The organism is Chryseobacterium sp. PET-29, assembly GCF_025736815.1.
GTDB classification, from domain to species: domain Bacteria; phylum Bacteroidota; class Bacteroidia; order Flavobacteriales; family Weeksellaceae; genus Chryseobacterium; species Chryseobacterium nepalense.
Genome location: NZ_CP107053.1, coordinates 2,306,859 through 2,537,544, shown reverse-complemented (window position 1 = coordinate 2,537,544; position 230,686 = coordinate 2,306,859). Strand labels below are relative to the sequence as shown.

Annotated in this window: 219 protein-coding genes, 2 tRNA genes and 1 other RNA gene (2 of these 222 only partly in view); 134 read left to right on the top strand and 88 right to left on the bottom strand. The window is 36.3% G+C overall.

The genetic code is table 11. The annotated features are described in order from the left end of the window. Positions 1-109 carry the 5' end (the start) of a LemA family protein gene (locus tag ODE14_RS11295; RefSeq protein ID WP_248390808.1) on the bottom strand. Its footprint begins 500 nt before the window's first position, so the window shows 109 of its 609 coding nt (coding positions 1-109); its start codon is at positions 107-109; its stop codon lies beyond the left edge, outside the window. A 75-nt stretch (positions 110-184) separates the two neighbouring features. Between ODE14_RS11295 and ODE14_RS11290 the strand changes: the two genes are divergently transcribed. Next, positions 185-670 (top strand): dihydrofolate reductase, encoded by a 486-nt coding sequence (locus ODE14_RS11290; protein ID WP_248390810.1) that lies wholly within the window; start codon positions 185-187, stop codon positions 668-670. Between the two features lie 83 nt (positions 671-753). Then, a complete protein-coding gene (locus tag ODE14_RS11285; RefSeq protein WP_248390813.1) occupies positions 754-1,323 on the top strand; it encodes a DUF2892 domain-containing protein in 570 nt (189 codons plus the stop codon). Positions 1,324-1,433: 110 nt separating this feature from the next. Here ODE14_RS11285 and ODE14_RS11280 read toward each other — a convergent pair whose 3' ends face one another. From ODE14_RS11280 to ODE14_RS11265, 4 genes are all read right to left on the bottom strand, one after another. After that, positions 1,434-2,066, bottom strand: coding sequence for a trimeric intracellular cation channel family protein (locus ODE14_RS11280; protein WP_263601507.1), 633 nt, complete (start codon positions 2,064-2,066; stop codon positions 1,434-1,436). Between the two features lie 39 nt (positions 2,067-2,105). Continuing rightward, on the bottom strand, positions 2,106-2,468 hold the full coding sequence (locus ODE14_RS11275; RefSeq protein ID WP_263601506.1) for a four helix bundle protein: 363 nt from the start codon (positions 2,466-2,468) through the stop codon (positions 2,106-2,108). Positions 2,469-2,504: 36 nt separating this feature from the next. Next, positions 2,505-2,969 carry a pantetheine-phosphate adenylyltransferase gene (coaD, locus tag ODE14_RS11270; protein ID WP_248390821.1) on the bottom strand — a complete coding sequence of 155 codons (465 nt, stop codon included), beginning with the start codon at positions 2,967-2,969 and terminating at the stop codon, positions 2,505-2,507. A gap of 66 nt (positions 2,970-3,035) precedes the next feature. Further along, positions 3,036-4,025 (bottom strand): D-alanine--D-alanine ligase, encoded by a 990-nt coding sequence (locus ODE14_RS11265; RefSeq protein ID WP_263601505.1) that lies wholly within the window; start codon positions 4,023-4,025, stop codon positions 3,036-3,038. A gap of 151 nt (positions 4,026-4,176) precedes the next feature. Between ODE14_RS11265 and ODE14_RS11260 the strand changes: the two genes are divergently transcribed. The 5 genes from ODE14_RS11260 to murI all read left to right on the top strand — a co-directional run bounded on the left by ODE14_RS11260 (position 4,177) and on the right by murI (position 9,533). Further along, positions 4,177-5,271: a PASTA domain-containing protein gene (locus ODE14_RS11260; protein WP_263601504.1), complete on the top strand. Its 1,095-nt coding sequence runs from the start codon at positions 4,177-4,179 to the stop codon at positions 5,269-5,271. Positions 5,272-5,342: 71 nt separating this feature from the next. Then, the gene (locus tag ODE14_RS11255; RefSeq protein WP_248390826.1) at positions 5,343-6,416 is read left to right on the top strand and encodes an RluA family pseudouridine synthase; all 1,074 of its coding nucleotides are present in this window, start codon (positions 5,343-5,345) and stop codon (positions 6,414-6,416) included. A 51-nt stretch (positions 6,417-6,467) separates the two neighbouring features. Next, entirely contained in the window at positions 6,468-7,418 is a 951-nt protein-coding gene (locus ODE14_RS11250) for a type IX secretion system membrane protein PorP/SprF (RefSeq protein WP_248390838.1), read from the top strand. 50 nt (positions 7,419-7,468) lie between these two features. Continuing rightward, positions 7,469-8,593: a radical SAM family heme chaperone HemW gene (gene hemW / locus ODE14_RS11245; RefSeq protein ID WP_263603838.1), complete on the top strand. Its 1,125-nt coding sequence runs from the start codon at positions 7,469-7,471 to the stop codon at positions 8,591-8,593. A gap of 109 nt (positions 8,594-8,702) precedes the next feature. Further along, entirely contained in the window at positions 8,703-9,533 is an 831-nt protein-coding gene (murI, locus tag ODE14_RS11240) for a glutamate racemase (RefSeq protein WP_248390843.1), read from the top strand. Between the two features lie 228 nt (positions 9,534-9,761). Here murI and ODE14_RS11235 read toward each other — a convergent pair whose 3' ends face one another. The 5 genes from ODE14_RS11235 to ODE14_RS11215 all read right to left on the bottom strand — a co-directional run bounded on the left by ODE14_RS11235 (position 9,762) and on the right by ODE14_RS11215 (position 12,633). Then, entirely contained in the window at positions 9,762-10,346 is a 585-nt protein-coding gene (locus ODE14_RS11235; RefSeq protein ID WP_248390848.1) for an RsmD family RNA methyltransferase, read from the bottom strand. Between the two features lie 64 nt (positions 10,347-10,410). Next, positions 10,411-11,127, bottom strand: a complete 717-nt coding sequence (locus tag ODE14_RS11230; protein WP_248390851.1) for a DUF3822 family protein — start codon at positions 11,125-11,127, stop codon at positions 10,411-10,413. Between the two features lie 18 nt (positions 11,128-11,145). Beyond that, complete coding sequence (locus tag ODE14_RS11225) at positions 11,146-11,640, bottom strand: Smr/MutS family protein (protein WP_248390854.1); 495 nt, start codon at positions 11,638-11,640, stop codon at positions 11,146-11,148. 46 nt (positions 11,641-11,686) lie between these two features. Then, positions 11,687-12,184, bottom strand: a complete 498-nt coding sequence (locus ODE14_RS11220) for a metallophosphoesterase family protein (RefSeq protein ID WP_248390858.1) — start codon at positions 12,182-12,184, stop codon at positions 11,687-11,689. After that, positions 12,184-12,633 carry a hypothetical protein gene (locus ODE14_RS11215; protein WP_248390861.1) on the bottom strand — a complete coding sequence of 150 codons (450 nt, stop codon included), beginning with the start codon at positions 12,631-12,633 and terminating at the stop codon, positions 12,184-12,186. The genes ODE14_RS11220 and ODE14_RS11215 overlap by 1 nt, the downstream gene beginning before the upstream one ends. A gap of 144 nt (positions 12,634-12,777) precedes the next feature. Here ODE14_RS11215 and ODE14_RS11210 point away from each other — a divergent pair, with 144 nt between their 5' ends. Further along, positions 12,778-14,322 carry a serine hydrolase gene (locus ODE14_RS11210; RefSeq protein WP_263601503.1) on the top strand — a complete coding sequence of 515 codons (1,545 nt, stop codon included), beginning with the start codon at positions 12,778-12,780 and terminating at the stop codon, positions 14,320-14,322. A 167-nt stretch (positions 14,323-14,489) separates the two neighbouring features. Here the strand turns inward: ODE14_RS11210 and ODE14_RS11205 are convergent, their stop codons facing one another. Further along, positions 14,490-14,969, bottom strand: a complete 480-nt coding sequence (locus ODE14_RS11205; protein ID WP_248390867.1) for a SixA phosphatase family protein — start codon at positions 14,967-14,969, stop codon at positions 14,490-14,492. A 113-nt stretch (positions 14,970-15,082) separates the two neighbouring features. Between ODE14_RS11205 and ruvX the strand changes: the two genes are divergently transcribed. The 9 genes from ruvX to ODE14_RS11160 all read left to right on the top strand — a co-directional run bounded on the left by ruvX (position 15,083) and on the right by ODE14_RS11160 (position 22,709). Beyond that, positions 15,083-15,499, top strand: a complete 417-nt coding sequence (gene ruvX / locus ODE14_RS11200) for a Holliday junction resolvase RuvX (protein WP_263601502.1) — start codon at positions 15,083-15,085, stop codon at positions 15,497-15,499. Then, a complete protein-coding gene (def, locus tag ODE14_RS11195; RefSeq protein ID WP_066440264.1) occupies positions 15,496-16,068 on the top strand; it encodes a peptide deformylase in 573 nt (190 codons plus the stop codon). The genes ruvX and def overlap by 4 nt, the downstream gene beginning before the upstream one ends. A gap of 97 nt (positions 16,069-16,165) precedes the next feature. Continuing rightward, positions 16,166-16,729, top strand: coding sequence for a DUF5606 domain-containing protein (locus ODE14_RS11190; RefSeq protein WP_263601501.1), 564 nt, complete (start codon positions 16,166-16,168; stop codon positions 16,727-16,729). Between the two features lie 257 nt (positions 16,730-16,986). Continuing rightward, the gene (locus ODE14_RS11185; protein WP_263601500.1) at positions 16,987-17,571 is read left to right on the top strand and encodes an SHOCT domain-containing protein; all 585 of its coding nucleotides are present in this window, start codon (positions 16,987-16,989) and stop codon (positions 17,569-17,571) included. Positions 17,572-17,663: 92 nt separating this feature from the next. Further along, positions 17,664-18,995: a hypothetical protein gene (locus ODE14_RS11180; protein WP_263601499.1), complete on the top strand. Its 1,332-nt coding sequence runs from the start codon at positions 17,664-17,666 to the stop codon at positions 18,993-18,995. 176 nt (positions 18,996-19,171) lie between these two features. Next, positions 19,172-19,939 (top strand): nucleoside triphosphate pyrophosphohydrolase, encoded by a 768-nt coding sequence (gene mazG, locus ODE14_RS11175; protein ID WP_263601498.1) that lies wholly within the window; start codon positions 19,172-19,174, stop codon positions 19,937-19,939. A gap of 1 nt (position 19,940) precedes the next feature. Next, a complete protein-coding gene (locus ODE14_RS11170) occupies positions 19,941-21,020 on the top strand; it encodes an FUSC family protein (RefSeq protein WP_263601497.1) in 1,080 nt (359 codons plus the stop codon). 2 nt (positions 21,021-21,022) lie between these two features. Further along, positions 21,023-21,892: a hypothetical protein gene (locus ODE14_RS11165; RefSeq protein WP_263601496.1), complete on the top strand. Its 870-nt coding sequence runs from the start codon at positions 21,023-21,025 to the stop codon at positions 21,890-21,892. 40 nt (positions 21,893-21,932) lie between these two features. After that, entirely contained in the window at positions 21,933-22,709 is a 777-nt protein-coding gene (locus tag ODE14_RS11160) for a hypothetical protein (protein ID WP_263601495.1), read from the top strand. A gap of 60 nt (positions 22,710-22,769) precedes the next feature. On the opposite strand, the gene ODE14_RS11155 is transcribed toward ODE14_RS11160, so the two are convergent. Continuing rightward, positions 22,770-26,474 (bottom strand): metallophosphoesterase, encoded by a 3,705-nt coding sequence (locus ODE14_RS11155; RefSeq protein WP_318173654.1) that lies wholly within the window; start codon positions 26,472-26,474, stop codon positions 22,770-22,772. A 38-nt stretch (positions 26,475-26,512) separates the two neighbouring features. Between ODE14_RS11155 and ODE14_RS11150 the strand changes: the two genes are divergently transcribed. Further along, a complete protein-coding gene (locus ODE14_RS11150) occupies positions 26,513-27,685 on the top strand; it encodes a Pycsar system effector family protein (RefSeq protein WP_263601493.1) in 1,173 nt (390 codons plus the stop codon). A gap of 48 nt (positions 27,686-27,733) precedes the next feature. On the opposite strand, the gene ODE14_RS11145 is transcribed toward ODE14_RS11150, so the two are convergent. The 18 genes from ODE14_RS11145 to ODE14_RS11060 form a co-directional block, all read right to left on the bottom strand. Continuing rightward, complete coding sequence (locus ODE14_RS11145) at positions 27,734-30,034, bottom strand: GAF domain-containing protein (RefSeq protein WP_263601492.1); 2,301 nt, start codon at positions 30,032-30,034, stop codon at positions 27,734-27,736. Between the two features lie 62 nt (positions 30,035-30,096). Then, on the bottom strand, positions 30,097-31,482 hold the full coding sequence (locus tag ODE14_RS11140; protein WP_263601491.1) for an NADH-quinone oxidoreductase subunit N: 1,386 nt from the start codon (positions 31,480-31,482) through the stop codon (positions 30,097-30,099). Between the two features lie 101 nt (positions 31,483-31,583). Beyond that, positions 31,584-33,077, bottom strand: a complete 1,494-nt coding sequence (locus tag ODE14_RS11135; protein ID WP_263601490.1) for a complex I subunit 4 family protein — start codon at positions 33,075-33,077, stop codon at positions 31,584-31,586. A 2-nt stretch (positions 33,078-33,079) separates the two neighbouring features. Next, on the bottom strand, positions 33,080-34,993 hold the full coding sequence (gene nuoL, locus ODE14_RS11130) for an NADH-quinone oxidoreductase subunit L (protein ID WP_248390899.1): 1,914 nt from the start codon (positions 34,991-34,993) through the stop codon (positions 33,080-33,082). Positions 34,994-34,995: 2 nt separating this feature from the next. Further along, positions 34,996-35,325: an NADH-quinone oxidoreductase subunit NuoK gene (nuoK, locus tag ODE14_RS11125; RefSeq protein WP_029298757.1), complete on the bottom strand. Its 330-nt coding sequence runs from the start codon at positions 35,323-35,325 to the stop codon at positions 34,996-34,998. Between the two features lie 3 nt (positions 35,326-35,328). Then, positions 35,329-35,826 (bottom strand): NADH-quinone oxidoreductase subunit J, encoded by a 498-nt coding sequence (locus tag ODE14_RS11120; RefSeq protein WP_029298759.1) that lies wholly within the window; start codon positions 35,824-35,826, stop codon positions 35,329-35,331. After that, entirely contained in the window at positions 35,826-36,383 is a 558-nt protein-coding gene (locus tag ODE14_RS11115) for a NuoI/complex I 23 kDa subunit family protein (protein ID WP_062160095.1), read from the bottom strand. Before ODE14_RS11115 ends, ODE14_RS11120 begins: the two co-directional genes overlap by 1 nt. Positions 36,384-36,544: 161 nt before the next feature. After that, complete coding sequence (nuoH, locus tag ODE14_RS11110; RefSeq protein ID WP_248390902.1) at positions 36,545-37,609, bottom strand: NADH-quinone oxidoreductase subunit NuoH; 1,065 nt, start codon at positions 37,607-37,609, stop codon at positions 36,545-36,547. Between the two features lie 178 nt (positions 37,610-37,787). Then, positions 37,788-38,786: a 2Fe-2S iron-sulfur cluster-binding protein gene (locus ODE14_RS11105; RefSeq protein ID WP_263601489.1), complete on the bottom strand. Its 999-nt coding sequence runs from the start codon at positions 38,784-38,786 to the stop codon at positions 37,788-37,790. A 42-nt stretch (positions 38,787-38,828) separates the two neighbouring features. Next, positions 38,829-39,605, bottom strand: coding sequence for a hypothetical protein (locus ODE14_RS11100; protein WP_263603837.1), 777 nt, complete (start codon positions 39,603-39,605; stop codon positions 38,829-38,831). Positions 39,606-39,678: 73 nt separating this feature from the next. Beyond that, positions 39,679-41,031, bottom strand: coding sequence for an NADH-quinone oxidoreductase subunit NuoF (nuoF, locus tag ODE14_RS11095; RefSeq protein WP_248390908.1), 1,353 nt, complete (start codon positions 41,029-41,031; stop codon positions 39,679-39,681). Between the two features lie 68 nt (positions 41,032-41,099). After that, the gene (gene nuoE / locus ODE14_RS11090; protein ID WP_263601488.1) at positions 41,100-41,609 is read right to left on the bottom strand and encodes a complex I 24 kDa subunit family protein; all 510 of its coding nucleotides are present in this window, start codon (positions 41,607-41,609) and stop codon (positions 41,100-41,102) included. A gap of 121 nt (positions 41,610-41,730) precedes the next feature. Continuing rightward, a complete protein-coding gene (nuoD, locus tag ODE14_RS11085) occupies positions 41,731-42,954 on the bottom strand; it encodes an NADH dehydrogenase (quinone) subunit D (protein WP_066440999.1) in 1,224 nt (407 codons plus the stop codon). 67 nt (positions 42,955-43,021) lie between these two features. After that, a complete protein-coding gene (locus ODE14_RS11080; protein WP_248390913.1) occupies positions 43,022-43,516 on the bottom strand; it encodes an NADH-quinone oxidoreductase subunit C in 495 nt (164 codons plus the stop codon). Positions 43,517-43,521: 5 nt separating this feature from the next. Continuing rightward, entirely contained in the window at positions 43,522-44,082 is a 561-nt protein-coding gene (locus ODE14_RS11075; protein ID WP_066441001.1) for an NADH-quinone oxidoreductase subunit B, read from the bottom strand. 104 nt (positions 44,083-44,186) lie between these two features. Continuing rightward, complete coding sequence (locus tag ODE14_RS11070; RefSeq protein ID WP_029298774.1) at positions 44,187-44,558, bottom strand: NADH-quinone oxidoreductase subunit A; 372 nt, start codon at positions 44,556-44,558, stop codon at positions 44,187-44,189. A gap of 120 nt (positions 44,559-44,678) precedes the next feature. Further along, positions 44,679-44,855 (bottom strand): hypothetical protein, encoded by a 177-nt coding sequence (locus tag ODE14_RS11065; RefSeq protein ID WP_248390915.1) that lies wholly within the window; start codon positions 44,853-44,855, stop codon positions 44,679-44,681. A gap of 34 nt (positions 44,856-44,889) precedes the next feature. Next, the gene (locus ODE14_RS11060) at positions 44,890-46,017 is read right to left on the bottom strand and encodes a GNAT family N-acetyltransferase (RefSeq protein WP_248390917.1); all 1,128 of its coding nucleotides are present in this window, start codon (positions 46,015-46,017) and stop codon (positions 44,890-44,892) included. Positions 46,018-46,120: 103 nt separating this feature from the next. Here ODE14_RS11060 and ODE14_RS11055 point away from each other — a divergent pair, with 103 nt between their 5' ends. Continuing rightward, positions 46,121-46,831 (top strand): zinc metallopeptidase, encoded by a 711-nt coding sequence (locus tag ODE14_RS11055; RefSeq protein WP_248390918.1) that lies wholly within the window; start codon positions 46,121-46,123, stop codon positions 46,829-46,831. Here the strand turns inward: ODE14_RS11055 and ODE14_RS11050 are convergent. The 6 genes from ODE14_RS11050 to ODE14_RS11025 form a co-directional block, all read right to left on the bottom strand. Beyond that, positions 46,828-47,433, bottom strand: a complete 606-nt coding sequence (locus ODE14_RS11050; protein ID WP_263601487.1) for an IMPACT family protein — start codon at positions 47,431-47,433, stop codon at positions 46,828-46,830. The two genes, ODE14_RS11055 and ODE14_RS11050, sit on opposite strands and share 4 nt — an antisense overlap. Continuing rightward, positions 47,423-48,457 carry a bifunctional diaminohydroxyphosphoribosylaminopyrimidine deaminase/5-amino-6-(5-phosphoribosylamino)uracil reductase RibD gene (gene ribD / locus ODE14_RS11045; RefSeq protein ID WP_263601486.1) on the bottom strand — a complete coding sequence of 345 codons (1,035 nt, stop codon included), beginning with the start codon at positions 48,455-48,457 and terminating at the stop codon, positions 47,423-47,425. The genes ODE14_RS11050 and ribD overlap by 11 nt, the downstream gene beginning before the upstream one ends. A 60-nt stretch (positions 48,458-48,517) precedes the next feature. After that, positions 48,518-50,323 (bottom strand): DUF349 domain-containing protein, encoded by a 1,806-nt coding sequence (locus ODE14_RS11040; RefSeq protein ID WP_263601485.1) that lies wholly within the window; start codon positions 50,321-50,323, stop codon positions 48,518-48,520. A 79-nt stretch (positions 50,324-50,402) separates the two neighbouring features. Then, positions 50,403-51,140, bottom strand: a complete 738-nt coding sequence (locus ODE14_RS11035) for a shikimate dehydrogenase family protein (RefSeq protein WP_248390952.1) — start codon at positions 51,138-51,140, stop codon at positions 50,403-50,405. Between the two features lie 215 nt (positions 51,141-51,355). Continuing rightward, positions 51,356-52,561, bottom strand: coding sequence for an ABC transporter permease (locus ODE14_RS11030; protein ID WP_263601484.1), 1,206 nt, complete (start codon positions 52,559-52,561; stop codon positions 51,356-51,358). A 3-nt stretch (positions 52,562-52,564) separates the two neighbouring features. Then, positions 52,565-52,924 (bottom strand): ribosome-binding factor A, encoded by a 360-nt coding sequence (locus ODE14_RS11025; RefSeq protein WP_248390957.1) that lies wholly within the window; start codon positions 52,922-52,924, stop codon positions 52,565-52,567. Between the two features lie 85 nt (positions 52,925-53,009). Here ODE14_RS11025 and mce point away from each other — a divergent pair, with 85 nt between their 5' ends. The 7 genes from mce to ODE14_RS10990 all read left to right on the top strand — a co-directional run bounded on the left by mce (position 53,010) and on the right by ODE14_RS10990 (position 64,768). Then, positions 53,010-53,408: a methylmalonyl-CoA epimerase gene (mce, locus tag ODE14_RS11020; protein ID WP_263601483.1), complete on the top strand. Its 399-nt coding sequence runs from the start codon at positions 53,010-53,012 to the stop codon at positions 53,406-53,408. Between the two features lie 61 nt (positions 53,409-53,469). After that, positions 53,470-53,543: transfer RNA gene (locus ODE14_RS11015), tRNA-Ile, on the top strand. 539 nt (positions 53,544-54,082) lie between these two features. Further along, a complete protein-coding gene (locus ODE14_RS11010; RefSeq protein WP_263601482.1) occupies positions 54,083-55,162 on the top strand; it encodes an endonuclease in 1,080 nt (359 codons plus the stop codon). Positions 55,163-55,561: 399 nt separating this feature from the next. Then, a complete protein-coding gene (locus tag ODE14_RS11005) occupies positions 55,562-57,103 on the top strand; it encodes a T9SS type A sorting domain-containing protein (protein WP_263601481.1) in 1,542 nt (513 codons plus the stop codon). 9 nt (positions 57,104-57,112) lie between these two features. Further along, on the top strand, positions 57,113-60,754 hold the full coding sequence (locus ODE14_RS11000; protein WP_263601480.1) for an RHS repeat protein: 3,642 nt from the start codon (positions 57,113-57,115) through the stop codon (positions 60,752-60,754). Position 60,755: 1 nt separating this feature from the next. Then, on the top strand, positions 60,756-64,250 hold the full coding sequence (locus ODE14_RS10995) for an RHS repeat-associated core domain-containing protein (protein WP_263601479.1): 3,495 nt from the start codon (positions 60,756-60,758) through the stop codon (positions 64,248-64,250). A gap of 2 nt (positions 64,251-64,252) precedes the next feature. Beyond that, positions 64,253-64,768 carry a hypothetical protein gene (locus ODE14_RS10990; RefSeq protein ID WP_263601478.1) on the top strand — a complete coding sequence of 172 codons (516 nt, stop codon included), beginning with the start codon at positions 64,253-64,255 and terminating at the stop codon, positions 64,766-64,768. Positions 64,769-64,919: 151 nt separating this feature from the next. Here ODE14_RS10990 and ODE14_RS10985 read toward each other — a convergent pair whose 3' ends face one another. Continuing rightward, positions 64,920-65,561, bottom strand: coding sequence for an MBL fold metallo-hydrolase (locus tag ODE14_RS10985; protein ID WP_263601477.1), 642 nt, complete (start codon positions 65,559-65,561; stop codon positions 64,920-64,922). 143 nt (positions 65,562-65,704) lie between these two features. On the opposite strand from ODE14_RS10985, the gene ODE14_RS10980 reads away from it, so the two are divergent. After that, positions 65,705-66,916, top strand: coding sequence for a DUF5103 domain-containing protein (locus ODE14_RS10980; RefSeq protein ID WP_263601476.1), 1,212 nt, complete (start codon positions 65,705-65,707; stop codon positions 66,914-66,916). 147 nt (positions 66,917-67,063) lie between these two features. Here ODE14_RS10980 and ODE14_RS10975 read toward each other — a convergent pair whose 3' ends face one another. The 4 genes from ODE14_RS10975 to ODE14_RS10960 all read right to left on the bottom strand — a co-directional run bounded on the left by ODE14_RS10975 (position 67,064) and on the right by ODE14_RS10960 (position 69,738). Further along, positions 67,064-67,315 carry a hypothetical protein gene (locus ODE14_RS10975; protein ID WP_263601475.1) on the bottom strand — a complete coding sequence of 84 codons (252 nt, stop codon included), beginning with the start codon at positions 67,313-67,315 and terminating at the stop codon, positions 67,064-67,066. Then, a complete protein-coding gene (locus ODE14_RS10970; protein ID WP_248391094.1) occupies positions 67,316-67,546 on the bottom strand; it encodes a hypothetical protein in 231 nt (76 codons plus the stop codon). A gap of 210 nt (positions 67,547-67,756) precedes the next feature. Continuing rightward, entirely contained in the window at positions 67,757-68,803 is a 1,047-nt protein-coding gene (hemH, locus tag ODE14_RS10965; RefSeq protein ID WP_412059339.1) for a ferrochelatase, read from the bottom strand. A gap of 56 nt (positions 68,804-68,859) precedes the next feature. Beyond that, a complete protein-coding gene (locus tag ODE14_RS10960) occupies positions 68,860-69,738 on the bottom strand; it encodes a NifU family protein (protein WP_263601474.1) in 879 nt (292 codons plus the stop codon). 144 nt (positions 69,739-69,882) lie between these two features. Between ODE14_RS10960 and ODE14_RS10955 the strand changes: the two genes are divergently transcribed. Continuing rightward, positions 69,883-70,419: a gamma carbonic anhydrase family protein gene (locus ODE14_RS10955; protein ID WP_248391100.1), complete on the top strand. Its 537-nt coding sequence runs from the start codon at positions 69,883-69,885 to the stop codon at positions 70,417-70,419. A 128-nt stretch (positions 70,420-70,547) separates the two neighbouring features. Here the strand turns inward: ODE14_RS10955 and ODE14_RS10950 are convergent, their stop codons facing one another. Next, on the bottom strand, positions 70,548-70,976 hold the full coding sequence (locus ODE14_RS10950) for a hypothetical protein (RefSeq protein WP_248391102.1): 429 nt from the start codon (positions 70,974-70,976) through the stop codon (positions 70,548-70,550). 89 nt (positions 70,977-71,065) lie between these two features. Here ODE14_RS10950 and ODE14_RS10945 point away from each other — a divergent pair, with 89 nt between their 5' ends. The 4 genes from ODE14_RS10945 (at position 71,066) to ribB (ending at position 76,033) form a co-directional block, all read left to right on the top strand. Further along, positions 71,066-73,195 carry a helix-turn-helix domain-containing protein gene (locus tag ODE14_RS10945; RefSeq protein ID WP_263601473.1) on the top strand — a complete coding sequence of 710 codons (2,130 nt, stop codon included), beginning with the start codon at positions 71,066-71,068 and terminating at the stop codon, positions 73,193-73,195. Positions 73,196-73,233: 38 nt separating this feature from the next. Next, positions 73,234-73,605 (top strand): hypothetical protein, encoded by a 372-nt coding sequence (locus tag ODE14_RS10940; protein WP_263601472.1) that lies wholly within the window; start codon positions 73,234-73,236, stop codon positions 73,603-73,605. 236 nt (positions 73,606-73,841) lie between these two features. Further along, positions 73,842-74,846: an LLM class flavin-dependent oxidoreductase gene (locus ODE14_RS10935; RefSeq protein ID WP_248391108.1), complete on the top strand. Its 1,005-nt coding sequence runs from the start codon at positions 73,842-73,844 to the stop codon at positions 74,844-74,846. Positions 74,847-74,911: 65 nt separating this feature from the next. Then, entirely contained in the window at positions 74,912-76,033 is a 1,122-nt protein-coding gene (gene ribB / locus ODE14_RS10930; protein ID WP_263601471.1) for a 3,4-dihydroxy-2-butanone-4-phosphate synthase, read from the top strand. 114 nt (positions 76,034-76,147) lie between these two features. Here ribB and fmt read toward each other — a convergent pair whose 3' ends face one another. The 5 genes from fmt to folK all read right to left on the bottom strand — a co-directional run bounded on the left by fmt (position 76,148) and on the right by folK (position 82,148). Continuing rightward, positions 76,148-77,095: a methionyl-tRNA formyltransferase gene (gene fmt, locus ODE14_RS10925; protein WP_263601470.1), complete on the bottom strand. Its 948-nt coding sequence runs from the start codon at positions 77,093-77,095 to the stop codon at positions 76,148-76,150. A gap of 41 nt (positions 77,096-77,136) precedes the next feature. Next, the gene (locus ODE14_RS10920) at positions 77,137-79,038 is read right to left on the bottom strand and encodes an ATP-dependent DNA helicase RecQ (RefSeq protein ID WP_263601469.1); all 1,902 of its coding nucleotides are present in this window, start codon (positions 79,036-79,038) and stop codon (positions 77,137-77,139) included. Positions 79,039-79,118: 80 nt separating this feature from the next. Then, complete coding sequence (locus ODE14_RS10915) at positions 79,119-80,582, bottom strand: OmpA family protein (protein ID WP_263601468.1); 1,464 nt, start codon at positions 80,580-80,582, stop codon at positions 79,119-79,121. Positions 80,583-80,611: 29 nt separating this feature from the next. Beyond that, positions 80,612-81,712 (bottom strand): OmpA family protein, encoded by a 1,101-nt coding sequence (locus tag ODE14_RS10910; protein ID WP_263601467.1) that lies wholly within the window; start codon positions 81,710-81,712, stop codon positions 80,612-80,614. A 19-nt stretch (positions 81,713-81,731) separates the two neighbouring features. Then, positions 81,732-82,148, bottom strand: a complete 417-nt coding sequence (folK, locus tag ODE14_RS10905) for a 2-amino-4-hydroxy-6-hydroxymethyldihydropteridine diphosphokinase (RefSeq protein WP_248391119.1) — start codon at positions 82,146-82,148, stop codon at positions 81,732-81,734. Positions 82,149-82,167: 19 nt separating this feature from the next. Here folK and sppA point away from each other — a divergent pair, with 19 nt between their 5' ends. After that, positions 82,168-83,925 (top strand): signal peptide peptidase SppA, encoded by a 1,758-nt coding sequence (gene sppA, locus ODE14_RS10900; RefSeq protein ID WP_263601466.1) that lies wholly within the window; start codon positions 82,168-82,170, stop codon positions 83,923-83,925. Between the two features lie 64 nt (positions 83,926-83,989). Here sppA and ODE14_RS10895 read toward each other — a convergent pair whose 3' ends face one another. The 9 genes from ODE14_RS10895 to ODE14_RS10855 form a co-directional block, all read right to left on the bottom strand. Next, complete coding sequence (locus ODE14_RS10895) at positions 83,990-84,256, bottom strand: GlsB/YeaQ/YmgE family stress response membrane protein (protein ID WP_248391128.1); 267 nt, start codon at positions 84,254-84,256, stop codon at positions 83,990-83,992. Positions 84,257-84,325: 69 nt separating this feature from the next. Beyond that, positions 84,326-85,279: a signal recognition particle-docking protein FtsY gene (gene ftsY / locus ODE14_RS10890; protein WP_263601465.1), complete on the bottom strand. Its 954-nt coding sequence runs from the start codon at positions 85,277-85,279 to the stop codon at positions 84,326-84,328. A gap of 179 nt (positions 85,280-85,458) precedes the next feature. Then, complete coding sequence (locus ODE14_RS10885) at positions 85,459-85,611, bottom strand: DUF4295 domain-containing protein (RefSeq protein ID WP_002976755.1); 153 nt, start codon at positions 85,609-85,611, stop codon at positions 85,459-85,461. Positions 85,612-85,631: 20 nt separating this feature from the next. Continuing rightward, positions 85,632-85,814, bottom strand: coding sequence for a 50S ribosomal protein L33 (rpmG, locus tag ODE14_RS10880; RefSeq protein ID WP_027379950.1), 183 nt, complete (start codon positions 85,812-85,814; stop codon positions 85,632-85,634). Positions 85,815-85,821: 7 nt separating this feature from the next. After that, complete coding sequence (gene rpmB, locus ODE14_RS10875) at positions 85,822-86,061, bottom strand: 50S ribosomal protein L28 (RefSeq protein ID WP_029294538.1); 240 nt, start codon at positions 86,059-86,061, stop codon at positions 85,822-85,824. A gap of 141 nt (positions 86,062-86,202) precedes the next feature. After that, positions 86,203-87,846: an apolipoprotein N-acyltransferase gene (gene lnt / locus ODE14_RS10870; RefSeq protein ID WP_263601464.1), complete on the bottom strand. Its 1,644-nt coding sequence runs from the start codon at positions 87,844-87,846 to the stop codon at positions 86,203-86,205. A 128-nt stretch (positions 87,847-87,974) separates the two neighbouring features. Then, on the bottom strand, positions 87,975-88,778 hold the full coding sequence (gene proC / locus ODE14_RS10865; RefSeq protein ID WP_263601463.1) for a pyrroline-5-carboxylate reductase: 804 nt from the start codon (positions 88,776-88,778) through the stop codon (positions 87,975-87,977). 70 nt (positions 88,779-88,848) lie between these two features. Continuing rightward, the gene (gene murB, locus ODE14_RS10860; RefSeq protein WP_263603835.1) at positions 88,849-89,868 is read right to left on the bottom strand and encodes a UDP-N-acetylmuramate dehydrogenase; all 1,020 of its coding nucleotides are present in this window, start codon (positions 89,866-89,868) and stop codon (positions 88,849-88,851) included. 112 nt (positions 89,869-89,980) lie between these two features. After that, positions 89,981-91,186 carry a pyridoxal phosphate-dependent aminotransferase gene (locus tag ODE14_RS10855; RefSeq protein WP_248391136.1) on the bottom strand — a complete coding sequence of 402 codons (1,206 nt, stop codon included), beginning with the start codon at positions 91,184-91,186 and terminating at the stop codon, positions 89,981-89,983. 176 nt (positions 91,187-91,362) lie between these two features. On the opposite strand from ODE14_RS10855, the gene ODE14_RS10850 reads away from it, so the two are divergent. The 5 genes from ODE14_RS10850 to ODE14_RS10830 all read left to right on the top strand — a co-directional run bounded on the left by ODE14_RS10850 (position 91,363) and on the right by ODE14_RS10830 (position 95,710). Further along, positions 91,363-92,547: a hypothetical protein gene (locus tag ODE14_RS10850; RefSeq protein ID WP_263601462.1), complete on the top strand. Its 1,185-nt coding sequence runs from the start codon at positions 91,363-91,365 to the stop codon at positions 92,545-92,547. 10 nt (positions 92,548-92,557) lie between these two features. After that, positions 92,558-93,982, top strand: a complete 1,425-nt coding sequence (locus ODE14_RS10845) for a hypothetical protein (RefSeq protein WP_263601461.1) — start codon at positions 92,558-92,560, stop codon at positions 93,980-93,982. 119 nt (positions 93,983-94,101) lie between these two features. Beyond that, positions 94,102-94,557 (top strand): DUF1801 domain-containing protein, encoded by a 456-nt coding sequence (locus ODE14_RS10840; protein ID WP_263601460.1) that lies wholly within the window; start codon positions 94,102-94,104, stop codon positions 94,555-94,557. Continuing rightward, positions 94,535-95,191: a YiiX/YebB-like N1pC/P60 family cysteine hydrolase gene (locus ODE14_RS10835; protein ID WP_263601459.1), complete on the top strand. Its 657-nt coding sequence runs from the start codon at positions 94,535-94,537 to the stop codon at positions 95,189-95,191. The genes ODE14_RS10840 and ODE14_RS10835 overlap by 23 nt, the downstream gene beginning before the upstream one ends. 207 nt (positions 95,192-95,398) lie before the next feature. Beyond that, positions 95,399-95,710 (top strand): NIL domain-containing protein, encoded by a 312-nt coding sequence (locus tag ODE14_RS10830; protein ID WP_263601458.1) that lies wholly within the window; start codon positions 95,399-95,401, stop codon positions 95,708-95,710. Positions 95,711-95,785: 75 nt separating this feature from the next. Here the strand turns inward: ODE14_RS10830 and murA are convergent, their stop codons facing one another. Both murA and ODE14_RS10820 read right to left on the bottom strand, forming a co-directional pair. Then, positions 95,786-97,093, bottom strand: a complete 1,308-nt coding sequence (murA, locus tag ODE14_RS10825; protein WP_248391146.1) for a UDP-N-acetylglucosamine 1-carboxyvinyltransferase — start codon at positions 97,091-97,093, stop codon at positions 95,786-95,788. A 2-nt stretch (positions 97,094-97,095) separates the two neighbouring features. Beyond that, entirely contained in the window at positions 97,096-97,764 is a 669-nt protein-coding gene (locus ODE14_RS10820; RefSeq protein WP_248391148.1) for a DUF4290 domain-containing protein, read from the bottom strand. A gap of 178 nt (positions 97,765-97,942) precedes the next feature. On the opposite strand from ODE14_RS10820, the gene ODE14_RS10815 reads away from it, so the two are divergent. Continuing rightward, positions 97,943-99,373: an alpha-amylase gene (locus ODE14_RS10815; protein WP_263601457.1), complete on the top strand. Its 1,431-nt coding sequence runs from the start codon at positions 97,943-97,945 to the stop codon at positions 99,371-99,373. 69 nt (positions 99,374-99,442) lie between these two features. Here the strand turns inward: ODE14_RS10815 and ODE14_RS10810 are convergent, their stop codons facing one another. Together ODE14_RS10810 and ODE14_RS10805 are read right to left on the bottom strand one after the other, a co-directional pair. Further along, positions 99,443-99,856 (bottom strand): thiol-disulfide oxidoreductase DCC family protein, encoded by a 414-nt coding sequence (locus ODE14_RS10810; RefSeq protein WP_248391152.1) that lies wholly within the window; start codon positions 99,854-99,856, stop codon positions 99,443-99,445. Between the two features lie 11 nt (positions 99,857-99,867). Further along, a complete protein-coding gene (locus ODE14_RS10805) occupies positions 99,868-100,329 on the bottom strand; it encodes a heme-binding domain-containing protein (protein WP_263601456.1) in 462 nt (153 codons plus the stop codon). A gap of 289 nt (positions 100,330-100,618) precedes the next feature. Here ODE14_RS10805 and katG point away from each other — a divergent pair, with 289 nt between their 5' ends. After that, positions 100,619-102,898: a catalase/peroxidase HPI gene (gene katG, locus ODE14_RS10800; RefSeq protein WP_263601455.1), complete on the top strand. Its 2,280-nt coding sequence runs from the start codon at positions 100,619-100,621 to the stop codon at positions 102,896-102,898. 176 nt (positions 102,899-103,074) lie between these two features. Here katG and ODE14_RS10795 read toward each other — a convergent pair. Continuing rightward, a tRNA-Gln gene (locus tag ODE14_RS10795) sits at positions 103,075-103,145 on the bottom strand. 253 nt (positions 103,146-103,398) lie between these two features. Here ODE14_RS10795 and der point away from each other — a divergent pair. Both der and upp read left to right on the top strand, forming a co-directional pair. Beyond that, complete coding sequence (der, locus tag ODE14_RS10790) at positions 103,399-104,709, top strand: ribosome biogenesis GTPase Der (RefSeq protein WP_248391157.1); 1,311 nt, start codon at positions 103,399-103,401, stop codon at positions 104,707-104,709. Between the two features lie 77 nt (positions 104,710-104,786). Then, the gene (gene upp, locus ODE14_RS10785) at positions 104,787-105,440 is read left to right on the top strand and encodes a uracil phosphoribosyltransferase (RefSeq protein WP_263601454.1); all 654 of its coding nucleotides are present in this window, start codon (positions 104,787-104,789) and stop codon (positions 105,438-105,440) included. Here upp and ODE14_RS10780 read toward each other — a convergent pair. From ODE14_RS10780 to ODE14_RS10770, 3 genes are all read right to left on the bottom strand, one after another. Further along, the gene (locus ODE14_RS10780; protein ID WP_263601453.1) at positions 105,429-106,118 is read right to left on the bottom strand and encodes an alpha/beta fold hydrolase; all 690 of its coding nucleotides are present in this window, start codon (positions 106,116-106,118) and stop codon (positions 105,429-105,431) included. The two genes, upp and ODE14_RS10780, sit on opposite strands and share 12 nt — an antisense overlap. A gap of 83 nt (positions 106,119-106,201) precedes the next feature. Further along, on the bottom strand, positions 106,202-106,627 hold the full coding sequence (locus ODE14_RS10775; protein WP_248391164.1) for a hypothetical protein: 426 nt from the start codon (positions 106,625-106,627) through the stop codon (positions 106,202-106,204). An 81-nt stretch (positions 106,628-106,708) separates the two neighbouring features. After that, on the bottom strand, positions 106,709-107,362 hold the full coding sequence (locus tag ODE14_RS10770; RefSeq protein WP_248391166.1) for a ComF family protein: 654 nt from the start codon (positions 107,360-107,362) through the stop codon (positions 106,709-106,711). Between the two features lie 103 nt (positions 107,363-107,465). On the opposite strand from ODE14_RS10770, the gene ODE14_RS10765 reads away from it, so the two are divergent. From ODE14_RS10765 to ODE14_RS10745, 5 genes are all read left to right on the top strand, one after another. Beyond that, positions 107,466-107,849 (top strand): acyl-CoA thioesterase, encoded by a 384-nt coding sequence (locus ODE14_RS10765; protein ID WP_263601452.1) that lies wholly within the window; start codon positions 107,466-107,468, stop codon positions 107,847-107,849. Positions 107,850-107,897: 48 nt separating this feature from the next. Beyond that, the gene (locus ODE14_RS10760; RefSeq protein ID WP_066433447.1) at positions 107,898-108,344 is read left to right on the top strand and encodes a 6-pyruvoyl trahydropterin synthase family protein; all 447 of its coding nucleotides are present in this window, start codon (positions 107,898-107,900) and stop codon (positions 108,342-108,344) included. Between the two features lie 23 nt (positions 108,345-108,367). Beyond that, a complete protein-coding gene (locus ODE14_RS10755; RefSeq protein ID WP_248391170.1) occupies positions 108,368-109,159 on the top strand; it encodes a UDP-2,3-diacylglucosamine diphosphatase in 792 nt (263 codons plus the stop codon). Between the two features lie 175 nt (positions 109,160-109,334). Beyond that, positions 109,335-110,321, top strand: a complete 987-nt coding sequence (locus tag ODE14_RS10750) for an acyl transferase (RefSeq protein WP_263601451.1) — start codon at positions 109,335-109,337, stop codon at positions 110,319-110,321. 161 nt (positions 110,322-110,482) lie between these two features. Then, complete coding sequence (locus ODE14_RS10745; protein WP_263601450.1) at positions 110,483-111,028, top strand: hypothetical protein; 546 nt, start codon at positions 110,483-110,485, stop codon at positions 111,026-111,028. Between the two features lie 56 nt (positions 111,029-111,084). Here ODE14_RS10745 and aqpZ read toward each other — a convergent pair whose 3' ends face one another. Next, the gene (gene aqpZ, locus ODE14_RS10740; RefSeq protein WP_263603834.1) at positions 111,085-111,837 is read right to left on the bottom strand and encodes an aquaporin Z; all 753 of its coding nucleotides are present in this window, start codon (positions 111,835-111,837) and stop codon (positions 111,085-111,087) included. A gap of 191 nt (positions 111,838-112,028) precedes the next feature. On the opposite strand from aqpZ, the gene ODE14_RS10735 reads away from it, so the two are divergent. The 13 genes from ODE14_RS10735 to ODE14_RS10675 all read left to right on the top strand — a co-directional run bounded on the left by ODE14_RS10735 (position 112,029) and on the right by ODE14_RS10675 (position 128,388). Next, positions 112,029-112,649 (top strand): DUF5715 family protein, encoded by a 621-nt coding sequence (locus tag ODE14_RS10735; protein ID WP_263601449.1) that lies wholly within the window; start codon positions 112,029-112,031, stop codon positions 112,647-112,649. An 80-nt stretch (positions 112,650-112,729) separates the two neighbouring features. Continuing rightward, entirely contained in the window at positions 112,730-113,470 is a 741-nt protein-coding gene (locus tag ODE14_RS10730) for a hypothetical protein (protein WP_248391183.1), read from the top strand. Positions 113,471-113,477: 7 nt separating this feature from the next. After that, positions 113,478-114,086, top strand: coding sequence for a hypothetical protein (locus ODE14_RS10725; RefSeq protein ID WP_263601448.1), 609 nt, complete (start codon positions 113,478-113,480; stop codon positions 114,084-114,086). Positions 114,087-114,136: 50 nt separating this feature from the next. Then, positions 114,137-114,865, top strand: a complete 729-nt coding sequence (locus ODE14_RS10720; protein ID WP_263601447.1) for a sensor histidine kinase — start codon at positions 114,137-114,139, stop codon at positions 114,863-114,865. After that, positions 114,834-115,511 carry a response regulator gene (locus ODE14_RS10715; protein ID WP_263601446.1) on the top strand — a complete coding sequence of 226 codons (678 nt, stop codon included), beginning with the start codon at positions 114,834-114,836 and terminating at the stop codon, positions 115,509-115,511. The genes ODE14_RS10720 and ODE14_RS10715 overlap by 32 nt, the downstream gene beginning before the upstream one ends. 135 nt (positions 115,512-115,646) lie before the next feature. Then, positions 115,647-116,987 carry a T6SS phospholipase effector Tle1-like catalytic domain-containing protein gene (locus tag ODE14_RS10710; RefSeq protein ID WP_263601445.1) on the top strand — a complete coding sequence of 447 codons (1,341 nt, stop codon included), beginning with the start codon at positions 115,647-115,649 and terminating at the stop codon, positions 116,985-116,987. Between the two features lie 184 nt (positions 116,988-117,171). Further along, positions 117,172-119,100 (top strand): ABC-F family ATP-binding cassette domain-containing protein, encoded by a 1,929-nt coding sequence (locus tag ODE14_RS10705; RefSeq protein ID WP_248391188.1) that lies wholly within the window; start codon positions 117,172-117,174, stop codon positions 119,098-119,100. Between the two features lie 156 nt (positions 119,101-119,256). After that, positions 119,257-119,613, top strand: a complete 357-nt coding sequence (locus ODE14_RS10700; protein WP_263601444.1) for a hypothetical protein — start codon at positions 119,257-119,259, stop codon at positions 119,611-119,613. Positions 119,614-119,835: 222 nt separating this feature from the next. After that, entirely contained in the window at positions 119,836-122,220 is a 2,385-nt protein-coding gene (locus ODE14_RS10695; protein ID WP_263601443.1) for a TonB-dependent receptor, read from the top strand. Between the two features lie 48 nt (positions 122,221-122,268). After that, positions 122,269-122,856, top strand: coding sequence for a hypothetical protein (locus ODE14_RS10690; RefSeq protein ID WP_263601442.1), 588 nt, complete (start codon positions 122,269-122,271; stop codon positions 122,854-122,856). 253 nt (positions 122,857-123,109) lie between these two features. Beyond that, positions 123,110-124,444, top strand: coding sequence for a trigger factor (locus ODE14_RS10685; RefSeq protein ID WP_248391196.1), 1,335 nt, complete (start codon positions 123,110-123,112; stop codon positions 124,442-124,444). Positions 124,445-124,554: 110 nt separating this feature from the next. Next, positions 124,555-125,238, top strand: coding sequence for a hypothetical protein (locus ODE14_RS10680; RefSeq protein WP_263601441.1), 684 nt, complete (start codon positions 124,555-124,557; stop codon positions 125,236-125,238). A gap of 288 nt (positions 125,239-125,526) precedes the next feature. Beyond that, positions 125,527-128,388, top strand: a complete 2,862-nt coding sequence (locus ODE14_RS10675; protein WP_263601440.1) for a M16 family metallopeptidase — start codon at positions 125,527-125,529, stop codon at positions 128,386-128,388. Positions 128,389-128,541: 153 nt separating this feature from the next. Here ODE14_RS10675 and ODE14_RS10670 read toward each other — a convergent pair whose 3' ends face one another. Together ODE14_RS10670 and ODE14_RS10665 are read right to left on the bottom strand one after the other, a co-directional pair. Next, on the bottom strand, positions 128,542-129,126 hold the full coding sequence (locus ODE14_RS10670) for a DUF3109 family protein (RefSeq protein ID WP_248391202.1): 585 nt from the start codon (positions 129,124-129,126) through the stop codon (positions 128,542-128,544). A 5-nt stretch (positions 129,127-129,131) separates the two neighbouring features. Then, on the bottom strand, positions 129,132-130,037 hold the full coding sequence (locus tag ODE14_RS10665; RefSeq protein ID WP_263601439.1) for a DUF6427 family protein: 906 nt from the start codon (positions 130,035-130,037) through the stop codon (positions 129,132-129,134). A gap of 42 nt (positions 130,038-130,079) precedes the next feature. Here ODE14_RS10665 and ODE14_RS10660 point away from each other — a divergent pair, with 42 nt between their 5' ends. Further along, on the top strand, positions 130,080-130,313 hold the full coding sequence (locus tag ODE14_RS10660; protein ID WP_248391206.1) for a DUF6341 family protein: 234 nt from the start codon (positions 130,080-130,082) through the stop codon (positions 130,311-130,313). 78 nt (positions 130,314-130,391) lie between these two features. Here the strand turns inward: ODE14_RS10660 and ODE14_RS10655 are convergent, their stop codons facing one another. The 3 genes from ODE14_RS10655 to ODE14_RS10645 form a co-directional block, all read right to left on the bottom strand. Then, positions 130,392-130,829: a universal stress protein gene (locus ODE14_RS10655; protein WP_248391208.1), complete on the bottom strand. Its 438-nt coding sequence runs from the start codon at positions 130,827-130,829 to the stop codon at positions 130,392-130,394. A 60-nt stretch (positions 130,830-130,889) separates the two neighbouring features. After that, positions 130,890-131,495, bottom strand: coding sequence for a fumarylacetoacetate hydrolase family protein (locus ODE14_RS10650; protein WP_248391210.1), 606 nt, complete (start codon positions 131,493-131,495; stop codon positions 130,890-130,892). 528 nt (positions 131,496-132,023) lie between these two features. After that, entirely contained in the window at positions 132,024-132,422 is a 399-nt protein-coding gene (locus ODE14_RS10645; RefSeq protein ID WP_263601437.1) for a DUF2007 domain-containing protein, read from the bottom strand. 239 nt (positions 132,423-132,661) lie between these two features. On the opposite strand from ODE14_RS10645, the gene ODE14_RS10640 reads away from it, so the two are divergent. The 4 genes from ODE14_RS10640 (at position 132,662) to ODE14_RS10625 (ending at position 140,863) form a co-directional block, all read left to right on the top strand. Then, positions 132,662-133,120 carry a hypothetical protein gene (locus ODE14_RS10640; RefSeq protein WP_263601436.1) on the top strand — a complete coding sequence of 153 codons (459 nt, stop codon included), beginning with the start codon at positions 132,662-132,664 and terminating at the stop codon, positions 133,118-133,120. A 9-nt stretch (positions 133,121-133,129) separates the two neighbouring features. Next, positions 133,130-139,612, top strand: coding sequence for an RHS repeat-associated core domain-containing protein (locus ODE14_RS10635; RefSeq protein WP_263601435.1), 6,483 nt, complete (start codon positions 133,130-133,132; stop codon positions 139,610-139,612). Beyond that, a complete protein-coding gene (locus tag ODE14_RS10630) occupies positions 139,612-140,244 on the top strand; it encodes a hypothetical protein (RefSeq protein WP_263601434.1) in 633 nt (210 codons plus the stop codon). The genes ODE14_RS10635 and ODE14_RS10630 overlap by 1 nt, the downstream gene beginning before the upstream one ends. 127 nt (positions 140,245-140,371) lie before the next feature. Then, positions 140,372-140,863 (top strand): hypothetical protein, encoded by a 492-nt coding sequence (locus ODE14_RS10625; RefSeq protein WP_263601433.1) that lies wholly within the window; start codon positions 140,372-140,374, stop codon positions 140,861-140,863. A 136-nt stretch (positions 140,864-140,999) separates the two neighbouring features. Here ODE14_RS10625 and ODE14_RS10620 read toward each other — a convergent pair whose 3' ends face one another. Then, positions 141,000-141,764 (bottom strand): 3'-5' exonuclease, encoded by a 765-nt coding sequence (locus ODE14_RS10620; RefSeq protein WP_263601432.1) that lies wholly within the window; start codon positions 141,762-141,764, stop codon positions 141,000-141,002. Between the two features lie 63 nt (positions 141,765-141,827). After that, a complete protein-coding gene (locus tag ODE14_RS10615) occupies positions 141,828-142,541 on the bottom strand; it encodes a CDP-alcohol phosphatidyltransferase family protein (protein ID WP_263601431.1) in 714 nt (237 codons plus the stop codon). Between the two features lie 166 nt (positions 142,542-142,707). Here ODE14_RS10615 and ODE14_RS10610 point away from each other — a divergent pair, with 166 nt between their 5' ends. The 9 genes from ODE14_RS10610 to ODE14_RS10570 all read left to right on the top strand — a co-directional run bounded on the left by ODE14_RS10610 (position 142,708) and on the right by ODE14_RS10570 (position 153,845). Beyond that, positions 142,708-144,639: an LTA synthase family protein gene (locus ODE14_RS10610; protein ID WP_263601430.1), complete on the top strand. Its 1,932-nt coding sequence runs from the start codon at positions 142,708-142,710 to the stop codon at positions 144,637-144,639. 150 nt (positions 144,640-144,789) lie between these two features. Continuing rightward, positions 144,790-145,206, top strand: coding sequence for a DUF2147 domain-containing protein (locus tag ODE14_RS10605; RefSeq protein WP_072885114.1), 417 nt, complete (start codon positions 144,790-144,792; stop codon positions 145,204-145,206). A 111-nt stretch (positions 145,207-145,317) separates the two neighbouring features. Continuing rightward, the gene (locus ODE14_RS10600; RefSeq protein WP_248391236.1) at positions 145,318-146,298 is read left to right on the top strand and encodes a pyruvate dehydrogenase complex E1 component subunit beta; all 981 of its coding nucleotides are present in this window, start codon (positions 145,318-145,320) and stop codon (positions 146,296-146,298) included. Positions 146,299-146,419: 121 nt separating this feature from the next. Then, on the top strand, positions 146,420-148,414 hold the full coding sequence (locus ODE14_RS10595; protein ID WP_248391238.1) for a KUP/HAK/KT family potassium transporter: 1,995 nt from the start codon (positions 146,420-146,422) through the stop codon (positions 148,412-148,414). Positions 148,415-148,481: 67 nt separating this feature from the next. Then, positions 148,482-148,955 (top strand): Fur family transcriptional regulator, encoded by a 474-nt coding sequence (locus ODE14_RS10590; RefSeq protein ID WP_029294631.1) that lies wholly within the window; start codon positions 148,482-148,484, stop codon positions 148,953-148,955. Continuing rightward, positions 148,948-150,711, top strand: a complete 1,764-nt coding sequence (locus ODE14_RS10585) for an OstA-like protein (RefSeq protein WP_248391240.1) — start codon at positions 148,948-148,950, stop codon at positions 150,709-150,711. Before ODE14_RS10590 ends, ODE14_RS10585 begins: the two co-directional genes overlap by 8 nt. 434 nt (positions 150,712-151,145) lie before the next feature. Continuing rightward, on the top strand, positions 151,146-152,321 hold the full coding sequence (locus ODE14_RS10580; RefSeq protein ID WP_263601429.1) for an aspartate aminotransferase family protein: 1,176 nt from the start codon (positions 151,146-151,148) through the stop codon (positions 152,319-152,321). A 256-nt stretch (positions 152,322-152,577) separates the two neighbouring features. Next, complete coding sequence (locus tag ODE14_RS10575) at positions 152,578-152,964, top strand: START-like domain-containing protein (protein ID WP_066433531.1); 387 nt, start codon at positions 152,578-152,580, stop codon at positions 152,962-152,964. Positions 152,965-153,038: 74 nt separating this feature from the next. Beyond that, positions 153,039-153,845, top strand: coding sequence for an aminotransferase class IV (locus tag ODE14_RS10570; protein ID WP_263601428.1), 807 nt, complete (start codon positions 153,039-153,041; stop codon positions 153,843-153,845). A gap of 278 nt (positions 153,846-154,123) precedes the next feature. Here ODE14_RS10570 and ODE14_RS10565 read toward each other — a convergent pair whose 3' ends face one another. Beyond that, positions 154,124-154,672, bottom strand: coding sequence for a YqgE/AlgH family protein (locus ODE14_RS10565; protein WP_248391246.1), 549 nt, complete (start codon positions 154,670-154,672; stop codon positions 154,124-154,126). A 24-nt stretch (positions 154,673-154,696) separates the two neighbouring features. Between ODE14_RS10565 and pdxH the strand changes: the two genes are divergently transcribed. Then, a complete protein-coding gene (gene pdxH, locus ODE14_RS10560) occupies positions 154,697-155,341 on the top strand; it encodes a pyridoxamine 5'-phosphate oxidase (protein ID WP_263601427.1) in 645 nt (214 codons plus the stop codon). 139 nt (positions 155,342-155,480) lie between these two features. Here the strand turns inward: pdxH and ODE14_RS10555 are convergent, their stop codons facing one another. Beyond that, entirely contained in the window at positions 155,481-155,771 is a 291-nt protein-coding gene (locus tag ODE14_RS10555; RefSeq protein ID WP_029294646.1) for an HU family DNA-binding protein, read from the bottom strand. Positions 155,772-156,171: 400 nt separating this feature from the next. Between ODE14_RS10555 and panD the strand changes: the two genes are divergently transcribed. The 3 genes from panD (at position 156,172) to ODE14_RS10540 (ending at position 158,366) form a co-directional block, all read left to right on the top strand. Then, the gene (gene panD / locus ODE14_RS10550; protein ID WP_066433540.1) at positions 156,172-156,522 is read left to right on the top strand and encodes an aspartate 1-decarboxylase; all 351 of its coding nucleotides are present in this window, start codon (positions 156,172-156,174) and stop codon (positions 156,520-156,522) included. 3 nt (positions 156,523-156,525) lie between these two features. Continuing rightward, positions 156,526-157,608: a lysylphosphatidylglycerol synthase transmembrane domain-containing protein gene (locus tag ODE14_RS10545; RefSeq protein WP_263601426.1), complete on the top strand. Its 1,083-nt coding sequence runs from the start codon at positions 156,526-156,528 to the stop codon at positions 157,606-157,608. A 182-nt stretch (positions 157,609-157,790) separates the two neighbouring features. Continuing rightward, on the top strand, positions 157,791-158,366 hold the full coding sequence (locus ODE14_RS10540) for a TerD family protein (RefSeq protein ID WP_248391252.1): 576 nt from the start codon (positions 157,791-157,793) through the stop codon (positions 158,364-158,366). Positions 158,367-158,400: 34 nt separating this feature from the next. Here ODE14_RS10540 and ODE14_RS10535 read toward each other — a convergent pair whose 3' ends face one another. Together ODE14_RS10535 and ODE14_RS10530 are read right to left on the bottom strand one after the other, a co-directional pair. Then, positions 158,401-159,006 (bottom strand): hypothetical protein, encoded by a 606-nt coding sequence (locus tag ODE14_RS10535; RefSeq protein ID WP_263601425.1) that lies wholly within the window; start codon positions 159,004-159,006, stop codon positions 158,401-158,403. 155 nt (positions 159,007-159,161) lie between these two features. After that, positions 159,162-161,231, bottom strand: a complete 2,070-nt coding sequence (locus ODE14_RS10530; protein WP_263601424.1) for a M3 family metallopeptidase — start codon at positions 161,229-161,231, stop codon at positions 159,162-159,164. 214 nt (positions 161,232-161,445) lie between these two features. Here ODE14_RS10530 and ODE14_RS10525 point away from each other — a divergent pair, with 214 nt between their 5' ends. The 5 genes from ODE14_RS10525 to rimM all read left to right on the top strand — a co-directional run bounded on the left by ODE14_RS10525 (position 161,446) and on the right by rimM (position 164,522). Continuing rightward, complete coding sequence (locus ODE14_RS10525) at positions 161,446-161,979, top strand: SRPBCC family protein (protein ID WP_248391258.1); 534 nt, start codon at positions 161,446-161,448, stop codon at positions 161,977-161,979. 129 nt (positions 161,980-162,108) lie between these two features. Continuing rightward, the gene (locus ODE14_RS10520) at positions 162,109-162,558 is read left to right on the top strand and encodes a hypothetical protein (protein WP_248391259.1); all 450 of its coding nucleotides are present in this window, start codon (positions 162,109-162,111) and stop codon (positions 162,556-162,558) included. Positions 162,559-162,680: 122 nt separating this feature from the next. Then, positions 162,681-163,196: a nitroreductase gene (locus tag ODE14_RS10515; RefSeq protein ID WP_263601423.1), complete on the top strand. Its 516-nt coding sequence runs from the start codon at positions 162,681-162,683 to the stop codon at positions 163,194-163,196. 217 nt (positions 163,197-163,413) lie between these two features. Beyond that, positions 163,414-163,968 (top strand): 30S ribosomal protein S16, encoded by a 555-nt coding sequence (locus ODE14_RS10510; RefSeq protein WP_072885130.1) that lies wholly within the window; start codon positions 163,414-163,416, stop codon positions 163,966-163,968. Positions 163,969-163,979: 11 nt separating this feature from the next. After that, complete coding sequence (gene rimM / locus ODE14_RS10505) at positions 163,980-164,522, top strand: ribosome maturation factor RimM (protein ID WP_263601422.1); 543 nt, start codon at positions 163,980-163,982, stop codon at positions 164,520-164,522. 53 nt (positions 164,523-164,575) lie between these two features. On the opposite strand, the gene ODE14_RS10500 is transcribed toward rimM, so the two are convergent. The 3 genes from ODE14_RS10500 to ODE14_RS10490 form a co-directional block, all read right to left on the bottom strand. Continuing rightward, positions 164,576-166,252 (bottom strand): serine hydrolase domain-containing protein, encoded by a 1,677-nt coding sequence (locus ODE14_RS10500; protein WP_263601421.1) that lies wholly within the window; start codon positions 166,250-166,252, stop codon positions 164,576-164,578. A gap of 67 nt (positions 166,253-166,319) precedes the next feature. Beyond that, positions 166,320-167,123: a helix-turn-helix domain-containing protein gene (locus tag ODE14_RS10495; RefSeq protein WP_263601420.1), complete on the bottom strand. Its 804-nt coding sequence runs from the start codon at positions 167,121-167,123 to the stop codon at positions 166,320-166,322. Continuing rightward, positions 167,120-168,052 carry an XRE family transcriptional regulator gene (locus ODE14_RS10490; protein WP_263601419.1) on the bottom strand — a complete coding sequence of 311 codons (933 nt, stop codon included), beginning with the start codon at positions 168,050-168,052 and terminating at the stop codon, positions 167,120-167,122. The genes ODE14_RS10495 and ODE14_RS10490 overlap by 4 nt, the downstream gene beginning before the upstream one ends. 110 nt (positions 168,053-168,162) lie before the next feature. Between ODE14_RS10490 and ODE14_RS10485 the strand changes: the two genes are divergently transcribed. From ODE14_RS10485 to rpoN, 6 genes are all read left to right on the top strand, one after another. Next, positions 168,163-168,762 carry a CDP-alcohol phosphatidyltransferase family protein gene (locus ODE14_RS10485; RefSeq protein WP_263601418.1) on the top strand — a complete coding sequence of 200 codons (600 nt, stop codon included), beginning with the start codon at positions 168,163-168,165 and terminating at the stop codon, positions 168,760-168,762. 10 nt (positions 168,763-168,772) lie between these two features. Then, positions 168,773-169,417 (top strand): hypothetical protein, encoded by a 645-nt coding sequence (locus tag ODE14_RS10480; protein WP_263601417.1) that lies wholly within the window; start codon positions 168,773-168,775, stop codon positions 169,415-169,417. 94 nt (positions 169,418-169,511) lie between these two features. Then, on the top strand, positions 169,512-170,960 hold the full coding sequence (gene asnS / locus ODE14_RS10475) for an asparagine--tRNA ligase (RefSeq protein WP_248391268.1): 1,449 nt from the start codon (positions 169,512-169,514) through the stop codon (positions 170,958-170,960). A gap of 76 nt (positions 170,961-171,036) precedes the next feature. Next, positions 171,037-171,252, top strand: a complete 216-nt coding sequence (locus ODE14_RS10470; protein ID WP_263601416.1) for a DUF2683 family protein — start codon at positions 171,037-171,039, stop codon at positions 171,250-171,252. Beyond that, positions 171,240-171,533, top strand: coding sequence for a type II toxin-antitoxin system RelE/ParE family toxin (locus ODE14_RS10465; RefSeq protein ID WP_263601415.1), 294 nt, complete (start codon positions 171,240-171,242; stop codon positions 171,531-171,533). Before ODE14_RS10470 ends, ODE14_RS10465 begins: the two co-directional genes overlap by 13 nt. A 159-nt stretch (positions 171,534-171,692) precedes the next feature. Further along, positions 171,693-173,156: an RNA polymerase factor sigma-54 gene (rpoN, locus tag ODE14_RS10460; RefSeq protein WP_263601414.1), complete on the top strand. Its 1,464-nt coding sequence runs from the start codon at positions 171,693-171,695 to the stop codon at positions 173,154-173,156. Between the two features lie 50 nt (positions 173,157-173,206). Here the strand turns inward: rpoN and ODE14_RS10455 are convergent, their stop codons facing one another. Both ODE14_RS10455 and ODE14_RS10450 read right to left on the bottom strand, forming a co-directional pair. Beyond that, a complete protein-coding gene (locus tag ODE14_RS10455) occupies positions 173,207-173,881 on the bottom strand; it encodes a beta-carotene 15,15'-monooxygenase (protein ID WP_248391272.1) in 675 nt (224 codons plus the stop codon). After that, complete coding sequence (locus ODE14_RS10450; protein ID WP_248391273.1) at positions 173,874-174,365, bottom strand: RNA polymerase sigma factor; 492 nt, start codon at positions 174,363-174,365, stop codon at positions 173,874-173,876. The genes ODE14_RS10455 and ODE14_RS10450 overlap by 8 nt, the downstream gene beginning before the upstream one ends. A gap of 170 nt (positions 174,366-174,535) precedes the next feature. Between ODE14_RS10450 and rnpB the strand changes: the two genes are divergently transcribed. Then, an RNA gene (gene rnpB, locus ODE14_RS10445) (RNase P RNA component class A) lies at positions 174,536-174,858 on the top strand. 88 nt (positions 174,859-174,946) lie between these two features. On the opposite strand, the gene ODE14_RS10440 is transcribed toward rnpB, so the two are convergent. Continuing rightward, on the bottom strand, positions 174,947-175,819 hold the full coding sequence (locus ODE14_RS10440) for a PPK2 family polyphosphate kinase (RefSeq protein WP_248391276.1): 873 nt from the start codon (positions 175,817-175,819) through the stop codon (positions 174,947-174,949). 175 nt (positions 175,820-175,994) lie between these two features. Then, a complete protein-coding gene (locus ODE14_RS10435) occupies positions 175,995-176,462 on the bottom strand; it encodes a DUF1573 domain-containing protein (protein WP_263601413.1) in 468 nt (155 codons plus the stop codon). 128 nt (positions 176,463-176,590) lie between these two features. Here ODE14_RS10435 and ODE14_RS10430 point away from each other — a divergent pair, with 128 nt between their 5' ends. The 6 genes from ODE14_RS10430 (at position 176,591) to ODE14_RS10405 (ending at position 183,063) form a co-directional block, all read left to right on the top strand. After that, a complete protein-coding gene (locus ODE14_RS10430; RefSeq protein WP_263601412.1) occupies positions 176,591-179,206 on the top strand; it encodes a valine--tRNA ligase in 2,616 nt (871 codons plus the stop codon). 67 nt (positions 179,207-179,273) lie between these two features. Then, positions 179,274-179,909, top strand: a complete 636-nt coding sequence (locus tag ODE14_RS10425; RefSeq protein WP_263601411.1) for a DUF4241 domain-containing protein — start codon at positions 179,274-179,276, stop codon at positions 179,907-179,909. A gap of 57 nt (positions 179,910-179,966) precedes the next feature. Further along, complete coding sequence (locus ODE14_RS10420; protein WP_263601410.1) at positions 179,967-180,857, top strand: ribokinase; 891 nt, start codon at positions 179,967-179,969, stop codon at positions 180,855-180,857. An 88-nt stretch (positions 180,858-180,945) separates the two neighbouring features. Continuing rightward, complete coding sequence (locus ODE14_RS10415) at positions 180,946-181,785, top strand: alpha/beta fold hydrolase (RefSeq protein ID WP_263601409.1); 840 nt, start codon at positions 180,946-180,948, stop codon at positions 181,783-181,785. After that, positions 181,785-182,429: an HD domain-containing protein gene (locus ODE14_RS10410; protein ID WP_263601408.1), complete on the top strand. Its 645-nt coding sequence runs from the start codon at positions 181,785-181,787 to the stop codon at positions 182,427-182,429. Before ODE14_RS10415 ends, ODE14_RS10410 begins: the two co-directional genes overlap by 1 nt. Before the next feature lie 40 nt (positions 182,430-182,469). Continuing rightward, a complete protein-coding gene (locus ODE14_RS10405; protein WP_263601407.1) occupies positions 182,470-183,063 on the top strand; it encodes a hypothetical protein in 594 nt (197 codons plus the stop codon). A gap of 55 nt (positions 183,064-183,118) precedes the next feature. Here ODE14_RS10405 and ODE14_RS10400 read toward each other — a convergent pair whose 3' ends face one another. The 4 genes from ODE14_RS10400 to ODE14_RS10385 form a co-directional block, all read right to left on the bottom strand. Beyond that, positions 183,119-183,349 (bottom strand): hypothetical protein, encoded by a 231-nt coding sequence (locus ODE14_RS10400; protein ID WP_248391297.1) that lies wholly within the window; start codon positions 183,347-183,349, stop codon positions 183,119-183,121. A gap of 175 nt (positions 183,350-183,524) precedes the next feature. Continuing rightward, positions 183,525-184,415, bottom strand: coding sequence for a DUF72 domain-containing protein (locus ODE14_RS10395; RefSeq protein ID WP_248391299.1), 891 nt, complete (start codon positions 184,413-184,415; stop codon positions 183,525-183,527). A gap of 101 nt (positions 184,416-184,516) precedes the next feature. Next, a complete protein-coding gene (locus ODE14_RS10390) occupies positions 184,517-186,175 on the bottom strand; it encodes a ribonucleoside-diphosphate reductase subunit alpha (protein ID WP_072885148.1) in 1,659 nt (552 codons plus the stop codon). Between the two features lie 379 nt (positions 186,176-186,554). Further along, positions 186,555-187,529 (bottom strand): ribonucleotide-diphosphate reductase subunit beta, encoded by a 975-nt coding sequence (locus tag ODE14_RS10385; protein ID WP_263601406.1) that lies wholly within the window; start codon positions 187,527-187,529, stop codon positions 186,555-186,557. A gap of 421 nt (positions 187,530-187,950) precedes the next feature. Here ODE14_RS10385 and ODE14_RS10380 point away from each other — a divergent pair, with 421 nt between their 5' ends. From ODE14_RS10380 to ODE14_RS10195, 38 genes are all read left to right on the top strand, one after another. Then, the gene (locus tag ODE14_RS10380; protein WP_263601405.1) at positions 187,951-188,640 is read left to right on the top strand and encodes an ABC transporter ATP-binding protein; all 690 of its coding nucleotides are present in this window, start codon (positions 187,951-187,953) and stop codon (positions 188,638-188,640) included. 117 nt (positions 188,641-188,757) lie between these two features. Continuing rightward, on the top strand, positions 188,758-189,987 hold the full coding sequence (locus tag ODE14_RS10375; RefSeq protein ID WP_263601404.1) for an ABC transporter permease: 1,230 nt from the start codon (positions 188,758-188,760) through the stop codon (positions 189,985-189,987). Positions 189,988-190,091: 104 nt separating this feature from the next. Beyond that, the gene (locus ODE14_RS10370) at positions 190,092-191,363 is read left to right on the top strand and encodes an ABC transporter permease (RefSeq protein WP_263601403.1); all 1,272 of its coding nucleotides are present in this window, start codon (positions 190,092-190,094) and stop codon (positions 191,361-191,363) included. Between the two features lie 32 nt (positions 191,364-191,395). Beyond that, the gene (locus ODE14_RS10365; protein WP_263601402.1) at positions 191,396-192,592 is read left to right on the top strand and encodes an efflux RND transporter periplasmic adaptor subunit; all 1,197 of its coding nucleotides are present in this window, start codon (positions 191,396-191,398) and stop codon (positions 192,590-192,592) included. Between the two features lie 206 nt (positions 192,593-192,798). Next, positions 192,799-193,698, top strand: a complete 900-nt coding sequence (locus ODE14_RS10360) for an NAD(P)/FAD-dependent oxidoreductase (RefSeq protein WP_263601401.1) — start codon at positions 192,799-192,801, stop codon at positions 193,696-193,698. A gap of 226 nt (positions 193,699-193,924) precedes the next feature. Then, positions 193,925-195,190, top strand: coding sequence for a serine hydroxymethyltransferase (glyA, locus tag ODE14_RS10355; RefSeq protein WP_263601400.1), 1,266 nt, complete (start codon positions 193,925-193,927; stop codon positions 195,188-195,190). A gap of 56 nt (positions 195,191-195,246) precedes the next feature. Further along, positions 195,247-195,705 carry a regulatory protein RecX gene (locus ODE14_RS10350; RefSeq protein ID WP_263601399.1) on the top strand — a complete coding sequence of 153 codons (459 nt, stop codon included), beginning with the start codon at positions 195,247-195,249 and terminating at the stop codon, positions 195,703-195,705. 347 nt (positions 195,706-196,052) lie between these two features. After that, positions 196,053-197,981 carry a nucleoside-diphosphate sugar epimerase/dehydratase gene (locus ODE14_RS10345; RefSeq protein WP_263601398.1) on the top strand — a complete coding sequence of 643 codons (1,929 nt, stop codon included), beginning with the start codon at positions 196,053-196,055 and terminating at the stop codon, positions 197,979-197,981. Between the two features lie 41 nt (positions 197,982-198,022). After that, positions 198,023-198,841 (top strand): polysaccharide biosynthesis/export family protein, encoded by an 819-nt coding sequence (locus ODE14_RS10340; protein WP_263601397.1) that lies wholly within the window; start codon positions 198,023-198,025, stop codon positions 198,839-198,841. A 5-nt stretch (positions 198,842-198,846) separates the two neighbouring features. Continuing rightward, a complete protein-coding gene (locus ODE14_RS10335; RefSeq protein WP_263601396.1) occupies positions 198,847-201,246 on the top strand; it encodes a GumC family protein in 2,400 nt (799 codons plus the stop codon). Next, the gene (locus ODE14_RS10330) at positions 201,243-202,535 is read left to right on the top strand and encodes a nucleotide sugar dehydrogenase (protein ID WP_263601395.1); all 1,293 of its coding nucleotides are present in this window, start codon (positions 201,243-201,245) and stop codon (positions 202,533-202,535) included. Before ODE14_RS10335 ends, ODE14_RS10330 begins: the two co-directional genes overlap by 4 nt. Positions 202,536-202,545: 10 nt before the next feature. Next, positions 202,546-203,736 (top strand): L-2-hydroxyglutarate oxidase, encoded by a 1,191-nt coding sequence (gene lhgO / locus ODE14_RS10325; RefSeq protein ID WP_263601394.1) that lies wholly within the window; start codon positions 202,546-202,548, stop codon positions 203,734-203,736. Positions 203,737-203,763: 27 nt separating this feature from the next. Beyond that, on the top strand, positions 203,764-204,897 hold the full coding sequence (locus ODE14_RS10320) for a DegT/DnrJ/EryC1/StrS family aminotransferase (protein ID WP_263601393.1): 1,134 nt from the start codon (positions 203,764-203,766) through the stop codon (positions 204,895-204,897). Positions 204,898-204,911: 14 nt separating this feature from the next. Continuing rightward, a complete protein-coding gene (locus ODE14_RS10315; RefSeq protein ID WP_263601392.1) occupies positions 204,912-205,484 on the top strand; it encodes an acyltransferase in 573 nt (190 codons plus the stop codon). A gap of 8 nt (positions 205,485-205,492) precedes the next feature. Next, complete coding sequence (locus ODE14_RS10310; RefSeq protein ID WP_263601391.1) at positions 205,493-206,503, top strand: Gfo/Idh/MocA family protein; 1,011 nt, start codon at positions 205,493-205,495, stop codon at positions 206,501-206,503. 1 nt (position 206,504) lies between these two features. Next, positions 206,505-207,662 carry a glycosyltransferase gene (locus ODE14_RS10305; RefSeq protein WP_263601390.1) on the top strand — a complete coding sequence of 386 codons (1,158 nt, stop codon included), beginning with the start codon at positions 206,505-206,507 and terminating at the stop codon, positions 207,660-207,662. Then, the gene (locus ODE14_RS10300) at positions 207,655-208,944 is read left to right on the top strand and encodes an oligosaccharide flippase family protein (RefSeq protein ID WP_263601389.1); all 1,290 of its coding nucleotides are present in this window, start codon (positions 207,655-207,657) and stop codon (positions 208,942-208,944) included. Before ODE14_RS10305 ends, ODE14_RS10300 begins: the two co-directional genes overlap by 8 nt. After that, entirely contained in the window at positions 208,944-210,161 is a 1,218-nt protein-coding gene (locus ODE14_RS10295; protein WP_263601388.1) for an O-antigen ligase family protein, read from the top strand. Before ODE14_RS10300 ends, ODE14_RS10295 begins: the two co-directional genes overlap by 1 nt. Continuing rightward, positions 210,158-211,231 carry a non-hydrolyzing UDP-N-acetylglucosamine 2-epimerase gene (gene wecB / locus ODE14_RS10290; RefSeq protein WP_263601387.1) on the top strand — a complete coding sequence of 358 codons (1,074 nt, stop codon included), beginning with the start codon at positions 210,158-210,160 and terminating at the stop codon, positions 211,229-211,231. The genes ODE14_RS10295 and wecB (ODE14_RS10290) overlap by 4 nt, the downstream gene beginning before the upstream one ends. Before the next feature lie 4 nt (positions 211,232-211,235). Next, positions 211,236-212,441: a glycosyltransferase family 4 protein gene (locus ODE14_RS10285; RefSeq protein WP_263601386.1), complete on the top strand. Its 1,206-nt coding sequence runs from the start codon at positions 211,236-211,238 to the stop codon at positions 212,439-212,441. Next, on the top strand, positions 212,438-213,130 hold the full coding sequence (locus ODE14_RS10280) for an FkbM family methyltransferase (RefSeq protein WP_263601385.1): 693 nt from the start codon (positions 212,438-212,440) through the stop codon (positions 213,128-213,130). Before ODE14_RS10285 ends, ODE14_RS10280 begins: the two co-directional genes overlap by 4 nt. Positions 213,131-213,196: 66 nt before the next feature. Beyond that, the gene (locus ODE14_RS10275; RefSeq protein WP_263601384.1) at positions 213,197-214,399 is read left to right on the top strand and encodes a glycosyltransferase; all 1,203 of its coding nucleotides are present in this window, start codon (positions 213,197-213,199) and stop codon (positions 214,397-214,399) included. 171 nt (positions 214,400-214,570) lie between these two features. Continuing rightward, positions 214,571-215,464, top strand: coding sequence for a hyaluronidase (locus ODE14_RS10270; RefSeq protein WP_263601383.1), 894 nt, complete (start codon positions 214,571-214,573; stop codon positions 215,462-215,464). After that, the gene (locus tag ODE14_RS10265) at positions 215,464-216,609 is read left to right on the top strand and encodes an N-acetyl sugar amidotransferase (RefSeq protein ID WP_263601382.1); all 1,146 of its coding nucleotides are present in this window, start codon (positions 215,464-215,466) and stop codon (positions 216,607-216,609) included. The genes ODE14_RS10270 and ODE14_RS10265 overlap by 1 nt, the downstream gene beginning before the upstream one ends. After that, complete coding sequence (gene hisH, locus ODE14_RS10260) at positions 216,606-217,220, top strand: imidazole glycerol phosphate synthase subunit HisH (RefSeq protein ID WP_263601381.1); 615 nt, start codon at positions 216,606-216,608, stop codon at positions 217,218-217,220. Before ODE14_RS10265 ends, hisH begins: the two co-directional genes overlap by 4 nt. Positions 217,221-217,235: 15 nt before the next feature. Beyond that, entirely contained in the window at positions 217,236-218,000 is a 765-nt protein-coding gene (locus tag ODE14_RS10255) for an AglZ/HisF2 family acetamidino modification protein (RefSeq protein WP_248391344.1), read from the top strand. Positions 218,001-218,003: 3 nt separating this feature from the next. Further along, positions 218,004-219,809 (top strand): asparagine synthase (glutamine-hydrolyzing), encoded by a 1,806-nt coding sequence (asnB, locus tag ODE14_RS10250; protein ID WP_263601380.1) that lies wholly within the window; start codon positions 218,004-218,006, stop codon positions 219,807-219,809. Between the two features lie 14 nt (positions 219,810-219,823). After that, positions 219,824-220,861 carry a polysaccharide biosynthesis protein gene (locus ODE14_RS10245; protein WP_263601379.1) on the top strand — a complete coding sequence of 346 codons (1,038 nt, stop codon included), beginning with the start codon at positions 219,824-219,826 and terminating at the stop codon, positions 220,859-220,861. An 11-nt stretch (positions 220,862-220,872) separates the two neighbouring features. Continuing rightward, positions 220,873-221,298 (top strand): WxcM-like domain-containing protein, encoded by a 426-nt coding sequence (locus ODE14_RS10240; protein WP_263601378.1) that lies wholly within the window; start codon positions 220,873-220,875, stop codon positions 221,296-221,298. After that, complete coding sequence (locus ODE14_RS10235; protein WP_263601377.1) at positions 221,298-222,416, top strand: NAD-dependent epimerase/dehydratase family protein; 1,119 nt, start codon at positions 221,298-221,300, stop codon at positions 222,414-222,416. Before ODE14_RS10240 ends, ODE14_RS10235 begins: the two co-directional genes overlap by 1 nt. Before the next feature lie 3 nt (positions 222,417-222,419). Next, positions 222,420-223,670, top strand: coding sequence for an O-antigen ligase family protein (locus tag ODE14_RS10230; RefSeq protein WP_263601376.1), 1,251 nt, complete (start codon positions 222,420-222,422; stop codon positions 223,668-223,670). Then, a complete protein-coding gene (wecB, locus tag ODE14_RS10225; protein ID WP_263601375.1) occupies positions 223,627-224,763 on the top strand; it encodes a non-hydrolyzing UDP-N-acetylglucosamine 2-epimerase in 1,137 nt (378 codons plus the stop codon). The genes ODE14_RS10230 and wecB (ODE14_RS10225) overlap by 44 nt, the downstream gene beginning before the upstream one ends. Continuing rightward, positions 224,763-225,968: a glycosyltransferase family 4 protein gene (locus ODE14_RS10220; RefSeq protein ID WP_263601374.1), complete on the top strand. Its 1,206-nt coding sequence runs from the start codon at positions 224,763-224,765 to the stop codon at positions 225,966-225,968. The genes wecB (ODE14_RS10225) and ODE14_RS10220 overlap by 1 nt, the downstream gene beginning before the upstream one ends. Continuing rightward, positions 225,965-226,861 (top strand): NAD-dependent epimerase/dehydratase family protein, encoded by an 897-nt coding sequence (locus tag ODE14_RS10215; RefSeq protein ID WP_263601373.1) that lies wholly within the window; start codon positions 225,965-225,967, stop codon positions 226,859-226,861. The genes ODE14_RS10220 and ODE14_RS10215 overlap by 4 nt, the downstream gene beginning before the upstream one ends. Further along, complete coding sequence (locus ODE14_RS10210) at positions 226,858-227,835, top strand: MraY family glycosyltransferase (RefSeq protein WP_263601372.1); 978 nt, start codon at positions 226,858-226,860, stop codon at positions 227,833-227,835. The genes ODE14_RS10215 and ODE14_RS10210 overlap by 4 nt, the downstream gene beginning before the upstream one ends. 1 nt (position 227,836) lies before the next feature. Beyond that, the gene (gene rfbC, locus ODE14_RS10205; RefSeq protein WP_248391372.1) at positions 227,837-228,376 is read left to right on the top strand and encodes a dTDP-4-dehydrorhamnose 3,5-epimerase; all 540 of its coding nucleotides are present in this window, start codon (positions 227,837-227,839) and stop codon (positions 228,374-228,376) included. 99 nt (positions 228,377-228,475) lie between these two features. Then, the gene (rimO, locus tag ODE14_RS10200) at positions 228,476-229,777 is read left to right on the top strand and encodes a 30S ribosomal protein S12 methylthiotransferase RimO (RefSeq protein ID WP_263601371.1); all 1,302 of its coding nucleotides are present in this window, start codon (positions 228,476-228,478) and stop codon (positions 229,775-229,777) included. Between the two features lie 344 nt (positions 229,778-230,121). Then, entirely contained in the window at positions 230,122-230,493 is a 372-nt protein-coding gene (locus ODE14_RS10195) for a septal ring lytic transglycosylase RlpA family protein (protein WP_072885186.1), read from the top strand. A 62-nt stretch (positions 230,494-230,555) separates the two neighbouring features. Here the strand turns inward: ODE14_RS10195 and ODE14_RS10190 are convergent, their stop codons facing one another. Continuing rightward, positions 230,556-230,686 carry the 3' portion of an exodeoxyribonuclease III gene (locus ODE14_RS10190; RefSeq protein ID WP_263601370.1) on the bottom strand. The gene runs 634 nt beyond the window's last position, so the window shows 131 of its 765 coding nt (coding positions 635-765); the start codon falls outside the window, past its right edge; the stop codon is at positions 230,556-230,558.

The following is a 230,686-nucleotide window of genomic DNA, read 5'->3' as shown; positions in this document are numbered from 1 at the left end:
TCGTTACAAAATTATTGTAGCCGTTTTTGCCCCAGAAGAATAAAAATCCAACAATAACCAAAAGAGCTATGCCGATAGTTCCGGCGCTCAGACAGCCTCTGTTTTTCATAGTTTAATTTTTTTAATATTTTTTGTGCTGATCAAATATACAAATTATGTGCTAATTTTGTAAAAAATAATTTTAATGACAACAATAGTCGTGGCAATGGGGGAAAAGAACGAAATTGGTTTTGAAAATCAGTTACTTTGGCATCTCCCGAAAGATTTAAAACACTTTAAAGAGATTACTACCGGGCATCCGGTGATTATGGGAAGAAAAACATATGAAAGTATCGGAAAACCTCTTCCCAACCGTACCAATATTGTTGTATCCGGAAAAAGCGACTGGTTTGAAGAAGGGATTCTCATTGTAGGAAGTATTAAGGAAGCCATAAAATTTGCGAAGAAAATTGATGAAGAAATTTTTATCATCGGCGGCGGTAAAATTTATGAGCAGACGATAGATATGGTTGATAAACTGGAAGTAACTTTAGTAAAAGCTGATCTTGAAGCAGATACCTTCTTTCCAAAGATCGATTCTAAAGTCTGGAAAAAAGTAGAAGAAATCTGCTACGAAAAAGATGATAAGAATCAATATGATTTCTGTTTTCAGACCTACGAAAAAATTTAAAGTTTGAAGTTCGAGGTTTCGGGTTTGAAGTTCTGTATTCTGAACCTTAAATTTCTTATCTTTGCACTTCTTAAAATCTAATAATGAATAAATATATAAAAATTGCTGTTGCTGCAGTTCTGATACTTTTAGGACTTTACATGATGTTTTTTACCAGAAATCTGGGGTGGGGAATTGTAATTTTCCTCTTAGCAGGAGTGCCGATTCTGCTTTTCTTTAAAAATGAATATATCCTGCTTGCTTTCTGGCAGCTGAGAAAACAAAATATGGAAAAAGCGGCCGACTGGCTGAAAAATATCACAAATTACCAGGCACAGCTTCACAAGTCTCAATATGGTTATTTTCATTACCTGACAGGATTAACACAGGCACAGGATCATCCGACGAAAGTAGAACCTCTTATGAAAAAAGCATTGGAATATGGTCTTAATATGAAACATGACCGTGCAATGGCTACATTAAACCTAGCCGCAGCAGCTATTTCCAAGGGAAGAAAACAGGAAGGGCAAAAATTGCTGGAAGAGGCGAAAAGACTGGACAGCGCCGGAATGATGACTGATCAGATCAAAATGATGAAAGAACAGTTGAAAATGCCGACTATGCAGAAACACATGCATAATCCTAATATGAGAAACAGAGGGAAATTCTTTTAATTAAAATTTTATTAAATATAGAAATGCACTTGAGAAATCAGGTGCTTTTTTATTTTAAACAAGTAGCTTAATATTCTTAAGCTCTTAATATTTTATGGTTAAAATTAATTTTACATCTCAGAATTATGCTCATAGCCATAAAATTTCGGGATCTGCCAGTGGTATTTCACGGCTAAAGTTCTGATGGAAACAATCAGTAAAATTGTAAAAATCTGAATGATGGTATATGATAAGGTGGTGAACTTGGTTAGTAATAAAAAGGCAGATCCTCCTACGATACAGGCGGTTGCATAGATTTCTTTCCTGAAAATCAAAGGAATCCGGTTGAGTAAGATATCCCGGATGATTCCCCCGAAACAGCCGGTGATGGTTCCTAATCCTATGCAGATTAAAGGATGAATATCTGCATGAAGACCTTTCTGAACACCGATGATGGTAAACAATCCCAATCCGAAACTGTCGAAAATAAATAAAGTAACCCTGAAGTTTTTTTCAAAAGATTTAAAAATCATGGTGAAAATGCTGGTCAGGATAATCAAAGCACAAGTCAGAAGATCATGCATCCAGAACACCGGGATGTCCAGAAGCAAGTCTCTCACTGTTCCGCCACCCACTGAAGTTACAAATGCAATGATCAGTACCCCGAACGGATCAAGCCTTTTCTGCATGGCCGCAAAACTTCCCGACATCGAAAAAGATATCGTTCCAAGGACTTCTATGGCAAAATTGAACTGTTCGTGCATTTTTTATAGGTAATGAGTAATTGGTAATAAATAATATGATTATAGTGTTGTATTTTGAGATAATTTGAATTTATAAGCAGTCATTACTTTTACCAATTCATCACATTCTGATCTTAAATGCGAGATTTTTCCGGGATCCAAATATTCCAGCTCTTCTATTATTTCTAACCAGAATTGAGTCTCGTCAATTTCTTCTACAACGATGCATATTTTAGAAAATCTTTCCTTTTCGGATCTTGCTCTCGCAACTGCTCTGTAATTAGCAGCTACAGAAGTTGCTGATCTTATAATTTGTTTTCTGATTATTGAAAGATCATCAGAATAAGGTAATGGTGACAACGATTTAATAATGGAAATCGAAAAATCTTTAGTTCGATCTCTAAATAACTGATTAAAATCCATAGTTGTAAAAATTACTCAATACCCATTACTTATTACTTATAATTGTACTCTTACCGAGTCCGGGACTAAAAGTCCGTATTCTCCGCCGTGATTGATAATTTCCCTAACAATGCTGCTGCTGATGAAGGATTTTCCGGATGAGGTCAGTAAAAATACCGTTTCCAGTTTTTTATGGGCTAACGTTCTGTTAGTATGCGCAATCGCTTTCTCAAATTCAAAATCTGCAGGATTTCTCAGTCCTCTGATGATGTATTGAGCGTTTTTTTCAAAACAGTAGTCAACTGTAAGGCCTTCAAAATAATCAACCTCCACATTCGGGAATTCGGCAACAGAGTTTTGAATGAACTCCATTCTTTTTTCCAGGGGAAACATATATTTCTTCTGGGAATTCTGCCCAATGGCGATTATTAATTTATCAAAAAGCGGCGCTGCACGTTCTATAATGTCGTAATGTCCTAGAGTAATGGGATCAAATGAACCCGGGAAAACAGCAATTTTCATGCGTGATAAAGTTATAAGTTATGAGCTATTAATTATGAGTTTTTTTCTGATATCTAGCTCTAATGTCTAATTTCTTTTATTCAAAGCTTTTTCAACCTCGTTTCCGCAAAGGTCTGTGATGGAAATTCCGTAAATCTTGGCCTGTTGCGGAAGTATGCTTGCAGGCGAAAACCCGGGGTTGGTATTCATTTCCAGCATGTAGGGAATTCCGTCCATCAGAATGTATTCACTTCTTGAAAACCCACTCATCCCTAATGAATTGTACGCTTTTTTTGCGATTTCTACTACGCGGATTCTCGTTTCTTCATCGATTCTCGCAGGGGTAATTTCTTCAGAAGCACCTTCATATTTGGCTTCATAATCGAAGAATTCATTTTTAGGAACAATTTCCGTGATGCCCAGAACAATAGTTTCTCCTTTATAATCAATAACGCCCACGGAAACCTCCATACCGTTAAGAAAACTTTCAATTAAAATTTCATCATCTTCTTTAAAGGCAATTTCGGTAGCAGCAATGAGTTCGGACTTTTCTTTCACTTTTGAAATTCCCAGTGAAGATCCCGACTGATTGGGTTTTACAAAAACAGGAAGGCCAAGATTTTCTACAATTTCATCAACATTGATACCTTCTCCTTTTCTTAGGTAGACACTTTTTGCAGAAGGAATACCATATTTGGAAAGTACGGCTAGCGTATCTTTTTTATTGAAAGTAAGAGCACTCTGGTAAAAATCACAGCCGGTATACTTCTGGCCGATAGCATCCCAATATGCCTGAAGAATGCCGTTTTCTCCCGGTGTTCCGTGAATGATGTTGAAGCACACATCAAATTTCAGCGTTGTGTTGTTATCGATGGCTACAGAAAAATCGCCTTTGTTAATCTGAAATTTCTGATTATTTTCATCTAAAAAATACCATTCATCCCGAAGAACAATTACTTTATATACATCATAAAGGTTTCTGTCCAGAGAATCATAGATCAGTTGTCCGCTCTTCAGTGATACAACGTATTCATCAGAATAGCCTCCCATCACTACAGCAACACTCTTTTTGTTCATATTCTTAAAGTATCAATTGGGGCAAATTTAATGATTTTATATCATGCAATTTTGGAAATTCTAAAATTTTGAAAACGAAAATGCTCAACGGAAATCGAAGCACATTCTAAAATATTAATTATATTTGCTGTCTAATTATAGTATTTTTAGTATGCTTAAATCACTTTTCAATTGGAAAGTTTTACTGAACTTAGTTGTTGCCATCGGTGTTTTCGTGGGATTGGTTTGGCTTACATTCCGTTGGCTGGAGCATCACACCAATCACGGCCAGGAAATTCCCGTTCCCAATATTGTCAATAAATCGGTACAGGAAGCAATCAAGATATTGGACGATTCTGGATTGGATTATGAGGTGGACAGTTTTAAATATGATCCCAAATACAGACCGTTCCAGGTATTGCAGGTATATCCTGCTCCCGGCTCGCGTGTAAAAGATGGAAGAGCAATCCAACTGAAAGTGAACCCGAGAACCTGGGCCAGAGTGGAAGTTCCTGATGTGATCAATAAATATTCAGGACTTGCATTTCAAAGACTGGAACAGGTAGGGCTAAAAGTAGGAGATACTATTTTTGAGCCGAGCATTCAGAAAGATGCAGTTTTAAGAATATTGTACAAAGGAACGGCTGTAAAACCTAAAACCAAACTTCCGAGATTTTCTGTGGTAGATGTCGTAATAGGTTCCGGGCCGCTGAGAAATATTTCCATTCCGAATGTTGTAGGGCTTACGGTAAAAGAAGCCAGAGCTGTGATCGCCAGAAGCATGTTTGAAGTGGGACTTGTAGAGCATGAAGACGGCAGTAAAGACGAATCTGATATTATCTATTATCAGGATCCTGCTGCAGGAGATGTAAGAGATCAGGGAATGCAAATGGATCTCTGGGCCAGTAAAAGAACTCCGGCTGAGCTGAGAGCGAAAATAGAAGAGCTGAATTCCATTTACAGAATGAAGGTAGACACGGCGCTGCCTCCGATTCAGTATCAGGAAATGCCTGTTCAGGAGCCGGCTTATGAAGCTCCTCCGCCTGTTGCAGCGCCTAAAAGAGAAAGCCCGAAACCTTCGACGGATATACAGAAGACAGATGCGCAGAAATCTTCGGTAAAACCTTCTTCTTCAGGAGCTGAAAGTGCTAAGCCGAAAACTACGGGTACCGGTACTTCCGGAAATACAACTTCCGCTAATAAACCTTCTGCAACAACACAAAAAACTGCAGAAAAGGCGAAAGCTAAGAAAGTAGTAGTAGAATAAGTATCGATTCTTATAAAAATACAGGCTTCAACTTTTATTATGTTGAAGCCTTTTGTATAAAAAATATAACAATGGCAGAAGATAACGAAGATTTTTTCGATGAAGAATTAGCAGACCAGAACAGTATCGACAATATTGATATTGATGAGGAAAATAAAGGACTTTATGAACACCTTAATATTACGGTGGATAAAAGTCAGGAACCCCTGAGAATTGATAAATTCTTATTGATCTTCCGGCAAAACTCTTCCAGAAATAAAATTTCCCAGACCTGCAGGGCCGGGAACGTTATCGTAAACGGAGTTGCCGTAAAACAGAACTATCGTGTAAAGCCGGGTGACCAGATTTCCGTTTTACTGGCGCATCCACCAAGGGAGAATTTTATTATTCCGCAGAACATTCCGATCAATATCGTGTACGAAGATGATGATCTTATTGTTGTAGATAAAGATCCCGGAATGGTTGTTCACCCCGGATTTGGAAACTGGGACGGAACTTTGGTGAATGCTTTAGCCTATCATTTCGAACAGAATGGTGAGAAGTCTGATCTGGACAGAGTAGGATTGGTTCACAGGATCGATAAAGATACTTCCGGATTACTGGTCATTGCAAAAAATGAATATGCATTGAGCTTTTTAGCAAAACAGTTCTTCGACAGGAAAACGAAGAGGCTGTACTGGGCTTTCGTCTGGGGAAATGTACAGGACGATGAAGGCACCATTAGAGGCCATATCGGGCGCCATCCGAAAAACAGGATGCAGATGCATACCTATGAAGACGGCAGCCAGGGAAAACATGCAGTGACACATTACAAAGTTCTGGAAAGATTCAGATATATGACATGGGTAGAATGTAAACTGGAAACAGGAAGAACCCACCAGATCAGAGCACACTTCAAACACATTGGGCATACCTTATTTAATGATGAACGATATGAAGGGCATACACCTCTCCGTGGCGTGAATCTTCCTAAGTATAAGCAGTTTATAAAAAATGTATTCGAAATTCTGCCCAGACATGCGCTCCATGCCCATACTTTAGGTTTTATACATCCTACTACAAAAAAGGAATTATATTTTGAAAGCCCAATGCCGAAAGATATGGCGGATGCTGTAAAAAAATGGAGAAATTATTTAGAAAACTAAAAATATATTGAGAATTTTTTTATATTTGTTGAATTGAAATCAAGATTTGTTATGAGAAAACTATATGCTATCGTATGTTTAGCTCTTTTGTCAAATGCATACAAAGCACAAGAAACATTACCATACTATCAACAATACCTTTTGGATGGTGAGTTTCTGTTCAACCCAGCACAATACGGAAAAACTGACTATGTGCAACTTAATCTTAACTATCAGCAGCAATTTTCGAAGTTCAGTGAGTCTCCAAACGTACAGTCGGTGGGGATCAACGCGAACATCTTTGATAGAGTAGGGGCAGGTTTATCTGTATTCAGAGACAGTAATGGTCCTATTTCTGCAGGAGGTATTACGGCTGGTGCTTCATATTTTATTCCTCTTAGCAGTGAAGGAGACAGAAGAGACCAGTTCTCTTTCGGTACAAGCGTAAGCTTTTACAACATGAATTTTGATTATTCAAAAATTAATACACAGGATGCTTCAGATCCTTTATTACAGGGAACTGAAAGCAACATTTTTATGGCTTATGCCAATTTCGGGGTAGCGGCAACCTATAGAAATATCTTTGCAGCAGTTTCCGTGAATGATATTGCTCTTACAAACGACGAAGCGATTGTTAACGGACGGGAGCCTTCTCCGATCAAATTCTTTTTAAATTTAGGATATGACTGGCATGTAGGTGATAATATCTATTTCACTCCTTCAGCATTAATCAACCTTAACACCAACTCTACAAGAACGATTGATTATAACTTAATGGCAACGTTCTTTAATGATATCAATTCTTTCTCTTTCGGGGTAAACTACAGATCTGTTCAGAACAGATTCGACAGCCAGCAATTACAGATTGCTCCGGTTGTGAAAGTAAGATTCAACAAATTTATGATAGGTGCTACCTACAACATCGGATTGTCTGATATCCAGGAATATGGAGGAAACAGCTTCATGCTTGGAGTAGGATATAACTTCGATAACTTCATTAACCACAGAGGTTATAGATATTAATTAATTTAATTTAAATAAATTTGAGCTCTGAATTTTCAGGGCTTTTTTTTATGATCTATATTCACATCCCCTTTTGCAAACAGAAATGCAGCTACTGCAATTTTCATTTTTCAACATCTTTGAATTTTAAAGATGAAATGCTGGCTGCGATGAAAAAGGAAATCCTCCTCAGGAAGGATGAATTGCAAAATAAAAACCTTCAGTCTCTCTATTTTGGCGGCGGAACCCCTTCTATACTTTCACCTGACGAGATAAAATCTCTTATTGATGAAACTTTAAAATATTTCAGTTTTGAAAAAGATATTGAAATAACACTGGAAGCCAATCCCGACGATCTGGATAGAAACTTTCTGAAAGGTCTCTCTGATTCTCCAATAAATCGCTTGTCTATTGGCACTCAAAGTTTTTTTGAAGCAGATTTAAAACTGATGAACCGTGCTCATACTGCTTCCGAAGCAGAGGACTCTATTAAAAGATCTCAGGATTTCGGATTTGAAAACCTGAGTATTGATCTCATTTACGGTTCGCCTACTTCCAATATGGAAATCTGGAAACAAAATTTAAATAAAACCATTGCGCTGGAAGTTCCGCACATCTCTTCCTATGCGTTAACGGTAGAGCCCAAAACGGCCTTGGAAAACTGGATTTCAAAAGGTAAAGTAATCAGCCCAAAAGAAGAGGAACAGAATCAGGAATTCTATTATTTATCTGATTTTCTAAAAGATAAGGGTTTTGAACATTATGAAGTATCCAATTTTGCAAAACCCGGATTTTATTCCAGACATAATTCTTCATACTGGAAATACAAGGAATATCTTGGAATCGGACCTTCGGCCCACTCATACAATGGTTTTGATGTCCGTAGCTGGAATGTAGCCAACAATCAGCAATATATTAAAAAATTAAACTCCGGTCTTTTGGCTAAAGAAGAAGAGATTCTTTCACAGAAGGATCAGTTTAATGAAATGATAATGATCGGTTTACGAACAGTGTGGGGTGTTGACCTTACTTGGCTTAATAAAAAATTCAACGGTGAAATTCTTGAATATTTCCAAAAACAAATAAAACCAAAGCTTGAAGAAGGAATAGTAACCATAGAAGAAAATCATTTGAAGATTCCTGAAAAACATTGGTTTATGGCAGACGGAATTGCCGCGGATTTGTTTATGGTTTAGACAGAAGGTTCGAAGCAGGAGGCAGAGTGACGGTTTGTAAAAAACTTCTGACATCCGGCTTCAGGCATCCAACAATTTCACTATTTTTGTATAAAATTTCAGTTCAATTTTGAAAACGAAAAAGCAAGATTACGCTCATCTTTCATCGAAGCAGCCGATTGGTATTTTCGACAGCGGAGTTGGAGGTTTAACGGTTGCCAAAGAAATTAAGAGACTTCTCCCTCATGAAGATCTGATTTATTTCGGGGATACCAAACACCTTCCGTATGGTGAAAAATCCAGGGAAGCCATTATCGAATATTCTACAAAAATCACTAATTTTTTGCTGGAACAAAATTGCAAAGCGATCGTAATTGCCTGCAACACGGCTACCGCAAATGCACTGAATGAAGTTATGCAGTCGGTGGCAGGAAAAGTTCCGGTAATTGACGTGATCAATCCTGTGGCGGAAAAAGTTTCGTACGAAATTCATAATAATGTTGGTGTAATTGCAACAAAAGCCACGGTGAATTCGGGCTTGTATAAAAAAAGCATCAGAAAACATAATAAGTGGATTAAAGTGGACGAGTTAGCAACGCCTTTATTGGTTCCTGCCATTGAGGAAGGTTTTAAAAATCATCCGATTACCCACGCAATTATTTATAATTACCTCAGTAACAGTAAACTGAAAAATATCGAGACCTTGATATTAGGATGTACTCATTATCCTTTGTTAATTGATGAAATCAAACAGTATTACGGAAATCGTGTCCGTGTGATTGATTCTCCGAATATCGTAGCCAACCATCTGAAAAGTATTCTGGATAAATACAATCTGCTAAATGATCAGAATCCAAACCCGAATTATCATTTTTACCTTTCGGATCTTACCAAAAATTTTGAGAAAATTTCAAAGAAATTTTTCGGTAAATCGATCGATTTGGAATTAAAAGTATTATAAAAATAAAAAGCTGTTTCTACCTGAAACAGCTTTTATCTTTAATCTGGCTTACCATCCTGTTTATACTATTGACTAAACTAAAATAGCCCCGATTGTAATGAAAATCCTTTTTTGAAAAAAAAGATTGTAATGGAAAGCGGGAAAAAGCTCCTGATAAATTCGATACATTAAATGCAAAAAGCAGTGGAAAATTTATAAAGTTAAAATTGTATAAAAAAAATCAGGAAATTATTCCTGATTTTGTATTTCTGTTACCTCTTCTTTATTCGGTTCAAAAAAGCTGAAACTTACATTTCCGTATTTTCGCGTATCCACTAAATTCGGATGGTCAAATTTCATCCGGCTTTGATGTTCTACCACTAAAACGCCGTTTTCTTTCAGGTATTTATTGTTTAGAACCAGGGAAATGATTTCCTGATATTTCTTTTCTTCCATTTCGAAAGGTGCATCAGAAAATACAATCTCAAAAGACTTTTTATTTCTGAATTTTTTAAGCCAGTCGAAGACATCTCCACGCTGAACATTCACCTGCAAAGCCATATCAAGCTCAGCAGCGGTAGCATTAATAAAAGCCGTATGTTTCGGGTTCATTTCTACGGAAGTGATATCCTGACAGCCTCTGGAAGCAAATTCAAGTGTAATGGAACCGATGCCTGCAAAAAGATCAAGCACGGAAACCGACTGCATATCATAGGTATTTTCCAAAATACTGAAAAGCGCCTCTTTCGCAAAGTCCGTGGTGGGCCTTACATCAAAATTTCTGGGAGCTGCTATTTTCTTGGCTTTCCATTTGCCTGAAATGATTCTGTACATAAGTATTGGGTTTTAGACGGTAGAACGGTCAGGAAAAAATAAGCTTTAACCCGATTTTTCAAGTCTAATTTAATATAAAATTTTTATTGGGAATATTATCGTATACGATTTTCAGATTTTTAACAAACTTCTGAAGCTCTGAAATAAAAGTTTCATTTTCAGTGGTTTCACCGTAGGCAAAGAAATGGGTTTCATTGATCCCGAAACCGATCTTGCTTAAAGTAAACATGATGAAATATAAAAAATCCACTTCAGAATTTACATCAAGATTATTGTATAAAATAATTTTCTTCTGATCTATCGCGAAAAATTCACACTGATTATGATAAAGGTTGATATGAATTTCCTTATTGTTTTTATTTTGAATGGAATTCAGAAATTTCTCACCCGAAAAATTAAAGTTCACAGGCAAAGCCGGCTCTTTTATCTTTTTATAAAAATTCTTCGGAAACGTATAATAAAACTGAACCTTGAATTTCTCGTTGATCGATAACATCAGCTCTTCTTTTTCCTTATCAACGGGAGCATTAAAAGCGATCAGGTCAAATCCTGCTTCGTGCTCGGAAAAGCCTTCCGGCATCAGCGTAAAATGATTGAGTGCGGAAATAACATGAATTTCATCAAACCGCTGTTTGATCAATACTTCATCCAGTTTATCTGCAATAAGATTCTCCGGAGATTCTTCATCTTTGAAGTAGGATTTTTCTTCCACGATGCTTTTGTTTTTTGCAATCTGGTAGGTTAGTCCGTCTTTGGTGAAAAGTAAATTAAGTATGTTCATAGTTCAATTCCTGCAAATTTAGTGAAATTCTACCATTACAGCACCCGATTGATGGTGAAGTATTTCCTTATTGTAAAAATCCAGTCCGGTCTGGCTTTCCAGAATATCCCAAACCATTCTCTGCAGAACACCGTCGCCGATTCCGTGAACAATCTCCAATCTTTTAAGATGGTTTTTCCTGCAAAAACTCAAGGTTTCGAGTAATCTTTCCTTCTGAATGAAAAGCCTTTCAAAACTATCATAATCATTGGGGTTTTTGACCAGATTATGAAAGTGCAGATCCAGAACCAACGCATTTTTCTGATGCTTTTTCGAAATGTTTTTCTTGGGTTCCGGTTTTTTTACAATTTTGATATTTTCATATAAATCCGAACTTTTCGGAACCAATTTTTCTTTCGGATATTGGTAGGTAAATCCGTATTCATCTTTAAAAACAACAATATTTCCGTTGACCGAAGTTACAATTCCGCTCAAATCCTCATCTACCACAGAAACTTTATCACCAATTTTCATAAACTCTAAACTCTAAACTCTAAACCTTGAACTTTAACCCCTGAACTTAAACCTTAGGTCCGAGTTCAATAACTTCCAGATCCCTGATTTCCGAACCGTCAATCACAAAACGCATCATCGTTCGTACCTTATGCCATCCCTGCTTTCCGCATGCTCCCGGATTGAGATGAAGCAGATTGTTTTTCTGATCAAACATCACCTTTAAAATATGAGAATGCCCTGAAATAAATAATGTAGGGGCCTTTGCAGCAATTTCCTGCCTGGTCACAGGTGTGTATTTTCCGGGATAACCGCCGATGTGGACCATCAGAACTTCCACATCTTCACAAAAGAAACGATTCACTTCGGGAAATTCCGATCTTATTTTTGCATTGTCGATATTTCCGTAAACGCCTTTTAGAGGTTTTATTTTTTCCAGCTGCTCAATCACTTCCATGCTGCCGAAATCTCCACCGTGCCAGATTTCATCAGCCTGTCGGGCATATTCTAAAATACGGTCATCTATGTATGAATGAGAATCGGAAAGGAGAAGGATTTTTGTCATTATCTAAAGGTTCTGTCGGTAATATTTTCGTCGTATTTTTCCTTGAATGTCTGCACTCTTTCAGGATTCAATTCACCATCATTATTGATCACTCTTTCTTTTAATAGCCATTTGATCAGCTTTTCCATGGCTTTTCTGGAGTTCATGAAATTTAAGATTTTTGTAAAATCAGTGGATTCAACCTTTGTTTTTTCAGTTAGGAAATTTAAAACATAATAATCATCGTCCATATATTTTGGCGTTTCATTATCCATTTGTCTGAACATGAGAATTTCTTCATCATCTTTCATGCTGTAAAATGAATACTGCAGGACATTTATTTTTTCGGCTTTCAGAATCTGTTTCCCATCCAGCAGAACCTTATCATCCTTAATGACAACTTCTTGGGAAAAATAAAAGCTTAGGCCGGAAATTAATAGAAATAAAGTCAGTAGTTTTTTCGTTTTCATTGTTAATGTTTAAATTTTCACAAAGATAAACTTAAAAAAAATTCCGGAAACTGATTTTTTAAGAACGTTAAAAAGATATGAATGAAACGTCTTAAATTAAGGTTAAATCAGAACATGATAATTTATTACCTTTAGGCAAAAAAAATGAAGCAGAAACTTTCTATTTTCCTTCTTTTGCTGACGGTTGGTTTAGCCAATGCACAGGTTGAAGAGAAAAAATTAGATGAACTAATACAGAACACGCTGAAAACCTTTGATGTACCGGGAATGTCAGTCGGAATCATTAAGGATGGTAAAGTTATTTACTCAAAAGGCTTTGGCGTACGCTCTTTAACAGCGAAACAGCCAATGGACGACAATACACTGGTGGGGATTGCCTCCAACTCCAAAGGCTTTACCTGTACAGCTTTGGCAATTTTAGCGGATGAAGGAAAACTGAACTGGGACGATAAAGTTTCAAAATACATCCCGGAATTTCAAATGTACGATCCCTATGTTTCCCAAAATGTAACCATTAAAGATCTCGTAACGCACAGAGCGGGATTAGGACTGGGACAGGGAGATTTGATGTTTTTTCCTGAAGGAGGAAATTTAACGGTGAACGATATTGTTCATAATGTACGGTATTTAAAACCTGAAAATCCTTTCAGGACAACTTTAGATTATAACAACATCATGTTTATCGTTGCCGGAGAAGTGATTCACAGAATTTCTGGATTAAGCTGGGCCGAATTTATCGAACAGAGAATCATGAAGCCGGTTGGGATGACTTCAAGTTTCGGAAGCTATAACAGGGCAAAGACGGTAGCCAATAAGATCGATGCACACGCACCGGTTGACGGAAAAGCCATCGCTGTTCCTCACGACTGGAACGAAACGGCCAATGCAGCAGGAGGTATTATGAGCAACATCAAAGACATGACCACATGGGCAGAATTTCTATTGAATAATTTCACCACGAAAGACGGTAAAAAATTAGTTTCAGACAAAAATGTCCAGCAGCTTTGGAGTTTACAGATTCCAAGCGGCGTTGCAGCGAAAAACCCTTATGATACCAGTTTCTACGGATATGGAATGGGATGGTTTTTAAGTGATGTGAAAGGGCATAAACAGGTTCAGCACACGGGCGGGCTGATCGGAACGGTGACGCAGTTTACCTTAATTCCGGATATGAAACTGGGAATTGTAGTGTTAACCAATCAACAGTCCGGAGCGGCTTTTAATACCATTACCAATACCGTAAAAGATTCTTATCTGGGTGTGGCCGACAGAAACTGGCTGAAAACCTACGGCGAAAGGATGAAGAAAATGGAAGAAAGTTTCGACAAACAGAAAAAAGAAGCGTTTGCCAAATCGGAAGCTTTCAGGAAAGATAAAAACCTTCAGCCAAAAGCAGAACAATTTACCGGAACGTACACTGATCAATGGTTTGGAGATGTGGAAATTGCTCGGCAGGGAAATGCCTACAGGATTTCCTGCAAAAGTTCTCCAAGATTAAAAGGGGAGCTGCTGCCGTATTCCAATAATTCTTTCATCATCAAATGGGACGACAGAAGCTACGATGCCGATGCCTACATTATTTTTGATTATGATGAAACAGGAAAAGCGCAATCGGCGAGATTAAAACCGATTTCTGATGTTACAGATTTCAGTTTTGATTTTGATGATCTGGATTTGAAACGGAAATAAATTAACCGCAAAAGTCACAGAAGCTTTTTAAACACATAAGTCACATTAGATAAACAATAAAGCTTTGCGCATATTTTAGAACACATGAGTTTTTAAAAATCTTTGATTTTTTTGCATAAGAATTGATACGATTCGGTGACTGAGGCTCTCGAAGTCACCGGATCGTATCATTTTATTTTTCCGGGATCATAGAAAAACATCAGTCTCTTTTTAGCACCGTCGAACTCGGACCACGAATTGCAGTCGATCTCAAAACCCGCAACGCCGCAGGTCGGAAAGTGAAAGATATCTTCGGAAATGGAATTCGCAAAATTGGAGATTCCGTTGTTATGGGAAAAAAACGCTACGGAATTTACATTGTCGTCAAGATCATAGATCACAGACTCAAAATTGCTTTCCGAAGGATTGTAAAGCTTCTCATTCGTTGTAATATTGATATGGTAGGACTGGTTGAAAATTCTGCAGGTATTCAGTGCACGCACGGCGGGACTCGAGACAAAATAGTCTATCGCCACATTGTTGTTTTTCATAAACCGGGACATATGCATCGCTTCTTCCAACCCCTTGTCTGCCAATGGTCTGTCGAAGTCCTCTGTTTCCTCCGGCCAGTCGCTCTTCGCATGTCTTACGAGAATGAGTCTCTTCATATTATCGTTTTTAGAAAATTAAAATTATAAAAAAATTAGCGGAATAAAAACATGATTTATAAAAAAAATGTGTTTAGAATAAAATCATTAAAATTTACTAAATTTGCAAACCTATGGGACAAATCCTTGCAATAGACTATGGAAAGACACGTTGTGGAATTGCCGCAACCGACGATATGCAGATCATTGCAAGCGGTCTGGATACGGTATCGACTCCGCTTCTTACTGAATTTTTAAAGAAATATTTCAGCGAAAATAAAGTAGATGAAGTTGTGATCGGTCTTCCCGTAGATTTGAAAGGAAATATCTCCGAAGTGGAAACCGACATTCTGCAGTTTATAGAAATTTTTAAAAAAGAATTTCCAACAGTTAAGGTCAACCGCTTCGATGAAAGATTTACATCCAAGATGGCTTCTTTTTTTATCTCCCAGAGCGGAAAGAATAAAAAGCAGAGACAGCAGAAAGGATTAATAGATAAAGTAAGTGCAACCATCATATTGCAGAATTTTTTAGAACAAAGAACAAGATGATTTTACCGATAAGAGCCTTTGGTGACCCCGTGTTAAGAAAAGTAGGAAAGGATATTGATCAGGATTATCCCAACCTGCAGGAATTGATAGAAAACATGTTCGAAACCATGTACAGTGCCAACGGAATTGGTTTGGCGGCACCGCAGATCGGGCTGGATATCCGTCTGTTTGTCATTGATGTAAGTCCTTTGGCGGAAGATGAAGATTATGAGGACATCAAAGATGAGCTGGCAGAATTCAAAAAAGTTTTCATCAATGCTAAAATTCTTGAAGAATCCGGGGAAGAGTGGAAATTCAACGAAGGATGTCTTTCTATTCCGGATGTGAGAGAAGATGTAAAAAGAAAAGGTACGATCGTGATCGAATATTATGACGAAAATTTTGTAAAACATACAGAAACTTTTTCCGATATTAGAGCCCGCGTAATTCAGCATGAATATGATCACATTGAAGGAATTTTGTTTACAGACCACCTCAGCGCACTGAAAAAGAAGCTGGTAAAAGGGAAACTGACCAAAATTACCCAGGGTGACGTAAGCATCGGTTACAAAATGAGATTTCCAAAATAGTTTACAATAGAATAAAGAAAATTAGAAAAGCAAAAAGTTGTCACACAGAGCTTGTCGAAGTGAATAGCCGATTGCAGAATTTACAAAAAATAAAATTATGCTGTTAGAAAAAATAATTTCAATTTCAGGAAAACCAGGACTTTACAAATTAGTTTCTCAATTAAGAAACGGATTTATCATTGAAGATGTTACCACGAAGAAAAAAGTAAGCATTGGGAATTCCAGCCAGGTGAGCCTGTTGGACAATATTGCGATGTTCACTTTTGATAAAGAAGTTCCTTTGTTCGAAGTTTTTGAAAATATTGCCAAAAACTATGACTACAAAGAAGCCATCCACCACAAAGCATCTGATGCTGAACTGAAAGAATTCATGACGGCTTCTCTTCCTAATTACGATACCGAAAGAGTATATGCTTCCGATATCAAAAAACTGGCACAGTGGTACAACATTCTTCATAAAGCAGGATACATCACTCCGGAAAGCTTTGTAAAAGCAGAGCCTGAAACATTGGAAGGCGAACCGGCAACGGAAGAAGTAAGCGTAGAAAAAGAAGCGCCTAAAAAAGCAGCCCCAAAAGCTGAAAAGCCAGCCGCTCCAAAAGTAAAAGCAACTTCTGCAGCCAAAGCCGCTCCGAAAAGCACGCACAGAAAACAGGGATAATTGATTTATCTTACTTAAAAATAGAACCTCATCAGATTTTGATGGGGTTTTTTGTTATTGCGATATAATGAGAATATTTTATTAAAAATTCAGTATAAATACGGATTATGATTATACTCTACATAATTATATTTGCCTTTACGGTAATCCACATAAAAATAATATTTTAGTTAGTTATATTTGAAAATTATTAGGCTATTTGTCTTTTTTTTGTAAAATTTTTAACTATAAGAATATATTACTATTATTAAATTAAAATGAAAAAAAATTTAACCTCTTTATTAATTTTATTAATTTTTGCAAATACTTTTTCACAGCAAAAAGATGATATGCAGCCTAAACTGGTAGGAGATACTTTAATTACAAAAAGTGGATTTAAAATCATTATTGGTCAGGATATAAATTTGGGAACAGGATCAACGCCTGACGGTGATTTCAAATTTATTCGTAGAAACTCTACAGGTTTTGGAACAATAATGATGATGACAGATAATAATAGCTATAATAAATCACAGCTCTCGTTACCAAGAAATATGGCTGGTCACAAAGGTAAAGTTGTTAAAATTGTTGTTCGTGGAAATCAACGTATCGGGCAAACTTTCGAGCCTTTGATAACATTTGGTTCAGGTCGATATGAAATCGATGTAGATAATGCAATTGCGGCAGGTGAAATTATTGTACCTGAACAATTTAAACCTAAACCAAAAGCTGCGATTGTTGAACTTAAACAAAATATTAGCATTGCTGATGAAATTGTCAAATTAAAAAGGCTTCTTGACGATGGTATCCTTACAAAAGAGGAATATGATATTCAAAAGAAAAAATTGTTAGAGAGTAATTAAAATTGATGTGAATATCAATGCAGTTTACATATTTAATTTTGCAAATTACATTAATTAGAATTTAATACTATAATAAAAAATAAAAAAAGAAAATGTTAGACAAGCATATAATTGATTTCAATGAAAGTCTTACAGGCCTTCGAGACTTTGTTGAATTAATAAACCCATTTTTAAATGATAAAGTTGAGGAGCATAATAAACATGTAAGGCCTCTTGTTACTTCCGCTTTGCTGAAAGAAATTCTTTCAGAAGATTCTGAATTGGAAGAAGAACAAAAAGAGAAGTATCTGGAAATGCAAGAAAAAATTCAAAATCAAATTGATTCTAAATATTCCAAAGAAACTGAAGTGACTTTTGAAAAAGAAGAAACCGATGACGATAAAAAGTACTTCTTAGTAAAAATAAAATCAAGTGATGGCACAATTGGTGATCACATTTCAAATATAAGAAAAGCTAATAAGCATATAAATTTATTATATACAAATTCTCTGATCTCACTTTTAAGTAATGTCGAATGGTTCTTTTCACAAATTCTGCATTATTATTATGATGAGCATCCTGATTCGGCTGGTGTTCAAAAGAGAACTTTGACATTAAAAGATTTGAAAACTTTTGGTTCGGTTGAAGATGCTGAAAAACATCTCATTGACGTTAAAATAGATGAAGTTTTAAGAGGTAATTTCGAGAGTTGGACAAATTTGCTTAAAGATGAAATAGGTTTGGGCCTTGGCTATCTCAAAGATCTTATGGATGAATTAATTGAAATATACCAGAGAAGAAATTTGTTCGTACACAATGGGGGAATAGTTAATTCAATTTATATATCTAAGGTTAAAGAAAGTTTAAGAGAAAATATTCAAGTAGGAGAAAAATTAGTAGTAAAAAAAGAATATCTTGAAAATTCAATATGTAAATTACAAAAAGCATTTATCTTAATAGGTGCTGAATTATGGAAAAAGCTTAGCCCAGAAAATGAAAATAGAGGTGAAATACTTAGTAGTATTGTTTATGAAAACCTTTTACATTCAAGATGGGATATCAGTGAAGGACTATGCTTTTTTCTGCTCAATGACGCAAAGATTAACCCAGTTGATAAAACTTATGCACAAATTAATTATTGGTTTTGTAAAAAAGAACTAGGTCAATACTCTAAAATTGTAAAGGAAATTGAAAAAGCAGATTATTCTGACAAAAAGGAAATTTTTCAATTGGGTCTTTTTGCAATTCGAGGTGAAACAGAAAAAATAATTGAAATACTTCCGATTGTTCTTGAGACAAATCAAACTAATATTGAGCGTTTAGAGGAATTTCCAATTTTACGGGAATTTAGAGCTACATCAGAATATAATGAATTTAAAAGCAATTCAAAATTTTTTAAAGAAGAAAATAGAGAAATAATAACAGTTAATTCAACAGAAAAATAAAGAGCAGCTATCAAATTTAATTAAAAAATATATATATTGGTAATATATAAAATAACGGATGTTCAATAGTGACTCTGTTAAATTATGTTCATGTGTTATATTAATTATTCTTTTGTTTCAAGAAAACACCATTCAGAAAGATTTCCCGTAAATTTGTAAGACTTGAATTCTCAACTATGAATACCAAACAGGAAAAACTGGAAGCTTTCGGAAGATTATTGGATATTATGGACGATCTGCGGGAAAAATGCCCGTGGGATCAGAAGCAGACACTGGAATCGCTTCGCCATCTGACGCTGGAGGAAACTTATGAACTTTCGGATGCGATTTTGCAGAATGACTTGCAGGAAATTAAAAAAGAGCTGGGCGATGTATTGCTGCATCTGGTTTTTTATGCGAAGATCGGTTCGGAGAAAGAAAGTTTCGATATTGCAGATGTGATCAATTCTTTAAATGAAAAGCTGATATTCCGCCATCCTCATATTTACGGAGATACCGAAGTGAAAGATGAAGAAGAGGTAAAGCAGAACTGGGAAAAATTGAAGCTGAAAGAAGGCAACAAATCCATCCTGGGCGGCGTTCCGAAGAGCCTGCCGAGTCTGGTAAAAGCATATAGAATTCAGGACAAAGTAAAAGGAATCGGCTTTGAATTTCACGACGCGGAAGATGCGTGGAAAAAAGTGGATGAAGAAATCCGGGAATTTCACGACGAAACTGATCTGGACAAAAAAGAGCAGGAGCTGGGCGATGTGTTTTTCTCTCTGATCAACTATGCGAGGATTGTAGGGATCAATCCGGATTCTGCATTGGAAAGAACCAATATAAAGTTCATCTCGAGATTTCAGAAGATGGAAAATTTGGCTTCGGAAAAAAACCTGAAGCTGGCCGATTTGTCGCTGGAAGAAATGGATGTTCTTTGGGAAGAAGCAAAACAATTGCAATAACATGAAAGTACAAAACCCGATACATCACCGGTTTCAGTATTTACTGGAATTTAAACAGACCGAACGGAAATGGCATTTCCCCTTTCTGGCAGCACTCTGCATCGGCAGCTGTTTATTTATCGGTTATTTTTCAGGGAAACCTAACTATGGTGCACTTTCCAGTTTGGGAGCACTTACGATTTTATACTTTACTTCCGCACCAATCACGCAGAGAATGATCCATCTCGCGGTATGCGCTTTTGGAATTGTCTTTTCATTTTCGGTAAGCTCGTTTTTCGGGTTTAATGCGTATGCAGGAGCTTTGTCGTTGGGAATAATTTCTTTTTTAGCCCATTTTATATCTTCGTACTATAAAATTCCGCCGCCAGGAAATTTTTTCTTTATTATGGTTGCCGCAATGGCCAGTACGTATAGATTTGATCCGGAACTCATTCCGGCACGTGTGGGACTTGTTGCGATGGGAGCGATATTATCCTGCTCATTCGCCTTCCTGTATTCGGTTTTTATTGAAAAAAGCAAAGTGGTTGCCGTCCCGAGAAGAACATTCAACAAAAGAAGATATACCAAATTTGTAGAAAGTGCCATCATTGGCTTCTTCATGGCGCTGACATTAATCATCGGGCATCTTTTACATTTTAACAATACTTATTGGATTTCCATTGCAGCAGTTGCGATCATCCAGGGAAGAAATTTTGAGCATGTAAGACAAAGGAATATGCACAGGATTTTAGGAACGTTCATCGGGATCGGGCTGGCTTGGGTTATCCTTTTATTCAATCCGGAAAAGATCGTGATGATTATCATTATCACGATTTTACAGTTTATTATTGAATTATTAATTGTCAGAAATTATGGATTTGCGGTAATTTTCATCACACCCTTAACGATTCTTCTGGCAGAAACAGCAAGCGAAACGCATCATCATGTGGAAACATTGATGCAGGCAAGGCTTATTGATACAGTCATTGGCAGCCTGATTGGTCTGGCAGCAGGATTTTTTCTCCATCATCAGCAGATTATTAATAATTTAGAGAAAAATATCAGGTTCTCTTATTTTCAGTTTAAAAAATTAAAAAAATAGATATGTTGCGCGTTCTTGTTTTATCAGCATTCCTTTTACTCAGCTGCAATCCGAAAGCTCAGGACTCCCAGAAGTCCGGAGAGGCACTTACCGTTGAGTTTTCTTTGCCTAAAAAGCTCAAGGAAGTTTCCGGAATTACTTTATCAAAGGATAAAAAAACAATCTGGGCGATTGAAGATCAGGGAAATAAAAACGTGATTTACGGACTGGACAGACAGGGAAAACAGATCGCCGATGTTCTGGTAGAAAATGCGGAAAACCACGACTGGGAAGATATAACCACAGATGCTCAGGGAAATATTTACATCGGTGATTTTGGAAATAATGACAACGACAGGCGCAATTTATCCATTTTAAAAGTTGATTTGAAAGATGCTTCCCAAAAATCCACAAACGTTACTCAGACCACAACCTATCATTATGAAGGGCAGATTGCGTTTCCACCAAAGAAATCTCATTGGCTCTATGACTGTGAAGCTTTTGTAGAGAAAGACGGCTACTTTTACCTCTTTACCAAAAACAGAAGCAAAGGTTTCGACGGGACTTTTCTTGTTTTTCAGGTTCCTAATAAAGCCGGTAATTTTGAAGCGAAATTAATTGCAACACTAAAACTGCAGGGAGGATACAGCGATGCGGCAATTACTTCAGCAGCTATTAACAGCAGAAACCAAGTTGTACTGCTTACTCATAAAAATGTTTATGTACTTTCATCTCTTTTTGATAAAAATTTTGAAACAGCGGTTATTCAAAAAACTCCGTTAAACCACAATTCTCAGAAAGAAGCTGTTGTATATCTTGATGATAGAACTTTGCTCATTGCCGATGAAAAGGACGGAAAAGAGGGAGGTAATGTGTATAAGTTTTCTTTCTGAGTTGTCCCGGAAATTGTATTTTTGCGGCTGAAAAATAACTATGAAAAAATTTTTTTATATTTTATGTATTGCAGGAATATTTTCTTCGTGTGATAATGATGAGAGTACAGCAATTGTTGATCAGGAATTACAGCCAGAAAAAATTTCCGCTTTTATAGCTTCATTTCCTAAAAGCTATTCTTCAATTGACCCGCGTCTTACTTACAAATTTTCATATGAAAATGGTCTTCTGAAAAAGGCTTCCGGTAAAATTATGTCACCAACTCCGGGCATTACCACTTTTATGACAGATCCATATTCTTTGTTTTCTTACAATAATGATAAGGTATCTATTCAGCATTCTGAAGTAGAGGCCAATGGGGCGGTAAAAGAAGTTTGTACTATGGAAAATGGAAAGCTTAAAAGCAGGTATTTGTATAATGGTATAGATGTCTTATTTTCTGAAAAAACCTATTCTTACCAGACAGACAAGATTGTTGTATATGAAAAGCAATATACCTGGGAATATTTTACAACATATTTCTTTGACTCAAACCAAAATTTAATTAAAAGTGAAAAATTAGAAAAATCCGGAGGCATCGATTCTAAACTTACAACAACTTTTTATTCAAATTTTGATACTGCAAAAAATCCTTTTAAAAAATTGTATTTATGCAATGATAATTTTTACGAAAAAAGTCTATCAAAAAACAATTATCGAACGGTCAATTATACTGTTCAGGACCTTCAGAATCTACAGTTTCCTCCCGGAAGTGGTCATTCAGATTGGACCTATTTTTATGATTCGGACGGACAGGTAATCCTGACATGGCAATAAAACAGAAAACCGCAGATATCCTCTGCGGTTTTGTTATAATACAGTTTCTTAATCAATATTTTAAAACACCAATCCTACACCTCCTGAAATTCGTCCGCCGTCTTCACCGGTGAAATAGTCGATGCGGGCAGAGAACATTTCCAGAATATTCATCCAGAATCCTGCGCCCACGCCCTGGTGCCATTTGTCAGAAGATTCACGGTCTATCCATACTCTTCCAAGATCATAGCCTACCAAAATTCCCATATTAACAGGCACAATGTTGTTTTTAACACGGCCAAAATCCCATCGCACTTCGGCATTATTCACGAAATACGATTTTCCTGCAAACCGCTCATTTCTGTAAGCACGCATCGCGTTATTACCACCAATTGCCGCGGCCTGATAAAATTCAAAATTATTATTGTTGATGATCATCGCATTCGTGGAATTGGCAAATACGAAACGCCCTCTTTTATCGATTCTGTGGAAAACATTCAGTGTTCCCTGGAACGTTGCAAAATTTTGGTCAAATTCTGAGATGTTTGCTTTCCAGCCTGCGTTTAAGAGGAATTCCATTCCTAAAGTCGGAAATGCATTATTATCTACATTTTTGAAACTGAATGTATAATTGGCTCCTGCAAACTGCTGCCCATCAAAAACTTCAGGATTTACATCCGGGGAAACCGCTACAAAACGGTCGTCAGTCTGCTGCACTTTAGCATGCTCAAAACTCAGCTGAAACTGGTTTTTTATACCGCGCCAGCTTGTTGTTGATAAAGATGGTGCAAATTTAAATTGCGAAATTCTTACCCGGTTGTAGTCTCTCTCTACGGCTTCCTTGTCATATTGCGTTTCGTTACCCAGACCGAAGAATGTTCTTGCAAAAAACGGAGTGGTATACAATGCATCAATACCGGCGTCCCAATTTCCGACCACTTTTTTGAAAATCCCTTTATATCCTAGATTAAACCCTCCCGTAGCTGTATAAACATTAGCTCTCAAGCTGTGTTTCTGGGTAAAAGGATCACGGATAAAATTATTTACCGTATAGTTGGCAACAAATCCTAAAATTACCCCATCATCCGGATTGAAATTGGCATTCGGATAGCCTGCAATAAAGTTGTATTTCGGATGTTTGTAATTGTAGGTATTAATGTCGTAATCGTCTGAAATATTTTTTGAAGCACCATTTGTGTTGTAGGTATTGTTTTGTGATTTAAAATCATAAATTTTAACCTTCTTCCCGTCGGCAATAGTATAGGTGTCGTGGTTATACCCTCCGATCAGCCTGATGTTCATTTTAGGTCTTCCTTCTCCTGAAACTTCGTAAATATCATCATCTTCAAGTCCGTAGATCCATAGCTCTTTGGTTTTGGAATCATCATAGGTCTTTTCAAAAACCAGTTCAGGATTTTCTTTCTTTTTATCTAATTTATATTGTTTAACGTTAACTGAGTTTCCGGTTTTAGTAATAACGAATTTATCAGGATTTACCGTTCCTGCCAATGGAACTTTTTTCTGCAGCACATTGTAGTACTGTGAAGCATAGGTTTCCAGTTTCGTTTTTCTCAATTTCAGCTTTCTTTGTATATCTGCAATGGTTTCGTCCTGCACTTCCTTCGGAAGGTTGCTGAATGCATTGTCAATATCCTGATCCGTAAGATGCTCCTGGATGTATTTTGCCTGGGCAATCCATTGTTCTTCAGTAGCGCCTTTCAAAAAAACAAGATCAAGAGGGTAGGGTTCCATAGAAAGCCATTTTACGCTCTTGATGTCATCTTTAAACGTTTTCATGTGGCGGATCGCCGGAATATTCATAATAATTTTGAAAGCATTTCCGTCATACTTACTGAATGCCTGGTCCCTGTCCCGCGGAATGGGTTTGTAAAGTACTTTGTCACCTTGCTGATATTCGGCCCATTTCCACTGGTCGGAATGTCTGTCCCAGTCACCAATCAGCATATCAAAAAGCCTGGCCCTGATATACAGTTCCTGGTCTACGGAATATTTGTAGTTTTTATTAAAATTTTTCAGAACATCATCTGTTGAAACAATATCCTTTGCATTATCCAGAGAAGCAAGGGTTTTAGGATCTGCAGAAAACCGCTCTTCAATCATGTATATTTCATCTCCGTAGTTGATATTATATTCTCCCAGAGCCTTTTGTTTCGGGATATAAAATAATCTGGGATTGCTGTGATAAAGATCAATCTTATCCGCCATATTTCCCACCGCAAAAGGTGTAAAAGGATGATTGGTAGTATAAAAGTCCAAAAGGAACCTGTCAGGGAAAGTATTATTCAGTTCATTTCCGAAAGTACTTTTACGGAATGCCATATTATTGAGAAAACGGACGGCACTTTTTTTAACACCTCTCATTACGAATTCCTGTCCGTCCTGCGCTCTCAGCCGGAGGCTGTTCGATTGATTTCCGCCGCCCTCCCTGAAAGGTGTATAGCCGCCATCCAGTGTTGAAATGTTCGCTGTAGGAGCTTCAACGGGCATTCTGTAATATTTTCGGTAATGCTCTCCCCAAAGCCACCTGTAAAATTTTCTTTTTTCTGTTAATTTTTTAGGATAAATGGTTGATGTTACTGTTGAAGGAAAAGAATCTGGGTAATTGTTTATGAAATCCGCAGGCTTTTCAGTGACCTGAATATGCGAAAGTTGTTCTAAAGAATTATCTTTTGTAGAAAAATATTCTACGTCCGAACTTTTATCTTTTCTGATATTCAGTATAGCAAAGCCGCTTCCTCCGTAAGAAAAATCAGTTTTCTCCCTGATGGTAGCGGGATCAACTTTGGAGCCCGCGCCGCTGATAATCTGTCTGATATTTCTTAATTCGTGATATTGAAGATTATGATCGTGTCCCGAAACAAAAATAATATTTTCCTTTTCCTGGACAATACTTTTAATTCGGTTGGCCAGATCTGCGTAATGCTTGTTTGTAATGTCTTCAGGGCTCGCTCCCGAAGAACTTCTTACAACATTAATGAGACTTGCAACGCCCGGAGCCGGAATTTTGCTTTTTAAAGGGAAAAGGTGGGATTTTGCAGAGGTAAATCCTGCATGTGTTCCGCTGCTGATAATAGGATGATGAAGCGCAACAATAATTCTTTTATCCTGATTTTTATTAATTAAATCTTTAAATTCGGTGAAAAGATCTTCACGGGTTTTGATGTCGCAGTTTTTGTTGATTCCCGGATGCTTGTCCCAGTTTAGCAATGCCCATTCCGAATCAATCACAATTAATTTGATATCTTTCGTGAGGCTGATGTCATCAATAGGACAGGAATTTTTAGGAAGAAAAGCTTTTTTATCGTTCAAATAATTTTTTACGAAATCTTCCTGAGCTTTTAACCCGTCCAGTCCGCTGTACCAGTCGTGATTTCCGGGAATAACCAGTGTTTTACCTTTAAAGTTCTTTACAATGGCTAGCTGGTCTTCCAGTTTCTTTTTGGCTTGCGGATAATCTTTATCAGACTCTTTCGGCATTCCGTGCGGATAAATATTATCGCCCAGAAATAGGAGCATCGAGTTGCTTCCTGCAGATTCCAGCCGGTTTTTCAGTAATTGTAAAGTTTGCTGTGACTGAGGCTCATCTGCATTGCCTGCATCTCCTACAAGAAATAGGGTAAAGTCATTTTCGGATTTTACATCAGAATTGCTGACTTCAGATAAGTTTTTACCCTTTTTTACGTTATATGTTGCGCAGGAATATAAAACTCCGGCGGATAATACGAATCTAAGAGCAAGAGAAGTATTTTTTAGATGAGTTTTCAAGTATAAATTCATAAATTTACATTAACAAAATTTCGGTGATGGACATTTTACAAAAAGCCAAAGATTATGTTGAAACCTTATTCAAAGATAAGCTATCTTCGGTATATTTTTATCATAATTTTATACATACAACATTTACGGTAAATAAGGCTGAAGAGATCCTGAAAAACACGCCTGTTTCTGAAAAAGATCAGGAAAAGGTATTGCTTGCACTTTGGTTTCATGATACAGGATACATAGAATGTGCCAAAGACCATGAAGAAAACGGAGCCGAGATCGCAAAAAGCTTCCTTCAGAAAGAAAATTATCCCGAAAACGATATCAATGATATTGTACAGTTAATTTTGGCGACAAAAATTACGTATGTCCCCCAAAATCTTCTGGAGAAAATTGTAAAGGATGCGGACTGCAGCCATTTTGCAAGCCACGATTACAACGATATTTCTGATGCACTGCGAAAAGAGTGGGAGCTTACCAACGTAAGATGTTTTTCTAATGACGAGTGGAATGCCGGTAACCTGGATATGCTGAAAAACAAGCATCAGTTTTATACCGATTATGCAAAAAATGCGTGGCAGCCTTTGAAAGAGAAAAATATTAAGAAAATCGAAAAAAAATTAGAGAAAGAGGAAGGTAAAAAAGATAATTCCGAAAATAAAAAAGACAAGGATAAAGATCCGAAGCCGGACAGAAGTGTGGATACGCTTTTCAGGGTTACGCTGAGCAATCACACGAGATTAAGCGATATTGCAGACAGCAAGGCCAATATTCTTCTTTCCGTAAATGCGATTATTATTTCGGTTTGTCTTTCGGTATTGGTTCCGAAGCTTGACACCCCGAAAAATTCGCATCTGATTATTCCTAGTTTTATTTTGCTTTTATCGGCGGTACTAACCATTATTTTTGCCATTTTATCAACAAAACCAAACGTTACAAAAGCGAAATTCAGCATGCAGGATGTTGCCGACAGAAAAGTAAACCTGCTGTTCTTTGGGAATTTTAACAGGATGCTGTTCGATGATTACCAGAGTGCAATGAATATTCTCATCAAAGACCGGGATTATATTTATGATTCTATGGTAAAGGATTTATATTTCCTGGGAAAAGTACTGGACCGGAAATACAGGCTCTTATCCATTACTTACCAGATTTTTATGGCAGGAATCGTGATTTCCGTTTTGTCTTTCGGATATGCTTTTTTAAGTCTTTAAAAGATACAAATAAGAAAAAACTCATCCAGACAGGATGAGTTTTTATTTTTAAGCTAATGAAACTCTCAGGGCAAGAAGTCCTGTAATTCCCTGCAGATCTTCTACACGGAGCAGCTCTACATCATTTTTCAGAACGCCTTTTTTCTGCAGTTTATTAACATAGTCAAGATATTCTCTCTGGTTTTCCATACCAAAATATACAATTGTTATTTTTCCGGGGCAGGTAATCCTGTCTGTAGAATCTTTTATATGTGCTTTGTCTAAACGCTTTTTAATAATTTCATAGTAAGAATTATAGGCTCCGTCTACATCAAATCTTTTTTCATCCATCCTGAAACGGATATCAATTTTTTCATTGTAGACAAAGATCAGTGAGGCAATGTCCAGGCAAATAGGAAGATCTTGTTTAAAATTCCGAAACTCATGTTCCATATTGCATATGGTTTTCAGCTGCCAGTATCTTAATTTATGAACTACTTTTGAATGGTAATGCAGATCCGGCGCAATATTGCGGCCGATGTACAGATTATGTTCTACACCGTCCGATTTAAACCTTTCATAATAATGAGGAAAAATCTGCTGGGCTTCTATTTGTGCCTCATCCAAAACGTCTGCCAATTTCCTGTTCACCAATGTTATTGAGTCGTCAAGGCTCTTTCTGTTGTTGTAAAAAAGGTCATTCTGATTTGATACCTGTGCAAAATAATCTTTAATTTTTGCCTTTACTTCACTGGAAGATTTGATTTCTAATTTAGCCTGTAAATATGGGTGAATTTCGTCCCTTAACAATCTCTGGAAACGCTGTTCGCTGTCTGCTTTAATTTCATTATTCAATTCATTCTCGAAAATCTCAAGTGCCAGAAGATATTTTTCTGACTCCGAATTGGTTAATGAAAAGATTTCATGAAGACATTCAATCTGCTGGTTGAGATCTTCCAGCATTAAGTTGAAACGTTTTTCAGATGATGAACGAATATCGGAAAATCCAAAAAGCGGTGTAAGGTTTTTAAATGAAATCTGCTTTAAGGTATATATTTTTTTTGCCAGTGATGCGTTGAAATATTTCTCGGCTTCATTTCTGAATTTCCAAACCACACTATCGTGGATACTGGTGTATTCGCGCTGGATAATGGCTTCAATCTGATAATTCTTCTCAAAACTGAATCGGTTCAGGGAAAACAAAATCATATCTGAAAAAAACTCCATTTTTTTGAGTTTTAATCCGTTGAAACTGTTTATTACCGGTGAAGTAAATTCCATCATGGCCAATAATTCATTATCTTTTACGATAGGAATCACCATGAAACTGTTGATTTTGTTGTCTCTCAGTATTCTGAAAGAAGGCAGGGATTTCACTTCGTCATCCAGATTTTCAATGTTGGAAACAACAATAGGTTTAGAATTGTGATTTAAATTGGTAAAAGTGGTTTTCCTGGTTTCCTCATCAAAAGTATTGATCCAGAAGTCCAGGATATGATTGGTAAAAAGATTTTCATAAATCGGAAGTTTTTCGAGCCTCTGATCTTTTTTATTAAAAAGCATCAGTCCGAAATTTAACTCGGAAACATCAAAATACGATTTGAAAATTTCGATGAGGTTTTCATCCGGCGCAAGGTTTTCCGGATCGATACTGATCATGCTTGATTTCAGGTCGGACAATGCTACTTCAGAGGTGCAGTCAACCAGAGAGATGATGGTAAAACCTTTCAATACCCAAGATTCTGAAGGGAAGTATCTTTTCCACAGCTTAAAATCATCAAGGTTTTCAAGCAGCATATCGACGACCTCCTCAGAAGGGATCTTTGCATCTTCAGTAGGATATACTTCTGCAAAATCCGCGTTCACAATAATTTTGTAATGTTTCATGATTCCCTGTCTGTTCGGGATGTCATAGTAAAACGGAAGCGAACTTTTGATGTCTCTTTTGTAATAAGTCTGCAGAATAAGACAGCAGCAAAATACATAAAATTCGTCATCATCAATATTCCGGAGCTCTATTTCAAAATCTTTTCCTGCGTCTTTAAGAATATTTTTAAATCTTTCCGTATAGTTGAATGTGATATTGGAAAGTGGGATACTGGCAGCTTTTATTTCATTATTGGTAAGCCCTGTGGGAAATAGATCAGAAAGCAGGAGTTTGATCAGTTCTTCATGTTTTTCCAGCAGTGATACATCCTGAAAGCCGTTTCTCAGCTCCCGGAAATTTTTGGTTTTATCTAATAACGATTTGGCATAGTTCACACGATATTCAAGACGGTCGTTGTAGCGGATATGCTCCAGCACATCCAAATACTTTTTGAAAGATATGTAAACCTGAAATGGAGCGTCTTTTTTATAAAGATTTGCCATGAAGTAAAGTTATAAAAAAACCACAACTTTGAGGTTGTGGTCTTATATTTTTATGAGGACTTTTACAGTCCGAACTGTTTTGCAAAAAGATCAGGGAAAACACCTAGAACAATGATTGAAGCGATTACAAATACGGCAACAATATTATACGTTAAGGTTACTTTCTCTGAAGATTTGAATGTACTTTCCTTAAAGAAAAACATAGAGATAATTAATCTCAGATAATAGGCAATAGATAGAGCGGATCCTAATACGGCCACCAATACAAGGAAAACACCGTGGTCAGAATTCATCGCCTGGGAAAATAATGCAAATTTACCCATGAAACCAGCTGTTAAAGGAATTCCGGCCATAGAAAGCATAGAGATTGCAGCGGCCGTGGCCAATAAAGGTTCTGTTTTTGCCAAACCTTTGAATGCTCCGAAAGAAGTTTCTCTTTTTAATTTTTCAACATAAATCAGGCACATGAAAACACCTACCGTTGACAATGCATAGGCAAATAAATAGAATGCCAAATTATAAGTGGAAAGGCTTGTCATCCCGAAGAATACCAACCCGATATATCCTGCGTGAGAAACTGATGAATACGCCAACATTCTTTTCGCGTTGGTTTGTGCAAGACCCATAACGTTTGCCAAAAGCAAGGTAATGATCAGGAATACACCAAAAATATTGATCCATTCTTCCGTAACGCCACCAAACCCGATAGTCATTAGTCTGAATAACGCGAAAAAACCTGAAATTTTTACAACACTCGCCATGAAAGCCGTGATCAATGAAGGCGAACCGTAATATACATCAGGACTCCACATATGGAACGGTGCCAATGCTACCTTGAATGCCAATGCACAAAGAATCAATAAAACTCCTAAAATAAACATGACATCTTTCGGGTTTGAAACTCCGAAATCCTGGATTTTATATAAATCGAAACTTCCGGCATTTCCATAAATAAATGCGATCCCGAACAGAAGGAAACCTGTTGCAAATGCACCCATCAGGAAATATTTAATAGAAGCCTCATTTGATCTTAAATCGGTTTTGTTTGCTCCCGCCATTACATACAATGGAATAGAGAGAATCTCAACTCCCAGGAACAATGTTACCAAATTCTGGAATCCGAAAAGGATAATTCCACCGCATAATGCAAAAAGCATCAAAGCGTATAATTCAGACTGGTGGGTTCTGTGATTGCTGAATGCAAAACCTCCCAAAAAGAATAATAATAATGTAGTTACGATTGATATTTTAGTAAATAACGCAGTATTGGCGGTATAGTCGTACATGTGTCTGTACTGGCCGAAGAATGAAGCTTCCGGCATAAAACTTACCCATAATGCGATGATTAATCCCAAAATTCCAATGTATCTTGCGAATTTCCCCTGTTCAAAAACTCCTGAAAATAACGCAACAACTGCCGTTAGGAAAACAATAATTAAAACACTCATAATTTATATTCGAGATTTGAAGTTTAAAGTTCAGAGTTTTGCCCTTTCACTTTATTCTTCTTCGATCTCCTAGTTTTTTAATTTTTAAATCTTTTAATTTTTTAACTGGCCATCGCCGTATAGATAAACTTCAGCGAACTATTTACCATTTCGATTATCGGTTGCGGGAAAATACCAAATACAATCACAAAAACCGCTAAACTTGCCAATACCGAAAATTCTACAGCAGAAAGATCTTTTGCTGTGCTCAGAACGGTCTCATCACCAGGACCAAACATTGCTTTTCCATAAAATCTCAATAAATATACTGCAGCAAGGATCACGGTAAGACCGGCAATTACTGCTGCCAACCCGTTAAAATCATATATTGATTTCAAAAGGATAAATTCTCCGATGAATCCGTTAGTTAATGGAACGCCCATTGAACCTAATATAATAATCAGGAATAATACGGCAAACTTAGGAGCTACTTTTGCAAGTCCGCCCATTTGCCTGATATCTCTTGATTTGAATCTTTTGTATAATATATCACAACAGTAGAACAAACCGGCCACGTTGATACCGTGAGCAAAAGTTTGTACCAACGCTCCTTCCGCACCTTCGATATTGAAAGTTCCTCTTAATGTAATGACTGCCGAAGCGAAGATACCTGCAACCATTAATCCAACGTGAGAGAATGAAGAATATGCGATAATCCTCTTCATATCCGTCTGAATAATTGCAATCAATGCTCCGTGAACAATTCCTACAATAGCAAGGATGATAACGATCTGTCCTGAAATTCCTGCAATCGGAAGCGGCGTAATCGGTAATAAATAACGCATTACTCCATAAATCGCCATTTTAAGCATAATTCCCGATAAAAGCATTGATCCTTGAGTCGGTGAATAGGTATACGTGTCGGGCTGCCATGTATGGAAAGGGAATACCGGTAATTTTACTGCAAAAGCAAAAAAGATAAACCAGAATACCACGGTCTGTTGGGTTTCGTTTAATTGAGCATTATATAAATCCGTCAGAGCAAATGATGCTGAATGATTGTACACATAAATCAATCCTGCAAGCATAAATAATGATCCAACAAATGTATAGACGAAGAATTTCGTAGTAAACTCAAATCTTTTATTTTCCTGACCCCAAAGTCCGGCAATGAACCAGATCGGAATCAAGGTTACTTCCCAGAAAATGTAGAACAATAATCCGTCCAGTGAAGTGAAAACCCCTACCAAGCCGAATTGCATCAATAGTATTAAACCATAGAATGTATTTCTGTAGCTTACATTTTCGTTAAAAGAAGATAAAATAATGATTGGCGCTAAAATATTGGTCAGCAATAAAAGAAGAAGACTCATCCCGTCAATACCGAAGTGAAGAGAACTCTTGATGAATTGTGACCATGGGTAATTGATTTCGTGCTGCAGTACACTGTCTACCGTTGGGGCGTAATTAAAATCCGCCGCAATATAGAAAGTGATCAGCATTTGTACTAATGCAATTCCCAGTGCCAAATATTTGCTTGAATTGTTTTTCCATGCAAAAACTAATCCCGAACCTACCAGAGGTAATAGTAATAATGTTAATAACAACTCAGACATTATTATTGTAATAAAAAGTTAACAATTAATATAATTCCCACCGCCAAAGACATAATCAGAATGTAATTCTCTACATTTCCGTTCTGTACACGCTTCATGGCTTTTCCGCTGTCTTCAGCGCCATCCCCTACAAAGTCTACAAAACGATCAAGAATACCATTGTCAAACATCTTTCCTCCGCGTCCTAATCCTTCAACAGTTTTTACAATCAATGCATTGTAAAGTTCGTCAATATATAATTTTCTGGCAGACAGTTTTTCCCATCCTGTGTACTGCTCTTCCGGAAGAGCCTGTTTTTTCTTGTTAACATAAGTGTTTTTAACAAAAAACCATACACAGAAGAACATCAATACTGTTGCTCCTAAAAGTATCATTTCTGTACCAAACGGAACAGCTGAAAGCGTTGTTTCCATTTGATTAAAGCTTTCTTCAGTAAGAACCGGCTTCAGCCATTCCATCAGTTTTGCGTAGTGGCCGTGGCCGATGAAGTGAGGAAGGTTTATTAAACCGCCAACAACAGAAAGAATAGCCAGTACGATCAATGGTAAGGTCATATTGGTTGGGCTTTCGTGTAAGTGGTGTTTTTGTTCTTCAGTACCTCTGAACTCTCCGTGGAAAGTGAGATAATACAGTCTGAACATATAGGTTGCAGTAACTGCTGCCAAAATGAATAGAATCACCCAGTAAACAGGGTTTTTAGCAAAAGCAGCTACTAGAATTTCGTCTTTGGAAATCATCCCCGATAATAAAGGGAATCCTGAAATCGCCAATGTTCCAATCAGGAAAGTAGCGTGGGTAAGAGGAATATATTTCTTTAAACCTCCCATAAAACGCATATCCTGCTCGTTGCTCATCGCATGGATTACAGAACCCGCTCCTAAGAACAATAATGCTTTGAAGAAAGCATGGGTCATTACGTGGAACATGGCTGTTGTATAAGCTCCCAACCCTAAAGCAATGAACATAAATCCAAGCTGTGAAACAGTGGAGTAGGCCAGTACTTTTTTGATGTCGTTCTGACGAAGTGCATAGAATCCGGCTAAAGCTGCCGTTAAGAATCCAATGAATAAAATTCCGTCCTGAACGCTTGGGGCCAAAGTAAATAAGAAATTGGATCTTACTACAAGATAAATTCCCGCTGTTACCATCGTTGCCGCGTGAATTAGGGCAGAGACAGGAGTTGGTCCCGCCATCGCATCCGGTAACCATGTATATAATGGAACCTGAGCAGATTTACCAGTAGCACCGATAAATAAACTCGCCGTAATAAAGATAATTACACTTCCATCCAATTCAAATTTTCCGGCGTTCTCTCTGATGGTAAGATAATCAACAGCGTTGGTCTGTGAAGCCAACATGAAAATACCGATCAATAAAGCAAGGTCACCAATTCTGTTCATGATAAATGCTTTTCTCGCTGCTTTACCATATTCTTCGTTGGTATACCAGAAACCAATAAGTAGATAAGAACATAATCCTACGCCTTCCCATCCGATAAAGAGGATCAGGTAGTTGCTTCCCATTACCAAAAGTAACATGGAGAAGATAAACAGGTTCAGATACGTGAAAAACTTATAGAAACCTTTATCATGGCTCATATATCCGATAGAGTAGAGGTGAATCAAAGATCCGATTCCCGTGATGATCATGACCATCATTAACGACAACTGATCGATCTGGAATCCGAAATTAATCTGAACTCCGTTTACTCTAAACCATTCAAAAGCTTTTACAATGACAGGCTGGCTTTCTGAGTCGAAATTCATGAAAATACTAACTGCGATGCAGAAAGATGCAAAAACCATTGCTGTAGCTAAACTACCAACAACAATTTTTGGAAGATTTTTCCCGAATAAACCGTTTATAAGAAAACCTAAAAGTGGTAAAAGTATTATTGCATACACTAAATTTTCCATTCTTATCCTCTTAATTTATTAAATATACTTACATCAACAGAACGGGTATTTCTATAAAGCATAGCAATAATTGCCAAACCTACCGCCACTTCCGCAGCAGCCACCACCATAATGAAGAAAACTAAAAGTTGTCCGTCTCCATTACCTTTGTAGGCTGAAAATGCAGCCAGCAAAAGATTAACAGAATTGAGCATAAGCTCTACACAACCCAAAATAACAATAGCATTTTTTCTCAGCAATACGCCCAACACTCCTAAACTGAATAACACAGAAGAAAGAATGATGAAGTAATTCAGAGGGATGCTTTGTATAAATGTATTTACTTCTCCCATAATTTATAAATCTTTTTTACCGATTAATACCGCACCTACAATACCTGCCAAAATAAGGATGGATGCAAGCTCAAACGGTAAAACATATTCATTAAACAAAAGTCTTCCCAGATTTTTAGTAAGTCCGATGCTTCCATCTACATTTTCAACTGCAATCTGGTTTTGCTGAACTCCTCTGAATACCCCTAAAACTCCAATTAATAAAAGACCTGCCGTAAAAACTCCAACAAATTTTAAAGTATTGTTCTTCTTACTTTCGTCTTGTTTATTAAGGTTAAGCATCATCAGGATATAAAGGAATAATACCATGATCGCTCCGGCGTAAACAATAATCTGAATAATCGCAAGGAACTGTGCATTCAGAAGGATGTACATGCCCGCAATAGAAAACATCGTTACAATTAATGACAAAATAGCATATAAAGGATTTCTCGCAAATACGAAATATACCGCACTTGCGACTGCTAAAAACGCCACCAAGAAAAATAAAAACTGATCCATTATTTTACCGCATTTTTTTGTTTCTCGGATTGTCTTTCTGTGATATCAATCCTTTCGTTTATTTTTTCAACCAATTTATCTTTTCCGTAAATGAAAGAACCTCTGTTGGTCTCCACGTCTACCAGACGATCTGTAAGATAGATTGCGGATTTTGGACAGGCTTCTTCGCACATACCGCAGAAAATACATCTCAACATATTGATTTCATATACCGATGCATATTTTTCTTCTCTGTAAAGATGCTTTTCCTCTTTTGTTCTTTCAGCTGAAGTCATGGTAATGGCCTCTGCAGGGCATGCTACTGCACAAAGTCCGCAGGCGGTACATCTTTCCCGGCCTTCTTCGTCTCTTTTTAAAACGTGTTGACCTCTCCAGATATCTGCTCTCGGCTTTTGTACTTCCGGATAAGAATATACTGCAGGTGCACCTTTCAGCACGGTTCTTACAGCATGCTTAAAAGTAATCCCCATTCCCGTAAAAATAGCAGGAAGGTAGATTTTTTCAGCAAGGGTCATTTCTTTATTGGAAACAACTTTTGATCTGTTCGTAAGTTTCATTATTTTTATTATTAAATGTTAGAAGATGGAAGCCGGGAGATGGAAGTTTAACATCATCACCTTTTCACATCAGCTCATTTTCAAATTTATATCTTGTTGGAAGTTGAAAGCAGGAAAAATATTCCATTTTCAAATTCTCAAATTAACTCATTTCAAATTAATTAATTCCCAAATGCTAAAATTACAGCTCCTGTAATCAGCAGGTTTACCAATGCCATTGGAATTAAAGTTTTCCAACCTAAGTGCATTAACTGGTCGTATCTGAATCTCGGAAGTGTCCATCTGATCCACATAAAGATCAAGATTCCGATGATCGTTTTCATTAAAAATGCTACGATACTCAAAATTCCGGCTGTATTTTCTCCCCAGTTCTGAGTTACCCATTCTATTCCCGGATAGTTATATCCTCCGAAGAAAAGAACCACCATGAATGCGTTTGATATAAACATATTTACATATTCACCAAACATGTACAATCCTAATTTCATGGATGAATATTCGGTAGAATATCCTGTTACCAATTCAGATTCACATTCCGGTAAATCGAAAGGGTGTCTGTTGGTTTCTGCCAAAGCTGCCACGATAAAAACAAGGAAAGCAACCGGCTGGTAAAATATATTCCAGTTTAGTCCGGAAACCCATGGAATAACTCCCCATAATTTTCCGTTGGTCTGACTTTCTGTGATTTCCTTTAAATCTAAACTTCCCGTCATCATAATGATAGAAAGTAAGGCTAATCCCATTGCCAGTTCGTAAGAGATCATCTGGGAAGATGCACGGATGGCACCTAATAATGAATATTTATTGTTGGAAGCCCAGCCTCCGATCATGATTCCGTAAACACCGATAGAAGCCATCCCAATGATGAAAAGTACACCAACATCGATGTTGGCAACCTGTAGATCGTAAGAAGTACCGGCAATATTTAAACTTTTACCCCAAGGAATAACTGCTCCCGTGATCAATGATATAAACATTACCAAAGCCGGCCCTAATACGAAAAGAAACTTTTCCGCATTGGCAGGGGTAAAATCTTCTTTAAAGAAAAACTTTCCACCATCGGCAAGCGGTTGCAGCAATCCGAATGGTCCCGCTCTGTTAGGCCCGATTCTGTCCTGCATAATGGCGGCAACTTTTCTTTCAGCCCATGTAGAATAGGCTGCAATCGTAAGCGAAAGAAGGAAAAGTGCCAGTACAAGTATAAGTTTAAATGTAAGTAAATCCATTTTTTATTTTAAATGTTTTGAAGATGGGAGCTGGAAGCTGGAAGTATATCACTTTGTGCATCAACTCTTCATCACATTACCAATTTATTTTATTTTTAACAAAATTAAAATTAAACGTAGAAGTGAAAAATTTTACGGTTACAAACCTCCATCTTTCATCTTCAAGCATCCAACTTTTTTATTTTTCGTCTTTTTCACTGATTTCTTTAGCCATTGGATTGTCTAAAACTCTTAGCTCATCTTTAGGCTTTTCATAATGATTCAATGAAATAACAGAGTGTCTGTCGATATGTCTAGGACCTTCGATATTCCAGTCAGAAAGTTCTTTTCTCCCGAAACGACACGTATCACAGATGAATTCTTCAACTTCTCCCCACTGATCCTTTCTTGCGGTAACTCTTATAATTTCATCACCTTTCATCCAAACGGTAGCTTTTCCTGAACATTTTTCGCAGTTACAGGTAGCGTTCATTGGTTTTGTGAACCATACTCTGCTGGCAAAACGAGCTGTTCTGTCGGTTAATGCTCCTACCGGACAAACATCAATTACGTTTCCGATAAAATCATTGTCTAATGCTTTATTTAAATAAGTGGAAATTTCTGCGTGATCTCCTCTGAAAAGAATTCCGTGTTCTCTTTGACCTGTTAACTGGTTTGCAGCCAATACACATCTTGCGCACAGGATGCAACGGTCCATATTCAGTTTGATATGTGGGCCAAGATCATCTGCATCATAGGTATTTCTTTCAAACTCAGTTCTTGTTTCAGGGTTTCCGTATTCATAACCCAAATCCTGAAGGTGGCATTCTCCTGCCTGATCACAAACAGGGCAATCCAGCGGGTGATTTACCAGCAAGAATTCGGTAACTGCTTTTCTTCCTTCCTGAGCCTTTTCCGAGGTAAGGTTTTTTACTTCCATACCATCCATTACATTTGTTCTGCAGCTTGCAACCAATTTCGGCATAGGACGCGGATCTGCTTCAGACCCTTTAGAAACTTCCACAAGGCAGGTTCTGCATCTTCCCCCACTGGTTTCCAATTTGCTGTAGTAGCACATTGCAGGAGGTACAGATTTTCCGCCGATTTGTCTTGCCGCTTCCAGGATGGAAGTTCCGGGCAACACTTCGGTAGTTTGTCCGTCTATAGTTATTTTAAATTTTTTAACCTCTTCGCTCATATTCTATGCTTTTCGCTTTTACTGTTCGAGCAGTAAGCTTTATTAATTATACTTTTTTGTATTAAATGTATATCCAATACCAAAATCTACTTCTCCGTACACAAAGTCCTGTGAAGCCTTATCCGGCTTATTATTCAGAGTTGTTTTAATATCCGGCATATTAATGTAACCCAATTTACCTTCTACCTGAAAAACAACGTGTCTTATGGCAACCAGGCTTATCGCTCCTCTGATATCAGCACCGAATCCTGCAAGATGGAATCTGTCACTTCTTTCATTCCCCATCAGCTTTACATTCGATTTTGGCAGCAGGGCGCCGATTCCGGCACCATAGCTCAGAAAAAGATCAATATTTTTTTTGTTCAAAACATTATGATACTTCTGAGCACCAATATTAATATAATTAAGACCGTCTGTGTGTTCAAATGTTAATAATTTGGCATCACTTAAATCTACTTTTCCGTTATGTACCAGTTCAGCATATTCAGGATTATTGATATATCCTTTAAAATCAACTGACTGATTCTGATCCATCACATATTTCATATGATCCATTCCTAACGTAATCCCCAGATTATCTTTAGGAAAATACGTGATTCTATAGTTCACCTGCGGAATTGTGATTGAGTTAGGTTTAAAATACACTCCCCAATCAAATTTCGTTTGTCTATCGTGGGCAACAACATTATTCAGTTGAAAATCATATCCATCTCCTTTAAAATGAATATCCGATTTTGAATATACCGAATTGTTCCACCCCCAAAATACCATTACTGATCCTTTTTTAAATGGATCCACATGATTTTCCTGGGCTTTCATACCCAGCGTTACTGCTAACCCAAGCAGTAATACACACTTTTTTATCACCCTAATTTATTGTCTTAAAACAGGCCTAAACCGTCGGCGTCGGAATTGGATCCGCATAGTGAGCCAATCCGTAATTTTGTGTTAGACACAATTCAGGATTTTTCACGTGCCATTCAAATTCATCTCTGAAATGACGTATTGCCGCCGCTACAGGCCATGCTGCCGCATCTCCCAATGGGCAGATTGTGTTACCTTCTATTTTTCTCTGAATATCCCAAAGCAAGTCGATGTCTTCCATCTTGCCTTGTCCATTTTCAATTTTCTTTAATATTTTATACATCCATCCCGTACCCTCTCGGCATGGTGTACATTGTCCGCAACTTTCGTGATTATAAAATCTCGCTAAAGTCATGGTATGTTCTACGATACACTGGTCTTCATCCAATACGATGAAACCTCCTGAACCCATCATGGTACCGGTAGCGAAGCCTCCGTCTGCCAAAGATTCGTAGTTCATATATCTCGGTTCTCCGTTTACGGTTTTTAATAATAAATTGGCAGGAACAATTGGAACTGAGCTTCCTCCAGGAATACAAGCTTTTAATTTTTTACCATCTTTAATCCCTCCACAATATTCGTCTGAATAAATGAATTCTTCAACGGTAATGGTCATGTCGATTTCATAAACTCCCGGCTTATTGATGTTTCCACAAGCTGAAATCAGTTTTGTACCTGTAGATCTGCCAACACCAATTTTAGCATATTCGGCTCCGGTTATATCAATAATCGGAACAATTGCAGCAATAGATTCAACGTTATTGACTACGGTTGGTCTTTCCCAAAGCCCTTTTACAGCAGGGAATGGCGGTTTCAGTCTTGGATTTCCTCTTTTCCCTTCAAGAGATTCCAGCAAAGCAGTTTCTTCACCACAGATATATGCTCCGGCACCTCTCTGAACATAGATTTCAAGATCGAACCCCGTTCCAAGAATATTTTTACCTAAAAATCCGGCAGCTTTTGCTTCTTCAATGGCTTCCTCTAAAATATCAGGAATCCACGAATATTCTCCTCTGATGTAGATGTAAGAAACATTAGAACCCAAACAATACGATGAGATCAGCATTCCTTCAATCAATACATGGGGAAGGAATTCCATCAGATATCTGTCTTTGAATGTTCCCGGTTCAGACTCATCGGCATTTACTACCAGGTGTCTAGGGACACCTTCCGGTTTCGCCAAAAAGCTCCATTTCATTCCTGTTGGAAATCCTGCTCCACCACGGCCACGAAGTCCTGAAGCTTTTACTTCTTCCAGAATTTCGTCCGGGGTCATTTTCAAGGCTTTTTCAGCTGCTGTGTAACCTCCCTGTTTACGGTAGGTTTCAAAGTAGCGGATTCCTTCTATATGTGCGTCTTTAAGTAAAAGTTTTTTACTCATTTTTTATTATGCTTTTAGCTATTGGCTTATGGCTTTTAGCTTTTATAATTATTTAAAAATTAACTCAATTAGCCTAAATCAACCTGTCCTTCTCTGCAAAGGTCAAGAATTTCGTCTACTTTTTCTATTGTTAAATTTTCATGAAAGAATTTTCCAAGCTGCATCATCGGAGCATATCCACAAGCACCTAAACATTCAGCAGGCTTTAATGTGAACATTCCGTCTTCTGTAGTTTCTCCATCCTTAATATTCAGTTTTGTTCTGATGTGATTAAGGATTTTTTCACTTCCCGACACCATGCAGGGTCCCGTTCTGCAAACTTCCAAAACATATTTACCAACCGGTTTCATATTGAACATCGTATAGAAAGTTGCAACTTCATATACTTCAATTGGTTTAATACTCAATAATTCTGCAACATAATCCATTACTGGAACGTCTAACCACCCACCGAATTCTTTCTGTGCCAAATGCAGTACAGGAATAAGCGCAGATTTTTGTCTCCCTTCTGGATATCTTGCGATCATTTTGTGTACCTGTGCTAAACTTTCCGGTTTAAAAGCTATTGTTTCGCTCATATTTTATCTAAGATTAAAGAACATAGAAAAAAGAGAAAGACTCTGAGATTCGTGTTCTAAATTCAATTTTATATTGGGTGATGAAAGTCTTTGATCTTTCATCTATTTTCTAAATTCTGATTTATGCATCTAATTCTCCCGCAATAATATTCATACTACACATGGTTACAATCGCATCAGAAATTACAGAGCCTGTAATCATTTCAGGATAAGCCTGATAATAAATGAAACATGGTCTTCTGAAATGCAGTCTGTAAGGGCTTCTTCCACCATCACTTACCAGATAGAAACCTAATTCTCCGTTTCCTCCTTCTACAGCGTGGTAAACTTCACCTTTAGGGACATCCGTTTCTCCCATTACAATTTTGAAATGGTAGATTAAAGCTTCCATTTTCTGATAGACATCAGCTTTTTCAGGAAGATAGAAATCAGGCACATCAGCGTGGAACGGACCTTCAGGAAGATTTTCGTATGCTTGTTTGATGATTTTAATGGATTCCCAGATCTCTTGTTGACGAACCATAAAACGGTCGTAAGTGTCTCCTGATGTTCCCACAGGGATAATGAAGTCGAAATCCTGATAAGATGAATAAGGCTGTGCAACTCTTACATCATAGTCTACGCCTGTAGCCCTTAAATTTGGACCTGTGAAACCATAGCTTAAAGCTCTCTCTGCAGAAATTGCTCCTGCTCCGATGGTTCTGTCCATAAAGATTCTGTTTCTTTCTAACAATGTACAGAATTCTTTGAATCTTGGTGGAAAAGTTTTAAGGAAATCCTTAATTAACTCATGGAATTTAGGGGTGAAATCTCTTTCAAAACCTCCGATTCTTCCCATATTGGTTGTCATCCTTGCCCCGCAGATCTGTTCATACATATCATAGATTCTCTCTCTTTCGATGAACATATAGGTAAGACCTGTGATTGCTCCCGAATCCATTCCCGTTACACCATTACAGATCAGGTGATCTCCGATTCTTGCCAATTCCATTAAAATAACACGCATATAATCTACACGCTTTGGAACCTCAACGCCAATCAGTTTTTCTACGGTCATGTGCCAACCTAAATTATTGATCGGAGCTGAACAGTAGTTCATACGGTCGGTAAGAGTTGTGATCTGAGAATAGTTTCTTCTTTCGGAAATTTTCTCAAATGCTCGGTGGATGTATCCAACGGTTTGTTCTGCGTGAAGAATCCTTTCTCCATCCATAGTAAGGATGTTCTGGAAAATCCCGTGTGTCGCAGGGTGCGTAGGACCTAAATTGAGGGTGTACAATTGCCCGTCAATCTGCTCTTTGCTTTCGTATTGGTTGAGTATATTGGATAATGAGTTATCTTTCATAATATATAATTGATAATTGATAGGTGATAATTGATCATTAATCAATCATCATTAATCATTTATATTTTTATCTTCCGAACATTGCGTCGTCCTTATCGGTTCTTGTACCATCTTCCAGACGATATTCTTTCAGCATAGGGTGGTATCCAAGATCTTCCATATTAAGAATAGGTCTGAGATCCGGATGGCCTTTAAATTTAATTCCGAAGAAATCATAGGTTTCTCTTTCCATCCAGTTGGCTCCTGCGTAAAGGTCTACTAAGGAATCTACTTCTATATTTTCTCTGGACATAAAGATTTTTAGACGCAGTCTGAAGTTGGTCATCATGTTGTGAAGGTGATATACTACTCCTATTTCTTTTTCAGGAAATTCCGGGTAATGGATTCCACAAACATCGGTGAGGAAATTGATTTCCAATGTTGAGTCCTTCAGATAGTGAACTATTTTTTTCAGGTCTTCTTTTTTTACCTCAATTGTCAACATTCCATAAGGCTCTGAACTTGAGATTACAGATTCCGGAAATTCCCTTGTGATTGCTTCTAATACAAATTCGTTTGTCATTTCCGTTAGTTGCTTATGTTGTAAGAATCTAATAGTTTTTGATATTCAGGCATATCTCTTCTTCTGATGCTTTCACTTTCTGCAAGAGCCTGAACCTGCATTACCCCTTCAATGATCTGTTCCGGTCTTGGAGGACATCCCGGAACGTATACATCCACAGGAATGATTTTGTCGATCCCCTGCAATACGGAATAGGTATCGAAAATACCTCCGCTGCACGCACAGGCACCAACGGATACTACCCATTTCGGCTCTGCCATTTGAGTATACACTTCTTTAAGCACGGGGCCTAATTTTTTTGATATCGTTCCGCAAACCATCAACAAATCTGCCTGTCTTGGTGAGAAAGAGTTTCTTTCCATACCAAATCTTGAGGCATCATATGTTGGGTTGAGGGTAGCCATAAACTCGATACCACAACAAGAGGTTGCAAAAGGCAGCGGCCATAGAGAAAACTTTCTGGCCATCCCGATTACACTGCTCAGTTTCGTTGCGAAAAACCCTTCTCCTTCAAATCCTTCCGGAGCAGGTGCATCTGTTCTTATTATTGGTTTGTTATCTGACATTTTTTTAGATTTAAGATTTAATTTTAGATTCAAAATTACTGTTAATGTTAGTTTTAAAGTAAACTGAATTGTCTAAAACTGTCATTTAAAATTTCTATTCCTTTTTATTTATCCCAATCTAATGCACCGCGTTTCCAGACATAAAAAAATGCCATAAAGAAAATCGCCACGAACATGAGTACTGCTAAGAATCCTTCCATTCCGAATTCTCTGAAGTTGACTGCATACGGATAAAAAAATACGATTTCAATATCGAATAATACAAACAGTACTGCTGTTAAAAAGTATTTAATTGAAAACGGTGTTCTTGCATTTCCTTCTACCGGGACTCCACATTCCCAGCTTTGGTTTTTCACAGAATTTCCTTTTTTCTGTTTCGGACCTAAAAAATGTGCTCCAAGCAAAGAAATGGCTACGAAACCTATCGCAACACCTGCTTGTATAAGGATTGGAATATAACTTTCAGGTAAATTCATTTTTGCATTATTATCTCAATTTGCAAATTTAGGGAATAAACAAGAAAGCATGAAATTTATACCATTAAAAGTCTCATGAAAATGGATAAAACTTACAATTTAGAATCAATAAAAATAACGTTATTTCTTCATTTTTTTGATGAGAGAAAATGCCATGAAGGAAATGTACCCGAATAGAATGCTGGCATAAATGATATTTACGGCTGTGTCGGTTCTTTCATTTCCTGTTTGAAGAAAAAGATTGAAAACAACGAATCCTGCAATTAAAACTCCAAAAATAATAAGACGGATTTTCATAATCTAATGGTGAGTAATCTAGTTTTTAAATAAATTAAATAATGTCTAAAGAATATGTTCGTCTTCTTTTGTGATTCACGGGATTATAATCCTGCCAAAGGAGCTGGATGCTTTTATTTTCTTCGAGCTCGGGATTGGTTTCAAGGTATTTTACTCCTTTTTTTCTGAAAAGTTTCCAGATTTCTTTAAAAATAATGGAAGTAACACCTCTTCGCTGATAATCAGGGTGAATTCCTATTAAATAAAAATTAGCCCGGTCATTTTTCTTTCCTGCTTTCAGAAAATGCCACCAACCGAAAGGCAAAAGTTTCCCTCCTGATTTTTGTAAAGCTGTGGAATAGGAAGGCATTGTAATAGCAAAAGCAATGAGCTGATCTGCATCATCCGCAACACATACAATATAATCTTTATCAATCAGCTTAAAATATTTTTCCTTGTACGTTTTGCGCTGCTCATCGGAAATGGGAGTATAGGTGGACAGATGTTTATAGGTCTCGTCGAGAAGGTCAAACATAGGGTCCACATATTCAATGATTTCTTCTTTTGATTTGAAATTCAGGACTTTGAGTTTGTATTTTTGGGATATTAATTCGTTAAATTTGTGAATTTTATCCGGGAGTATTTCCGGAAATTGAAGTTCAAATTCTACCCATTCCTTTTCTTTTGTTAAGCCTAATTTTTCAAGATGTTTTGGATAATATTCATGATTGTAAATTCCGATCATCGTTGCCAGCTTGTCAAATCCTAAAGTCAGCATTCCTGCTTTATCCAGGTTGGTAAAGCCCATAGGACCTTCTATCTTATTGATTTTTTTTTCTTTAGCGTAGTTTATAGTGGTGTCTATTAGTGCTTTAGATACTTCAGGGTCGTCAATGAAATCTATCCATCCGAAACGGACTTTTCTGATGCCCAGTTCTTTTTCTTCTTTATGATTGATCATTACGGCAATCCTGCCAACAATTTTATTGTCTTTAAAAGCCAGAAACTGCTTCGCTTCAGAATACTGCATGGCGGGATTTTCGTTCGGATTCCAAATATTGATCTCATCATTGATAAATGACGGGACATAATAAGGATTGTTTTTATACAAATCCATTGGAAATTTCACGAATTGCTTTAACTGATCCGGTGTTTTTACTTCAATTACTGAAATTGTAGACATAGTTTTAAAGGCAAATTAATAAGCAAATATAACCAAATAAATGCTAAACTTTGGCACAGTTTTTACATCATATCGGGTGAAAATATATTATAAAGTTACTAAGATGATAGGGTATTATATAATCATTGGGATTTCAATGCTTGTAAGCTGGTGGGTTTCATCAAGGCTCAAGTCGAAATTCGAATATTATTCAAAAGTGCATCTCCGGAACGGGCTTTCCGGTAAGGAGGTGGCAGAAAAGATGCTGAGAGATAACGGAATTAATGATGTTCAGGTAATATCGGTTCCGGGACAATTAACAGACCACTACAATCCTGAAAATAAAACGGTAAATCTTTCAGAAGCTGTTTATATGCAGAGAAATGCTGCGGCAGCTGCAGTGGCAGCACACGAATGCGGACATGCTGTACAACACAAAGTAGGATATTCTATGTTGCAGCTTCGTTCGAAACTGGTACCTGTGGTACAGATAAGCTCAAATCTTATGCAGTTTGTGCTTATTGCGGGAATTATGATTATGGCTGCTACGCAGTCTATTGAAAACCCGACAGGAAACCGTTTGGTTTTGGCTATAGGAGTGATCATGTTTGCATGTACAACGCTGTTTGCTTTTATTACTCTTCCTGTAGAATACGATGCAAGTAATAGGGCAATGAAATGGTTGAGAGATACCGGTACAGTAACCGCTGAAGAGTATGTAGGCGTAAAAGACAGTTTAAACTGGGCGGCCAGAACCTATGTGGTAGCTGCTGTTGGATCACTAGCTCAACTTTTATACTGGGCATCACTGCTTATGGGAGGCAGAAGAGATTAATTTTTAAAATTAAAAGTTATATGCTGCATTTCGGACAATTTGTCCGAAATGCTTTCTTTTTGTGATAGTTTTAGAGATGCGGTAACTATACATTTTTCATCGGCAGCAAAATCGATCACTTTTGCATCATATTTTGAAAGAAGTGTAAAGATGATGTTTTGCTGATCAAAATTGAAACTTATTTCTAACGTTGTTTCCAGTTCTTTTGTAATGATATGAGATTCTTCCAAAGTGAGTTTAGCTGACTCCTTATATGTTTTTACCAAGCCGGAAACCCCTAATTTTGTCCCGCCGTAATAGCGTACAACAATAACGATTACATTGGTGATTTCATTAGCAAGAAGCTGGTTGTAAATAGGAAGTCCGGCACTTCCCGAAGGCTCTCCGTCATCATTGGCCCGATAATTTTCTCCAATGAGTCCTATTCTGAAAGCATAACAGTGATGCGTTGCTTTCGGATGTTCAGATTTTATTTTTTCTAAAGCATGTTTAAGCTCTTCTTCATTATTTACAGGATAAGCAAATCCTATAAATTTACTTCCTTTTTCTTTTAATAAAATATTTTCTACGGGTTTTTCTATCGTTTTGTACTCAAACAACATAATTCTTTCTCTTGTAAAATCGTATTAAATTATCCCTGAATATTTCTTCTTTTTCAGGTTTTGCGTCAAATTGCGGGGCTTTTGTACCGTTTTCAAGTTTTAAATTTTCATTTTCAATGATTATCGCTTCATCCCAAAGGTTTTTATCAATAAATTGCTGAAGGGTAAAACTCCCTCCTTCTATGATCACCGACTGAATCTGTTCTTTATATAAAGCATCCATCAGTTCATGGAGAAAATTCTCTTTATTGATTTTTATGAAACGGATATTTTCTCCTTCTTCATCTTTAACAGCGTTAATAACCAATGTTTTTGAATCTCTGTTATATATATTGAAATCCTGCGGAACTTTCAAATTAAAATCAATCAGAATTCTCACTGGATTTACACCTTCAACGTTTCGTACTGTGAGGGCAGGATTGTCATTCAAAGCGGTCTGTGTTCCTACAAGAATAGCGTGTTCGTCTGCCCTCAGTTGATGAACAAACTGATTGACCAAAGAATTTGAAATGGAAACCGGTTTAAAATCTTTATCCATAAAGCCGTCACCGGACTGTGCCCATTTCAGAATAATATATGGTCTTTTCTTTTCATGATAAGTGAAAAATCTCTTGTTTAATTCGGTGCACTCTTTCTCAAGAATTCCTGAAACGACTTCTATTCCTGCATCCTGGATAATTTTTTTTCCTTTCCCGTTTACTTTGTCATGAGAATCCATAGCACCAATGACAACTTTTTTAAAGCCCAATTCTTTGATTTTTAACGCACATGGTGGGGTTTTTCCATAATGCGCACAGGGTTCCAGTGATACATAAATAGTAGATTCCGGAATCAATGATTTGTCATGAACCGAATTGATAGCGTTGATTTCCGCGTGGTTTTCACCGGCTTTATGATGATAACCTTCACCGATAATCTTGTTGTTGTGCACAATTACACTTCCAACCAGCGGATTAGGATAAGTTTTACCTAATGCTTTATTGGCGAGCTCAATACATCTTTTAATATAAAATTCGTCCTGCATACTGAATGAAAAAAGCGAAGACAAATTACTTTGCTTCGCCTTTCTTTATTTTAAATTATACTATTCTCCTGCAATAATGCTGTGAAGATTTTGTTTTAATGTTTCCAGATGAGTTTTTTTCTCTTCAATAGAATCAAATGTTTCCTTTAAAAGCGGGTTTTCTCTGGATGGATTCTTGAAGAAGGCAAGGTTGTTTTCCAGTTTCACAATTTCAGCTTCCAGATCCGAGATCTGGCTCTTCATTTTTCTTGCCTTATCGGTTAGCTGGTTTTCAGATAAACCTTCTTCTTTAAGTTCAAGCTCGTTGATTTTATTAAGTTTAAGCTTTTCTCTTAATGTTTTGTTGAATTCTGTATTGATTGAAATCTTATCTCTGGGAACTTTTCCGATATTGTTCCATGCAGTTTTTATCGCTTCAATTTTTTCAATGCTTCCTTCCTCATTGGTCACTGTTTTCAGCTCATCAAGAAGAGCTCTTTTATTTTTGTAATTTTCTTTCCAGTTATCGGTAGACGCATTGCTTTTTTCTCTGTAATTATTGAAAAACGCATTGCAGGCATCACGGAATTCGTCCCAGATTTTATTGGTCATGCTTTTCGGAACGTGCCCGATTTTCTTCCAGTCTTCCTGAAGCTTTTTAAATAAAGGTACCGCGATATCCCACTCTTCATTGTTCTGATTATCTTGGGCTGTCTGGATCAGCTTTAATTTTTCCTCAAGATTGGCTTGCTGAGAACCTTTTAATGATTTGTAATAAGAATTCTTTGTTGTGTTGAAAGCCCTTAAAGTAGTTTTAAAGTCATTCCAGTTCTGATTAGACAACTTTCTTGGCACACTTCCGGTTTTCAGGAATTCCGATCTTAATTCTTCTACTCTTTTAATAGCATTTTGCCAGTAATTATGGTTCGGGTTTTCAGATGGCTCCGAAAGTTTTTTTATTTCAGCAATAATCTGATTTTTCTTTTCAAGATTTTCATTTTGTTCTGTTTCGATGGCAGCAGAAAGTTCGGATTTTCTTTCATGGATTTTATTGGAAATTTCTTTAAATTCCTCCCATGTTTTTTCGCGGAACTCTTCTGCTACCGGCTCAGCTTCTTCTTTCCATAATTTATGAAGGTACTGAAGCTCATTCAGTGCTTTTTGAATGACAGGTTCCTGTTCCAGCTGTTTTGCACGCTCAATGATGTGCTGTCTTTTTTCAAGATTATGGCTGTATTCCTGTTCAAGAAATTCTTTGTTGAGATCCAGCATCTGGTAAAACTGATTCAGATGGTGGAAATAATTGTTGTTAAGAATTTTAAATTCAGACTTCGCTACCTGTCCTGCCTTAGACCAGTCTTCCTTAATCTCTCTTATGGATTTGAAAAGATTGGTTCCGGGTTCGGAATTGGTATATAGATTTTTAAGTCTTTCAATGATATTCTGACGGTGTTCCAGGTTTTTTTTCTGCTCCTCTTCCTGCCCTTTCTGGTAAGCATCATGCTTTTCCCTGAAAATATTTACCAGTGCTGAAAATCTAGCCTGCGAAGGATGTTCAAAGCTGAAATTTTCGGGAGCATTTCCGGCATCAATGTATTCGTGTTTTTTGTCCTCCACTTCATCATGGATGTAATGACTTGCTTTTTCTTTAAGCTGATTAAATTTTTTGAAATCTTCACCGGCGTTGGGAGCATTGATAATTTTCTCCATTTCCTTCAGCGTATCACTAAGGGAAAGCTCTACCTCTTCCTGTTCTTCATCATGTTCATGTTCTTCAACGTGAACGCTTTCATCTTTTGGGGTAACGTCTTCTGAAGTTTCTTCCGGAGATTCCGGAGTAAAATTTTTGTTTTCCTCGTTTTCAGAAAGATTGTTTTCTGTAATCATAGCAAATCGTTTATTGTGAGTGGCATTAATATAGCTTCTAAATATATAGCAAAAAAGCCAAATATAGCACTAATTTATGTTATTTTTTTTGAAAGTTCCAAATTTCCCAGGCTTTTTCTGCCTGTTGTTCAAGCATGTAATATCCATTCACTGTTTTTGCCCCTTTTTCTGAAGCTTTGATAATGAATTGCGTATAGTTTGGGTTGTAGATTAAATCAATAATCAGATGGTCTTTTGTGATGCCTTCAAAAGGAAAATCCAAGCATTCTTCAACATTCGGAAAAGTTCCCACCGGAGTACACTGAATGATGATTTTATGATCTTGAACCGTTTTTCTCTGCAGGTTTCTATAATTTATTTCCGTATTTCTGGATACCGTAACAGATGGGATATTATTTTTGTCCAGAATATATTTCACGGCTTTTGCAGCTCCGCCGTTTCCTAATATAATTGCCGATTCCTGATGAGGCTTTTTGTGAAGCAGCAATGTTTTTTCAAACCCGAAAGCATCTGTGTTGTAACCAGTCTTTCTTCCGTTTTCAATCAGAACACAATTCACGGCACCAATTTTTTTTGCCTCATCACTGAGATCATCCAGATAGTCGATGATTTTTTCTTTGTAAGGAATTGTTACGTTAAATCCTATGAGATCAGGAACAGAGAAAAGTTCGTTCACTTCGTGAATTTCTGTTAAATCAAAAATAGTATAAGAATAGCCTTTTAACATCAGTTTCTGAAATTTATCTTCAAAAAACTTTTTAGAAAAAGAATATGATATATTTCTTCCGATGAGGCCTAATTTTTTATTGGAATCCATAGTATAAAAATAAAAAAAAGACTGGAAAAAACCGGTCTTCTAAATAAATATTTTTATAGATTGTTCTATCAAATTTTGTGGAGAAAGAATCTGTTGAAGGATGATTTCTTTATTATCCTTATTTAAATTTTAAAAGATTTTCTATAGTCTGGATCTCCTTTCCTGAAAATCAAAAAACTGAACTATGAAATTTACTAAGATTTTGTCTTACGGAATTAACTTTTAGTAATATAATCTTTACTTATTTTAGAAAATACCCATGAAATACCAAACCCGAAAAGTGCTGCGGTAACCGAAACAATCAGATAATTTTTGCCTACGATCTTTACCGGAAAAGGCAGTGTTTCATTGGCTTTAAAGAACTCGGTATACTGCTGGAAAAAGCAAAGTACAGTTCCCAGGATAAGTCCGGAAATGATTCCCAAAACAACGATAAGAATTCCGGTATAAAAATAAATCTGACGAAGATGACTTAATGGCAATCCTAGTGATACCAAAGATTTTGCCTGCTGCTTCTTGTCAAGTTGTAAAATAATGATGGCTCCTGCAAGGTTAAAGGTTGTAATAAAAATGACCAGCGCAAAAATTAAATAAATAAATAATTTTTCGGTGTTGATCATTTTCCAGAATGCAGCATTTTCTTCTTCTTTTGTTTTAATATCCACATTTTTTCCTAAAGATGACGCAAGCTGCTGTTTTACTGAATTTGTGTTATCAGGGTTTTTCAGTTTGATAACAATCTGATAAGCGGAATGTTTTGGAAGGTTCAACAACTCTTCGGTAAGTTCAATGGGTGCGATAATGTAGTTGTCCAATTGATCTTTACCGGGAAAAACCCCTGTCACAAGAATATCTTTTTTGTTATAAATATCCTCTTCTTTATTGATAATGCCGGTTCCAGGTTTAGGCATAAATACCGTTGCATAGTCAGAATTGGAAGATACCGGAATGGAAAGTCTGTTATCCAGGGAATTTTCCATTAAAACCTCATTGGAATATTTAAAACCCGGATAGGCTCCATAAAAAATATCTTTATCAATAGGATTTACCTTGGTGTAGGCGGAATCTACGCCTCTCAGATAGGCAATGTCGCCTTTTCCGTTATAGCTGATGTAAACTTTTTCTTCAATGACCCTTGAAAAATTACTGATTTCTTTGTTGTTTTTAAGAACAGTATTTATCTTATCAAAATCTTTCAGGGTTTTTCCGGAATTGCTTTTAATAGTAAGATCTGCATGGAGGTTGGAAATGAGCTCCTTGTTGAGATCTTCCAGTCCTGAGAAAACCGAAATAATGACAAACATTGCAGTAACGGCAACCGTCATAGCACCTACTGCAAGCCACGTAATAAACGTAACCGCGGTGCTTCCTTTTTTTGACAAAAGGTATCTGGACGCTATATAAAATGCAATATTTTTCAAAGGTTACAGAATAGGATTATCACCTTCACCTCTTAATTCCCGGTCTAATTTTTCAACGTCATCAAGAGTAGTATCTAAATAAAAGTTTAGATTAGGAATGACACGGACCTGTTTGGCCATTTTCTGACCGATGAAATTTCTGTACTGCGCTTTGCTTTCTTCTATTTCTTTCATCACGGCAGCACGGAATTCCTGAGGAAATATACTCAGGTAGATTTTAGCGATCCCTAGATCTGCGGTCACTTTCACATCAGAAACCGATACCAAAATGCCTTGTCCGCTTTCTGCAGCCTGTTTGCGGAAAAGCTCCGCGAAGTCTTCCTGTATAATCTGTGCTACTTTTCGTTGTCTGTTGCTTTCCATAAGTTGTGCAAATTTAGTACTTTTGTTTGAATTGATACTTTGAAAATTTGAACGTTTATCAAATTTACAACTTAATATATAATTTATGAAATTAGAACATATTGGTATTGCGGTAAAATCTTTGGGAGTTTCTGACGAGCTTTTTTCCAAACTTCTGGGAAAAGAATCTTATAAAAAAGAAACTGTGGAAAGAGAGGGAGTTGTTACGTCATTCTATGAGGCAGGAGAAAGTAAAATCGAACTTCTGGAAGCCAGTAAAGAAGAAAGTCCAATCTCTAAATTTATTGATAAAAAAGGGGAGGGTATTCATCATTTGGCTTTTGGGGTTGAAAATATTCTGCATGAAATTGAACGGTTAAAAAAAGAAGGATTTGAATTTATTTCCGAAGAACTCAAGGAAGGAGCTGATAATAAATTAATTGTCTTTCTGCATCCGAAATGTACGAATGGGGTACTGGTAGAACTTTGTCAAGAAAAGCAATAAAAAATTTTGTAGTGCCAGAAATTTTATTATTTTTGCAGTCACAAAATTCAACCAATTTTGCGGTCCTATAGCTCAGTTGGTTAGAGCACCTGACTCATAATCAGGTGGTCCCTGGTTCGAGCCCAGGTGGGACCACGAAAGTGAAGAATAGATTTCTTCAAAAAATTACAAAGCCTCTATTTTAGGGGCTTTTTTGTATATCAATTTGTCAGGGTTGATGTCTTTCATCAAAAAATTATACCTTTTTTCTCCCCGAAATAAATACGTTTTGTAACTAATTAGATATTAAAAGCATATGCTGCTGCTGATAGATCGACTAAAAGTATTATAAATAATTGATATCGATTAATACTTTAAAATTTGGCTACAAAATTACTTATTGTAGTTTTTTTCAAACAAGATTGGTTTAATCTCAATACGTCATGCATAAAATAATAATGATTTGGTATTGAAAAAACATATATTAATTAAAATTAAAATTGAAAAATAATTTTCATAATAAAATATTAATGGTGATATCATTATGCTGATTGGTTTTAAATGTGTTTTTTAGGAAAATTATTTATTATTAATGTATTAAACGCGAATAAGATTCATTTAAAAAATTGGACTGGCAGACTTACTTTTTAAATTGAGCTTTTTATATCTTTGCATCAAATTAAATACTAAGATTTATGAAACTAAAATCTATATTTTTTGTAGGAGTCTTTTTATGTAGTGTAGGACTCATGACTGCGCAGGCTCCCGCTAATTATTATAATGGAACAACAGGACTTACTGGAAGTGCTTTAAAAACTAAATTATCTCAAATTATTGATGTTGCACTAGATAAAGGTTATAGTGGTTTATGGACTGCATATCAGACAACCGATAGAGACTATTATTATGAAAACAATGGAAAAGTTCTGGATATGTATTCAGAAAGGCCCACTGCTGCAGACCCTTATGAATATACTATTGTTACCAATCAATGTGGAAATTATCAAACTGAAGGAGATTGCTATAATAGAGAACATTTAGTGCCTCAAAGTTTATTTAATTCGGCTAATCCAATGCATAATGATGTACATTTTATTCCACCTACAGACGGAAAAGTAAATGGAATGAGGTCTGATTGGCCGTTCGGAAAGGTTTCTAATCCAACCTGGACTTCATTGAATGGTTCCAAGCTTGGACAGAGTGCTACTTCAGGATATTCGGGTACTGTTTTTGAGCCAATTGATGAATTTAAGGGAGATATCGCAAGAATGATTTTCTATTTTGTTACCAGATATGAGAACAAGCTTGCCAACTTCTCGTCAGGTAATATGTTAGGAAACACGGCTTTTCCAGGGCTTCAAACCTGGGAGCTAAATGTTTTGCTCTTATGGAATGATATGGATCCCGTTTCTCAGAGAGAAATTGACCGTAACAACGCTGCCTACACATGGCAAAATAACCGAAATCCTTATATCGATAATCCTCAGTGGGTGCATGATGTATGGGGATATTCTACATTATCTGCCAATGATGTGGTAAAAGATACTGCTGTCTTGTATTCTCTTTACCCCAATCCGGCAAAAGATATAATTTCACTTTCAGGAAGGGATATTGCGAAAATAGAGAAATTAGAAATTTATAATTCATTAGGTCAATTGATCAAAAAAAATAATCTGCCTTTCAAAAATACAAATACAGTTGATGTTAAAGATTTAAAGCCAGGGGTATATTATTTTGTCACTGAACGTTTTTCTACCAAGTTTATTAAAGAATAGACGTGTTGATATATATTGAATTATTAGCATTTTTCTGCTAATAGCAAACATCATAGTAAAAAAGGCATTCCTGAAGGAATGCCTTTTTTACTATGATGAAATGAAAGTGAACGATATTTCTTATGTAATTTGATTATTTTACATATTTGCTTTTCAGGCACTCAGGCTTAAATCTTTTGAGATATTTCTATAACAATTGTCAAGTTTACAATAATACTATCTTAGAATACTCTATGATTTATAAAATAAATTATTGGTTTTTAGCTTTTTATAGAATCAAAATAATTTTGATATAAATTCTTTATGATATTATTCACAAAATATATCTTTTAAAGGAGAAATAAAAAGGATACTTTTGCACGGTAAAATTGATAATCAATAATTCGAAATAAACTTAGAATGATCAAAATCTACTCAGGAGCATTATTCTTATGCTCCGTTCTGGGTCTTTCTGCTCAGGAAGTAATATGGCAGAAAAACATTAAGTCCTCCTCACAGGATTTCTTAAGCCAGATTACAACAACAATAGATGGGCAATATCTTATATCAGGAAGCTCCATTCAGCAAAAAAAAATGTCTGCCGAGAACCAACAGAATGATGGATACGATTTTCATCTTATAAAACTCAATCAACAAGGGAATGAAGTTTGGGAAAAGTACTTTTCGGGTCAGGATCATGATTTTTTGTCTGCTACGGTCAATACTCAGGAAGGTGGATTTTTGCTTGCAGGTACATCTTTTTCAGGAAAAGGCTTGGATAAAAAAGATGATTCCAAAGGAGGATCTGACATATGGTTGATCAGAATCAATGAAAATGGCGATGAGATATGGCAGAAAACGTTAGGCAGCAGAAGGGATGAAGAAGCAAAAGCTGTAATCCAGGCAACAGACCTGGGATTCTTTGTTTCAGGAACGGTTGAAACCACGGGAGCCGGCTTTGGTTCGAAAGATATTTGGATCATAAAGCTTGATAAAAGTGGTAAAGAATTATCCCAGGTCACTATTGGAGGAAAAGGTTTGGATGTTGTTGAAAAGATGATTCCGACGAAAGATGGCGGAGCGTTAATTGGTGCATATTCAAGAAGCAAAGCAGGAGGATCTAAAAAGACAGATAATTTTGGAGAGGGAGATTATTGGATCCTTAAGTTTGATAAAGATGGAAAACTAGAGTGGGAGAAAAATTTTGGAGGTAAAGAGGATGATCACCTGAGAACAATTTCAGTAACCTCTTCCGGATTTTTTATAGCAGGTGAATCGCGTTCGGATATTTCAGGAAATAAATCTGTAGGGGTTAAAGATGGAACAGATTTATGGATGATCATGCTTAATGAAAAAGGAGAGGAAATCTGGCAGAAATCATATAATTTCAAAAACAGAGATGTATTGATGGGTGCAAGTGTTTTACATACTTCAGACGATAAATTATCAAAAGGAATTCTTCTTGGAGGATATAGTCAGGCGGAAGGAGCTATTGGCGATGAGGAGGAAACTTTCTGGATTTTATATCTGGATTACGCTGGGAATGAGATGTGGCGCAAATATGTTAAAGGTGAATCAAGAAAGAAAATTGAAAGGCTTGCAGATCTGAAATTAAACAGAGATGGATCTATATTACTTGCAGGTACCAGTGCAGAGGAGCTAGGGAAGGAAAACTGGAAAATCATAAAACTTGGTGACAAGGAGGTTAGCAAACTTATTGAGAAATCTGATATTAAAATATATCCTAACCCAGTTACAGATTATGCTTACGTTGAAATTGGCTTTGAGTTTAAAGAAGCTGATATTTCATTGTATGATATGGGAGGAAGACAGATTCAGACCATCAAAACAAGGAATTCTGTTACAAAAATAAATACTCAATCTCTGCTTCAGGCTGTGTATCTGGTTCATATAAAAACAGACGAAGGTAAAGTGGCAAGCGCCAAACTAATAAAAAAATAATAACTATTAATGAAAAACTTAAAAAGATACCTGACTTGTATTTTATACATTTCTTGTCAGATTATTTATGCGCAGGGTAAAACTGTGGAAGATTATAATCTTGGGAAAAAGATAAACGTCAGCAATAATTACAATGTTGGTAAGCTTAGCTTGTCTGTACCTTTATATGACATCAATCTGGGAAGACTTTCTTTAAAGGGTACCGTAGATTACCAGCAGGAGATTCCTAAAACCGAACCATCCATGGTGGGAGCAAACTGGTACTTTAACATGTTCGGCAAAATAACAGTGGCATATAAAAAGCCGGGAGATTTGCTTTCTCCTCAGCTACTTGGAGCTAATACGCCCAGTGGATTCCACAGTATGGGAAAAAATAATTGTCTCATTTCAACACCAGGTAATGGCGCTACAAAAAAGCAACTTTTAACAAATCCAAATACGGACACCAGTTTTTACACGTATGAACCCAATACTTTTTATTTTGATTTCCTCGGATATACAGGGTATATGGTGTATGACAACGTTGGAAAGTTTCTGGTGTATTCTGAGAATGGAAACCTGACGGCATCATGGTCAGGAGAAAAATGCCATAATATTTTTCAGCCGATTTTGTCATTCCCGGAAATTGTAATGAAAGATGATAAAGGAAATGAGTTTTATTTCGGTGGCGATTATAATTCTATGGACATCTATTACGGAAAGACCAAGTACAACTATAGCTCTTTTAGCGATGATGGAACTTTTAGCTATTTTACTGATTTTTATACAAACAGACAAACCAATTATATTTCTGCGTTTTACTTGAAAAAGGTAAAATTATCAAATGGAAGGCTGCTAGAGGCATATTATAAAAATAGTAACAGAACAATTCTTGATCCTTTTACAAATGGGGGAGAATATGTTAACGGGGATTATCCTAATGGAATTCCTGCTAACAATATCTTGTTGAACAATAATATTTTTCTGGGGCAAGGCAATGGCCAGGATTTTAATAACTATACAGATACTTCTTCAATGAACTCATGGGCGATGAGTCAGACCAGAGTTAATATCTTTCAGAAATTAGCAGTCATTGATTCCGTAAAAATATCGGATTACGGAACATTAAGCTTTAATTATGTTCAGGGTAATAATACTTACACGAAGCCTTTTCTGAAAAAAATTCAGTTAAAAAGCTATAGCAAAAAGATAAAGGATATTGATTTTAATTATAATAACGCTCAGTTACAAGAGATTAATAATAATAATGAAAAATATAGCTTTACCTATTATACCGGTTCTGGAAACAATTACCAAACGGATCCTTCAGGAATCAGTTATTTAAGTGGCTATATAGGTTATCTCAAAAGTGTTGTATATCCCACAAAAGGAAGAGAAGAATTTATTTATGAGCAAAATGATGTTTCGAAGATAAATTTTTTCACAAGAAGCAGTTACGGAACGGAGAATAACGTGTTTATGAATAAAGATTCTAAAATTGATGGTCAACGATTATCAATGATACAGACTTTTGACAACACCAATACTCAGATAGGCCTGAAAAAGTATGAATATAAAAATGATGATGGAACGTCGTCCGGTATTCTTATCTATAAAGATCAAACCAGCGTTTTTGTAGACGATTTGAATTGGTTTAATTCCGGTACTACGACAACATCCAATTCGTTTAAAGGATATTATGATGAATATGTACGATATAGCAGGGTAAGGGAAGAAATTACAGGTAAGGAAAAAAATGATTATTATTTTACGGATCTTATTACGAATCCTGATTCTATTGCCACTAAAGTCCACTCTAGTAACAATAATCCTAGTGCACCACAGATCGCACAAAGCAAATTGCCGTTAAAAGTCAATAAAAATAACGAGAGAGGAAAACTGTATAAGATGGTTAAGCATAATAATGATATGCTTGGAGTCTTGGTGAAAAATATAAGATATACGAATTTCTTAAAAAATGCTTATCCGCTCAATGAACTATCTGATAACTGTACAGATTGTAGAATATCAGACAGCAGATATTTCGTGGAAGCAAAAGCTGCGTTATGGGCACCAAATCTGAATAATCCATCACAGCTTGAATATATCGGATATTATCAATATCAACCTGTTTTGCCATATCTGCCAATAGCTATAGAGACTACGGAACAGATTCCATATCAGACTGTTGCTGGCAATCCTGTCGGGAGTAAATTATTTAATAGTGAGAAGTATATTAAATATAACACCAAATATTTATACTGGCATCCATATGAAATAGAAACAACAGAAAATTTATCTCATGATTGGAACCTGCCGGGAAATCCTCCTGTCTACAATGGAAAAATAGCATCAAGAACATATTATCCACAAGATATTATCAGAGCCAATACAGCTTGCATAACAGGAAATTGTCCTCCTGATAACAATGCGGTGGGAGGGAAGTTCTCGATTTATAAATACATGGCAAATCAAAATCTGGTAATGCCAGTTATTGAGGCAAGAGTGAATGCTTCTAACAAAACGGCTTTGGAAGAGGAAATTTATTCTAAAGATGCGGCAACAGGAAATTTAGTTATGCCAACCCGAAGAAGAACCTCCCTGCTTGATTCTAACTTCTCCTTAGATAATGTGGCGGCAGCAACTGTAGAAGATAAAGAGACTATGGAATTGTATGATAATTTAGGAAATCTTCTGCAATCAAGAAGCAGTAATGGTATTCCAAATACTACGATCTATGGTTATAATCAAACCCTTCCCATTGCAGAAGTCAAGGGGGCCACTTATTCACAGGTTATGCAGGCTTTTAATCTTGATCCTGTTAATAACACTTCATACCTTGATCTGGAGATTGTAAAAAAATCCAATCTGGATAAAAATGAAACTGCGGAAGCTGATCTACATTTAGAGCTGGATAAATTCAGAACAAAGCCTGAATTAAAAGACTTTCAGATTGAAACATTTGCTTATGATCCCCTAATAGGAGTTAAATCGGTGACTGATGCGAATGGTGTAAAAAGTTCTTATCAATATGACGCACTGAACAGGCCTAAAAAAGTATTTGATGCCAATGGGGATCCTATTAAGACATTTGATTATAATTTCGCACCGACAAGATATTACAATAGCTATCTTATTAAAACTTTATATAGAAACAATTGTGGATCTAATGCCCACGGAGGTCTTCATTTGTACTTTGTACCTGAAAACAAATATTTTTCAACGGTTAGCCAGGCGGACGCAGAACAGATGGCAGAGAATGAAGCTGCAACTGTAGGGCAAGTCGAAGCTAATACGTATGGCTTATGTTATCCTAAATCTCAATGTTCCCTGACGATGGCTAACAATTTTGTTTCATTAGGTTCAGAAGTATATAGTTATATGAATAATTATAATGTTGTATTTAAACTTTCCTTCAGAAATTATCCTATAAATGCAAGTTATTGGAATAATGAAATTCAAATCGCACAAATTGGCGGAAGTTGTGTTCCTTCTGTGGAAAGGACAATAAGCAATTATGTTGAACCACCGGGTGGATATTTCGGAGATACTCCGGCTAACAGAACCTGGAGGGTCAGAATAGATAATGCAGGAAGAGTTTATGTAAAACTATTATCAGGGTCCGTTGGAAATAACTCAGCTAACCCATTAAAATTTGAATTCGAATACTAATATGAAAAGCTATAAAATATTATTTATAATTCTTTTCTCATGGGCAAACGTCTATTATGCACAGAGTTTAGGATTATCAAATGCCGAAAACTACATTTCAGTAAAGAATTATGTGTCTAAAGGATCAGACACTTTAACAAAACCACCTTTACAAACTGTACAATATTTTGATGGTATTGGAAGAGTAAAGCAGAGCGTTAAAGTAAAATATACACCGCAAGGAAATGACCTGGTAAGTCACAAGGTCTATGATGAGTTTGGAAGAGAGGCTAGAGAATATCTTCCCGTTCCTCAGCCAGGTACACAAAATGGGGCTTTTTATACCAATCCTTTAACAAATGCAACAAATCCTGCCATATATGGTAACGAAAAAATCTATTCCGAAAAAATATTTGAAAGTTCTCCTTTCGACAATATTCAGAAACAATTTCAGGTAGGCAATGACTGGTCTGGCAGTCCTGTTCAATTCGGTTACGACAGGAATATCGCCGGAGAGGTAAAAAAATATGTAACGGTAACAAGCTGGTCTAATGGAGCAACATCTTCTTTATTAAATATAAGCGGCAGCTACGGCAATAGTGAGTTATATAAAAAAATAAGGGTAGATGAAGATAATATTCAGGTTATTGAATTTATTGATGCACAAGGGAAATTAGTATTAAACAGAAAAGTTATCAGTAGCTCGGAAAATGCTGATACATATTATGTATATAATGAGTATGACCAACTGGCTTTTGTTATTCCTCCATCAGCTGCCAGCTTAACCAATATTGATACTACAAATCTAAATACTTTATGTTATCAGTATCGTTATGATAATAAAGGTCGTTTGGTTGAAAAGAGACAACCCGGAAAAGAAGGATGGGAATTCATCGTATATGATAAACAGGACAGGATTGTTCTTACACAAGATCCCATGCTGGCTTCAGTGAATAATAATTTTAATAAGAAAGGCTGGATTTTTACTAAATACGATCAGTTCGGCAGAATCGTCTATACGGGATTTTTTGCAAATACTGCAAGTAGATTGTCAATGCAGACTGCCTTAAATAACATGGCTGCTAATGCCGCAAACAATGAAGTACGGACTAATACACCATTTTCACTCAATGGTTTGGATATTTGGTATACAAAAAATGCATTCCCCACAGGAAGTATGACCATACTAAGTGTTAACTATTATGATACATACCCTTTTGCATCACCACTCTTTCCTACACAAATCTTAGGACAAACAGTACTTTCAGATGGACAGAGCTCATCTGTTAATACTAAAAATTTGCCGCTTGCATCCTTTGTCAAAAACATTGATGATGATAACTGGACCAAAGGTTATAATTCGTATGATCTTAAAGGAAGGCTTATTGCAACTTACTCAATTAATTATTTAGGAGGATATACAAAAAGAGAGCAGTTGCTGGATTTCTCAGGTTTAATCAAGGAATCTTATGTATATCATAAAAGAACGATTAATGATGAAGAAGTCCGCACAAAAGAAACGATTGAGTATGATAAACAAAATAGAATATTAGCTCAAAAGCATAAGGTTAATAATCAGCAGGAGGAACCTCTAAGCTTAAATTCTTATAATGAACTAGGCCAATTAACACAAAAAAAAGTAGGACAGGATGATGATCATCTTGTGCCTTTACAGACAATTACCTATAAATATAACATCAGAGGATGGGTTACGCAGGTTAATGATCCGGAAAATTTAGGATCAAGCTTTTTTGCAATGAAGCTGAAATATCAAAACCCACAAGATGTTCAAAATGGAATAGCTAAGTATAACGGAAGTGTTTCAGAAATGGATTGGAAAACATCTGTTGACGGATTATACAGAAGATATGCATATAAATATGATCAGTTAAACAGACTTACAGAAGGGATATTTCTAACGCCATATTTAACATCTGAGACGCAAAACCACTTTTATGATGAAATTCTAACGTATGATAAAAATAGCAATATTAAGACGCTCAATAGATTTCAGGCACCTTCGTTGGGATTAAACACACCGATGAAAATCGATGAATTAACTTATGAATACGCAAATAATAACCTTTCTAACAGGCTCTCTAAGGTAACAGATGGTGTTCCTAATGATTCAGGATATCCAACCGGTGGAAATATAATTGATTATGATTTAAATGGTAATATGACCAATCAAAAAGATAAAGGCATATCTGCGATTGTATATAATTATCTTAATCTTCCCAGACAATTTACAACCAGCCAAGGGAATATATCTTATCTATACAGAGCTGACGGAACAAAACTCAGGAAAACCCTTACTGCCATAACGACTGATTATTTAGATGGATTTCAGTATGAAAACGGAATTTTAAAGGTGATTCCTACTACTGAGGGAATTTATGCATATGACAGAACACAGTACATCTATAATTATAAAGACCATTTGGGAAATATTAGATTTACATATGGGTCAGTAGACGGTGGAGGAATTATTTTCTGGAAAGAAAATAACTATTATCCTTTCGGGTTAATGCATAAAGGCTACAATGGATCTGATAATTTGCAGGAGTATTCGGTGCCTTATTATGATCGATATAGTGGAAAAGAGTTACAGGAAACAGGAATGTATGATTTCGGGGCGAGATTTTATATGCCTGATTTAGGGAGATGGGGAGCCATCGACCCCTTATCTGAAAAATATCATGGCTTTAGTCCATACAATTATACCTTAAATAATCCGCTTAATATGATTGATCCGGACGGAAGAGCTGTTTATCCTCCCAGAAAAGGATTGGCATATTGGGCTGATAATGATGGAATCTTTAGATGGAATGCTCAAAATAAAATGTATGAGCATTATGGAAATACTCCGGAAAATCCAACAGTTTCGAATGGCTTTTTAGGATATTATGAAGTGCCGGAATCCGCTACGGCTGAAGTAACTGCTAATGCCCCTTCCGGTGAGGGTGTTATTGCAAAAGGAGATATGCCAAAGGTTAGCTCCGCGCCAAGTAATACAACGCAGCCGGCTCGTAAAGGTATAATACCAAGATATCAGAAGCTGGATGAAATAGTTAATAACCCTGCAACTTCTCCTGCAATGGCAAGATTGGGACAGGTAACGGCCTCTAGTTCAGCAAGAATTATGCGATCTGTAGAAAGTGTAGGAAAAATAGGAAGAGAAGTTTGGTGGGGACCAAAATCTATTGGTACCTTTAGAACACCAACCAGATTGGCGGGCGGTCTCGCGAATACTTTGGAAGCCGGAGGAACTGCTTTAGGTTATTTTGGTTTGGGCTTTACGTCCTATCAATATCTATCGGGGCAAATCACAGGTACAGAAGCCTTTTTTGATGCCGGAGCTGGAATCCTGAGTTTCTGGTGTCCTTTATGCGGAATGTTTTATTTCGGTGGAAAAACATTATGGGAACAAACCACAGGAACACCTGTATTTAAAAAACCTGAAGGTATTTCAAACGAGATTACTCCGTTGTTTGGTCAACCATTTATCTTTAAATAAAAATGAAAGTATATAACTATTTCGCTTTTTCAACGTATAAACTCCTTGAAAGTATTTTCAAAAAAGATAATGAAAGGCTTTTAGTACTCAAAACATCCTTTATTATTTCACTGCTAATATTACTTGTATTGTACTCTATAAAGGGAATTTTTGAACTGAATGGTTATAATGATACCGTAATTCCTCCGTTGTATATCTTTTTGCTGATTGTAATAATATGGCTGCCAAATTATATTTACCTTAACAAAAAGAATTTTCTTATGGATAATAATGTTTTTTCTCTAAAAAACGTTATTCAGGTTCTGTTGCTTATAATCGCAGTTGTTACTGGATTTATAATAATTGCCAATAAAAATAGAGAAAGAATATTCAAAGAAAGAGGATATTCAGAAAAAATGATTAATAATGGAGGCAAAGAAGCATTTGATCCCCAAAAAAAACCAGAGTCATTGGAAGAAGAGATCAGATTATGGTATTATAATACATTTGAAAAAAAGGATAGTAATGACAAAAAATAAAAAAGGTCGTCTCAATTTTGAGACGACCTTTTTTATGTACAATAATATTATATCTAAATTATTTCTTTATATATAAATAAACGGTATTGATTCTTAGCAAAATGTTATAACATTTTATAAGTATATCCTTGAGATAACAGGTTTTACAATTTTAACTACTGAAAAACGGATTATACGCTTTCTCAAAACCAATAGTCGTAGGATTTCCGTGACCTGAGAAAACCTTTGTTTCAGGATCAAGAATAAAAAGTTTCGTTGTGATTCCTTCAATCAGCTGTTCATAATTCCCTTTAAACAGATCCGTTCTGCCAATGCTTCCCTCAAAAAGAACATCTCCGGAAATCATGAATTTTTGCTTCTCATGATGATAGACAATACTTCCCGGCGAATGTCCGGGAACATGGTAAATTTTGAATTTTTCGCCATCCAGTTCCAGTTCGTCATTTTCGCTGATATATCGAATGTCTGCATGGATATGCTCAAGCGCCATCCCGAAACGCATTCCGCTGATCTGGAACATATCAAGCACTTCTTGGTCATCCTTGTGCATAAAAACAGGTACTTTAAAAGTATCGGAAGCCCACTGAAGCCCTAAGATGTGATCAATGTGGGCGTGGGTTAAAAGGATTTTATTAATTTTTAATTCTTTTTCCCTGATAAAATTTTCTAGTGTTTTGGTTTCCGCGTCACTCATATTTCCCGGATCAATCAGCCATGCATTTTTGTTTTCATTATAAATGATGTAGGTGTTTTCGCTGGCGAAATTAAATACGAAACCTTGTGTCTGAAGCATATGATATATATTTTTATAAGTAACAAATGTAATCACAAAAGTTTGGGTTTAAAACAGTCAGGTCTAAATATTTCCCAATTAAAATATCATTAAAACCTGCGAATCGGATGAAAAATCTCGCATTTTTCTTTATCTTCGTCATAATGAAAACTTTGCGAATATTTTTACTTACCCTGGGCGGACTTGTTTTTGGACAAAATATCCAGAGCATTCAGCTGTTTAATCCGCAGACCAATGATGAAACGCCGGTTATTTACTTTAACCAGCAGTTGGTTTTAAGCTTCGACGACCTTACTAATGCCAGCGAAATTTACAGATATACCATCAAACATTATAACAGAAACTGGGAAGATGATAATCTCTTCTTTACCGAATATGCTACAGGAAGTTTAAATGCTCTGCTGGACAGGTTTCAGTATTCCTTCAATACGCTCCAGTCATACACTCATTATAAACTTACGTTCCCGAATGATAAAATGCAGCTTAAAATTTCAGGGAATTATGAAATTATCGTTTACAAAAATTCTGCAGATCAGCCTTTATTCAAGCGAAGATTCTATCTTGTGGAAGATGCTGCAACACTGGCGGTAGGTGTTTCAAGATTTGCTGATGCCAGAAATCCGGAAGCCAATCAGAGAATTGAGGTGAAGGCTGTTTCCAAAGGTGGGGATCTTTCGTCCAACGTCAATTCAATGACGCTGAATGTCATGCAGAATAATAACCCTAATATTGCGATAAACAATTTAAAGCCAAGCGCAACACTTGGGAACCAATTGCTGTTTCAGCAGTTGTCTCTTGTATTTCCCGGAAATAATGAGTTTTATTATTTTGATAATAAAAACATGAATATGGCTGCAGATATGGTTCGTGCAACGGAAGTGAAAGACGGTGTTAATAATACCTATCTTCATCCGGTGTGGGCTTTTCCGCTGAATTACCAATATCAGCCTGATGTTAACGGGGCTTGGTACTACAGAAGAAATGATCTGGGAAGGGAAAGGGATGCAGAAAGAGAAGCGGATTATTCCTGGGTGTATTTTTCACTTGATTCGGATCCTGTAGATAAAGAAATTTATGTATTAGGAGGCTTTAATGATTTCAAGCCGGGTAAAGAGAACCTTATGCAATACGATTCGGAAAACAAAAAATATGTCGCCAGAATATATCTTAAACAAGGTTTCTACAACTATATTCTCGCTACAAAAAACCCGGGTGGCTCCCTTAATTTCGGTGAAGTCAACGGGAACTTCTGGCAGACAGAAAACTTATATCAGGCATTTTTGTACTATGCTCCGTTTGGAAGAAACTATGATGGTTTAATAGGTTATGGTGAATTCAGAACTCCGGTGAGGTAAAGTATTTATTGCTAATTTTAGCTGTAAATATTAAAGCAACCTAAAGCAAACCTTTAAGGTTTTCAAAAAACTGGTTTAAAATCGCAAAAAACAAAAAACCTCACCGACAAACCGGCGGCAAGGCTTAATATAATAATAGTCTGGAAATCAGTTTAATTTAAATATAGCTGTTACAAACAGTGTTTCTTCATTTTCAAAAATATAATGAACAGAAACAGGAAAGTCTTCCATTGAGCAGACGTTAATTCCGTCAGATCTTTCGTGATGCTGTGAGATGTTATTGATAGTGGCTTTAAGGCCTTCCAGAAAATCGATTCCTTTTTGTTTGTTTTCTGCACTAAAAACCCTCATAAGAAGCCTTATGTCATTTTTTGCAATAGAAGAAAGAAGAATTTTCATTTAAGCACAATACTTTTTCAGCTCCGAAATATTTTCGTAAAAATCCAGTTTGGTAGAAGGGTTTTCATTATGAAACTGAATCCTGTATAAAATTTCATCCATATGAAACGGAGAAACCGGAGGAGTCTTCTTCTCTTCAAAGCTTTCCATCATTTTTGCAAAAGCTTCTAAAGCATCAGGACCAAAGTTCTCAATCTTTCTTTTTAAAATTTCTGCAGTTGCACTCATCATTTTTATTTTTAAAGGTTAATGAGGTTGTTTTGATGGGGTAAAGGTAAGAAAAATATTTAAATTTTTAATATTTAGTTTGAAATTTTAGGGGTATAATGAAAATAAAATGTAAATATTTGATATTGTTTCTCGTAATTAGGGGGGGTAGTGGTATTTTTTTTATAAAATTAAATGGTAAATAAAAAAGCCTTCAAAACTGAAGGCTGATATTTAAACTAAATAAAATTCATTGAGCTTTTCCTCACATAGGGTTTTAACAACTTCAATCCATCGGTCTTCGTCATTCAGGCACGGAATATAATGGAAATTTTCGCCGCCGGCTTCTGTAAACTGATGTTTCCCTTCAACCGATATTTCCTCAAGTGTTTCCAGGCAGTCTGAAACAAACGCCGGACAAACAACTGCAAGGTTTTTAATTCCTTTTTTAGGAATGGTTTCAAAGGTTTCATCTGTATAAGGTTCGATCCACTTATCTTTTCCAAGCCTGGACTGAAACGATACAATAACCTTTTCCTTGGGCAGATTCAGTTTTTCAATAACGGTTTCTGTAGTTTTAAAGCACTGGTGGCGATAGCAGAATTGGTGACTCGGGTTATTCTCCCTTGTGCAGCAATCGTTGAGGTTGCAAGTTTTGGTGGGATCTGTTTTAAAGATATGCCTTTCCGGAACCCCATGATATGAGAACTGCAGCGCATCGAAATTTTCAGGAAGTTTCTCGCGAATGCTTTCGGCAAGGCAGTTGATGTAGATTTCACGGTTGTAGAATGGTTGAATATAATTGATTTTTACTCCCGGAAATTTCTGTTTCCTTACTTCTTCAGCTTTTTCAATAACGGTTTCTGTGGTGCTCATCGCATATTGAGGATACAGGGGAAAAAGGACGATTTCGGTGACTCCTTTTTCAGCAAGAGCACGAATTCCCGTTTCAATGCTGGGTTCGGCATACCTCATCCCGATTTCTACAGGAACATCAACCAGTTTCTGTAATTTCTTCCGGATTTTCTCGGTAATAACGATCAAAGGTGATCCTTCATCCGTCCAGACGGTTTTATAGGCTTCGGCGGATTTTGGCGGACGTGTTTTCAGGATGATTCCCTGTACAAGAAGTGCACGGAAGATCCATCTGTAATCAATTACTTTTTCGTCCATCAGGAACTCGTCAAGATATTCCTTTACATCCTTTACATCCGTAGATTTTGGCGAACCGAGATTTACCAATAAAATTCCTTTTTTTGAATTGGAAGATTCTTTCTGCAAGATTTTTTAATTTATAGTTTACTATTCTTCTTCGGATTCTTAGTTTGGTTTTTAAATTATCCGTTAACGGCTTCTACACGTTCTACCAGATCGGGAACGAATTGTTTTAAGATATTTTCAATTCCGTTTTTTAATGTAGCGGTAGAACTTGGACAACCGGAGCATGCTCCCTGCAGAAGCATTTTTGCGGTTTTATTTTCCTGATCATATTCCATTAAAGATATTTTTCCGCCATCGTTTTCTACGGCAGGAGCAACGTATTCATTCAGGATGTCAGAAATTTTCTGCTCGTCTTCTGTGTAGTCTCTGTTGATGATCTTTTCTACAGGGTTTTCATGTTTCTGTGCTTCAATGTCAGAAATTTTTCCTCCGTTCTGAAGGTACTCTGCAATCAATGCACGAACCGTCATCATTACCTGATGCCACTCTACGGAATTGTCTCTTGTTACGGCAACAAAGTTGTCAGAAATAAATACTTCTTTAGCAAAATCGAATTCTTTAAAAATCGCCTCCGCCAAAGGAACTCCGTCTGCAGCGTCTCTTGATTTCACTTCCACAAATCCTTCCAGAAGTAATCTGTTGGAAACGAATTTCATCACATTAGGATTCGGAGTCATTTCAGCATAAATCTGGTAAAGCTCCTTTTTCTTCTGAAGATAAATTCTCGGATTGGCCAGAAGCTCATCCTCAATTACATTTTTCAGGCTTTCCGCAACATGTTCCCATGCTACCGTATCTTGTTTTGCAACTGCTACAAAATTAGCCGTAATAAAAATTCTTTCCACAAACGGATAGTTGAAAAGCTCCTGTGCCATGGGAATTTCTGAAATATCCGAATCTCTGTCCAGTTCAAGAGAACCGGGAATCAGGTTGTAATCCGCCACAAATTTCATCACTTTCGGGTTTTCAGTAGGCTCTATAAGTATAGTATGCATTTTTTCTTTAAATTTGAGATACAAAAATACGCAATTAGAAATTAGAAGAGGGAGGTAAGAAGTTAGATTTTTGCTATCGGTATGATTTAAAAATCATCAATGATAAAACCCAATTCAATCACAATATTAAAATTCAAATTAAATATGGCACTTATCAAAGAACTTTTAGGAAAAGCACCGCAGATAGGAGAGAATACCTTTTTGGCAGAAACGGCCACCATCATCGGTGATGTTACCATGGGACGGGATTGTAGTATATGGTACAATGCGGTAATCAGGGGAGATGTTCATTATATAAAGATGGGAAATAAAGTGAATGTTCAGGACAATGCGATGCTGCACTGCACCTATCAGAAACATCCTTTGAATATCGGAAATAATGTTTCTATCGGGCATAATGCCATTGTACATGGTTGTACCATTAAAGATAATGTATTGATCGGAATGGGTGCAATTGTTATGGATGATTGTCTTGTGGAGGAAAATTCTATTGTAGGCGCAGGCTCTGTTGTGACCCAGGGAACGCACATCAAATCAGGTGAAGTCTGGGGTGGAGTTCCGGCCAGAAAAATCAAAGATATTAATTCCCTGCTGCTTGAGGGAGAAGTAAACAGAATTGCTGATAATTATGTAAAATATTCTTCCTGGTACAAAGAAAACGTAAAACATGTGGAAGGATAATTGATCAATAACGAATTGTGAAAGTTAAATTTTTATTTATTTTCATGAATTAACATTCACAATTCATCATTGATTTAAAAGTTTATCACAAAAAAAATCTTGCCTATAGAGCAAGATTTTATTTTTTCTTAAGAATTCACCAATTCGGCTTTTCCATTAACACATTTTATTGATGAAGGCGGCATTACCATCATACAATCGGATACTACACTGTATTTCTGATTAAATGCTTTTACCTTCTCGGTATAATCATTGATTTTTGGTAATATGGAAGTTTCCATTTTTTTAGGATAAGCGATATACAGCTGAGGTCCGCCGCATCCTTTTGCTCCCATGGGTGCAAAGGTCCATTCTGCAGCATCCGTACATTTTTCTTTTGAAATTTCAGATTCTATGGAAGCTTTTAATTTATCCAGTTGTGCCTGATCATACTTCTGGCTGTTTTCGTCAGCAGGTCTCTCCGAAATATCTTTAGGAAGACTGGCATCCGTATTTTTTGTTGAAGAGCACGAAGCCGTAAAAAGCATCACGCACAAGGCTAATACAGGGATTTTCATAAGTTGTTTTTCTCTCGTTATGTTGAAGATTTTTCAAAAGTTATGCCAAGGTAAGGATTTAAATTTCATTTTCCGTAATTTTGAAGGCGATGAACAATCATTTTTTTGACTTAATAGAACATACCAACCGGAGTGTATTTTTAACGGGAAAAGCAGGAACAGGGAAAACCACTTTTCTTAATGAATTTGTAAAACGCACCCGAAAAAAACATATTGTCGTTGCGCCTACAGGAATTGCGGCGATCAATGCAGGAGGCGTTACCATTCACTCGATGTTTGGGCTTCCGCTGCGGACTTTTCTTCCTACTACCGAAAGAATTGATACCAGTCTGGCAAACAATATTGCTGACCTGATGCCGCATTTCAAATACCGGAAAGATAAGCTGAAACTTTTGCGGGAAGTGGAAATCATCATCATCGATGAGGTTTCCATGCTTCGTGCTGATGTTCTGGATATGATGGACTTTTCCCTGCGGTTTATCCGGAGAAATAACCAGCGTTTCGGAGGAGTTCAGATGTTATTTATCGGGGATTTGTATCAGCTTCCGCCGGTGGTGAGAGACGAACATATTTTAAAAATGTATTACCACTCTCCGTTTTTCTTCGACAGTCATGCTATTAAAGAAATACCTTTAATTACGATAGAACTGACGAAAGTGTACAGGCAATCTGATGAAAATTTCCTTGCCATACTGAATGCGATCCGTGACGGTGATGTCGCCAATATCGATTTTGAGCATTTAAATGAAAGATACGACCCCAATTTTGAAATGGGTGACGAGCCTTATGTTTATCTCTGTTCCCATAATAAAATGGCAGACGATATCAACCAGGAAAAGCTGGATGAATTAAAGGTAAGTTCTAAAACCTATGAAGCCAAACTTTTCGGGGAATTCAGGGAAAACCAGTTTCCGAATGAACAGTTTTTAGATTTGAAAATAGGCGCTCAGATTATGTTTATCCGTAATGATATTTCAGGAGAGAAAAAATATTTTAATGGAAAACTGGGCGAAATTTCTGCGCTGGATGAGAACGAAATCAAAGTAATTCTTGACGGCAGCGAAAGAGAAATTACGGTAAAAAGAGAGGTTTGGGAACAGAAAAAATACTTTCTTGATACCGATAAAAATATCAAAGAGGAAGTTTTGGGAAGCTTCGAGCAGTTTCCGATAAAGCTTGCCTGGGCAGTTACCATTCATAAAAGCCAGGGACTTACTTTCGACAAAGTGATTATTGATGCCGGGAAAAGCTTTACGGCAGGGCAGGTTTACGTGGCATTATCACGATGCAGAACGCTGGAGGGTATTGTTTTAAAATCCAGAATTACCCCGGAAGTTATTTTTAAAGATAACCGAATTCTTCATTTTCACAGTGACACGGTAGCCAATGATAAGGTTGAGGCTATTTTAAATAATGAAAAGTATGATTACAGCATCCGAAAAGTGCTTCGTACCGTAGATTCTCAATGGTTGCTGAAAGAAGTGGAAGAATGGAATAAACTTTCCGTGGCTACGAAAAGTATAGATCATGTAAAGACAAATCAGCTTTATTTGCAGCTGAAACATGAGATTGTTAACCTCGGTAAAATATTTGAAAAACTGGAAAGAGTAATTTCCCAGAAGGTTAATAATTTTATCGAGCAGAAAGAAGAATGGTCTGAAATTGAAAATAAAACAAAAGGAGCGGTTAATTTCTTTTTTACGGAGATCAGGGATAAAATTTTCAGTCCGCTGAAAGATTTTTATGCTGAAATTAAAGGTACTAAAGGTTTAAAACAATATAACGAAGAATTCAGGGTGTGGCTGGAAGATATTGAAGAATATCTGAACAGTTTAAAAGAAATCCATTTGTTGGAAATGAAGCTTCTGGATGAAAAAAATAATCAGGAAGTAAGCATGAAGATAGCGAAAGTGCCTTCTCAGGTTCTTACCTTTCAGTTGTTTGAGCAGGGAAAAACCATTTCGGAAATTGCTTTGGAAAGAGGATTGGTCAAAGAAACGGTAATCGGGCATCTGGCAAAATTTGCGGAGCAGGGATTACTGGATATTTCAAGAGTAATTACTTCGGATAAAATTAAAGCTTTTGAAGACATGTTTAAAGCTGATCCTAAAGAGACTCTGACAGAATGGAAAAATGCACTTCCTAGTCATTTTGAATTTAATGAAATCAGGATTCTGATCAATCATTTTAATTATCTTAAGGAAAAGGAGAAAATTTAAAGTAATTTTTGTATTTTTAACAGTAAATACTGTTTATTATGAAATATTTGTTTAGTGTTTTCTTTTTATTCTTTTTAAATTCTGATAAAAAAGAAGATTTAAATTATAATCTTTTAATTGGTTCTTGGTATCAGGATTCTTTTGCAAATACCACTGCCACCGGGGTTTTTACTTTTGATAAGGATAGTACTGCCACGTTGGAAATGAAAGATGGCAAAACCAAAGCAATGATTGGAGGGATGACAGGGCCTTATAAGATCGAAAGATCAAAGAAAATTCTCAAAATAACCATGGTGGGAAAGGAAAAAACATTTGAAATTCATGAGCTTACTGATGATGTGCTTGTTATGCAGAACCAGGAAAAAGGAAAATCTAAACAGACTTATAAGCGATATAAGAATATAAAATAAATAGATTAATCTTAAACATATATAATTAAGGCTGGTAAAATTGTATTATCAGCCTTTTTATATTTATTGAAATACTTCATAATGCAATTGGCAGCTTACTTAAGACAAAAACTAATAAAAATTTTTCCAATAGTTTTTCCCTGAATTCACCGATCAGTGTTATCAATTACAAAAAGTAACTAATGCAAAATATTAGTTTTAAATTTGCTTGGTTTTAGAGCCTAAAATTTAAAATTATGCAAAACTTCGAAATATCCGTGCTGGATCTTGCTCCGGTAAAACAGGAAAAGACCATTCACGATACCTTTCAGGATAGTTTGTCTTTGGCAAACCATGCTGAAAATTTAAACTATAAAAGATTCTGGCTTGCAGAACATCACAATATGGAAAGCATTGCCAGTTCGGCAACTTCCGTCCTGATTGGTTTTATTGCCAACGGAACCAAAAAAATAAGAGTGGGTTCAGGAGGCATTATGCTTCCGAACCACAGTTCCCTGGTCATCGCAGAACAATTCGGAACCTTGGAATCTCTTTTCCCGGGAAGAATTGATCTGGGACTGGGCAGGGCGCCCGGAACAGATGGACTCACGGCGCAGGCTTTAGGAAGAAATCCGGCCATTATCAATCAGCAGTTTCCAAGACAAATTCTTGAATTACAGAGATATTTTTCCAAAGACAATTCCGAGGCACTAGTAAGGGCTATTCCGGGGGAAGGTCTTGATATTCCTCTGTATATTCTGGGTTCGAGTACAGATAGTGCTTTTTTAGCAGCAGAACTCGGGCTTCCTTATGCGTTTGCAGGGCATTTTGCTCCGGAACAGATGGAAATGGCTTTCAATATCTACAGACAGAATTTTGAGCCGTCAGAATATTGTGATCAACCTTATGTAATTGCCTGTATCAATGGGGTGGCTGCAGAAACTTCCGAAGAAGCCCACAAAATTTCCACCACTTTATTCCAGGCATTTATTAATATCATCCGAAATGACAGAAAACCTTTTGCTCCGCCGGTTGATGATATGGATAACATTTGGTCGCCGATGGAAAAAAACATGGTTTTACAGAAACTTCGTTATACGCTGATAGGTAATCAGGAAGAAATTGAAGAACAGCTTAAAACCTTTCAAGAGAAATTTAATGTCAATGAACTGATGATTAATTCTCATATTTATGATCATCAGAAAAGATTAGATTCCTATTCGATTTTCAGAAAAGCTAAAGACGCTATATTAAAAATATAACAAACCCTTATCATAATTGGGAGATGCTTATTTTATGAGTATCTTTGCGAAAATTTAAAGTAAAAATGTCTGATATTAAATTAAATACTATTCCGGAGGCTATTGAAGACCTTAAAAATGGTAAAATAATCATAGTAGTAGATGATGAAGACAGAGAGAATGAAGGAGATTTTCTTTGTGCCGCCGAACTGACGACACCGGAAATCATTAATTTTATGGCTCTTCACGGAAGAGGATTGATCTGTATGCCCCTGCCTGAAAAAAGATGTGATGAACTCGGGCTGGAAGTGATGGTAAGCCGAAGCAGTGATCCGAAAGAAACGGCTTTTACCGTATCTGTAGATCTTCTCGGAAACGGAACTTCAACGGGTATTTCTGCAGCCGACAGAGCCAAAACCATTCTTGCTTTGATGGATGAAAAGTCAAAACCTACAGACTTTATGCGTCCCGGACATATTTTCCCGCTTCGTGCCAAAAAAGGTGGTGTTCTGAAAAGAGCCGGCCACACAGAAGCTGCGATTGATCTTACGTGTCTGGCAGGATTAAAAGAAGGAGGTGTGATCTGTGAAATTATGAACGAAGACGGTTCGATGTCGCGCTTGCCTGAATTGTATGCTTTTGCTCAGAAACATGATATGAAGATTGTTTCAATTGAAGATTTGATCCATTATCAGCTTAAAAAAGGAAATCTTATTGAAAGAATTGAAGAAAGGAAAGTGAAAACGGCTTATGGAGATTATGATTTCTTTGCTTTCAGGGAAACTTCAAATGATCAGATTCATTTTGCTTTAACAAAAGGAGCATGGACAGTTGATGAGCCTGTTTTGGTAAGAGTACAGTCTTCAGATTCTTATTTTGACGTGCTTACAAGATTAAATAACGGTGAAAAACCTTTGCTGGAAAAAGTAACCGGTATGGTGAATGAAGCAGGAAAAGGTGCTATTATTTTTATTAATAATGTTTCCAATTCAGAAAATACACTAAGAAAACTTCAACAGTTCCTGAATTATCAGGATGGGCAGGTTCAACATCCGACATTAGCTTACAATTACAGAGATTACGGGATCGGAACGCAGATCCTGAAAAATCTTGGAATCAATAAATTTAAGGTGATCACTCAGAATCCTAATATCAGGCCTCAGGTTGGAGGGTATGATGTTGAGGTAACCGAGATGGTACAACTTTAAAAGTGAATGGTAAATGGTCAATTTGCTGCTTGTGAATTTTTTTTAGGACAAAATTGACTATCCACTTGCGAAGCAAAATTCACGACCGACAACATATAAAATGGCTTGAGAAAATCAAGCCATTTTTATTTGTTCAAAGCTTCTGAATCCGTTCAGAAAGTCTTTAATATTCATTCTTTTCTTTCCTTCCAGCTGCAGTTCTAAAGGGGAATATGTTCCGTCCGCAGTATAGATTTTAAACTCATTTTTTGAAATATCCAGAGTTCCGGCAGGCTTATCATGATTTTCAACTTTAAATTCACCCCCGAAAATTTTCAATCCTTTTTCTTCATCTCCGATTTTTAATGTCGTGAAAGCAGCAGGATAAGGAGACATTCCCAAGATAAACTGATGAATCTCCCTGGATTTTTTTGTCCAGTCTATTTTAGTATCTTCTTTAAATATTTTATAAGCATTTTTAGGATGCTCCACCTGTGGCTGGGGTCTTTCGGTAATGGTATTTTCTGCTAATCCGTTCAAAGTTTTTACCACAAGTTCAGCACCCATTTCCATAAGCCTGTCGTGGAGGCTTCCTGCGTTTTCATTGGGTAGAATCGGTAATTCTTCCTGAAGAAGAATATTTCCTTCATCAATTTTTTCATTGATAAAAAAAGTCGTAGCTCCTGTTTTTTCTTCGCCATTAATCACAGCGTAATTAATGGGTGCTGCCCCTCTGTAATCCGGAAGCAGCGATGCATGAAGGTTAAAAGTTCCCATTCTTGGCATTTCAAAAAGTACCTTCGGCATCATCCTGAATGCAACGACTACAAAAACATCGGCATTCAGTTTTTTCAACTCTTCCAGAAATTCAGGATTTCTTAATTTTTCAGGCTGAAAAACAGGAATATTGTTTTCCACCGCAAAAATTTTTACAGGTGACTGATTAACTTTTTGTCCGCGACCGCTTGCTTTATCCGCCACGGTTACAACACCTGCTACTTCATGATGAGAATGATGGATGGCTTCTAAAGAAGTCTTCGCAAACTCCGGGGTGCCCAAAAAAACGACTTTCAATGATTTCATGATGCAAAGATAAGCTGTTTATTGATAAAATCTGATATAACTTAGGCTAAAGCATATGTTCTGAAATTTAGCATTTTTACCTTGCCGGAATCCAAAAGATAAATAAGAGTCTCAAGAATATTTTCTTTAGGATGATAATTCAGCTGGATGGAAATTTCCTCTATTGTACAGGCCTTTTTAGCAAGAACCTGAATGATTTCACCAGAAATATTTTTCCCGAAAATAGACTGTCTGTTTTTCTCACAAACAGAACACGTTCCGCAGTTTTTAGATTTCTTTTCACCAAAATAGGTGAGGATCAGTTTCATTTTGCAATAGCGGTTATCTTCAATGTAAAACTTCATCTCTTCCCATTTCTGGATTTTATTTTTCTGAATGTGTTCAAAAAGCTTCCAGTACTGAGAATTATTCAATCGTTCGTCTCTGGGTTTTAAAAATTTAATGCTGGAAAGTGCTCCGTCTACGTATTCAACATATCCTTTCTGTTGAAGTTCTTTAAGTCTTTCTTTAATTAAATGAATACTCACCCCGATTTTATTGCTCACCTGCTGCTCACTGAACATGACTTTGTGTGTTGTAATTCCTGAAATGGTACGAAGCATGAGTTCAATAAAATAAGCATCTTTATGCGGAAGCTGTTCAATTTCATCGGCCTGCATTAAAAGCTGAAGAGATGAAAGACTTTTATGATCATTGAAATAAATAATTTCCTGATTATGAAGGAAATTCAGAACATTTTTAATTTTGGCTGAAGAAAGTTTTGTAAAATTTTGAATTCCGTTTAAATTAAGCTCAAAAACTTTTTCAGGCATTTCAAATTCTGCTACCTGAAAAATGGAATAGAGGTATGTGAGGATTTTTAAGAATTCAGCTTTGTTGGGAATCTGGTTTTTTAATATATCGTCAAAATTAGAAAGTTCCTGCCTGTTCCAAAGTAAGAAGGCAAAGCTTTCTTCACCATCTCTTCCGGCTCTTCCGATTTCCTGATAATAATTTTCAATGGAAGGAGCAGGGGAGTAGTGAATCACGAAACGAACATTGTCCTTGTCAATTCCCATTCCAAAAGCATTCGTGGAGATGAGAACCTGATTATCGCTGTTGTTCCAGATGGTTTGTTTGGCATTTTTCTCCTTTGTTGTAAGGCCTGCATGAAAAAAATCAACGTTTTTTAACTGGTTTTTCTGTAAAAAATCGCTCAGCAGCTCTGCTTCTTTTCTTGTTCTTACATAAATAATTCCGGACTGTTTGGTAAACTTCAGGATATCATAGATTTTCTGGAATTTATCGGAAACTTCTTCTGTAAGAATTCTGATATTTTCCCTCTTAAAACTCCTTTGGAAAATCTGGGGATCTTTAAGTTCAAGCTTTGCTCTTATTTCATCCAAAACTTTCGGTGTTGCCGTTGCCGTTAAGGCCAGACAGGATATTTTAGGATTATTTCTTCTAAATTCCTTGATGTTCTGATAGCTTGGCCTGAAATCCTGCCCCCACTCTGAAATACAGTGTGCCTCATCCACTGCAATAAAAGACAATTGAATTTCTTCAATATTTTGAAGAAACTGTTTATTGGTAAGTCTTTCAGGAGAGATATAAAGCAATTTGGTCAACCCTTCCTTGCAACGGTTATAGATGCCTTCTGCATCATATTCATCCAGTTCAGAAGACAAATATTCAGCTTCAATCCCTCTTGATTTCAGTTGGCTTACCTGGTCTTTCATTAATGCCAGAAGTGGTGAAATTACCAGGCAGGTTCCTTCTTTTAATAATGAAGGAAGCTGATAGCAGAGTGATTTTCCTGCACCTGTTGGTAAAAGGACAAGCGTGTCTTTTTCATTAATAGCAGAATCAATAACGGCTTCCTGGGAATCCCGGAAGTTATCATAACCCCAAAAATATTTTAAGGTTTTGAATTTTAATTCTTGAAAATCTTGTTGGGAAATCATGGGATAAAAATAGTGAAACTAAGCTGACAAAAAAAGCCACGCTTTGCGTGACTTTAATATTATTTTATAAAATTTAAATACTATTTAGCCTCAAAATAAACCCTTCTGTTGGCTCTGTTTTTCCATTCAGGGCATTTTGTAGCTGGATTACATTCAGGATATTTAAGATCTTTTTCACCTCTTCCTACAGCATTTAATTTATCCGACTGTACACCGTTTTGGATTAAATAATCTTTAACGTTATTTGCTCTTCTTTCAGATAATTTTTGGTTATATGCTTCAGAAGCTCTTGTATCCGTTGCTCCGATCACGGTATAAGTTCCGCTTGAAGAATTAATATAATTAACGGCATTGTTCAGGATAGGAGTGTTTGAAGGTAAGATTCTGTCTGAATTTAAATCAAATTCAATTCCTTCCAATTTTGTTTCTTGCTCTTCAACAAATCCTTTATCTACTGACGTTGATGTTGTAGGACATCCATTGTTTTCAACAGGTCCCGGAACCGTTACACATTTATCGTAGAGATCAATTATCCCATCAAGATCAGTGTCAAGTGCAACACCGGCACCGTCTACCCTTGCTCCTGCAGGAGTGTCAAGTTGTCTGTCCCAGTCATCACAAACGCCGTCGTTATCAAGATCTCCTTTTTTACATACTTCAATATCCTGGTTTTTACTGGCCAGAACATCCAGTTTATAATACATTTCCTGAAGCGGATCATGCCACATCAAATGAGATTCATGTTTTCCTAATTTCAATGAAACTCCTAATGTTGCATTAAAGAAATTATCGGATACCTGTTCTTCTCTTTGGTTGATAGCACTGTATTTATCACCTCCACCATCGAACTCATCATCACCTGTGATTGCATACATTACTCTTCCTTCAAGATCAATTCTTCGGTTTACTTTGAATTTGAGACCTGCACCAGCCTGTGCGAACATAGATCCTAATTTAAATGGCTTAACTTCAGCTACCATTCTGTCTCCTGTTTCATCTTTCTGATAGGCGCGGTATGCTAAAGTTCCCAAACCTGCATATCCGTGAAAAGCCCATCTGTATGGCGAATGGTTATCCACTCTTCTGAACAGGTTGGAGAGATTGATGTCTCCAAGCAATGAAATGGCATCATATTGCGTTCTGGCACCTACCTGCTGATATGTTGAGGCATTTGAGGGTGCATCTTTTTTCGTATTGAACCAACCTTGTCTGGTTTCTCCTCTGTCATATTGTAAGTTAATACCAAAAGCATGAGTAATTGCTTTGTCGATACTTACATATGCCGAGTAACCAAATAAGTCTTTACCGTTTCCATTTTTTATGGATGTTAAATCTGCAGATTGAACCAATGGTACACCTACCCCAAATGAAATTGCCCAATCATTGAATCTTTTTGATTTATTTGTAAATGGGGAAATATTTGCAGAACCTGAAGAGAATGTATTTGGATATTCTCTGCTTGAAGAGACTGCTGTTGAGTCTTGTGCAAAGCCTGTTGCGGGAACAGCCAGCGCTAATGCAACAATTGCTAAACTTAATTTCATATGTATTTTTTTTAGTTATTTAATAATAGTTATTTATTTGTTGGGCAACCTTGGTTCTCAACGGTTCCGGGAACGGTAACACATTTATCATTCAGGTCTATAACGCCGTCCATATCGATATCCAAAGCAACGCCTGCTCCATCTACCCTTGCTCCTGCAGGAGTGTCAGGCTGTCTGTCCCAATCGTCGCACACACCGTCATTATCTGCATCTCCCTTTTCGCATACGATAAGCTCCGGACTTTTATTTTCCAGAATATAGGCTCTGTAGTACGCTTCCTGCAGAGGATCATGCCATGCGAGATGAGTCATATGTTTTCCTAATTTGAAAGAGAGTCCGAGATTTACGGTCCATGCATTGTCTGATCTTCTTTTATTGATCATGTTGTATTTAGAAACTTTAGAAGTCGGGTCATAGTCTGCCGGTCCTGCATTTCCTCCGCCGTCAAACTCATCGTCACCACTAATGACATACATGGTTCTTGCTTCAAGATCAATAAGCCTGGAGACATTATATTTTATACCAAGCCCCAATTGATAGTAAATGGAATTTATATCCAGTTTCTGATTGATAAATAAAGGAATTCTTGCGGGGACGGTACTCCATCTGAATTCATTATTATCATGCAGGGAAGTATTGTAGCTCATGATACCGATACCTGCATATCCATGCATAGCCCATCTGTAGGGAGAATGATTGTCTACTCTTCTTAAAAGATTTGAAAAATTAACATCACCCATTAAAGCAATCTGATTATATTTCGTTTTTGCTTCCCCTATTCCCGCGGCTCCTTCCAGCTGTGCTTTCTGCATGGTTTCACCTTTTTGGTAAATAAGACTTATTCCGAAAGCATGAGAGATCTGTTTGTCCAGGCTTATATACGAATTATAGCCCCAGTTAATCTTTTGATCTGTAATAGATTTAAGGTCTGAGTGAACCATAAATGCAGCACCTCCACCAATTGATACAGACCAGTCATTAAATCGCCTGGATGCATTGTTGAAGGGTTGTACATGAGCAGAACCCGAAGTAAATGTATTAGGATACATATCATTTGATGTGACAGCAATACTATCCTGCGCATACATTGCAACAGGCATTGCAGCCAATAACAATAAACTTAATTTCATACAATATGTTTTTATGTTTTTAGATAAAATCTTTTAATAATATTCTTGAAAATTCTCTTTCAGAAAGATGTTTTTGATGAGGGATTTTTAACCTTTCTGATATAAACTTTATCTCATTGAACGTAACGATGTCAATATCAATAACTCTGTCGGTATGACCGCCGGTTACAGCAGAATCGTCTGTTCGCCCCATTTCCGCTTCAATACTTTTTACAAGAGTAAGGAGCTGAAATGGTGAAAGATGTGTGAATATTATTGATGCAATATTACAAAAAATATTGGAACTGGCAAATTCCACGGCTTCGGATGTTAAAAAATCACTTACTTTAAATATTTCATTTCCTGCCTGTTTTATTTTGTCCAGGGCAGTCTGCAGATTTTTTTTTTGATCCCCGAGATTACTTCCAAGTAACAAAACGACTTTATGTTGCGACATATTGAAAAAATGATTGTTTATGAAAAGCTTTTTTAAAAATGTACTGGCAAATATAGTGGCTATCGTCATATTATGTGTCGTGTTTTTCTTCTTTTTCATCATAATGCTGGTCTTTAGTGCTATGGGTAGTGAAAAGTCTGTAGTTGTAAAAAAGAATTCCGTACTTACAATTAATCTGAAAACCAATATTATTGACAGTCCTACTGAAGAACAGACGGGATTGTTTAATATCAGCGAACAGAACAAAAATGTTTTGATTTATGATGCAGTTGAGGCTATTCATAAAGCCAAAACAGATGATAATATTAAAGGAATCAGTATTGAAGCGGATAATCTGAACGCCGGTGTCACCCAGATCGATGATCTGAGAGATGCTATCGAAGATTTTAAGAAAAGCGGAAAGTTTGTGTATGCGTATGGAAATGCTGTTTCCCAGGCTTCTTATTATTTAGGGTCTGTTGCAGATCAGTACTATCTGAATCCGGCAGGTATGATCGAACTTAAAGGTCTGGCTACCGAAGTAACCTTTTTTAAAGATTTTGCAGATAAATACGGTATCGGTATTGAGGTAATCCGCCACGGAAAATTCAAATCTGCTGTTGAACCATTCCTGAGAAATGATATTTCTCCTGAGAATAAAGAGCAGCTCAGTACTCTTTTGAACGATATATGGAAAAATACATCTTCCAAGATGGCTGCTTCCAGAAAAATTGATACGGCTGCCTTCAGAATGGTAGTAGACAGCCTTTATGGAATGATTCCTGAATTGGGACTTCGATACAAGCTTGCAGATAAGCTGATCCAGAAAACTGAATATGATCAGTTAATCAAATCAAAATTAAACGTAAAGGATGATGAAAAATTAAATAAAATTTCCTTAGGAAAATATATTGCTTCATATTCCGATAGTGAAAAGTCTGGAGATAAAGTTGCTGTTTTATATGCTTCGGGATCAATTTATGGAGGAGACGAATATAATGATATCCATTCTGAAAAATATATTAAATACATTAAAGATCTTCAGAATAATGATAAAGTGAAAGCTGTGGTGTTTAGAATTAACTCTCCGGGAGGAAGTGCCAATGCTTCTGATGAAATTCTTTTTGAGCTTCAGCAGTTAAAAAAGAAAAAACCGCTTATTGTTTCTTTTGGGGATTATGCAGCTTCCGGTGGTTATTACATCGCGATGGCGGCGGATAAAATTTATTCTGAACCTAATACATTAACGGGATCAATAGGTGTTTTCGGTGTTATTCCTTATTTTAAAGATATTGCTAATAAAAACGGGATCCGTTCTGATATTGTTTCAACGAATGCCAATTCTCAGTATTATTCTTCTTTAAATGGAGTCACCCCTTACGGAGTAAATCTTATTACAAGAAGTGTTGAGGGTACCTATAAAAGATTTGTATATTTTGTAACGCAGAACAGAAAACAAACTTTTGAACAGATTGATAATATTGGAGGAGGAAGAGTGTGGAGCGGAACAAGGGCTAAACAAATAGGACTTGTAGATGAATTGGGAACATTAAATGATGCGGTAAAATTTGCCGCACAGAAAGCGGGATTGAAATCGTATGGTATTGCTTCATATCCTAAAAGCATGACTCCTTTTGAACAGATATTTAATGATCTGAATCAAGATGAAATTTCGGCAAGAGTGATCAAAAATAAGATTGGAAAATCAAACTATGAAATCCTTCAGCAGGTTACAGAAAAGAGAAAACTGCAGTCCGAAATAAAAATGGAAATGCCTTATCAGATTAAAATTAACTAAATTATATTATACAAAGAAACGGCGGATTTGAATTTCAAATCCGCCGTTTTTAGTTTTTTATTAGCTAAGCCCTGGTTTCCCGTGTAAGCATTGCGTAAATCCAGAGAACAATTAAAGCGCCTCCGATGGCTAAGATCCAGCTTCTGAAATTCCAGAAAGAATCTACATCTCCCCAATGAAGTACATATACGCCTATTGCTCCTCCTATAAAAGCTCCAATAATACCCAGAATCATTGTAATAAGCATTCCGCCTCCCTGTTTCCCTGGCATTATCGCTTTAGCTAGTGCTCCGGCCAGTAGTCCGAAAATAATCCATGTTAAAAATCCCATAGTTGCATTTTTTAATGTTAATATTTATAGTTTGGTTTATTGCTGTTTTGGGAAAACATGATTTTTACATCATCTCTTCTTGAAAAATGAATCTACAAACTCTGTACCATTAAATAATTGCAGGTCCTGCATCTTTTCACCGACCCCTATATATTTCACCGGAATCTGGAACTGATCCGAAATACCAATTACAACTCCTCCTTTTGCCGTTCCGTCCAATTTGGTTATTGCTAAAGCATTTACTTCTGTAGCAGCAGTGAATTGTTTGGCCTGCTCAAAAGCGTTCTGTCCCGTAGAGCCGTCAAGAACGAGTAAAACCTCGTGTGGCGCATCAGGAATAACTTTTTGCATTACTCGTTTAATTTTGGAAAGTTCATTCATCAGGTTGATTTTGTTATGAAGCCTTCCCGCTGTATCAATGATTACAACGTCCGCATTTTGGGCAACGGCACTTTGTACGGTGTCAAAGGCCACGGAAGCTGGATCTGATCCCATTTCCTGCTTTACAATAGGAACGCCCACTCGCTGACTCCAGATCACCAGCTGATCTACTGCGGCAGCGCGGAATGTATCTGCAGCTCCCAATACCACTTTCTTACCTTCTGATGTGAATTGATGAGCCAGTTTACCTATAGTGGTTGTTTTTCCTACACCATTTACTCCCACCACCATTATTACGTAAGGTTTTTTAGAAGTATCTATATTTCCTGTTCCTGCATGAGGGTTTTCCAGCAGTAATCCTGAAATTTCTTCACGGAGAATTTTGTCCAGTTCATTTACGCTTACGTATTTGTCTCTTGCGACACGCTCTTCAATTCTTTCTATGATTTTGATGGTGGTGGATGCGCCGACATCAGAGGCAATAAGTATTTCTTCAAGGTCATCCAGAACCTCATCGTCTACTTTGCTTTTACCGACTACGGCTTTCGTCATTTTTTCGAAAAAGCCCTGGCTGGATTTTTCCAATCCTTTGTCTAAGGTTTCTTTCTCTTCTTTTTTAAAAATTTTTTTAAACCAACTCATCTTTATGAATTACGGAATTTTATTAATTAAAGATAGAAGCTGAGGATGGAAGTCTGAAGTTCTGCAATTTTGTACCGACTTCAGCCTCCAGCTTCTGACTTCCAGCTAGATTAAAGCAAAGATAACAAAAAAACTACCCAAAATCTGAGTAGTTTTTTATATTGTAAATAAAGTGTAGATTATTTTTTCAAATAACCGTCTACTTCGTCTGCATTCATTACTTTTTCTTCGAAAACGTAAGCTCCTGACTTGGAAGACTTAACCATTTTCACCACTTTGGTCATTTTTTTAGACTGACCGCTTTGTAGGGTTGCTACTACTTTCTTTGCCATGGTAAATTATATTTTAATAATTACTTGATTTCTTTGTGAACAGTTACTTTCTTAAGAACCGGGTTGTATTTTTTCAACTCCAGTCTTTCAGTGGTGTTCTTTTTATTCTTTGTAGAAATGTATCTCGACATTCCTGGCATACCGCTTTCTTTATGCTCTGTACATTCAAGGATTACTTGAACTCTGTTTCCTTTTTTTGCCATGATTCAATTACTTTTTAATCAATCCGTTTCTAGTTGCTCTTTCAAGAGCTTCCTCGATTCCAATCTTGTTAATCACTCTCAATCCATGAGCTGATACTTTCAGTGTTACGTGCTTATCTTGCTCCGGAAGGTAAAACTTCTTCTCCAATAAGTTAATTTCAAAACGACGCTTCGTTTTGTTATTAGCGTGAGAAACGTTGTTACCAACCATTGCACGCTTTCCTGTTATTTGGCAAATTCTTGACATATCTCGATGTTCTTATTTGTACTATAATATTTGAGAGTGCAAAATAACGAAGAATTTTTTAGATAGACAAATCTTTTGAAAATTATTTGCAAATAAGTTGCTGATATTTGCTTCAGATAATTGCTGTTTTTCTATCCTGCTTTACGCTGCACGACCTTTCCTGGTTTTTTCCTGAAATCGTGTTATTAAAAAATAAAATAATAAAAAGCCCAGGGCAAAAATTGAAAACCGGGAAAGCAAATCTCCCGCTCTAGTATAGAAAGACATCTCATCATACAGTTGTATTTTTGCAAATAAGGCTGTTTTGTCTCCGTAAAAAGTATCTTCAATAATCTCTCCTCTGGCGTCAATATGAGCCGAAATTCCGCTGTTGGCAGCTCTTGCAATTTCTCTTCTGGTTTCTATCGCCCGAAGTTTTGCATAAGATAGAAGTTGACGGTGTCCTTCTGAAACACCCCACCATGAATCATTCGTCATAATCCCTAAGAAGTTGGCTCCTTTTTTTACATATTCTCCGGTAAACTCTCCATAAATACTTTCATAGCAGATGATAGGCGCCATTTTGCCTTTATTGAAAGGATTGGCAAATGCTATTCTTTCTTTGTCTGTGCCAAGGGAAGCAACAGTTCCTCCCAGATTAAGCATCGCATCACCTAAAATAGGCTTCAGATAGCTCATATAAGGGAAAATCTCAACGCCGGGAACCAGCTTTCCTTTGTGATATACTTCAACTTTTCGGTTAGGAATAACCTGAACGGCAGAATTAAAACTTTCAACCCAAAGCCCGGGATTTAGCTGATATGCTTCTTTTGGAAGATTTTCTTCGGAAGTATAAAATTTGTGTGAAGAAATTCCTGTGGCAAATACAGACCCTGGATGTTTAGATAAAAACGTTTTAAGATTGTTCAGGATAACACTTTTCTCAAAACCACGCTCGGAAATTGAACCTCTGCCCGGAAGTGCGGTTTCGGGAGCAATATAATAATCTATTTTCCCTTTTGAATTTTTTTCGGCCAGATCCAAAAGATCATTTTCTATAACAAGGCTGTCTTTGGAATATTTTTCAGCATAAGGATCAAGGTCGGGCTGAAGCATTAATACATTTACGCTGCCGGTTGGTTTTTTATTAAAATTATTATACTGTACAACCGAAATAATCATCGGTACGATAATCAGAACCGCAACAATTGAAGTATTTTTAATAAGGTCTTTTCTTTTTCTTCCGGCTTGCCAGATTCTCACTGTATAAAAGATCAAAACATTGATCAGTAAGATCCAGAAGCTTCCACCGGTAGCACCCAGTGTATCATACCATTGAATCACCTTGGGATACTCTGAAAATACGTTGCCGAGATTCAGCCAGGGCCAGGTAAATTCCCATCCCAAGTGGAATTTTTCGAAACTCATCCAGATGGCTACCAGAAAGGCCAGTCCCCAATATGTCCCCTGTGCATTTTTATACCAGTGATAACACTGAAATACCAAAGAATAAAGAAGCGAATTAACCAATACCGGGAATAAAACAGCCAATACCGAATGGCTTCCATCCGGATTTTTTGCTCCGTACAGCCAGCCGGTAGTCACCGCATTCCAGATAATAAAACATACATAAGACAGTCCGAAAACTACCCAGCTTTTTCTCTTAAAGTCTGAAAATTTAGAAACACCATGCTCCATCATCAGAAGCGGTACCAATGCGAAAAATATAAAAAAAGGAACTCCGTAAGTAGGCCACGAAATGGATAATAGCATCGCTGAAATGAGCGTAAGTAAAACGTATTTCATTCAATTTATTTAATACACAAATTTAATGTTTTTGAAATGAATAAATTTGCATACGATGTTAAAGAATATTATAAAATACCAGATCGTAATCTTGACGTGACCTCAACTTCAGATTTTAATGGCAGGATTTAGCCATTCAGCTCCTTAGCACGTTTTTCCGCATTCAGAATGCCTGTTTTCAGGATTTGCTTTAAATTATTTTCGTTAAAAGTTTTCAAGGCAGCTTCTGTTGTGCCACCTTTTGATGCGACATCTTTAATGAGTTCTTCTAAATTTTTATCAGAATTATTAATCAGGTGATAAGCTCCGAGCATGGTCTGGTTTACGAAAAGTTTCGACAGGTTTTCATCAATTCCCATTTCAACTCCCGCTTTAATCATCGCATCTACAATGTAATAAAAATAGGCGGGGCCACTTCCGGAAAGTGCAGTTACGGCGTCAAGCAATTCTTCATTTTCCAGGTAAACGGATCTTCCAGTTGAGTTTAGCAGTCTTTCAATAGCAATGAGCCGGCTGAAGGAAATTCCTGCCGCTGCGGTATAACCGGTAATTCCCATTCCGAGCAGCGTAGGGGAATTGGGCATTGCTCTTACTATCAGAGGATGATTAAGTAATTGTTGGATTTTTTCGATTTTAATTCCTGCCATAATCGATAAAACCATCTGATTTTCCACGAGTTTAAATCTGATATTTTCGGCAACATGCTTGAAATCCTGAGGTTTTACAGCAATGATAATTAAATCTGCATTCAATTCTGTGACTTCATCAAAAGTCGAAATCTTAGATTTTGGAAATTCTTCCGATATTTTTGAGAACTTTGAGTTGTCTCTTGTAATTAAATGAAGATTTTCCGGCTTTATCAGTTCGTATTTCAGAAACGATTTTGAAAAGGAGAGCCCCATGTTTCCGGCCCCGAGAATAGCAATTTTCATATTGTGTGTTTGTTTTACGCGTGTTAACTTTGTCAAAGTTCAAACTTTTACAAAGTTTTGAAAGTTTATTTTAAATAATATTTACTTCTCTTTCCAATTCAATCCCGAACTTTTCTTTCACGGAATTAATAATTTCCGTTGAAAAATCGAAGATTTCCTGTCCGGTCGCTTTTCCGGTTGCGTTGATAATCACAAGAGCCTGCAGTTGATGAGAAGCCACATTACCTATCTGTTTTCCTTTCCATCCGCATTGCTCAATAAGCCATCCAGCAGGAACTTTAACGAAATCTCCGTTTGCATACCCCGGAATTTGTGGGAAATTTTCCTTTAACTGTTCAAATTGTGATAAAGAAATGGTAGGGTTTTTAAAGAAACTTCCGGCGTTGCCGATTTTTTTCGGATCCGGGAGTTTACTTTGCCTGATATTGATTACCGCGCGGGAAATATCCTGAATGGTCGGTTTTTCAATTCCTAAATGTTCCAGCTCAGCCTGTATCGCGCCGTATTCTGTTTTGATATGATGATTTTTTCGGGTCAGTCTAAAAGCAACTTCCAGGATTACATATTTTCCTTTTCCTTCCTGTTTGAAAACAGAATCTCTGTATCCGAATCTGCATTGCTCCAGGTTGAAAGTTTCAAGCTGCAGGTTTTCAAGGTTTAGAACGGTACAGTTTACAAAAATATCTTTGATTTCCGTGCCGTAAGCTCCGATGTTCTGCATGGGTGATGTTCCTACATTACCGGGAATCAGGGAAAGATTTTCCAGTCCGCCATAATTCTTTTCAAGGCAGAAAATCACGAATTCGTGCCAGTTTTCACCTGCTTTTGCCGTAACCAATACTTCATCCTCATTGAGGATATCTTCGTGAATACCTTTTAGATTAAGCTTAATGGCTAATCCTTCAAAATCTTTTGTCAGAAGAATATTGCTTCCTCCACCTAAAAATAGAAGAGGTAGAGTACCTGTTTTGGAATAGTTGAACGCTTCAATTAATTCTTCGGTAGAATGTACTTCCGTGAAATATCTCGCTTTTGCATCCACGCCAAATGTGTTGTGTGCCTTGAGTGAAAAATTTTCCTGCATTTGGATTATTTAAACAAATTCGTTGATCTTATTAAAAAAAATATCAGCAATAAAAGCTTGGAAGGTATTTCTAATCCAGGTTTTATTGCTGATAACTATATTGTTTAAGATTAAAGACTTAAAGACTGAACTCTAATTTATATTGATCAAGTGCATCTTTTAAAATAGCTGCACTTCTTTTCAGATCTTCTTCTTTTAAAACATAAGCAATTCTTACCTGCTTTTTTCCCAGTTCCGGATTGCTGTAGAAACCTCCCGCCGGAGCTACCATAATCGTTTCGTTCTGGTTGGAATATTTTTCAAGAAGCCATTGCGCGAATTTCTCGGTATCGTCTACAGGAAGCTCTGCAACGCAATAGAAAGCCCCTTTCGGTTTCGGGCAGATTACCCCCGGAATAGCGTTTAAAGCATCAACCAATACATTTCTTCGGTGGGTATATTCTTCCCTTACGGCTCTGATATACGCTCCGTCATTCTGGTGTGCTGCAGTGGCTGCAATTTGTCCTAATAGAACAGGACTTAATCTGGCCTGTGCAAAAAGCATGGCCGCGTCGTGGATTTTCTTTGAACGGGTAATCATACACCCGATTCTCACACCGCACATAGAATAACGTTTCGATTCGGAATCAATAATAATACAGTTTTCTGCCAGTTCAGGAAAAGCAAACATAGAAACCTGCTGCTTCCCGTCATATACATATTCTCTGTACACTTCATCTGAAATCACCACGATATCATATTTAAGAGCAATTTCTGCCAATTTCTGAAGTTCCTCACGGGTATACAGATAACCGGTAGGATTTCCAGGGTTGCAAATAACGATGGCTCTTGTTTTTTCTGTAATTTTTTTCTCAAATTCTTCAATCGGAGGAAGTGCAAATCCTGTATCTATGGTTGAAGGGACGGCAACAACATTTACATTAAAAGTACTTGTAAAACCATTGTAATTAGCATAATACGGTTCAGGGATAATCACCTCATCACCGTCGTCACATAAAGTTGAAATGGCGAAATTCAAAGCTTCCGATCCTCCGTTGGTAACAATGAAATTATCTGTTGTAAGGTCGTTAAATCCCAATGAATGATAATAATCTGTTAAGGCTTTTCTATACTCTAAATTACCTTCTGAAAGAGCATATTCCAAAACTTTGAGATCAATATTTTTTAAAGCATTCAGTGCTGTTTCCGGGGTTTCGATGTCAGGTTGCCCGATATTCAGGTGATAGACTTTTATTCCTTTCTGCTTTGCTTTCAGGGCAAATGGAACCAGTTTTCTTACCGGCGAAGGCGGCATGTGCAGTGCTCTGTTTGAAATATTCGGCATTGTTGAAAAATTTGTATGGCAAAAATAAGATATAATTTCTCAATAATACAATAAAGCAGGCAAAGAAAGACTTTATCCAAATGATATTAATGATTTGTAAAAAGTTAATTATTAATACTGCGACAGGTATTTTATTGATAAATTATTTTACTTTTGCCCGGAATTAACTATTTTATATGAAGAAAATAAATTTATTTATTCCTGTTGTTTTATTTTCGGTTCAATCTGTTTTAGGGCAGAGGATTGATAAAGAGACCATCAGCTTTCAATTATTGAAAGAACCTGTTTTTACTACAGAGGCTGCCAACAGAAATTATACGATTACTGTAAAATCTCCTTATAATATTACAAAAGATGACGTTTTGAGGATCTCAAAAGAAGATTACCAGAATCAGGTAAATAATTATAAGGCCAATGTAGAAACAGCTAAGATAGAACATCAGGAAAGACTCAAAGATTATGAGGCTGAAGTTAAAAAGCTTCAGGAAAAATTTAAACTCGAATCTGCAGAATACAGCAAATTGTCTGCTGTTGAAAAAATTGCCACTACAAATGGCGCTCCGGTTTTAACGCTGCCTTCAAGGCCTGTCCTTAATATCCCGCCAATGCCGGTTTACAGACAGCCCGACCTGAGGGATGCTTTAATTGTGGACAACAAAATTCTTGCTTCACAAATAGATGTTGCAGGCTTTTCAAAAGGCGGAAATTATCTTGACCTGCAGATTGAAATGGAAAGAACAAATTTTCAGGACAATCAGGGAAAAACATTTGCCAACCAGCCGGTAAGAATTATCGGTAAACAAAACGGAGTGGTGAAACTGGATAAAACCTATTTTTCCGACTTTGCAGAAATTGCAAGTGTGCCTACAAACGAGATCAACCTAAACGGACACGAAAAATCATATCTCCAGAGAACAATGGACCGTACCAGGAATATTATTAATGATCATTTCGGATACCAGACGATCAATTCTTCGGTAACTTTAGAAACGGTAAAAAATAAAGGAGATTATGATGATCTGGAAAAAGCATATATCTATGTAACGACTAATCTTAAAAAGCTGCAGGCAAAGTCGGATTACGCTCCGAATAAAGTGGCTATGGAAAATATGCAGAAAGGAATCGATATGTGGAAGACTGCGCTTAGTAAAGTAAATTACAGTGATAAAAAAGCTTTATACAACCAGAAAATAGGAGAGTATCTTTATTTTAATCTGATAAGGCTGAATCTTGCTTTAGGAAATTCTAAAGAAGCGGAAAAATATTTAAATGAACTTCAGGAACATTTAGTAGACATCAAATTATCCTATGATGCCAATCTTGAATTAAAAAAATTAGAACAAAAAATTTATAATAACTAAAGAAAATTACATGATTAAACAGATTATTGCCTCAGTGATGATCACAGCTTCTATATGTGCATTTGCTCAGGTAAAGGTTGTGGAGGGGACAAAATTTACAACGGATGACAATCTTGAAACAGATGAAAAGCTGGTTCTGGCAGACGATTACAATTCTTATATGTTCAGTGCGATCAATATCGACGGGCTGATGAGAAATGTCTTTCCGCACAAAAAACTGCTGATGAGAAAACTGGATCAGAACGGAAGTCTTATAGACACGTATATTCAAGATTATGCAAATAAAACCAACGGCGTTCTTCACAATTACCTGGGATCTCAACAGATTGATGAAGACAGATTGGTGGCATTTACAGAAGAATATTTCGGTAAGGAAAACAGGAAAGAAGTTTTTCAGCATGTTTTCAGTAAAAAAATGGGAAGTTTTACGACAAAAAGCATCGCAAAATATACGATTGAATCCACAAACAGATCGGGGACAACTTATGTAGTTTTTTCTGAGAACGGGAAATATGCGGCCGTGTTCAACGACAGATATGCAACGAAGAAAACGGATAACGTTAATGATGCTCTGGTAATCGATTTAAGAACATTAACACCGCTTTGGAATAAAGAAATTACGTTAAGCAGTGATTATGTGGAAAAATCTTTAACCCTAACAAATTCCGGGAAGATCGTTTTGCTGCGTAAAGCTGCCGGCTGGAAAGAATCTTACAAAATGGAAATGGTTTCTAATACAGAAGATAAAGATTTACCTTTTGATGATAAATATATTCCTGAAAAATTATACGCAATCAGCAAAAATGACAATGATTATCTGGTAACTTTCGGAAGAAAAAACCAGGCGGTTACAATGGGCGGAAGTACTTTCGGAACGGTAATGTTTTATGATATTAAATCTGGAAAAGCGGTAATCAGCAATATCAATCTTGCAGGAGCCAAAGACATGAGCGACGTAAAAGTAATTAAGACCATCATAAAAGGCGATGAGGTTTTAATGGCGGTTCAGCAGGAAACGGTTTCGAGACCGATGCCTACAGCAATGAATCGTTTTCCGGATCCTGTTTATACACTTGATGTAGGCGTTTTAATGAAATTCAATAAAGAAGGGGAGGTAAAACAGTTTGTACCACTGGGAAGCAATCCTTCAGGAAGAAGAGTTCAGGTGATTGAATCCGGAGACAATCTGTATGTTTCCGCATTTTATCCAAAAGGTGCATTCGGGAATACAGGTTTTTCAATGAAATCTTTCGATTTCGGCAGTCTGGCTCCAAAAGAACTTACGTTAGATTATAAGGGAAGAAATTTCTTCCAGAATTACGGCTTTACGGACGGGAATCTGGTGCAGTTTGTTCCGGCTACCAATAAATTACTGTTCCTGGACAAAGACGGTAAAAATGTTCAGATGTTCAGCATTTACAATTTTGTGAAATAATTTTTTCATCAGAGGAATATTGATAGATCAGCTTTAAATTTTAAAGCTGATTTTTTATTGATTTAAAATCCGGTTCCATTAAATTTTCGTTATTTTGAAAAAATTATAAAACTGAAAAAATGCAGATAGAATCCATTTCAATAGATGATTATATTTCAAAGATCCCTGAAGAAAGACAGGAGGTTTTCAGAAAGCTTTTTAACACCATTAGCGACAATTTACCGGAAGGTTTTTCGCAAAGCAGCAGCTACGGAATGATTGGATGGGGAGTTCCACTGGAAACATATCCGGCAGGGTATCATTGTGCTCCGGGAACGCCTTTGCCTTTCATCAGTATTGCTTCACAGAAGAATTTTATTGCATTTTACCATATGGGAATGTATGCAAAACCTGATCTGTTGGATTGGTTCGTGGAAGAATTTCCCAAATATTCTAAAAGAAAACTGGATATGGGAAAATCTTGTGTGCGTTTCAAAAAAATGGATGATATTCCCTTTGAATTAATCGCTGAAGTAAGTAAAAAAATGACGGTTCAGGACTGGATCGATTGTTATGAAGCAAATTTTAAAAAGTAAGTTTCTCTGTACGCTTTTAGCGACAGCATGTATTTTCACGTGTATTCTCGGCTGCCGAAGTTACAAAGCTTCGGATCTGCAAAACGGTGATTTGCTTTTTGTAACCGCGAAAAGTACCGGACTTTCCGGCGCAATCAATAACGTTACCCAGAAACAGGAAAATGCTTCTTTCGATCATATTGGAATTTTGGAAAAAACAAAAAGAGATGCTTATGTTTTGCACGCCGCTCCTAAAGGCGGCTCCCAAAAACAAAGGCTTAAAGATTTTCTGAAAGATCAGTCCGAAGACGGGCAAACAGTTGTTGTTTACCGCTTAAAATCTCAGTATCAGCATGCAATACTTTCAGCTGTTGAAAAAGCAAATACCATGTTGGGAAAACCTTACAATTTTGATTATATTCTGAATGAAAATTCTTACTACTGCTCAGACTATATTGAAAGAGCATTCAGGAAAAATCATATTTTCAAGCTTGAACCAATGACTTTTATTGATCCTGCGACAGGGAAAACCAATGCTTTCTGGGAGGATTTTTACGATAAGAAAGGTCTTAAAGTTCCGGAAGGCGAACCCGGCTGTAATCCTAACGGACTGGCTGCTTCAGAAAAGCTTGAAAGGATAAAGCTGCTTAAATAAAATAACGGTAAAAAAGAAATAATAACGGATTCATAAGAGTCCGTTTTTTTATGGAATTTCAACTGAAAAGAAAGAGTTAAAATAATATTCAAATAAATTTTAAAAATAATACTCTACTAATTTGGTAGACTAATATTTTTTTATATTTTTGTCTAAGCTTAACCAACAGAAAAATGAGCATTAGTTTTTAACCTAAAAAGTTTTGTTATGATAACACCTAATCCAAGCCTGCAGGTTGTAAATGGTAAAATAAACCTGCCTAAAAAAGAATTGATCCTGGAAATTGAACTGAACGGTAAAATGAAGTTTGAACAGCTGATGAATACTATATATAATCAGTTTGGGATCTGTCACAAGGTGTTATCAGCCAATGTTGAATATGTAAATGGGAGAAGCTTCGGATCTGTTCAGCTGTATATCAATGTAAGTTCGGATGACTACGACGCACTGGAAGTGTATCTTAATAAAAATAAACTTCTGAGTACCACTGTAGAATATGTCTGCAGAAAGTATTTATAAGATAGGTTCATATCGTTTTTAATTACAGAAAAGCGTCCGGTGAAAACCGGACGCTTTTATATATTAATTGCAGTGCTAAATTCTTTCGATATCTGCTCCGATAGCTTTTAATCTTCCATCAATATTTTCGTAGCCTCTGTCGATCTGTTCAATATTGTGGATGATTGATTTTCCTTCTGCAGAAAGAGCGGCAATCAGAAGTGCATTTCCGGCTCTGATGTCCGGAGAAACCATGGTTGTTCCTCTTAGCGGAGTTTCCTGATTCAGCCCGATTACCGTTGCACGGTGCGGATCGCAGAGGATGATCTGAGCGCCCATGTCAATCAGTTTATCCACGAAAAATAATCTTGATTCGAACATTTTCTGGTGAACCAAAAGACTTCCTTTCGCCTGTGTTGCCACAACAAGAATGATAGAAAGAAGGTCCGGTGTGAATCCCGGCCATGGTGCATCTGAAACAGTAAGAATAGAACCGTCTATAAATTTCTGGATTTTATAATTTTCCTGAGTCGGGATGAAAATATCATCGTTGCTCTGCTCCAGCTGAATACCCAGCTTTCTGAATGTATTCGGGATAACGCCAAGCTGGTTCCAGTTGACATTTTTAATGGTAATTTCAGATTTGGTCATGGCTGCAAGACCGATCCAGGATCCGATTTCCACCATATCCGGAAGCATCGTATGTTCTGTTCCGTGAAGATGGGAAACTCCTTCGATTGTTAATAAATTTGAACCAATTCCTGAAATATTTGCTCCCATTCTGTTCAGCATTTTACATAATTGCTGAAGATATGGTTCGCAGGCTGCGTTATAGATTCTTGTTTTTCCTTTCGCTAATGCTGCGGCCATCACAATATTGGCAGTCCCTGTTACGGAAGCTTCCTCCAATAAAATAAATTTACCGTTAAGCTCTTTTGCTGTTAAAGAATAAAAGAATTCTTCTTCGTCATAATGAAATTCAGCGCCAAGTTCTACCAATCCCTGGAAATGGGTATCTAATCTTCTTCTTCCAATCTTGTCACCTCCCGGGGTCGGCATATATGCTTCGCCATATCGTGCCAGCATAGGACCCATAAGCATGATGGAACCTCTTAGCTTTGCCCCGTCTTTTTTAAATTCATCGGATTTGATGTAATCAAAATTAACTTTGTCTGCTTTGAAAGTATAATCGCCGTGTCCGTTCTTGGTAACTTTCACTCCAAAATCACCCAGAATTTCAATTAATCGATTAACGTCGTGGATATCGGGAATATTTTTAATTCTTACCTCCTCATCAGTTAATAAGACGGCACAAAGAATTTGTAGAGCTTCATTTTTTGCTCCTTGTGGAGTAATTTCACCTTGCAGTCTTTTTCCTCCTCTTATCTGAAATGTTCCACTCATGTTTACTTTCTGTTTTTATTATGATTGTTGTTGTTATTGTTGTGTCTTCTTTTGTTGTTAGATTGGTTTCGGTTGTTAGTCTGGTTTCGGTTGTTATTATTACGGTTGTTGTTATTGCTTGTATAATAGATTTTACTTTTTTCCAGTGTATCTATTCCCGTAAGATCCAGTCTGTTTTCAGAAAGTTCTTTCAGGTGGCGGAAAATAACATCATCGGTAACGTGTTCTTTGTTATATACGTTATAAGACTTCTTCATATTATTGGCAATCACCTCAATCAGGGCTTCTTTTTCGTCTCCCTGTTCCAGTTCGATTGCTTTTTCTATTAATTGAAGAATACTTTTCCCGTAGAATTTGAAATCACCCTGAAGTTTAGGGTATTCCATTCTTTTAGGCCGCTCTGCCAGCTGTTCCCTTGTAGGGAAAGGGTATGGCGAATCTACGTCAAGGTCGTAATCGGCAAGAATGAAAAGATGATCCCAAAGTTTATGCTTATAGTTTTCTTCGTCGCGAAGCTGTGGGTTTCTCTGACCCATAAAATCAATGATGCCCATTGCCATCTCGCTTCTCTCTTCTTTTGAAGGAAGCTCTTTGCAACGTTCAACCAACAGTTGTATGATTCTGCCATATTCCGGCAGTTGAAGCTTATTTTTTTGGGTGTTGTATTCCATAGTATGCAAATATATGGATTAATAGAAAAATTGTACCGAAAATCTTTAAAGTTTATCAATTTTTAATGATGTTTTAAATAAGAATTTATGATGATAATAAAAATTATTTCACAATCACTTGAAATTATTTTAATAAAATTGTAATTTAGGTAACACTTTAATAATCAAAAAATAAGATATGAAAAAAACTCAATTTTTACTTTTAGCACTGGCCTTAGGCTTTGTTTTTTCATGCCGGGAGAATGATGGAATTGCAGATGATACTTCGGTTCAGAAAGAAGTTCACAATAAAACCGTACATGTAACCTATCATGACGGACGGCCTTTCAGTACCGGAAATTCTCCCTATGCAAAATTTGTTGCCGGTCCGGGCGGAAGTGTTCTCATGCAGGGATTTTATTGGGATGTACCGGATGGAGGAAACTGGTGGAACACCGTAAAAGGAAAACTGACCGATTGGTCGAATGCCGGAATTGGTGCCGTATGGCTTCCTCCCGCATCAAAAGCACAGAATGGTGCATATTCAATGGGATATGATCCTACTGATTATTATGATTTCGGAAATTACAATCAAAACGGAAGTATTGAAACGCGTTTTGGATCCAGGACAGAACTCGAAGCGTTGATCACAAAAGCCCACGCAGAAAATATGCAGGTATATGCGGATATTGTCATTAACCATAACAGCGGCGGCCAGTCGGAGTATAATCCCTATGTAGGTTCAAATACGTGGACCAATTTTTCGGGTGTTGCTTCAGGAAAGTTTCCAAGAAGCTATAACGATTTTTATAAAAATTCTTACGGAAATAATGATGAAGGTGCTTTCGGAGGCTTCCCAGACTTATGCCACGTCAATCCGTATGTTCAGGACTGGCTTTGGGGAAGAGATGATTCTGTCGGAAAATATTATAAAAATATTATGAAATTTGATGGCTGGAGATTCGATTATGTGAAAGGTTTCGGACCTTGGGTGGTTAATACATGGAATTCCAATGTCGGCGGATTTTCTGTAGGTGAGCTGTGGGACTCTAATGTGAATACACTTGAATGGTGGGCTAATAATGCTAATAGTTCAGTGTTTGATTTTGCCGCCTATTATAAAATGGATGATGCATTCGACAATGGGAATCTGAATGTTTTGAATGATGATATGATGTGGAAACGAAATCCTTTTAAAGCAGTGACGTTCGTTGCCAATCATGATACGGATATTATCTACAATAAAATGCTGGCTTATGCTTATATTTTAACGCATGAAGGATATCCTACAATCTTCTACAGAGATTATGAAGAATGGCTGAATAAAGAAAGATTAAACAATCTCATCTGGATTCACAATAATAAAGCAACGGGAACAACATCTATTCTGTATACCGATAATGATGAATATATCGCAAGGAGAAACGGGTATAACGGAAATCCGGGACTGGTAGTGTACATCAATAATTCTTCAAGCTGGCAGGAACGATGGATACAGACCAACTGGGCCAGTCAGCAGATTAAAGATTTTACCGGCAGCTCAAGCTGGTACCCGACAACGCAGTCTGATAAATGGGTGAAAATCCAATGTGCACCAAAGTCGTATTCCGTTTGGTCTTTGAATCAATAATATCTAAAAAATGAAGACTGTTTCACAGGAAGCAGTCTTTATTTTTAAGCTTATATTTATTCTAAAACTTTAAACCTGAATAAATTTGGCCCGCTGATGCGGAGTCGGTAAATAACATTTCTGATTGGCAAGTTTCATTCTGTTTTTAGAAACGATATCATACATTTTATCGCTTAAAAAGGAAGGAATAATTTTTCCTAAAACCGAAAATCTGTAAATACCCCCCAGAAGATTAGCAATTTTTAAAACAGCTTTGGATTTCTCAAGATAATATTGGCCGGGTTTCCATAGATACATAGTATTGAAAACTTTTGTATTCAGCCCTCTTTCAGATAGGAATTTTTGGCCAAAATCAGATTGAAGGGAAGCAAACATGAACTGGTCTTTTTTATCTCGTTCCAGAATCCATTGTACCCAGAAATTGCATACTCCGCAATCGCCGTCAAAAAATACGATGTGTTTGTTTTCCCAGTTTTCTTCCATGATGTTAAGATTTAATAAAACATTTTCCTTTCCGTTTCCGTTTTCTCTCTTTTAAAATAATCTATCAGAATCTTTCTCTGTTCATCACTTAACTTTGCATTTTGATGTCCTATAAAATAGGAATCAAGTGGCATCTCTTTGCTTTCAACCATTTCTATGCATTCCTGCAATTTATGTGCCTGATCTTTTTGCTCATACATCGCAAACGTAGAAAAATTAAGTTCTTTCCGTCCTTCATCAATATGATTTTTCATAATCCAGGAAGCCGGCGCTATATTGGAATACCAAGGATACGTGGTTTCATTAGAATGACAGTCATAGCACGAAACTTTAATCAGTTTGGCAATTTCGGGCTGTGTATTTTTTATTTTTAAAAAATCCATTCCGGGAGTAGGTGCAGGATTGGTCTTGTCGATAGGAAAGAACTGGATAATAATAAATGCTACCAGGATAACAGTTAAAACTTTTTTCATATTTCAATGTTTAAGAATAAATAAATGTACCATAAAATTTTTAATTTTATGCGTAATCAATCTTTGAAATATTTAAATCTAAAAAGTAATTTATTTTTCTTCTGTCTGAATTTAAACCTATTATAAATATATTTCTGATTAATTCTTAAATTTAACAGTAATCAAAATAAATAATCTTATAATCGCTTTTAACTATCATAAAAATATTATTAATAGATTATATTGATTGAAAAACTTCCGTAAGTTTGTTTCAGGGATAATTAATAAATCAACATAAAATTAAACGACAATGGAAAAAGATTTGAATGACATCAGTAAATGCCCGTTTCACAACGGATCTATGAAAAAAGAAAACGTTGCCGGCGGAGGCACTAAAAATTCAGACTGGTGGCCGGATCAGCTGAAAGTAGATATTCTTCGACAGCATTCATCATTATCCAATCCGATGGATAAAGATTTTGATTATGCAGCAGAATTTAATAGTCTGGATCTTGAAGCAGTAAAAAAAGACCTTCATGATTTAATGACGGATTCGCAGGAATGGTGGCCTGCGGATTTTGGACATTACGGTCCTTTGTTTATCCGTATGGCATGGCACAGTGCCGGGACATATCGTGTAGGAGACGGAAGAGGGGGTGCCGGCGCAGGGCAGCAACGTTTTGCACCGCTGAACAGCTGGCCGGATAATGTGAATTTAGATAAAGCAAGAAGGCTGCTTTGGCCGATCAAACAAAAATATGGTAAGAAAATTTCCTGGGCAGATCTTATGATTCTTACGGGAAATGTAGCCCTGGAATCTATGGGCTTTAAAACGTTTGGGTTTGCGGGCGGTCGTGAAGATGTTTGGGAACCGGATATGGATGTTTACTGGGGGGCTGAAAAAACATGGCTCGGCGGTGATCTTCGGTATGCCCACGGTTCAGACGGGGTGGTTGAAAGTCGCGGAGTACTGCCCACCGATGACGATGCAGACGGTGATATCCACACAAGAAATCTGGAAAAGCCTCTGGCTGCAGTACAAATGGGACTCATTTATGTAAATCCTGAAGGTCCGGACGGAAACCCGGATCCTATAGCAGCGGCAAAAGATATCCGTGATACTTTTGGAAGAATGGCAATGAATGATGAAGAGACGGTAGCCCTCATCGCCGGAGGTCATACTTTCGGAAAAACACACGGTGCAGGACCGGCAGATCATGTAGGAAAAGAGCCGGAAGCAGAAAGTATTGAAGCACAGGGATTCGGATGGAACAGTACTTACAATTCCGGAAAGGGAAGAGATGCAATCTCCAGCGGCCTTGAAGTTACCTGGACTGAAACTCCTACCCAGTGGAGCAATAACTTTTTCAAAAACCTTTTTGAAAACGAATGGGAACTCACCAAAAGTCCTGCCGGTGCTCATCAGTGGGTTGCGAAAAACGGCAGCGAAACCATTCCGGATGCTTTTGATCCTGATAAAAAGCACAGGCCAACCATGCTTACAACAGATCTTTCTCTGAAATTTGATCCGGAATATGAAAAAATTTCAAGAAGATTTTACGAAAACCCTGACGCTTTTGCTGATGCATTCGCAAGAGCATGGTTTAAACTTACTCATAGAGATATGGGGCCGAGAGCCCGTTATCTCGGACCTGATGTTCCTTCTGAAGAACTCATCTGGCAAGATCCGATCCCTGCAGTAGATCATGTACTTATTCATAATTCTGACGTTGAAGCATTGAAATCTAAAATCCTTAATTCCGGATTAAATATTTCAGAACTGGTGTCAACAGCCTGGGCTTCCGCATCAACGTTCAGAGGGAGCGATAAAAGAGGAGGGGCCAATGGGGCGAGAATTCGTCTGGCGCCTCAGAAAGACTGGGAAGTCAATAATCCTGCTCGGTTGCAAAAAGTTTTAAGTACTTTGGAAAATATTCAGAAAGAATTTAATGAAAATCAGACCGGAGGCAAAAAAGTTTCATTAGCAGATCTCATTGTCCTTGCAGGAAGTGCAGCGGTTGAAAAAGCAGCAAAAGATGCAGGATATACGATCATTGTTCCGTTTTCACCGGGAAGAGCCGATGCTTCACAGGAACAGACTGACGTAGAATCCATGCAGTTTTTGGAACCTTTGGCTGATGGATTCAGAAATTATTTAAAGAAAAAATTCTCCGTTTCCACAGAATCTTTATTGATTGATAAGGCACAATTATTAACGCTTACTGCTCCTGAGCTTACAGTTTTAATAGGAGGAATGCGTGCTCTGAATACTAATTTTGACGGTTCTCAACATGGCGTTTTCACCCAAAGACCGGGAACACTTACCAATGATTTCTTTGTCAATCTTCTGGACATGAATACGAAGTGGAAATCGGTTTCCGATGATAATGAGCTGTATCAGGGGACAGATCGCAAAACAGGAGAGAATAAATGGACGGCGACACGGGCAGATCTTGTTTTCGGATCTAATTCTGAGCTAAGAGCTATTGCTGAAGTGTACGCAAGTTCAGATGCTCATGAAAAATTTGTAAATGATTTTGTTTCCGCATGGGTGAAAGTAATGAACCTGGATCGCTTTGATCTTGTTTAATTTAACATCATTATAAAATTGATAAAAGACAGTTAAGAAATGAACTGTCTTTTTTTATTGATTACAATAATTATTTTATTTCCAACAACTGTTTCGGCTTGATCAATCAGTTTTAAATTGGAAATTTACTTTAATAAAAAAAGCCTTGTAATTTAAATAATTAACAAGGCTTTCCGTAGACCCACAGGGATTCGAACCCCAGATGACTGAACCAAAATCAGTAGTGTTACCGCTACACCATGGGTCTGTATTTCTATGTCGCGAAATTATATAAATTATTTTAAAAATAAAAATGAAATGGTGAATATTTCCGGGAAACAGTCGTTTTTTTACTGATATTCAAAGAATTATTTTTCCTAAAATTTACATAGATGTATTGCAATAAAACCTTCATTTAAATTAAAACTGTATCTTTGCAAAAAAAAATTGGGCTCCAAAGGTTGGAGAAACCCATTAATAACCTGTCCTGAGCCTATCTCAGGATTATTAAACATTTTTTTATGTCGAATATAGTCGCGATCGTTGGGCGCCCCAACGTAGGAAAATCCACGTTATTTAATCGTTTATTAGAAAGAAGGGAAGCTATTGTAGATTCTACTGCAGGGGTTACCAGAGACCGTCATTACGGAAAATCCGACTGGAATGGGGTGGATTTTACCGTAATCGATACCGGTGGGTATGATGTAGGAACCGATGATATCTTTGAAGAAGAAATCCGTAAACAGGTACAGCTGGCTGTGGATGAAGCTACTTCTATTATTTTTATGATGAACGTGGAAGACGGGCTTACTGATACAGACTACGAAATTTACAGGCTTTTAAGAAGATCAAATAAGCCCATTTATATTGTCATCAATAAAGTAGATTCTTCAAAAGAAGAACTTCCGGCAACGGAATTTTATCAGCTGGGAATCGATAAATATTATACCTTGTCTTCTGCAACAGGTTCCGGAACGGGAGATTTGCTGGATGATGTTGTAAGAGATTTCCCGACTACAGAATACAAAGATCCTTTTGAAGGCCTTCCTAAAATTACCATTGCCGGACGTCCGAATGTAGGGAAATCTACCCTTACGAATGCCTTGCTGGATGTGGAAAGAAATATCGTTACTGATATTGCAGGAACAACAAGAGACAGTATCCAGACGCTTTACAATAAATTCGGACACGAATTTGTACTGGTAGATACCGCAGGAATGCGTAAAAAATCTAAAGTAAATGAAGACCTGGAGTTTTATTCTGTAATGCGTTCCATCCGTTCCATAGAATTTTCAGATGTGGTGATTATCATGGTGGATGCTACCCAGGGTTGGGAATCTCAGGATATGAACATCTTCAGTCTTGCGCAGAAAAACAGGAAAGGAATTGTGATTCTGGTGAATAAATGGGATCTTATTGAAGATAAGCAGACCAACACCATGCGTGATTTTGAAAAACAAATCAAAGATAAGATCGGTCAGTTTCAGGACATTCCAATTTTGTTTACATCGGCATTAACCAAGCAGCGAATCCTGAAAGCGGTTGAAGTAGCCATGCAGGTGTACGAAGACCGTAAGAAAAAGATCAAAACTTCAAAATTAAACGAAGTTATGCTTCCGATTTTTGAGGGAACACCTCCACCGGCAAATAAAGGAAAATATATCAAGATCAAATATTGTGTGCAGCTTCCTACGCCGTCACCGCAGTTTGTTTTCTTCTGCAACCTGCCACAGTATGTAAAAGAACCATACAAGAGATTTACTGAAAATCAGCTGAGAAAAGAATTCGGGTTTACCGGAGTTCCTATTGAAGTGTATTTCAGACAAAAATAAATGACCATCCCTTTCAGATTTTTTTGAAAGGGATTTTATTCTTAATTATTCATATTTTAGATAAAATTTTCCCGATAATGAATACAGTTGTACTATCAGAACAGTTTTCTTTGGTTAATTCATGGATTAACGAGCTCAGGAATGTCAATATTCAGCATGACAGGATGAGGTTTCGCAGGAATATGGAAAGGATTGGAGAAATCGCAGCCTTTGAAATTAGTAAAAACCTGGAACAGAAGGAAATTGAAATTCAGACGCCACTGGATACAATCAGGGTTAAAGAAATTGCTGTTCAGCCGGTTATTACAACAATCTTGAGAGCCGGAGTTCCTCTGTTTGAAGGAATTCTGAATTATTTTGATAAAGCCGACTGCGGTTTTGTGGCGGCTTACAGAAAACACGATGCCAATGATTATTTCTCTATCAAACAGGATTATTTAACGTGTCCTGATATCGAAGGCAGGCCTTTGATTGTCGGCGATCCTATGCTGGCTACCGGAGCGTCTTTAATTGAAGCGATCAAAGATTTGTTGACTCACGGAAATCCCAGTCAGCTGCATATTGTAGCAGCAATTGCTTCAAAACAGGGAGTTGAAACCATAGAAAAAGCTTATCCTGAAGCAAAAATTTGGGTTGGCGCTATTGATGAACATCTTACTTCAAAGGGATATATTACACCGGGTTTGGGGGATGCCGGAGATCTTAGCTATGGAGAAAAATTACAGAGATAAAGTCCAGAAATCTTTCATAATGGTAAGTAAAAGGTCGGTTCTTATTTTATCCAGCGGATGTTTTGTGTCCGGAAGTACGGCCAGTCTTGCATCTGGGATGCTTCTGTAAACCTCTATACTTTCTTCAAGTGTTACCATGTTATCCTGATCTCCTACCATAATCTGCACGGGAATATTTATCATTGAAAGGTTATTTTTTAAAGGAGGGTTCTTGCCTAAAGAAACCATCAGATCGGCGATGGAATGCAATAGCTGTTTCCATTTTTTTCCGTGCTGTGCTTCCAGAAATCCTGCGTATTTGGGAACCTTTTCGGCAATGGTTTCAGGATCTAACATTTTACTTTCCTGTAATGCCTGTTCTTCCGTCCAGTTGAATTTTGTTCCCATTGTTATCACAGAATTCAGTCTTTCAGGGTACTGTGCAGCGTAGCAAAGGGCTACGTAACCGCCCATGCTGTGTCCGAAAATATAAATATCATGAAGATTATTTTTTTCGATGAATTCTTTCAGCTCATGCGTGTATTTTTCAATGCTGATTCCGTCTTCCGGAATTTCAGAAGTTCCGTGCCCCGAGAACAGAGGGGTATGAATGACAAAATATTTTGAAAGCTCCGCTTTGAAAGGCTCAAAGATTTGGCTATGTCCTAAAGCGCCGTGAAGTAAAATAAGATTCAGCATGGTGATTGTTTTTCGGAAAATTACTAAATTTATTGTATTGATTATATGAAAAATTCCATGTTGAAAGAAAATTTCAATGTAATTTATTCATCATTTAGTCTCTTTACATTTCCGATAAGCCCGGGTCGTAGACGCCAAAACAATCTCTTACCGTTTATCCAGATCGAGTCGTTGTCATCAATTTTCCAGTCTGCAAAGTCAGCCCAATAAAAAAGTCCGTTAACTTTCATTAACGTTACATCATGAATAACTGCATTTGTATCTTTATCAAAAGGTTTGAAATTAAAATGTACAATATCCTCAAATTTTAATTCTAAAACTGTTATTGGAGAAAATTGTCGCTGAAATAGTAATGATGCAGTGAGTTTATTTTCAAAGTGCATCGCGAGTTTTTCGTCGATATATTCCTTTGTAGTAATATAAATATCACGCAGACAGCTATCATGAAAATAACCATAGCTCTCCAAAAGTGTATTGATGTCTTTCTGATCTTTTATTTCTTTCCACATAAGTTTTGTTATATACAGTTACTATTAGCTCAAATATACGAAGTTTCATACTGCAACAATTTGGAAACTTAAATCATACCGCTACACATCCATCGCCATCACCAGTACGTTTACCGTATTATTACCCGCTTTGAGAATTTCCCATGCAATAGAAGCAATTGTATTTCCGGTAGTGAATACGTCATCAATAAGAAGTATATTTTTTTGAGTTATGCTTTTTGTAACAGAAAATACATTTTCCGACTTTAACCGGTTCTGTTTATCTTTTAGGGCCTGTGCTTTTGAGTACTGATTTCTTTTGATTACATCATGATCAAATGGAATTCCGTAAAATGCAGAAAGTTTTTCAGTAAATACATGAAGCTGGTTGTATCCTCGTTCTTTCAACTTTTTGGGATGCAGCGGAACGGAAACCATCAAATCCGGCTTTTGATCTTTAAAATCAAGTCGGGTAGTGGTCCATTCTGCCAATATTTCTCCTGCTTTTTCCCTGCTTTTGTATTTTAATTCATGGATGATTTTCCTGCTGAGATTTTCTTTACCAAACTGCATCAAAGCAAAGGTATTTTCAACAGGAAAGAGAAGCCTGCATCTTTCTTTAATTAAATTATCATCAAAATAACCGGAATGGATAAAGTCAATACGGCCGAAACACAGCTCACAAACCAGAAGATCAGCCGATATAATACAATTGCAGCCCAGACAACGGTTAGGAAATAAAATATCTAAAATCATTTGTGTAATTTTCTGCTAATATACTAACTTCGAAAATTTGTTTATTTAACTAATTTCGGCAGATTCCGTAATTTTATATTTTATTTGAATAAATACTAAAAATATGGGTTTGATTTATGAGAAACAGGTTGTGATAACAGAAGAGCATATCGACAGGAATAACCATGTCAATAATGTTCAGTATGTAAAATGGGTGGAGGAGATAGCCGGTGAACACTGGGATTTCGTAAAGCATAAAACCAACAATCCCGAGGATATATGGATGCTCCTGGATCATCATATTCGATATAAAAAGCAGGTGTATCTCGGGGAGTTGCTTACCATAAAGACCTATCCTAAAACCCCTGAAGGAATCAGGCAGCCCAGAAAAGTGGAATTCTACTGCAACGGTCAGCTGGTGGTAGACTCATTGACGCTCTGGGTTTTCATTGATAAAGAAACGCAACGGATTATAAGACTGGAAAGTGACTGGCTGGATATTTTGTAGTTGTTCTTACAAAACCGAAACTCAAACCAAATTCCTTATCTTTGCCCTATGATACGAATTACAAAAATTTTTACATTCGAAACAGCCCACGTGCTGTACAATTACGACGGAAAATGTAAAAATATGCATGGACATTCCTATAAACTGTTTGTAACGGTAAAAGGAAAACCAATCAATGATTTGGAACACCCTAAAAATGGGATGGTAGTAGATTTTGGAGACATTAAAAGTATCGTAAAATCTGAAATTGTAGACGTCTGGGATCATGCGGTGCTGATTAACGGACTGTCGCCGCATAAAGAACTGGGAGAAGACCTTGAAGGAAAAGGACATAAAGTAATTTACTGTACCTTCCAGCCGACCTGCGAAAACATGCTGTATGCTATTGCGGCAAAAATAAAGTCAAAACTTCCGGAAGGGATTTCTCTGGCTTATCTTAAGCTCCACGAAACGGAAAACTCCTATGGAGAATGGTTTGCGGAAGATAATCAGTAATTTAGATCAATAAATATTCAGAAGTGTTAAAGACTACCATTAACTTAGAACCTGGAAAAAAAGTATATTTTGCTTCCGATCAGCATTTCGGAGCACCGGATCCGAAGGCAAGCAAAGTGCGTGAAGAGCACTTTATCCGCTGGATGGATGAAATCAAGCATGATGCTCAGGTCTTATTTTTAATGGGAGATCTTTTTGATTTCTGGCATGAATGGAAACACGTAATTCCTAAAGGTTATGTCCGTGTGCTGGGTAAAATTGCCGAACTGAAAGACCGTGGGATCCATATTTATTTTTTTGTTGGTAACCATGACCTCTGGATGAAAGACTATCTGGAGGAAGAAATAGGATGTACCGTTTTCTATACGAAACAATATTTTGAGATGGGAGGAAAGCAGTTTCTGCTTGCTCACGGAGATGGCCTCGGGCCGGGAGATAAAGGATATAAAAGAATGAAAAAAGTTTTTACCAATCCTTTTGCACAGTGGGTTTTCAGGTGGCTTCATCCGGATATAGCCATGAAAATTGCGTTGTATATGTCTCAGAAAAATAAAATGATTTCCGGTGATGAGGATAAAGAGTTTTTAGGCGAGGATAAAGAATTTCTGATTATTTATTCTAAAGAAAAACTTAAAACACAGAAAATAGATTATTTTATTTACGGACACCGCCATCTTCCTATGGTTATGGAGCTGGACGGAAAAGCAAAATATGTCAATCTGGGAGACTGGATTTCTTACTTTACCTACGGAGTATTCGAACATGATTTTCAGCTGAAAACGTTTGAGATGAACAAAAAAAGAATTACCCCATAAAGAGGTAATTCTTTGAGCGAAACAATGTTCACTCTTGTTTTTAATCCATATTCCGGTTTTGTAATTGCAATAATCTGACCAAAATTTAAATTTTATATTAAAAAAATATTAAAAAGCTGAAATTGTTTCGTTAATCGGCTTATAGTGAAACAATAAAGTGAAAAACTTCTTTGCAGTGGATACAATATTTAACATAAAAACCGAACAGGAATTTCTCTCGGAAACGCTTAGGACTTTTCGTTATCAATATGAGAATGTTGAAATTTACAGACGTTTTGTAGATTATCTGAATATTAATCCTAATGATGTGGATGAGCTAATAAAAATACCGTTTCTTCCTATAGAAATGTTTAAAAATCATCAGATTATCGATAAGAATAGTAAGGCTGATCTTTTCTTTCAAAGCTCGGGAACCACACAGATGAACCTTTCAAAACATTTTATTGCGGACGAAGGCCTGTATAAAGAGAGTATTTACAAAAGCTTTACACAGTTTATAGGAACACCGGAAGATTATATTTTCCTCGGATTGCTGCCAAGCTATCTGGAGCGTCAGAATTCTTCCCTGATTTATATGGTTGATTATTTAATGAAAAAATCCGGAAAATCTGAAAATGGATATTTTCTTTACAATCATGAAGAGCTGTTTAAACTTTTGGATAAATTAAAAAATAAAAAAGTCATTCTTTTTGGAGTTTCCTTTGCATTGCTGGATTTTATCGACTATTGTCATTCTGAACGTAGTGAAGAATCTCTGAATTTTATGGAGAATCTCATGGTAATCGAGACCGGGGGAATGAAGGGAAGAAAAGAAGAAATGACCAAAGATGAACTCCTGAAAGTTTTACAGGAAGGCTTTAAGACAGAAAAAATTTATTCCGAATATTCCATGACAGAACTTCTTTCCCAGGCCTATTCACTGGGAAATAATGAATATCGGTGTCCAAACTGGATGAAAATCATGATCAGAAATGCGGAAGATCCGTTTAATTATGAAAAGGAAGGAAGAACTGGTGCTATTAATATTATCGACCTGGCAAATATTCATTCCTGCGCATTTATTGCAACACAGGATTTGGGAAAAATGACGGGAGATCAATTTCAGGTTCTGGGCAGAATTGATCATTCTGATATTCGTGGCTGCAGCCTGCTGGTAAGTTAGGTTTGAGCGTTTTAGGATAAGAGCATATGAGTAAATGATAAATAATAGTTGCTTACTCTGATTTATCGCAGATGATCATTAGAAAATAAAAAATAGAGTCCCGAAGGGACGGCCTATAAAAGAATAGGATGTAAATCCTATCAACTGTCAAATTAAAAAACATGTTAAAAATAGAAGAATTGGTACATGCATTTATTTATTCTCAATGTGACTTTGAGAAAGAAATTGTATTAACCAATCATTTTCAGGCGGATTGGGAAGCTGATATTCTGATTGTAGATCCGGAAGGCTTCAGTCATGAAATCGAGATCAAGCTTTCGAAAAGTGATTTTAAAAATGATTTTAAAAAATCATACACCAATTCCAGTACCGGCGAAAAATTCCTGAAGCACGATAAAATTTCCTGCGGCGATTATGTCTGCAATGCATTCAGTTTCCTGCTTCCGATGGGAATGGTAGATCATGTTCTTATTCCGGAGCACTGTGGGATCATTGAGTTTTACCATAATGTGGATTCCTGGATTACGGAGTTTTATACCATCAGAAAACCGAAAAAAGTTCATGAAGATTCTTACTGGGCACTGAATGACAAGGATTTGTTTATTCGGAAAATGGCTCTTAATTTACTGCATCGGAAAATGGAAATTAAGGGAAAGCATGAAGAACTGATCTTTAGAAATCCTTTTGATCTTAAAAAATTAAAATAAAAATACATGTATAGAAAAATCCTGTTGTTTAGACAGGATTTTTTTGTTTGATTGAATTATTCGGAGATTACAGATTCTTTTTGAAGTAAAAATTTATAAATCAATCCGCCGGAAACAGCTCCTGAAATCGGTGCGGCCCAGAACAGCCAAAGCTGGGAAAGTGCATTGCCCTGTACAAAAATTGCCTGAGACAGCGATCTGGCCGGATTTACCGATGTATTGGTAATTGGTATTGAAATAAGATGAATTAAGGTGAGAGCCAGTCCGATTGCGATCCCTGCAAATTTTCCGTTTGCATATTTATCGGTTGCTCCCATAATAATGATCAGGAAAAAAGCGGTCAGTAAAAATTCGGTGAGGAATGCAGCACTCATAGAGTAGCTTTTCTCAAAATAAACCGGAGCATCATAAAAGTTGGTAGCAAAAGCACCCGGTGCGGAAAAATCTGCGCCTCCTGAGCCGTTTATAATCATATACAAAGCACCGGCAGCTGCTATTGCTCCGAAACATTGGGCTAAAATGTACGGCGCAAGGTCACGGGCTGAGAATCTTCCTCCGGCCATCAATCCGAAACTTACAGCCGGATTGAAATGTCCACCCGAAATATGCCCTACCGAATAAGCCATTGTAAGAACGGTAAGTCCGAAAGCAAGAGATACTCCTAAAAGTAAAATCCCCACTTGCCCGTTAGCAGAAGGTGCAATTTGGGAAGCAAATACCGCACTGCCACAGCCTCCGAATACGAGCCAGAATGTGCCGAAAAATTCAGCGAAAATTTTTTTCATCATATCTGTTTTTTTTAATGTAATCAAATGTATAATTTATATATCGAAATAAAAAGTAATTTTAAGTAGGATTAATTTGATAAATAATTGAAATAAAAACAAATTTTACACTTTTTATTTAATTTTTTTGAGGTATTTGAAATGTAAAATTATTATGGGATTTTAATAATAAAGGATAATTCATTATTTTTAGTTTGATAATTAAAACATTTTTAATGAAAAAGTTTTTATACCTGGCAATTGCTTTCTTTATTCAGGGGATTTATTATGCTCAGGAAATCAAAAAAAAATTACCATGCTATGATCTTACGGAAGTTTTGAAAGTAGAGCCTACTTTACTTTATAAACCTCATTTGGATGCTTCTAAAAGTTTCGGAATTAAGATTCTGAATGATTCAAAAGCGGTTCAGAAATACATCAACAATGGGAAATTTCACAAAATCAACAAATCAGGAAAGGGGTACCGGGTGCAAAAACTTGATTACAGCAGGGCCTGGATGGTCTCTAAAGGAAAGCTGATGCTGGAAAGAATAGGGTCGCGGTTCAGCAAAGAAACAAAAGGAAATGCATTTACGGTTTCATCCATTACAAGAACACTCGAAGATCAGTGCAGATTAAGAAAAGTTAATACAAATGCCTCTTTGGGGATTAGTTCTCACAATTACGGTAACTCTTTTGATATCTCTTATGTCCGTTTTAATGGGGTTTTACGGAGTAATCCCACCCTTGAAGCGTCTCTGGAAAAGGTTTTGAAATATTATTATAATGCAGGACGAATTTACTATATTAAAGAAAGACAGCAAAGTTGTTTTCATATTACGGTTAAGAATTATTAATTAGTTTTCTAATATATGTGATATACTTGCACAGATAATTTAGTTTCTATAATTTTATGGCACTTTAAAAACCGTGAAATATGAATATATTCAACAGAGATCAATTTGATGTAGCCGTTGCAGAATGGACAAACTGCTGCGCAGATTATCAGAAAATCCAAAGCCTTATTCCACCCAATTATGTGTTTACTTTTGATTCGGAGCAGGTAACCTGGCTGAAAAACTATAATGATTACAATGAATTTTGCGCGGAAATAGGGGTTTTCAATGGCCAGCTGGTAGCTATTTTATGCCCTATGGATGCAAATGGGCAGAAGCTTATTGTAGACGCATTCCCTTATAGTATCCTGAGTGAACTTGACGGAGATCTGAGATTGGTAGAAACTGAGCAGTACAAGGTTATTAAAAATGCCGTCTTGTCAAAGGACCTGCAGAGAATTGATTATGATTCTGATACCTATTTCCCGATTTCCAACAAGCCTATGCTGGAGCAGGATGTGGCTCTTGAAGCAATAGAATCATGGAGAAATGACTCAATGACGTGGTTTTACAGAGAATGTTCTGAGTTTAAAGGAAGCAGGATTTTCAGAAAGTTCTATGTGCCGTCAGAAGATCTTATTGCTTCCAAGCCGGGACTTTATAAAATCGTATGCTCATTCGGACTGAAATTCTCACAAGTGTATCAGAGAGTACTGCCAACCCTTATTTTTATTTCATTTTATCAGGATCTGCAAAATTCGGGAAGTATAGACAGTACCGCTAATACATACGACTGGTCTCAGCCTTGTCCGCCTCTGTGCCCTTTTAATTATAATAACTAAACTTACTGTGGATACCTACAAAGTAATACTTTATCTTAATAATAGTTTACTTTTCATTTGTGCTGTTATAGGACTTGTCCGGTACAAATTTTTTAAAAATACAGAAAAATGGTATGCTTACTATATCATTTTTCTTTTTTTGATAGAAGCTGTTGTTAAACTCTGCCTTTATGTTTTTAACCTGAGAGACGTTAATTTTGTCTTTCCTTTCTATGTTGCGGGAGAGCTGTTGCTGTTGGGGATTTTATATATAAGAAAGCTTAATATGTCGGTCTACTGGTATATTCCCGTAGTTCTTCTTGCGGCTTTATTCTTTACAGATTCTCAAATGCTCACTTCAGACGTAAAAAAAGTGATCTCCAATATAGTTGTTATCTGCTTTGCAGGTTATGCTTTACTTACTGAAATTAAGAGCAGTAAAATTAATGGCAGGTTTATGATTGCAGACAGTTTCATCTTCCTCTATTATGCATTGTCGGTTTTTTTATTTTTCCTTTTAAGACAGCTTTCGGATCTCGGAAAAGAAGAAGCCAATATGATCTGGAGTATTAATAACATACTCAGCAGTTTTTTATATATATCAATGATTTATACCTTTTTAAGATTAAAGAAATAACGCTCAATATTACCTTTTTTATTACGTTAATTGTCGTCCTGGTAATTATCATGTCCTTTATTTTGCTTGCGTACAGAAGCTTTATTAAAAGAATAATTGAAGAAAAAAACGTACAGCATGAAGCTGAAGTTCTGCATCAGAAAAACCTTGTCCTCGAAAATATAAAAGCCCAGGAATCTGAAAGAAAAAGAATTGCGGTAATGATTCATGATGATATCGGAAACAGGCTTAATATTTTATCATTATGGCTTAATAATCTTGATACGAAAGGAGATGAGCTTATCAGGAAAAACATTACTACCCAGATGTCCTCGCTTATAGATTCTGCGCGCAGCATCTCACATTCATTATATCCGGTAAATCTGGAAACTGTAGGACTGGTTTTATATATTGAAGAATTGATTGCCAATTTATCGGGAAGAATAAATATTTCCCTGAATGTAAGCCCGAAATTTCAGAAAAAAGATATTTTTATAGAAGTTCAGCTTTACAGAATTATTCAGGAATTTACCACCAATGTTCTCAAACATTCGGAAGCATCAAGAGTCTGGATCTATATCAAAGACAATCAAAACAATCTGGCAGTAGTGATTTCTGATAACGGAGAAAGTTTTGAATATGAAGATGTTAAAAAAGGAATGGGCATTAAAAATATAGAATCCAGAATAAAATCCATGAACGCGGCTCACAAATGGAAAAATGTATTAGGTAAAGGAAGCCGGCTAATTATTAAAATTCCGTACACCAATGAACTCTCAAATCAAAGTAGCATTAATTGATGACGAACAGCTCATCCTGGAAGGGGTGAAAATGCTGCTCTCTTCCGAACTGAATATTTCCGTGGGATTTACTTCCAACAACGGACCGGATTTTCTCGATTTGCTGGAAAAAACTTCAGAAGAAGACTTTCCGGATATCGCTTTGGTAGATGTTCAGATGCAGCCCATGAACGGCTTTGAGCTCGTAGAAATTCTTAAAGAAAAATATCCCGGCTTAAAGATCATTATCCTCTCCTCCCACTATAAAACAACAATTCTGGGTTATATGGTAAAACTGGGAGTTTCTGCTTTTTTACCTAAAAATTCAAACCGGGAAGCTTTTATAGAAGCCATTACCATGGTATATAGAAATGGGATCTTTTTTACACCGGAAGATCATCAGATGATCTTTTCCTACATGAACAGCCCTACCAAAAAAAGAACACTTTTTGAAATGGATGATGAATTATCCGACCGTGAAAAAGACGTCGTAAAACTCATCTGCCAGGAATGTACCAATAATGAAATTGCCGAAAAACTATTCATCAGCCCAAGAACCGTAGAAAGCCACAGACAGAGAATTGTAGAAAAAATAGGCGCAAAAAACACCGTCGGAATTGTTATTTATGCCATTATTAATAATATTCACCCTTTAGAAAGAATATGATTCCGTAGAAATACGGAATTTTTTATTTGGTATTTTATACTCTATAATGCCGGTTTATTTCATCGTTACTTTGATGAATTCACTTTGCCAAAGTTGAAAATCTTTGCCAAAGTTTAAATAAAACTACAAAGTGACATGAAAAGCAACATCATCTCCGTTGGAATTTTTTTTGACGGAACCGGAAACAACGGGATTAATGCAACCTCTCCCGAAAAACCTCCGAAAAACAATGAAAGCTATTACGGAAATAGGACCAATATTTATAAATTATTTCAACTCTTTAACGGGGAGGAGAAAATTTACATAGAAGGCATCGGAACAGTTACGCAGAAGGAAGACAGTGATTTTGCCATGGCAACCTGTAAAAATCCGGCAGGACAAAACGGCTATTCTTCGGACGACAAGCTGCAGAAAGCATTTGCTTATATCAGAAACATACTGTCTGATCATAATAATCATTATGAATTGTATGTTTACGGGTTCAGCAGAGGAGCCATGCTCGCCAGGAATTTGTGTCATGAGCTGCTGAAAGCCGATACTGAGTTCGCAGGGAACATCAGTGTAAAATTTTTGGGCGTTTTCGATACGGTAGAATCTGCACCTTTTAATGATTACAATGTTATGGTACATCCCGCTGTGCAGCGTGCCTTCCAGATCTGTGCGGTTAATGAGTGTCGTTTTTTCTTTCCCTTGACTGGTTTTTTTGAAGATTCCGGGCTAATGGAAGATAAAATATACGAAAATACAAGCCGCAAAGAAATATTTGTTCCCGGGGCTCATGCAGACATCGGAGGGGGCTATCTGGAAGGTCCCCAGTCTGTTTATATATCCCCGAATTTTTTACTGGAAGGAGAACTTACCGGGTATATTCAAAATATCACAACAACAGTAGCCGACGCTGAAGGAAATAATACATGGCATCATATTCTCGGAAATTATAAAGTGGATCCGGGAGAAGTCTTTTGTCAGGCTTACATTTCAAGGAATCTTGTTTTTAACGAGCTTTCTAAAGTGTACGGTAAACTTATGCTGAAAGAATCGAATGCTGAAAAACAGGTTTTTAATACCGGGTTTGATGATTCCGACTTTTTAATTAATGCTGAAAAACATCCTTACCTGATCCGGATTTCAGCTGAGCTAGAGAAATATACGGAAAAACTTTCACAGGAATTGAAACCCGTTTACAATTACAGAACACTTGCAGATTATATCCATATTTCGGCCAATTTCGGATTATATCATCCCGCAATTCCGAAAAACTCATCAAAAGAAGATCTTACGGAATTCATCAACAACGGTCTGAATGTACCGGGAAATTCCGACGATCAGTTTACCGCCAACCCGTCAAAACTCCAGGTAGAAATTCATCATATTGAAGATTCTGTAGTGGATTACGCATACGGTACCAATATTCCCAATAATGACAATTGGAACCGGACTATATTGATTAAGGAAAATTTATACAATAAATGTTAGTACTTTTTCAGTTTTAAATTTAGGTGTGGAGCTGTCCTGGTAAGGCAGCTCTTTTTTATTCCTGCCCTTAAGAAGTCTTTTTAAGATTCAGATTCATAAGAAGTTATTTTTCTTACCCCAGTTCTTTTATTTTCCGTATTTTTGCACCCGGAAATTTATTATTCACTATTAATCATTATTTAGCATGCTTTCGGTTCAAGGTTTAGGATTACATCATTCGGGAACATATTTGTTTCAAAACGTCAATTTCACGATTAAAAAGGATGATAAAATCGGTTTGGTTGGTAAAAATGGAGCGGGAAAATCCACTTTATTGAAGATGCTTTCAGGCGAAATCAATTTCTATGAAGGAAATGTAGTGCCTGAAGGAAATGTCACAATCGGTTTTCTGAAGCAGGATCTTGATTTTGTGAAAGGAAGAACCGTTTGGGCAGAAACCATGCAGGCTTTTGAGCAGATCAATGCCTGGAAGAATGAACTTGAAGAAGTGAATCATCAGATGGCCACAAGAACCGACTACGAAAGCGATTCTTACACCGATCTGATCAATAAAATGACCGAACTGAATGATCTTCTGATGAACCATGATGCCTATAATTTGGAAGGTGACATGGAGAAAGTATTGTTCGGGCTTGGTTTTAAAGCAGATGATTTTCAGAAAATTACCGATGAATTTTCCGGAGGATGGAGAATGAGAATCGAGCTGGCAAAACTGCTTCTGCAAAAGAATGACATTATGCTTCTCGATGAGCCTACCAACCACCTTGATATGGAATCCATCATGTGGTTGGAAAACTTCTTAAAAGATTATCCGGGAGCCATCGTTCTGGTAAGTCACGATAAGCAGTTCATGACTGCGGTTTGTAACCGTACTTTCGATATCAACAACAAAAAAGTTGACGATTATAAAGCCAATTATTCCAAATACTTGGTAATGCGTGAAGACCGCCGTGAAAAATTGATTCAGGCTAAAAAGAATCAGGATGCGGAGATCAAGCAGATGGAAGATAATATTAATAAGTTCCGTGCAAGTGCTACGAAGGCATCTTTCGCACAGTCGCTTATCAAAAAATTAGACAAAATCGAGCGAATCGAAGTGGATAATGAAGACGTCTCTAAATTCAACATTCGCTTCGTACAATCCGTAGTTCCCGGAAAAGTAATTTTTGAAGCTCAAAAACTCGGAAAAGCTTATGGTGAGAAGCAGATTTTTGATGATGTGGATTTTATTGTTCAGAGAGGAGACAGAATTGCACTTCTTGGACAGAACGGACAGGGAAAAACAACGCTGGCAAAAATTCTTGCCGGAGATATCAAAGATTATTCAGGAACGTGGAATCTCGGGCATAATGTAAATATTGGTTATTTCGCCCAGAATCAGGAGGAAGTTTTAACCCCGAATAAAACCGTTCAGGAAGAAGCGGAAGACGCTGCCACAGAAGAAACCAGACCAAGAGTCCGCGATTTATTAGGATCTTTCCTTTTCCAGGGGGAAGCGGTGAATAAAAAAACGAAAGTACTTTCCGGAGGGGAAAGAAACCGTCTGGCTCTTTGTAAATTATTGTTGCGTCCGTTCAATACACTGATTATGGACGAACCTACGAACCACCTTGATATTCAGTCTAAAGAAATTATTAAACTGGCGCTTCAGAAATTTGAAGGAACGTTAATTGTAATCTCTCACGACCGGGAATTCCTGCAGGGACTTTGTGATAAAATTTATGAATTCCGCGATGGTAAAATGAAAGAATTCTTAGGAGATATCAATGAATATCTTGAATTCAGACAAAAAGAATCGATCCGCGAAATTTCTGCAGAAAAAGCAAAACTTCACAACGAAGTTCCTAAAGTTGAGGAAAAAAAGCCTGAAGAAAAACCAGCTTCCAATAATCAATCAAATGTAATCGTAAGCAAAGAGCAGAAAAATATTCAGAATAAGCTGAAAAAAGTGGAAGATAAAATTACCGAGCTTGAAACTAAAGTTGAGGAATTTGAAGCTTCATTTACCAAAGAAAATCCTTCTGAAGAAACACTGGAACAATATAATAAAACAAAAGAAGATCTCGATCTTGCACTCCAGGAGTGGGAATATTTGGGTACGCAGCTGAACTGATTTCCAAGAGTTATATTAGATACACCTTATAGGTTTCAAAACCTATAAGGTTTTAATACAGTTTGTAACAAAATTTCAATTCACTCTACTTATCAATCAGAATATTTTAAGAAAACTTTAATCCTACTTTTTAATTTATTTTTATAATTTTGAAGCATGATTTTTAAAGAAAGCAGAAATCTCAGGAATTTTCTTTCCAAACTGTTGTTTGGGATTTACTTTCTTGCGCTGTTTTCTCAGAATTTTCACAGCCACAGCTCTGAAGATGTTTTTAAAAATTTCAACTTTAAAAAATCAGAAAATACCATTACCAAAAATATAGCGAAGGAAAAAGCAGCAGACTGTCTTGCCTGTCATTTCTTAGCCACCGGACATACTTTAGTTCCTGAAGAATTTAATTTCTTTTTTGAAAATTACACGCATGAAGTAAAGCAGATTATTGCGGTTCAGGAAAAAATATGGTCTCAGACTAAATTTACCTTTCAGCTTCGCGGTCCGCCCGCAATTTCATAATTCATAGATTCTTTCCGGATTTTTTTACCTTAAATTTTTAGAATTTAAATATTTCTTAATGAAAATACCATTAAGAGATAGTTAGATTATTAATAATATCAGGTTTAATGCATTGATTAATAATCGGCTAACATGATTAATTAATCTCATTTCAAAAGATCCTATCAACAAATTTTTTACGAAAAAAGTACCTGAAAAAGTACGCAATCAATCTATTTAACAATGAAATTGATCTATAGTTTTATGCTTATCCTTTGCGGATTTGCATTAACGAACGCACAGCAGACTTACTCGGTAGAGGGAACTGTTCAGGATTTTCATGATAAAACCATGCTGGAAAATGCAGTAGTGAAAATCGGTGAATTTTCTGCCAAAACGGATAAAAACGGAAAATTTTCATTCAGTAAAATTCCTGCCGGGAAATATATACTCATTGCTAAACATCCTGATTGTAATGATTATACTGAAAATGTAGGAGTTACACAGGATTTACATATAACGATTACTCTTGAACATCACGTTCAGGATATCGAAACGGTAACCATCCACGGAAGCCATAAAAGCAATGGATCCCTGGTCATTAAAACATTGGACAAGTCTGAAATTGAGAAAAATTCTTCGGATAATCTCGGAAATTTGCTCACAAAGATTTCAGGAGTAAGTGCTTTAAAAACAGGAAATAATATTTCAAAACCTATTATTCACGGACTTTACGGAAGCAGGATTTCCATTCTGAATAACGGCGTGAAACTTGCCGAGCAGGAATGGGGAGTAGAGCACGCCCCGAATGTTGATGTTAATAATTTTCAGCATATCGACGTTATTAAAGGCGCCTCAGCATTGAAGTACGGAAGTGATGCCATTGGCGGCGTTGTGATTATGGAACCTGAAGTCTTTCCTAAAAAAGATACCATTAAAGGATCGGTAGGTCTTACAGGAATTTCAAACGGAAGAGGAATGGCCCTGGAAGCCGATGTTGCTAAAATCTGGAAAAACGGATGGGCGGTAAAAACCGGCGGTAGCATCAAAAAGCTGGGAGATCAGAATGCTCCTGATTATAATCTGATGAATACGGGAATGGATTTTTCTTCATTCAACTTTACCGTTCAGCATAATACGTATGAAAAAGGAATTTCATTCGATTATTATCTTACCAACCAGAATATAGGAATTTACAGAGGTTCCCACGTGGGAAACAACGAAGATTTCTATAACGCCACAGCATCAAAAATTCCTGTATATACGGGGAATTTCAGTTACGATATTGACAATCCGAGACAGGTAATTGAGCATCATATTGCAAAAGTTTCCGCGTTCAAAAGATTTGAAAATATCGGAAAGGTTTCTGCAACATACAGTTATCAGTACAATCACAGGCAGGAATACGATATCAGGAGAGGAGATCTCAAAGATATCCCTTCCCTGGATCTTGAACTGATGACCCACCAGTTTAATCTTAATGATTTGCTGGAAAGAGGAAAGTTCTCTCTGGAAACCGGAATTGATGCAAGTTTTCAGAATAATTATTCGGATCCTGCTACTAAAGCCAGGCGTCTGATTCCGAATTATGATAAATATGCTGCCGGAGTATATTCTATTTTTAAATATAAAATTTCAGGCAATTTCAATGTGGAAGCGGGAGCACGTTACGATTTTACACGGTATGACGTCACAAAATGGTACGACAAAGCCGACTGGGAAAAATTGTATGCGGATATTTACCCGCAGTTTTATGTGAAAACGAATCAGAACAGGATTCTTACACGTCCCCAATTGAATTATAACAATGTTTCTTTCAATGCAGGACTGGAATATCACCCGAATTCAAGTATTAACCTGAAATTTAATTATGCTAAAGTAGGAAGGACCCCGAATATTGCAGAGCTATTTTCAGACGGCCTCCATCATTCGGCTTCGGTGATCGAAATCGGAAATATGGGTTTGAAGAATGAGCAGGGACATCAGTTTAATGTCATCGCTGATTCAAAGTTCAATGTCTTAAACGGACTTAATATTTCGGTAAATCCTTATTTTTTTATCACTAAAAATTTTATCAACCAGGTTCCTACGGGAGTGCAGAATACCATCAGGGGAGTATTTCCGGTATGGTCTTATCAGCAGATCGATGCCAAAATGTACGGGATAGATCTGGATGTAAATTTCAGGCTTACGGATGATCTTACATATGTGGGAAGAGGTAGCTATGTTTACGGACAGGACGAAACCCATCATGTTCCTTTGATTCTAATGATGCCTCCGAATTTTTCCAATGCTTTACAGTTCAGTAAAGAAAACTGGAATCATTTCTATTTTACTCTGGAAAATCATACATTCCTGAAACAAAACAGGTTTCCGGTGTATAACGCAACCATTCCTGTTTATACAAATGGGGAAGAGGTTGAAAAAACAGTGGATCTGAGCACACCGCCCAACGGATATTCTCTGTGGAATCTCCAGACCGGTGTCAATATCAGCAAAAATCTTTCTGCAGGGCTTATTGTAAATAATCTTTTCAATGTAACGTACAGGAATTACCTGAACAGGATGAGATTTTTCTCCGATGAGGCAGGAAGAAACTTTATTGTCAACTTTAGATACAGATTCTAAAGCGTTAAAAACAAATCAAACAAATCAACAACTTTAAAATTTAGAAAAATGAAATTATTCAATACTAAAAATATCATCAAATTATTAGCTGTTTTATTCATTGCCATTACGGTAGTTTCTTGTCAAAGAGACGGCTCTGCTGCGGAAGACGATTTGCCGCAGGAAGACCTTACCAATATTATATTGAATGTAAAAGATGTTGCGGCAGGAACTACTCAAACCTACAATTACAGCATGGGAGCGGGAGGTGCACAGGCTATTCAGCTTACCGACGGGAAAACATATGAGGTAAGCGCAGAATTTAAAAACGGAAACGAAGATGCAACTCAGGAAATTAAAGATGCAAAAGATGAACATTTCTTAATTTTTAATTTCCCGAATTCTGATATTACGTTAACACGTACAGATGACGCATCCTCAACAAGAGCAGACGGAAAGCGTGTTGGTTTAAAAACACAATGGGTAGTAACAAAAGCAGTTAAAAATCCTTCTGTAACAAGCCAGCTGATCTTTACGCTCTACCATGAGCCGGCAAGTGTGACAGAAGATGCTCAGGTAAGCGGAAACGGAGTGGTGTACGGAACTCAGACAGGAGGCGAGACCGATGCTCAGGCAAACTATACAATCACAAATTAAAAATCACTTTTTAATATCCTTAATCTTGTTATGAAAACCACCGGAAAATTTCCGGTGGTTTTTTATTGATGAAATTCTAAGACTACATATTAGATTGTCTAAATTTTAACTATTTATAGAACTTCCGTCGCCCATCTTCCAGTCTTCCGCCTCAGGAAATTTATATTTAACATTATTTAGCTTTTATGTTTGTTTTAAATGAGTGATTTTCATAAAATTTTCCTATTTTTGCAACCTAAAATTTTAATCAATAATGAAGGTTACCGCACAAAACCATGATGATGTAAGTGCATTGCTTACAGTGACATTGGAAAAATCTGACTATAAAGAAAGAGTTGAAAAGCAATTGATTAATTATGCTAAAAATGCGCAAGTTCCTGGTTTCAGAAAAGGAAAAGTGCCTTTAAGTATGGTTAGAAGACAATACGAAGCAGGTATTGCATTCGAAGAAATCAACAAACAGGTTTCTGATGCTTTAAACAACTACGTAAACGAAAACAAACTAAGATTAGTAGGTCAGCCTGTTCCTCAGCCTGTAAACGAATTTGATTACAATGCTGATCAGTTGGAAGTGGCTTTTGAAGTAGGTTTCGAGCCTGAATTTACCATAGACCTTTCTAAATATGAAGCTCCTCACTACAAAGTGGAAGCCTCTGAAAAAGAAATCAACAAGAGCATTGAAAACATGCAGAAGCGTTTCGCTGAGCAGGTTCCTCAGGATAAAATCACTAAAGATTCTTATATCGCTTTAGAAATTTCTCAGGTTGTGGAAGATGATGCGGAAGGTGAGCACCACCACCATCCAAAGAACGCTACCATTACTGCTGAAAACAAAGAAGCTTTCAAATTGGTAAAAGGTTTGAAAATGGACGGATCTGTGAAAGTTTCTAAAGAAACGCTTGCTGAAAACGAAGAATTGGCTAAAGAATTAGGATTCTCCAAAGAAGAAGCTGAACACTTACACCACAATGAAGTGGAAGTAAAAGTAAAAGATTTCTACTCATTAAACCTTGCGGAACTTAACCAGGATCTTTTCGATAAAGTATATGGTGAAGGAAACATCAAGTCTGAAGAAGAATTAAAAGAAAAAGTGAAAGCTGAACTGGATGAATATTTCCAGCAAAATGCAGACGTACACTTTGTAAATAAAGTATTGGAGCAGGTTTCTGAAAAAGAAGAAGTAAAACTTCCTGAAGAATTCCTTGTTAAATGGTTACTATTCTCTAATCAGAATATCCAGTCTGAAGAGCAGGCTAAGCAAATCCTGGAATCTGAGAAAAACCAGTTGAAATACCAGATCATCGAAGGTAAACTAATGTCGGAAAACGAAATCCAGTTAGATTATGCAGATGTATTGGCTCAGGCTGAGCAGTTGGTAAGAAACCAGTTGGCAATCTACGGAATCCACCATTTAGGAGACGAAGAAATCCAGAAATATGCTGTGGAAATGCTGAAAGATCAGGAGCAGGTAAGACAGATCTCTTCTGAAGTTGCCATGACAAAACTAAAAGATATCATTCTTGAAAAAGCAACTAAAAAAGAAACAGCCATCTCTCACGATGAGTTTTTAGAAGAGCTTAAAAAATAACTTATTGTATTATAAATATTTTAAAACCACCAATTTGGTGGTTTTTTTTATGAAAATATCCTGAAAATTTATCAGTCAATATTCATATATTTACAATCTAAAATTTATATATGAAAAAGATCATCATTCCGTTTTTTTGTGCCGTGCTTTATGCTGCGCCTGTAGTTGCACAGACATCATCCGCTCCCGCTAAAACGGAGACCGTAAAATCGAAATTAACACCCAAAGAAGTTATCGATAATTATCTGAAAGCTTTAGGAGGAAAAGATAAACTCGAAGGTATTAAAACAACACTTATCGAAAACACCCTTACCGTTCAGGGAATGGATGTGATGATGACTACGAAGAAAATGGGAAACAAATTCAAGTCCGAACAATCTGTGATGGGCCAGAAAATGGTTCAGTTCTTTGATGGTGAAAAAGGATACTTTGAACAGGGAGGTCAGAAAATGGACATTCCGGCTGATAAAATCCCGGATTTAAAGAAAAGCAAAGTGATTGACGCATTGTCTTATGATCCTGCAACTTTCTCAACTGTTACCGTGGAAAAAATTGATGGAAAAGATTATAATGTATTGACTTCAAGTAAAGGGACGTTCTATTTTGATGCTTCTACAGGATTGCTTTACAAATCTTCTGCAGAAGAAGGAACAGCCGTTGTAAAAAGCTATATGACCGTAGACGGTATAAAATTCCCACAGGAAATTGAAGCGGAAGGAAATGGCCAGAAAGTGGTTATTAAAACTACAAAAGTTACCCTTAATTCCGGAGTTTCGGATGCAGATTTTAAATAGAATTGCTATTAAATAAAAATTAAGCCGGGTTTGTCCCGGTTTTTTTATGCAATTTAAAATATAATTAAAAGTGTAGTCCTACTTTATATTTGAAGCAATATTTTACTTAACAATAAAAGTTTAGTAATAATTAATTACTAAACATGATTACTTCTTCTCACTGTTTCTAAGGAAATCGTTTAAAATTAACGGTATTTAACGCTATTTAACTTTAAATAATATTTTTATTATTTCTTCGTTCTGTGAATAAATGATATTTTTGAACCATAAAAATTAATAATCAAACATATGAAGAAAATGCTATCATCATTTGCCGTGGTTTTTTTGATCTCTGCAAATGCATTCGCACAGAATATTCCTACAGATCCTTCTGTAAGAATCGGTACTCTTTCAAACGGAATGAAGTACTATATCAAAAAAAATACGTTACCCGAAAAGAAAGTGGATTTCAGATTGGCCATCAACGCAGGATCTATTCTTGAAGATGATAACCAGAGGGGGCTCGCACACTTTATGGAACACATGAACTTCAACGGAACAAAAAATTTCCCTGACAATAAACTGGTAGATTTCCTGCAGTCGATTGGAGTGAAATTCGGACAGCACCTTAATGCCTATACAAGTTTCGATGAAACCGTTTATATGCTTCCTGTTCCTCTTGATAAGCCGGGAAACCTGGATGCAGGTCTGAAAGTAATGGAAGACTGGGCGTTCAATGCTACACTTTCCGATGAGCAAATCAATAAAGAAAGAGGCGTAGTACTGGAAGAACTGCGATTAGGTCTTGGTGCCGATAAAAGAATGGCTGACAAGTATCTTCCTAAATTGTTGTATAATTCTCAATATGCCAATCGTCTTCCGATAGGTAAAAAAGAAGTGCTGGAAAACTTTAAACCTGAAGTAATAAGACAGTTCCACAAAGATTGGTACAGACCGGATCTTATGGCTATTGTTGTTGTGGGAGACATTAATGTAGACGAGGTTGAAAAGAAAATCAAAGATAATTTCAGCAAATATAAAAATCCTGCGCAACCCAGAGAAAGAAAAACATTTGATTTGCCAAATCACAAAGAAACGTTAGTAGCTGTTGAAACGGATCCGGACGCAACAAGCTCAATGGTTCAGTTCATTATGAAGGATTCCGATGCATATCAGCCGGATGTTACTATTGAGCAGTACAACCAGAGTATCATCGAAAACCTTACTTCAACAATGCTGAATAACAGATTGAGAGAGCTTGTGAACTCTAATAATCCTCCTTTTACATACGGATCTGTTTACCACGGCGGAACGTATGCAAGAACGAAGGAAGGCTTCCAGGGATTTGCAATGGTAAAAGACGGCGGCCAGCTTAACGCTCTCAAAGTTCTTCTTGAGGAAACGGAAAGGGCAAAAAGATTCGGCTTTACACAAACGGAGCTGGACAGAGCAAAAGCGCAGATTTTATCTAATCTCGAAAGAGCATACAATAACCGTGATAAAACGGAAAGTGACATGCTGGTGGGTGAATATGTAAGTAACTTCCTGGAAAAAGAACCGATCCCCGGAATTGCATGGGAATATGAGGACACCAGAAAATTTTTACCTTCCGTAACCTTGGCTCAGACGAATGAAGTCATTAAAAAATTCGTGAAAGATGACAGCAGGGTAGTAGTGATCACAGGTCCTAAAAAAGAAAATGTGACTATGCCTTCACAGGCTATGGTTTTGGATATGTTCGAAAGTGTGAAAATGGCAGATCTTAAGCCTTATGAAGAAAAAGAAACGATTAAAAATCTGGTAAAGCCATTCAAATCTGAAGGTAAAATTGCCAAAACGGAAACCGATGCAAAACTGGGAACAACAACCTGGACCTTAAGCAACGGTGCAAAAGTAACATTCAAAAAAACTGATTTTAAAGATGATGAAATTGTTTTCTCAGCAAGAAGTATGGGGGGAAGTTCATTAATTAACGACGCAGATTATAACAAAACACAGTTTGCTTTTCCTGCACTGTCAGAAGCCGGGGTAAACGGTTTTTCAAAATCTGATCTTACCAATTATTTAGCCGGAAAACAGGTGAGTGTAAATCCTATGGTAAGTTCTTTGTTTGAAGGGATTTCAGGACGTACCACGCAAAAAGATCTAAGTACGGCTATGGAACTCATGTATGCTTATTTCACAGGGCTGAATTATAATCCTGACGCTTTCAATGCTTATAAGACAAAACAATCTGCCATGTTGGACAATTTATTGTCGAACCCACAGTTTTATTTCTCTAATGAGCATGCAAAATTCATGAACCAGAAAAATCCGAGGTTTATAGGCATTGTTCCTTTAGAAAAAGAATGGGCGAATACGGATTATAAAAAGGCGTATGATATCTATAAAGAAAAATTCGGTAATGCAGGAAACTTCCATTTTTATTTCGTAGGAAATATTGATGAAGCAAAATTTAAAAATGAAGTACTGCAGTATATTGCAAGTCTTCCTTCAACAGGAAAATCTACCAACTTCAAAGATACAGGTTACAGACAAATGACCGGCGATTTTACCAAAATATATAAAAAAGGAAAAGATCCTAAAAGTATGGTAACCATTTCTTATGCCGGGGAAACGCCTTATAATGAAAAAGAAGCATTAGCTCTGGAAGCATTGGGAGAGGTGGCAACCATTAAAGTAATTGAAAAACTTCGTGAAGATGAAAGTGGAATCTATGGTGGTGGAGCAAGAGGCGGAATGGTAAAAGTTCCTTATGGAAATTACTATTTCAGCATCAGTTTCCCTTGTGGTCCTGAAAATGCTGAAAAACTTACCAAAAGTGCATTGACAGAACTTCAGAAGCTTATTGATAAAGGTCCCGAACAGAAAGATCTTGACAAATATAAAGAAGGAGAATACAACGATCATAAAACCAGCATGAAAGATAATATGTACTGGATGAATGCGCTTACCAAAAATCAGATGAGCGGAAGCGACAAATACGAAATCCTGAACTATGAAGAGAAAGTGAAATCTTTAACCGCAAAAGATCTTCAGGAGGTAGGCAAAAAGTATCTTACAAAAGGAAAAGTTGTGGCTACATTAATGCCAGAAGATGGCTGGGAAAGTACTAAAAAGGATGAAGCAAAACCTGAAACGGCGGTAATCAAAACCGGAGCAGCGCAGTAATTTTTCGATATAATATTTAAACAAAGCCCGTCCGGAACTTGTTCCGGACGGGCTTTTTATTGTTCCATTAATTACTAAAGATCAAGGTTTTTCCATTATTTGAACATACACATAATCCTCAAACCCTCAAACGCATATACTCTCAAACATCTATCACGAGCCGTACTCTTTCTTCCATTCCTCAGCTGCTCCGCTCAGTACCTCATAAAATTCTTCGCCATATTTTCTGATTAAAGGTGTTTTCAGAAATTTATACACCGGGACCTGAAGCTCTCTTCCTAATGTACATGCATCGCTGCAGACACTCCATTCATGATAATTTAAAGCGGTAAAAGAAGAATATTCGGTAATACGAATTGGGTAGAGATGGCATGAAATCGGCTTTTGCCAGTCTACGGCGCCGTCTTCATATGCTTTTTCGATACCGCATTTGGTAATACCTTTTTCATCAAAAGTCACATAAGCACATTCGCGACCTTCCACCATTGGGGTCACATACATTCCGTCCATAGGATCAGTGGTCCATGTTCCCTGTTCTTCCAGAGCTTTAATGCCTTCTGCAGTAAGATAAGGCTTTATTTTATCAAAAATAGCATCTAAAATTTCCAGTTCATCCTTATCCAGAGGAGCTCCAACATCCCCTTCCACACAACAGGCACCCTTACATTTGGTAAGGTTGCAGACAAACTCTTCGGAAAAAATTTCCTCGGAGATCAATTTATCGTCAATCTGAATCATAATCTTTAAAATAAATCAAAATAAGTTCCGGCTTTAAAACCGATTAAACTAAAAATAATCAGCCAAAGGCTCACTTCCTGCATCCAGTATTTCGGGAGAAATCTTAACATCCTGCTGAGAATAATGGTGGAGGGAAAGGCGAGCAGCAGCAGATATTCATACGTTGTATTCATGTACAATATAATGGTGATTAGTTGGGCAAACGAAAAAACCAGTAAAAAAGTATATTTGTACCTGCTGACAGGGCTTTTCTTGTTGTAATTCCTGAAATGATCATATACCGCGTAAATGAGCATCAATACAATGGGGATTAATGGCAGTAATTGTTCATAATCCGTAACCAGCTTCATTTTTCCGAAAGGAAAATAATCCGTATTCCAGGAATTGTAATCAAGGAAAAACATTACTGAAAAATAACTCAGAACAATCAGGAGAATTCCTAAGAGGAACCTGAAAATATTCAGACTGATTCTTTCAGAAGTAGCAATCACATGGATGATTACAAAAACAGCCATAGGCCATGTAGTGGGAAGAAAAATAAAATTCAGCGCTACAATAGAGCCTACGAGAACATATGATTTTTTTCTGATGTCCTCATTCGTACTGGTAAGCAGCAACAGCAGAAAAGAATTCGTAAGCAGTGCAACGGCCAGACCGATGTCCAGTTTCCCGGGATATAAACCAAAAATAAAAAATGTATATAAAAATAATGGCAGATGCGTCTGGTAATTCAGCGCGATACTGTGAAAACAAAAATATCCCAGTGCAATCCCCAGAAAAGTAATTCCGGCAACAATGGCTTCATAAGTGTTGAAATTCAGGAAATTAAAAGTTATTACTATTAAAAGAAGGAAACCAATATAAACCGGGATTGAAAAAATATTGCTTTCTTTTGAAAGTAATTTAAACATTTTTTATAAATTTGTACAAAGTTAATTTAAAAAAGGAAAATAATGACGTCTTTCTTTCTATTCTTAAGCAAAGTTTTCAAATGGTCGTTTGGTTTTTTTGACACATTCGGAAACGTATTAAACTGGGTTTTATTTATTGTTTGCTGCGCATTGTTTACCTACTGGTGCTATGTTTTGGTAAAAACCCTTGGTAACAATAAAGACAAAGACTACTATTCTCCAACGGAAGGTAAGTTTCCTTACTATGATCCTAACATCTATAAAAAAGAAGGTTAATTAATTGGTTATATAGTAAAAAGCCGATCAAATTCTGTTTGGTCGGCTTTTTTATTACTGACGATTAAAATGTATTCTTTATTCGTGAACAGGCAGTACCAGTACGGGAATGTTTGAATCCTTGGTGATCCCTTTGGTTAAACTTCCTACAAAAACATCGTAAATTCCGCTTCTTCCGTGGGAACCCATTACGATAAAGTCCGCTTTTTTATCCACGGCATGTTCCAGGATGATATCTTTGGCAATACCCTGTTTCAGGATGTGTTCACACTCTACATTATGAGCCAGAATCCTTTGCTGGATTTTATTTAGCTGCACCAGTTCCTCTCTGATCTCGTTTTCCTCAACTTCCGGGAAATACTGGAATCCCATATCACCGATAGCAAAACCAATATCCGACGGTGCTACGTGGATCAGAAAAATTCTTCCGTTGATTTGCTTTGCAAATTTTACCGCACCTTCTACAAGCTGCTCTGTTTTGTCCCCAAAATCTACGGGCAATACAATATTTACCATAACCTTTAATTTTGTCTATTAAAGTTAAGAAAAATATGTCAGAAAACAGCGTTAAATTATCTACAATATTCTGATATCAATCACTTTTTTATCCTCAAGATAGGCTTCCAGAATATCATTTTCATCAACTTTTCCCACGCCTTTCGGAGTACCCGTGAAAATAAGATCGCCCACTCTTAAAGTAAAATACTGTGATACGAAAGTGACAATATCATCAATCGTAAACATCATGTCTTTCGTATTTCCGTCCTGAACTTTCTCGTTGTTCTTTAACAATGAAAAATTCAAAGATTCAAGATTAAAATCCTCTTTCTTAAAGAAATTTCCAACCACTGCAGAGCCGTCAAACCCTTTGGCAAGCTCCCACGGAAGACCTTTTGATTTTAACTCGCTTTGCAGATCCCTCGCTGTAAAATCAATTCCTAAACCGATTTCCTCATAATGTTTATGAGCCGTTTCTTTTTGGATGTATTTTCCTCCTTTTGAAATTTTCACCACTACTTCCAGTTCATAATGAACATCATTTGAAAATTCCGGAATATAAAAATCATTTCCTTTCAGAACAGCCGTATCAGGTTTCATGAAAATGACCGGCCTTTCCGGGATTTCATTTCCCAGTTCTTTTGCATGTTCGCTGTAATTTCTTCCTATACAGATTATTTTCATAACTTTTTATTTTGTCATTGTGAGAAGCTCATGCGACGAAGCAATTTCATCTCACATTATTTAATTAATTTTATTTTTCAATGATAGTAAATTTCCTTCCTCCATCTTCCAGCTTCCTCTCTTTTTTTAAGAGCTTTTTCCCGCTTTCCACTGTATCTTTTGGCTACGGGCTCCGCTTTGCTCCGCCCGCAGCCAAAAAGGATGCCGTTGCAATCGGGGCTAGGAGAGTGAATCGTCAATTTCTGCGAATCAATAACGAATTTTATCATTCACAGTATTCACTTGCGAAGAAAATTCATAATTTACTATTTAAAAACCAACCCGTCAAAAATTCTTCGAATTTTCGCTACCCGCCAGAGGAGGGGAATGGTAAATCTTATTTTGATGTAATTTTTTAAAGTAACAAACCAAAGTCCCCGCTGATTTGCTGAGTGAAATCGAAGATTCGACATAGTCAAACGCCTTTGCGAACGAAAGATATCCACAATAAATTAAAAAAATCTTTGCAGCTTTGCGTTGAAATTCTTATCAATGCATAAACTCATTTCCACAATAATAACACACAAACTTATGGCTCGTTAAAATCGAAATTCCAAAAAAGCTTGTAGCGCTGTCATCTCTGTAAATATGGTTAGATCCGCATTTCGGACAAACAAAATCAAATTCAGGATCTGAAATCGTATGCTCTACTTCCAGGGAAAACTGTTCATTTTCCTTATAATTTTCCAAAGCCTTGTGCGCTTTCTCAAGATTTTCTTCAAAAACCTGCAGCTGAATTCCGCCAACAGCCTGCGACAAAAGCCAGTCCGACTGGATCAGCTGTTCGTTCGCAATAAAGCTGTTGATACCGCTTTCCGCCAGGATCTGCTTATCCCTGTTAGCCTGAAGTGCCGTTTCGTAGAATTTGAATTTAACAAGTTCGCTCATTTTTATTATTTAATTCCTCTATTGTATTGATAAATATGCTTTTAATTCTACGGCATCATATGTAAAAAATTCTTCCTATTTTTTTTGCTAAAATAATAAATATCACACCATGCTGTAAAAAAAATATTACAAAACTATATCGTGTATTCTACAATTTTATTTGCATATTTGTCCACACAAATATTGCTAAGATAAAGGAAATAATCCTTTAATCAATTTTTTAAACACAAATGATCAACATGAGAAAAAGTATTTCTACTGCTGTATTCTTCCTTTTCTTTGGAAGCAGCTTGTACGCACAAAGCGTAATTTTTGAATATGATGAAGCAGGCAACCAGATATTCCGGGGAATATGTAACGGCTGCAAAAATTCTAATTCAGATTTATTTTCTAAAACATGGCCACAGGCATCTCAGCCCAAAACTATTGCTCAAAAAGTCGCGAATAGTGTACGTGCAACTCCTGTCCCTGTAAAAACAGATTTAACTGTATTATGGGATAAGGAGGTGAATGACTATATCACAAAAATAGAACTTCTGCCTTACAATAGCTTTAAGATTCTGAGTTTTATAGATGTAAGAACACTTACTAATACCTCTTATATTTTCCGCATGGAAAGTTATCCTTATGGGGTTTATTACCTAAAGTTTTATCTCTCAGACGGTAGTGTTTATACCAGAACAGTAACAAAAAATTAGAAGCACATTATGAAAAAAATTATATTACTTACTGTCCTATTCGTGTTTTACAATCTATATGGGCAGAACAATTTCCATGATACACAGGGGAAAGTAGAAGTAAATGCCGGAGGGCAGCTGCAATATACACTTCCTATTACTCTTCCTCCGGGGGTGAAAAGTGTCTCGCCTAATATTAGCCTTATGTATTTAAGTAACTCCAGCAATGGTATTGCTGGATATGGATGGACAATCTCAGGCATTACTTCTATCACCAGAACAGGGAAAAGCATTGAACGGGATGGTGACATTAAAGCAATTCAGCTGGGTTATTCGGATTCTTACAGCTTTAACGGGCAAAGGCTTATTCTTACTCCTGATAGTCCTGCTGCTTATGGAGAAGATGGTGCTACCTATATAACTGAGAAATTTTCCAATATAAAAATAAAATCTTTGGGAACATATCCTGTTAATGGGCAATTGGCCGGACCCGCAGAATTTGAAGTGACATTTGAAGATGGTTCGCAGGCGTGGTACGGAGTTTATAAAGCCGGTACCAGAAATAATGTTACAGTAACATCGCCTTCAGAATACAATATTGTAAAATGGAGGGATGCACAGGGGAATTATATCTCATACAATTATGAATATACAGCTCATTCGGGAGGGTTTAATTTTCCCGGGACACTTAGAATATCCTCTATTTTTTGGGGAGGAAATGAACTCCTGAACAAACCCCACTATAATTCGGTCGAATTTACTTATACGGAAAGAAATTTAAAAGAACAGGCCTATATTCAGGGATTAAGATTTATACAAGATAAAATTTTATCAGGTATTATCGTAAACACGAACGGCTCACAATTTAGGAAGTATCTGGTTGAATATACAAATAATAGCACCAATTACCAGTTTCTGAATAAGATTACCGAATATAATGCGAATAATGAAGCAGCAAATCCTGTGACCTTTACATATCCGGACAGAACAGGAACCAGTATTGCCGGAGAAAATTTTGGCTCTTCAACATTAGAAGACGTAAAACTGACGGGTGACTTTAACGGAGATTCATACATAGATTTCATAATGTCTAATGGTACGGTAAAATTAGGTGCATTTAACGATAATTATACTGAGGTTGCTACTAATAAGGTTTTTAACACGGAGGCAAAAGTAGTGACCACGATGCTTGATGAAGAAGGACAAATCTACAATGGAAATGGAATTGTTCAATATGAATCCGGAAAAGTTGTAGGGTATATTTTCAGAGCTAATAATTTTGTCAAAGTATTTGAAAAACTGGTATATGCTGATCCTAGCTGTATAAATCAAGGGAATAACAGTTGTAATTTACAAATGGCTTCATTTAACGAAGGCGATATTAACGGAGATGGTATTTCGGATGTATTTGTAACGATTAATAAAAGGATTGGGGAATGGGTTGAGATGCCTTGCAATGGCACAACACCTGTTATTGGAGTAGGAATAGATGACGGAGGGCCATGTTACGGATTTCAACAATATACTCAATTAGCAGGCAATTTTATAGTTGATTTAAAAAATGCTAACAATCCATTGTATTCTTATACTCTTGATGCAGGAATTAGCGACAGTCAATATACCGATCAAAAATATTTGGATGTAGACGGTGATGGAAAAGTTGATATAATTAATATTTCAAATATTTCTTATACAGTATTTGAATTTGCAAAAATATCGGCTACCGAATACCTTAAAAAAATAAAGTTCACAGGCAATTTAGCTGAAACCAAAGGAACGGGCTTTCCGGTACTTTTCGGTGATTTTAATGGTGATTCAAAACTGGATTTCACACTGCCGCTTACCGAAGGAAAAACAGGAAAAGATGACTGGAGGTTTTATATAGGTACGGGAACAGGATTTAACAGCTTCCGAAGAAATGATTTCTTAGTATATAAAAATGTTTCCACTACAAATAACGGATACTGGTTACAATTCAGTAAAACATTTTATTCGATATCAGACCTTAATTCTGATGGAAAATCAGATATAGTGCAGGTGTATTCGTATTCAAACTCATCCGGAAGCAGTTACAGGTCAATTGGTGTTACCGTCAATTCAATTACTTCTAATGGCACCAATATGACGGATGGAAGCATTAATTTTGATTTTGAAAATATTTATTCTTTTCCTTCATCTGGAACTTACACCTTAACCCAGCCTTATGACGACCTGTCCATATATCAGCCTATTACCAATACAATCAGATCAAATAATAATTATTACAATGTTTTCCTGTTTAGAAAAGATGTTTTGCTTAAAGTCAAAGCACCTACTTCTCTTGCAGAATTAGCCAGAATAAAATCTATTTCACAGGCAGGACTTACTACTTCTGTTACTTATGCAGAACTAAATCCGGATACAAATTCTAATTATTATAAAAAGGAAAAGAAAGAATACTATCCTTTCTTTTCTATGCAGCGTGCAGACCAGTCATACGCTGTGGTACAGCTAAAGCAGGCGGGCAGAAAACAGAATTTCCGATACAGGGGTATGACTGGGCATTTGCAGGGAAGAGGAATGTTAGGGTTTAACCGGTCGGCACGCTCTTCTTGGTACGCAGATGGCTTTGAGAATACCAAAATATGGTCTGGTGTAGAAACAGATCCGCAAAATGAAAGTGTTCCCGTAAAAGAATGGTCGATAAGAACCAATGATGAAAGCAAAATATTCCCGGCAGATATTTCTGAAAATAACACTCAGCTTCTTGCTTATAAAGGAACAACTTATCAAACGGATAAGCTTTTAAACGGGCAGGTGGTAACTACAGTTCCGGATGCCGATAAGCCAAAAGTAGTAACGGCTATTGTTCCTAAAACCACAAAGACAAAAGATTTTATTACCAATACCCTTGCAGTAAGTTCTATTTCTTATGGCAGCTATTATCTTCCATCGCAAATAGTATCCAATATCAATAACGGATATGCCATCAATACGACGACTTATGAATATCTCCATAATCTGGCGGGGGTTGGAAGCAATTATTTTACCGGGCGGCCGCTCTCCAAAACAGAACAGGTTACAGCGTACGGAGACACTCAATCTGCCAAAGAAGGGTACACCTATGATAATAATCTGCTAAAAACAGTTAAGAAATGGAATAAGAATAATACAGGCTATATCTTAGAAACCTACTCATATGACGATTTTGGAAACATCACTCAGAAAATAAGCACCAATTCTGTAGATGGCCAAAGCATTACTGAAAAATCGCAGTACGAAGACAAAGGGCGTTTTGTTAACAAAAAAACGGATAATCTGGGGCTGGAAACATCGTTTACGTACAACAATTGGGGGCAGACCCTTACCCAGAAAGATCCTTTTGGGAATATGCTTACGAATGCATATGATAACTGGGGTAAGCTAATTTCCTCTACGAGTACGCTCGGGGGTACAACTTCCTATACTTACGAAAGGCTTTCCGGTAATGCAGGTACGAAAGTATCAGAGTTTTTGCCGGACGGGGATGTGAAGATCGTATATACCAATACGCTGGGACAGAACTATAAAACAACCACAAAAGCATTTGTACAGGGGAAATATATTTCCGCAGAAATACAATATGATATATTGGGAAGAAAACTGAAAGAATCCGAACCCTATTTTGAAGGGCAGTCTACATCTCAATGGAATACTATTGCTTATGACGATACGGTGTACCCTGCCAAAGTAACGGCGACTTCTTTTAACGGTAAAAAGATACAAACCACTATCTCGGGCTATACCACAACTGTAAAAGAGCTGAACGGTTATAACAGAACCACCAGCAAAACAACCGATGCTTTAGGAAACGTAATGAGCGCTACAGACAAAGGTGGAACCATTGTATTTTCTTACAATGCAGCAGGGCAGCAGATAAAAGCAAAATATGATGATAATACAGTAGTTACAGGGTACGATGATTGGGGAAGGAAAATGAGCTTTCATGATCCTGCTAACGGTCTGTACAACTATGAATATACGGGCCTCGGAGCCATTAAAAAAGAGATCAGCCCGAAAGGATATAAGGAATACACTTACGCATCCAACGGATTACCTGTGCACGTAAAAGAAATTTCTAACGATGGTGTTTCTACTCAAAAAAATTATGAATTTGAGTACAATCCTTACGGGCAGATCGCAAAAAAATATGGCGAAGCCAATGGCAGGTATTTTGCGCAGAACTTTACTTATGCTACAGACGGAAGGCTTACGGCGCATACAGAACAGTTTGAGGGGAAAACATTCTTTAAAGATGATATACAGTATGATGCACTGGGCAGGGTTTCGCAGTTTCATCAAGGCCTGCAATCTCAGGGTGGTACAACTCAAGTAACCTTACAGAATAACTACAGCAGCTGGAACGGAGACCTGGAAAACCTATCTGATGCCAACAGCGGAAAAACCCTTTACCAATTGCAGGAAACCAATGCCAAAGGGCAGGTGCTGAATGCATCACTGGGAAATACCCAGATCAGCAATCAGTATGACAGCTTTGGTTTCTTGTCCCAGGTGTCTCATGTTTCCGGAGGTGCGGATTTGATGACACTGGATTATAGCTTTAATGCCATAAAGAATGAGCTGAACCATCGTTACCACAAGAATTTCGACATCGACGAAGTTTTCGAATATGATGATAACAACAGACTGGTTAACTGGACAAATCCTAAAACAGGGCAATTGTCTTTTAACGAATATGATGAGACAGGAAGAATAAGATACAACGACCAGCTGGGAGAAATAGGTTTCAGTATTGGCGGAAATCCGTACCGGGTTACGCATATGAAGCTGAATGCAGAAGGAATACAGAATTATGACCTCAACGGGCAGAGTAGGGTGCTTCAGAAAATTACCTACAACGAAAACAACGATCCGGTAAAAATAGACGGTACCCGTGGCGACTATGCTTTCGGATACGGGCTGTCTGAAAGCAGGCAGATCATGTACTACGGTGGAAACTTTGAGAAAGAGCAGGAAGCCAGATACGCCAAGTATTACAATGAGGGTGGCGATGCCGAGATTATTATTGACCAGAAGAGTGGAAAAGAAAAGCATATCCTGTACATCGGCGGCTCGCCGTATGAAAGCAGCATTATCTATGTTAAAGATTTTAACGACGACAAGGGCTACAAATTCCTACACAAAGATTACCTGGGAAGTATTCTTGCCATAAGCGATGAAGAAGGCAATGCCGAAGAACGCAGGCACTTTGATGCATGGGGAATCTTTACCCATCTGCAAATAAAAGAAGGAGGCATACTAAAAGGTCAGGCATTAGAAGAGTTTTTGACAAACAAAGCCATGCTGATAGACCGTGGCTATACTTCCCACGAGCATCTGCACGAGGTAGAGCTTATCCACATGAACGGAAGGCTATATGATCCGCTGTTAAGAAGATTCCTGAATGCAGACGAAAATATACAGGATCCTGCCAATTCCCAAAACTACAACAAGTACGGGTATGTAATGAATAACCCCATGATGTATAATGACCCGACTGGGGAAATATGGGCAGCAGGTTTCTTTTTATCGTACGTAGTTCCTGTAATTTATGGTGCCATTGTAGGCGCGGTAATATCTGCCGGAATTTATACGATAAAATCTTTGATAACCAATAGCTGGACTTGGGGAGGATTTGGTAAAAGTTTGCTGGTAGGTGCTGTCACAGGAGCTATTTCTGGCGGATTTTCTTCTACCTTTGCAGCTACAGGAGTTAGAGGTGCTGTGGTCATGGGGAGCGTACAGGGTGCCATAGGTGGAACTGTAGACGCCTTGGTAAATGGTAGAAATTTTGCTAAAGGTTTTTATACAGGAGGATTGGTTGGTGCAGCAATGGGTGCAGTAAGTTATACTGTTAGCTTCTTTGCACAATCAAGATACACTTCTGAATTAACAAAAGCTGAATACGATAAATTGGGAATACCAGAATCAGAAGAGGCACTGGAACCATCAAGAAATACTCTAAGAAAGATGTTTAAGGAAACAGGATGGGATAAAATGAATACGGGAGCAAAACAATTTTATGTAGACCAACCAGGAGGCAACTACATAAGAAAAGGAGATCTTTATTATAACACTATAACAAAAGAAGATGTAATTGCTTATACCAGACGTAATTTTTGGGATGGTAATACGTCGAGTATTAATTTTTCAAAAGCTGCGTTTGGTTCTAAAATAAAGTTAGGGTTTACAATGATGCACGAACTGGGTCATTCTACGATAAATCTTAATGATAAATTAAATAGTTTTTTACAGGTGAAAACAAAAAGTGGTTATGAACCTGAATTACTTTTTCCTGGTGTAAGTAAATTAACCATTGAGCATGGAGCAATTTGGGGTATTGAAAGAGATTTCCTAAAATTAAATGGCTTAAATAAGTTATCAGGTTTTTTTGATACGTCACTTGAAAACACATTTAATAATTATATTTACAATAGTGTGCAATTTAGACGTGTATATGATGCTATCAAGCACTTACCAGTAAAATTAAAATAATGAGAAGGATAGTTACAATTATATTTATTATTTTTTTAGGTTGTAAAGACACTAAAAACGAAATTTATAAGGATAACATTTCAGTTAATATTGCAAAAAAAGAGATGTTAGATAGTAATAGTTTATTGGTAGAGCTGTGGTTCACCAACAATAGCACAACGAACTATTTAATACCGATATTTCCTAATTATATGCTGGAAAATAGAAAGAAACTATTTAACCCTGTATTTGGACAAATAATTACTTCCGATTTCACAGACAATATTGATTATAAAATGAACATTTTATTGGAGAATTATACCGAAAGATATCTTTACAAGGGAGCATCACATGAATCATACAAAATGGCTGTATTTGCAGATTATGAGGGATATGCCAATTCTGTGCTATTCATTCCTAAGAAAACAAAAAGAAAGATGTTTTTAATATTTAATTTATATGAAAATTGTAATGACACTCCACAAAAATGTAATGCAATTTTTTATGATGATGTATCAAGGATCAGTTTTAATATTATAAATCAGTCTGAAAATATTAAAGCATTAGATTCATTATTAAAAAAAGAAAAAATCGATTATACTATTTACAATAAAGATCTTATCTTGAAAGATTCATTATTTATTAATAAGTAAGTATCAACTGAAATAAAGCAGATTACAGCAATATCATAACTTCTGCTTATTACTTTTTTTCGTCTTTTTTAATACATTTGATGCATTACAAAAAGTAATTTATTTTATAAAAGAATATTACACAACTATGAAAAAAACAATTTTAGTAAGTCTTGTGGCAATGTCTCAATTAGCATTTTCACAAGTAAGCTTATCCAAAAATAAGCTTGTAAAAGACGGGCAGGTCTATAAGGCTTCTCAGTACAAAGAGGTGTTTCAAAATGAACAGGCTTTGATATATTATAAAAAGTACAGGGCCAACAGTACCGTATCTCAGATTTTCGGGGCAATAGGCGGTGGCTGTATGGGATATGGGCTGATAAAAGTGTTAGACGGCGGCGAAAAGCTGGTGAGTGTAGATCAGTATGGCGTAGCCCGTACAGAAAAAACCAAAAACGAAGGCTGGAGCATGGTAGGGATTGGAGCCGGTTTGGTTGCCATAGCCATACCTTTTGCTATTTCTTCAAAGAAGAACCTGAACAAAGCCATTGCTACAGAAAATGGTAAAGGAACGGCTTTCCGGCCTTACTTTAAGCTGGAAAATGCAGGTGCAGGTGTGGCACTTAGCTATAATTTCTAGGCATCATTTTATAAAAACCGACTCCGCTACAATATATTAGCGGAGTCTTTATTTGTTGAAATTATTTTTTCAAAAGCTGCTCTATAATCTTATTCTGAGCTTCTACCAATTGGGACTAACCCAGTTCGCTCATCCTTTAAAATCTGCTTGATAACTGAATTTTAGTAAAGATCTTTTTTGTATATAAAGGAAATTCTGCTTTCTGAAGCCAGCCATAATATCCAAGATCTTTCTGGAAAACAGATTTCACCGTTTGTCCTTTATATTTTCCGAAAGCAAAAATTTCCTCTCCGTTTTCATTGAAATGAATCATTCCTGCAAGATCTGCAAATTTATTCTGTGACGAAAAACTGCTAAGATCTGCAATTTCGTTCGGAACATCATCATATTTTCCGACCTGTGCATCCAGTACTTCAAAAGTTGCCATGACATCGGCTTCAGCAGAATGAGCATTTTCAAGCGTTTTTCCACAGTAAAACTGATAGGCAGCTACTAAATTCCGGGGCTCTTTTTTAAAGAAGATGGTTTGTGCATCCACAAGTTTGAATTTGTTCAAATCAAAATCAAAATCTGCACGAAGCAACTCTTCAGCTAATAGGGGAACATCAAACCTGTTGGAGTTGAAACCGCCCAAATCCGCTCCTGTAATCATTTCCATTACTTTAGGAGCAATTTCTCTGAATGTAGGAGCATTTTTTACATCTTCATCATAAATTCCATGGATTTCGCTGCATTCTTTAGGAATAGGCATTTCCGGATTTACCCTCCAGGTTTTGCTTTCCCGGGAAGCATCAGGATTTACTTTTAAAATGCAGATTTCAACAATCCGGTCTTTTCCGATATTGGTTCCTGTGGTTTCTAAATCAAAAATGCAAAGCGGTTTATGTAATTTTAAGTTCATTTGTTATAATTTGAAAATTTGAGAATGTGTTAATTTGAAAATGGAATCACGATAAAATCAATCCTATTTCAATTGTTTTTGAAAGATAAGGGAAATTAAGATGTAATAAATAATGACTAAAGGAATTCCAACCGTTTTAAATATGGCCAAAATAGCAACTGCACCAATCAGCAAAGCTATTTTAGGGTAGTTATCCTGAAGTTTCATTGATTTGAATTTCATCGCAATCATTTTAATAGGTGAAATCAAAAGCCATGATGAAATTATGGTTAAAATAAGCATTAACGTGCTGTTATGTACTAAATGAACAAAGATTTCTTCATGCCTGAAAGCGTAATATAATCCAAAAATCAATATCGTATTGCTGGGGGTGTTCAGGCCTTTGAAATAGTATTTCTGCTCTTCATCAAGATTGAAAATAGCCAGTCTCAGACAGGAAAAAAGTGTAATTAAAAATCCAAAATATTTAATTTCAAAAGGAAGCTGCAATCCTGATATTTCATTACCGAACGGTTCCAGGATCTTAAACATGGTAAGCCCAGGAATCAGGCCGAAACTTACCATATCCGCCAAAGAGTCAAGCTGGGTTCCCAAATTGGAATTGGACTTTAAAGCTCTGGCTACAAAACCGTCGAAAAAATCCAAAATCAACGAAAAAATAATACAGACTGCGGTAGTCTGATAATCTTCGGATATAAGGTGTACTGCACCCACGCAGCCTGAAAATAAGTTTCCCAGCGTAATGGCATTGGCCAGATTATTCTTAATGAAATTCATAAACACAAAATTAAAACAATTAATTAATTTACCAATGTATCAGGATATGCAATGTAGCAATAATTATCACAGCCTTCCATTGTTGTTTCTTACTATTGTTACATTGTACATCGGTGTATTGATAAATTGATATGTTACCAGATTAATTTTTGATGTAAATTTGCGCATGAAATTTTTTAAGGAGTTTAGAAAACAGGAGATTCTGCTGCTTTTATACAGGATCTTTTTAGCCTATTTTTTCTATCAGATCGCAAGATTTTTGTTTTGGTACTTCAACAGGGATTTAATAAAGATTGATTCGCTGCAGGATTATTTCAGTCTTTCCTTCCACGGAATTGCATTTGATACCACGGCAATTTTATATGTCAATGCGCTTTTTATTCTTTTAAGTATTATTCCTGTTATCGTCAACACCAAAAAAAATTACCAGAAGTTTCTTTTCTGGCTGTACTTTATTACCAATGGAATCGCTTATGCCATGAATTTTGGAGATATAGTGTACTTTAGATTTTCGCAGATGAGGCTTACATCGGCTGCGCTTCAGGTGGCACAACATGAAAACAATATTTTTAAGGTTTTTACATCCTCAATCGCTCAGAATCCATTTGTGATTATTTGGTTTGTTCTTTTGATGGCACTGTGGATTTTTCTCTATAAAAAAATAAAAGTTCAGGAAAATAAGCCTGATCGATTGGTTCCTTATTTCGTGTGGTCCACAATAACGCTTTGCTTAATTGCTGTTCTCGCTGTCGGCGGAATACGAGGGGATTTCAAACACAGTACAAGACCGATCAACCTGGTAGATGCCAATCGTTTTGCCAAGCTGCCTTCCCAGGGAAATATGGTGCTGAACAGTACGTTTTCGTTCTTCAGAACTTTGAATACGAACAATTTTAAAGAAGTTCATTTCGTTGACGAAAAATTTATAGAAGAAAATATTCATCCTTACAAATTATATGAAAGGAAAGTTGAAGATAAACCTAATATCGTTATTTTTATCGTAGAATCTTTTGGGAGAGAATATTCGGGCGCCTTCAATAGGGATAAGAATATTAAAGATTATGTTTCCTATACCCCGTTTATCGACAGTCTTGCTGATCAAAGTCTTATTTTTCCGAATACTTTTGCCAACGGAAGACAGTCTATTCATGGAATGAGTTCCGTACTGGCCGGAATTCCGAGCCTTACGGATGCGTTTACCAGTTCGCCATATTCCAACCAGAAAATACAGTCTATTGTTTCGGTTTGTAATGAAATGGGGTATGATACGTCTTTTTATCACGGTGCTCCGAACGGTTCAATGGGTTTTTTAGGTTTTGGAAATATTCTGGGCTTTAAACATTATTTTGGAAAAACGGAATACAATAACGACAATGATTTTGATGGAATGTGGGCCATCTGGGATGAACCGTTTTTACAATATTTTGCTAAAAATACGGGGAAAAAACAGCCCTTTATGGCTACGGTTTTTACGGCATCTTCTCATCATCCCTTCAAGATTCCCGAAAAATATAATGGAAAATTCAAAAAAGGAAAAAATCCGATGCATGAACCTATTCAGTATACGGATTATGCCATAAAAAAATACTTTGAAACGGCTAAAAATCAGCCCTGGTTTAAAAATACCATTTTTGTTTTCACGGGAGACCATACCAATGAAGTGTTTTATCCCGAATACGAAAAGATCATGAACCGTTTTGCCGTTCCCCTGATTTTCTATTCTCCCAATCCTGAATACCATCTCAAAGGCGTAAACCCTGAATTTGCTCAGCAGATTGATATCTATCCTACATTAGCAGATCTCATCGGATACAATAAAAAAATCAGAAGTTGGGGAAGAAGTCTGGTAAATGAAAATCAGGAAACTCCGATTATTGCCAATTCGGACGGTGCCGTGGAGCAATTTATTATCGGCAATTATATATACCGATTTGATGGTAAGGAGATCGTGGGTGTTTTTGAAAAAACAGATCTTGGACTTGAGAAAAATCTTATGGATCATTTGAAAAATAAACCTGAAGTCCAAAAAGGAATGCTTATTGCCAAAGCATGGTATCAGGATTATATGGACAGAGTGATTAACAGAAAGTTATATTAATTTATAAAAATACTTTAACTATTTGATTTAAAATGAATCTATAATAATATATGTTCAGGATAACAAAAATTTTTGTTATGTGAAAATTAATTTCTATTTTTAGCGATATAGATAACAAAATAATGTATTTGAAATTAAAACTATAAGAATATGAGAAAATTATTATTAACCTTCATTCTTTCTTTTGTCGGCGTTTTATCGTTTGCTCAGATTGAAGGAAAATGGAAAACAATAGATGACGAGACAAAACAGGCAAAATCTATTGTGGAAATCTATAAAAAAGGAGACCAGTACTACGGAAAAGTGTCCCAGCTTTTGATAAAGCCTGCCAATCCGAACTGTGTAGATTGTAAAGATGACAGAAAAAACAAGCCTATTCTTGGGATGGAAATTATCAGAGGGTTGAAAAAAGAAGGTGATGAATTCACCGGAGGAACTATTACCGATCCCAAAACGGGGAAAACTTACAAGTGTACCATCAAAAGAGAGGGAGATAAGCTTAACGTAAGAGGGTATCTTGGTTTTTCTCTTATCGGAAGAACACAGACCTGGTATAAGGTTAATTAATTTTTAGCATTAATAAAAAAATAATACACGGCATTTCAGAAATGAAATGCCGTTTTTGTTATGTAATAATAAAAAAACACTATTTTTGTACTCTAAATTTTTCAAATAAATATGGCAGAATATACTTTTCGTGAGGTAATTGCACAGGCAATGAGCGAGGAAATGCGTAAAGACGAATCCATCTTTTTAATGGGGGAGGAAGTAGCAGAATACAACGGTGCATATAAAGCTTCAAAAGGAATGCTTGATGAATTTGGTCCAAAGAGAGTAATCGATACACCTATCGCAGAGCTTGGTTTTACAGGGATTGCTGTAGGAGCTGCGATGAATGGTAACAGACCAATTGTAGAGTATATGACATTCAATTTCTCATTGGTTGGTATTGATCAGATTATCAATAATGCGGCAAAAATCCGTCAAATGAGTGGCGGACAGTGGAATTGTCCTATCGTTTTCCGTGGTCCTACTGCTTCTGCAGGTCAATTGGGTGCTACTCACTCTCAGGCTTTCGAAAACTGGTTTGCCAATATTCCGGGGCTAAAAGTAGTGGTTCCATCAAACCCATATGATGCAAAAGGATTATTGAAAACAGCAATTCAGGATAATGATCCTGTAATTTTCATGGAGTCTGAACAGATGTACGGAGATAAAATGGAAATTCCTGAGGAAGAATATTATTTACCAATCGGAAAGGCTGACATTAAAAAAGAAGGGAGCGATGTAACTTTGGTATCTTTCGGGAAAATCATGAAGCTTGCGATTCAGGCAGCTGAAGATTTGGCTAAAGAAGGAATTTCCGTGGAAGTAATTGACCTTAGAACGGTTCGTCCTCTGGATTATGATACTGTTTTAGCTTCAGTTAAGAAAACAAACAGATTGGTTGTGCTGGAAGAAGCGTGGCCGTTTGGTTCCGTAGCTTCAGAAATCACTTATATGGTACAGCAGAAAGCATTTGATTATCTTGATGCGCCTATCAAGAGAATTACAACTCCTGACGCGCCGGCTCCTTACTCTGCTGCTTTATTCGCAGAATGGTTTCCGAAACTTGAAAAAGTGAAAGAAGAAATCAAAAAAGCGATGTACGTAAAATAATTAACATAATTATAGAGAAAAACTTCCGAAAGGAAGTTTTTTCATTTATTATATTCATGAAGAAAAATTCTTGGGGTTGTAAATTTGATTTAAATTTGCGCTTTTAAATAAATTAGCTAATATGGCAGAAGTTGTAGAAAGCGGTCATCACTTTGACATTAAAAAGCTTTCTTTCATTGGAGTTTTGGTTTCTCTGGGTATTGTTTTCGGAGATATTGGTACTTCGCCGCTTTACGTAATGAAAGCAATCGTAAACGCAAGAGAAAGCGGAAGCACGATGCCTTTCAACGAATATATTGAAGGTGCGCTTTCCTGTATTATATGGACTCTTACGCTTCAGACCACTATCAAATATGTTATTATTGCTCTTCGGGCGGATAATAAAGGAGAAGGCGGAATTCTTGCCTTATTTTCACTGGTAAAAAATCTTAAAAAAGGCTGGCTTTATCTTATTGCTATTGTAGGAGCGGCTGCACTTATTGCTGATGGGGTCATTACTCCTTCTCTTACTGTAATGTCGGCTATTGAAGGTCTTGAGATCTACAATCCGCACACGCCAGTAGTTCCTATTACTATTGGGATTTTGATCATCATTTTCTTTGTTCAACAATTTGGAACCAGCTTTATCGGGAAATTTTTCGGACCTGTTATGGTGATATGGTTTCTAGTTTTAGGGGGGCTTGGTGTATCTCATTTAAGCGAAAATATGGAAATCCTAAGGTCATTCAATCCGTATTACGCATATAAACTGATTGTTAATTCTCCGAGTGCTATTATTATTTTAGGAGCCGTTTTCCTTTGTACAACAGGAGCTGAGGCACTGTATTCCGACTTGGGACATTGTGGGGCAAAAAATATCAGGGTAAGCTGGGGTTTTGTGAAAATCATGCTGGTTTTAAATTATCTTGGCCAGGGAGCCTGGCTTTTAACAAACTATACCAAACCTGGTTTTTCAGTGGTTAATCCTTTCTTCGGAATTATGGAAGAGTGGATGGTGATTCCGGGAGTTATTTTGGCAACAGCTGCTGCAATTATTGCAAGTCAGGCCCTAATTACAGGTTCATTTACCATTTTCTCAGAAGCAATGTCTCTGAACTTATGGCCGAATCAGAAAATCGATTATCCTTCAGGAGTAAAAGGACAAATGTACATTCCGAGAATCAACTGGGGGCTTTTGCTATTCTGTATTGTTGTAGTACTGCACTTTAAAGAATCCGGAAAAATGGAAGCAGCCTATGGTTTATCCATCACTGTAACCATGTTGATGACAACCGTTCTGCTGGTTTTCTGGCTGTTGAAAAAAAGAGTCAACAAATTATTTATACTGGTTTTCGCACTGGTATATATGGCAATAGAACTGGGCTTCTTCAGCGCCAACGTGATTAAGTTCATGGAAGGAGGCTGGATTACAGTAGTATTGGCAGGATCAATAGGAATTTGCATGTATGCATGGTACAACGGGAGATCTATTAAAACTAAATTTATCAAATTTATCAAGCTGGAAACATATATTCCAATCATCAAAGACATGAAGCTTGATGAAACAATTCCTAAATATGCCACCAATCTTGCTTATCTGAGCCGTGCTAAAAAAAATGACGAAATAGAATCAAAAATTATCTATTCTATTATTAAAAAACAACCCAAGAGGGCAGATCATTACTTTATTCTGGCTATTACCAATCAGGAAGATCCTTATACTTTCAAATATACCGTGGATGAAGTTCTGCCGGGAACAATTTATAAGATCAATTTCATGTTAGGCTTTAAGATCGACAGGAGAATCAATGATTATTTTGATATGGTTCTGAGAGACATGATGGCAGACGGAACAATTCCTTCAAGAAGCAGCCACCCTTCACTAAGAGCCCATAATATTCCGCCGGATCTTAAATATGTGATCATAGATAATACCTATATCAACGATATCCTTCTTACGGTAAAAGAGAAAATTATCCTTAATATTTATAATTTTGTTAAATATATCGGAAGTGATGATTTTAAAGCATGGGGAATCACTTCACATAATGTAGTGGTGGAATCTGCACCGATGACAGAAGACTGCGTAAGTAAATCAAGGATAGAACAATGCGGTTTCATCCGTCACAATAGTTAAATTCTTTAACATTCCGGTACAATATGTATTTAAATAAAAATCAATAAATTTGTATATAATTTTTTTGATGGATACAATACAAAAAGAAAAAAATATTGCACTGATTAAAGATGTTTTAAGAAACTACTTACTTGAAAAAGGTTTCAGAAACACTCCTGAACGATATACAATATTAGAAGAAATATACAGTATGGATCATCACTTTAATGTTGATGATCTGTACCTTTTGATGCTGCAGAAAAAATATCACGTTTCCAAAGCGACTATTTACAACACCATTGAGATCTTTCTCGATGCGGGCCTGATCCGTAAACATCAGTTCGGAGAGAAAACATTAACTTCTTCTTCCTACGAAAAATCTTATTTCGATAAGCAGCATGATCACCTTGTGATCTATAAAAAAGATTCTGATAAGGAAATTGAGGAAATTATAGAATTTTGCGATCCGAGAATCCAGGGAATTAAAGAAGCTATTGAAGAAGCATTCGGGGTGAAGATTGATTCTCATTCACTGTATTTTTATGGTACAAAGAATGACTAACCGATCATTAAGACTGCTCACAGGTCTTTTTATTTGTATTTACTCTTTTATTTTTGCTCAGGACAACAATCAGAAACCTTTGCAGAAGGATCCTTATTTTACTCCTAAAACGGTTCCGCAGAAAAATGCACCTCCTCCGGAAAAAGTGAAGCATATACATTCCGATGAATTGCGGAAGGACCCTGATAAATATGACGGAAATAACTATTTTACCGGAAATGTGCAGTTTGAGCATCAGGGATCATTGCTGAATGCTGATCTCGTGATTGTGTATGAAGGGCAGAATTTTGTAAAAGCAGTAGGAAATGTAAAACTTCAGAATGCGGATGGTTCCGTAATTACTGCAGATGAAATGGAATATGACGGTAATACCCAACGCGGAATTGCAAGGAAAAACGTAGTGCTTACAGATCCTAAAGGAACGGTGATCAAAACAGAAACCATGTATTACGACAGGGTTTCGAATCAGGCATATTACAACACGGGAGGAACAATCAATGATGGTAAAAGTACAACCTATTCCAAAACCGCAACCTATTTTCTGGCTACGAGAACCATTGACCTTTCCGGAAGAGTAAAAATCGAAGATGCGCAATACGTTCTGGAAGGTGACAATGTGGTTCAGAATCAGAATACCAACATTGTAAACATCAACGGTCCCACAACGATTATTAATAAAAAAAATCCGAAAAACCGTATCGTTACTGATAAAGGAAATTACAATACGAATACGAAAGAAGCTTTTCTATACAGGAATTCGAAAGTGTATTATAATGATAAAATCCTCACCGGAGATGAGATGTATTATAACCAACTCACAGGATTTGGTAAGGCAACAGGAAATGTAACAATTGATGATCCTAACGAAAGAAGATGGATAAAGGGCGGATATGGAGAGATCTTTGAAAAGAAAGATTCTGCCATGATGACGAAAAATCCTTATGCCGTGAAAGCACTGGAAAAAGATTCCATGTATTTTGCTGCAGAAAAGATCATATCGTTCCAAAGACCGGATTCTGCTAATATTAATGTTAAAAAAAGCTTTCTCCGGGCATTCAGGAAAGGAAGGTTTTACAAATCCAACGCGCAGGGAAGAGCCGATTCTATTGCTTTCAATGAAACAGACGGTGTTTTGCATATGTACACAAAACCTATTTTATGGAGCAACGGAAAACAGGTAACCGGAGATAAAATTGAGGCCTATTTTAATACTGAAAAAGAAAATATTGATTCTCTGAAAGTAATCGGAAATGCTTTTGCCATAAGCAAAGTAGATTCACTGAATATGAAAGATGAATTCAACCAGGTAAAAGGAAAGCTGATGACGGTTTACTATGGAGAAGATAACAATATCAAAGAAGCCAAGGTAATCGGAAATGCGCAGGCAATTACATATTCTGATGATGTAAATGCGCAAACGAAACAGAAAGAGAGAATCGGAATATCACTCAGTACATGCGGAATTATTGATGCTATCTTTGAAGAAAAAGCATTGTACGTGGTAGAATGTAATATCGGTGCCAATTCAGATACTTATCCGATGAGTATGATTGAACCTGCAAAGCGTAAATTTCCGGATTTCAACTGGAATACCAAAGACAGGATATTAAAATGGCAGGATATTCTGGTAGATACTCCTAATTATCCTGAAATAAAATATGAATCAGATACCACCCTTTATGATTCTGCACAGAAAGTTATCGATGATGAAAAGGCTAAAGAGGAAGCCAAAAAACCAAAAAGGGTTCGCAGATAAATTCAAGTACAAAATTGATTATAGATACTCACCATTTTATTTCCAAATGGTGAGTTATTTTTTATAAACCTTTTGATATTGTATGTTTACCGCTTTTTTTATGAAAAATTCAAATAGTTCAAATTATATTTTTTTCACTAATTTGTGAATATTAAATTCTCATATTAATTGAGGTTTAATAGCGTAATCATTTCATCAATTGTGGAATTGAATTGTTATATGAGAAAAAAAATGCAATTTTTTTGAAAAATTTGTATTTGGAATAATTTTTTTGCATATATTTAAACCATAAATATTGTTAATCTATATTAATATTTTGTGATTTGGTGGTTTCGCTTACAGCTTCTGGCTGTAAGCGTTTTTATTTTACCACATTAATTTCGGCGTTTAATGAATGTTTTTTAGCTTTGCTGAAATTTTTCAATACAATGGAAATGCAAAAAGATTTTTTTATCTATCAGGCACAAACCACAAAATTTGCAGCAGGATTTGAAGTGGAAAAAGCAGAAGGAAGCTATATTTATGGAACCGATGGAAAAAAGTACCTGGACTTTGTAGCCGGAGTTTCTGCAAATACACTGGGACATTCCCATCCTAAAATAGTAAATGCCATTAAAGAACAGGCCGAAAAATATCTTCATGTGATGGTTTATGGTGAATATGCACAGGAAAAGCCGGTCGCTTTATGTAAACTCCTCGCAGAATCAACTCCGGATCCGCTGGAAATTACTTACCTCGTCAACAGTGGTGCGGAAGCAATAGACGGGAGCCTTAAACTGGCTAAAAGATATACAGGAAGAGAAGAAATTATTTCATTTAAAAATTCGTATCACGGCAACACCCATGGAGCGCTAAGTGTTTCCGGAAACGAAACGCACAAAAGAGAATTTCGTCCGCTGTTACCTATGGTGAGTTTTATTGAATTCAATAATGAAAATGATTTTGATAAAATCACGGAAAAAACAGCCTGCGTTATCATGGAAACGATTCAGGGAGCAGCAGGATTTTTAGTTCCTGATCCGGATTATTTAGTAAGATTAAAGAAAAGATGTGAAGAAGTAGGGGCTTTATTAATTCTTGATGAAATTCAGCCGGGATTTGGGAGAACCGGAAAGCTCTTCTCATTTGAGCATTTCGGGATTGTCCCGGACATCCTGGTTATGGGAAAAGGAATGGGCGGTGGAGTGCCGGTAGGAGCTTTTATGAGTTCAAAAAAAATCATGGAAACACTGGCGCATTCTCCAAAGCTTGGTCATATTACCACTTTTGGGGGGAATCCGCTTATTGCAGCGTCGAGCTATGCAACTCTGAAAGAAGTTCTGGAAAGCAGACTGATGAATGAAATTGATGAAAAGGAAAAATTATATAGAAAACTTCTCGTTCACCCGAAAATTAAAAATATTAACGGAAAAGGCTTAATGCTGGCGGTAAATCTCGGATCTCCAGAATATACCCTAAATGTTGCCAAAAGATGTATGGAAAAAGGTCTTATTGTTTTCTGGCAGCTGTACAGAAACGAATATCTCAGAATATCACCACCACTTACGATTTCAAAGGAAGAAATCATAGAAGGCTGTAATATTATTATGGATGTTCTGAATGAAAATTAAAAAGAAGAAGGCATCGAATTTTTTCAATGTTTTTTTGCTTTATCAGATTAAAAAATATATTCCGGACAGAGAAAATGTCGGTCAAAAAAGCTTTTGAAAAATCTTATCCTGCGCCCGTATTTATTACAAAAATAAGATCATTGAATTATTTAAAATTTCTGACAAATATCATGAAGATTATGTAAAAAAGTAAATACATTTTTGTGTAATAAAAAAATTAATTTATATATTGCGGGACGATTAAAACAAAGATTATATGGCGAAACATAAAGTCCATTACGAATTTCCAATGCATTGTTTATCAGAGATTTTATACGAATATCTGGCGACTGCAGAGGGGTTGTCTGAATGGTTTGCGGATGAGGTGACAGAGAAAGGGGACGACTTCTATTTTAGCTGGGGAGGCGGCCCTGCCGAAAAGGCGACTTTAATACGATATAAGCCTGAAGGTTTCGTACGTTTCAGATGGGAAGAGGATGAAGGGACGAAGCATTTCTTTGAAATGACAATCACAATCGACGATATTACTGAAGATCTGGCGCTGAATATTACAGACTTCTGTGAAGAAGGAGACGAAGAAGAAAATGCAATGTATTGGGAAAACCTTATCGAAAACCTTAGAATAAAATTAGGTGCCGCTTAAACGTAAGCTGTATTGCAGATAAAACTGATGAACGATTTATCGTTCATTATTTTTTTATAATAAATCATAATAAATTGGAAAATCAATATTTTATATCAGGAGAATTGGATGTTAAGAACAGAGCATTTCTATCGGGAGATACAGTGAAGGTTTCATTCTTTGTAAGAGATGCAAAATTAATCATGGATGAAGAATGTTATTTCTTTCTGATGGCCTCCATGAGAAAAATGAGAATGAATATTCCGCTATCTTATACCCTGGAATTTTTCCAGTCTGTTTTCAATAAAGAGGTCATTGAAAGAGGAGTGAAAAACGGGATCATCAATTTTCAGGTATTCCGGAATATGGATGGAATTACCTTATCAAAATCTTCCGTGTCTTATTATTATGAAATCGTGGAAATGAACGATGTATTGTCTGTTCACGAAAGGTCGCTGGAACTGGATCTGATCAAGGAAATTAATGTCAATAATAACCTTTTGAGCAATATCCGTGTTCATAGTCCCGAAAATATTTATGGTGAAATCTATGCGCAGGAGAACGATCTTGATGACGTAATCTTCTTAAATCCGGCGAAAAGAATTGCAAGGGCTGGAACCGGCAACCTTCTATTTCTGGAAGGTGATGTCATTAAAGTTCCGAAACAGACTGAAGGAGCTTATATTTCGCCTTTAATGGAGAATTTTGTTACCTTTTTACATAAAAATAATCTTGCGGATATTCAGGAGCATGAAATTATTGCTTTTGAGTCTCAGAAAGCGGAAGAGATTTTATTGATATCGGAAGAAAAAGGAATATTTTCAGTTGGTAAAATAAGAAATAAAACTTTTGGGAAAAACCGATTCTTAGAATTAGCAGAGGCCTGGAGAAAAAGTTTTTAAAAATTGACAAACCCGGTAAACAACAAAAGTTCCAAAAGTCCTTTACCGGGTTTTTATTCTGAATAATCAGAAATTGTATGGTAATAGATATTCATCGGGAATATCAAAGAATTTTTGTGTGAAAAATGGTGTAGAAAGTAATGATACAGCACGCCGTCTGATTGCTTTCATAACGGTTAAGTTTTGGTTAAACAAATAACGGAAATTATTTGAGAAAATTAGACTAAAAATATCTTAAATATTTGTTAAAGTTAATGTGCTTAAAGCTATAACCGGTTTTAATTCAGGGAGATGTCTTCCGGAGAGTTTGCCCAAAGCAGGTATTCACCGCCAAGATTCTGCATAATAGATTTCCAAAGCGTCTGGTCATTTGGTAAGGTGTAATCCAGATTATAAACATCTACAACAGTCCACATTTTACGCTGAATTTCTTCATCAAGCTGCATGGAAGTCCATCCCGAATATCCTGAAAATATTTTAACATCATTGATGCTTAATTCACTATTCAGAACAGCGCTGATAATATTTTCAATATCTTCCGTAAGGTAAAAATCCGGGGTAATTTCTATAAAATGTTCTGTTACTTTTTTGCCTTTAACGATAAAAAAAACCTTATCATTCTCTACAGGGCCGCCATCATAAACTTCAATCTTAAACTCGAACATATCTTTAAACTTGTCGCTCATCTGGCTGTTTTTCTTATTCAGAATTAAGCCGAATGCGCCCTGCTCATTATGTTCAATGACCAATACTACCGAACGGGAAAAAATATCACCGGAAATATCAGGTGTGGAAATTAATATTTTACCTTTGTAGGAGTAATTCATACTCAAATTTAATAAAAAATATTTATGGAAAACCTGCACGATAAAAGAAAAGTGTACGAGAGATCCCAACTTATTGAAAGTGAGATAAAACAAAATCCTATCGAGCAGTTTAGGGATTGGTTTATTGAAGCTTCCGAAAATCCGGCGATCTCGGAAGCTAATGCTATGGCCGTTTCTACAATGGAGGAAGATGGCTGTCCGCGTACAAGAATGGTTTTGCTTAAAGCATATACTTACGAAGGCTTTATTTTCTACACCAATTACCACAGCAGGAAAGGAAAAGCCATTGAAAAAACACATAAGGCATGTCTTCATTTTTTCTGGCCTACACTAGAAAGGCAGATCATAATTAAAGCCAATCTGGAGCGTATCGCTGAGAATCTGAGCGACGGCTACTTTCATTCACGTCCGAAAGGCAGTCAGCTGGGAGCGGTCGTTTCACCGCAGAGTCAGGAAATTCCGGATAGGGAGTTTCTGGAACGGAAGTTAGCGGATCTGGAAAAGCAATACGAAAATACTGAGGTTCCGCGGCCTGAAAATTGGGGTGGCTACCTTGCAAAACCTTATGAAATAGAATTCTGGCAGGGAAGACCAAATCGTTTGCACGACAGGATTATTTATGAATTAATTGATGGTCTGGATTGGAAGATTTCACGTTTGGCGCCTTAGTTAATTCTTGGAGTACCTCTTGGTGAATGATGACAGTGAAATCTACCGAAAGAGATGTCTGAGGCTTCCCTAAAGCCATATCTCAATAGAAAAACCTCATCGAATGATGAGGTTGATTTTTTTTAATTAATCTGAATGATTATTTTTTCTTAGCTCCAGAAACTGCATTTGATAAATCAGCTCCCGCCTTGAACTTAGCAACTTTTTTAGCAGCAATTTTGATTGGCTTTTTGGTAGCAGGGTTAATACCTTGTCTTGCAGCTCTCTCAGCAACTGAGAAAGTACCGAATCCTACTAAAGAAACTTTTCCGTCTTTCTTCTTTAAAGTAGTCATTACATTGTTGATGAATGATTCTAAAGCAGCTTTAGCTGCAACCTTAGTGATACCTGCATCTTTTGCGATTGCGTCGATTAATTCAGACTTGTTCATAATTTTTTTAATATTAAAGTTAGTTCGTTATAATAGCAAATATAATACTATTTTCTATATGTGCAATTTTTTTATAAAAAAATAAGTAATTTTTTCATTTTTAACTTAAATTAGTTAAAATATGATAATTTACGTTTCCACGTAAAATGTACGATACACGTCACTAAAATCATGCCAAATGCTTATGTACATTGACTTTATGAAAATTGTGGTATTGGTTTTTGTATTTATTAAATCCTAAATTTTGTGTAAAGTAATAAGACTTTTCATAATTATTTGCAGAATTTATAATTAAAAATAATAACTGTTACATTTTAAGGAATTAAATGTCTGTGCCACTGATGGTTTTAAAATCATTCTAAAAAGTCATTTTATTGATTTTTATTAATAAATTTGCACTATGTTAATAGAAGTTTTTAAGTCTAAGATTCACAGGGTGAGAGTTACGGCTTCTGACCTTAATTATATCGGCAGTATTACAATAGATGAAGACCTTATTGAAGCAGCGGGTCTTGTTGTTGGAGAAAGAGTATATATCGTAAATGTAAATAACGGTGAGCGTTTTGATACTTATGTGATCAAAGGAAAAAGAAAATCCGGAGAAGTTTGTCTTAACGGGCCGGCTGCCAGAAAAGTACAGAGGGACGATATCATTATCATTATCGCTTATGCACAGATGACTCCTGAAGAAGCAAGAGATTTTCAGCCAAAAATTGTTTTCCCGGACGAAAAAACAAATCTTTTGACGTAATCTATGGAGAAAAAAACAATGAACCCTTTAAAATCAATTCTTACAATAGTGATTTCGCTTGCTTTTGCAGGCTTTTTTTTATGGGTTGCCTTAAAAGGATTAGACTTTAAAGTTATACAGAAATCATTGTCTAAAGCCAATTACTGGTGGGTAGCATTTGCAGCATGCTTCGGAATTGCGGCATACTGGTTCAGGGCAATACGCTGGAACCTGATGCTGGAACCGATGGGGTATAATATTTCAAACTCCAATTCACTCTGGTCGATTTCTTTCGGATATTTGATGAATCTTACCATCCCGAGAAGTGGAGAAGTGGCCAGGGCAACAGCTTTGTACGGTGTTGAAAAAGTTCCTGTTGATCAGTCTTTTGGGACGATTATTCTGGAAAGAGTGGTAGATCTGGTTTGTATGATTATATTTCTGTGTTTAACAGCTATATTTAAATTCAATACGATTTTATCATTTTATCAATTTGTGATGGAGAAGAAGGACGAAAAAGAAAAATTTGTTCCTAATTTTTTTGAAAGGCAAATGATGAAACTTGGAGTAAATGATTTTGATTCTTTTTATTTCTATCTTAAATTAGGTTTAGTCGTATTGATTATAATTTGTTTGTTACTTTTTTATAAATTTAAAAAAGAAAAACTGATTAATTTTGGAAAAGGAATTCTTCAAGGTCTAACTTCCATATTCAAACTAAAGCAAAAAGGCAAATTCATTCTTTATACGATAGGAATCTGGGTTTCCTATTATTTTGCGGCCTACCTTGTGTGTTTTGCATTACCGGAAACTTCGGGTTTTACCTTTGATGACGGATTTCTGATTCTCGTAGTCGGAACTTTCGGGATGATTATCCCTGCAAGCGGTGGAATCGGAGCTTTTAACCTGGCGATGAAATATGGTTTCATGGCCTTATTTATCTCAATGGGGAAAAGCGGCGAAGTTGGTGGCGAAGTAGGATTAACCTATTCTTTCATTTCATTGCCGTTGCAGATTTTCATTATGCTCATAATGGGATTAATTTCTATTCCGATGCTGGCAAAAGCACGAAATACGGTTGTTGCGGAAAAAAAGTTCGCGGAATAAATTAGTTTAGCTGAATTTAAAATATCAATCCGGTCAGAATGATCGGATTTTTTATGTTTGAATAAAGGCAACTTATTTTTTATAAACTGCAATATACCTATTTTTTTGTCTTAAAATATTTTGGAAAATTCCTAAAACAGCCATAACTTCGATAACGAATACAATAAGACACATAAATTATTATGGCAATTAATTTACAGAAGGGACAAAGAATTGATTTAGGGTTCACGAAAATGACCATTGGTCTTGGATGGGATCCCAATGAAGGAATGGGATATGATTTTGACCTTGATGCTTCCGCAATTATGATTGATGCAGACCGAAAACTGGTAAGTGAAGAATATTTTGTTTTTTATAATAATCTAAACTCTCCCGACGGTGCTCTCACGCATACAGGAGACGATCCGAGTGGTAAAAACAGCGATGGTGATGATGACGAATCCATTATCATTGATCTCGAAAAAGTAGATGAGCGGGTTCAGGAAATTCTTTTTGTCGTAACCATAGAAGATTATGAAAGAAGAAAACAGAATTTCGGGCAGGTAAGAAATTCATACATTAGAATTATTGATAATCTTACCCATCAGGAAATTGCTAAATACGAGCTTGATGAAGACTTTTCTATAGAAACAGGAATAGAGTTCGGAAGATTGTACAAACGCAGCGGAAACTGGAAGTTCGAAGCTTCCGGAATCGGGTACAGAGCAGATTTAGGCTTTTTCCTCGAAAAATATTACAAAGGACAAATTATCAAATAAACTAAATAAGAGGCTTCCGGTAAGAAGTCTCTTTTTAAATTATAATAATAGAACCCTTATAAAAATTAGTACAGTCGTAAAGATCAGAAAAGTATTGATACATTTCTGGCTGCAGAGTTAGGCCGAATCTTTTTTCTGCGTAACCTTTTTCTGCCAGAGCATAGAGAACTTTGTGATCCTGCTTTAGAAAATCAAATAAATATTTTTCGTCACTATTTGCCATTCCGGTAAAAAAAATTCCGTAGATCAGAAAATGAGCGAAGCTTTCGGAATTCATGATGAAAGAAAATCTGTGATCTAAATAATTCTCATAATCCTCTAATATTTTAGAAAAATTTTCAATGCATAATGGGTTTGAAATATCATAGAAAACATCTATTCCATGAATGAAAAGCTGGGCTTTCATCTCTTCATGATCCGAATGATAGCGGGATTCAAACCAGTTGAATATGCATATAAATTCTTCCTTTGAAAGACTTTCTACATTATCTGCTGTTTTTCTTTTAATGATTTCAAGACTTGCTTCTTTATCGTCTTCCATGAACGGAAGCATGCTTTTTTCTTCACTGCAGAGTTTATTGTAAAGATTGATCTTGGCGCTGACAGGATTGGTCTTAATGAAATAGAGTTTGTCTTTCATAATGCTATGTAATCCCTTGTTTATTTGGTGTTTTGAGTACTAAAGGTAGTGAAAAAATGCCAATAATTTATGTCATCAAAATTTCTTTGTCAAAACTTTGTTTAATATAAATAAAAAACCATTAAGCTTATGGTGCTTAATGGTTTAAAATATTTTTATCCAAATGCTCTTTTTAGTAAACTTTCCACTTTCGGCTCACTTCCCCTGAAACTTTTGTACAGTTCCATCGGGTCTTTCGTTCCGCCGGAAGAAAGAAGAACTTTATATTTTGCGGCAATTTCAGGATTGAAAATTCCGTTTTCTTTAAAGTACTGGAAAGCATCGGCATCCAGAACTTCGGCCCATTTGTAAGAATAATATCCTGCGGAATATCCGCCCTGGAAAATATGCGAGAAACTCGGGCTCATCGCTGTTTCGGGGTTTGCGGGGTATAATTGTGTAGCTTTCGTGTAAGCATCTTCAAATTCTTTCACACTCTTACTCTCCAGTTCTCCAACCTTTGTATGGTAATTCATATCAAGCAATCCGAAACCGATTTGTCTTAAGGTTTGATACCCTTCCATAAAGTTTTTTGATTGTGCTATTCTTTCAATTTTTTCATCCGGCAGCACTTCCCCGGTTTGATAATGTTTGGCGAAAGTTTTCAAAAACTCCGGTTCATAGCAGAAGTTTTCCAGGAACTGCGAAGGTAATTCCACAAAATCCCACTTTACAGAAGTTCCCGAAAGAGTAGGATATTGAGTATCGGCAAGCATTCCGTGAAGCGCGTGTCCAAATTCATGGAACAAAGTGGTTACTTCCTGGAATGTCAGCAGGCTCGGTGTGTCCTTCGTCGGTTTGCTGAAGTTGCAGACAATGGAAATATGCGGACGGGAATTTTCACCGTTTCTTTGATACTGGTTTTTATAGCTCGTCATCCATGCGCCGGCTCTTTTGCCTTTTCTTGGGAAATAGTCTACATAAAGCAGGGCTTTAAATGCTTTTGGCTTCTGGCTTTTGGCTTCTGGCATATTGTCATTCTGAGTAGAGTGCAGGACTTCTTTTACTTCATACACTTTCACATCTTCATGGTATTTCGGGATATCATTTCTTTCTTCAAAATTCAATCCGAAAAGTTTTTCAGCCAATCCGAAAACGGCATCCTGAACCTGATTTAACGGGAAGTATGGCTTTAATTCCTCATCGTTCAGATCAAATTTTGCTTTACGAAGCTTTTCTGCATAATAAGCATGGTCGTAAGTCTGTATTTCTTCGATTCCATCAGTCTTGGCCAACGATTTCAATTCTTCAATTTCTTTGTCAGCATACGGTTTTGCTTTGGTTAAAAGCTCATTCAGGAAATCGATGACTTTTGCAGGAGATTTTGCCATTCTTTCTTCCAAAACATAATCTGCGTAGTTTTTATAGCCTAATAATTCTGCTTTCTGTTGTTTTAAATTCAGTAATTCTTTAATTAAGTTCTGATTGTCAAATTCACCGCCGTCGAAAGATTTTTTACCATTCGCCAAGGCAATTTCTTTTCTCAGTTCACGGTTTTCAGCATAGGTCATAAACGGAATATAGCTAGGATACTGCAGTGTCACCACCCATCCTTCAAGGTTTCTTTCTTTAGCTTCTTCGGCATATTGTTCCAGAATGGCGTCCGGAATTCCGGCAAGATCTTCTTTATGGGTAATATGTTTGAAATAACTGTTGGTTGAAGCCAGCACATTCTGCCCGAACTGAAGCGATTTTACAGACAGTTCCATGCTGATTTTCTTCAATTTTTCCTTGTCTTCTTCATTCAGTAAAGCGCCGCTTCTAACAAAACCTTTATAAGTTTCATTTAAAAGCATTTTTTGCTCTTCATTCAGGTTGTATTTTTCTTTTTCGTCGTATACTTTTTTTATCTTGTTGAAAAGGGCTTCATTTTGAGAGATTTTTGAAGAATACTCCGTTAAGATCGGGGAAACTTCCTGGGCGATCTGCTGTAGTTCGTCGCTTGTTTCTGCAGAGTTCAGATTGAAAAAAATATTCGAAGCTACATCCAGCTGCTCTCCGGAATATGCCAATGCTTCAATAACATTTTCAAAAGTAGGGTCTTCGGGATTGTTAACGATAGCATCAATTTCTTCTTCCGATTTTTTTATCAATTCTTTAAATGCGGGAAGGTAATCTTCATTGTTGATTTTGTTGAATGGTGCTGAATGATATGGTGTATTAAATTTTTCCGTTAAAATATTCATATTCTAATTTTTTAATTCTTGTAAAAGTAATAATTCTGCCGAACCGACACCGAAAATTGCTCAAAAATAATGCCTGAGAAAGAAGGTGTGACAAAATTGACGGTGTAGAATAATCTTGTCATATGCGAAGAGAAGATAATGAAGAATTGATTACTTTTGACAGCAATAAAGAATACGCATGATGAAAAAAAATAACTTTAAATAATACAGAACTATGAAAACAATTTTAAAAATTCTGGGTGTCATAATCCTTCTAATTGTTGTGTATGTAGTAATTGCCATGATTGCTTTCGGCAGCAATTATCATTACGAAAAATCGATGGTTATCAAAGCTCCGAAAGAAAAAGTATGGCAGCAGGTAAGCTCGATGCAGGCATTTAATCAATGGAATCCGTGGATGAAACTGGATCCGAATATGAAAATTACTTATTCTGGAAATTCCGGTGAAGTTGGTGATAAATACTGTTGGGACAGTAAAAATGATGAAGCCGGAGCGGGCTGTCAGGAACTTAAAGAGGTTGTCCCGGGCCAAAAGCAAAAAACAGAAATGATTTTTAAAAGGCCGTTTGACGGACAGGCTACTTCTGAAATTACAATTTCTCCTGAAGGAAACGATACAAATGTAACCTGGACTATGGATACGGAGCAGGAAACATGGATGAAAATCATGAGGCCGATGATGGATTACCAGATGGGAAAGTCTTATGAAGAAGGATTAAACAATCTCAAAAAATTAGTTGAAAAATAAAACGAAGCTCTGCAAATTTCTGCAGGGCTTTTTTCTTACTATTCTTTTGATTGATTGAATTATAATTGTTATCTTAAGGGGAATGAATATTATTTAAAAAAATATTATCTTTATATAAAGATTCGATGTATGGAGAAGATAGTGTTTGAGAAAAATAACATAAGAGATTATGTAAAAACCGTAATTGCCGAGAAAATAGAAAAGCTTAAAAACTTTATTGAATTCACTCAGGAAGCAAGCCGCGATATAAAAAAAACTCCCAAATATGACAGCATGCGCGAGGAAATGCAGGAAGAAATTTACCAGATGCAGCGACAGTTGGGAGCTCTAAATGATTTGAGAAGGAATATGGCCAAAGTACTGAATAATTCTACGGAAAGAGTGCAGCTCGGTTCTCTGGTGATTACGAATAAAGCCAGGTTTTATATTTCAGTTTCGCTTGGGGAGTTCTTTTTTGAAGGCGATCGGTTCTACGCCATTTCCTCAGAAAGCCCGATGGCAAAGAAAATGATGGGCATGAAATCAGGCGACGAGTTCACGTTGAATAAAATCCATCAGAAAATTATTGAAGTTTTATGATAGTAAGAAGTGAGAAGTGAGAAGTGAAAAGTGAAACGTATTTTTGCTAAGCTTCTTACTTCTTACTGCTCACTTCTCACTGTTAACATCTCACTTCTGTGTCTTTTTTGTAATTTTGCACTATGAATAAAGCAGAAGTTTTAAAAGAAATCATAGGACAAAGAAGAAGCGTTTTTCCAAAAGACTATACCGATACGGAAGTTTCACAGGAAATCATTGATGAAATACTCCATTCAGCAACATTAGCGCCCAATCATAAGCGTACAAAACCTTGGCGTTTTAAGGTTTTTAAAGGGGAAGAAAAAGCAAAACTGGCCTCGGAAATGCAGGCAATCTATAAAGCTACGCAACCGGAACAACTTTTTTTAGAAAAAAAATACAATGACATAGGTTTTAAAATTAATAAAGCAGATGCCGTTGTTTCTATTGTTGTTAATTTCAGTGCAATGGTTCCGGAATGGGAGGAAATTGCCGCCGTTTCAATGGCGGTTCAGAATATGTACCTTACCTGTACAGCTCATCAGATTGGATGCTACTGGAGCTCCCCGAAATTAGTAGATCATTTACAAGAATCCCTAACTATTGAAGAAAACCAGAAATGTCTGGGCCTATTTTATTTGGGTAACCTGCAAGAATAGCCCTGATCGAGCGGCATGTCTGAGCTCTTTTCTGTTTTCGGGCGGCTTTGCCGCCCCGAAAACAGAAAAAGCGAGTAGCGAGAGCAGGTTCCCGGCTCCTGAAAATAAACTGAATTGACAAAACTTTTTATTTGTGTCTTTTTACTTCAAACTTTTTTATTATCTTTGCACTCTTAAAATATTTAACTGGGACGAGTTCCCTTAAAATTCAAACATTATGTCAGTAAAAATCAGATTACAAAGACACGGATCTAAAGGAAGACCTTTTTTCCACATCGTGGTTGCAGATTCAAGAGCTAGAAGAGATGGTAAATTCATCGAGAAGTTAGGAACTTACAACCCAATTACTAACCCTGCAACAATCGATTTAAATGTTGATTCTGCTGTAAAGTGGTTAAACAACGGTGCTCAGCCAACTGATACTGCGAGAGCTATCCTTTCTTACAAAGGTGCTCTTTACAAAAAACACTTACAAGGTGGTGTTGCTAAAGGAGCTTTTGATGAAGCTGAAGCTGAAAAAAGATTCAATGCTTGGGTAGAAGCTAAGGAAGCTAAAGTACAAGGTAAAGTAGAAGGTTTGGCTACAGCTAAATCTGATGCCAAAAAAGCTGCTCTAGACGCTGAAGCTAAAGTAAACGAAGCGAGAATCGCTGCTGCTGCACAGGCTGAAGCTGATGCCAAAGCTGCTGAAGAGGCTGCAAATGCACCTGCTGAAGAAACTACAGAAGGAGAAGCTGCTGCTGAATCTACAGAAGAAAACACTGAAGCGTAAGAAAGCCCTGTATGCGTAAAGAAGATTGCTATTTATTAGGAAAAATCACACGCAGACACGGACTTGCGGGAAATGTTATCCTTAAACTGGATACCGACCAGCCCGAGCTTTACAATAAATTGGAATCAATATTCGTTGAAATCAACGGATTATTGGTTCCTTTTTTTATTGAAAAATCATCCCGGAGCAAATCTGATGCGCTGAATATTTTATTTAAAAATTCTACGGAAGCGCTGGTAGATCAGTCTTTAGGTAAGAATGTTTATTTACCGCTTTCCACCTTACCTAAACTTTCGGGGAAAAAATTTTACTATCATGAGATCATCGGGTATAATATTCTGGATGAAAATGATAACGACTGCGGCGTAATACGATCTGTAAATGATCAGACTGCACAAACCTACTTTATTACAAATCTCGACGGCAAAGAAGTGGTAATTCCTATCATCAAAGACTGGATTATTGAAGTAAACAGAGAAGAAAAATTCATTAAAATGCAGCTTCCTGAAGGACTTATCGATGTTTTTCTGGTTCCTTCCAAAAAAGATGAATAAATCTTAAAAATTCAGTTTTAAGCATTCACTTATCCACAAGTTACTTATTCAAATTACTTTTGTTCAAACACTGCGGGCAATAAATAATCCTGTATCATTTTATCAGCCTGCGAATGGGCGTAAGGTTGTCCATAGGCACTTGCCGTAATTACAATCACTAATGGCTGGTCTTTAAAAACAAGGATATAGTTTCCACCATTTCCTGCGCAATAGTATGCTTCGTATAATTTGCCTTTTGATTGGTAGCTTTTATTCCAGAATAGATAACCGTAATACTCGTTATCCCTACCGGTTATTTGTTTTTGTTTTGTAAAAGTTCTGTTGATCCATTTTTGGGAAAGAATCTGTTTTTTGTTCCAAATCCCGCCATTTTTATAAAGCTGACCATACTTTGCGAAATCCAATGCGTTCATTTTAATTCCACCTGCTGTGTTTGGAATATTTTGCGGGGTATATTGCCATTCATAATGATTGATTCCAAGAGGTTTAAACAACTTTTCATCGGCATAATTCTTTAGACCCTTAGGCGTAGATTGATCAAGAATGTCTCCTAAAACAACCACTCCGGCAGTGAAATAGTGCCATTGATGATTAAGTTTTTCCTGAAAAGGCAAATCCAGCGCAAATTTTACCCAATCTGAAGTGGGGTACATATTCTCTTCGTTTCCGGGACTGTTACTATCTTCATCATTTCCATCCAATCCGGAACTCATTGTCAAAAGGTCTTTAATGGTAATCTGCTCTTTGGCTGTACTGAAATTTGCAAATTGATGAAGCGGATAAAAAGTTTTAAGCGGTTGTAATTCATTTTTGATATAACCCTCGGAAATTGCTTGCCCCATCAAAGTTGAAGTCAATGATTTCCCGACAGAGCGGGGGTCGTGAAGCGTTTCTCTGGTTTCGCCATTGAAATATTCCTCAATTAATATCCCTCCGTTTTTTATCACAACAATACTGTTTATCTTTTTAAATATTCCTTCATTTATTGACCCTTTCAGTAATTTTATTTTTTCTGTATTGTATTTTTCCTTAGAAACAAAAAATCCATTGTAAGGAACTATTTTATTTAAAGTAATTGTTGAAATATCAATTTTTGGATTTCTTGCCACGTTCAGTTTCAGACTTCCCGCGGCAATTATTTCGCCTGTTTTTATAGTTTCGGTTTTTACGTAAGGTCGGATTTCCATTTTCAGAGTATGACTGCCATCCGAAAGCGCCTGATTTCCGCCATTATGAAGAAAACGATTCCAAAAAGATTCGCTCCAGGAACCCTGACCGGTCAAATTATCGATAAAAGGTCGGTTTAACGAAGTAGCCTTATCCTGAATTTCAGGTTGTGGAGCTCCCGGCATTAGATTACTTTTATAAATTTCTTTTCCGTCCACAAACAATGTAAACTGATAATTTCCGCTTTTGAATAATGAATCTAAAGGAATTTCAGGTGCCAGAAAATGCTTATAATTGGTCAGAGAATTATCAAAATAAGCAACAAAAAAAAGATTGCTCTTGTTGGTAAGCGTGTAGAAATCTAAAAAATCTTTCTGCTGTAAAATATGGTCTCCGATTCTCTTATCTGTAAAAAATATTTTCCCGGTATTATTTTTCTGTAATTCTGTTTTTATATCTTCCGTTTCGACAATATTTACTTTTTGACCAAAAGAAAACATTTGAAATATTATCGATAACAATAAAGTCAGATACAATTTATATTGTTTTGAGAATGTAGACATGAATATCTTTTTTATCTGACAAAATTAGACTTTCCCTTTTGTAGAAAATAGAATGAAATTAACATTGCTATTTCTTCAGAATATTTCTATACTTTAAAGGTGTAATACCTATATTTTCTTTAAAACACCTGATAAAATGACTTTGGTCGGAAAAGCCGCATTCCAGTGCAACTTCCGATAAAGACTCAAATTCATTCAGGATTTTCAAAGAATTTTCCACTTTTAATTTCCTGAGATATTCTCCTAAGGTACAATGGAAATATTTCTTAAAATCCCTGCTCAGATGGATCGGGTGAATGTTTACTATTTTTGCAAGGTCTGATAAATTCAATTTTTCCATAAAAGTTTCATGAAGAATCTCGTCGATTTGTTTTACCCACAAAGGATTTTTTTCTCTACTGGTTTTCAGGCCGGCTATTTCGTGAAAAATATCAAGCAGGATTTGATCTGTCGATATTTCAAAAGAATTATCAATGCTTTTTGTTTCTTTGAAAATACGGTACATCAATAGCTTTACTGCCGGATTTTTAATATTAAAGCTTCCTTGTGTTTTATCTTTTGAAAGCTGAAATTTTTCAAACCAATCTTCCGAAATTTCAATATGAAAACCCCTTGTAAACACATCAGGTTTTGTATTGTAGTGTGAGTCCTGCCAGTGATGATAAAGCAGTGTTCCGGCTGCACAGTCATATATTTCTTTTTTATTGCCTTCGGTCATATTTCCCTGCAGCAAAAAGGTGAAATAAGGGTTTTCGTGATAATGCCAGTCTACGAAGGCGTGCGTATATTCCGTATCTGTAATCGTTAATCCCCCGAAGCGCAAAGTTTCAGTGGTTTGTCCGAAAAACTCACCGTTGCGAAGATTTTTCATAGCGTAATTATGTGTTTTAAATCTTCAATCTGCAGATATATTTTATTGAAGAACTTTTTCCTGTCCCGATTACCGGAGGTATTCAGCGATTTTGAGTTTTTGATCTGGTGCTCAAAATAATTCTGTGTTTCTTTACAGGTTTTGTCATCATTAATCAATATATATCCGAACATATTGGTGGGAATGGCAAAAAGAGACTGTTGGGGATGATGGAAAAAAATGTCATTGGAGAGATGCATCAGTTCATTTTCATATAAATGGAATTTCGGATTGTTCTCGGTTTTCTGTTCGATATATTCTATTAATTCTTTTAGTTCCTGCAGGATAATTCCTGCTTCATTCCTTTTCAGAAGTCCGGTTTCGCAATAATAAACAATTTGCTGCAAAACGCTGGAAACAGTCATATCATTCCATAATTCAATTACATTCTGCTCTTCATATATTTTTCGCAATTCTTTAGTATTCCATTCAAAATCTGGAGGAGAGAAGTCTAAAAAAGGAATAAAAACCTGTTTGGCATTTAAAAGATTCATCCAGACATACACCTTAAAACGGGAGAGCAGTGTATCGGAAAGCGTGTAAAAGAAAGGAATGTCTTTCGCGGAATAATAAATGGTCATCTCATGGCTAAGCGGAAGATTTTCAAAAACTTTCAGGTTGTTTCTGAAAAAAGACTCCAGATCCTCTGTTTGGGTTACGGCTGAGGTTTTTCTTGCGATAATCTGATGATCGGAAACCTGAAACTGATCTAAAGAAATCTGGAAATATTTGGCCAGCTCCACTGCTTCCTCAAAACTGAATTTTGCCTTCAGGGAGGTTCTCCGGTGTGCGGCATCGTAGCTGATATTTAGAATATTCGCAATCTCATCATTTAAAGATTTGTTTCCGATTTTTGTACGGATCTGCCTGAGTAAAAGTTCCTGATGCATGCTTTGCGATTTTCACAAATGTAGAGATTTATTTTAATTTTTTTCCGCATTTATTCTATTGCTTTTCATTAATAATTTTGAAGTATAATTTTAAAATTCAACAAATTATTATGAAAACATTACCTTATATTTTAATCGCTTTACGGTTTGTTCTTGCACCTGTCATTTTTTGTTTATCTTATTTCATGGGTGAAAAATCCCGGTTTTTAATTTTGATATTGATGTATTTCGGATTATTAACGGATATTTTCGATGGAATAATCGCCCGGAAAACAGGAGTTTCTTCTGAAAGACTAAGGAGAATGGACAGTCAGACCGATATGATTTTCTGGCTTTCTTTAGGATTTGCTGTTTATTTTTTAAATCCTGATTTAATAAAAGATGAATGGATTGGCGTCATTATAATTCTGGGAATGGAAGCTTTATGTTATATCGTAAGCTGGTTGAAATTCGGAAAAGAAACATGTACCCACGCCTTTTTGTCAAAAATGTGGGGGCTTAGTCTGCTTACTGCATTTACTTATCTTATTGGATTTCAACAGGCGGGATGGGCATTTTACCTGACGGTTGTTCTCGGATTTGTAGCACATATTGATGTGATTCTCATTATTCTCATTCTCCCGAAATGGCAATATGACGTCCCAAGCTCTTTCCATGCCTGGAAAATCAGAAAAGGAAAACATACAAAGAAAACAGTTTTATTTAATTAAATCTAATCATATGAAAACGCTGAAAGCAAAATTCACTATCGTTTTACTTTTTCTTACATCCGGAATATATGTAAATGGACAGTTTAAAACAATTCAGGACAGTCTGGATTATGAATTACATTATAAAAAATATTATGACTGTAAATATGAACCGGGATATGTTTTAATTGTTCAAAAGAAGGGGAAAATTATTGATCCGGCAAAAAGCTGGAAGCCCTCAAAAGAAGGGTTTGCCATGAGAATGGAAGCAATTTATGATCTGGAATTCCGGGACGGAAAAAGATACAGATCGGGTGTTATTAAAAATATTACAAAAGATTCTCTCACCATTTCTTCTACGATGAATGAAAATTGTGCAAAATATGAGGGAATAAAATATGAGCTTTTTACCTATTCTGTAAAAGATATAATGACAGCAAGATTTATAAACGACAGATCATTGGGAATTTTCAGCAGAAAGAAAATAAATGACGATTATGAAGTCTTTGCTATGACAGTTGATAAGGCAAAGCTTTGTCCCGCAGTATTGACTTTCCCGAAACGGAATAATGAAGTAAAGGTCTGTCATTATTATTTAACGGAACAGGGTTATGACCTACTTTACGAAACAAATGGTTTTTTAGATTATATGCAATACCCAATTTACCAACAATAAATATCAAAATTAAACGAATAGAACTATTTATGTCTTAAAACGTTTTTTGTACCTTTGCACTCATTAATTTTTACATAAAAAATTGAATCAACAAATGAAAAAGCAGACAATTAAGGAAATCCTTGAGGATTACAAGAAAGTATTACATCATGACATTACGGTTTACGGATGGGTAAGAACATTCCGTGCCAATCGTTTCATTGCACTTAATGATGGTTCTACGATTAATAATTTGCAGATTGTTGTTGATTTTGAAAATTTTGATGAGGAGATCATCTCTAAAATCAGTACAGCAGCTTCCCTTAAAATTGTAGGTGAAGTGGTGGAAAGCCAGGGAGCAGGACAGGCTGTGGAAATCCTTGCGAAGAAAATTACAATTCTGGGAGACAACTTTACGGAAGAAAGAGACAAAACCATTCTTCAGCCTAAAAAGCATTCCCTGGAGACATTAAGAGAGCAGGCTCATTTAAGATTCAGAACCAATTTATTCGGAGCGGTTTTCAGAGTACGTCACGCGGTGAGTTTTGCCATCCATTCTTTCTTTAACCAGAATCAGTTCTTTTACATCAACACACCTGTCATTACGGGAGCGGATGCAGAAGGAGCAGGAGAAATGTTTGGTGTTACCAACTTCGATTTAAACAATATTCCTAGAGACGAACAGGGAGATATTGATTTTGCACAGGATTTCTTCGGAAAAAAAACCAACTTAACGGTTTCGGGACAGCTTGAAGGAGAAACGGCGGCAATGGGATTGGGAAGAATTTATACATTCGGTCCTACGTTCCGTGCGGAAAATTCAAACACAACAAGACACCTTGCGGAATTCTGGATGATTGAGCCGGAGGTTGCTTTCAATAATCTTGAAGATAACATCGATCTTGCAGAAGATTTCCTGAAATATGTAATCCAATATGTTTTGGATAACTGTAAAGACGATCTTGATTTCTTAGACAAGCGTTTTGCGGAAGAGCAAAAATCAAAACCGGAGAAAGAAAGAGCGAAAGAAGGTCTTATCGAAAAACTTGAAAATGTGGTTTCAAAACGTTTCAAGAGAGTTTCTTATACGGAAGCGATTGAAATCTTATTAAATTCTAAAGAAAATAAAAAAGGAAAATTCCAGTATCCTGTTGAAAATTGGGGAACCGATCTTCAGTCTGAACACGAGAGATACCTGGTGGAAAAACATTTTGAAAGTCCGGTAGTTTTATTTGATTATCCGAAAGAGATCAAAGCATTTTACATGAAGCTTAATGAAGACGGTAAAACCGTTGCGGCAATGGACGTTCTTTTCCCTGGAATCGGCGAAATTATCGGTGGTTCAGAAAGAGAAGCACGACTGGATATTTTAAAGCAGAAAATGACAGATATGCATGTTGATGAGCATGAGCTTTGGTGGTATCTGGATACAAGAAAATTCGGTTCTGTTCCGCATGCCGGGTTTGGTTTAGGATTGGAAAGATTAGTTCTTTTCGTAACGGGAATGACGAATATCAGAGATGTAATTCCTTTCCCAAGAACACCTAAGAATGCAGAATTCTAAAAAATATTCTTAAAATACTGAAATCCTTCCGAACAAAACGGAAGGATTTTTTATTAACTTTACTAAAATTTTGGAAATGAGCACGATTACAATACATACGGATAATGAAAACCAGATTAATCTGCTAAAGGCACTTTTAAAGGAATTAAAAATTAATTTCGAGATTGAAAAAGAAGAAAAACTTACACAATGGCAGAAAAAACGTTTGATTGAAGGTATTGAGCAGGCAGACCGGGGAGAGTTTGCTACAGATGAAGAAGTTAAAGAAATTTTGAATCAATGTTTCAAATAAGGTGGACCAGAAAAGCTTTGTTTTCTTTTGCTGATACTTTAAATTATTGGAATTTTCATAACTCTTCTCAGAAATATTCCAGAAAATTACGAATCGAGGTTGAAAAGAAAGAAAAACTTATTTCCAAAAATCCAAACATCGGCACCTTATCAGAAATTGAAGGAATACGATATGTACTGATTGATAAAAATTTTTCTATCTATTACAGAGTAGTTGAAAATACTGTTGAAATTCTTGCTTTTTGGGATAACAGAAGAAATCCTGATAAATTGGAAATATAAATAATGAAAAAGCCCTGACAAACATTGTTCAGGGCTTTTCTGTTTATTTTAAATAGCTTATTATGGTCTTGATAATGCAAAAATCGTGCTAAAATTTATTTTTATCAAAATATTTTCCTAAATTCGTGGAATATGTTATGTTAAATACTATCTGGTACTATGCTTAAACAACACTTACAACTCAAATTAGGGCAGAAGTTGGCCCCTCAGCAAATCCAGCTGATGAAACTGATCCAGCTTCATACCCTTGAATTTGAAGAAGAACTTGAAAGAGAATTAGAAGAAAATCCTGCCTTGGAAATTGTGAAAGAAGAATCTAAAGAGGATGATTTCTCCTCTCTGGAAGAATCTTATGAAAGTGAGGGTACGGAAAGCATTGAAACGGATTTTGATGTAGACCAATATCTTTATGACGACGAACCAAGCTATAAAACCGCTTCCAGCAACTATTCTCCGGACGACGAAGAATTTGATAACGAAAGCCTTTTAACGGAAGGACAATCGCTTTACGATTATCTTCTGGAGCAGATTCATCTGGTAAATATCAGTGAAGAAGACGAAAAAATTGCAGAATATCTTATCGGAAATCTTGATACAGACGGATACCTGAGAAGAGAAATCAAGTCGATTGTCGATGATCTTGCTTTTTCTCAGGGAATTTATACTACTAAAGAAAAGGTGGAAGATATTCTTGAAAACTATATCCAAAAGCTGGATCCGCCGGGTGTGGGCGCAAGAGGACTTCAGGAATGCCTGCTTTTACAGATCGAAAAGAAAGTAAGCTCCGATAAAGCGGTTTCTCTCGCAGCCAATATTCTGAGATATCAGTTTGATGCGCTTACCAACAAACATTATAATAAGATCATTCAAAAATATGATATTGAGGAAGAAGATCTGAGAGATGCATTGGATGAAATTTCAAAATTATCCCCGAAAGTAGGAGGTAACTTTGATACGCAAACAATTACCATCAATCAGGAAATCATTCCGGATTTTGTGATACAGGTAAAAGACGGGCAGGTAGTTCCCATGCTGAACAGTAAGAATGCACCGACTTTAAGGGTTTCTGAAGAATATAAAGATATTTTAACTACGTATTCTCATGATAAGAATTCTTCAGAACATAAACAGGCGGCTTTATTCATCAAACAAAAACTAGATGCCGCCAAATGGTATATTGATGCTATTAATCAGCGACAGAATACTTTGTTGCAAACGATTACGGCAATCGTAAAATTCCAGAAAGATTATTTCATCACCGGCGATGAAAAGTCATTGAGACCAATGATCCTGAAAGATGTAGCTGATATCACCGGATTTGATATTTCAACGATTTCAAGAGTGGTTAAAAGTAAATATGCCGATACGCCCAACGGAATTGTATATCTAAAAGACCTCTTTTCAGATAGCCTTACCAATGACGATGGAGAGGAAGTTTCTACAAAGGAAATTAAAACCCATCTTCAGGAAGTTATCAGCAAAGAAAATAAAAGGAAACCCCTTACCGATGATGCACTGGTAATGATCCTGAAAGAACAGGGCTATAATATTGCCAGAAGAACAATCGCCAAGTACCGCGAGCAGCTCAATATTCCGGTAGCGAGATTAAGAAAAGAACTTTAAATAAAAAAAGCACTTCAAACGAAGTGCTTTTTTATGTTTAGTAATTTAGATTAAACTTCCTGCGAATCAATTTCCCGGAGCTGTTTAAGATTTTTATCCAGCTTACTCATGATAATGCCGTACACCAGTCTGTAATAAAGCCAGATCAGCAGTACTGAAAATGCAGTTGTTACAATGATTCCTATAATAAATATGGTCATTTCAGAACTTTTAGGCTCAACATTTTGTGCATTTAAAGAGTAAAATATGAAAATAGTAAAGATTGAGGTGAAAGCTACCAGTAAAAGTATACTGATGAGGATAAATGCATTAACTGTTTTTTTGAAAGTGAGAATTCTTGTAATCAATCCTTTCAGATTTTCCTCAATTCTGATTTTACGGTAATTCTGATAAAATTTGAAAACAAAATATGCAGTTACCATAACACTTGATATTTTCAATATCCAATAAATACTTTCAAAACTGTTTTCAATTTCTGGTGTTTTTTGGGCGCCCAGTTTTTCCAGGATATTGAGAAAGCCGTTATCTTCTTCATTCTGAAAGAAATAGAATATTCCCATTACGGAAAACAGTAAAAATTCTGCTACGCTGATCCAGAAGATATATTTCACGTAATTCCGCGATTTCCTGTTAAGCATCTGAAGGATTTCATTGTCATCGTATTTTTTTTGAACAGGTTGTTCCTGCCACGTCTTCTTAAAGCTGTCTAAATCAAATTCAGGCATATTTTTCCATCTTTTCTTTAAGGGTTTTCTTTAATCTGTTCATTTTCACACGCGCATTAACTTCAGTAATTCCGAGGTTTTCTGCAATATCCTTATAAGGCAAATCATCCAGATACATCATTACAATCGCTCTTTCCACATTGGGAAGCGTTTTTATTACAGTATACAAAAGTGATACCTGTTGTTGCTTTTCATCATCATCTTCGATAAAATCGGCGAGATTGATGTCCAGTTCATTCGTAGGTAGGCTTTTGGCTTTTTTTCTGAAAAGGGTAATAGCTGTATTGAGGGCAACACGATACATCCATGTAGAAATTTTAGAATTTCCTTTAAATGAGTCATAACTTCTCCATAATTGTAACACAATTTCCTGAAAAAGATCTTCCTCATCCTCTAAAGAATTGGTATAAAGCCGCGAAACTTTGATAATCAGCCCCTGATTATCCTTAATAAGCTGCGCAAATTCTTTCTCTTTTGAGGCCAATGCAGATGTATAATTTTAGTGGTACGAAGATATGATATAATTTGAGAATTTGAAAATTTAAGTAATTTGAAAATGAATGAATAACATCAAACCAAAATCATTTTCTTGCAGATTAAAAATTTTCAAATTATCACATTGTCAAATTTTCAAATTATCTATCTTTGCAGCCACGAGAAAATCGGCTTGTTGATTTCCCGTTTCGGGAGGTAGGAAAGTCCGGACACCATAGGGCAGCAAAGCGGATAACATCCGTCACCCGCGAGGGTAGGACAAGTGCAACAGAAAGGATGTACAGTTCGGCTGTAGTGAAATCAGGTAAACTCTTTGTGGTGCAATGATAAGTATATCGGTTCTTTTCAGCAATGAAAATAGGAGTTGCCCGCTCTGAAAGCCGAGGGGTAATCAGCTAAAGTTTTGCAGCAATGTAAAACGCAGATAAATAACAGGCACTTCTTCGGAAGTACAGAATCCGGCTTACAGATTTTCTCGTGGTTTTTAAGCTGAAGGTTAGAAGCCTGAAGCTCGAAGTTTAAAATTATTGTTAAAACTTCCATCTTCATGCTCCCATCTTCTATCCAAATTTATTTTTCACTTTCCAGTTGTTTTTTAGCTTCTTCTAATCCGGCTTTATCTTCTTCAGAAAGCTTAGGATATTTAAGATTCATTTTCTCCAGCGCATCAATAATAATCTGAATGGCTGCGACTCTTGCAAACCATTTATCATCTGCCGGAAGTACAAACCATGGCGCACCGTCTTTGGAGGTTTCATTAATAGCTTCCTCATAGCATTCCATATATTTTTCGAAGACAGCTCTTTCGGGAAGATCAGCTGCTGAGAATTTCCAGTTTTTTTCCTGTTCATTGATCCGGTCGAGGAATCTTTTTTTCTGTTCATCCTTGGAGACGTGCAAAAATATTTTTACGATAGTTGTTCCGTTTCCGGTCAAATGCTTTTCAAAGTTTCTGATACTTTCGTAGCGATTTTCCCAAAATTTATCATCAAAATCTTTTACGGATTTCCAGGTTTTTTCGTTCAGATTATATTCAGGGTGAACTTTACATACAAGTACGCTCTCATAATGCGACCGGTTGAAGATACCAATCATTCCCTTTTGTGGTAAAGCCAGGTAATGCCTCCATAAAAAATCATGTGCATATTCTCTAGAACTCGGTGTTTTAAAGCTGGTTACATTACAGCCCTGCGGATTTACCCCTCCGAAAACATGTTCTATCATGCTGTCTTTTCCTGCGGCATCCATTGCCTGAAGCACTACCAGAAGAGATTTGCTACCGTCTGAATATAATCTTTCCTGAAGCTCACGAAGCTTTTCTTTTTCCTGAATCAGTAATTGCTCACCTTCTTCTTTGGTGAGTTTCCCTTTGTATTGTGTTGAAGCTTTTTTAATAGAAAACTTTCCTTTTACTAAAAAATCATCTGAGAAATTGATGTCCATATTTTTATTCGTTATTAAAGATAAAAGATAAAAGATAAAAGATAAAAGATAAAAGATTAACATTAAACATTAAACATTAAACATTAAACTCATATCTAAACTTTAGCCAAACCTTATATAAATATAATAAAAAAACCGCCTCACTGAGACGGTTCTTCTATTCTTTGAGTAGAGCTTACTTTGCAGCAGCAGCTTTTTTAGCTTGTTTTGCAGCTTTTTTCTCTTCTTTAGCTTTAGCTTTCAATTCAGCAGGAGTTAAAGGTTTTGGATCCGGAGCGTTCGGATCAACGTTTCCTTTGATGTAGATTACGCTTCTGCTGTTTGCAGGATCATTGGAAAATACTTCAATCATTTTGTTGAACCCACCGTTGATGGCAGTATTATACCCAACTTTGATTTTAGCAGATTTTCCCGGCATGATAGGATCCTGGCTGAATTCAGGGGTTGTACATCCACAAGATGCTTTTACATTTGAAAGAATAAGAGGCTTGTCACCTGTATTGGTTACTGTAAAAAATCTTGTACCGTCTGAACTTGGTTTGATTGTACCGTAATCAAAAGTTGTTTTATCAAACGTGATCGTTTGTGCAGATGCCAATGCGAATGTTCCGAATAAAGCAATTCCTGCGATTAATTTTTTCATATTCTTGAATATTAAATATGTTGTTAGATAAATTTTGAGAAACAAAGTTAAAAATTATTTTAATTCATACTTAAAATTTTTTTTCTTTAGACTATTTTTGCAAATTGTAAATTAAAGTAATAGAATTTATGCAGATTTCAGAAAAGTACAATCCACAGGAAACAGAACAAAAGTGGTACAATTACTGGTTGGAAAATAAATATTTCCATTCAGAACCGAATGAAAAGCCGCCTTACACTGTTGTGATCCCTCCTCCAAACGTGACGGGGATTTTGCACATGGGGCATATGCTGAACAATACCATTCAGGATGTTCTGGTCCGCCGTGCAAGAATGCAGGGGTTCAATGCCTGTTGGGTTCCGGGAACAGATCATGCTTCCATTGCTACGGAAGCGAAGGTGGTTGCTAAACTGAAGTCTGAAGGAGTCAATAAATCCGAGATTACAAGAGAAGAGTTTTTAAAACACGCCTGGGAATGGACTGATAAATACGGGGGGACAATCCTTGAACAGCTTAAGAAATTGGGATGTTCTTGCGATTGGGACAGAACGCGGTTCACCATGGAACCGAAACTTTCTCAGCAGGTTATTAAATCTTTTGTTGATTTATATAATAAAGGCCTCATCTATCGTGGTTACAGAATGGTAAACTGGGACCCGGAAGCAAAAACCAATATTTCCGACGAAGAAGTAATTTTTAAAGAACAAAACGGAAAATTATATTTCCTGAAATATGCCATAGAGGGATCAGAAGAATTTCTTTCCGTTGCAACCACACGTCCTGAAACTATTTTCGGGGATACTGCGGTTTGTATCAATCCTAATGATGAAAGATATGCTCATTTAAAAGGTAAAAAAGTAATTGTTCCGATTGTAAACAGAGTAATTCCGATTATTGAAGATGAGTATGTAGATATCGAATTCGGAACAGGAGCTTTAAAAATTACACCTGCTCACGATGTTAATGACTATGAGCTTGGGCAAAAGCACAATCTTCAAATGATTGATGCGCTGGATGATGACGGAAATCTTAATGATTATGGGTTACATTACGCCGGAAAAAACAGATTTGAGGTAAGAAAGCAGATTGCGAAAGAATTAGAAGAAAAAGATCTTTTGCTGAAAGCTGAAGATTACGTAAATAAGGTAGGAACGTCTGAAAGAACAGGTGCGGTTATCGAGCCTAAAGTTTCTGTGCAATGGTTTCTGAAGATGTCTGAAATTGCAAAACCGGCTTTGGATGTGGTGATGGATGATGAGGTTAAATTTTATCCTGAAAAGTTTAAAAATACCTACAAACACTGGATGGAAAACATCCGCGACTGGAATATTTCCCGACAGCTTTGGTGGGGACAGCAGATTCCGGCTTATTATTACGGCGATGGCGAAAATGACTTCGTAGTTGCAGAGACTATCGAAGAAGCTTTGGCTTTAGCTAAAGAAAAAACTCAAAACGCAGAACTCGAGATCCAAAACCTAAAACAGGATGAAGATGCTCTTGATACTTGGTTCTCATCATGGTTGTGGCCGATGTCGGTTTTCGATGGATTGCTGGATCCTGAAAATAAGGACATCAATTATTATTATCCTACTTCAGATTTGGTAACAGGTCCTGATATTATTTTCTTCTGGGTGGCCAGAATGATCATGGCCGGATTGGAATACAGAAAAGAAGTTCCGTTTAAAAATGTTTATTTCACAGGAATTGTAAGAGATAAGCAGAGACGAAAGATGTCTAAATCTTTAGGAAATTCACCGGATCCGCTGGAACTCATGGACAAATACGGAGCAGACGGAGTTCGTGTAGGAATTTTATTGAGTTCAGCAGCCGGAAATGATCTTCTTTTTGATGAAGATTTAATGCTTCAGGGAAGAAATTTTATGACGAAAATCTGGAATGCCTTCCGTCTGATCAATATGTGGAATCATGAGAATAAACCGGCCAACTCAACAGAAACTCAGACCATCGAGTGGTTTGAAAATAAATTAAATAAAACCATCGCTGAAATTAATGATCAATTTGAAAAATTCAGAATTTCTGATGCTTTACATTTGATTTATAAACTGATCTGGGACGATTTCTGCGGCTGGTATCTTGAAGCAATTAAACCGAATTACGGAGAAGGAATTTCAAAAGAAGTTTATAGCCAGACCATTCATTTCTTTGAAGAATTAATGAAATTACTGCATCCGTTTATGCCTTTCTTAACTGAAGAATTATGGCAAACCATTTCAGAAAGAAGTATTGAAGATGCATTAATTGTTGCTCAACAGAAAAAAGCAGGGTCATTTAATGAAGATATTATTAAAAACTTCGAAATGGCATCTGAAATTATTTCCGGAGTAAGAAATTACCGCCAGACAAAAGGCATCTCACCAAGAGAAACAGCGGAAATTTATACCAATGCTTCAGAATTTGCAAACGAAGCCGTTATTAAGAAATTAGCCAATGTTTCAGAGATTCATTTCGGAACAAAAACAGATAAGCCGAGTTTCACATTCCTGGTTGGTGCAACGGAAATTTCAATTCCTTTAAGTGAAAACTTAGATTTAGGAGAAGAAAAAGCAAAAACAGAAGAAGAATTGAAATATCTGAAAGGATTCCTGATTTCTGTAGATAAAAAGCTTTCCAACGAAAAGTTTGTAGCCAATGCAAAACCGGAAGTCGTAGAAGTTGAGCGCAAAAAACAAAAAGATGCACTCGATAAGATTGCAATTTTAGAAGAAAAGCTGAAAAGTTTATAATAAAAGGTTTAGGTTAAGGTTGAGTCTCAAGCTTAGCCTGAACCTTAATCTTAGCCTAAATATAACAATGACACACGTAGAAAACATAAAAAAGTTATTTTCCAAAAACTTTGTGGAAAGTCCATTGCTGGAAAGCTTTGAAGTTGGAAAAATATACCTTTCAAGCGGTCATCTTGTTGCTTGTGATCCTTTGATTACAAACGATATGAAATCCTTCACAACAGTATTTCCGAAAGGAGATTTTTCCGTTTTGCTGCATAAGGAAAGAGAAAGCAATTGCGTAGCATATGCCGAAATCATTTTCAGTCAGGAAGCTATTACCGAATGGAATCTCGCTACCACAGAAGGCCAGAATATGAAAGATCTGTCGGAAGGTGAAGTTTTCGGTTATCCTGTAGAAAGCGGTATGGGATGCTTTATGGATGCTGATACACAGACTGGGCTCAACGAGCTGGAACAAAGGTTGTATCACAGTAAAGGTGCAGACTTTATGGGAATTTACGAAGAGTTTTTCCATGAATATTTCTTTGATGAAAAAGGAGCAATCGATCAGTTTGCATTTTTAAAACCTAAGGAAGATCATCCTGGAACTATTTTTGCCTTTGAAACAGGATATGGTGAAGGATTTTATGCCAGCTATATTGCTTACGATAAAAACCGGATGCCTGTAAAAATCGTAACTGAATTTATAGAAATTAGTTGAGATTTTAATTAATAAATATTCAGTATTACCAACACAACTATTAATGTATTAAATGCAATGAATTTTTCATCAGATCATCCTCAGATAATTGTTGTAGGCAGCTCTTCTATAGATCTTGTACTGGAAACCGAAAAAGTTCCGGGAAAAAACGAAACCGTTATTGCTACTCATTCTGAAAGCTTTTTTGGCGGAAAAGGCGCCAATCAGGCTGTTGGAACGGCAAGGCTTGGCGCAAGCGTGTATTTTGTTGGTTGTGTAGGGCAGGATCCCGTTGGACAACAGATCATGAGAAATATGATCAGTGAAAATGTAAATGTAGATTTCGTTTTTGAGACCGATCAGGATGCAAGCGGAACAGCTTATGTTACAGCGTCCCATGGAAATTCTGCTATTGTTGTGGTACCTGCTGCCAATAATTATTTAAATACGAAACATGTAGAATCTGCAGACCGGTATTTTCAGACAGCGGATCTAATCCTTCTTCAGCTTGAAATTTCTATGGATGTTGTGGAGTTTACCGTCAGTAAAGCTAAAAAATACGGCAAAAAAGTAGGATTATACGCCTCTCCGGCTCAAAGACTTTCTGAAGAATTGGTTGAAAACCTTGATTTTATTATCGTCAAAAGTAATGAATTACATATTCTTTTCGGAGAAGAACAGAGAGAAGAAATCCTAAAAAAATATTTCAATAAAGTTTTTGTAAGAGATGATATCAACTCTACCGTTTATTTCGATGGAACAGAGATGAAATACTGCAGGAATGAGAAAGATAGTACAATTTACAAAATGGGAATGGGAGACGCCTTTACTGTAGGATTTTCTATTGCATTATGTCATAATAATGATATTGAAGATTGTGTAAAATTCGGAAATGAAGTTTCTGCAAGGGTTTCTACGCAAAAAGGTTCACAAACCGGACTTCCCAGATTGTCAGATTTCGTTTTATAAAACTATTTGGAACATATCGAAAGTTATAAAAACAACAGCTGAATCCAAACTAAAATTTCCACTTTTATAGTGGATTTTTCTTTTACCTATGGAGAAGTTACTTATTACAACACAGGACCAGGCTATTATTACGGCTCATTTATTTTTACCGGTGCATAGTAATCGCAAGCTATTGGTTATTAATTCCGCAACTGGAGTGAAACAGCAGGTATACTTTTCTTTTGCCCGCTATCTCGCTGAAAACGGATTCACCGTAATTGCATATGATTACCGTGGAATTGGTCTTTCAAAACCCCGAAATATAAAGAATTTTAAGGCTTCGATGCGAATCTGGGGATCCGAGGATTTTAAAGCAATCACTGAATATATAAAGCTTAATTTTAAAGATTATAAAAAATATTGTCTTGGGCATTCTGTGGGAGCATTAATTTTAGGAATGAATAAAAATTCGGATATTTTTGAGGAATTTGTTTTTGTCGGAACGCAAAATGCTTTTGTTGGAAATTTAAAATTCAGGACAAAAATTGAAGCCTATTTAGGATTCGGGATTGTGCAGCCATTAACAACAGCTTTATTAGGATATTTCCCGGCACAATGGTTTGGATTGGGAGAAAGTCTTCCGAAAAATTGCGCATATGACTGGAGAACCTTAATTTTAAACAGGAAATCGACCAATAGATTATTGGAGAAAACTGATGACTATTCTAAAACGTTAACACAAAAAGTATTGGTAATCAGGGCTCAAGATGATGTGTGGCTCACTGAAAAAGGCGTGAGAAGCCTTCTGAATGATACCTATCCTAATCTGAAGCCTACCTACAGACTGTTAAAAACTTCAGAGTCTGACAAAGGTGAAATAGGACACGTTAACTTTTTCAGAAGTTATAACAGCAAACTCTGGAATATTATTTTAAATGAATTGATATAATGAATAAACTGATTGAAAACACGGTAGAATTTGTAAAAGAGAAACTGAAAGGCGCTGAAGCCGGCCACGATTGGTATCATATTGAAAGAGTCTGGAAACTTTCAAAAAAAATTGCTGAAACGGAAGACTGCGATCTGGAAGTTGTTGAGCTGGCAGCGCTGCTTCATGATATTGCCGATCCTAAATTTCATGACGGTGATGAGACCGTGGCTCTAAAAGTTTCACGTGAATTTCTGGAAAATCAGCAGACATCAGAAAATGTTATTGAGAAAGTTTTGTTTATTATTAAAAATATTTCATTTAAAAACCGGGCAGAAGCTCCTGAAAATCTCCCTGTTGAACTCAAAATTGTGCAGGATGCAGACAGAATTGACGCCATAGGAGCCATAGGAGTTGCCAGAACCTTTAATTTCGGAGGCTTTAAAAACAATCTGATGTATGATCCGGAAATCAAACCTAAGCTGAACATGTCGAAAGATGAATATAAAAAATCCAACGGTACCACCATCAATCATTTCTATGAAAAATTATTACTGCTGAAAGATCTTATGAATACCCGGAAAGGAAAAGAAATTGCAGCAGAAAGACATCGCTTCATGCTGCAATTTCTTGATCAGTTTTATAAAGAGTGGAATGTCAGCTGATATTCTTCTGAAAGCCTTTTAAATTAAGTATCTTTGCAACATGGTATTTATTGTTCTGGCGATTTTCTGGACTTTGGTGATTTCTCTTTTTTTGTCTAAAATTAAAAGAGGAAAGGGAGCCGAATGGGCAAAACTTTTTCGTATAGTTACCATCGTTTTTTCTATTTCCATTTTTACTTACTGGTTTATAAAAAAAAGTGCGGTAGGAATTGTGGAAGATTCTGTTGCTCTGCAGGTCATTAATAAACTTCCTCAACCCCTGGATTTTTATGTTATAACGCTTAATGATACCGAAGTAGGTAAAGTAATTGATACTAAGCACATCGGAAATATCCGTCCGGAATATTACCGTATAGAATACCTTAAAATGGATAATTCCGATGAATACTGGATTGCCGGATATCTGGGCAAAAAAAATCTTGTATATTTTTCTCAGCATGCATTACCTAATAAAAATATGGATCAGATTATTGAGATCCGGAATTATATCAACCAAAGTTTTAAACTTTCGGATCTAGCCAAAAAGCAGGTGGAAGAGTACAATTACGAGAATATTAAAATTGGAATCTGGATAACACTTGATTTTCTGCTGCTTTTTCTCAATCTAATCTTATTGATCAAAAACAGAAAATAAAATTCCGGCTTGCGAAGCAAGCCGGAATTTTTATCTTTAAGATGATATGAAACAATCACGGATAATCTAAAATCATCATTATTCTCTCCTTAAATTCTTCCGGGCAGTTTTTTATAATTTTATCTTTATTATGTTTACTGATCTGTTTTGGCTCTACCCATTCAGTATTATCAGAGCTTAAACTATTGCTGTCGTACACTCTTTTAATTTTGTCGTCTTCATAAAAGATGTATTCATCTCCCAACCAGTTTGTTGAAATACTTATTTTACAAATTTCATTTTCCATATTGGTTTTTTTTAATTGTCATTTTTTTTCTAATTTAACAATTATTACAATACGAAAAATATTTTGCAAGTATTTCTTTTACAGGGGATAACAGGTGAATTATTTTTCTTAAAACAGTGAATTTTAATTAACTTTATTACACTGAATAGTGAATAAAATTAAAATTTATCAATCCTTAAAACAAGGTTCCGGTACTTTCAGTTGCCATTTTAGGGATGTGAAAGTCTGTTTTCCACTCCTCATTCATTTTTTTTATCAAATAAGCAGATAGAAGAGGAGAAGCTTTTTCGATATTCTGGTGCACAAAAAAGTAAAGATTCTGCAGGCCTTCTTTCTTCCATTTTGTAAGATGATCCAGCCAGTCATCAAGACGTTCATAATCGCTTTCTGCATTAGCACCAACGTAGCGGATGAAAGCTGTAGGTGTTGTAAGCCGCATGTGAAGCATATCGCGTCTTCCGGCAGTGTCTACAATAATATTGGTGATATTGTGCTCTTCAAAAAGCTCACAGGTTGTATCCAGGATTTCTTCGTTGGTAAACCACTCTGTATTTCTTAATTCAATGGCTAGCGGTACTTCTTTAGGCCAGTCTTTCACGAATTTTTCCAGTCTGTCATAATCTTTAGGCTTAAAATTATCATGAAGCTGAAGAAACACCATCCCTAATTTTTCATCAAACTGCATCACTGAGGTTGCAAATTGGGTAACAGGTTCTGTCACATCTATCAATCTTCTGAAGTGTGAAACAGTATTGGTAATTTTAGGGAAGAATTTAAAGTCTTTGGGGGTTTTTTCTTTCCAGGTGTGTACCTGCTCCGGAGTAGGCATCCCATAAAATGTGGCGTTCAGCTCAATAGAGTTGAACTGGGTTGAATAATAGGTAAGTTCATCTTTGGTACCTTTCGGATAAAATCCTTTCAGGTCGGTTTTATTCCATTTTGCACATCCTATGGAAATGTTTTCCAGGCCTTTTTTGTTATGGCTTAAAATTTTCTTTGTTTTGGGATGATCTTTAGGTAATGTAAAATCTATTTTTGAAGGATCTTCTACTTGTCCGAATTTCATATCTGAATTTTTAGTGATTATCTCTTTAACAAATATAAAAGAAAAAAGCACGCCGTAAAAGCGTGCTGAAGTGAATATGTAATGTTTATTATTTGAGAGTCTTATGCTTCACAAGCGGTGCAGGTAACAAAGTTTACCATCATTTCTTTAGAAACAGAAGAACTTCTTTGATAATAAAGAGTTTTTACTCCTTTTTTCCAGGCTTCAATGTATAAATAGTTAACATCTTTCACCGGCATTGTAGAAGGTATCTGAAGATTCAGGGACTGTGCCTGATCAATATATTGCTGTCTTTGGGCTGCCTGAGAAATAATCTCCATCGGAGAGATTTCTTTAAATGTTTTAAATACTGCCTTCTCCTCATCGGTCAGCTCCTTCAAATGCTGTACAGAACCATGATTTAACATAATAGTTCTCCAAGTTTCCTCATTATCAAGACCTTTTTCAGCTAATAATTTGGCAAGGTATTTATTTTTACGCATAAAGTTTCCTTTCGCCAGACCCGCTTTAAAATAGTTGGATGCAAACGGCTCGATTCCCGGAGAAGTCTGTCCGAGGATCGCAGAACTTGAAGTCGTAGGCGCAATGGCCATTGTCGTGGTATTTCTTAACCCATAACCTTTCAGTAATTCAGGTTCTCCATAGATGTTTGCCAGTTCTCTCGAAGCCTGCTCTGCCTGTTCCTTAATTCTTCTGAATGCTCTTGCATTGAACTGCGTTGCTTCAAAGCTTTCAAAAGGAATCATATTTTTCTGAAGATAAGAGTGATAACCTAAAACACCTAATCCCAACGCTCTGTGTCTCATGGCAAAATTTCTTGCTCCCTGAAGATAATAGTTCCCTTCCGTTTTGTCAATGAATTCAGATAAAACAGCATCTAAGAAATAGATAGCCAGCTTTACCGCATCAGTGTCTTTCCACTCATCGTACAATTCAAGGTTCATGGAAGATAAACAGCAGATGAAAGACTCTTCCATGGTTGAAGGAAGCATGATTTCCGAACAAAGGTTACTGGCGTTTACTGTTAATCCTAAGTCTTTATATACTTGCGGTTTATTTCTGTTCACGTTGTCGGTAAAGAAAATATAAGGAAGTCCTTTTTGCTGACGGCTTTCCAATACTCTTGCCCATACTTTACGCTTTTCCATATCACCGTCGATCATGTCCTGCATCCAGTAATCCGGCACACAGATTCCTGTAAACAGGTTCTGGATAGGACTTCCGATATCTTTAATCGATAAAAATTCTTCAATATCTCCGTGATCAACATCCAGATAAGCTGCAAAAGCACCTCTTCTCACTCCGCCCTGAGATACCACATCCATCGCCGTGTCAAAAAGCTTCATGAAAGAAACGGCTCCTGAAGATTTTCCGTTATCGGTTACTGCCGTTCCTCTGTTACGCAGTTCCCCGAAATATCCTGATGTTCCGCCACCGATTTTGGTCTGCATGATGACTTCACCCATTTTGTGGGTGATTCCTTCAATGCTGTCCGGAATGTGAACGTTAAAGCAGGAAATAGGAAGACCTCTCTGGGTTCCCATATTGGCCCATACCGGTGAAGAAAAACTGATCCATCCTTTGGTGATCATTTCTTTAAATGCAGGTTGAAGCTCCGGCTTATACAGTCTCTTTGCTGCCGCCGTGGTAATTCTGTCGATAGCACCTTCTACTGTTTCCCCTTTCAGCAAATAGCCTCTGTTGAGCATCTGCTCGGACTCTTCATTGAGCCACCATATATTTGTACTTTGTTCTTCCATTTTTTTATATTGTAAAATGCCAATGCATTGTTTATTTTTAGGAGCATAAAATTTTGTCCTTCTTTCATTGGTGTACCTGCTTTCGCTACTCGCTTTTTTCTCTTTCAAAGAAAAAGAGCTCAGACATGCCGCTCAATCAGGGCTAAGATAAGTCTTTGTCTTTTTGTCAATCCAAAAATTAATATCTTTTGTGTACCATGAAAGTTTTCGACTCCAAACCTAACGGGTTTTACTTACAACAGTTCAATTGTTGTCATTTTAAAGAAGAGGAATCTCAGATTTTGAGATTCTTCACTTCGCTGCGCTTTTTTCAGAATAACAGATCGCTAATACTACCTGTTTCGACGCTCGCTTCGCTCGCGCAAATTCTCAAATCAAATTAGAATAAATCGTTCGCCGTAATACTCTTATCGTGTTTTGTATAATCCACCGGTCTTTTCGCAAAGAAATCATCCATTGAATTGGCAAACACTTCCTCTTCGAACCACACCATTGGGCGGTATTGTTCCGGAGTGACATTGTATCTTGTATTCATGTTGATTTTCTTTAAACTGTCATCAACACGGTATTTCATAAAGTTTAATAAATCTTCTTTTGAGAAAACATTCAGCTCTCCCAATTCGAAGATCCAGTCAAGGATTTCTCCTTCCAGTTCTACAGACTGGTCAACTAAGGTATAAATATCTTCAATATCAGAATCAGTTAATAAATCAGGTTGTTCTTCACGGATTTTATTGATCAGGTAAATTCCTGCATTGGCGTGAATCTGCTCATCTACGGAAGTCCATGCGATGATATTGGAAACATTCTTCATATATCCTTTGAATCTGGTGAAGGAAAGGATGATGGCAAATTGAGAGAAAAGCGAAACGTTTTCAATAAGGATACTGAATAATAAAAGAGAAGAAACATATTCCTTAGGTGTTGCAGAATTGGCGTGTTTCAGGACATTTGATAAAAAATCAATTCTCTTTTTTACGGCAGGAATTTCTACGACATGAGTAAATTCTTCGTTATAGCCTAATACTTCCAATAATCTGGAATAGGCTTCAGAGTGACGGAACTCACACTCGGCGAAGGTAGATCCTAAACCGTTGAACTCCGGCTTTGGAAGATGGTTATATAAATTTCCCCAGAATGTTTTTACGGATACTTCAATCTGTGCAATAGCCAGAAGTGCATTTTTTACGGCGTGCTTTTCGTGTGGTTCCAGCTGTGAATGAAAATCCTGAACATCTGCGGTAAAATCCACTTCCGAGTGCACCCAAAATGACTTGTTGATTGCTTCCACGAATTGAAGAACCTCAGGGTATTCAAATGGTTTATAGCTTACTCTTTTATCAAAAATTCCCATATTTAGAATGTCTTAAAAATTAATAATGATCGATGTGGATAAAGTTCAAAAAATATTCAACATTTTGATTTGTTGGTACTTACAGGTGAAAGTTATCAACCCGGCAAAGTATTTATCTTTTGGTGATGAACATGTACAAAGTTAGAAAACAAGAACTGTATTTAAAAGGGCGAAACACTAAATGATTGAGTTTTAACCTTAAAAGTTTTCCACATTTACATCAAAACCGCTTAAATACTGGCTTACAAAGGAGTATCATTGAAAAATGTTTGTTAAAAGCCGATTGAAGTTAAACAGTTTTTTATAAAGTTCTATTAATAAAGGACAAATTTATTAAACAATAATTTAATTAAAGAATTTTTCTTTCTGCGTAACAAATTAAAATTTATACCTACTTATTGGATAAAACATATCCCGCTTCATGTTAGTAATTCAGGATTTACATAAGTCATACGATACCGGAAAAAGTAAACTTCATGTTCTTAAAGGAATTAACCTTACCATTTCCGAAGGTGAGTTTGTTTCTATTATGGGGAGTTCCGGATCCGGAAAATCAACCCTGCTTAATATTATCGGTATTCTTGATGAAAAGGATTCCGGAATATATGAGCTGGATGGCGTTCCGATAGAACACCTTTCGGAAGTAAAAGCTGCGGAGTACAGGAGTAAATTTTTAGGATTTATCTTCCAGTCATTCAACCTGATCGGGTATAAAACCGCTCTGGATAATGTTGCCCTTCCTTTATATTACCAGAATATTCCGAGAAAAGAACGTGAACGCAGAGCAATGGAGTATCTGGAAAAAGTAGGGCTTGCGCAGTGGGCCAACCATTTGCCCAATGAACTTTCTGGAGGGCAGAAACAGAGGGTTGCCATCGCAAGGGCTCTTATCACCAACCCAAAAGTTGTACTTGCCGATGAGCCTACCGGAGCATTGGATTCCAAAACCACACACGATATTATGAAACTGCTTCAGGATATTAATAATGAAGGAAAAACTATCATTGTTGTTACACACGAACCGGATGTGGCTGCCCAAACCAAACGAAATGTCATTCTGAAAGACGGAATTATAGAAAGTGATGAATTTATTAAGCAGCTGGTTTTATAGGCTGGAAAATGGGAGACGGAAGCTTGGGGATGAAAATGAAAATTTTAATAATTAAATAAATCAGCGGAAAGAGTGGAGACTTTTATCATCAGACTTCCGCTTCAAATCTAAAGAAATATGTTCGACTTAGATCGCTGGCAGGAAATATTCAGTTCTATTCGCAGTAATGTATTGCGGACGGTACTTTCCGGCTTTACTGTGGCTTTGGGATTATTTATTTTTATTGTTCTGTTCGGAATAGGAACGGGCCTGCAGAATGCATTTACACAAGGTTTTGCAAGAGATGCCCAAAATCTGATTTCCATTGTAACAGGAAAAACAACGATTGCCTACAATGGACTTCAGTCTGACAGACAAGTGACCATGAATAATGACGACTACGATTTCCTTGTTAATATTGATAAAGAAAAAGTAGGAAGTTCCACTCCAAGATATACATCCAATTTATTGGTTAAATACGGTAAAGAGAGCGGCAATTATCAGATTAACGGGGCCAAGCCTGAAGAGCAGATCATTGAAAACAGAAAAATCCTTGAAGGAAGATACCTTACTCCTACTGATTTGGAAAGAAAACAGAATGTAGCTGTAATCGGAAGGATGGTTCAGCGTGACCTTATCAAAAACGGAAGTCCTGTAGGAAAAGAATTAAATATCAACGGAACCATGTTTAAAGTGGTTGGTGTATTTTCAGATGACGGCGGCGACTGGGACGAGAGGCACATCACTGTTCCGATTACTACATTGCAGCAGATGAAAAAAGGTTCGGATACCGTGAGCATTAATTATATCGCTTATAATGAAAAATTAACGCCCCAGGAAGCCATAAAGTACGGAGACGAACTAAAAGAAAGGCTAAAATCAAGAAAAAATGTAGCACCGGACGATGAAAACGGTGTAAGGGTCTGGAACAATGCCCAGAATATGAACGATACTTTTGCATTCATGGCAGTACTAACCGGAATTGTCGGCTTTATCGGTTTGGGAACGCTGGCAGCCGGAATTATCGGGATCAGCAATATTATGGTATATATCGTAAAAGAAAGGACTAAGGAAATCGGAGTGCGGAAAGCGATCGGAGCGAAACCAAAAACTATTGTGGCGCTGATTGTCCAGGAAAGTGTTGTGATTACGGTAATCTCCGGATTAATTGGGGTTGGTCTCGGTGTGCTGGCTCTCTACTTAATAGGAAATAATCTGGAAGAATATTTTATTAAAGATCCTAGTGTAGGGTGGGGACACATTTTTGCGGCATTCATAGCACTGGTTTTTTCAGGATTGATTGCAGGATTTGTGCCGGCTTACAGAGCTTCTAAAATTAAACCTATTGAAGCACTGAGAACAGAATGATGAACAGTGAACGCTGAATTTTGCTTCACAAGTTAATTTAGTTCTCAGAAAAATTATTGTCGCAGGGATTGACTATTGTTAGTATAAAAAGATTGACAGTTAAAATGAATATATTATTTAAAAAAGATACTTGGCAGGAAATTTATTATTCACTCAGGAATAATAAGCTTCGGACTTTACTTACCATGATTGGTGTGGGTTGGGGTATGTTTTTGTATGTAAGTCTTCTGGGGGCAGCTAAAGGAATGGAGAACGGCTTTGATAAGCTCTTTTCCGGATTTGCTACCAATTCTATTTTTCTCTGGGCGCAAAACACATCTATTCCTTACGAAGGTTTTCCTAAAGGAAGACAGATGCACCTCCATCTTTCTGATATCGACATGCTGAAAAGAAAAATTTCCGAAATTGATTACATTTCACCACAGAATTCAAGAGGAAGTTTTACGGGAACACCGGGAGAATCCATGTCAAGAAACGGGAAAAGCGGAACCTATGCTTTAACAGGAGATTATCCGGTAGGAAATAAGATCTCGGAAAAGAAACTGATTTTCGGTAGGTATATCAACGATGCAGATGTTTCCGGAAATAAAAATGTAGCGGTAATCGGAGAAGAGATTTATAAAAACTTTTTTGATTCTAAAAAGAATGAAAGCCCAATTGGGAAATCCATTAATATTAAAGGAATCTTTTTTAACGTGATCGGTGTTTTCAGAATAAAGAAAAACGGAGGGTTTGAAAATGATCAAACAGTTTTTATCCCGCTTTCCACCTATACCAAAATGTATAATGCAGGAGATCAGATTGATATGTTTGCTATTGTGAGTAAACCTAATGTCGACGTGAATTCCGTTGAAAAAACCGTAAAACTTGAATTAAAAGCTAAAAATAAAGTTTCTCCAGAAGATACCAATGCTTTCGGAAGCTTTAATCTCGGCAAAGAATTTAAAAAATTGACGGGCTTTCTTACGGGAATGCAGCTTCTTACCATTATTGTGGGAACATTAACCATTCTTGCGGGAGTAATTGCCATTTCAAATATCCTTTTGATTACCGTTAAAGAAAGAACTAAAGAAATAGGAATCCGAAGAGCATTAGGAGCAAAACCTTCCGAAGTGAGAAACCAGATTCTCCTGGAAAGTGTCGTGATTACGTTGTCTTCCGGACTTTTAGGTTTTATGTTCGGGATTTTTGTCCTTATGATTTTAAATGTAGCCACCCAGGGACAGGATTCTTTTCCTTTTTATAATCCTACGGTCAATTATGGAAATGTTTTTGCGGCGATGGCGGTTATGGTGATTTTAGGACTTATCATAGGAATGATTCCGGCACAAAGAGCGGTAAAAATACGTCCTATTGAAGCATTAAGAACAGAATAAAACTTTAATTTAAATAAAAATAAACTATACATATGAAAAAGAAATTCACCTGGAAAAAAGCCATTTATATTATTCTCGGGCTTTTATTTGCAGTGGCGCTGTTCTCAGGAATCAGATATTTTGTAAAATCCAATTCTAAGCAGAGCGAAGCTTTTCTTACCCGTAAGCCCACTGTTCAAAATATGGAAGACAAGGTAATGGCGACAGGAAAAATTATTCCAAAGGAAGAAATCGAAATCAAACCCAATATAGCAGGAATTATTGACAAAATTTTAGTGGACGAAGGCGACAGGGTGGAGGCCGGACAGTTGATCGCGACCGTAAGGATTGTCCCGAATATTGCTGAGGTGAATAATGCGCAACAAAATGTAAATAATCAGCAGCTCCAGATCAGCAATGCCAGGATGAATGTTGAAAACATGCGTAAGCAGTTTGAAATGCAGGAAAGACTTTACAAACAAGGAGTTGCCTCAAAACAGGAGTTTTTAAATGCACAACAGCAGCTCTATACAACACAACAGGCATTGAAAAATTCCCAACAGCAGCTCGTGACTGCGCAAAAAGCATTGCAGATTGCAAAAACAGGAGCTACTCCGGAACTTCAGGGGCTTGCTACAACGCAGATTCGTTCAAAAGCTGCAGGAACGGTTCTTGAAGTTCCTGTAAAAGTAGGAAGTCAGGTAATTGAAGCCAACTCTTTTAACGCAGGGACCACCATTTGTTCTATAGCCGATCTCAATTCTTTAATTTTTCAGGGAGAGATTGACGAAGCGCAGGCAGGAAAGCTTAAACAAGGAATGGATATGAAAATCGTCATCGGTGCTCTTCAGAATAAAACATTTCCGGGAAGACTAACGATGATTGCTCCGAAAGGGAAAGATAACAACGGAACGATCAAATTCCCTGTGGAAGGAGATGTTTTCAATCCAAATAATGAATACATCAGAGCTGGATTTTCAGCCAACGGCGAAATTGTACTCACCTCAAAGAAAAACGCTTTATTGCTGGATGAATCTTTAATTCAGTATGAAAAGAAAAACGGTAAAGATGTACCTTTCGTAGAGGTAAAACAGAAAGATGGTAAGTTTAAAAAAGCCTATGTAAAATTAGGAGCAAGCGACGGAATTAATGTGGAAATCCTATCAGGAATTGATAAAAATGCAGAAGTAAAAGTCTGGAATCCTTCTGATAAAGATAAAGAAGAGCTAAAAGAAAAATCAAAAAAATAGTAAACTAACACTATAGATTCAGATGTAGTCCTGGGAATTTTTCTCAGGATTTTTTTATTCAATTCATTTCTTAATCCTGTGTGTGTTTATATATTTTCAGATATGGTAATTATTAATGCAATTTTGTTGCATTAGTGAATTTATTTTTATCTTTGCTGAATAATAACGGTTCGTTACTTGTAGTAACTATCAACAAATAAATACTTATGAAAAATAACTTTGACGTAATCATAATAGGAGGAAGCTATGCCGGACTTTCTGCCGGAATGTCTCTCGGAAGATCATTAAGAAATGTTTTGATTATCGACAGCGGAAAACCTTGTAACCGGCAGACTCCTCATTCACACAACTTTCTTACGCAGGATGGTAAAGCTCCGAAAGAAATTTCAGAAATAGCAAAAGATCAGGTTTTAAAATATGAAACGGTAAGTTTTTTTGAAGGCAGGGTTGCAAAAACATCTCAAAATTCAGAAGGTTTTGAAGTGGAAATAGATAATGGTGAAAAATTTTCAGCTAAAAAAATAATTCTGGCTTCCGGAGTTAAAGATCAGATACCGGATATTAAAGGATTTGCCGAGTGTTGGGGGATTTCCGTGATCCATTGTCCTTATTGTCACGGCTATGAGGTTAAAGGTAAAAAAACAGGAATTCTTTCCAACGGTGATCTTGCTTTCGAATTTTCAAAACTGGTTTTTAATCTGTCTAAAGATCTCAGTTTATTTACCAACGGAGAATGTACATTAAATGAAGAGCAGGCAGAGAGATTCAGTCAAAATAAAATTAATATTGTTGAAGACGAAATAAAAGAAATTGTTCATGAAAACGGTAATATCCGGAAAATTGTATTTAAAAACGGAAGCGAAAAAGCTCTTGAAGCATTGTATGCAAAAATTCCTTTTGAGCAGAATATCAATACCGAAGATTTACAGCTTGAACTTACCGAGCATGGGTTTATTAAAATAGACCATTTTCATAAAACAAGTACCGATGGTGTATTTGCCTGTGGTGACAATACCACCATGATGCGGTCTGTAGCCAATGCGGTTGCGCAGGGAAACTTTACCGGAGCCATTGTGAATAAAGAATTATCAGAAGATGGATTTTAATTTCTTTTGATTCATACGATATTCCTCTCAAAGTATTTGGGAGGATTTTTTATTTCATTTTAAAAATTTAAGGTAAGAATCAGAAAATACTGTGGAAATCTCATTAAACAGCAAATATTCAGGATGTATTGTTAATGATAAGGCTAAAAATCATATGGATGTATACCGTAATCTCAGCGGAAATTTCGTATTTTTGGGGTGAAAAATTTCAAAAACTAAAAGTAAAATGGATATTATTTTCGACCTGATTGAAAAAGAAAGACAAAGACAAACTCATGGAATTGAGATGATTGCATCAGAGAACTTTGTTTCTGATAATGTGATGAAAGCCGTGGGAAGTGTGCTTACCAATAAATATGCTGAAGGATATCCCGGAAAAAGATATTACGGAGGTTGCGAAGTAATAGATGAGGTTGAAACGCTGGCTATTGAAAGAGCAAAACAGCTTTTTGGGGTGGACTATGTAAATGTACAGCCGCATTCAGGTTCTCAGGCGAATGCCGCCATTTATCTTGCCGTTTTAAAACCGGGCGACAAAATTATGGGAATGGATCTTTCTATGGGAGGTCACCTTACTCATGGTTCTTCGGTTAATTTTTCAGGAATTCAGTATGATGTGGTTTCTTACGGAGTGCAGCAGGAGACTGGTCTTATCGATTACGATCAAATGAGAGAAGTTGCTCTGAGAGAAAAGCCTAAAATGCTTATCGCCGGTTTTTCAGCATATTCTCGTGATCTTGATTATGCGAAATTCAGAGAAGTAGCAGACGAAATTGGTGCGACACTTTGGGCAGATATTGCACATCCTGCCGGTTTGGTAGCTAAAGGTCTATTGAATTCGCCATTTGAGCATTGTCATGTTGTAACGACAACTACTCATAAAACATTAAGAGGTCCGCGTGGAGGAATGATTATGATGGGAAAAGATTTTGAAAATACATATGGCCACAAAACTCCGAAAGGGGAAATCAAAATGATGAGCCAGGTATTGGATGGTTCCGTTTTTCCGGGTATTCAGGGAGGTCCGCTGGAGCATGTGATTGCCGGAAAAGCAGTTGCTTTCGGGGAAGCTTTGGATGTGAAATTTGAAACCTATGCAAAGCAGGTAAAATCCAATGCGCAGGCATTAGCAAAAGCAATGATTGACAGAGGTTTTGATATTGTAAGCGGAGGAACGGATAATCATTTAATGCTTGTAGATCTCAGAAACAAAGGTGTGAACGGTAAAGAAACTGAAAAAGCTTTGGTGCTTGCTGATATTACCTGCAACAAGAACATGGTTCCTTTTGATGACAAGTCACCATTTACAACTTCAGGGATCAGATTGGGAACTGCAGCTATCACCACAAGAGGATTGAAAGAGAATGATATGGATACCATTGCAGGATTAATTTCTGAAGTAGTAGACAATATTAAAAATGAAGAAGTACTTACTTTCGTTAGGAAAAAAGTGAATGAATTAATGGAAGGCAAAGCTTTATTTAACTATTAATTAATATCAAAATAAAATATAAAGAATGGGCATCTGCTCATTCTTTTTTATGGAATATGGAAAAGAAATCGTTCACTTTTGATGAGATAAAACAAAAGCTGGTAAACTATTGTGTGTACCAGGATCGCTGTCATTATGAAGTTGAACAAAAAATGAAAGAGTTTCTCCTTATTGATGAAGCGAAAGAGGAAATCATGCTTTATCTGTTACAGGAAAATTATTTAAATGAAGAACGGTTTACGCGAAGCTATATCCGCGGGAAATTTTATATTAAACACTGGGGAAAAACGAAAATTAAAATTCACCTTAAACAAAAGCAGGTTCCTGAAAAATTAATTGATGCATGCTTTGATGAAATTGATGAACAGGATTATAGCAAAACGATCCGCAAAATCTATGAAGATTATTATTCGAAGCAAAAAGGGCTTAAAGAATACCAGCGTAAATCAAAAACCATAAAATATTTAATGAGCAGGGGGTTTGAATATGAAAAAATAAATGATATTTTTGAATAATATTAAAAAAATAAGGCAGTTTAGAGTAAAAAGAGAATTTAAAAATTATTAACTATAGAAAGAAATTTATTCATTACATAGAAAAAACAATTTTGATTGGCAGTATGTTGCTTAATTTTTAAATACAGTGATAAACATAATTGCTATGTGGTATATTTTTTGCCAGGGTTGTTTTCTATTCCGCAGAATATCTGAAGAGAATAATTCATAATACCATATTATCTCTGAACTAAATTTAATTTTTAAATACTGATAATAGATGAAATTTTATTTTAAATTTGCATCAATACTTTCGAATGTGAAGGTCAGATTATACATTTTTATACACATGAATACCATTAAAGACAATGTACAACTCTTTTAGAAAGAAAATGTTCGGAGGAGATAATGTTGTCAATCTCTCGGATGTAAGATATCTGCCACGGTGGATAATTCTTGTAATAGATATTATCATATTGGTAATATCACTATTTTTAGCTACCTATATTATAGAAAAAATTACGCGGTCTGAATTTATTTACCACAATGATAAGATTGTAGTATTTGCAGGAGTGATATTTTCGAATGTCATGTTTATGTATGTTTTTAAAACATATGCAGGTATTATAAGACACTCTACTTTTATAGATCTTTTTAAACTACTTATCTCATGCTTCTGTACATTGTTTTTAGTAGGAAGTGCCAACATCATTTGTGAGTGGATAACAGGGAAAGAATTTATTATTAATCCTTTTCTTATATTGTATTTCATAATTTCCTTTATGGGGCTTTTTCTGTTCAGGCTTTATGTGAAAGAGTTCTTTCATATAGTGAGAGAATACAGAAGAAGCACATTGAAGAAAAGAATTCTTGTACTGGGGATTGATGAACAGTCTATTGCCATTGCAAGGGCAATTTTGGATAATCCTAGCCTTCCTTACCACGTAGTAGGATTTCTTACACAGCGTACAGACTCTAAGAGAGCATATTTACTGGGAAAGCCCATTTTTGCCAAAGAAAAAATAGAAGAAAACGCTAAAGAAGAACTTCTTATTGATGGCGTAATCATCATTAAAGAAATGATGTCTAAAGATGAAATGAATTCCTGGGTGAATTTATTTCTTGAAAAAGATCTCAATATATTCAAAGCACCATCGGTACAAAAGCTACGTGACAGTGATTTTGCGGGTTCCATCCGTAATCTTCAGATTGAGGATCTTCTGAACAGGAAACCGATTAAGATTGAAAACGAAGAAATCAAGAGAAGACATTTTAATAAGAACATCCTTGTAACGGGCGGGGCAGGCTCAATAGGTAGCGAAATTGTGCGCCAGGTTGCACAGTTTAATCCCTCACTTATTGTGGTTCTGGATCAGGCGGAAACACCTTTGTACGATATTGAACTGGAAATGAAAGAGAAGTTTCCTCATGTCAGATTCAAATTTGTACTGGCAGATGTCTCTAATAAACACAGGATAGAACCTTTATTCCAAACCTACAACTTTTCCATGGTATACCATGCGGCAGCCTATAAACACGTTCCGTTGGTGGAAGAGAATCCTCACGAAGGAATTCTTGTGAATGTACTCGGATCCAAAATTATAGCAACACTGTCCAGCAAATATAAGGTAAACCGATTCGTAATGATTTCTACAGATAAGGCGGTAAATCCCACCAATGTGATGGGAGCATCAAAAAGAGCTGCTGAATTATTTGTGCAGTCGTTGCAGAATGTAGAAGGGAACACTACCAAATTTATTACTACCCGGTTCGGAAATGTTTTGGGATCCAACGGATCGGTAATTCCGCATTTCAAAAGACAGATTGAAGCCGGAGGACCTGTTACCATTACCCACCCGGATATTGTAAGATATTTTATGACGATTCCTGAAGCCTGCGAACTGGTACTACAGGCTGGTACGATGGGCCAGGGAGGAGAAATCTTTGTTTTTGACATGGGAGAGCCGGTGAAAATACTGGATCTGGCAAGAAGAATGATCAAACTGTCGGGATTTGAGCCGAACATTGATATTAAAATTATTTATACCGGGCTAAGGCCAGGTGAAAAATTGTATGAGGAATTATTAAGCGACGATGCCAAAACATTGCCTACTCATAATGAAAAAATCATGATTTCCAAAGATCCTATCATGGAATTCCTGGAGATAGAAACGCTTGTAAATTCTATTACCAAAGCTTCCTTAAGAAGAGATAAAGTTGAAGTAGTAAAGCTTCTGAAGATAATTGTTCCGGAATTCAGAAGTAATAATTCAATATATGAAGTACTGGATAAATAGAATAATTTAAATGTATATATTTGTACAATTTTTAAAAAACGATGAAAGGTAAAATATTGGTAATATTATCAGCATTTATAATAGTTTCCTGTAAAACTAATCCCAATGCTAAAAATGATCTGAACTATTTGCAAAATATTGAAAAGGTAGCAATTGAATCATCCGCAAGAAATTCTGAAAATACTGTTCAGAAAGGGGATCAGCTGGTTATTCTTATCACAGCAAAAGATATGGATGTTGTAAGACCATTCAACCAAAACTATTCTTCATCAGAACTTGTACAGAATAATTCATTCGCAGGGGGAAATACCCCCAACCAAGGCGTTAGTACAATTTTGGGTCCAACGTATATTGTAGATGCCAATGGTAATATTGATTTTCCAATTTTAGGGATTATTAAGACGGAAGGAAAAACATTGGTGGAACTGAAAGAAGAATTAAGGGAGAAAATGCAGAAATATGTTATTAACCCTACCATAAATATCAGACTAGCTAATTTTAAAGTAACAGTATTAGGAGAGGTAAACAGACAGGGGGATTATATCATATCAAACGGACAGGGAACCATTCTTAATGCTCTTGGGATGGCCGGTGATCTTACCATGTACGGGAAAAGAGATCAGATATTGGTGATCAGAACTGAAAATGGGCAGGTTATTCATGGAAAAGTAAATTTGCAGGACGCTAATCTTATCAATTCGCCATATTATTATTTAAAGCAGGGAGATGCTATTATCGTAGCTTCCAGCAACGCAAAAGATATTCAGGCAAAACAAAACCCCAATACAGGACTTTATTTAACTGCAATTTCGATCGGTGTCACAGCTATTGCTGTTGTAGTAAGTTTATTTAAGAAATAAAATTGATGAATAACCAAAATAACCCAGGAAATTTAAAAGCAAATAACGAATCAAATAGTATTGATATAAATGAGATTATAAGACCCTATTTGAGGAAATGGCCATGGTTTATAGTAAGTGCAGTAGTTGCATTTGTTATAGGATATGTTTCATTAAAGCTTATGGTTCCTGTTTATAATACACAATCTACTGTATTAATAAAAGATGCAAAAAGCTCAGTTTCTCCTGTAGGTAATGAGCTTGGTGTATTGCCGGACTTAACCAGTTTTGGAGGGCTAAAAACAAACAGCATTGCTAATGAAATAGAGATCCTAAAATCAAAAAAATTGATGCGTGAGGTTGTTCTTAATAAGAATCTTCAGACAACTGTTATAGCAAAAGGAAGAATTAGAACGCTTGAGCTATACAAATTAAGCTCGCCCATTGATGTGAAAATAATTTCTGAAAAACCAAGCGATGCATCAAGTAATACTATTAAACTTAATATTGACGGAGATAAACTGACACTCAATTCAGAAAAGTTAAAAAAACCAATTGTAACCACATACGGAAAGACGATATCACTTCCTTTCGCAAATATTATTATTACTAAAAACAGACAATTCAATCCGTCATTAATAAAAGGAGCTGATGCAAAAAATATTGAGTTACAAATCTCGTCATTAGAAAGTACAGTTAACAACCTTCAGTCTGCACTTAATGTTTCTTTAATTACCAAAGATGCAACTGTTTTAAAGCTGGATTTTAAATATCCGCAAATATCAAAAGCAGAAGATGTATTGAATAATCTTGTGATTGCTTATAACAATGAAGCGATCCTGGATAAAAATCTGGAATCTCAAAAGACGCTGGATTTTATTGAAGATAGAGTGAAAAAGCTTTCAGGAGAATTGGGTGAAGTAGAAAATGAAAAGGAAAATTTTAAATCAAGAAATAATCTTACAGACCTTGAAAGCGAAGCAAGAATAAACCTCGAAAGCTCTGCTGATGCAAGAGCCAAGCAACTGGAAGTTGATGCCCAGCTGGAGCTTACAAATTCTTTAATAAGATTTGTTTCTAATCAAGGTCAATATCAGGTGTTACCTTCAAATATCGGGCTTAATAACACTGAAGCTGTATCAGGAATTTCAGCATATAACCAATTAGTAATACAAAGAAATAAATTGTTAGAATCCGGAACACCGGATAACCCTGTCATTATTGATGTTACCCAGCAGATTCAATCCATGAGAAACTCCATAATGCAAAGTCTTCAGAGAAACAAAACGGGACTTGAGCTGGCGAGAAATGAATATCAGGGAGAACAAAACAAAGTTTCAGGAAAAATTTCAAAGCTTCCTTCCATAGAAAAAATGTTTAGAAGTATTGAAAGGCAACAGCAAATTAAGGAAAATTTATATCTTCTTCTTTTGCAGAAAAGAGAGGAAACGGCTATTGCACAGTCTATCACCGCTCCCAAGGCAAGGGTTATTGATAAAGCATATGCCTCTACAGCGCCTATTTCGCCAAACAGAAATATTGTACTTCTTGCATCAATTTTTATCGGATTATTAGTGCCGTTTCTTATTATTTACCTGAAAGAGCTTCTGAATAATAAGATTGAAACCAAACATGATCTGGAAATTTTAATAAAGGCTCCTGTTATTGCAGAGCTGCCAAGCCTTGAAAGTGGCGATTCAGAAATTGTGAAAGTAAATGATATAACACCTATGGCAGAAGCTTTCAGAATTCTTATTACCAATATGAATTTTATGCTTCCTAAAGATAATAAAGGAAAAGTTATTTTTGTTACCTCTACTGTAAAAGGTGAAGGAAAAACATTCACATCGGTTAACCTCGCTTTAACACTAGCCAATCCTAAGAAAAAAGCAATTATCATTGGTTCAGATATCAGAAACCCTCAGTTACAAAGATATAATCCTGCACGAAAAGGTCTTGCAGGGCTTACGGAGTATCTTTATTCCGATGATACCAAATTGGAAGATATCATTCATGTTTCTTCGTTTAACCCTCATCTGGATGTTATTTATTCAGGAATGATACCGCCGAATCCTACAGAATTGCTTTCAAACGGACGATATGAAGCATTATTGGAAGCGTTGAAGGACAAATACAATTACATTATTTTAGATACCGCGCCGCTGCTCCTCGTTACGGATACCTTCCTTATTGCAGAAATGGCTGATATGACCATCTATGTTTCAAGATCCAAATATACAGAGAAGTCCTTGTTGAAATTTGCCAATACCAATATTGATCAAAATAAGATCAAAAATGTAGGTTTTGTACTCAATGACGTAAGCCGAGAAAATTTAGGATATAATAATAAATATGGATATGGATATAATAATATCCATGATAAAACATGGTTTGAAAAAATTAAAGATAAATTTACACAAAGATGAAATCATATAGAATAGCTGTTATAGGACAGGGGTATGTCGGGCTACCGCTATCTCTGGAGTTTGCAAATCATTATCCTGTACTGGGATTTGATATTAACCCTATAAGAGTTGATCAGCTTAACCAGGGAAACGATGTTACTCTGGAAGCAGATAAAAAAAAGCTCGATGAAAGCTTAAAAAAATACAATGAAACAAATGGATCAACAGGATACAAAGCAACGAGCGAATTATCCGATATTGCTTCGTCAAATGTTTACATTGTAACAGTTCCCACTCCCATTGACAAGTACAATGCACCGGATCTTAATCCTTTAATTTCGGCCTCGAAAATGCTGGGAGGTATCATCAAAAAAGATGATATTGTGATTTATGAATCTACAGTTTTTCCCGGCTGCACCGAGGAAGAATGTGTTCCTGTACTGGAAAAACATTCCGGATTAAAATACAATGAAGATTTCTTTGTAGGATATTCTCCTGAAAGAATCAACCCGGGAGATAAAGTCAATACACTTACAAATGTTAAAAAAGTTACATCCGGATCTACAGAAAAAACAGCTGAAGAAGTAGATAATCTTTACAAAAAAATTATTACGGCAGGAACACATAAAGCGCCAAGCCTTAAAGTTGCAGAAGCTTCAAAAGCAATAGAAAATGCGCAACGTGACGTGAATATTTCTTTTGTAAACGAATTGGCTTTAATTTTTGATAGATTAGGAATCGATACCCACGATGTTTTAGAAGCAGCCGGTACAAAATATAATTTCCTCAAATACAAACCTGGTTTAGTGGGCGGACATTGCATCTCCGTAGATCCGTATTATCTTGCCCATAAAGCAGAACAGTTGGGATATCATCCTGATGTAATCTTATCCGGACGTCGTGTGAACGATTCTATTGCCAAATTTATTGCTTCTAAAGTGGTAAAACTTCTCATCGCGAAAGGTGGCGTTATCAAAGATTCGGAAGCGCTGATTTTAGGTGTTACCTTTAAAGAAAATTGTCCCGATATAAGAAATACTAAAGTAATTGATATCTATACAGAACTTAAAGACTACGGAGTAAATATAGATATCTATGATCCCTGGGCCGATAAAGATGAAATAAGGCATGAATACGGGATAAATATTTTAGATACTTTAATTGAAGGGAAAAAATACGATTCAATTATTGTAGCGGTTTCGCATAATGAATTTATCCAGCTGGATCTTAATCAGCTGAAAAAGGATAATGCCGTAGTTTTTGATACTAAAGCTTGTTTTGACCGGAATTTAGTAGACGCAAGATTATAAAATAATAAACATGAACTACGATATCATTATTGTTGGTGCAGGTTTAGTAGGGTTAGCCACGGCATATCAGACAAAACTTAAAAATCCCGCCTCTAAGATCTTAATTTTAGAAAAAGAAAATAATGTGGCTGCACATCAGTCGGGGCACAACAGTGGAGTAATTCATAGCGGAATCTATTACAAACCGGGAAGTTTAAAAGCAAAAAACTGTATTGAAGGATATAATTCCGTCATTAATTTTGCCAAAGAATACGGAATCAAATATGATCTCTGCGGAAAAATTATTGTTGCAACCTCACAGGAAGAATTACCGCTTCTGGATAATATTTACAAAAGAGGTATAGATAATGGCCTTCAGAATCTGAAATACCTCTCAAGAGAAGAATTTCGCGAAATTGAACCTCATTGCGAAGGGGTAAAGGCAATAAAAGTTCCGCAGACAGGAATTATCGATTACCCGGGAATCGCAGGTAAAATTAAAGAGCTTTTTGAAGAATTAGGCGGTGAAATAAGATTTAATAACGAGGTTAAAAATATCATTAATAAAAATGATGAAATCGTTGTTACAACCGGCCATTCAGAATTCAAAACAAAAAAGCTGATCTCCTGTGCGGGATTATATTCAGACAAGGTCACTAAAATGACCAATGATAAGAATGATGTCATTATTATTCCTTTTCGCGGAGAGTATTATAAAATAAAAGATGAAAAAAAATATTTGGTAAAACATCTTATTTATCCTGTTCCGGATCCTAATTTCCCTTTTCTGGGAGTTCATTTTACCAGAATGGTTGATGGAAATATTGAAGCCGGACCTAATGCCGTTCTGGCATTTAGAAAAGAAGGATATCGTTTTTTTGATTTTGATTTTTCTGAAACCATGGAAACCCTTTTTTGGCCCGGCTTTAGAAAAATTGTTGGCAAGTATGGCAAAACCGGACTGGGAGAGATGCATCGCTCTTTATCAAAAGCGGCTTTTACCAAAGCACTGCAAAAGCTGCTTCCCGAAATACAGGAAAGCGATCTTGTACCGGGAGGAGCAGGTGTCCGGGCACAGGCCTGCGACAGAAACGGAACCTTAATTGATGATTTTGATATTGTAAAGAACGGCAATATTATTCACGTCAGAAATGCACCTTCACCGGCTGCAACTTCCTGCCTTTCCATTGGAGAGAAAATCAGTAAATTAGTAGAAAACTAATGAAAACACTCAGATAAAACAAATTGTATGAAAATTCAGATGGTTGACTTAAAAAGTCAATACGAAAAAATAAAGGAGGAAGTCAATGCAGGAATTCAGGAATGCATCGATAATACCGCGTTTATTAACGGACCAGCAGTAAAAGAATTTCAGCAGGAATTTGAAAAATACCTAAACGTAAAACATGTAATTCCATGTGCAAACGGAACAGATGCTTTACAGATTGCAATGATGGCTTTGGATTTAAAACCGGGAGATGAAGTAATCTGTCCTGCCTTTACCTATGTAGCTACCGCGGAAGTAATCGGACTTTTAGGGCTAAAACCTATTATGGTGGATGTTGATGAAAATACGTTCAATATTGCTCCAGAAGGATTGGAAAATTATATTACCCCAAAGACAAAGGCTATTGTGCCCGTTCATTTATATGGGCAAAGTGCAGAGATGAAAAAAATTCTTGATTTTGCCGAAAAGCACAATCTATTTGTAATTGAAGACAATGCTCAGGCCATAGGTTCAGATTATACATTTCCAGACGGAACATCCATGAAAACGGGAACAATAGGTCATATCGGATGCACTTCTTTCTTTCCTTCCAAAAATCTGGGATGCTATGGAGACGGGGGAGCATTAATGACAAATGATGATGATCTGGCGGCAAAAATCAGAATGATTGCCAATCATGGGCAGCAAAAAAAATACTATCATAAAGTGCTGGGATGCAACTCAAGACTGGATACCATTCAGGCAGCTATTTTAAAGGTTAAACTGAAACAGCTTGATCAATATTCGGCTTCGAGAAATCAAATGGCTGCATATTATGATGAAAATCTTAAAGAAATACCTGAAATCCAAGTTCCCGAAAGGGCAAAAAATGCCACCCATGTTTTTCACCAGTACACGCTGAAAGTGAAAAATGGAAAAAGAGACGCACTGCAACAATACCTGGCCGCAAAAGATATTCCCAGCATGATCTATTATCCGCTGCCATTATACAGACAGGAGGCTTTTGAACAATATGTGGAAGAAGGCTTTAGCCTGCCGGTTACGGAAAAACTTTGTTCGGAAGTAATTTCTCTTCCTGTTCATACAGAATTTAATCAACAGATTTCAGATTATATAATTTCTGAGATTAAAAACTTTTTCAAAACTAATAATTAAAAAATAAAGATAGCATGTCGGATTTTTTTGCACACGAAACAGCAGTTATCGATGAAGGTTGTGAAATAGGAGCAGGAACCAAGATTTGGCACTTTTCTCACCTCATGCCAAACTGTGTTCTGGGAGAAAAATGTAATATCGGTCAGAATGTAGTTATATCTCCTAAAGTAATTTTAGGGAAAAATGTAAAGGTTCAGAATAATGTATCAATATATGAAGGTGTAACATGCGATGATGATGTATTTCTCGGTCCTTCAATGGTTTTTACCAATGTCATTAACCCCAGAAGTGCCGTAAACAGGAAAAATGAATATCTTAAAACCCATGTAGGGAAAGGAGCATCAATAGGAGCCAATGCTACCATTGTTTGCGGACACAATATCGGGAAATATGCTTTTATAGGAGCAGGCGCGGTAGTGACAAAAGAAGTTCCCGATTATGCATTGGTTGTAGGAAATCCTGCAAGACAGATGGGGTGGATGAGTGAATTTGGACACCGTCTTAATTTCGATGCTAAAGGATTTGCACTGTGCGAAGAAAGCGGTGAAAAGTACAAATTGGAAAATAATAAAGTTTCGAAAATTTAGAATATAAAATGTCTGAAAAAATAAAATTTGCAGTTGTCGGCTGTGGTCATATCGGAAAAAGACATGCCGAGATGGTTTCCAGAAACCCTGAATGTGAACTGGTAGCCTTAATAGATGTAAAAGATCAGTCGGAGTTAGGAATCGAAAGCTATCATGTGCCCTTTTTTAAATCTTTAGACGATTTTTTAAATTCCGGAATTGAAGCAGATGTTATCAATATCGCATCGCCCAACGGGTTTCATTTTGAACAGGCTCATCTGGCGATTTCTGCAGGCAAGCACGTAGTGGTGGAAAAACCGATGGCACTAAGAAAACAGCATGCCGAAAAACTTATTTTCCAGGCTTTGCACAAACATAAACAGATTTTTGCCGTTATGCAGAATCGGTATTCCCCACCTTCTGCATGGATCAAGGAAATGATAGAAAGCGGTAAATTGGGGCAGATCTATATGGTTCAGCTTAATTGCTATTGGAACAGGGACAACAGATACTATAAACCGGAGTCATGGCATGGTAAAATAGAGCTTGACGGCGGGACACTGTTTACCCAGTTTTCCCATTTTATAGATATCATGTATTGGCTGTTTGGCGATATTACCAATATTCAGGGCAAATTTGCCGATTTCAACCATAAAGACCTCACTGATTTTGAAGACTCAGGATTTGTAAACTTTGATTTTGTTGACGGCGGCATGGGTTCTCTGAATTATTCTACTTCTGTATGGAACCAAAACCTTGAAAGCTCCATGACCATCATTGCAGAAAATGGTTCCGTAAAAATTGGCGGACAATATATGGACAAGGTGGAAATCTGCAATATTAAGGATTATATAATGCCGGAGTTACCCCCTACCAATCCTGGAAATGATTACGGTGCCTACAAGGGTTCTGCTGCAAACCACCATTATATCATAGAAAATGTAGTGGATGTTCTGAAAGGGAGAAACACAATTACAACAAATGCTTTGGAAGGTCTTAAAGTAGTAGACATTATTGAAAGGATTTATGCTTTAAAATAATATGGAACATTTGCTTATAATTCCTTCATGGTACTCTTCAAGACACAGACCTATCGTAGGGATTTTTTTTAAGGAACAAGCCGAGATTTTATCGAAAAAAATTGATAAGGTAGGTGTTGTATCACCATTATTCAGAAGTTTTAAAGATTTTGATGTTTCAGGAAATCAAAATCAGTTTATGAATGTTAATGGAGTAATAACCTACACACAGGAAATATGGCATTATCCGTTGTTAGAGAAATTGAATAATAAAAGATGGTTTACCACCTGCAAGCATCTTTTTGAAAAATATATAAATGACAATGGTTTACCAGATATTATTCATGTACATTCTATAACCATTGCAAGGGATATTATTAAATATATCAACAAAAAGTATAATATTCCTTTTGTTATTACAGAGCATTCTACGGGCTTTGCAATGAATGGGTATAATAAAAAGGATTTAAAAATTTTTAAATCAAACATTGATTATTGTGCTTATAATATTGCGGTGAGCGAAAGTTTGGCACAGACTCTTTCACAAAAGCTGGGAAGTACTTGGAATGTGATTCCTAATACTATTCAAAATGTTTTTTTTGAGGAAGGAAATAAAAGACTCTCATTTCCAAGAGATAAACAAAAAAAAATATTTTTTACACTATCTAATCTCATTCCGGTAAAAGGGCTTGATATTTTAATAAAAGCTTTTTCTATGTTGTATAAAGAAAATACAAATGTAGAATTATGGATAGGAGGAGATGGTAGTGAAAAGAAAAATATCGAACACCAGATTAAAGAACTTAAAATGGAGGATCGTGTTTTTTTATTGGGAAAGCTGGACCGCGAAAATGTATTGGAGAATCTAAAGAAAGCGGATTTTTATATTTCGCCAAGCTTACAGGAGACCTTTGGTGTTGTAATTATTGAAGCACTTGCAATGGGATTACCAACGGTTGCGACACGCTGTGGAGGCCCCGAGCATATTATTAATGATGAGGTAGGAATCATTGTAGAAAAAGGTTCTGCAGATGAATTATATTCGGCAATGAAACTAATATTGGCAAATGAGAATAATTATGACAGTAAAAAAATAATTGATTATTGCAGGGATAATTATTCAGAAGATGTGGTGAGTGAGAAGATTATTAATGTATATAGAGAAGTTTTAAATGGCTAAGAATATTATCATTTTAATGATCAGACGGGGACTAGGTGCTTTGATCTCCATTCTTGGAACAACAATGATTGTTAAAAACCTTACTGTTGAAGATTATGGTATTTATTCTATTTTTTTAAATATAATCAGTCTTTCCTCTACTTTTGCTACTTTAGGTGTAGATGCAGCGACAGGATATGTATTGCAAAATAAAAAATATAAACCGGAAAATGCACTGATTAATACTTTTTGTCTGGGTGCAATCTTATCTGTGGTATCATTTCTTATTTTTAGCCTGATTTTTTATAATCTGCACCTTTCAGACTTTAATATGATTCCGCATAACATAAAGATGTATATGGTAATTAGCAGTGTGGGTATGCTATTTTCCAATATTCTTTTTTCAATTTTGATGGGAAGTATGGATTTTAAAAATTATTCGATATTTACCATTCTTCCTAATCTTACATTGGCCACTTCACTGGCAATATCAATTAAATTTTTCAATCTTACATTAGAAAAAACAGCATTATTTTTTATGCTGGGCTATATAATATCTTCAATATCTTTAATCATATTCTTATCCGTTCGATATAATATTTTTAATAACCTTCGGTTTTTTAGTTCAGAAATATCACGGTATATATTCCGTTATGGCTTTCAGTCGTATCTTTCTAATATTGTGACCTTTCTTAATTATAGAATCAACATATTTATAATAGGTTATTTTTTAGGTTCAAAAGATGTTGGTTTTTATTCAACCTGTCTGGTAATTGTAGATTTTATTTGGCTTCTTTCGAGCACCATGTCATCCATTACATACCCATTATTTTCAAATCCGAGTGTTAAACATCTTAGGAAAAAGCTCATCCCTATTATTACCAGAACGATACTCCTTTTCACAACCATTGCAACTTTTGCATTTTATATATTAAGTGATTATCTTATTCCTTTATTATTTGGAGAAAAATTTTTATTGATCAAAAATCTTATTTTGATTCTTGCCCCCGGAGTCATACTCCTTGGAGGTGCTAAAATCATCAGTGCTGATTATACCGCGCAAGGAAAGCCCAAAATGAATATATATCTTAATGTAATGGCTCTGATCATTACTATTGTTACCAATATAATATTTATTCCCAGATTAGGTCTTCAGGGAGCCGCACTTGCAACTTCAATCTCATTTGGTACTTTATTTATTACAAGCTTAGTGATATATTGTAAAATGACGGATACCCGTATTATTTCTTATCTTGTACCCAAATTAGATGATTTAAAAATGATTTTAAAAGCAAACCATTAATGTATTTTGTTTTTTTTATAATATTCTTATTATGTCTTGGAGGATTGGGCGGATCTTTCCAGCCTTCACGATTATTAATATTAATGATACCGTTGTTTTTGAACGTGTTTATTAATAAAACACACTTAAGCTATAACAAGACAATTCAATTTGGGCTCAAGACTTATTGTATCTGGCTGGTCTATGGGGTTATCACTCTTTTCTGGAGTGCAGATCCGGTAGCAGGGCTTAATTCAGAATTAATTGTTATGGCGATAGGTATGCTTAGCCTTTTATTTTTTCCTCTTTTATTAAAAAATGATAAAAAAAGCCTGCTTATTATTAGAAATGGTTGGATCCTAGGACTGTGTTTTACAATTCCGTTTGCTATTTATGAGATCGTTACCATGACACACTTTGCATACTCTGAAGAAGACAGGCTTATTGGAGGAATAGGAATATATGCTCCCTTTGCTGCTGTTTTTTTCGGTAATTATAATAATTACTGTGTGTATATATGTTTATGCCTCCCCATGATCTTTTGGGCGCTGATGGATGATAAAAATAAAGTAAGGAAAATTTTATATATGATCTTGCTGGGAGTTTCCATCCTTATTATTTTTATTAATACTAATAGAACGTCTATGGTAGTCGTTGCTATTTATTTTTTATCATTGCTAAGACTGAAAGCCAGAAATATATTTGCCGTTCTTGGTTTAACAGCATTATTTCTTGTTTCTTATAAGTTTTTGCCCAATAATATTACAGATAATATTGAGATTTTATTTAATAACAGGGTAAATGTTGATTACAACGAAGATACTTCTGCCAATATAAGAAAAGGGGTGTTCTTATCAGGGATTGACTTCCTATTTGAAACTAATGGATTTGGAGTGGGAGCCGGAGCTTTTGAAACTCATATGGCTAAAGCACCACGCCACCAGGGAATCATAAATCCACATAACTTTTTTCTGGAAATTGTTTCACAATACGGAATTTTTATATTTCTTCTCTTTGTCATTTGGCTTTTTTTAATCATGCGGAAGATTTATACTAACTCCTACATTAATTCATCTTTAAAAAGAATCTTTTATGCCAGTGTAATCGTAATTCCTATAATTGGTGTTATCAATAGTGATTCATTAGGATTTACATATTGGTGGGTGTATATATCATCATTAGCTGTTATTTCCTCCATAGATCTAAATACAATTAAAAACGATTCAGAATACAAATGAAAATATTAACGATAATCGGAGCCAGACCTCAATTCATAAAAGCAGCTGTTTTAAGCAGATTAATAATGAACGATCCTGAAACTGAAGAAATTCTTGTTCATACAGGACAGCATTATGACGAGAATATGTCTGAAATATTTTTTGAAGAAATGGATATTCCTAAGCCTCAATATAATTTAAATATCCACAGCAAGCTCCATGGAGAAATGACCGGTAAGATGATGACCGAAATAGAACAGGTAGCGCTAAAAGAAAAACCGGACTGGATTTTAGTATACGGAGATACAAATTCTACAATGGCAGGAGCTTTGGTCGCATCAAAACTGCATATAAAATTAGCGCATGTAGAAGCAGGTTTACGATCTTTTAATAATAAAATGCCGGAGGAGATCAATAGAATTATTACTGATAGATTAAGCGATATCCTTTTTTGCCCTACAGACTACGCCGTAGAAAATTTAAAAAAAGAAGGTTTTGAAAATTTTAAGGATAAAAAAATTATAAGAACAGGCGATATCATGCTGGATGCCTCCATGTTCTATTCTAAAAAACAGATTAGCTTTAACAAAGAAGTTCCGAAAGATTTTATTTTATGTACAGTTCACAGAGCTGAAAATACGGATAGTACTGAAAAATTGCGTACTATTTTTAAATCATTGAACGAAGTAGGGGAAAAAGTCAAAATTGTTTTGCCATTGCACCCAAGAACAAAATCAAAATTAGAAGATATTACCTCAGACTATAAAGCAGAATATCCTAATATTATTTTCCTGGAGCCACTCGGCTATTTGGAGATGATCTGGTGTCTTAATAACTGCAGATTTGTCATTACGGACAGCGGAGGCCTTCAGAAAGAAGCTTATTTCTTTAAAAAGATGTGCCTTACTCTTCGCGATGAAACGGAATGGAGAGAGCTGGTTGATAATGGGTATAATATTCTGTCAGAGATCAACGAAAATGATATTTTGAATAATGCATTTAAAATTTTTGATCGTAAGGAAACATTTGATAAAGAATTATATGGTGACGGAAAGTCTGGAGATTTTATTCTTCAGCAACTAAAAAAATAGTAAGATGAGATTTGTACACGTTGAAGATTTCGTACATCCTAATGCAGGATACCAGATAAATTTACTTACCAGGCTGCAGGCTTCACAAGGCCATGAGGTGATTATTGTTGCAGGAGAATTAGATAAAATTCCTACATTTCTGACCTCTTTTTTTGGAAAAGATAATATAATAGAAAAAGATAAAAGGTTTGAAGAAGCGACAGGGGTGAAGATTGTAAGGCATCCATTATATGCATATTACAGTGGCAGGGCCATTTTTAAACCGGGCTTGCATAAATTAATAAAATCTTTAAATCCAGATGTCCTTTTTATTCATAATGAAGATACTGTGACCGGTATAAAACTACTTTGGGATTATAAAAAAATGAATGTACCCTATGTTTTAGACTGCCACATGCTGGAAATGGCCTCTGAAAATAAATTCAGAGAATATTTCAGATCTTTTTACAGAAGGTTTGTTACTCCTGTTATTTTAAAAAATAATATACCACTTATAAGAGTAGTAGATACGGATTTTGTAGAAAAACATTATCATATTCCCCTTTCAAAAACAGAATTATTATCTTTTGGAACAGATACGGAATTCTACAGACCGGATCCGGAAGCAAAAAAGAAATTCCGAAAAGAATTAGGAATTGATGATAGCGATTTTGTTGTAATTTATGCCGGAAAAATGGATCCTGCCAAAGGAGGAAAATTTCTTGCAGAATCATTAAGAAAAAAGATTAAATTACAAAATAGAAATATTAGATTTATCATTGTCGGAAATACACCAAAAGATGAATATGGTGAGGAGGTGAACCAATTATTTTCACAGTCTGAAAATAATATTATAAGATACCCTACCCAGACCTATTTTGATCTGGCTAAATTTTATCAGACGGCAGATGTAGCTATATTTCCAAGGCAATGCAGCATGAGCTATTATGAAGTGCAGGCTTGTGAACTTCCTGTTGTTCTTGAGGAAAATGAAATTAATGTTTCAAGGGCAGAAAATAAAAAAGGGATCATCTTCTCAGAAAACTCTGTGGAGGAATTTAGAAGCGCTATTGAAAAATTTGGAAATATGCCTTCGGAAGAATTTGAAGTTTACAAAAAAAATGCAAGAAAAAATATAGTAGATAATTATAACTTTGTGCCTATTGCACAACAGTTTACAGAAGTAATGATAAAAGAACATAAAAGATATCATTTAAAAAACAAACCATGAGCCTGATTACGAAAATAAAAACCAAAGTTAAAGCCATCACTGGCAGAATTACATACCTGAAAAGAAATATAAAGATTCATCATGTGTGGTATGGTAATGATTATGGCGGTTTTTATGTTTGTCCGGAAAAAATTAATAAACAATCCATTATATATTCTTTCGGGGTAGGAGAAGATATTTCTTTTGATGAATCTCTGATAAAAGAGTTTGGATGTCATGTTTTTGCATTTGACCCTACTCCAAAATCCATAAAGTGGATCAGAGAATATAAAACTCCTGAAGAATTTGTTTTCTATCCATATGGAATCGATGATACAACAGGAATAGTAGAGTTTTTACTGCCAAAAAATGACAACCATGTTTCCGGAAGTGTTATTCATCAGGAGAATGTTGATGATAATAAAAAAGTGAAGGCACCTATGAAGTGCCTTACGGATATCGTTCAGGAGCTGGGACATTCTCATATTGATATCCTGAAAATTGATATAGAAGGTTCAGAATATAAAATTTTAGACAGTATATTGTCTGCCCCCGTACAGATAGACCAAATTTTAATCGAAATTCATGAAAGATTTTTTTCTGATGGCAAAGAAAAAACAAAAATACTGCTCGATACTTTGGATAAAAGAGGATACAAATTATTTGGAATTTCGGACGGAATGGAAGAATTATCATTTATAAAGATTTAAATATATAAAATTATCCTTGCATATAATAAGCTAAAAATAAATTAGTTGCAGATTGGCAATGTGATTATGAAGGTATTACAAATAAGCAGTGAAGTAAATATTGGATCTGTTGGCAGAATTGCAGAGCAAATCGGTGAAAATATTTTAAACGAGGGATGGGAAAGCTATATTGCATTCGGCAGAGAGCATTTACCAAGTAAATCTTCAATCTTCAAAATAGGCAATACATTTGATTTTATTTACCACGTTCTTTTAACCAGACTCACCGATAGACATGGGTTTGGTTCTGAAAATGCAACGAAAAAACTTATTGATAAAATAAATGAAATAAATCCGGATATCATTCATCTTCAGCATTTACATGGTTATTTTGTCAATATAGACCTCTTATTTAAATTTTTGACGACAACGAAAGCCAAAATTGTCTGGACGTTTCACGATTGCTGGTCATTTACAGGGCACTGCGCATATTATGAACTGGTAAATTGTGATAAATGGAAAACGCATTGTCACGAATGCCCTCAGTTAAATGAATATCCCAAATCAATATTTACAGATAATTCAAAAAAAAATTATACTCATAAACGAGCGCTGTTTACTTCAATAGATCAAATGACAATTGTTCCCGTTTCCAATTGGCTTGAAGGAGAAGTGAGAAAATCTTTCCTTAAAAACTATAATATCAAAACGATCCATAATGGTATTGATGTTGATCAGTTTACTTACAAGGAAAATAATATTAAGCAAAAGTTCAATATTGAAGGAAAATTTTTAATACTCGGCGTGGCAAGTCCATGGGACAAAAGAAAAGGGCTTAAATATTTTGTGGAACTTGCTGAAAAAATTTCAGATGACTACAAAATAATATTGGTGGGACTAAGTAAAAAGCAGATGAAAAATTTACCTGAAAAAATTATCGGTTTAGAAAGAACTAAAAATGTTAATGAACTGGCTGAACTGTATTCGGCGGCTGATGTTTTTGTGAATCCTACACTGGAAGATACTTTTCCTACCACTAATTTGGAAGCGCAATCCTGCGGAACCCCGGTGATTACTTTTAAAACAGGAGGATCGCCTGAAGCAATTGACTCTTCAACAGGCATTGTTGTTGAAAAATCAAATACAGAGGAATTGGTAAATGCAATTGAGGAGGTGAAAAAAAACACAAAATTATTTTATTCCGCGCACTGCAGGAACAGAATTTTAAGATTGTTTGATAAAAAAAATGCTTTTAAACATTATATAGATTTATACAAAGAACTACTATAAGATGAAGCATCATAAAATAATAAAAGAGATGTTTGTTAATTTCTTGTCTGTTGTAAGTTTATCTATACCTGTCAATAGAAATTCTTATTTTTGCCTTTTAAGCACAATATTATGAGATTAGTTACAATTTTGTTATGCATATTTTCTTTGTCCTGTTTTAAAAACAGTGATTTGAAATTTGATGATAAATTTATTGAAGGACAGGTTGCAGGAAAACCGACCCAATTAAATCAGAAACTTTATGTAGCATTGGTGAATCCTGGTAATGTGTTTAACTCTTTTATACAAAAAAACAATATAGGAGTAGTAAAAGTTCTGGATGAAGGAATGATCATCGGGAGTGGTTATAATGTAGATTACCCAAAGCTAAGCAAAAATATAGAGAGATTATATCCAAACCCTCAGGATACAGGTATGTGTTTTATGGATATTGAAGATCCATATCTTTCGTCCCTACATAATGCAGACATAAGTTCTAAAGAATTCAGAGAGGTTTTAAAAATGTATGTAGATGCTATAAAATTTGGGAAAAAGATGCGTCCAAATGTCAAATGGGGACATTATGGAGTTCCTTTTACAAGATGGGATGATAAGGATTTTCTGGTGAAAAATGATAAAATTGAGGAAATATATAAAACAGTAGACGTATTATTCCCGTCACTTTATTTATTTAAGGATGATAAAGAAATTCCGTTTTCAAAAAACTATGAATATTTATATGATAATTTATCCTTATCCTTAAAAATTGGAAAAAAATATAACAAGCCCGTGATACCCTTTGTGCTTCATAGATTTCATTCAGACAATCCAAGACTGCAGTGGGCTGAGATGGATGATAAATTCTGGAAAAGATATATTCAGTCGGTATTATCAATTAATTATAACGGAAAATATGCACAAGGCATTGTATGGTGGGGTGCAGATACCTATTTTTACAGTAGACCGGAAGGAAAAAATATCAAGAAGAACTTTGTCGGAACTCAGGCTGAATTTATGAGCTATAATGATCCTTTGCTTATAAAAAAAGCTAATATAATACTTGATGTCTTAACAAGCAAGAAATAATGATGAAAAACAGGCCCTATCAGATCTGTACGAAAACAATAATGGATACTACAGATCCTCATATAATATTCAATGAAAAGGGAGAAAGTGATTACTATACCAATTTCAAAGAAAACATAGAACCCAACTGGCATACAGATGAAAGAGGGTATAACGAACTAATGAAAATTGCCGATAAAATTAAAAAAACATCAAAAAATAAAGATTTTGATTGTATTATCGGATTAAGCGGTGGATTGGACAGTTCATATGCTGCCTACGTCGCAAAAGAAATCATGGGAATAAGACCTCTTATTTTCCATGTTGATGCAGGATGGAATACCGACAAAGCGGTTGGGAATATAGAAAAGCTTATCAATGGATTGGGGCTGGACTTATTTACAGAAGTAATCAACTGGGAAGAAATGAAAGATCTTCAGCTTGCATTTTTGAAATCACAGATTTCGGATCAGGACTTACCCCAGGATTATGCTTTTTTCTCTGCACTTTACAAATTCGCGAAAAAACATAAAATAAACTATGTTCTTACGGGAGGAAATTTTTCAACGGAATGTTGCAGAGAACCCGAAGAATGGGGCGGATTTCCAGGTATTGATACTACATTGGTAAAAGATATTCATTCCAAATTCGGCAAAAGGCCGCTGAAAACTTTTCCTCTGGTTGATATTCTTTCCTATAAGATATACTACAAATATGTATACGGAATGGAAGTTTTTAAACCATTGAACCTGGTTCCGTATATTAAAAAAGATGCTGAAAATCTTTTAACAGAAAAATTCGGATGGGAGCCTTTTCAGCACAAACACCACGAATCCAGATTTACCCGTTTTTACGAAGATTACTGGCTGCCGAGAAAATTTGGCTACCAAAAAAGAAAAGCACACTTTTCTTCATTGATCCTCACCGGGCAAATGACACGGGAAGAAGCTTTAGAAAGAGTTTCCAGACCGGAATTACCGGAAGAATTCCTGCAAAGAGAATTCGAGTATGTTGCCAATAAACTGGATCTTACGAAAGAAGAACTTCAGCAGATTTTTGAAGGGGAAAACAAAACGTACAAAGATTATAAAAACAAAATGGGAATCATAAAACTCGGTGCCCAGGCAATGCAAAAACTGGGATTAGAAAAAAGATTATTCAGATGATAACGATTATTGATTACGGGGTGGGAAATATCAATGCATTCGTAAACGTCTACAAAAGAGTAGATGTTCCCGTAAAAATTGCAAAGTCTAAAGACGATCTGCAGGATGCTCAGAAGCTTATTCTTCCGGGAGTAGGACATTTTGACCATGCGATGGCCCAACTTAATAATTCCGGTATGCGGGATACACTCGATGAGCTGGTACTTGGTAAAAAAATACCGGTGATCGGAATCTGTGTAGGTATGCAGATGATGGCAAACAGCAGTGATGAAGGAAAATTAGAAGGACTGAAATGGATTGATGCCACTGTTAAAAAATTTGATGAAACAAAAATTAATCAGGTAACGCGGCTGCCCCATATGGGATGGAATGATGTAAAACCCGTGAAAGAGATGGAATTGTTTAAAGGATTGGAAAAAGATTCCATTTTTTATTTTCTTCATACTTATTATTTTCATTGCCATAATAATGAAGATATCATGGCTGTTACACAGTACGGTGATGAATTTGCTTCAGCGGCACATCACGAAAATAAGTACGGAATACAGTTTCATCCTGAAAAAAGTCACCACTATGGCGAAATTTTATTACATAATTTTGCAAAACTTTAACCATTATCAGCCCGAATGTTAAGACCCAGAATTATACCCAGTCTTCTGATACAGGATAACGGACTTGTAAAGACCGTAAACTTCAAAAATCCGAAATATGTGGGTGATCCTATCAATGCGGTAAGAATATTTAATGAAAAAGAAGTAGACGAACTCGCTATTTTCGATATAGATGCTACCGTTAAAGGATTAGAACCTAATTATAGCCTTATTGAAAGAATTGCCAATCAGTCCAGAATGCCACTCTGCTACGGAGGGGGCGTGAAAACTGTTGAACAGGCTCAAAGAATCTTTGGACTTGGAATTGAAAAAATAGCACTTTCGTCAGCGGTTCTTCAAAATCCCCGTCTCATTACTGAAATTGCAGAGAGAGTAGGTTCTCAAAGTGTAATTGTAGTACTTGATGTTAAGAAAAAACTCTTTGGAGGATATGAGGTTTATACTCACAACGGAAAAAAATCCACGGGAATCAATCCGTTTAAATTTGTGGAAGAAGCCCAGAAACTGGGTGCCGGCGAAATAATCATCAATTCCATAGATCAGGATGGTGTGATGAAAGGCTTCGATATTTCATTAATCGATAAAATAAGAGAAAAAATATCACTTCCCCTTACCGTTTTAGGAGGGGCAGGCTCTTTAAATGATATTAAACAGGTAATAGACAAGCACGGAATTATTGGAGTTGCAGCAGGTAGTTTGTTTGTATTTAAAGGTGTTTACAAAGCCGTTTTGATAAACTACCCTTCTTTCGAGGAAAAAGAAGGTCTAAGACAAAAGTAAAATATGTGTGGAATAGCCGGAATAATATATAAAGATCAGACACAGGTAAAAGAGGAAGCTCTCAAAAAGATGACCGACAGAATGTCGCACAGAGGCCCCGATGCAGAAGGTTTTTTTATTAAAGATAATGTGGGATTCGGACACCGCAGATTGTCGATTATTGATACAAGTGAATCTGCAAACCAGCCTTTTTATTTCGGTGATCAATATGTTTTGATCTTCAACGGGGCTATTTATAATTATATAGAACTCAGAGAAGAGCTTGAAAAAAAAGGGTATCAGTTTAAAACAGATTCAGATACAGAGGTCCTGATTGCATCCTATGATTGCTGGAAAGAAGATTGCGTGAAAAAATTCAATGGCATGTGGGCTTTTGCCATATTTGATGTAAAAAACAATAAAATCTTCTGTTCACGTGATCGTTTTGGAATTAAACCGTTTTACTATTTTACAGATAATAACAAATTTGTTTTTGCTTCAGAAATAAAACCGATACTTGAGATTGAGAAAATCACTCAGGTAAATGTGCAGGTGCTTGTTCAGTTTATTGCCGTTAATCTCACAGAACAGACCAGCGAAACTTTTTTTCAGGGCATCAGCAAACTTTCCGGGTCACATAATTTAGTATATGATCTTGTGAATCATACCTATGAAATCTACAGATATTACGACATCCATTTTAATGAAGAAATTTCAAAGCTTTCTTTAGAAGATGCAGCCCGTCTTTTTGATAAAGAGCTTGAACGTTCCATAAAAATGAGACTAAGATGTGACGTAAAAATAGGATCTGCTTTAAGTGGTGGCTTGGACAGTTCATATATGGCATCCAAAGCATCCAAAATATATAAAGAACAGAAAAAAGAGAAATTTAATGTGATTTCGGTAGGATCAAGAGATCCCAAAAATGATGAAAGCTATTATTCGAAATTGGTTTCAGAACATCTTGACCTAAACCAGGACCTCATATATCCCAGCCAGAAAGAATTCAGGAGAAAAATTAACGATGTCATTATTTCTCAGGAAGAGCCATTTCCCGGATTGTCTATTTATATGCAGAACTTCCTTATGGAAGAAACCAACAAATTAAATATCAAGGTCTTGCTTGACGGACAGGGTGCAGATGAAATTTTGCTCGGTTACAGCAGATATACTGCGGCATATCTCAGGAACCATTCTTTCATAAAAAACCTAAAGTTCCTGCTCAGTGTACCCGGACATTATGATATTTCAATATACAAAGGAATCCTATACTATTTATATTTTAGCGTCTTCTTTGTCAGAAAACTGAGAATATTATTCCGGGCAAAAAATATAAAATCAAGATATAGAAAGAAAATTGATTTTACACTGATGAAAAACCTTACCAATTCATATGCTGATATTTTTAAAATGCAGAGAATTGAGATCTTTTGGGCGCAGATTCCGGAGCTTCTGAAATTTGAAGAGAAAAATTCTATGGCCTTTGGAGTGGAAACAAGACTTCCATTCTTAGATTACAAATTTGTAGAAACATGCCTGTCAATTAATAACAACTTTAAGATCTATGATAAATGGTCTAAATATTTATTAAGAAAAAATATGGCAGGTAACTTACCGGATGAAGTAACGTGGCGAAAAAGAAAAATAGGATTTGATGCTCCTGCAGACAAGTGGTGGCCCTATTCCGAAGAAATTCTGGATAAAATTAACCGGTCTGAAATATTGCAGAAACTGTATTCAAAGAAAATTAAGAAAATTAAAAACAGGGAAATGCAGTGGAAATTATATAATATTGCAGTCTGGGAAGAAATATTTGGTATGAAACTATAAAACCGGAAAAACGAATGCAGATTAAAGATAAAACACTTCTTATTACAGGAGGAACAGGCTCTTTCGGTACAGCTGTCCTCAGAAAATTTATTGATACGGATCACTTTAAAGAAATCCGTATTTTTTCCCGTGATGAGAAAAAACAGGATGATATGAGAAATCAGTTTAAAAATGATAAGCTGAAATTTTATATCGGTGATGTAAGAGACTATAAAAGTGTTGAGCCTGCAACAAGAGGAGTGGATTATATTTTTCATGCTGCCGCCCTTAAGCAGGTACCATCATGCGAATTTTTCCCTATGCAGGCCGTTAAAACTAATGTTGAAGGGACGCAAAATGTAATTGATGCTGCCGTTCAGAATCATGTAAAAAAAGTGATTTGTCTAAGCACGGATAAAGCAGCATACCCTATTAATGCAATGGGTATTTCAAAGGCTATGATGGAAAAAGTAGCCATTGCTGCATCCAGAAATGTTAATGATACAGTGGTTTGTCTTACAAGATACGGTAACGTAATGGCTTCCAGAGGATCCGTAATCCCTTTGTTTGTAAAGCAGATTAAAAACGGAGATTCTATTACTATTACAGACCCCAACATGACCAGGTTTCTGATGTCACTTGAAGAAGCTGTAGACTTGGTATTATTCGCTTTTGAACATGGAAATCCCGGAGATTTATTCGTTAATAAAGCACCCGCCGGAACAATCGGCGATTTGGCACAGGCTTTAAAAGAAATGTTCAAAGCCGATAATCCCGTAAAAATTATCGGAACCAGACACGGCGAAAAATTGTATGAAACACTTTGTACCCGTGAAGAAATGATTAAGGCTGAAGATATGGGGGATTTTTACAGAATTCCGGCCGATAACAGGGATCTAAACTATGCCCAGTATTTTTCAGAGGGAACAGAGGATATCTCCAAAATTGAAGATTACCATTCTCATAACACACATCAGCAGGATGTAGAAGGAATGAAAAAGCTTTTAATGAAACTGCCGCTCATAAGAAAAGAGGTCTTAGGAGAAGACAATATAATGCAATATCCCGATTAAACTATTGAGTTATGGAAAAACCAATGCTTATTCAGGGGAAAAGCTTTGCAGATGACAGAGGAAGTCTTTTTTTTAATAATGATTTCAATGCCTCTCAGATCAAAAGAATCTACTTTATAGAAAACAGAGACACTCAGTTCATCAGAGGGTGGACCGGCCATAAAACGGAACAAAGATGGTTTTCTGCTACGCAGGGGAGTTTTACCATAAACCTGATTAAAATTGACAACTGGGAAAAACCGTCTGAAAATCTGCCGGTTTTAAAGTTTGAATTGAATTCAGAAAATTTAGACATTCTGCATGTTCCTCCGGGATATGCAAGTGCAATTCAGTCTCATCATGAAAATTCAAGATTGCTGGTAATGGCAGATTATGCCCTCGGCGAAATTACTGATGATTACCGTTTTCCTATAAACTACTTCGAAAATTTGAAATAATGAAGAAAATCGGAATTACCGGCCAGAATGGCTTTGTCGGTGCACATCTCTACAATACGCTTGGTTTATCACCGGATAAATTTGAAAGAATTCATTTCGAAAGGGATTTCTTCGAAAATGAAGAAAAACTGGATGAGTTTGTCGCGCAGTGTGATGTGATCGTACATCTTGCGGCAATGAACAGGCATTCTGATCCGGAAGTTATTTACAGGAATAATATTGAGCTTGTAAAAAAATTGATAACCTCTTTAGAAAAAACAAAATCTAAGGCGCATGTTCTCTTCTCATCATCATCTCAGGAAGAAAAAGATAATCTTTACGGCAAATCTAAAAAAGAAGGCCGTCAATTTCTGGCAGAATGGGCAGAAAGATCAGGAGGGAAATTTACGGGGATGGTTATTCCTAATGTTTTCGGCCCTTTTGGAAAGCCCAACTACAATTCCTTTATTGCAACCTTTTGTCATAAACTTACCCATGGGGAAACGCCGTTTATTGATCAGGACGGAGAGGTAAAATTAATCTATGTGGCAGAACTTGTAAAGGAAATCATCAATCAGATTGAAGACGAAAAAGATATAAATTTCTACGAAGTTCCGCATACCTCTGTAAATAAGGTTTCGGAGGTGCTCGGAAAATTACAAAATTATAAAAAATTATATTTTGAAAACGGGGAAATCCCTGCTTTGGAAACTGCTTTTGATTTAAATCTTTTCAATACTTTCCGATGCTATTTTGATATAAAAAATCATTATCCTGTAAAATTTACACAGCATACGGATCCGAGGGGAGCGTTTGTGGAGGTCATAAGACTTGGAATAGGCGGGCAATGCTCATTTTCAACTACAGTTCCTGGAATTACGAGAGGAAACCATTTTCATACACGGAAAATAGAGCGATTTGCTGTTATCAAAGGAAAAGCATTGATACAGCTAAGAAAAATAGATACGGATGAAGTACTGGATTTTTTTCTGGATGGAGCCGAGCCGGCTTATGTAGACATGCCGATCTGGTATACGCACAATATTAAAAATATAGGAGAAGAAGAGCTTTATACTATTTTCTGGATTAATGAGCCTTTTAATCCCGAGGATGCCGATACTTATTTTGTGGAAGTGTAGCCAATGGAAAAAATACAAAGTCTAAAATATTCGCTCATCAGAAATCAGGAAATGTATTTCCTGATATTTGCCTTATTCGGCTATATTTTTGGCTACATAGATCCTTACAATTCCAGTGGATATCCTCATTATATCAATGCATTCATAAGAGCGGCTTTATTTGTGATATCTGTATATTTCATAGGTAAAAATATCTCAATAATTAAAGAAAGAAAAGTATTGGTAGCAGCATTTGTTACTTTTTTCTCTTTTTACCTGTTCAAACTTTATCACACGATTCCGGATCTCAATTTACCGGCAGATGCATTGCAAAAACTGAAATATTCTATTTATTATTTTGGTTTTGTCGTCATACCGGTACCTGTTGTTGCTCTGTTAAGCCTGAATTATGAAAAAATTGATTTTAAAAAATTTTTCCGGATCGTATTCTGGCTTTATTTTATTCTTTTGGCTATCAATTTTATTCATACTCACTTTATTTTTGATAATTATTCAAGTAATGGAAGAAGCGGTATATTCAGATTGTATTACATCACAGTCGGACATTACGGGTTAAGTCTGGTTATCATGGCGCTGTATAGTTTTTTAATTTTAAAAATTAAAGGATTTCAATATATCATTGCAGTTTTTCTCGGGCTTTTTCCCATGTATGTTGCCGCAGCAAGAAGTCCGGTTCTGGCACTGGTAATTATTCTTTTTGTGTTTTTAATGTTATTGAATAAAAGAAAATACTGGATATCTTTCTTTAGTCTTATATTATTATCTTTTCTTGCTTTATATTTTATATATCAAAGTAAAATAGCTGAGGATTTTATTTTTTTTAAAAGATTAAATGCTGCAATTTTTGAAAATAATGCTTCAGGAAGGGCTTTTTACTTAAATAGCGGGATAGAGATATTCAGGGAACATCCTTTAATTGGAGGAAATGCTTTATTAAGTGACGGAGCCTATTCACACAATATTTTTATAGATATATTAATGTCAACAGGATTATTGGGTATGGTGCTCTTTATAATTTATTTTAAATTTGTAATCAGAAGCTTTTTTAAAGTTCTGAAGAATATTTATCAATATAAAGAAAGCGGAATCTTAATTTTCTTTTTCCTGCAGTATTTAATTTTGGCTCAGACCTCGGGAAGCCTTTATTTATCATTTGAGTTGTGGTATTTTGGAGCAGCCGTTATCGGCTTAGGATATATAAATTTTACAAATGAAGAAATTAAAAGTAATAACCGTCGTGGGAACACGGCCTGAAATCATCAGATTATCAAGAGTATTATCTGCTTTAGACGCTTCTGAAGCAGTTGAACATATCATCGTCCATACGGGACAAAACTATGATTACGAACTAAACCAGATTTTCTTTGAAGATCTGGGACTTCGCAAGCCGGATTATTTCCTTGAAGCAGCCGGTAAAACGGCAACAGAAACCGTTGGAAATATTCTGATTAAAATAGATCCTCTTCTGGAAGAACTAAAACCGGAAGCTTTTCTGGTTTTGGGAGATACCAACTCATGTCTTTGTGCGATTCCCGCAAAAAAAAGACAGATACCTATTTTCCATATGGAAGCCGGAAACAGATGTTTCGACCAAAGAGTTCCTGAGGAAACCAACAGGAAAATTGTAGACCATACAGCAGATATTAATTTAACCTATTCAGACATTGCCAGAGAATATCTCTTGCGTGAAGGACTTTCTGCCGACAGGATTATTAAAACAGGATCTCCGATGTTCGAAGTCCTGCATCATTATCTTCCACAGATTGAAAGATCCGATGTGCTCACTCGTCTGAACATTGAAGAAGGAAAATATTTTGTAGTATCTTCTCACCGGGAAGAAAATATTAATTCAGAGAAAAATTTTAAAGGATTAATACAAAGCCTGAATGCAATTGCCGAAAAGTTTGAATTGCCGATCATTGTTTCCACTCATCCCAGAACCAGAAACATGATTGATAAAATGAACGTTGAGGTAAGACCGGAAATTCAGTTCTTAAAACCTTTGGGATTTCACGATTATAATGCATTGCAGATGAGAAGCTATGCAGTTTTATCAGATTCAGGAACAATTTCTGAAGAATCTTCAATTCTTAATTTCAGGGCATTAAACATTCGTGAGGCTCATGAACGGCCGGAAGCTATGGAAGAAGCATCCGTAATGATGGTAGGGCTTTCTCCTGAAAGAATCATGCAGGGACTTGCCCAGCTTCAGCAGCAGAAAATAGGAAATGAAAGGAATTACAGGCCGGTTGCAGATTATTCTATGCCCAATGTTTCCGAAAAGATGGTAAGAATTATCCTGAGCTATACCGATTATATTAACAGGGTTGTCTGGAGTAAAAGCTAATGAAAATTCTTATTGTAACGCAGTATTTTTACCCGGAAAACTTTAAAAGCAATGACCTCGCTTTCGAATTAAAGAAGCGAGGACATGATGTTACCGTACTCACCGGAATTCCCAACTATCCTGAAGGTAAAATATATGAGGGATATGGATATTTTAAAAAAAGAACGCAATATATCAACAATGTCAAGATTATAAGAACATTATTGTTGCCGAGAGGTAGTGGTGGCGGTCTGAGATTATTTCTCAATTATTTTAGCTGGGCATTTTTTGCCTCATTAAAAGCATTGCAGCTATCTTCAAAAAAATATGATGCAATTATAGTGCATGAACCTTCACCCATTACTCAGTTTTATCCTGCGCTGGTTTTAAAAAAACTGCAAAGGACGCCTGTCTATTTTTGGGTAATGGATTTATGGCCCGAAAGCCTTGAAATTGCTGGAGGTATCAAAAATAAATTCATACTCAACTTTTTTACCGGGATGGTGCGGAACTTTTACAAAGAATCAGAAAAAATACTGATCACCTCTAAAGGTTTTGAAAAATCTATTCTGGAAAAAGGCGATTTTAAAAATAAAATTCACTATTTTCCCAACTGGGCAGAAGACACTATATCCTCTGGCAATACAGCATTCCCTATTCCCGAACTTCCGGATGGATTCAGGATTATGTTTGCCGGAAATATAGGCGAAGCTCAGGATATGGACAATATTATGAAGGCAGCTTTATTACTTAAAGAAAATAAAGAAATTAAATTTATTTTACTGGGAGATGGCAGAAAAATGCCTTTTGTACAGGAGTTTATCTCAGAAAATCATCTTGAGAATACTGTTTATACTTTAGGACGTTTTCCTGTTGATGCAATGGCTACCTTTTTTAATGCTGCAGATATATTATTGGTAAGTCTTAAAGATGATCCGATATTCAACCTTACTGTTCCTGCAAAGGTTCAGGCTTATATGAGTTCCGGGAAGCCCATTCTTGCTATGCTGAATGGTGAAGGAGCAGAAAATATCGCTGAAGCACAATGCGGATTTTCCGTTCCAGCGGGTAATAGTGAAGAATTAGCCGCGACAATTGAAAAAATATCACAAATGAAAAAAGAAGATTTGATAATTTTAGGAAGAAATGGAAAACAATTTTATGAGTTAAATTATAAAATGGAACAGTGTATTTCAAATCTTGAAAAACTAATTTCCCAAAAATGAAAACAATTATTACAGGAGCTTCAGGGTTTGTAGGACAAAATCTTTCACAATTCCTAAAGAATGAAAATCATAATGTAGCGACTTTGTCATTGCGGTCCGAATGGACTCTTGACATCAATGCCGATGCCCTGATCCACCTGGCCGGGAAAGCACACGATATTGAAAACAGTTCGGATGCAGAAGATTATTTCAAAATTAATACAGATCTTACAAAAAAAATTTTTGATGAATTTTTGAATTCAAATATCAGAGATTTTATTTATTTTAGCAGCGTAAAGGCTGTCGCAGACTGTGTTGTGGATATTTTACATGAAGACCACATGGCAGAACCTAAAACTCCTTATGGGAAATCTAAATTGCTGGCGGAAGAATATTTACTTTCCAAAGCACTTCCCAGCACAAAAAGACTTTTTATTATTCGCCCTTGTATGATTCATGGCCCCGGAAATAAAGGCAATCTTAATCTTTTGTATAAAATGGTCAAAATGGGCATGCCATGGCCGTTAGGAGCATTTGATAATAAAAGATCATTTTTAAGTATTGATAATGTTAATTTTTTGGTATTACAATTACTTCAAAATAAAGAAATTACATCTGGAATATATAATTTTGCGGATGACGAATTTTTATCAACTAATGAATTGATAAAGATCATTGATGAAGCACTTGGTAAAAGAACAAAGCAATTGAATGTGTATCCGGATATTATAAATATTTTTTCAAAAGTAGGTGATAAAATAAAACTTCCTTTAAACTCAGAAAGATTAAAAAAGCTGACCGAAAATTATAAAGTTTCCAATCATAAAATAAAATCAGCTTTAGATATCAGGCAACTTCCTGTTTCCACAAGAGAAGGATTAATAAAAACTATAAAAAGCTTTCAACACAAATGATAGAATATCTACTGGTTTTCATAACCTTATTCATTTTAATTCAGGCATATTTCGCAATAGCGGATAAGTATAATATTATCGATAAGCCTAACCATCGCAGTGCCCACTCGCAAATTACCCTCAGAGGAGGCGGAATCATTTTTCCGATTGCCTTTGTTATTTTCTCTATAATCAATTATAAAGAAGCAATGAGCATGTATTGGTCTTTCGGGCTCGGATTATTGTCAATTTCCCTGGTCAGTTTCATTGATGATGTCAAAACTTTATCCGGAAAAATAAGAATCACGGTGCATTTTTTATCGGTAGCACTTTTGCTGAATTTTGCAGAGATGTTCAGTATGATGCCGGTCTGGGTTTGGCCGATTTTCTTCATTATAGTGATAGGAACTCTCAATGCCTATAATTTTATGGATGGAATTAATGGCATGACTGGAGCTTACACATTGGTCACATTGTTAACCCTTTTTTATATCAATCGTGATATTATTGCATTTACACAGGAAAATTTTATAATCTATGCCATATTAGCATCCTTGGTTTTCCTGTTTTTTAATTTCAGAAAAAAGGCCAAATGCTTCGCCGGAGATGTGGGAAGTATGGGAATCGGTTTCTGGCTTATTGCGCTTATTACTTTATTGATCATGAAGACACAGGATTACAGATATATACTCCTGTTTTCAATATATGGAATAGAGGTTGTACTGACAATTATAGAAAGGCTGCTCCTGAAAGAAAATATATTTGAAGCTCACAGGAGACATCTGTATCAGCTGCTGGCCAATGAGAAGAAAATGTCTCATCTCGTGATAAGTATACTCTATGCACTTGCACAATTGGCAGTAAATGTATTTTTAATACACTCGAAGCTTCCGGTTTATGCTGTTATTTTAATTATATTTGTTCCGTTTGGCAGCATTTATCTGTTCCTTAAATTAAAACTGAAAAAGAAAGTACAATCAACCGTAATTAAATAATATGAAAATAAAAGAAACTCCTCTGAAAGACTGTTATATAATTGAACCTACAATTTTTGAAGATGAAAGAGGATATTTTTTTGAAAAGTATAATGAAAAAAGATTTGAGGAACTTACCGGAATGAATGGTCATTTTGTTCAGGACAATATATCCAAATCTTCATATGGAGTAATCCGCGGAATTCATTTGCAGAAAGGAGAACATGCGCAGGCGAAATTGGTTTCCTGTCTTGAAGGCCGGGTCTGGGATGTTGCGGTAGATCTGAGGAAAGATTCTCCTACATTCGGGAAATGGTTCGGAATTGAACTTACGGCAGAAAATAAGACACAACTGTATGTGCCTAGAGGTTTCGGACATGGTTTTTCTGTGTTAAGTGAAACAGCCGTTTTCGCATATAAATGTGATAATTTTTACAATAAAGAATCAGAAGCAGGTGTTGTTTACAATGATTCCAATTTAAACATAGACTGGATTGTTCCTGCGGAAGATGCTGTCTTATCCGAAAAAGACCAAATTTTACCCGCTTTTAATCACGAATAGAATTTTAAAATGATATCACAACCACTCTTTAGGGTGGTTTTTATTTTTTATCCAGGACTCTTCAATATTTCGTATCTTTGCCAACTCAAAATCAAAAAGATGCGTACAAAATCTGTAGGGAAGAAGAAAATCAATGTGGTAACGCTTGGATGTTCCAAGAATGTTTATGACTCTGAAGTTTTGATGAGCCAGCTGAAAGCCAATGGAAAAGAAGTTGTTCATGAAGACAAAGGAGATATTGTGGTCATCAATACCTGCGGATTTATAGATAATGCCAAAGAGGAATCCATCAATACAATTCTTGATTATGTTGAAGCCAAAAACAGGGGCGAAGTAGAAAAAGTATTTGTTACAGGATGTCTTTCTGAACGGTACAAACCGGATCTTATAAGAGAAATTCCTGATGTAGACCAGTATTTCGGAACGAGAGATCTTCCGATTTTGCTTAAACATCTTGGCGCAGATTACAAACATGAGCTTGTAGGAGAGCGTTTAACGACTACTCCAAAACATTATGCCTATCTTAAAATTTCCGAAGGCTGCGACAGACCATGTTCCTTCTGTGCGATTCCTCTGATGAGAGGAGGCCACATTTCCACGCCAATCGAAAAGTTGGTTTCAGAAGCTCAAAAACTTGCTAAAAAGGGAACAAAAGAATTGATTCTTATTGCCCAGGATCTTACTTATTATGGATTGGATATCTATAAAAAAAGGGCGCTTGGCGATTTATTAAAAGAATTGGTAAAGGTAGATGGGATTGATTGGATTCGACTTCACTATGCTTTTCCAAGCGGTTTCCCGGAAGATGTTCTTGATATTATAAGAGAAGAACCGAAGGTCTGCAACTATATTGATATTCCGCTCCAGCATATCAACTCGGAGCTGCTGAAATCCATGAAAAGAGGAACTACCCATGAAAAGACAGATGCACTTTTAGCAAAATTCAGAGAGAAGGTTCCGGATATGGCCATCCGTACAACCCTTATCGTAGGATATCCGGGAGAAACGGAAGAGATTTTCCAGGAATTAAAAGATTGGGTGAGAGAGCAGAAATTTGACAGGTTAGGATGCTTCACATATTCTCACGAAGAAAATACCGGTGCTTATGTACTGGAAGATAATATTCCGCAGGAAGTTAAAGAAGCCAGAGTGGAAGAGATCATGGAAATCCAGTCTCAGATTTCCTGGGAAAAGAATCAGGAAAAAATAGGGCAGGTATATCGCTGTATTTTTGACCGTAAAGAAGGAAATTATTTCATAGGAAGAACGGAATACGATTCTCCCGATGTAGACAATACCGTTCTGGTATCTGCAGAAGATACTTATATTTCAATAGGAGAATTTGCTGATGTAAAAATTATTTCTGCTGAAGAATTTGATTTATATGGAGAATTAGTATAATGCATACATATCATTATAATAAAGAACAACCTTGAATGAGGTTGTTTTTTATTTTTAATAGTAAAAGGGGTAAAATAAGCATGAAATGGAATTGTATAATATGCTGATTTTTAATATGATATATTTTTTAATTTTGAGTTAGAGCAGTCATTTCGTTAAATTCGTTAACTTTTTAACTGTTTTTTTAACGTTTTTTAACAATATGGTTTTAATTGTTGATAATCAGCAATTTAAAATATAAATTAACATTTATTTTGGTTTTTATTAACATCCGTTAACATATAAAATAGGCTCGTTAAAAGATTCCTGATACATTTGCCTCGTCAAACAAATAAAAGTTCAAAATGATGAAAAGATTAATTCTCGTAATCATAATGATGATTTCAACCCTTGGTGTTTATTCATTCAAAATGAATGCCATAGATGCGAAAAAAACAAGTTATGCATCGTACTACCACGATAAATTTAACGGTAGAAAAACGGCCAGCGGAGAGATTTTCGATAATGCAAAATTTACTGCAGCCAACAGAACGCTTCCTTTCGGAACAAACATTAAGGTGACTAACCTGAACAATGGTAAAGAGGTAATTGTGAAAATTAATGATAGAGGACCTTACCATTCGTCAAGAGCTTTGGATATGTCTAAAGCTGCGTTCGATGAAATCGGAGATACCGACCGCGGTACGATTCCGGTGGAATATGAAATTGTCGATTAATTTTATGATTTAAATTAAAAAGCCAACTTTCGCAGTTGGCTTTTTTCTTTTATAATGCAATACTATAAACTGATTTCCACAAGTGCAGGACAATGATCGGAATGCACTGCTTCCTTTAATATAACAGCTCTCGTAAGCTTATCTTTTAAAGTATAGGAAGTAAAATTATAATCCAGCCTCCAGCCTTTATTTC

Excerpts from the sequence above, each read along its gene's own strand:
- ODE14_RS11290 (WP_248390810.1), top strand. The coding sequence starts at position 185 with ATGACAACAATAGTCGTGGCAATGGGGGAAAAGAACGAAATTGGTTTT.
- ODE14_RS11285 (WP_248390813.1), top strand. The coding sequence starts at position 754 with ATGAATAAATATATAAAAATTGCTGTTGCTGCAGTTCTGATACTTTTA.
- ODE14_RS11280 (WP_263601507.1), bottom strand. The coding sequence starts at position 2,066 with ATGCACGAACAGTTCAATTTTGCCATAGAAGTCCTTGGAACGATATCT.
- ODE14_RS11275 (WP_263601506.1), bottom strand. The coding sequence starts at position 2,468 with ATGGATTTTAATCAGTTATTTAGAGATCGAACTAAAGATTTTTCGATT.
- coaD (WP_248390821.1), bottom strand. The coding sequence starts at position 2,969 with ATGAAAATTGCTGTTTTCCCGGGTTCATTTGATCCCATTACTCTAGGA.
- ODE14_RS11265 (WP_263601505.1), bottom strand. The coding sequence starts at position 4,025 with ATGAACAAAAAGAGTGTTGCTGTAGTGATGGGAGGCTATTCTGATGAA.
- ODE14_RS11260 (WP_263601504.1), top strand. The coding sequence starts at position 4,177 with ATGCTTAAATCACTTTTCAATTGGAAAGTTTTACTGAACTTAGTTGTT.
- ODE14_RS11255 (WP_248390826.1), top strand. The coding sequence starts at position 5,343 with ATGGCAGAAGATAACGAAGATTTTTTCGATGAAGAATTAGCAGACCAG.
- ODE14_RS11250 (WP_248390838.1), top strand. The coding sequence starts at position 6,468 with ATGAGAAAACTATATGCTATCGTATGTTTAGCTCTTTTGTCAAATGCA.
- hemW (WP_263603838.1), top strand. The coding sequence starts at position 7,469 with ATGATCTATATTCACATCCCCTTTTGCAAACAGAAATGCAGCTACTGC.
- ODE14_RS11235 (WP_248390848.1), bottom strand. The coding sequence starts at position 10,346 with ATGTACAGAATCATTTCAGGCAAATGGAAAGCCAAGAAAATAGCAGCT.
- ODE14_RS11230 (WP_248390851.1), bottom strand. The coding sequence starts at position 11,127 with ATGAACATACTTAATTTACTTTTCACCAAAGACGGACTAACCTACCAG.
- ODE14_RS11225 (WP_248390854.1), bottom strand. The coding sequence starts at position 11,640 with ATGAAAATTGGTGATAAAGTTTCTGTGGTAGATGAGGATTTGAGCGGA.
- ODE14_RS11220 (WP_248390858.1), bottom strand. The coding sequence starts at position 12,184 with ATGACAAAAATCCTTCTCCTTTCCGATTCTCATTCATACATAGATGAC.
- ODE14_RS11215 (WP_248390861.1), bottom strand. The coding sequence starts at position 12,633 with ATGAAAACGAAAAAACTACTGACTTTATTTCTATTAATTTCCGGCCTA.
- ODE14_RS11210 (WP_263601503.1), top strand. The coding sequence starts at position 12,778 with ATGAAGCAGAAACTTTCTATTTTCCTTCTTTTGCTGACGGTTGGTTTA.
- ODE14_RS11205 (WP_248390867.1), bottom strand. The coding sequence starts at position 14,969 with ATGAAGAGACTCATTCTCGTAAGACATGCGAAGAGCGACTGGCCGGAG.
- ruvX (WP_263601502.1), top strand. The coding sequence starts at position 15,083 with ATGGGACAAATCCTTGCAATAGACTATGGAAAGACACGTTGTGGAATT.
- def (WP_066440264.1), top strand. The coding sequence starts at position 15,496 with ATGATTTTACCGATAAGAGCCTTTGGTGACCCCGTGTTAAGAAAAGTA.
- ODE14_RS11190 (WP_263601501.1), top strand. The coding sequence starts at position 16,166 with ATGCTGTTAGAAAAAATAATTTCAATTTCAGGAAAACCAGGACTTTAC.
- ODE14_RS11185 (WP_263601500.1), top strand. The coding sequence starts at position 16,987 with ATGAAAAAAAATTTAACCTCTTTATTAATTTTATTAATTTTTGCAAAT.
- ODE14_RS11180 (WP_263601499.1), top strand. The coding sequence starts at position 17,664 with ATGTTAGACAAGCATATAATTGATTTCAATGAAAGTCTTACAGGCCTT.
- mazG (WP_263601498.1), top strand. The coding sequence starts at position 19,172 with ATGAATACCAAACAGGAAAAACTGGAAGCTTTCGGAAGATTATTGGAT.
- ODE14_RS11170 (WP_263601497.1), top strand. The coding sequence starts at position 19,941 with ATGAAAGTACAAAACCCGATACATCACCGGTTTCAGTATTTACTGGAA.
- ODE14_RS11165 (WP_263601496.1), top strand. The coding sequence starts at position 21,023 with ATGTTGCGCGTTCTTGTTTTATCAGCATTCCTTTTACTCAGCTGCAAT.
- ODE14_RS11160 (WP_263601495.1), top strand. The coding sequence starts at position 21,933 with ATGAAAAAATTTTTTTATATTTTATGTATTGCAGGAATATTTTCTTCG.
- ODE14_RS11150 (WP_263601493.1), top strand. The coding sequence starts at position 26,513 with ATGGACATTTTACAAAAAGCCAAAGATTATGTTGAAACCTTATTCAAA.
- ODE14_RS11145 (WP_263601492.1), bottom strand. The coding sequence starts at position 30,034 with ATGGCAAATCTTTATAAAAAAGACGCTCCATTTCAGGTTTACATATCT.
- ODE14_RS11140 (WP_263601491.1), bottom strand. The coding sequence starts at position 31,482 with ATGAGTGTTTTAATTATTGTTTTCCTAACGGCAGTTGTTGCGTTATTT.
- ODE14_RS11135 (WP_263601490.1), bottom strand. The coding sequence starts at position 33,077 with ATGTCTGAGTTGTTATTAACATTATTACTATTACCTCTGGTAGGTTCG.
- nuoL (WP_248390899.1), bottom strand. The coding sequence starts at position 34,993 with ATGGAAAATTTAGTGTATGCAATAATACTTTTACCACTTTTAGGTTTT.
- nuoK (WP_029298757.1), bottom strand. The coding sequence starts at position 35,325 with ATGGGAGAAGTAAATACATTTATACAAAGCATCCCTCTGAATTACTTC.
- ODE14_RS11120 (WP_029298759.1), bottom strand. The coding sequence starts at position 35,826 with ATGGATCAGTTTTTATTTTTCTTGGTGGCGTTTTTAGCAGTCGCAAGT.
- ODE14_RS11115 (WP_062160095.1), bottom strand. The coding sequence starts at position 36,383 with ATGAAACTTACGAACAGATCAAAAGTTGTTTCCAATAAAGAAATGACC.
- nuoH (WP_248390902.1), bottom strand. The coding sequence starts at position 37,609 with ATGGATTTACTTACATTTAAACTTATACTTGTACTGGCACTTTTCCTT.
- ODE14_RS11105 (WP_263601489.1), bottom strand. The coding sequence starts at position 38,786 with ATGAGCGAAGAGGTTAAAAAATTTAAAATAACTATAGACGGACAAACT.
- ODE14_RS11100 (WP_263603837.1), bottom strand. The coding sequence starts at position 39,605 with ATGAAAGCCCAGGAAAATCATGTGGATCCATTTAAAAAAGGATCAGTA.
- nuoF (WP_248390908.1), bottom strand. The coding sequence starts at position 41,031 with ATGAGTAAAAAACTTTTACTTAAAGACGCACATATAGAAGGAATCCGC.
- nuoE (WP_263601488.1), bottom strand. The coding sequence starts at position 41,609 with ATGAGCGAAACAATAGCTTTTAAACCGGAAAGTTTAGCACAGGTACAC.
- nuoD (WP_066440999.1), bottom strand. The coding sequence starts at position 42,954 with ATGAAAGATAACTCATTATCCAATATACTCAACCAATACGAAAGCAAA.
- ODE14_RS11080 (WP_248390913.1), bottom strand. The coding sequence starts at position 43,516 with ATGACAAACGAATTTGTATTAGAAGCAATCACAAGGGAATTTCCGGAA.
- ODE14_RS11075 (WP_066441001.1), bottom strand. The coding sequence starts at position 44,082 with ATGTCAGATAACAAACCAATAATAAGAACAGATGCACCTGCTCCGGAA.
- ODE14_RS11070 (WP_029298774.1), bottom strand. The coding sequence starts at position 44,558 with ATGAATTTACCTGAAAGTTATATTCCAATCCTTATACAAGCAGGTGTT.
- ODE14_RS11065 (WP_248390915.1), bottom strand. The coding sequence starts at position 44,855 with ATGAAAATCCGTCTTATTATTTTTGGAGTTTTAATTGCAGGATTCGTT.
- ODE14_RS11060 (WP_248390917.1), bottom strand. The coding sequence starts at position 46,017 with ATGTCTACAATTTCAGTAATTGAAGTAAAAACACCGGATCAGTTAAAG.
- ODE14_RS11055 (WP_248390918.1), top strand. The coding sequence starts at position 46,121 with ATGATAGGGTATTATATAATCATTGGGATTTCAATGCTTGTAAGCTGG.
- ODE14_RS11050 (WP_263601487.1), bottom strand. The coding sequence starts at position 47,433 with ATGTTGTTTGAGTACAAAACGATAGAAAAACCCGTAGAAAATATTTTA.
- ribD (WP_263601486.1), bottom strand. The coding sequence starts at position 48,457 with ATGCAGGACGAATTTTATATTAAAAGATGTATTGAGCTCGCCAATAAA.
- ODE14_RS11040 (WP_263601485.1), bottom strand. The coding sequence starts at position 50,323 with ATGATTACAGAAAACAATCTTTCTGAAAACGAGGAAAACAAAAATTTT.
- ODE14_RS11035 (WP_248390952.1), bottom strand. The coding sequence starts at position 51,140 with ATGGATTCCAATAAAAAATTAGGCCTCATCGGAAGAAATATATCATAT.
- ODE14_RS11025 (WP_248390957.1), bottom strand. The coding sequence starts at position 52,924 with ATGGAAAGCAACAGACAACGAAAAGTAGCACAGATTATACAGGAAGAC.
- mce (WP_263601483.1), top strand. The coding sequence starts at position 53,010 with ATGAAATTAGAACATATTGGTATTGCGGTAAAATCTTTGGGAGTTTCT.
- ODE14_RS11010 (WP_263601482.1), top strand. The coding sequence starts at position 54,083 with ATGAAACTAAAATCTATATTTTTTGTAGGAGTCTTTTTATGTAGTGTA.
- ODE14_RS11005 (WP_263601481.1), top strand. The coding sequence starts at position 55,562 with ATGATCAAAATCTACTCAGGAGCATTATTCTTATGCTCCGTTCTGGGT.
- ODE14_RS11000 (WP_263601480.1), top strand. The coding sequence starts at position 57,113 with ATGAAAAACTTAAAAAGATACCTGACTTGTATTTTATACATTTCTTGT.
- ODE14_RS10995 (WP_263601479.1), top strand. The coding sequence starts at position 60,756 with ATGAAAAGCTATAAAATATTATTTATAATTCTTTTCTCATGGGCAAAC.
- ODE14_RS10990 (WP_263601478.1), top strand. The coding sequence starts at position 64,253 with ATGAAAGTATATAACTATTTCGCTTTTTCAACGTATAAACTCCTTGAA.
- ODE14_RS10985 (WP_263601477.1), bottom strand. The coding sequence starts at position 65,561 with ATGCTTCAGACACAAGGTTTCGTATTTAATTTCGCCAGCGAAAACACC.
- ODE14_RS10980 (WP_263601476.1), top strand. The coding sequence starts at position 65,705 with ATGAAAACTTTGCGAATATTTTTACTTACCCTGGGCGGACTTGTTTTT.
- ODE14_RS10975 (WP_263601475.1), bottom strand. The coding sequence starts at position 67,315 with ATGAAAATTCTTCTTTCTTCTATTGCAAAAAATGACATAAGGCTTCTT.
- ODE14_RS10970 (WP_248391094.1), bottom strand. The coding sequence starts at position 67,546 with ATGATGAGTGCAACTGCAGAAATTTTAAAAAGAAAGATTGAGAACTTT.
- ODE14_RS10960 (WP_263601474.1), bottom strand. The coding sequence starts at position 69,738 with ATGCATACTATACTTATAGAGCCTACTGAAAACCCGAAAGTGATGAAA.
- ODE14_RS10955 (WP_248391100.1), top strand. The coding sequence starts at position 69,883 with ATGGCACTTATCAAAGAACTTTTAGGAAAAGCACCGCAGATAGGAGAG.
- ODE14_RS10950 (WP_248391102.1), bottom strand. The coding sequence starts at position 70,976 with ATGAAAATCCCTGTATTAGCCTTGTGCGTGATGCTTTTTACGGCTTCG.
- ODE14_RS10945 (WP_263601473.1), top strand. The coding sequence starts at position 71,066 with ATGAACAATCATTTTTTTGACTTAATAGAACATACCAACCGGAGTGTA.
- ODE14_RS10940 (WP_263601472.1), top strand. The coding sequence starts at position 73,234 with ATGAAATATTTGTTTAGTGTTTTCTTTTTATTCTTTTTAAATTCTGAT.
- ODE14_RS10935 (WP_248391108.1), top strand. The coding sequence starts at position 73,842 with ATGCAAAACTTCGAAATATCCGTGCTGGATCTTGCTCCGGTAAAACAG.
- ribB (WP_263601471.1), top strand. The coding sequence starts at position 74,912 with ATGTCTGATATTAAATTAAATACTATTCCGGAGGCTATTGAAGACCTT.
- fmt (WP_263601470.1), bottom strand. The coding sequence starts at position 77,095 with ATGAAATCATTGAAAGTCGTTTTTTTGGGCACCCCGGAGTTTGCGAAG.
- ODE14_RS10920 (WP_263601469.1), bottom strand. The coding sequence starts at position 79,038 with ATGATTTCCCAACAAGATTTTCAAGAATTAAAATTCAAAACCTTAAAA.
- ODE14_RS10915 (WP_263601468.1), bottom strand. The coding sequence starts at position 80,582 with ATGAAATTAAGTTTAGCAATTGTTGCATTAGCGCTGGCTGTTCCCGCA.
- ODE14_RS10910 (WP_263601467.1), bottom strand. The coding sequence starts at position 81,712 with ATGAAATTAAGTTTATTGTTATTGGCTGCAATGCCTGTTGCAATGTAT.
- folK (WP_248391119.1), bottom strand. The coding sequence starts at position 82,148 with ATGTCGCAACATAAAGTCGTTTTGTTACTTGGAAGTAATCTCGGGGAT.
- sppA (WP_263601466.1), top strand. The coding sequence starts at position 82,168 with ATGAAAAGCTTTTTTAAAAATGTACTGGCAAATATAGTGGCTATCGTC.
- ODE14_RS10895 (WP_248391128.1), bottom strand. The coding sequence starts at position 84,256 with ATGGGATTTTTAACATGGATTATTTTCGGACTACTGGCCGGAGCACTA.
- ftsY (WP_263601465.1), bottom strand. The coding sequence starts at position 85,279 with ATGAGTTGGTTTAAAAAAATTTTTAAAAAAGAAGAGAAAGAAACCTTA.
- ODE14_RS10885 (WP_002976755.1), bottom strand. The coding sequence starts at position 85,611 with ATGGCAAAGAAAGTAGTAGCAACCCTACAAAGCGGTCAGTCTAAAAAA.
- rpmG (WP_027379950.1), bottom strand. The coding sequence starts at position 85,814 with ATGGCAAAAAAAGGAAACAGAGTTCAAGTAATCCTTGAATGTACAGAG.
- rpmB (WP_029294538.1), bottom strand. The coding sequence starts at position 86,061 with ATGTCAAGAATTTGCCAAATAACAGGAAAGCGTGCAATGGTTGGTAAC.
- lnt (WP_263601464.1), bottom strand. The coding sequence starts at position 87,846 with ATGAAATACGTTTTACTTACGCTCATTTCAGCGATGCTATTATCCATT.
- proC (WP_263601463.1), bottom strand. The coding sequence starts at position 88,778 with ATGAAAATTGCTATTCTCGGGGCCGGAAACATGGGGCTCTCCTTTTCA.
- ODE14_RS10855 (WP_248391136.1), bottom strand. The coding sequence starts at position 91,186 with ATGCCGAATATTTCAAACAGAGCACTGCACATGCCGCCTTCGCCGGTA.
- ODE14_RS10850 (WP_263601462.1), top strand. The coding sequence starts at position 91,363 with ATGAAGAAAATAAATTTATTTATTCCTGTTGTTTTATTTTCGGTTCAA.
- ODE14_RS10845 (WP_263601461.1), top strand. The coding sequence starts at position 92,558 with ATGATTAAACAGATTATTGCCTCAGTGATGATCACAGCTTCTATATGT.
- ODE14_RS10840 (WP_263601460.1), top strand. The coding sequence starts at position 94,102 with ATGCAGATAGAATCCATTTCAATAGATGATTATATTTCAAAGATCCCT.
- ODE14_RS10835 (WP_263601459.1), top strand. The coding sequence starts at position 94,535 with ATGAAGCAAATTTTAAAAAGTAAGTTTCTCTGTACGCTTTTAGCGACA.
- ODE14_RS10830 (WP_263601458.1), top strand. The coding sequence starts at position 95,399 with ATGATAACACCTAATCCAAGCCTGCAGGTTGTAAATGGTAAAATAAAC.
- murA (WP_248391146.1), bottom strand. The coding sequence starts at position 97,093 with ATGAGTGGAACATTTCAGATAAGAGGAGGAAAAAGACTGCAAGGTGAA.
- ODE14_RS10820 (WP_248391148.1), bottom strand. The coding sequence starts at position 97,764 with ATGGAATACAACACCCAAAAAAATAAGCTTCAACTGCCGGAATATGGC.
- ODE14_RS10815 (WP_263601457.1), top strand. The coding sequence starts at position 97,943 with ATGAAAAAAACTCAATTTTTACTTTTAGCACTGGCCTTAGGCTTTGTT.
- ODE14_RS10810 (WP_248391152.1), bottom strand. The coding sequence starts at position 99,856 with ATGGAAGAAAACTGGGAAAACAAACACATCGTATTTTTTGACGGCGAT.
- ODE14_RS10805 (WP_263601456.1), bottom strand. The coding sequence starts at position 100,329 with ATGAAAAAAGTTTTAACTGTTATCCTGGTAGCATTTATTATTATCCAG.
- katG (WP_263601455.1), top strand. The coding sequence starts at position 100,619 with ATGGAAAAAGATTTGAATGACATCAGTAAATGCCCGTTTCACAACGGA.
- der (WP_248391157.1), top strand. The coding sequence starts at position 103,399 with ATGTCGAATATAGTCGCGATCGTTGGGCGCCCCAACGTAGGAAAATCC.
- upp (WP_263601454.1), top strand. The coding sequence starts at position 104,787 with ATGAATACAGTTGTACTATCAGAACAGTTTTCTTTGGTTAATTCATGG.
- ODE14_RS10780 (WP_263601453.1), bottom strand. The coding sequence starts at position 106,118 with ATGCTGAATCTTATTTTACTTCACGGCGCTTTAGGACATAGCCAAATC.
- ODE14_RS10775 (WP_248391164.1), bottom strand. The coding sequence starts at position 106,627 with ATGTGGAAAGAAATAAAAGATCAGAAAGACATCAATACACTTTTGGAG.
- ODE14_RS10770 (WP_248391166.1), bottom strand. The coding sequence starts at position 107,362 with ATGATTTTAGATATTTTATTTCCTAACCGTTGTCTGGGCTGCAATTGT.
- ODE14_RS10765 (WP_263601452.1), top strand. The coding sequence starts at position 107,466 with ATGGGTTTGATTTATGAGAAACAGGTTGTGATAACAGAAGAGCATATC.
- ODE14_RS10760 (WP_066433447.1), top strand. The coding sequence starts at position 107,898 with ATGATACGAATTACAAAAATTTTTACATTCGAAACAGCCCACGTGCTG.
- ODE14_RS10745 (WP_263601450.1), top strand. The coding sequence starts at position 110,483 with ATGTTAAAAATAGAAGAATTGGTACATGCATTTATTTATTCTCAATGT.
- ODE14_RS10735 (WP_263601449.1), top strand. The coding sequence starts at position 112,029 with ATGAAAAAGTTTTTATACCTGGCAATTGCTTTCTTTATTCAGGGGATT.
- ODE14_RS10730 (WP_248391183.1), top strand. The coding sequence starts at position 112,730 with ATGAATATATTCAACAGAGATCAATTTGATGTAGCCGTTGCAGAATGG.
- ODE14_RS10720 (WP_263601447.1), top strand. The coding sequence starts at position 114,137 with ATGTCCTTTATTTTGCTTGCGTACAGAAGCTTTATTAAAAGAATAATT.
- ODE14_RS10715 (WP_263601446.1), top strand. The coding sequence starts at position 114,834 with ATGAACTCTCAAATCAAAGTAGCATTAATTGATGACGAACAGCTCATC.
- ODE14_RS10710 (WP_263601445.1), top strand. The coding sequence starts at position 115,647 with ATGAAAAGCAACATCATCTCCGTTGGAATTTTTTTTGACGGAACCGGA.
- ODE14_RS10705 (WP_248391188.1), top strand. The coding sequence starts at position 117,172 with ATGCTTTCGGTTCAAGGTTTAGGATTACATCATTCGGGAACATATTTG.
- ODE14_RS10700 (WP_263601444.1), top strand. The coding sequence starts at position 119,257 with ATGATTTTTAAAGAAAGCAGAAATCTCAGGAATTTTCTTTCCAAACTG.
- ODE14_RS10695 (WP_263601443.1), top strand. The coding sequence starts at position 119,836 with ATGAAATTGATCTATAGTTTTATGCTTATCCTTTGCGGATTTGCATTA.
- ODE14_RS10690 (WP_263601442.1), top strand. The coding sequence starts at position 122,269 with ATGAAATTATTCAATACTAAAAATATCATCAAATTATTAGCTGTTTTA.
- ODE14_RS10685 (WP_248391196.1), top strand. The coding sequence starts at position 123,110 with ATGAAGGTTACCGCACAAAACCATGATGATGTAAGTGCATTGCTTACA.
- ODE14_RS10680 (WP_263601441.1), top strand. The coding sequence starts at position 124,555 with ATGAAAAAGATCATCATTCCGTTTTTTTGTGCCGTGCTTTATGCTGCG.
- ODE14_RS10675 (WP_263601440.1), top strand. The coding sequence starts at position 125,527 with ATGAAGAAAATGCTATCATCATTTGCCGTGGTTTTTTTGATCTCTGCA.
- ODE14_RS10670 (WP_248391202.1), bottom strand. The coding sequence starts at position 129,126 with ATGATTCAGATTGACGATAAATTGATCTCCGAGGAAATTTTTTCCGAA.
- ODE14_RS10665 (WP_263601439.1), bottom strand. The coding sequence starts at position 130,037 with ATGTTTAAATTACTTTCAAAAGAAAGCAATATTTTTTCAATCCCGGTT.
- ODE14_RS10660 (WP_248391206.1), top strand. The coding sequence starts at position 130,080 with ATGACGTCTTTCTTTCTATTCTTAAGCAAAGTTTTCAAATGGTCGTTT.
- ODE14_RS10655 (WP_248391208.1), bottom strand. The coding sequence starts at position 130,829 with ATGGTAAATATTGTATTGCCCGTAGATTTTGGGGACAAAACAGAGCAG.
- ODE14_RS10650 (WP_248391210.1), bottom strand. The coding sequence starts at position 131,495 with ATGAAAATAATCTGTATAGGAAGAAATTACAGCGAACATGCAAAAGAA.
- ODE14_RS10645 (WP_263601437.1), bottom strand. The coding sequence starts at position 132,422 with ATGAGCGAACTTGTTAAATTCAAATTCTACGAAACGGCACTTCAGGCT.
- ODE14_RS10640 (WP_263601436.1), top strand. The coding sequence starts at position 132,662 with ATGAGAAAAAGTATTTCTACTGCTGTATTCTTCCTTTTCTTTGGAAGC.
- ODE14_RS10635 (WP_263601435.1), top strand. The coding sequence starts at position 133,130 with ATGAAAAAAATTATATTACTTACTGTCCTATTCGTGTTTTACAATCTA.
- ODE14_RS10630 (WP_263601434.1), top strand. The coding sequence starts at position 139,612 with ATGAGAAGGATAGTTACAATTATATTTATTATTTTTTTAGGTTGTAAA.
- ODE14_RS10625 (WP_263601433.1), top strand. The coding sequence starts at position 140,372 with ATGAAAAAAACAATTTTAGTAAGTCTTGTGGCAATGTCTCAATTAGCA.
- ODE14_RS10620 (WP_263601432.1), bottom strand. The coding sequence starts at position 141,764 with ATGAACTTAAAATTACATAAACCGCTTTGCATTTTTGATTTAGAAACC.
- ODE14_RS10615 (WP_263601431.1), bottom strand. The coding sequence starts at position 142,541 with ATGAATTTCATTAAGAATAATCTGGCCAATGCCATTACGCTGGGAAAC.
- ODE14_RS10610 (WP_263601430.1), top strand. The coding sequence starts at position 142,708 with ATGAAATTTTTTAAGGAGTTTAGAAAACAGGAGATTCTGCTGCTTTTA.
- ODE14_RS10605 (WP_072885114.1), top strand. The coding sequence starts at position 144,790 with ATGAGAAAATTATTATTAACCTTCATTCTTTCTTTTGTCGGCGTTTTA.
- ODE14_RS10600 (WP_248391236.1), top strand. The coding sequence starts at position 145,318 with ATGGCAGAATATACTTTTCGTGAGGTAATTGCACAGGCAATGAGCGAG.
- ODE14_RS10595 (WP_248391238.1), top strand. The coding sequence starts at position 146,420 with ATGGCAGAAGTTGTAGAAAGCGGTCATCACTTTGACATTAAAAAGCTT.
- ODE14_RS10590 (WP_029294631.1), top strand. The coding sequence starts at position 148,482 with ATGGATACAATACAAAAAGAAAAAAATATTGCACTGATTAAAGATGTT.
- ODE14_RS10585 (WP_248391240.1), top strand. The coding sequence starts at position 148,948 with ATGACTAACCGATCATTAAGACTGCTCACAGGTCTTTTTATTTGTATT.
- ODE14_RS10580 (WP_263601429.1), top strand. The coding sequence starts at position 151,146 with ATGCAAAAAGATTTTTTTATCTATCAGGCACAAACCACAAAATTTGCA.
- ODE14_RS10575 (WP_066433531.1), top strand. The coding sequence starts at position 152,578 with ATGGCGAAACATAAAGTCCATTACGAATTTCCAATGCATTGTTTATCA.
- ODE14_RS10565 (WP_248391246.1), bottom strand. The coding sequence starts at position 154,672 with ATGAATTACTCCTACAAAGGTAAAATATTAATTTCCACACCTGATATT.
- pdxH (WP_263601427.1), top strand. The coding sequence starts at position 154,697 with ATGGAAAACCTGCACGATAAAAGAAAAGTGTACGAGAGATCCCAACTT.
- ODE14_RS10555 (WP_029294646.1), bottom strand. The coding sequence starts at position 155,771 with ATGAACAAGTCTGAATTAATCGACGCAATCGCAAAAGATGCAGGTATC.
- panD (WP_066433540.1), top strand. The coding sequence starts at position 156,172 with ATGTTAATAGAAGTTTTTAAGTCTAAGATTCACAGGGTGAGAGTTACG.
- ODE14_RS10545 (WP_263601426.1), top strand. The coding sequence starts at position 156,526 with ATGGAGAAAAAAACAATGAACCCTTTAAAATCAATTCTTACAATAGTG.
- ODE14_RS10540 (WP_248391252.1), top strand. The coding sequence starts at position 157,791 with ATGGCAATTAATTTACAGAAGGGACAAAGAATTGATTTAGGGTTCACG.
- ODE14_RS10535 (WP_263601425.1), bottom strand. The coding sequence starts at position 159,006 with ATGAAAGACAAACTCTATTTCATTAAGACCAATCCTGTCAGCGCCAAG.
- ODE14_RS10530 (WP_263601424.1), bottom strand. The coding sequence starts at position 161,231 with ATGAATATTTTAACGGAAAAATTTAATACACCATATCATTCAGCACCA.
- ODE14_RS10525 (WP_248391258.1), top strand. The coding sequence starts at position 161,446 with ATGAAAACAATTTTAAAAATTCTGGGTGTCATAATCCTTCTAATTGTT.
- ODE14_RS10520 (WP_248391259.1), top strand. The coding sequence starts at position 162,109 with ATGGAGAAGATAGTGTTTGAGAAAAATAACATAAGAGATTATGTAAAA.
- ODE14_RS10515 (WP_263601423.1), top strand. The coding sequence starts at position 162,681 with ATGAATAAAGCAGAAGTTTTAAAAGAAATCATAGGACAAAGAAGAAGC.
- ODE14_RS10510 (WP_072885130.1), top strand. The coding sequence starts at position 163,414 with ATGTCAGTAAAAATCAGATTACAAAGACACGGATCTAAAGGAAGACCT.
- rimM (WP_263601422.1), top strand. The coding sequence starts at position 163,980 with ATGCGTAAAGAAGATTGCTATTTATTAGGAAAAATCACACGCAGACAC.
- ODE14_RS10500 (WP_263601421.1), bottom strand. The coding sequence starts at position 166,252 with ATGTCTACATTCTCAAAACAATATAAATTGTATCTGACTTTATTGTTA.
- ODE14_RS10495 (WP_263601420.1), bottom strand. The coding sequence starts at position 167,123 with ATGAAAAATCTTCGCAACGGTGAGTTTTTCGGACAAACCACTGAAACT.
- ODE14_RS10490 (WP_263601419.1), bottom strand. The coding sequence starts at position 168,052 with ATGCATCAGGAACTTTTACTCAGGCAGATCCGTACAAAAATCGGAAAC.
- ODE14_RS10485 (WP_263601418.1), top strand. The coding sequence starts at position 168,163 with ATGAAAACATTACCTTATATTTTAATCGCTTTACGGTTTGTTCTTGCA.
- ODE14_RS10480 (WP_263601417.1), top strand. The coding sequence starts at position 168,773 with ATGAAAACGCTGAAAGCAAAATTCACTATCGTTTTACTTTTTCTTACA.
- asnS (WP_248391268.1), top strand. The coding sequence starts at position 169,512 with ATGAAAAAGCAGACAATTAAGGAAATCCTTGAGGATTACAAGAAAGTA.
- ODE14_RS10470 (WP_263601416.1), top strand. The coding sequence starts at position 171,037 with ATGAGCACGATTACAATACATACGGATAATGAAAACCAGATTAATCTG.
- ODE14_RS10465 (WP_263601415.1), top strand. The coding sequence starts at position 171,240 with ATGTTTCAAATAAGGTGGACCAGAAAAGCTTTGTTTTCTTTTGCTGAT.
- rpoN (WP_263601414.1), top strand. The coding sequence starts at position 171,693 with ATGCTTAAACAACACTTACAACTCAAATTAGGGCAGAAGTTGGCCCCT.
- ODE14_RS10455 (WP_248391272.1), bottom strand. The coding sequence starts at position 173,881 with ATGCCTGAATTTGATTTAGACAGCTTTAAGAAGACGTGGCAGGAACAA.
- ODE14_RS10440 (WP_248391276.1), bottom strand. The coding sequence starts at position 175,819 with ATGGACATCAATTTCTCAGATGATTTTTTAGTAAAAGGAAAGTTTTCT.
- ODE14_RS10435 (WP_263601413.1), bottom strand. The coding sequence starts at position 176,462 with ATGAAAAAATTAATCGCAGGAATTGCTTTATTCGGAACATTCGCATTG.
- ODE14_RS10430 (WP_263601412.1), top strand. The coding sequence starts at position 176,591 with ATGCAGATTTCAGAAAAGTACAATCCACAGGAAACAGAACAAAAGTGG.
- ODE14_RS10425 (WP_263601411.1), top strand. The coding sequence starts at position 179,274 with ATGACACACGTAGAAAACATAAAAAAGTTATTTTCCAAAAACTTTGTG.
- ODE14_RS10420 (WP_263601410.1), top strand. The coding sequence starts at position 179,967 with ATGAATTTTTCATCAGATCATCCTCAGATAATTGTTGTAGGCAGCTCT.
- ODE14_RS10415 (WP_263601409.1), top strand. The coding sequence starts at position 180,946 with ATGGAGAAGTTACTTATTACAACACAGGACCAGGCTATTATTACGGCT.
- ODE14_RS10410 (WP_263601408.1), top strand. The coding sequence starts at position 181,785 with ATGAATAAACTGATTGAAAACACGGTAGAATTTGTAAAAGAGAAACTG.
- ODE14_RS10405 (WP_263601407.1), top strand. The coding sequence starts at position 182,470 with ATGGTATTTATTGTTCTGGCGATTTTCTGGACTTTGGTGATTTCTCTT.
- ODE14_RS10400 (WP_248391297.1), bottom strand. The coding sequence starts at position 183,349 with ATGGAAAATGAAATTTGTAAAATAAGTATTTCAACAAACTGGTTGGGA.
- ODE14_RS10395 (WP_248391299.1), bottom strand. The coding sequence starts at position 184,415 with ATGAAATTCGGACAAGTAGAAGATCCTTCAAAAATAGATTTTACATTA.
- ODE14_RS10390 (WP_072885148.1), bottom strand. The coding sequence starts at position 186,175 with ATGGAAGAACAAAGTACAAATATATGGTGGCTCAATGAAGAGTCCGAG.
- ODE14_RS10385 (WP_263601406.1), bottom strand. The coding sequence starts at position 187,529 with ATGGGAATTTTTGATAAAAGAGTAAGCTATAAACCATTTGAATACCCT.
- ODE14_RS10380 (WP_263601405.1), top strand. The coding sequence starts at position 187,951 with ATGTTAGTAATTCAGGATTTACATAAGTCATACGATACCGGAAAAAGT.
- ODE14_RS10375 (WP_263601404.1), top strand. The coding sequence starts at position 188,758 with ATGTTCGACTTAGATCGCTGGCAGGAAATATTCAGTTCTATTCGCAGT.
- ODE14_RS10370 (WP_263601403.1), top strand. The coding sequence starts at position 190,092 with ATGAATATATTATTTAAAAAAGATACTTGGCAGGAAATTTATTATTCA.
- ODE14_RS10365 (WP_263601402.1), top strand. The coding sequence starts at position 191,396 with ATGAAAAAGAAATTCACCTGGAAAAAAGCCATTTATATTATTCTCGGG.
- ODE14_RS10360 (WP_263601401.1), top strand. The coding sequence starts at position 192,799 with ATGAAAAATAACTTTGACGTAATCATAATAGGAGGAAGCTATGCCGGA.
- glyA (WP_263601400.1), top strand. The coding sequence starts at position 193,925 with ATGGATATTATTTTCGACCTGATTGAAAAAGAAAGACAAAGACAAACT.
- ODE14_RS10350 (WP_263601399.1), top strand. The coding sequence starts at position 195,247 with ATGGAAAAGAAATCGTTCACTTTTGATGAGATAAAACAAAAGCTGGTA.
- ODE14_RS10345 (WP_263601398.1), top strand. The coding sequence starts at position 196,053 with ATGTACAACTCTTTTAGAAAGAAAATGTTCGGAGGAGATAATGTTGTC.
- ODE14_RS10340 (WP_263601397.1), top strand. The coding sequence starts at position 198,023 with ATGAAAGGTAAAATATTGGTAATATTATCAGCATTTATAATAGTTTCC.
- ODE14_RS10335 (WP_263601396.1), top strand. The coding sequence starts at position 198,847 with ATGAATAACCAAAATAACCCAGGAAATTTAAAAGCAAATAACGAATCA.
- ODE14_RS10330 (WP_263601395.1), top strand. The coding sequence starts at position 201,243 with ATGAAATCATATAGAATAGCTGTTATAGGACAGGGGTATGTCGGGCTA.
- lhgO (WP_263601394.1), top strand. The coding sequence starts at position 202,546 with ATGAACTACGATATCATTATTGTTGGTGCAGGTTTAGTAGGGTTAGCC.
- ODE14_RS10320 (WP_263601393.1), top strand. The coding sequence starts at position 203,764 with ATGAAAATTCAGATGGTTGACTTAAAAAGTCAATACGAAAAAATAAAG.
- ODE14_RS10315 (WP_263601392.1), top strand. The coding sequence starts at position 204,912 with ATGTCGGATTTTTTTGCACACGAAACAGCAGTTATCGATGAAGGTTGT.
- ODE14_RS10310 (WP_263601391.1), top strand. The coding sequence starts at position 205,493 with ATGTCTGAAAAAATAAAATTTGCAGTTGTCGGCTGTGGTCATATCGGA.
- ODE14_RS10305 (WP_263601390.1), top strand. The coding sequence starts at position 206,505 with ATGGAACATTTGCTTATAATTCCTTCATGGTACTCTTCAAGACACAGA.
- ODE14_RS10300 (WP_263601389.1), top strand. The coding sequence starts at position 207,655 with ATGGCTAAGAATATTATCATTTTAATGATCAGACGGGGACTAGGTGCT.
- ODE14_RS10295 (WP_263601388.1), top strand. The coding sequence starts at position 208,944 with ATGTATTTTGTTTTTTTTATAATATTCTTATTATGTCTTGGAGGATTG.
- wecB (WP_263601387.1), top strand. The coding sequence starts at position 210,158 with ATGAAAATATTAACGATAATCGGAGCCAGACCTCAATTCATAAAAGCA.
- ODE14_RS10285 (WP_263601386.1), top strand. The coding sequence starts at position 211,236 with ATGAGATTTGTACACGTTGAAGATTTCGTACATCCTAATGCAGGATAC.
- ODE14_RS10280 (WP_263601385.1), top strand. The coding sequence starts at position 212,438 with ATGAGCCTGATTACGAAAATAAAAACCAAAGTTAAAGCCATCACTGGC.
- ODE14_RS10275 (WP_263601384.1), top strand. The coding sequence starts at position 213,197 with ATGAAGGTATTACAAATAAGCAGTGAAGTAAATATTGGATCTGTTGGC.
- ODE14_RS10265 (WP_263601382.1), top strand. The coding sequence starts at position 215,464 with ATGATGAAAAACAGGCCCTATCAGATCTGTACGAAAACAATAATGGAT.
- hisH (WP_263601381.1), top strand. The coding sequence starts at position 216,606 with ATGATAACGATTATTGATTACGGGGTGGGAAATATCAATGCATTCGTA.
- ODE14_RS10255 (WP_248391344.1), top strand. The coding sequence starts at position 217,236 with ATGTTAAGACCCAGAATTATACCCAGTCTTCTGATACAGGATAACGGA.
- asnB (WP_263601380.1), top strand. The coding sequence starts at position 218,004 with ATGTGTGGAATAGCCGGAATAATATATAAAGATCAGACACAGGTAAAA.
- ODE14_RS10245 (WP_263601379.1), top strand. The coding sequence starts at position 219,824 with ATGCAGATTAAAGATAAAACACTTCTTATTACAGGAGGAACAGGCTCT.
- ODE14_RS10240 (WP_263601378.1), top strand. The coding sequence starts at position 220,873 with ATGGAAAAACCAATGCTTATTCAGGGGAAAAGCTTTGCAGATGACAGA.
- ODE14_RS10235 (WP_263601377.1), top strand. The coding sequence starts at position 221,298 with ATGAAGAAAATCGGAATTACCGGCCAGAATGGCTTTGTCGGTGCACAT.
- ODE14_RS10230 (WP_263601376.1), top strand. The coding sequence starts at position 222,420 with ATGGAAAAAATACAAAGTCTAAAATATTCGCTCATCAGAAATCAGGAA.
- wecB (WP_263601375.1), top strand. The coding sequence starts at position 223,627 with ATGAAGAAATTAAAAGTAATAACCGTCGTGGGAACACGGCCTGAAATC.
- ODE14_RS10220 (WP_263601374.1), top strand. The coding sequence starts at position 224,763 with ATGAAAATTCTTATTGTAACGCAGTATTTTTACCCGGAAAACTTTAAA.
- ODE14_RS10215 (WP_263601373.1), top strand. The coding sequence starts at position 225,965 with ATGAAAACAATTATTACAGGAGCTTCAGGGTTTGTAGGACAAAATCTT.
- ODE14_RS10210 (WP_263601372.1), top strand. The coding sequence starts at position 226,858 with ATGATAGAATATCTACTGGTTTTCATAACCTTATTCATTTTAATTCAG.
- rfbC (WP_248391372.1), top strand. The coding sequence starts at position 227,837 with ATGAAAATAAAAGAAACTCCTCTGAAAGACTGTTATATAATTGAACCT.
- rimO (WP_263601371.1), top strand. The coding sequence starts at position 228,476 with ATGCGTACAAAATCTGTAGGGAAGAAGAAAATCAATGTGGTAACGCTT.
- ODE14_RS10195 (WP_072885186.1), top strand. The coding sequence starts at position 230,122 with ATGATGAAAAGATTAATTCTCGTAATCATAATGATGATTTCAACCCTT.